This window comes from Cohnella sp. SGD-V74 (assembly GCF_003001675.1).
In the GTDB taxonomy this organism is placed as follows: Bacteria; Bacillota; Bacilli; order Paenibacillales; family Paenibacillaceae; genus Cohnella.
This window is the reverse complement of the sequence record NZ_PVYW01000009.1, coordinates 1-230,686: the sequence shown is the minus strand read 5'-3', so window position 1 is coordinate 230,686 and position 230,686 is coordinate 1. Positions and strand designations below refer to the sequence as shown.

201 protein-coding genes, 2 tRNA genes, 1 other RNA gene and 1 other annotated feature (1 of these 205 cut by a window edge) are annotated in these 230,686 nt (G+C 57.9%); of the genes, 44 read left to right on the top strand and 160 right to left on the bottom strand.

Features of this window, described 5'->3' with window-relative positions; translation table 11 throughout:
• The 4 genes from B0G52_RS15735 to B0G52_RS15720 all read right to left on the bottom strand — a co-directional run.
• Positions 1 to 342 carry the start of a FecCD family ABC transporter permease gene (locus tag B0G52_RS15735; RefSeq protein WP_369827072.1) on the bottom strand. 648 nt of this gene lie to the left of the window's left edge, so the window shows 342 of its 990 coding nt (coding positions 1-342); its start codon is at positions 340 to 342; its stop codon lies beyond the left edge, outside the window.
• 52 nt (positions 343 to 394) lie between these two features.
• Positions 395 to 1,414, bottom strand: a complete 1,020-nt coding sequence (locus B0G52_RS15730) for an ABC transporter substrate-binding protein (protein WP_094045927.1) — start codon at positions 1,412 to 1,414, stop codon at positions 395 to 397.
• A 238-nt stretch (positions 1,415 to 1,652) separates the two neighbouring features.
• Entirely contained in the window at positions 1,653 to 3,575 is a 1,923-nt protein-coding gene (locus tag B0G52_RS15725) for a methyl-accepting chemotaxis protein (protein WP_158223725.1), read from the bottom strand.
• Positions 3,576 to 3,745: 170 nt separating this feature from the next.
• Positions 3,746 to 4,093 (bottom strand): winged helix-turn-helix transcriptional regulator, encoded by a 348-nt coding sequence (locus B0G52_RS15720; protein WP_094045923.1) that lies wholly within the window; start codon positions 4,091 to 4,093, stop codon positions 3,746 to 3,748.
• A 246-nt stretch (positions 4,094 to 4,339) separates the two neighbouring features.
• Here B0G52_RS15720 and B0G52_RS15715 point away from each other — a divergent pair, with 246 nt between their 5' ends.
• On the top strand, positions 4,340 to 4,879 hold the full coding sequence (locus B0G52_RS15715; RefSeq protein ID WP_094045921.1) for an NAD(P)H-dependent oxidoreductase: 540 nt from the start codon (positions 4,340 to 4,342) through the stop codon (positions 4,877 to 4,879).
• Between the two features lie 105 nt (positions 4,880 to 4,984).
• Here B0G52_RS15715 and B0G52_RS15710 read toward each other — a convergent pair whose 3' ends face one another.
• The 3 genes from B0G52_RS15710 to B0G52_RS15700 all read right to left on the bottom strand — a co-directional run bounded on the left by B0G52_RS15710 (position 4,985) and on the right by B0G52_RS15700 (position 8,358).
• Positions 4,985 to 6,289, bottom strand: a complete 1,305-nt coding sequence (locus B0G52_RS15710; RefSeq protein ID WP_094045919.1) for an NtaA/DmoA family FMN-dependent monooxygenase — start codon at positions 6,287 to 6,289, stop codon at positions 4,985 to 4,987.
• A gap of 187 nt (positions 6,290 to 6,476) precedes the next feature.
• Complete coding sequence (locus tag B0G52_RS15705) at positions 6,477 to 7,580, bottom strand: Gfo/Idh/MocA family protein (RefSeq protein WP_094045917.1); 1,104 nt, start codon at positions 7,578 to 7,580, stop codon at positions 6,477 to 6,479.
• Positions 7,573 to 8,358 (bottom strand): sugar phosphate isomerase/epimerase family protein, encoded by a 786-nt coding sequence (locus B0G52_RS15700; protein WP_094045915.1) that lies wholly within the window; start codon positions 8,356 to 8,358, stop codon positions 7,573 to 7,575. The genes B0G52_RS15705 and B0G52_RS15700 overlap by 8 nt, the downstream gene beginning before the upstream one ends.
• A gap of 160 nt (positions 8,359 to 8,518) precedes the next feature.
• Between B0G52_RS15700 and B0G52_RS15695 the strand changes: the two genes are divergently transcribed.
• Positions 8,519 to 9,418, top strand: coding sequence for a helix-turn-helix transcriptional regulator (locus B0G52_RS15695; RefSeq protein WP_094045913.1), 900 nt, complete (start codon positions 8,519 to 8,521; stop codon positions 9,416 to 9,418).
• 126 nt (positions 9,419 to 9,544) lie between these two features.
• A complete protein-coding gene (locus B0G52_RS15690) occupies positions 9,545 to 12,607 on the top strand; it encodes an ATP-binding response regulator (RefSeq protein ID WP_233162696.1) in 3,063 nt (1,020 codons plus the stop codon).
• A gap of 20 nt (positions 12,608 to 12,627) precedes the next feature.
• Here the strand turns inward: B0G52_RS15690 and B0G52_RS15685 are convergent, their stop codons facing one another.
• Together B0G52_RS15685 and B0G52_RS15680 are read right to left on the bottom strand one after the other, a co-directional pair.
• On the bottom strand, positions 12,628 to 13,992 hold the full coding sequence (locus tag B0G52_RS15685; protein ID WP_094045909.1) for a sensor histidine kinase: 1,365 nt from the start codon (positions 13,990 to 13,992) through the stop codon (positions 12,628 to 12,630).
• Positions 13,982 to 14,656: a response regulator transcription factor gene (locus B0G52_RS15680; RefSeq protein ID WP_094045907.1), complete on the bottom strand. Its 675-nt coding sequence runs from the start codon at positions 14,654 to 14,656 to the stop codon at positions 13,982 to 13,984. The genes B0G52_RS15685 and B0G52_RS15680 overlap by 11 nt, the downstream gene beginning before the upstream one ends.
• Before the next feature lie 141 nt (positions 14,657 to 14,797).
• On the opposite strand from B0G52_RS15680, the gene B0G52_RS15675 reads away from it, so the two are divergent.
• Both B0G52_RS15675 and B0G52_RS35605 read left to right on the top strand, forming a co-directional pair.
• Entirely contained in the window at positions 14,798 to 15,571 is a 774-nt protein-coding gene (locus tag B0G52_RS15675) for a hypothetical protein (protein ID WP_094045905.1), read from the top strand.
• Between the two features lie 85 nt (positions 15,572 to 15,656).
• Entirely contained in the window at positions 15,657 to 15,821 is a 165-nt protein-coding gene (locus B0G52_RS35605) for a hypothetical protein (protein WP_158223724.1), read from the top strand.
• A gap of 94 nt (positions 15,822 to 15,915) precedes the next feature.
• On the opposite strand, the gene B0G52_RS15670 is transcribed toward B0G52_RS35605, so the two are convergent.
• The 6 genes from B0G52_RS15670 to B0G52_RS15645 all read right to left on the bottom strand — a co-directional run bounded on the left by B0G52_RS15670 (position 15,916) and on the right by B0G52_RS15645 (position 19,272).
• Positions 15,916 to 17,145, bottom strand: a complete 1,230-nt coding sequence (locus tag B0G52_RS15670; protein WP_094045903.1) for a multidrug effflux MFS transporter — start codon at positions 17,143 to 17,145, stop codon at positions 15,916 to 15,918.
• A 102-nt stretch (positions 17,146 to 17,247) separates the two neighbouring features.
• A tRNA-Leu gene (locus B0G52_RS15665) sits at positions 17,248 to 17,335 on the bottom strand.
• A 159-nt stretch (positions 17,336 to 17,494) separates the two neighbouring features.
• The gene (locus tag B0G52_RS15660) at positions 17,495 to 17,893 is read right to left on the bottom strand and encodes a carboxymuconolactone decarboxylase family protein (RefSeq protein ID WP_233162694.1); all 399 of its coding nucleotides are present in this window, start codon (positions 17,891 to 17,893) and stop codon (positions 17,495 to 17,497) included.
• 84 nt (positions 17,894 to 17,977) lie between these two features.
• Positions 17,978 to 18,193, bottom strand: a complete 216-nt coding sequence (locus B0G52_RS15655) for a hypothetical protein (protein ID WP_094045899.1) — start codon at positions 18,191 to 18,193, stop codon at positions 17,978 to 17,980.
• Between the two features lie 87 nt (positions 18,194 to 18,280).
• A complete protein-coding gene (locus tag B0G52_RS15650) occupies positions 18,281 to 18,616 on the bottom strand; it encodes a hypothetical protein (RefSeq protein WP_094045897.1) in 336 nt (111 codons plus the stop codon).
• Positions 18,617 to 18,699: 83 nt separating this feature from the next.
• Positions 18,700 to 19,272, bottom strand: coding sequence for a xanthine phosphoribosyltransferase (locus B0G52_RS15645; RefSeq protein WP_094046026.1), 573 nt, complete (start codon positions 19,270 to 19,272; stop codon positions 18,700 to 18,702).
• A gap of 253 nt (positions 19,273 to 19,525) precedes the next feature.
• Between B0G52_RS15645 and B0G52_RS15640 the strand changes: the two genes are divergently transcribed.
• A complete protein-coding gene (locus B0G52_RS15640; protein ID WP_094045895.1) occupies positions 19,526 to 20,254 on the top strand; it encodes a hypothetical protein in 729 nt (242 codons plus the stop codon).
• A gap of 31 nt (positions 20,255 to 20,285) precedes the next feature.
• On the opposite strand, the gene B0G52_RS15635 is transcribed toward B0G52_RS15640, so the two are convergent.
• The 6 genes from B0G52_RS15635 to B0G52_RS15610 all read right to left on the bottom strand — a co-directional run bounded on the left by B0G52_RS15635 (position 20,286) and on the right by B0G52_RS15610 (position 28,173).
• Positions 20,286 to 21,863 carry a response regulator transcription factor gene (locus tag B0G52_RS15635; protein ID WP_094045893.1) on the bottom strand — a complete coding sequence of 526 codons (1,578 nt, stop codon included), beginning with the start codon at positions 21,861 to 21,863 and terminating at the stop codon, positions 20,286 to 20,288.
• Positions 21,864 to 23,633, bottom strand: a complete 1,770-nt coding sequence (locus B0G52_RS15630; protein WP_094045891.1) for a cache domain-containing sensor histidine kinase — start codon at positions 23,631 to 23,633, stop codon at positions 21,864 to 21,866.
• A gap of 30 nt (positions 23,634 to 23,663) precedes the next feature.
• Entirely contained in the window at positions 23,664 to 24,491 is an 828-nt protein-coding gene (locus tag B0G52_RS15625) for a carbohydrate ABC transporter permease (protein ID WP_198960655.1), read from the bottom strand.
• Between the two features lie 14 nt (positions 24,492 to 24,505).
• Positions 24,506 to 25,378, bottom strand: coding sequence for a carbohydrate ABC transporter permease (locus B0G52_RS15620; protein WP_094045889.1), 873 nt, complete (start codon positions 25,376 to 25,378; stop codon positions 24,506 to 24,508).
• Positions 25,379 to 25,456: 78 nt separating this feature from the next.
• Positions 25,457 to 26,836 carry an ABC transporter substrate-binding protein gene (locus B0G52_RS15615; protein WP_094045887.1) on the bottom strand — a complete coding sequence of 460 codons (1,380 nt, stop codon included), beginning with the start codon at positions 26,834 to 26,836 and terminating at the stop codon, positions 25,457 to 25,459.
• Between the two features lie 23 nt (positions 26,837 to 26,859).
• Entirely contained in the window at positions 26,860 to 28,173 is a 1,314-nt protein-coding gene (locus B0G52_RS15610) for a glycoside hydrolase family 30 protein (protein ID WP_094045885.1), read from the bottom strand.
• 416 nt (positions 28,174 to 28,589) lie between these two features.
• On the opposite strand from B0G52_RS15610, the gene B0G52_RS15605 reads away from it, so the two are divergent.
• Positions 28,590 to 29,666 carry a YkvI family membrane protein gene (locus B0G52_RS15605; protein ID WP_094045883.1) on the top strand — a complete coding sequence of 359 codons (1,077 nt, stop codon included), beginning with the start codon at positions 28,590 to 28,592 and terminating at the stop codon, positions 29,664 to 29,666.
• On the opposite strand, the gene B0G52_RS15600 is transcribed toward B0G52_RS15605, so the two are convergent.
• From B0G52_RS15600 to B0G52_RS15590, 3 genes are all read right to left on the bottom strand, one after another.
• Positions 29,650 to 32,871, bottom strand: coding sequence for an AAA family ATPase (locus B0G52_RS15600; protein ID WP_094045882.1), 3,222 nt, complete (start codon positions 32,869 to 32,871; stop codon positions 29,650 to 29,652). The two genes, B0G52_RS15605 and B0G52_RS15600, sit on opposite strands and share 17 nt — an antisense overlap.
• Positions 32,872 to 33,041: 170 nt before the next feature.
• A complete protein-coding gene (locus B0G52_RS15595; RefSeq protein WP_094045879.1) occupies positions 33,042 to 34,325 on the bottom strand; it encodes a metallophosphoesterase family protein in 1,284 nt (427 codons plus the stop codon).
• Between the two features lie 5 nt (positions 34,326 to 34,330).
• Entirely contained in the window at positions 34,331 to 35,524 is a 1,194-nt protein-coding gene (locus B0G52_RS15590) for a glycosyltransferase family 4 protein (protein WP_094045877.1), read from the bottom strand.
• Positions 35,525 to 35,634: 110 nt separating this feature from the next.
• Here B0G52_RS15590 and B0G52_RS15585 point away from each other — a divergent pair, with 110 nt between their 5' ends.
• From B0G52_RS15585 to B0G52_RS15575, 3 genes are all read left to right on the top strand, one after another.
• Positions 35,635 to 36,822, top strand: a complete 1,188-nt coding sequence (locus tag B0G52_RS15585; RefSeq protein WP_158223723.1) for a GGDEF domain-containing protein — start codon at positions 35,635 to 35,637, stop codon at positions 36,820 to 36,822.
• Positions 36,823 to 36,883: 61 nt separating this feature from the next.
• Positions 36,884 to 37,834, top strand: coding sequence for a D-2-hydroxyacid dehydrogenase (locus B0G52_RS15580; RefSeq protein WP_094045873.1), 951 nt, complete (start codon positions 36,884 to 36,886; stop codon positions 37,832 to 37,834).
• A gap of 184 nt (positions 37,835 to 38,018) precedes the next feature.
• Positions 38,019 to 38,111, top strand: coding sequence for a sporulation protein YjcZ (locus tag B0G52_RS15575; RefSeq protein WP_106359402.1), 93 nt, complete (start codon positions 38,019 to 38,021; stop codon positions 38,109 to 38,111).
• Positions 38,112 to 38,190: 79 nt separating this feature from the next.
• On the opposite strand, the gene B0G52_RS15570 is transcribed toward B0G52_RS15575, so the two are convergent.
• Both B0G52_RS15570 and B0G52_RS15565 read right to left on the bottom strand, forming a co-directional pair.
• A complete protein-coding gene (locus B0G52_RS15570) occupies positions 38,191 to 38,988 on the bottom strand; it encodes a Cof-type HAD-IIB family hydrolase (protein ID WP_094045871.1) in 798 nt (265 codons plus the stop codon).
• Entirely contained in the window at positions 38,985 to 39,824 is an 840-nt protein-coding gene (locus tag B0G52_RS15565) for a pseudouridine synthase (RefSeq protein ID WP_094045869.1), read from the bottom strand. The genes B0G52_RS15570 and B0G52_RS15565 overlap by 4 nt, the downstream gene beginning before the upstream one ends.
• Before the next feature lie 149 nt (positions 39,825 to 39,973).
• On the opposite strand from B0G52_RS15565, the gene B0G52_RS15560 reads away from it, so the two are divergent.
• Positions 39,974 to 40,477: a thioredoxin family protein gene (locus B0G52_RS15560; protein WP_094045867.1), complete on the top strand. Its 504-nt coding sequence runs from the start codon at positions 39,974 to 39,976 to the stop codon at positions 40,475 to 40,477.
• Positions 40,477 to 40,932: a PCYCGC motif-containing (lipo)protein gene (locus B0G52_RS15555; RefSeq protein WP_094045865.1), complete on the top strand. Its 456-nt coding sequence runs from the start codon at positions 40,477 to 40,479 to the stop codon at positions 40,930 to 40,932. Before B0G52_RS15560 ends, B0G52_RS15555 begins: the two co-directional genes overlap by 1 nt.
• Before the next feature lie 490 nt (positions 40,933 to 41,422).
• Here B0G52_RS15555 and B0G52_RS15550 read toward each other — a convergent pair whose 3' ends face one another.
• From B0G52_RS15550 to B0G52_RS15535, 4 genes are all read right to left on the bottom strand, one after another.
• On the bottom strand, positions 41,423 to 42,994 hold the full coding sequence (locus tag B0G52_RS15550) for a catalase (RefSeq protein WP_233162713.1): 1,572 nt from the start codon (positions 42,992 to 42,994) through the stop codon (positions 41,423 to 41,425).
• Between the two features lie 160 nt (positions 42,995 to 43,154).
• Positions 43,155 to 43,589: a DUF309 domain-containing protein gene (locus tag B0G52_RS15545; RefSeq protein WP_094045861.1), complete on the bottom strand. Its 435-nt coding sequence runs from the start codon at positions 43,587 to 43,589 to the stop codon at positions 43,155 to 43,157.
• A gap of 110 nt (positions 43,590 to 43,699) precedes the next feature.
• The gene (gene yjbM / locus B0G52_RS15540; protein ID WP_094045859.1) at positions 43,700 to 44,503 is read right to left on the bottom strand and encodes a GTP diphosphokinase; all 804 of its coding nucleotides are present in this window, start codon (positions 44,501 to 44,503) and stop codon (positions 43,700 to 43,702) included.
• 11 nt (positions 44,504 to 44,514) lie between these two features.
• Complete coding sequence (locus B0G52_RS15535) at positions 44,515 to 45,609, bottom strand: quinone-dependent dihydroorotate dehydrogenase (RefSeq protein ID WP_094045857.1); 1,095 nt, start codon at positions 45,607 to 45,609, stop codon at positions 44,515 to 44,517.
• A 433-nt stretch (positions 45,610 to 46,042) separates the two neighbouring features.
• Between B0G52_RS15535 and B0G52_RS35935 the strand changes: the two genes are divergently transcribed.
• Positions 46,043 to 46,186 carry a hypothetical protein gene (locus B0G52_RS35935; protein ID WP_198960654.1) on the top strand — a complete coding sequence of 48 codons (144 nt, stop codon included), beginning with the start codon at positions 46,043 to 46,045 and terminating at the stop codon, positions 46,184 to 46,186.
• A gap of 19 nt (positions 46,187 to 46,205) precedes the next feature.
• Here the strand turns inward: B0G52_RS35935 and B0G52_RS15530 are convergent, their stop codons facing one another.
• The 16 genes from B0G52_RS15530 to B0G52_RS15455 all read right to left on the bottom strand — a co-directional run bounded on the left by B0G52_RS15530 (position 46,206) and on the right by B0G52_RS15455 (position 71,596).
• Positions 46,206 to 47,678 carry a L,D-transpeptidase gene (locus B0G52_RS15530; protein WP_094045855.1) on the bottom strand — a complete coding sequence of 491 codons (1,473 nt, stop codon included), beginning with the start codon at positions 47,676 to 47,678 and terminating at the stop codon, positions 46,206 to 46,208.
• Between the two features lie 358 nt (positions 47,679 to 48,036).
• Positions 48,037 to 49,752 (bottom strand): assimilatory sulfite reductase (NADPH) hemoprotein subunit, encoded by a 1,716-nt coding sequence (gene cysI, locus B0G52_RS15525; RefSeq protein ID WP_094045853.1) that lies wholly within the window; start codon positions 49,750 to 49,752, stop codon positions 48,037 to 48,039.
• A gap of 34 nt (positions 49,753 to 49,786) precedes the next feature.
• The gene (locus B0G52_RS15520; RefSeq protein WP_094045851.1) at positions 49,787 to 51,631 is read right to left on the bottom strand and encodes an assimilatory sulfite reductase (NADPH) flavoprotein subunit; all 1,845 of its coding nucleotides are present in this window, start codon (positions 51,629 to 51,631) and stop codon (positions 49,787 to 49,789) included.
• 234 nt (positions 51,632 to 51,865) lie between these two features.
• Positions 51,866 to 53,332 (bottom strand): sulfatase, encoded by a 1,467-nt coding sequence (locus tag B0G52_RS15515; RefSeq protein ID WP_094045849.1) that lies wholly within the window; start codon positions 53,330 to 53,332, stop codon positions 51,866 to 51,868.
• A 17-nt stretch (positions 53,333 to 53,349) separates the two neighbouring features.
• Complete coding sequence (locus tag B0G52_RS15510) at positions 53,350 to 54,603, bottom strand: hypothetical protein (protein ID WP_094045847.1); 1,254 nt, start codon at positions 54,601 to 54,603, stop codon at positions 53,350 to 53,352.
• Positions 54,604 to 54,706: 103 nt separating this feature from the next.
• Entirely contained in the window at positions 54,707 to 56,257 is a 1,551-nt protein-coding gene (locus tag B0G52_RS15505; RefSeq protein ID WP_094045845.1) for an extracellular solute-binding protein, read from the bottom strand.
• A gap of 77 nt (positions 56,258 to 56,334) precedes the next feature.
• Positions 56,335 to 57,213, bottom strand: coding sequence for a carbohydrate ABC transporter permease (locus tag B0G52_RS15500; RefSeq protein ID WP_094045843.1), 879 nt, complete (start codon positions 57,211 to 57,213; stop codon positions 56,335 to 56,337).
• Positions 57,214 to 57,229: 16 nt separating this feature from the next.
• The gene (locus B0G52_RS15495; protein ID WP_233162692.1) at positions 57,230 to 58,165 is read right to left on the bottom strand and encodes an ABC transporter permease; all 936 of its coding nucleotides are present in this window, start codon (positions 58,163 to 58,165) and stop codon (positions 57,230 to 57,232) included.
• Positions 58,166 to 58,355: 190 nt separating this feature from the next.
• Positions 58,356 to 59,444: a response regulator transcription factor gene (locus B0G52_RS15490; protein ID WP_094045841.1), complete on the bottom strand. Its 1,089-nt coding sequence runs from the start codon at positions 59,442 to 59,444 to the stop codon at positions 58,356 to 58,358.
• Entirely contained in the window at positions 59,422 to 61,233 is a 1,812-nt protein-coding gene (locus B0G52_RS15485) for a cache domain-containing sensor histidine kinase (protein ID WP_094045839.1), read from the bottom strand. The genes B0G52_RS15490 and B0G52_RS15485 overlap by 23 nt, the downstream gene beginning before the upstream one ends.
• A 57-nt stretch (positions 61,234 to 61,290) precedes the next feature.
• On the bottom strand, positions 61,291 to 62,817 hold the full coding sequence (locus B0G52_RS15480; RefSeq protein ID WP_094045837.1) for an extracellular solute-binding protein: 1,527 nt from the start codon (positions 62,815 to 62,817) through the stop codon (positions 61,291 to 61,293).
• A gap of 383 nt (positions 62,818 to 63,200) precedes the next feature.
• Positions 63,201 to 64,784, bottom strand: a complete 1,584-nt coding sequence (locus tag B0G52_RS15475; RefSeq protein WP_143762571.1) for a stalk domain-containing protein — start codon at positions 64,782 to 64,784, stop codon at positions 63,201 to 63,203.
• 42 nt (positions 64,785 to 64,826) lie between these two features.
• A complete protein-coding gene (locus tag B0G52_RS15470) occupies positions 64,827 to 67,898 on the bottom strand; it encodes a FecR family protein (protein WP_094045833.1) in 3,072 nt (1,023 codons plus the stop codon).
• A 79-nt stretch (positions 67,899 to 67,977) separates the two neighbouring features.
• Positions 67,978 to 69,810, bottom strand: a complete 1,833-nt coding sequence (locus tag B0G52_RS15465; RefSeq protein ID WP_094045831.1) for a CHASE2 domain-containing protein — start codon at positions 69,808 to 69,810, stop codon at positions 67,978 to 67,980.
• A 183-nt stretch (positions 69,811 to 69,993) separates the two neighbouring features.
• Positions 69,994 to 70,230 carry a ferredoxin gene (locus B0G52_RS15460; protein WP_094045829.1) on the bottom strand — a complete coding sequence of 79 codons (237 nt, stop codon included), beginning with the start codon at positions 70,228 to 70,230 and terminating at the stop codon, positions 69,994 to 69,996.
• Positions 70,231 to 70,366: 136 nt separating this feature from the next.
• A complete protein-coding gene (locus tag B0G52_RS15455) occupies positions 70,367 to 71,596 on the bottom strand; it encodes a DNA polymerase IV (RefSeq protein WP_233162711.1) in 1,230 nt (409 codons plus the stop codon).
• Between the two features lie 183 nt (positions 71,597 to 71,779).
• Here B0G52_RS15455 and cimA point away from each other — a divergent pair, with 183 nt between their 5' ends.
• The 3 genes from cimA (at position 71,780) to B0G52_RS15440 (ending at position 77,042) form a co-directional block, all read left to right on the top strand.
• Positions 71,780 to 73,393, top strand: coding sequence for a citramalate synthase (gene cimA / locus B0G52_RS15450; protein WP_094045825.1), 1,614 nt, complete (start codon positions 71,780 to 71,782; stop codon positions 73,391 to 73,393).
• 418 nt (positions 73,394 to 73,811) lie between these two features.
• Positions 73,812 to 75,866 (top strand): collagen-like protein, encoded by a 2,055-nt coding sequence (locus B0G52_RS15445; protein WP_233162709.1) that lies wholly within the window; start codon positions 73,812 to 73,814, stop codon positions 75,864 to 75,866.
• Between the two features lie 42 nt (positions 75,867 to 75,908).
• Complete coding sequence (locus tag B0G52_RS15440; protein WP_094045820.1) at positions 75,909 to 77,042, top strand: glycosyltransferase family 2 protein; 1,134 nt, start codon at positions 75,909 to 75,911, stop codon at positions 77,040 to 77,042.
• A 10-nt stretch (positions 77,043 to 77,052) separates the two neighbouring features.
• On the opposite strand, the gene B0G52_RS15435 is transcribed toward B0G52_RS15440, so the two are convergent.
• Together B0G52_RS15435 and B0G52_RS15430 are read right to left on the bottom strand one after the other, a co-directional pair.
• Complete coding sequence (locus tag B0G52_RS15435) at positions 77,053 to 78,597, bottom strand: glycosyltransferase (protein WP_094045818.1); 1,545 nt, start codon at positions 78,595 to 78,597, stop codon at positions 77,053 to 77,055.
• 100 nt (positions 78,598 to 78,697) lie between these two features.
• The gene (locus tag B0G52_RS15430; protein WP_158223722.1) at positions 78,698 to 79,273 is read right to left on the bottom strand and encodes a TlpA family protein disulfide reductase; all 576 of its coding nucleotides are present in this window, start codon (positions 79,271 to 79,273) and stop codon (positions 78,698 to 78,700) included.
• Between the two features lie 195 nt (positions 79,274 to 79,468).
• Here B0G52_RS15430 and B0G52_RS15425 point away from each other — a divergent pair, with 195 nt between their 5' ends.
• The gene (locus B0G52_RS15425) at positions 79,469 to 80,773 is read left to right on the top strand and encodes an MFS transporter (protein WP_094045814.1); all 1,305 of its coding nucleotides are present in this window, start codon (positions 79,469 to 79,471) and stop codon (positions 80,771 to 80,773) included.
• A gap of 58 nt (positions 80,774 to 80,831) precedes the next feature.
• Complete coding sequence (locus tag B0G52_RS15420; protein ID WP_094045812.1) at positions 80,832 to 81,308, top strand: M67 family metallopeptidase; 477 nt, start codon at positions 80,832 to 80,834, stop codon at positions 81,306 to 81,308.
• Here B0G52_RS15420 and B0G52_RS15415 read toward each other — a convergent pair.
• The 3 genes from B0G52_RS15415 to B0G52_RS15405 are packed head-to-tail and all read right to left on the bottom strand — an operon-like array spanning position 81,241 to position 84,485.
• A complete protein-coding gene (locus B0G52_RS15415) occupies positions 81,241 to 81,948 on the bottom strand; it encodes an exonuclease domain-containing protein (protein WP_233162707.1) in 708 nt (235 codons plus the stop codon). The two genes, B0G52_RS15420 and B0G52_RS15415, sit on opposite strands and share 68 nt — an antisense overlap.
• Before the next feature lie 41 nt (positions 81,949 to 81,989).
• Complete coding sequence (locus B0G52_RS15410) at positions 81,990 to 83,069, bottom strand: DUF294 nucleotidyltransferase-like domain-containing protein (protein ID WP_094045808.1); 1,080 nt, start codon at positions 83,067 to 83,069, stop codon at positions 81,990 to 81,992.
• A 48-nt stretch (positions 83,070 to 83,117) separates the two neighbouring features.
• Positions 83,118 to 84,485, bottom strand: coding sequence for an ammonium transporter (locus tag B0G52_RS15405; protein ID WP_094045806.1), 1,368 nt, complete (start codon positions 84,483 to 84,485; stop codon positions 83,118 to 83,120).
• A 1,069-nt stretch (positions 84,486 to 85,554) separates the two neighbouring features.
• Here B0G52_RS15405 and B0G52_RS15400 point away from each other — a divergent pair.
• Both B0G52_RS15400 and B0G52_RS15395 read left to right on the top strand, forming a co-directional pair.
• On the top strand, positions 85,555 to 86,010 hold the full coding sequence (locus tag B0G52_RS15400; protein ID WP_094045804.1) for a MerR family transcriptional regulator: 456 nt from the start codon (positions 85,555 to 85,557) through the stop codon (positions 86,008 to 86,010).
• 29 nt (positions 86,011 to 86,039) lie between these two features.
• On the top strand, positions 86,040 to 86,723 hold the full coding sequence (locus tag B0G52_RS15395; protein WP_094045802.1) for a zinc metallopeptidase: 684 nt from the start codon (positions 86,040 to 86,042) through the stop codon (positions 86,721 to 86,723).
• Between the two features lie 72 nt (positions 86,724 to 86,795).
• On the opposite strand, the gene gltC is transcribed toward B0G52_RS15395, so the two are convergent.
• Positions 86,796 to 87,698, bottom strand: coding sequence for a glutamate biosynthesis transcriptional regulator GltC (gene gltC, locus B0G52_RS15390; protein ID WP_094045800.1), 903 nt, complete (start codon positions 87,696 to 87,698; stop codon positions 86,796 to 86,798).
• Positions 87,699 to 87,808: 110 nt separating this feature from the next.
• On the opposite strand from gltC, the gene tpx reads away from it, so the two are divergent.
• Positions 87,809 to 88,321, top strand: coding sequence for a thiol peroxidase (gene tpx / locus B0G52_RS15385; protein WP_094045798.1), 513 nt, complete (start codon positions 87,809 to 87,811; stop codon positions 88,319 to 88,321).
• Positions 88,322 to 88,399: 78 nt separating this feature from the next.
• Here the strand turns inward: tpx and B0G52_RS15380 are convergent, their stop codons facing one another.
• From B0G52_RS15380 to cshA, 4 genes are all read right to left on the bottom strand, one after another.
• A complete protein-coding gene (locus tag B0G52_RS15380) occupies positions 88,400 to 88,825 on the bottom strand; it encodes a DUF1499 domain-containing protein (protein ID WP_094045796.1) in 426 nt (141 codons plus the stop codon).
• Between the two features lie 36 nt (positions 88,826 to 88,861).
• Positions 88,862 to 89,044, bottom strand: a non-coding RNA gene (gene ssrS, locus B0G52_RS15375) — 6S RNA.
• A gap of 37 nt (positions 89,045 to 89,081) precedes the next feature.
• Positions 89,082 to 89,888 (bottom strand): YesL family protein, encoded by an 807-nt coding sequence (locus tag B0G52_RS15370; RefSeq protein ID WP_094045794.1) that lies wholly within the window; start codon positions 89,886 to 89,888, stop codon positions 89,082 to 89,084.
• Between the two features lie 43 nt (positions 89,889 to 89,931).
• Positions 89,932 to 91,575: a degradosome RNA helicase CshA gene (cshA, locus tag B0G52_RS15365; protein WP_094045792.1), complete on the bottom strand. Its 1,644-nt coding sequence runs from the start codon at positions 91,573 to 91,575 to the stop codon at positions 89,932 to 89,934.
• A gap of 198 nt (positions 91,576 to 91,773) precedes the next feature.
• Here cshA and B0G52_RS15360 point away from each other — a divergent pair, with 198 nt between their 5' ends.
• Both B0G52_RS15360 and B0G52_RS15355 read left to right on the top strand, forming a co-directional pair.
• Positions 91,774 to 92,601 (top strand): YitT family protein, encoded by an 828-nt coding sequence (locus B0G52_RS15360; protein WP_094045790.1) that lies wholly within the window; start codon positions 91,774 to 91,776, stop codon positions 92,599 to 92,601.
• 343 nt (positions 92,602 to 92,944) lie between these two features.
• Positions 92,945 to 94,117: a putative glycoside hydrolase gene (locus B0G52_RS15355; RefSeq protein WP_094045788.1), complete on the top strand. Its 1,173-nt coding sequence runs from the start codon at positions 92,945 to 92,947 to the stop codon at positions 94,115 to 94,117.
• Between the two features lie 146 nt (positions 94,118 to 94,263).
• On the opposite strand, the gene B0G52_RS15350 is transcribed toward B0G52_RS15355, so the two are convergent.
• The 11 genes from B0G52_RS15350 to B0G52_RS15300 form a co-directional block, all read right to left on the bottom strand.
• The gene (locus tag B0G52_RS15350; protein WP_094045786.1) at positions 94,264 to 95,223 is read right to left on the bottom strand and encodes an ABC transporter permease; all 960 of its coding nucleotides are present in this window, start codon (positions 95,221 to 95,223) and stop codon (positions 94,264 to 94,266) included.
• Positions 95,224 to 96,300: an ABC transporter permease gene (locus B0G52_RS15345; RefSeq protein ID WP_094045784.1), complete on the bottom strand. Its 1,077-nt coding sequence runs from the start codon at positions 96,298 to 96,300 to the stop codon at positions 95,224 to 95,226.
• Positions 96,284 to 97,840, bottom strand: coding sequence for an ABC transporter ATP-binding protein (locus B0G52_RS15340; RefSeq protein WP_094045782.1), 1,557 nt, complete (start codon positions 97,838 to 97,840; stop codon positions 96,284 to 96,286). Before B0G52_RS15340 ends, B0G52_RS15345 begins: the two co-directional genes overlap by 17 nt.
• A gap of 25 nt (positions 97,841 to 97,865) precedes the next feature.
• The gene (locus tag B0G52_RS15335; RefSeq protein WP_094045780.1) at positions 97,866 to 98,963 is read right to left on the bottom strand and encodes a BMP family lipoprotein; all 1,098 of its coding nucleotides are present in this window, start codon (positions 98,961 to 98,963) and stop codon (positions 97,866 to 97,868) included.
• A gap of 70 nt (positions 98,964 to 99,033) precedes the next feature.
• Positions 99,034 to 99,855: a purine-nucleoside phosphorylase gene (locus B0G52_RS15330; protein WP_094045778.1), complete on the bottom strand. Its 822-nt coding sequence runs from the start codon at positions 99,853 to 99,855 to the stop codon at positions 99,034 to 99,036.
• A gap of 57 nt (positions 99,856 to 99,912) precedes the next feature.
• Positions 99,913 to 101,223 carry a pyrimidine-nucleoside phosphorylase gene (locus B0G52_RS15325; protein ID WP_094045776.1) on the bottom strand — a complete coding sequence of 437 codons (1,311 nt, stop codon included), beginning with the start codon at positions 101,221 to 101,223 and terminating at the stop codon, positions 99,913 to 99,915.
• Positions 101,224 to 101,237: 14 nt separating this feature from the next.
• Complete coding sequence (gene deoC / locus B0G52_RS15320) at positions 101,238 to 101,909, bottom strand: deoxyribose-phosphate aldolase (protein WP_094045774.1); 672 nt, start codon at positions 101,907 to 101,909, stop codon at positions 101,238 to 101,240.
• Positions 101,910 to 101,922: 13 nt separating this feature from the next.
• Positions 101,923 to 102,870, bottom strand: coding sequence for a DNA-binding transcriptional repressor DeoR (locus tag B0G52_RS15315; RefSeq protein ID WP_094046020.1), 948 nt, complete (start codon positions 102,868 to 102,870; stop codon positions 101,923 to 101,925).
• A 181-nt stretch (positions 102,871 to 103,051) separates the two neighbouring features.
• The gene (gene pfkA, locus B0G52_RS15310; RefSeq protein WP_094045772.1) at positions 103,052 to 104,020 is read right to left on the bottom strand and encodes a 6-phosphofructokinase; all 969 of its coding nucleotides are present in this window, start codon (positions 104,018 to 104,020) and stop codon (positions 103,052 to 103,054) included.
• 29 nt (positions 104,021 to 104,049) lie between these two features.
• Positions 104,050 to 105,129, bottom strand: a complete 1,080-nt coding sequence (locus B0G52_RS15305) for a tetraprenyl-beta-curcumene synthase family protein (protein WP_094045770.1) — start codon at positions 105,127 to 105,129, stop codon at positions 104,050 to 104,052.
• 23 nt (positions 105,130 to 105,152) lie between these two features.
• On the bottom strand, positions 105,153 to 105,503 hold the full coding sequence (locus B0G52_RS15300) for a hypothetical protein (RefSeq protein WP_233162705.1): 351 nt from the start codon (positions 105,501 to 105,503) through the stop codon (positions 105,153 to 105,155).
• A 274-nt stretch (positions 105,504 to 105,777) separates the two neighbouring features.
• Here B0G52_RS15300 and B0G52_RS15295 point away from each other — a divergent pair, with 274 nt between their 5' ends.
• Both B0G52_RS15295 and B0G52_RS15290 read left to right on the top strand, forming a co-directional pair.
• On the top strand, positions 105,778 to 107,085 hold the full coding sequence (locus B0G52_RS15295) for a multi antimicrobial extrusion protein MatE (protein WP_094045768.1): 1,308 nt from the start codon (positions 105,778 to 105,780) through the stop codon (positions 107,083 to 107,085).
• Between the two features lie 187 nt (positions 107,086 to 107,272).
• On the top strand, positions 107,273 to 108,427 hold the full coding sequence (locus B0G52_RS15290) for an MFS transporter (protein ID WP_094045766.1): 1,155 nt from the start codon (positions 107,273 to 107,275) through the stop codon (positions 108,425 to 108,427).
• Between the two features lie 724 nt (positions 108,428 to 109,151).
• Here the strand turns inward: B0G52_RS15290 and B0G52_RS15285 are convergent.
• From B0G52_RS15285 to B0G52_RS15270, 5 genes are all read right to left on the bottom strand, one after another.
• Entirely contained in the window at positions 109,152 to 110,450 is a 1,299-nt protein-coding gene (locus B0G52_RS15285; protein WP_369827068.1) for a hemolysin family protein, read from the bottom strand.
• 335 nt (positions 110,451 to 110,785) lie between these two features.
• Positions 110,786 to 112,099, bottom strand: coding sequence for a replication-associated recombination protein A (locus B0G52_RS15280; RefSeq protein ID WP_094045762.1), 1,314 nt, complete (start codon positions 112,097 to 112,099; stop codon positions 110,786 to 110,788).
• A 65-nt stretch (positions 112,100 to 112,164) separates the two neighbouring features.
• Entirely contained in the window at positions 112,165 to 113,232 is a 1,068-nt protein-coding gene (locus B0G52_RS15275) for a CotH kinase family protein (RefSeq protein ID WP_094045760.1), read from the bottom strand.
• 137 nt (positions 113,233 to 113,369) lie between these two features.
• Positions 113,370 to 113,501: a hypothetical protein gene (locus B0G52_RS36440; RefSeq protein WP_255407497.1), complete on the bottom strand. Its 132-nt coding sequence runs from the start codon at positions 113,499 to 113,501 to the stop codon at positions 113,370 to 113,372.
• A 36-nt stretch (positions 113,502 to 113,537) separates the two neighbouring features.
• Positions 113,538 to 114,332 carry an SDR family oxidoreductase gene (locus B0G52_RS15270; protein WP_094045758.1) on the bottom strand — a complete coding sequence of 265 codons (795 nt, stop codon included), beginning with the start codon at positions 114,330 to 114,332 and terminating at the stop codon, positions 113,538 to 113,540.
• Positions 114,333 to 114,508: 176 nt separating this feature from the next.
• Between B0G52_RS15270 and B0G52_RS15265 the strand changes: the two genes are divergently transcribed.
• The gene (locus B0G52_RS15265) at positions 114,509 to 115,447 is read left to right on the top strand and encodes a LysR family transcriptional regulator (protein ID WP_094045756.1); all 939 of its coding nucleotides are present in this window, start codon (positions 114,509 to 114,511) and stop codon (positions 115,445 to 115,447) included.
• Here B0G52_RS15265 and B0G52_RS35600 read toward each other — a convergent pair.
• Positions 115,413 to 115,841, bottom strand: a complete 429-nt coding sequence (locus B0G52_RS35600) for a hypothetical protein (RefSeq protein WP_158223721.1) — start codon at positions 115,839 to 115,841, stop codon at positions 115,413 to 115,415. The two genes, B0G52_RS15265 and B0G52_RS35600, sit on opposite strands and share 35 nt — an antisense overlap.
• Positions 115,842 to 116,534: 693 nt before the next feature.
• Between B0G52_RS35600 and B0G52_RS35270 the strand changes: the two genes are divergently transcribed.
• Together B0G52_RS35270 and B0G52_RS15250 are read left to right on the top strand one after the other, a co-directional pair.
• Positions 116,535 to 117,116, top strand: a complete 582-nt coding sequence (locus B0G52_RS35270) for a hypothetical protein (protein ID WP_143762570.1) — start codon at positions 116,535 to 116,537, stop codon at positions 117,114 to 117,116.
• A gap of 46 nt (positions 117,117 to 117,162) precedes the next feature.
• The gene (locus tag B0G52_RS15250) at positions 117,163 to 117,819 is read left to right on the top strand and encodes a DUF2642 domain-containing protein (protein ID WP_094045752.1); all 657 of its coding nucleotides are present in this window, start codon (positions 117,163 to 117,165) and stop codon (positions 117,817 to 117,819) included.
• A 236-nt stretch (positions 117,820 to 118,055) separates the two neighbouring features.
• Here B0G52_RS15250 and B0G52_RS15245 read toward each other — a convergent pair whose 3' ends face one another.
• From B0G52_RS15245 to B0G52_RS35925, 13 genes are all read right to left on the bottom strand, one after another.
• Positions 118,056 to 118,820, bottom strand: coding sequence for a tRNA threonylcarbamoyladenosine dehydratase (locus B0G52_RS15245; RefSeq protein WP_094045751.1), 765 nt, complete (start codon positions 118,818 to 118,820; stop codon positions 118,056 to 118,058).
• Positions 118,821 to 118,841: 21 nt separating this feature from the next.
• Complete coding sequence (gene aspS / locus B0G52_RS15240; RefSeq protein WP_094045749.1) at positions 118,842 to 120,680, bottom strand: aspartate--tRNA ligase; 1,839 nt, start codon at positions 120,678 to 120,680, stop codon at positions 118,842 to 118,844.
• A gap of 18 nt (positions 120,681 to 120,698) precedes the next feature.
• Positions 120,699 to 121,964 carry a histidine--tRNA ligase gene (hisS, locus tag B0G52_RS15235; RefSeq protein ID WP_094045747.1) on the bottom strand — a complete coding sequence of 422 codons (1,266 nt, stop codon included), beginning with the start codon at positions 121,962 to 121,964 and terminating at the stop codon, positions 120,699 to 120,701.
• A 645-nt stretch (positions 121,965 to 122,609) separates the two neighbouring features.
• Entirely contained in the window at positions 122,610 to 122,858 is a 249-nt protein-coding gene (locus B0G52_RS15230; protein ID WP_094045745.1) for a hypothetical protein, read from the bottom strand.
• A gap of 59 nt (positions 122,859 to 122,917) precedes the next feature.
• Positions 122,918 to 123,097, bottom strand: coding sequence for a hypothetical protein (locus B0G52_RS15225; RefSeq protein WP_094045743.1), 180 nt, complete (start codon positions 123,095 to 123,097; stop codon positions 122,918 to 122,920).
• A gap of 73 nt (positions 123,098 to 123,170) precedes the next feature.
• Positions 123,171 to 123,611: a D-aminoacyl-tRNA deacylase gene (gene dtd / locus B0G52_RS15220; protein WP_094045741.1), complete on the bottom strand. Its 441-nt coding sequence runs from the start codon at positions 123,609 to 123,611 to the stop codon at positions 123,171 to 123,173.
• Between the two features lie 26 nt (positions 123,612 to 123,637).
• Positions 123,638 to 125,833 carry a RelA/SpoT family protein gene (locus tag B0G52_RS15215; RefSeq protein ID WP_094045738.1) on the bottom strand — a complete coding sequence of 732 codons (2,196 nt, stop codon included), beginning with the start codon at positions 125,831 to 125,833 and terminating at the stop codon, positions 123,638 to 123,640.
• 230 nt (positions 125,834 to 126,063) lie between these two features.
• The gene (locus B0G52_RS15210; RefSeq protein WP_094045736.1) at positions 126,064 to 126,576 is read right to left on the bottom strand and encodes an adenine phosphoribosyltransferase; all 513 of its coding nucleotides are present in this window, start codon (positions 126,574 to 126,576) and stop codon (positions 126,064 to 126,066) included.
• Between the two features lie 96 nt (positions 126,577 to 126,672).
• Positions 126,673 to 129,117: a single-stranded-DNA-specific exonuclease RecJ gene (recJ, locus tag B0G52_RS15205; RefSeq protein WP_094045734.1), complete on the bottom strand. Its 2,445-nt coding sequence runs from the start codon at positions 129,115 to 129,117 to the stop codon at positions 126,673 to 126,675.
• An 82-nt stretch (positions 129,118 to 129,199) separates the two neighbouring features.
• Positions 129,200 to 130,138, bottom strand: a complete 939-nt coding sequence (locus B0G52_RS15200) for a cation diffusion facilitator family transporter (RefSeq protein WP_094045732.1) — start codon at positions 130,136 to 130,138, stop codon at positions 129,200 to 129,202.
• 22 nt (positions 130,139 to 130,160) lie between these two features.
• Positions 130,161 to 131,069, bottom strand: a complete 909-nt coding sequence (secF, locus tag B0G52_RS36195) for a protein translocase subunit SecF (protein ID WP_094045730.1) — start codon at positions 131,067 to 131,069, stop codon at positions 130,161 to 130,163.
• Positions 131,059 to 132,333 carry a protein translocase subunit SecD gene (secD, locus tag B0G52_RS36190; protein ID WP_094045728.1) on the bottom strand — a complete coding sequence of 425 codons (1,275 nt, stop codon included), beginning with the start codon at positions 132,331 to 132,333 and terminating at the stop codon, positions 131,059 to 131,061. Before secD ends, secF begins: the two co-directional genes overlap by 11 nt.
• A gap of 119 nt (positions 132,334 to 132,452) precedes the next feature.
• A complete protein-coding gene (locus tag B0G52_RS35925; RefSeq protein ID WP_369827067.1) occupies positions 132,453 to 132,758 on the bottom strand; it encodes a post-transcriptional regulator in 306 nt (101 codons plus the stop codon).
• Between the two features lie 164 nt (positions 132,759 to 132,922).
• Between B0G52_RS35925 and spoVB the strand changes: the two genes are divergently transcribed.
• On the top strand, positions 132,923 to 134,491 hold the full coding sequence (spoVB, locus tag B0G52_RS15180) for a stage V sporulation protein B (protein ID WP_198960659.1): 1,569 nt from the start codon (positions 132,923 to 132,925) through the stop codon (positions 134,489 to 134,491).
• Between the two features lie 74 nt (positions 134,492 to 134,565).
• Here the strand turns inward: spoVB and B0G52_RS15175 are convergent, their stop codons facing one another.
• Positions 134,566 to 135,333, bottom strand: coding sequence for a YetF domain-containing protein (locus B0G52_RS15175; protein WP_094045724.1), 768 nt, complete (start codon positions 135,331 to 135,333; stop codon positions 134,566 to 134,568).
• 234 nt (positions 135,334 to 135,567) lie between these two features.
• Here B0G52_RS15175 and B0G52_RS15170 point away from each other — a divergent pair, with 234 nt between their 5' ends.
• Complete coding sequence (locus B0G52_RS15170; protein WP_094045722.1) at positions 135,568 to 135,972, top strand: TIGR04086 family membrane protein; 405 nt, start codon at positions 135,568 to 135,570, stop codon at positions 135,970 to 135,972.
• Between the two features lie 68 nt (positions 135,973 to 136,040).
• The gene (locus B0G52_RS15165; RefSeq protein WP_094045720.1) at positions 136,041 to 136,898 is read left to right on the top strand and encodes a phosphatase PAP2 family protein; all 858 of its coding nucleotides are present in this window, start codon (positions 136,041 to 136,043) and stop codon (positions 136,896 to 136,898) included.
• A 77-nt stretch (positions 136,899 to 136,975) separates the two neighbouring features.
• On the opposite strand, the gene yajC is transcribed toward B0G52_RS15165, so the two are convergent.
• The 38 genes from yajC to hemL form a co-directional block, all read right to left on the bottom strand.
• Complete coding sequence (gene yajC, locus B0G52_RS15160) at positions 136,976 to 137,290, bottom strand: preprotein translocase subunit YajC (RefSeq protein ID WP_094045718.1); 315 nt, start codon at positions 137,288 to 137,290, stop codon at positions 136,976 to 136,978.
• A gap of 18 nt (positions 137,291 to 137,308) precedes the next feature.
• Positions 137,309 to 138,442 carry a tRNA guanosine(34) transglycosylase Tgt gene (tgt, locus tag B0G52_RS15155; RefSeq protein WP_094045716.1) on the bottom strand — a complete coding sequence of 378 codons (1,134 nt, stop codon included), beginning with the start codon at positions 138,440 to 138,442 and terminating at the stop codon, positions 137,309 to 137,311.
• Between the two features lie 69 nt (positions 138,443 to 138,511).
• Entirely contained in the window at positions 138,512 to 139,552 is a 1,041-nt protein-coding gene (queA, locus tag B0G52_RS15150; RefSeq protein WP_094045714.1) for a tRNA preQ1(34) S-adenosylmethionine ribosyltransferase-isomerase QueA, read from the bottom strand.
• On the bottom strand, positions 139,549 to 141,675 hold the full coding sequence (locus tag B0G52_RS15145) for a SpoIID/LytB domain-containing protein (protein ID WP_094045712.1): 2,127 nt from the start codon (positions 141,673 to 141,675) through the stop codon (positions 139,549 to 139,551). Before B0G52_RS15145 ends, queA begins: the two co-directional genes overlap by 4 nt.
• A gap of 47 nt (positions 141,676 to 141,722) precedes the next feature.
• A complete protein-coding gene (ruvB, locus tag B0G52_RS15140; RefSeq protein ID WP_094045710.1) occupies positions 141,723 to 142,730 on the bottom strand; it encodes a Holliday junction branch migration DNA helicase RuvB in 1,008 nt (335 codons plus the stop codon).
• Positions 142,731 to 142,758: 28 nt separating this feature from the next.
• Positions 142,759 to 143,382: a Holliday junction branch migration protein RuvA gene (gene ruvA / locus B0G52_RS15135; RefSeq protein WP_094045708.1), complete on the bottom strand. Its 624-nt coding sequence runs from the start codon at positions 143,380 to 143,382 to the stop codon at positions 142,759 to 142,761.
• Positions 143,379 to 143,882 carry a crossover junction endodeoxyribonuclease RuvC gene (gene ruvC / locus B0G52_RS15130; RefSeq protein WP_094045706.1) on the bottom strand — a complete coding sequence of 168 codons (504 nt, stop codon included), beginning with the start codon at positions 143,880 to 143,882 and terminating at the stop codon, positions 143,379 to 143,381. The genes ruvA and ruvC overlap by 4 nt, the downstream gene beginning before the upstream one ends.
• A gap of 178 nt (positions 143,883 to 144,060) precedes the next feature.
• Positions 144,061 to 144,762 carry a BofC C-terminal domain-containing protein gene (locus B0G52_RS15125; protein ID WP_094045704.1) on the bottom strand — a complete coding sequence of 234 codons (702 nt, stop codon included), beginning with the start codon at positions 144,760 to 144,762 and terminating at the stop codon, positions 144,061 to 144,063.
• Between the two features lie 64 nt (positions 144,763 to 144,826).
• A complete protein-coding gene (locus B0G52_RS35920) occupies positions 144,827 to 146,635 on the bottom strand; it encodes a LysM peptidoglycan-binding domain-containing protein (protein WP_198960653.1) in 1,809 nt (602 codons plus the stop codon).
• A 139-nt stretch (positions 146,636 to 146,774) separates the two neighbouring features.
• Positions 146,775 to 147,680, bottom strand: coding sequence for a prephenate dehydratase (pheA, locus tag B0G52_RS15115; RefSeq protein WP_094045702.1), 906 nt, complete (start codon positions 147,678 to 147,680; stop codon positions 146,775 to 146,777).
• Positions 147,677 to 148,690 carry a homoserine kinase gene (thrB, locus tag B0G52_RS15110; protein WP_094045700.1) on the bottom strand — a complete coding sequence of 338 codons (1,014 nt, stop codon included), beginning with the start codon at positions 148,688 to 148,690 and terminating at the stop codon, positions 147,677 to 147,679. The genes pheA and thrB overlap by 4 nt, the downstream gene beginning before the upstream one ends.
• Positions 148,691 to 148,768: 78 nt before the next feature.
• Positions 148,769 to 150,055 carry a homoserine dehydrogenase gene (locus tag B0G52_RS15105; RefSeq protein ID WP_094045698.1) on the bottom strand — a complete coding sequence of 429 codons (1,287 nt, stop codon included), beginning with the start codon at positions 150,053 to 150,055 and terminating at the stop codon, positions 148,769 to 148,771.
• A gap of 49 nt (positions 150,056 to 150,104) precedes the next feature.
• Complete coding sequence (locus B0G52_RS15100) at positions 150,105 to 150,542, bottom strand: ACT domain-containing protein (RefSeq protein WP_094045696.1); 438 nt, start codon at positions 150,540 to 150,542, stop codon at positions 150,105 to 150,107.
• 233 nt (positions 150,543 to 150,775) lie between these two features.
• Positions 150,776 to 152,113 carry a GTPase ObgE gene (gene obgE, locus B0G52_RS15095; protein ID WP_094045694.1) on the bottom strand — a complete coding sequence of 446 codons (1,338 nt, stop codon included), beginning with the start codon at positions 152,111 to 152,113 and terminating at the stop codon, positions 150,776 to 150,778.
• 15 nt (positions 152,114 to 152,128) lie between these two features.
• On the bottom strand, positions 152,129 to 152,887 hold the full coding sequence (locus B0G52_RS15090; protein WP_094045692.1) for a Spo0B domain-containing protein: 759 nt from the start codon (positions 152,885 to 152,887) through the stop codon (positions 152,129 to 152,131).
• A gap of 174 nt (positions 152,888 to 153,061) precedes the next feature.
• Positions 153,062 to 153,373, bottom strand: coding sequence for a 50S ribosomal protein L27 (gene rpmA, locus B0G52_RS15085; protein WP_094045690.1), 312 nt, complete (start codon positions 153,371 to 153,373; stop codon positions 153,062 to 153,064).
• A gap of 4 nt (positions 153,374 to 153,377) precedes the next feature.
• Positions 153,378 to 153,722: a ribosomal-processing cysteine protease Prp gene (locus tag B0G52_RS15080; RefSeq protein WP_094045688.1), complete on the bottom strand. Its 345-nt coding sequence runs from the start codon at positions 153,720 to 153,722 to the stop codon at positions 153,378 to 153,380.
• A gap of 14 nt (positions 153,723 to 153,736) precedes the next feature.
• On the bottom strand, positions 153,737 to 154,048 hold the full coding sequence (rplU, locus tag B0G52_RS15075; protein WP_094045686.1) for a 50S ribosomal protein L21: 312 nt from the start codon (positions 154,046 to 154,048) through the stop codon (positions 153,737 to 153,739).
• A gap of 12 nt (positions 154,049 to 154,060) precedes the next feature.
• Positions 154,061 to 154,163: a sequence feature (ribosomal protein L21 leader region), on the bottom strand.
• A 270-nt stretch (positions 154,164 to 154,433) separates the two neighbouring features.
• The gene (locus tag B0G52_RS15070) at positions 154,434 to 154,913 is read right to left on the bottom strand and encodes a transposase (RefSeq protein WP_198960652.1); all 480 of its coding nucleotides are present in this window, start codon (positions 154,911 to 154,913) and stop codon (positions 154,434 to 154,436) included.
• Positions 154,914 to 155,363: 450 nt separating this feature from the next.
• The gene (locus B0G52_RS15065) at positions 155,364 to 156,038 is read right to left on the bottom strand and encodes a hypothetical protein (RefSeq protein ID WP_094045684.1); all 675 of its coding nucleotides are present in this window, start codon (positions 156,036 to 156,038) and stop codon (positions 155,364 to 155,366) included.
• A gap of 575 nt (positions 156,039 to 156,613) precedes the next feature.
• Positions 156,614 to 157,849 carry an Rne/Rng family ribonuclease gene (locus B0G52_RS15060; RefSeq protein ID WP_094045682.1) on the bottom strand — a complete coding sequence of 412 codons (1,236 nt, stop codon included), beginning with the start codon at positions 157,847 to 157,849 and terminating at the stop codon, positions 156,614 to 156,616.
• Between the two features lie 56 nt (positions 157,850 to 157,905).
• Positions 157,906 to 158,781, bottom strand: coding sequence for a M50 family metallopeptidase (locus B0G52_RS15055; protein WP_094045680.1), 876 nt, complete (start codon positions 158,779 to 158,781; stop codon positions 157,906 to 157,908).
• Positions 158,774 to 159,778: a M23 family metallopeptidase gene (locus tag B0G52_RS15050; protein ID WP_158223720.1), complete on the bottom strand. Its 1,005-nt coding sequence runs from the start codon at positions 159,776 to 159,778 to the stop codon at positions 158,774 to 158,776. The genes B0G52_RS15055 and B0G52_RS15050 overlap by 8 nt, the downstream gene beginning before the upstream one ends.
• Positions 159,779 to 159,986: 208 nt before the next feature.
• The gene (locus B0G52_RS15045; RefSeq protein WP_094045676.1) at positions 159,987 to 161,132 is read right to left on the bottom strand and encodes an FtsW/RodA/SpoVE family cell cycle protein; all 1,146 of its coding nucleotides are present in this window, start codon (positions 161,130 to 161,132) and stop codon (positions 159,987 to 159,989) included.
• 6 nt (positions 161,133 to 161,138) lie between these two features.
• On the bottom strand, positions 161,139 to 161,933 hold the full coding sequence (gene minD / locus B0G52_RS15040) for a septum site-determining protein MinD (protein WP_094045674.1): 795 nt from the start codon (positions 161,931 to 161,933) through the stop codon (positions 161,139 to 161,141).
• Between the two features lie 5 nt (positions 161,934 to 161,938).
• Positions 161,939 to 162,604: a septum site-determining protein MinC gene (locus B0G52_RS15035; protein WP_369827071.1), complete on the bottom strand. Its 666-nt coding sequence runs from the start codon at positions 162,602 to 162,604 to the stop codon at positions 161,939 to 161,941.
• Positions 162,605 to 162,677: 73 nt separating this feature from the next.
• Complete coding sequence (gene mreD, locus B0G52_RS15030) at positions 162,678 to 163,202, bottom strand: rod shape-determining protein MreD (protein ID WP_094045670.1); 525 nt, start codon at positions 163,200 to 163,202, stop codon at positions 162,678 to 162,680.
• A gap of 2 nt (positions 163,203 to 163,204) precedes the next feature.
• Positions 163,205 to 164,074 carry a rod shape-determining protein MreC gene (gene mreC, locus B0G52_RS15025; protein WP_094045668.1) on the bottom strand — a complete coding sequence of 290 codons (870 nt, stop codon included), beginning with the start codon at positions 164,072 to 164,074 and terminating at the stop codon, positions 163,205 to 163,207.
• 21 nt (positions 164,075 to 164,095) lie between these two features.
• Complete coding sequence (locus tag B0G52_RS15020) at positions 164,096 to 165,127, bottom strand: rod shape-determining protein (RefSeq protein WP_094045666.1); 1,032 nt, start codon at positions 165,125 to 165,127, stop codon at positions 164,096 to 164,098.
• An 83-nt stretch (positions 165,128 to 165,210) separates the two neighbouring features.
• Positions 165,211 to 165,900 carry a RadC family protein gene (radC, locus tag B0G52_RS15015; RefSeq protein ID WP_094045664.1) on the bottom strand — a complete coding sequence of 230 codons (690 nt, stop codon included), beginning with the start codon at positions 165,898 to 165,900 and terminating at the stop codon, positions 165,211 to 165,213.
• 51 nt (positions 165,901 to 165,951) lie between these two features.
• Entirely contained in the window at positions 165,952 to 166,563 is a 612-nt protein-coding gene (locus tag B0G52_RS15010; protein ID WP_094045662.1) for a Maf family protein, read from the bottom strand.
• 28 nt (positions 166,564 to 166,591) lie between these two features.
• Positions 166,592 to 166,834: a DUF4321 domain-containing protein gene (locus B0G52_RS15005; RefSeq protein WP_094045660.1), complete on the bottom strand. Its 243-nt coding sequence runs from the start codon at positions 166,832 to 166,834 to the stop codon at positions 166,592 to 166,594.
• Positions 166,835 to 167,034: 200 nt separating this feature from the next.
• Positions 167,035 to 168,345 carry an SPOR domain-containing protein gene (locus B0G52_RS15000; protein ID WP_094045658.1) on the bottom strand — a complete coding sequence of 437 codons (1,311 nt, stop codon included), beginning with the start codon at positions 168,343 to 168,345 and terminating at the stop codon, positions 167,035 to 167,037.
• 105 nt (positions 168,346 to 168,450) lie between these two features.
• Positions 168,451 to 169,842, bottom strand: a complete 1,392-nt coding sequence (gene murC, locus B0G52_RS14995; protein ID WP_094045656.1) for a UDP-N-acetylmuramate--L-alanine ligase — start codon at positions 169,840 to 169,842, stop codon at positions 168,451 to 168,453.
• 4 nt (positions 169,843 to 169,846) lie between these two features.
• The gene (locus B0G52_RS14990) at positions 169,847 to 171,232 is read right to left on the bottom strand and encodes a bifunctional folylpolyglutamate synthase/dihydrofolate synthase (protein ID WP_094045654.1); all 1,386 of its coding nucleotides are present in this window, start codon (positions 171,230 to 171,232) and stop codon (positions 169,847 to 169,849) included.
• An 18-nt stretch (positions 171,233 to 171,250) separates the two neighbouring features.
• On the bottom strand, positions 171,251 to 173,917 hold the full coding sequence (locus tag B0G52_RS14985) for a valine--tRNA ligase (protein WP_094045652.1): 2,667 nt from the start codon (positions 173,915 to 173,917) through the stop codon (positions 171,251 to 171,253).
• Between the two features lie 1,784 nt (positions 173,918 to 175,701).
• Positions 175,702 to 176,991, bottom strand: coding sequence for a LysM peptidoglycan-binding domain-containing protein (locus tag B0G52_RS14980; protein ID WP_094045650.1), 1,290 nt, complete (start codon positions 176,989 to 176,991; stop codon positions 175,702 to 175,704).
• Positions 176,992 to 177,150: 159 nt separating this feature from the next.
• A complete protein-coding gene (gene hemL / locus B0G52_RS14975; RefSeq protein ID WP_094045648.1) occupies positions 177,151 to 178,452 on the bottom strand; it encodes a glutamate-1-semialdehyde 2,1-aminomutase in 1,302 nt (433 codons plus the stop codon).
• Positions 178,453 to 178,560: 108 nt separating this feature from the next.
• On the opposite strand from hemL, the gene B0G52_RS14970 reads away from it, so the two are divergent.
• Positions 178,561 to 179,223: a Crp/Fnr family transcriptional regulator gene (locus B0G52_RS14970; RefSeq protein WP_094045646.1), complete on the top strand. Its 663-nt coding sequence runs from the start codon at positions 178,561 to 178,563 to the stop codon at positions 179,221 to 179,223.
• A gap of 12 nt (positions 179,224 to 179,235) precedes the next feature.
• Here the strand turns inward: B0G52_RS14970 and hemB are convergent, their stop codons facing one another.
• The 18 genes from hemB to B0G52_RS14880 form a co-directional block, all read right to left on the bottom strand.
• On the bottom strand, positions 179,236 to 180,225 hold the full coding sequence (gene hemB / locus B0G52_RS14965; RefSeq protein ID WP_094045644.1) for a porphobilinogen synthase: 990 nt from the start codon (positions 180,223 to 180,225) through the stop codon (positions 179,236 to 179,238).
• 6 nt (positions 180,226 to 180,231) lie between these two features.
• Positions 180,232 to 181,776 carry a uroporphyrinogen-III C-methyltransferase gene (cobA, locus tag B0G52_RS14960; RefSeq protein WP_094045642.1) on the bottom strand — a complete coding sequence of 515 codons (1,545 nt, stop codon included), beginning with the start codon at positions 181,774 to 181,776 and terminating at the stop codon, positions 180,232 to 180,234.
• A gap of 6 nt (positions 181,777 to 181,782) precedes the next feature.
• Positions 181,783 to 182,721, bottom strand: a complete 939-nt coding sequence (gene hemC / locus B0G52_RS14955; RefSeq protein WP_094045640.1) for a hydroxymethylbilane synthase — start codon at positions 182,719 to 182,721, stop codon at positions 181,783 to 181,785.
• A complete protein-coding gene (locus B0G52_RS14950; protein ID WP_094045638.1) occupies positions 182,721 to 183,383 on the bottom strand; it encodes a precorrin-2 dehydrogenase/sirohydrochlorin ferrochelatase family protein in 663 nt (220 codons plus the stop codon). Before B0G52_RS14950 ends, hemC begins: the two co-directional genes overlap by 1 nt.
• A 40-nt stretch (positions 183,384 to 183,423) precedes the next feature.
• Positions 183,424 to 184,245, bottom strand: coding sequence for a cytochrome c biogenesis protein CcsA (gene ccsA, locus B0G52_RS14945; RefSeq protein ID WP_094045636.1), 822 nt, complete (start codon positions 184,243 to 184,245; stop codon positions 183,424 to 183,426).
• A gap of 30 nt (positions 184,246 to 184,275) precedes the next feature.
• Positions 184,276 to 185,655: a glutamyl-tRNA reductase gene (gene hemA, locus B0G52_RS14940; RefSeq protein WP_094046014.1), complete on the bottom strand. Its 1,380-nt coding sequence runs from the start codon at positions 185,653 to 185,655 to the stop codon at positions 184,276 to 184,278.
• Between the two features lie 269 nt (positions 185,656 to 185,924).
• Complete coding sequence (speD, locus tag B0G52_RS14935; RefSeq protein ID WP_094045634.1) at positions 185,925 to 186,326, bottom strand: adenosylmethionine decarboxylase; 402 nt, start codon at positions 186,324 to 186,326, stop codon at positions 185,925 to 185,927.
• Positions 186,327 to 186,751: 425 nt separating this feature from the next.
• Positions 186,752 to 187,342: a non-ribosomal peptide synthetase module gene (locus B0G52_RS14930; protein ID WP_094045632.1), complete on the bottom strand. Its 591-nt coding sequence runs from the start codon at positions 187,340 to 187,342 to the stop codon at positions 186,752 to 186,754.
• Positions 187,343 to 187,494: 152 nt separating this feature from the next.
• Positions 187,495 to 188,139, bottom strand: a complete 645-nt coding sequence (gene yihA, locus B0G52_RS14925) for a ribosome biogenesis GTP-binding protein YihA/YsxC (protein ID WP_094045630.1) — start codon at positions 188,137 to 188,139, stop codon at positions 187,495 to 187,497.
• A 32-nt stretch (positions 188,140 to 188,171) separates the two neighbouring features.
• Positions 188,172 to 190,619, bottom strand: coding sequence for an endopeptidase La (gene lon / locus B0G52_RS14920; protein WP_094045628.1), 2,448 nt, complete (start codon positions 190,617 to 190,619; stop codon positions 188,172 to 188,174).
• A 390-nt stretch (positions 190,620 to 191,009) separates the two neighbouring features.
• Complete coding sequence (lonB, locus tag B0G52_RS14915; RefSeq protein ID WP_094045626.1) at positions 191,010 to 192,782, bottom strand: ATP-dependent protease LonB; 1,773 nt, start codon at positions 192,780 to 192,782, stop codon at positions 191,010 to 191,012.
• 118 nt (positions 192,783 to 192,900) lie between these two features.
• Complete coding sequence (locus B0G52_RS14910) at positions 192,901 to 196,173, bottom strand: DEAD/DEAH box helicase (RefSeq protein WP_369827066.1); 3,273 nt, start codon at positions 196,171 to 196,173, stop codon at positions 192,901 to 192,903.
• Positions 196,174 to 196,212: 39 nt separating this feature from the next.
• Positions 196,213 to 196,710, bottom strand: a complete 498-nt coding sequence (locus tag B0G52_RS14905; protein ID WP_198960656.1) for a PCYCGC motif-containing (lipo)protein — start codon at positions 196,708 to 196,710, stop codon at positions 196,213 to 196,215.
• Position 196,711: 1 nt separating this feature from the next.
• Positions 196,712 to 197,812, bottom strand: coding sequence for a flavodoxin-dependent (E)-4-hydroxy-3-methylbut-2-enyl-diphosphate synthase (gene ispG / locus B0G52_RS14900; RefSeq protein ID WP_094045622.1), 1,101 nt, complete (start codon positions 197,810 to 197,812; stop codon positions 196,712 to 196,714).
• A gap of 119 nt (positions 197,813 to 197,931) precedes the next feature.
• A complete protein-coding gene (gene clpX / locus B0G52_RS14895) occupies positions 197,932 to 199,188 on the bottom strand; it encodes an ATP-dependent protease ATP-binding subunit ClpX (protein ID WP_094045620.1) in 1,257 nt (418 codons plus the stop codon).
• Positions 199,189 to 199,269: 81 nt separating this feature from the next.
• Positions 199,270 to 199,872 carry an ATP-dependent Clp endopeptidase proteolytic subunit ClpP gene (clpP, locus tag B0G52_RS14890; protein WP_094045618.1) on the bottom strand — a complete coding sequence of 201 codons (603 nt, stop codon included), beginning with the start codon at positions 199,870 to 199,872 and terminating at the stop codon, positions 199,270 to 199,272.
• A gap of 183 nt (positions 199,873 to 200,055) precedes the next feature.
• Entirely contained in the window at positions 200,056 to 201,345 is a 1,290-nt protein-coding gene (gene tig, locus B0G52_RS14885) for a trigger factor (RefSeq protein WP_094045616.1), read from the bottom strand.
• A 98-nt stretch (positions 201,346 to 201,443) separates the two neighbouring features.
• Entirely contained in the window at positions 201,444 to 202,373 is a 930-nt protein-coding gene (locus B0G52_RS14880; RefSeq protein ID WP_233162689.1) for a hypothetical protein, read from the bottom strand.
• A 278-nt stretch (positions 202,374 to 202,651) separates the two neighbouring features.
• Between B0G52_RS14880 and B0G52_RS14875 the strand changes: the two genes are divergently transcribed.
• Positions 202,652 to 202,783, top strand: a complete 132-nt coding sequence (locus tag B0G52_RS14875; protein WP_094045614.1) for a sporulation protein YjcZ — start codon at positions 202,652 to 202,654, stop codon at positions 202,781 to 202,783.
• 269 nt (positions 202,784 to 203,052) lie between these two features.
• Complete coding sequence (locus B0G52_RS14870) at positions 203,053 to 203,256, top strand: hypothetical protein (RefSeq protein ID WP_094045613.1); 204 nt, start codon at positions 203,053 to 203,055, stop codon at positions 203,254 to 203,256.
• A gap of 115 nt (positions 203,257 to 203,371) precedes the next feature.
• Here the strand turns inward: B0G52_RS14870 and B0G52_RS14865 are convergent.
• Positions 203,372 to 203,448, bottom strand: a tRNA-Arg gene (locus B0G52_RS14865).
• Positions 203,449 to 203,641: 193 nt separating this feature from the next.
• Between B0G52_RS14865 and B0G52_RS14860 the strand changes: the two genes are divergently transcribed.
• Both B0G52_RS14860 and B0G52_RS14855 read left to right on the top strand, forming a co-directional pair.
• Entirely contained in the window at positions 203,642 to 204,205 is a 564-nt protein-coding gene (locus B0G52_RS14860) for a GNAT family N-acetyltransferase (RefSeq protein ID WP_094045611.1), read from the top strand.
• A gap of 93 nt (positions 204,206 to 204,298) precedes the next feature.
• Complete coding sequence (locus tag B0G52_RS14855) at positions 204,299 to 204,727, top strand: EamA family transporter (protein ID WP_094045609.1); 429 nt, start codon at positions 204,299 to 204,301, stop codon at positions 204,725 to 204,727.
• A gap of 3 nt (positions 204,728 to 204,730) precedes the next feature.
• On the opposite strand, the gene B0G52_RS14850 is transcribed toward B0G52_RS14855, so the two are convergent.
• The 3 genes from B0G52_RS14850 to B0G52_RS14845 form a co-directional block, all read right to left on the bottom strand.
• Positions 204,731 to 205,516 (bottom strand): DeoR/GlpR family DNA-binding transcription regulator, encoded by a 786-nt coding sequence (locus B0G52_RS14850; protein ID WP_094045607.1) that lies wholly within the window; start codon positions 205,514 to 205,516, stop codon positions 204,731 to 204,733.
• A gap of 135 nt (positions 205,517 to 205,651) precedes the next feature.
• Positions 205,652 to 205,792 carry a hypothetical protein gene (locus tag B0G52_RS35595; RefSeq protein WP_158223719.1) on the bottom strand — a complete coding sequence of 47 codons (141 nt, stop codon included), beginning with the start codon at positions 205,790 to 205,792 and terminating at the stop codon, positions 205,652 to 205,654.
• A gap of 22 nt (positions 205,793 to 205,814) precedes the next feature.
• Positions 205,815 to 206,141: a hypothetical protein gene (locus B0G52_RS14845; protein WP_094045605.1), complete on the bottom strand. Its 327-nt coding sequence runs from the start codon at positions 206,139 to 206,141 to the stop codon at positions 205,815 to 205,817.
• Positions 206,142 to 206,320: 179 nt separating this feature from the next.
• On the opposite strand from B0G52_RS14845, the gene asnB reads away from it, so the two are divergent.
• A complete protein-coding gene (asnB, locus tag B0G52_RS14840) occupies positions 206,321 to 208,177 on the top strand; it encodes an asparagine synthase (glutamine-hydrolyzing) (protein ID WP_094045603.1) in 1,857 nt (618 codons plus the stop codon).
• A gap of 173 nt (positions 208,178 to 208,350) precedes the next feature.
• Here the strand turns inward: asnB and B0G52_RS14835 are convergent, their stop codons facing one another.
• The 3 genes from B0G52_RS14835 to B0G52_RS14825 form a co-directional block, all read right to left on the bottom strand.
• Complete coding sequence (locus B0G52_RS14835; protein ID WP_369827065.1) at positions 208,351 to 208,998, bottom strand: XTP/dITP diphosphatase; 648 nt, start codon at positions 208,996 to 208,998, stop codon at positions 208,351 to 208,353.
• Positions 208,995 to 209,741: a ribonuclease PH gene (gene rph / locus B0G52_RS14830; protein ID WP_094045601.1), complete on the bottom strand. Its 747-nt coding sequence runs from the start codon at positions 209,739 to 209,741 to the stop codon at positions 208,995 to 208,997. The genes B0G52_RS14835 and rph overlap by 4 nt, the downstream gene beginning before the upstream one ends.
• Before the next feature lie 176 nt (positions 209,742 to 209,917).
• The gene (locus B0G52_RS14825) at positions 209,918 to 211,006 is read right to left on the bottom strand and encodes a GerMN domain-containing protein (RefSeq protein ID WP_094045599.1); all 1,089 of its coding nucleotides are present in this window, start codon (positions 211,004 to 211,006) and stop codon (positions 209,918 to 209,920) included.
• A 158-nt stretch (positions 211,007 to 211,164) separates the two neighbouring features.
• Here B0G52_RS14825 and B0G52_RS14820 point away from each other — a divergent pair, with 158 nt between their 5' ends.
• Positions 211,165 to 211,704 (top strand): phosphatidylglycerophosphatase A family protein, encoded by a 540-nt coding sequence (locus B0G52_RS14820; protein WP_094045597.1) that lies wholly within the window; start codon positions 211,165 to 211,167, stop codon positions 211,702 to 211,704.
• A gap of 74 nt (positions 211,705 to 211,778) precedes the next feature.
• Here B0G52_RS14820 and B0G52_RS14815 read toward each other — a convergent pair whose 3' ends face one another.
• Both B0G52_RS14815 and B0G52_RS14810 read right to left on the bottom strand, forming a co-directional pair.
• Positions 211,779 to 212,789, bottom strand: a complete 1,011-nt coding sequence (locus B0G52_RS14815) for an MBL fold metallo-hydrolase (protein ID WP_094045595.1) — start codon at positions 212,787 to 212,789, stop codon at positions 211,779 to 211,781.
• Complete coding sequence (locus B0G52_RS14810; RefSeq protein ID WP_094045594.1) at positions 212,786 to 213,544, bottom strand: class I SAM-dependent methyltransferase; 759 nt, start codon at positions 213,542 to 213,544, stop codon at positions 212,786 to 212,788. The genes B0G52_RS14815 and B0G52_RS14810 overlap by 4 nt, the downstream gene beginning before the upstream one ends.
• 207 nt (positions 213,545 to 213,751) lie before the next feature.
• Here B0G52_RS14810 and B0G52_RS14805 point away from each other — a divergent pair, with 207 nt between their 5' ends.
• From B0G52_RS14805 to B0G52_RS14785, 5 genes are all read left to right on the top strand, one after another.
• Positions 213,752 to 215,119, top strand: a complete 1,368-nt coding sequence (locus B0G52_RS14805) for a YheC/YheD family endospore coat-associated protein (protein ID WP_094045592.1) — start codon at positions 213,752 to 213,754, stop codon at positions 215,117 to 215,119.
• The gene (locus B0G52_RS14800; protein WP_094045590.1) at positions 215,094 to 216,266 is read left to right on the top strand and encodes a YheC/YheD family endospore coat-associated protein; all 1,173 of its coding nucleotides are present in this window, start codon (positions 215,094 to 215,096) and stop codon (positions 216,264 to 216,266) included. The genes B0G52_RS14805 and B0G52_RS14800 overlap by 26 nt, the downstream gene beginning before the upstream one ends.
• The gene (locus B0G52_RS14795) at positions 216,247 to 217,623 is read left to right on the top strand and encodes a YheC/YheD family protein (RefSeq protein WP_094045588.1); all 1,377 of its coding nucleotides are present in this window, start codon (positions 216,247 to 216,249) and stop codon (positions 217,621 to 217,623) included. The genes B0G52_RS14800 and B0G52_RS14795 overlap by 20 nt, the downstream gene beginning before the upstream one ends.
• A complete protein-coding gene (locus B0G52_RS14790; RefSeq protein WP_369827064.1) occupies positions 217,620 to 218,792 on the top strand; it encodes a YheC/YheD family endospore coat-associated protein in 1,173 nt (390 codons plus the stop codon). The genes B0G52_RS14795 and B0G52_RS14790 overlap by 4 nt, the downstream gene beginning before the upstream one ends.
• Positions 218,793 to 218,872: 80 nt before the next feature.
• Positions 218,873 to 220,087 (top strand): YheC/YheD family endospore coat-associated protein, encoded by a 1,215-nt coding sequence (locus B0G52_RS14785; RefSeq protein ID WP_198960651.1) that lies wholly within the window; start codon positions 218,873 to 218,875, stop codon positions 220,085 to 220,087.
• Between the two features lie 83 nt (positions 220,088 to 220,170).
• Here B0G52_RS14785 and B0G52_RS14780 read toward each other — a convergent pair whose 3' ends face one another.
• From B0G52_RS14780 to B0G52_RS14755, 7 genes are all read right to left on the bottom strand, one after another.
• On the bottom strand, positions 220,171 to 221,154 hold the full coding sequence (locus B0G52_RS14780) for a substrate-binding domain-containing protein (RefSeq protein ID WP_094045586.1): 984 nt from the start codon (positions 221,152 to 221,154) through the stop codon (positions 220,171 to 220,173).
• A 16-nt stretch (positions 221,155 to 221,170) separates the two neighbouring features.
• Positions 221,171 to 222,085: a sensor histidine kinase gene (locus B0G52_RS36635; protein WP_369827063.1), complete on the bottom strand. Its 915-nt coding sequence runs from the start codon at positions 222,083 to 222,085 to the stop codon at positions 221,171 to 221,173.
• Positions 222,086 to 222,090: 5 nt separating this feature from the next.
• A complete protein-coding gene (locus tag B0G52_RS36630; protein ID WP_369827062.1) occupies positions 222,091 to 222,930 on the bottom strand; it encodes a cache domain-containing protein in 840 nt (279 codons plus the stop codon).
• Positions 222,931 to 224,547 (bottom strand): helix-turn-helix domain-containing protein, encoded by a 1,617-nt coding sequence (locus tag B0G52_RS14770; protein WP_094045584.1) that lies wholly within the window; start codon positions 224,545 to 224,547, stop codon positions 222,931 to 222,933.
• A gap of 135 nt (positions 224,548 to 224,682) precedes the next feature.
• Positions 224,683 to 225,666, bottom strand: a complete 984-nt coding sequence (locus B0G52_RS14765; protein WP_094045582.1) for an ABC transporter substrate-binding protein — start codon at positions 225,664 to 225,666, stop codon at positions 224,683 to 224,685.
• A 124-nt stretch (positions 225,667 to 225,790) separates the two neighbouring features.
• On the bottom strand, positions 225,791 to 226,786 hold the full coding sequence (locus tag B0G52_RS14760) for an ABC transporter permease (protein WP_094045580.1): 996 nt from the start codon (positions 226,784 to 226,786) through the stop codon (positions 225,791 to 225,793).
• A gap of 17 nt (positions 226,787 to 226,803) precedes the next feature.
• Positions 226,804 to 228,306 carry a sugar ABC transporter ATP-binding protein gene (locus B0G52_RS14755; protein WP_094045578.1) on the bottom strand — a complete coding sequence of 501 codons (1,503 nt, stop codon included), beginning with the start codon at positions 228,304 to 228,306 and terminating at the stop codon, positions 226,804 to 226,806.
• Positions 228,307 to 228,499: 193 nt separating this feature from the next.
• On the opposite strand from B0G52_RS14755, the gene B0G52_RS14750 reads away from it, so the two are divergent.
• Complete coding sequence (locus B0G52_RS14750; RefSeq protein WP_094045576.1) at positions 228,500 to 229,594, top strand: glycosyltransferase family 4 protein; 1,095 nt, start codon at positions 228,500 to 228,502, stop codon at positions 229,592 to 229,594.
• A 228-nt stretch (positions 229,595 to 229,822) separates the two neighbouring features.
• Here B0G52_RS14750 and B0G52_RS14745 read toward each other — a convergent pair.
• The coding region (locus tag B0G52_RS14745; protein WP_094045574.1) for an IS91 family transposase at positions 229,823 to 230,686 on the bottom strand (864 nt) is incomplete at its 5' end.

The following is a 230,686-nucleotide window of genomic DNA, read 5'->3' as shown; positions in this document are numbered from 1 at the left end:
CTCCGCATAGGTACGGCCGGGCAGGAAAACCATGCACAACGCGATCGCAAACGTTGCCCCCGAGCTGATGCCCATCAATCCGGAGTCGGCCAGCGGGTTGCGGGTCGTCCCCTGCATGATGGCGCCGCATACCGCCAGGCTGCTGCCGACGATCATATCCGCCACCGTGCGAGGAAACCGGAACGTATGAATAATTTGGTGCTCGGTAATGCCGGGATCGAAGCGGAACACCGCTCCCCATGCCAGCCGCAGGCTCATCTCGGCGGCCCCGAACGTAATCGAGGCGGCCGAGACGAGCACGAGCAGGACGAGGCCGATCAGCATGAAGAGATTAAAGTTCATGATGCCGTTCCGATCTTGAGCGCTTGCTTTTGCCATGATCAGCCTCTTCGGTTTACTTGGACAGCGCCAGCAGCTTGTCCATAATATGATCCAGTTGAGCGGTCATGCTCGCTACGTCGGAATAGTAGAACAGGCCGATATACTCTCCCGGAATGTCGACGATATGTCCGTCGCGCACGGCCGGAATGCTCTTCCAGATTTCCGTCTGCGCGAATTCGGAGTCCTTGCCCTCCGTCAGGAACCAGAGCACATAATCTCCGAAGTATTGCGCGGCGACTTCATAGGACAGCGAATCGCGGCCCTTGCCCGAGCTGTCGACGAGCTGCTGCAGCTTCTCCGGCTTGTTGAGTCCCAGATATTCGTACAGCAGCGTGCCTCCGCGCGAGCCCGTCTCGTACATGACGCCGTAGGAATCGCCGCCCCAGTCCTGAAGAACGCTGAACGTCTTATCTCGGAAAATATCCGACGTCAGCTTCTTCTTCGCTTCCGCCAGCTTGCTCTCGAACGTCTGGATCGCGGCTCTCGCTTCCGCCGTCCGGCCGGTCGCCTCACCGAGGAAAGCGAGCCGCTCCGTCGTCTTGACGTCGCCTTCGGGCACGACGATGACCGGGGCGATCTTGGACAGCTTATCGAAGTCTTGCGGATCGTAAGTAATGATCAGATCCGGATCGTACTTCAGCAGCTCCTCCGGCTCCCACTTCTCGATCGCCGGCACTCCCTCGAACTTGTCGAAGAACGGCATCGTCTTCTGCGCCCATCCGCTGTAGGCTGCCGGCTTAAGCCCGAGCGTGAACACGTCGCCTACATACCAGTTCACGATAATGCGCTGCGGATTCGCCGGCACTTCGACTTCCCCGAGCGCCGTCGACACTTTGCGCGTACCTCCAGATGCGGCCGCTTCCGCGCTTCCGCTCGGAGATGGCTCGGCTGCGGGGCTTGCTTGAGAGGCTTGAGGCGTATTGGAATTTGCCGGCGAGGCGCCGTTCGCGGAATTTCCCGAATTGCCGCAACCCGCCAACAAAACGAAGCTAGCCAGAATCATGCACAACATACTGCTAAACTTTCTGTTCATCGTAGACTCTCCCTTTTATGAAAATGATTCTCATTATCAATTACATGAACTATTCTAGTAAGTTTCCTTCGCTCTGTCAAACCGTAAATGCAAATCATCAAGAGAGCGTCAACATCGTGACGATGAACTTGGCGGGGAGACGGGGCGTTGATCGACCGCTATTGCGAAATAGCGGCCAAAGCAGACAGAGAAGCCACCCCCAAGCCGTCGCAACGGACTTGGGGATGGCCCCCGTCGATTAAATGCGGAATTTGCTTACCATGTCCTGCAGTTCCAGCGCCATGGAGGCGAGCTGCTGCTCGCTGGCGCTCGAAATGCTCTCGGCTCCGTAAGCCGTATCCATGGACGCCTTCTTGATCATCTCCGACGCGCGTACCAATTGCTCCGTGCTTGCGGACATCTGCTGCGAAGCCGCGGATACTTCCTGGATCTGTCCGGATACGTCCTGAACGGACGACCGGATTCTCTGGAACGACTCATCCGCGTCGTTCACGATGCTCATCCCCGCGGCGACCTCCCGCGTTCCCAGTTCGATGGAGTCCACCGCCTGCCGGGTTTCTCCTATGATCGAAGCGATCAATTGAGAGATTTTGTCCGCGGAATGCGCGGATTGCTCGGCGAGCTTGCGAACCTCCTGAGCCACTACGGCAAAGCCGCGCCCGTGCTCTCCCGCCCTGGACGCCTCGATCGCCGCATTGAGGGCGAGCAGGTTCGTCTGCGAAGCAATGCCCGTTATCTCTCCTACGATCTGCCCGATTTCCCGCGAACGGTTGCCCAAGCCTTGAACAACTTCCGACACTTGAACGATCGTGCGATGAATGACGTTCATCTGCCGGACCGCGCTGCCCAGAGACTCGCTGCCTTCGGCCGCCAATTCCGACGATTGCTGCGCGGAGGCCGCGACGTGATACGAATTGTTCGAGATTTGCCGCACGCCCTGCGAAAATTGCTCGATCGATTGCTCGCCTTCCGCGACATGCCGAACCTGCGTCTCCGCGCTTTCCGCGACGTCCTGCACCGAATGGGCGATATGCTCCGCCGCCTGGCTCGTCTGGTGCGAGCTGGCCGACAGCTGTTCCGAGGATGCGGCGAGCTGATCGACCGTCTGACGAACTCCCAAGATGACGGCGGACAGCGAATCGGCCATCTGATTAAATCTTGCTCCCAGCTTGCCCATCTCATCGTTGGATCGCAATTCGATCCGTTCCGTCAGATCGCCTTCGCTTATTTTATCCGCGGCCCGCATAATCGCCCGAATCGGCCCCAGCAAAGAGAGAATGATCAGAACGATAACGGCCGCTCCGGCCAGCAGGGAAATGGTCACCACCACGAACGTAGTCTGGAAGATCGGCTGAACCTCCCGCTTGATTTCGGATTGAAACATCGTGCCGGCAATTTTCCACCCCGTCAACTCGTGCGTGACGAACTTCGTCAGCGCCTCCTGTCCCCGGTCGCCATGCTCATATTGTCCCGACGCGCTTGCGTACAGAGGATCGTATAGTTCTCCTCCCGCTTGATCGCCGCTGCTTAGCGACGGGTGAGCGATCATTTTGCCCGACTGGTCCAATATATAGGCGAAGCCCTCCTTGCCTACTCTGTAGCTGTCCGTCAGCTCTCTCAGCTTGTTCAGACTCAGATCGAAGCCCACCACTCCGGATCCGTCCTCCAGCGCCTTGGCGATGGACACCACAATGCTGTGAGAGCCCGCGTCCTCGTAGGGGTCCGTAATGATCGGTTGACCTCCTGCGCTCATCGCCTCCTGATACCAATCCCGCTTTCTTGGATCGTAGCCCTCCGGGATCTGCGTGTCGGGAGCGGTTATGAATTCGCCGGACTCCGAACCGATGTAAGCCTGGAAAATCTCGGAGTGAAGCGCCTGATACTGCTCCAGCCGCTTTTTCGACTGCTGCAGCTCGTCGGGGTTCGCTTTCAGTTCTCTTGCAAAATAGCCGATTTGCTCGGTTTTCGGTTGGATCAACGACTCGATCGCATTGCTCAAGAAGCCGATAGTATTGTCCGCGCCGTGCAAAATTTCTTCCTTCACTTTGCCCTCCGCGCTCCGGTACGACAGCAGGCCGATCGTCAAGCTCGGCACCAGCAGCAAAATCGCAAAAGAGCCGATCAACTTGGTTTTGAACGTCGGGTTCAACCATTTCCTCATCATTTTTATCTTCCTTTGCGATAGGGTGTCGATTTCTTCCCCAGTATAGAAGAGCCGATTTAGGAAAGTTCGCGGCCAGCTATTAGAAAAGTATTGAAGAAACAAAAAACATCCTCCCGCCTCCATGCGAGAAGATGCTGTAGTTCCTAACACTTTCCTTGCAATTTGCTTTAAGTCGTCCGCATCGCCTCCTCCTTCTCCATATAGTCCATATGCTTGAACCCCCATCCGCACATTCCGCTCAGCACCGGACTTAACGATTTTCCGTGATCGGTTAAGTCGTATTCGACTTTTGGCGGAATTTCCTCGTACGCCCGACGAACGATAATCCCGTCCCTTTCGAGCTCGCGAAGCTGATTGGTCAGCATTCCTTGCGTGATGTTTGGCAGAAGGCGTTTCAATTCGCCGAATCTCTTCGTTCCCTCGTGCAGCAAAATAAACAAAATGAGCGGCTTCCACTTTCCCCCAACCACATGAAGAGTAGCCACGATTCCTTCCATTTTATTTGGATCACCCATGTTTACCGCTCCCGTAGCCGTTTGATTTGGATAGGCCAACCGTTGCGCCTACATCATTATAGTACCAGGATTTAAAAATTAAGATACTAGTACGATTTATCGTACCGGCGTCCGACCCAAGCGGCGCTCAAAGTACGGTTTAGGGGACTTAGTATGAAAAAACAGCGTACTTTTCAAATCGGACATCGTCCACAATAATGAGATTGTAAGTCGCGGCTTACGTAAAAGCGAGAAAGGAAGATGTTCATGAAAATTATGGTTATTGTCGCGCATCCCCAGCTGAATAACTCCCGCGCCAATCGCGCGTTCATGCTCGAACTAGGTAATCGCCCGGACATCCATGTCCGGGATCTGTATCAGGAATACCCGAATTGGGAGATCGACGTGGAAAAGGAACAACGGCTTCTCCTTCAATATGACCGGATCGTGCTTCAGTTCCCCTTGTTTTGGTACAGTTGCCCTCCTCTATTAAAAAAATGGTTCGACGACGTGTTTACGCACGGCTGGGCTTTCGGACCCGGAGGCGACAATTTGGAAGGCAAGGAGTTCATGATCACAACGACGGTCGGCGGCACGGAAAACCAATATCGCTCAGGCGGATTTAACAAGTTTACGATCAGCGAATTGTTAAGACCGCTGCAACGAACCATTGCCAGATGCAACGGCTCCTACCTGCCCGCATTCGTTGCCTACAATGCGAACGCAGGCTCGGACGCCTATCTTGACCGGGAGGCTGAAAAGTACGCGGAGCATATTCTAGCCCCGATGCTCGAGTTGGTCCAATGATCGCTCCTCCCCATGATCGGCTTCCGCCACTCCCCGACCACAGCCGATCATGGGGAGAGGTGACCCGTTGTCGGGTGTCGCCAAATCTTCTGGCTTACGCCGGAATCAAATGCCCAGATGCTCCCTCAGCGTCGAACCCGTATATTCGCTTCTGAACAGGCCCCGCTCCGCCAGCTGCGGCATCAGCCGTTCGAAGAACAGCTCCATCGACCTTTCCGATCCGCCCGGAAGCGCGATAAACCCGTCGATCGCCCCCGCTTCGAAGCGCTGCAAAATATCGTTCAGCACGTCCTCGACCGTACCGACCGATACCCAATGCGCCGATCCGACCACCTCGGGTCGTGCCAGCACCTCCGACACCGTCGGCTCGCTGCGGGCGATATACCCGCGCAGCAGCTCGGCATGCGTTCGGCTGCGGACCGGCTGATCCGGATCGGGAAGATCGGCGGCGGTCACGCGATCGCTCGGTGCACGCCCGCTTAGATCAAGACCCAGCACGGATCGGAGCGAAGCAAGCCTGCGTTCCGTGCTGAAATGCGCATTCGCGGTCTCGAATAACGTCTGGGCTTCCTCGCGGGTATCGGCCAAGAAAAAGTACAACCCGGGCAGAACCTTGACCGCGTCCGGATGACGTCCCTGTTGCTCCGCCCTCTTCCTTAAATCGCCTCGCAGCTCCACGCCCGACTCGAGATCCGGCATCGCCGCGAAAATCGCATCCGCTAACGAAGAAGCGAAATCCCGACCAATGTCCGATGCGCCCGCCTGGAACAGAGGCGGGGTTCCCGATGAATGGGCAGGCAGCGTGAGCGGGCCCTTGACGCTGAAATACTCGCCCGAATGCTCGATCGGACGCACCCGCTCCGGATCGGAAAACTGACCCGACTCGCGGTCGACCACTATCGCTTCGCGCGGGAAGCTGGCCCACAGCTTCCGCACGACGTCGGTGAACTCCCTTGCTCTCGCGTACCTCGCTTGCGGAGACGGCATTGGCGCATCGCCGAAATTGTCCGCGCCTTCGATCGAAGTGACAATGTTCCAGCCGGCGCGCCCGTTGCTGAGCCAGTGCAGAGACTGAAGCTGCCTGGCCGCGACATACGGCGGGTTAAACGTCGTGGACACCGTCGTCACCAATCCAATCCGCTCCGTCTCGCGGGCGATCGCCGCGAACAGGAGCGTAGGGTCGGGACTGCCGTAGTTGGCGGAATCGCCCAGCATTTGCGGACTCACGTAGAGATAATCGGCCCTGAACAAAAAATCGAGCTTGGCCTTCTCCGCCAGCTTGGCCAACTCGATGTAATACTCGATCGAATCCATCCGTTCCACGCCGCTATCCGGCTTGCGCCAGCCGTACCCTTTCATCCAAGTGGCCGATAAAGAAAATCCGATGCACAATTGCTTGTTCGCCTTCACTCGCAGCTACCTTCCCTCTACATCCGATTAATAACGATAATCATTATCATTTACTAGTTTACCAAGCTCGGCCCGATATGCAAGCCGCACCACGCCGAAAAGCCGAATCTCCTCAGCGGAGTCGGCTTTCCCAGAATGATAGCGAATATGAATGGTCCGGAACGAAATGGAGAACCGGCGATCTTATTTACCGATCCAGCTCGGCATCCGCAAGCCCCGTCGGGAACGGAGCCGGTTTCCGGCAAGTGCTCTGCATCGCATAATGAGCGTGATTCGCGGAAGAGTCAAGAATGCCGAACATCGCATCGAGCACGTGATAGGCCAAGTCGCCGCTCGCACGGTGTTCGCGTCCCGTCGCAATCGCCTGCGCCATGTCCGCGGCCCCGATGCCCCGCGCGTTCTCGGACTTGCCGTGCGTGAGCGGAATCTCCGACCATTCCTGTTCGCCCGCCCGCTTCAGCTTCACCGGCCCGTCGAACGTATTCGGGTCCGGCACCAGCAGCGTCCCCTTGCTTCCGTACAGCTCGATCCGCGGCAGCACGGAACCGCCATTGATATCGAAGCTTGTCAGCAGCGTCGCCATCGGACCGGAGGCAAAATCGAGCAAGCCCCCGATGTGCGTCGGCGTCTCGACTTTGATCTTCTTCCCGTACAGCTTCTCGCTTGTGGCGACCCGTTCCGGGAACGAGATTTTCGCCGAGCCGGTCACCCTCGCGATCGGGCCGAGCAGCGCGATCAGCGCGGTCAAATAATATGGCCCCATATCGAACAGCGGTCCGCCGCCGGGCTGGTAGAAGAAGTCGGGATTCGGGTGCCAGGCTTCCGGCCCGCTGCCCATCATGAATGCGGTTGCGCCGATCGGCGTTCCGATCTCGCCGTCTTCGATCAGCTTAATGCACGTCTGGATGCCGCCGCCCAGGAAAGTATCCGGCGCGCCGCCGACTCGCAAGCCTTTGCTGCGCGCAGCTTCAAGAACGCGAAGTCCTTCCTCCCGCGTAGCGGCCAGCGGTTTCTCCGTGTAGACGTGCTTTCCCGCTTCCAGCGCCTGCAGCGCGACGGGCGCATGCGCTTGAGGGATCGTCAGGTTGATCACCATCTGAATGTCCGGGTCCGCGAGCAGTTCGTCCACCGAACCGCCGCGAACGCCGTATTGTTGTCCGACGGCTTTGGCCCGTTCCACGTCCAGGTCCGCGCATGCCACGACTTCCATCGACTCGAAGCGTTTCCCGTTGTTGAAGTAAATCCCGCTTATGTTGCCCGTACCGATGATGCCGACCTTTAATTTAGCCATGTCGAGCCCCCTCGCCTTCCTCAATCTTGTCTATAAGCCGAACCAAATTCGAATAGCTCGTCTTGACGCATTCCAGCGGATCGGTCTTGCAGCTATCCTGCTCCACGACGTACCATTCGACGCCCGAAGCTTCCCCCCAGCGAAGAATCGCTTCGAAATCGATCGTCCCCGTGCCGATCTCGGCGAAAGCCTGCTCCTCGTCGTCCGTCATATCCTTCAAGTGCAGAATCGGTACGCGGCCGGCATACGGAGCGAGGAACCCGACCGGATCGCGGCCGCCCTTCTTCAGCCAATAGACGTCTGGTTCCGCCAGAAGGATATTGTCCGCCTCCGGCGCGATCAGATACGACAGCGCGTCCTTCCCGTCCACCGTCGTGTCGAATTCGAAGGCGTGGTTATGATAGCTGATCCGCAATCCCTCGCTGCGCAGACGATCCGCGAGTTCGTTGAACCGAAGCTTGAGCGTCCGGTATCCCGCTTCGTCCCGGGAGTCCCCGCCTATTCCCGCGCACACGATGTCGGGCGTTCCGAAATATTTCGCTTCCGCAATCGCCCGCTCCGGCTCGTTCAGCAGCTGATCCCCGCCGTAATGCAGGCCGGACACGCGAAGCCCCGTCTCCTCCAGCACCGATCTGAGCAAAGCTTGATCGTATCCGTGGAACCCGGCGAACTGGACGGCGCTGTAACCGATTCGCGACAGCTCGCGAAGCACCCCCGGAAAGTCGGCCGCGCATTGCTCACGGAGCGTGTACAACTGAACGGATATTTTATTCCTCACGCCTCTTTCCTCCCCCATAGTATTCTCGCCATCAGATTAACCTCATTAAGCCGCCCGTTGAATAGCCGATTTGATGACTATTGACTTATTTGGCAAAATGTTATTTCGTAATAGGTGAGAAAATGCCGCTCGAATCCACTTGGCGCAGGAGGTAGACGAATTGGCGCAGCATTCGGTCAGATTGCACTCTGCCGGCTATTCCGTTCACCGCAAGCCTTTCCGCAGTCTGGAGAAAGGAGTTCCCTCCTATCTGCTCGTCAGGCTGCAGGTCAAGGGAAGCTGCCAGGCGACCATTAACGGCAAGCTGCTGGAAGTCGAAGCAGGCGATTTAATCGTCTCGAAGCCGGGAGAGAGCTATCAATTGTTCATAGACGCCGATCCCGAGCGAGAGAGCGCGGATTATTATTTTTTCTGCGATGGAGAATGGGTCTCGCATTGGCTTGAACGGTGCGGCTTTCCCGACAAAGCTCTGATCGAAATGAGCGACGATACTCTGTTTCTGTGGAAAAGATTGATCGAGGAGAAGCGGAACCTACATGAGGACAATTCGGAACTAGTAGAACACCTGCTTAAAGCGCTATGTCTGACGCTTGAGCGGGCGGTGCGCCAGCAGACGGCGAACGCCAACCGGTCCGAGAAGTTTCTGCCCTACCGCATCAAGCGGTATATCGAGCAGCATGCGACGGATCAACTGGCCCTTGGGGAAATCGCCGAACGCTTCGGCGTCAGCGTCTCCACGGCCGTCCATCTGTTCAAGCGGACGTTTGCCCAATCCATGATCCGCTACGCGGTGGACGTACGCCTGTCCATCGCGGCCGAACGCATTCTTCACACTGACTTGCCGCTAGAAGAAATATCCGACGCTTGCGGATTTCACAGCTATCCTTATTTTTGCCGCGCCTTCCGTTCCCGCTACCAGCTTCCCCCCCAGCCAATATCGGACGCGCTTTCGCGCACTGTGACGCCAACCGGGGCAAGGCCGCGAGAGCACTTGAGGGTGGGTGGACTCGGCGACAGTACCGGAAGTACAAGGATTCGGCGAGCGGTTGTCGAATTATGACATATGGACACTAGCGTATCTTTCTTCAGCAAATACAGAAATTTGTTGTTATGCATATTGTTGTTTGGTCTGCTGCTCGGTCTGCGATGGGCATGGTCCGAGGTGCTGTTCCCGGTGGACCGGAGCATGCAGAGTGAGAGCGGAGTGCTCGATCTGCGCGGACTGGATTGGGAGAAAAATGGACCGTTGATGCTGAACGGGGAATGGGAATGGTATCCGGGGCAATTGTTGTCCCACGAGGAGCTTCAATCGGAGGCTTTGCCGCGGCAAACCGCTTCTGTTCCCGGCAGCTGGAGGACACCGTCCGGCCTGGAACAGGAGGAAGCAGACAGCGCCTACGGATACGGCACATACCGGCTGCGGCTTCTTATCGATCCGATGAAGCGGCCTGCTGCCTTCTCCATCAGCAGCGTCAAAAGCTCCTCCGAAGCCGAAATAAACGGCGAGACGGTTGGGGGCTCCGGGACGGTAACGGCCGAGCGGGAAACCTACAAACCCAATAACGTATCCTATACGGCGGCCTACTTTAAATCGAATATCACCGAGATTGAATTGCTGCTGCGCGTGGCCAATTACGATTCGCCGACGTCGGGCGGGCTTGTGCGTCCCGTGCTGTTTGGGCTGCAGTCGGACATAGAGTCGAACAGAACCTATTCGATCGATTTCCAACTGATGACGTTGCTGATCATGCTGCTGCACGGCCTGTACGCAAGCATCGTCTATGCGTATAAGCCGCAAAACCGCTCGCTTCTGATCAGCGCTCTTATCTATGTGTCGGTTGGCATTGTTGTAGCCTGCGGCCACGACAAGGTGTTAACGATGTGGATACCGCTCAATTACTCCTGGAGCATTAAAATACGGGTACTGGCAGTGATGCTGCAAAATTATTCGGTTCTGCTCATGTATCGAAAGTTCGCCGGCATTCAGAGAGGCGGCATCGGACTCCAGGCTTACACAGCCATCCTGCTGATCCTCGGCCTGGGCACCTTGTTCCTGCCGATATCGACGGTAAACCGGATGCTGGATTCCAGCGTTTATTTATTTGTCTTTCTGATCCCGCTTGTTTGGTTTGCAGGGGTGGTGGGAAAACTCGTATTCGGCAAAACGGACGATAAGGATATCCATTTTATTCTGATTTCCGCCGTGTGCATTATGTGCAATTTGATAGGGGCCAACCAGCTCGGATATGTGCAAGCGTCGAGCGTTTATTATCCGCTTGACCTCATTATCGCCGTTACCTCGTTCTCCGTGTACTGGTTCAAAAAATACATCCGGAACTCGGATGAAGTGGAGCGGTTGTACGAGCAGTTGAAGGTGGCCGACCGGATGAAGGATCAATTTCTGGCGAACACTTCGCATGAACTGAGAACGCCCCTGCACGGCATCATGAACTTGTCGAACAGCGTGTACGCGCGGGAGTTGAACAAGCTGGAGGATGACAGCCGGCAAGCTTTGGAACTGGTCGGAACGGTAAGCCGGCGCATGTCCAGACTCCTCGACGACTTGCTGGATCTGGCACAACTTCGCGAGCACCGCATTGTGCTCAATCCCGGTCCGCTCAATCTTCACGCCGTCGTGCCGGGCGTTGCCGGCATGCTCAACTACATGGCCGAGAGCAAACCCGTTCGGCTTCGCCTTGCGTTGGATAGCTCGTTGCCTCCCGTATGGGCGGACGAGAAAAGGTTTGTGCAGATTCTCTATAACCTGCTGCACAATGCGTTCAAATTTACCGAAGAAGGAGAAATCTCGGTTGCGGCGGAGCTGCGAAGCGGGCAGGTCGAGATCCGGATAGCGGACACAGGGGTCGGCATGGACCAAGAGACGTTGTCCAGCCTGTTCGTCCCTTACGCGCAAGGGACGAACAACAGAAGCGACGGCAGGGGCCTCGGCCTTGGCTTGAGCATTTGCAAGCAGTTGGTGGAATTGCACGGAAGCGACCTCAGCGTTCAATCGGAGCCGGGGCGCGGCTCAACGTTTCTGTTCCGACTGCCTGCAGCGGACGCAATGGCGGAGACGGCGGCAGCCAGGGCAACGCACGAAGCGAATGCGCCGGAAGAAGCGGCAGCGGTCATGCCGATTGCCGAGGCCGAATACCGCTTCTTGGGCGATGCCGCCGGTGAAGCAAGCGCACGGTTCGCGTTGCCGGATTGGCTCCATTCGCCGGGCAGCCCGATCCGCGTCCTGATTGTCGACGACGATCCGGTTAATCTGAACGTGCTCGCAGGCATTCTGTCAACAGAGCCGTATAGCGTCACCAAGGCGTTGTCGGGCCATGAGGCACTGAAGCGACTGGAGGAAGGCGATTGGGACTTGCTGGTTGCGGATGTGATGATGCCGGGCATGTCGGGATACGAGCTGACGGAGAAGGTCCGGGAGCGCCGTTCCGTCTCCGAGCTGCCGGTGCTGCTGTTGACGGCGCGCGGCCAACTGGCGGACAGGTATACCGGCTTTCTGGTTGGGGCCAACGACTATGTGACCAAGCCTGCGGATGCGACGGAGCTGAAATACCGCATCCGTTCGCTCATTGCATTGAAACGGTCGCTGTCGGAGCGGCTTCGAATGGAAGCGGCCTATCTGCAAGCGCAGATCAAGCCTCATTTCCTGTTTAATACGATCAATTCCCTGATTGTCCTCGGCGAGATGGATACGGAGAAAATGCGCAAATTCGGCGAAGCCTTCACCTCCTTTCTGCGAATCAGCTTCGATTATTCGAATACGGGCGCAACGGTGGATCTGAAGCATGAGCTGGAGCTTGTGCGCGCTTACTTGTACATCGAGCAGGAGCGGTTCGGGGATAAGCTGTCGGTCGTTCAGGAGATCGAACCGGACATTCGCTTGTCTCTCCCGCCGCTATCGATTCAGCCGCTGGTAGAGAATGCCGTCCGGCACGGACTTTTGAAGAAGGCAAGAGGCGGTATGCTGCGGCTGAAAGTGGAGCGTACGGCTAGCGGCGTACTCGTCGAAGTCCAGGACGACGGTATCGGGATGCCGTTCGACCTGGTTGAACGGCTGCTGAACCGATCCGATCCGTCGCGCCCCGGAATCGGTATTGCCAATACGAACCGCCGTCTGATCCAGCTGTACGGCCGGGGTCTGTCCATCAAGAGCGTGCCGGGAGAAGGAACCGTCGTTTCCTTTATCATTCCGCATCAGCCGGGAGCGCTGCAGCGTCCGAACGAATCGTCATGACGCCTGCGCTCCCGCCTGACCTACAGCGGCAAGCGCACCGTAAACGTAGTGCCCTTGCCGACGACGCTGTCCGCATGGATCGTGCCACGGCCGGCTTTCACAATATTGTGAGCGATCGAGAGTCCCAGGCCGTGTCCGCCGGATTGCCGCGTCCTCGACTGATCCTGGCGGTAGAAGCGATCGAAGATGCGGGGAAGCGCTTCGGGCGCGATGCCGATTCCGCTGTCCTTGACCTCGACGGTCATCATCCGTTCCCCTTTTACCGTCCTATCGGCCAGCCTGACTTGTACGACTCCGTTTTCCGATGAATATTTCACAGCGTTATCGACAAGCAGAATAAGCAGCTGCGCGAATTTCTCTTCGTCCCACTCCACAATGAAGTCGGCCGGAGCGTCCAGCTCGATGGCGATGCGCTTGTTGTCTCCCAACGGACGGAGGCGATCGACGACGTTCTCTGCCGCCAAGCCGGCATGAAATGGCGAGCGGTTCAGCTCAAGCTCTCCGGAATCGGAGCGAGCAAGCTGCAGTAAATCGCCCGTCAGATTCGTAATCGATCGGACTTCCTGTTTCATGCCCGATAGGAGGTTATGGGCGAGAGGGATGTCTGCGGCGCTCTCTTCCAGCTCCAGTTGGAGCGCTTCAATCGAGGTTAGAAGCACGCTAAGCGGCGTTCTTAGCTCGTGCGAAGCGTCCGCTGCAAATTCCTTCTGTCTCGCGTAGGAGCGAGCGATCGGGACCATCGCTTTGCGAGACATCCAATAACTGAACCATACAGCCAATAAAAAGAACAGAAGCGCCATTCCGACCAGCAGAATGAGCAGCCAGCGGAACAAATTGTATTGGAACGTCACTTCTTTCCCGATATATAACACGCTGCTCCGATCCCCGTTAAACGCCAATTCGCGGGCCGTAACCAAAAATTGCGCATCGCGGGCCGACGCGCCGCTGAAAGTCTGCAGCGATATTCGGGTATAATCGTCCCGCACGAATTGTCCTTGCGAGATCGCCTGCATCGCTTGCTCGCGCAGTTGGGACTGAATTTCGCCGCCCAGCTGGACATGCCCGCCATCGCCGATCAAATAATAGAACGACTGATCGTTGCTGATCGAGAAAGCATCCTCTACCTCGCGAGGGGGCGGACGGGTCGAATCGCCCCCTTGCTCGCTCCACTGCTTCAGCGCTTGAAATTCGCTGTCGGCGATTGCGCCCAGAGCGGATCGCTGCTCGCTCCAAATTACCCCGTACAGCAGCGCATACACGGCGATAATGAACAGGCTCAGAAATAAAATGAGCATGCCGCTGTATTGAAGCGTCAGCTTGTTGCGCGTCATGGCGAACAGGTCGACGTTCGCTGCCGGCCTTCGGATTCCCCATTTAAGCTTCAACTCGATACCCAACGCCTCTCACGCTCATAATGAGTTCCTTCGAAGAAGATGACCCGAGCTTCTTGCGAATCAATTTGACGGTCGCATCGATCGTCTTCAAATTCACATCGGCGTCGATCCCCCATACTTTGTCCAATATCACTTCCCGCGCCAACGTAAGCCCTTTATTCTGTACGAGCAGGTCCAATATTTGAAACTCGCGGGGAGACAGTTTCATTTCTTCACCGCCGCTCTTGACGATCTGGTTGTTTCTGTGCAGCTCCAGATCGCCGATGCGGATAACGTCCTCTTGAAGCGGGACGAACGTTCTGCGCGTCAATGCCCGCAGCCGGGCGAGCAGTTCCTCAATCTCGAACGGCTTCACCAAATAATCGTCGGCCCCCGCATCGAGACCTTCAACGCGATCCTGCAACGTGTCTTTTGCAGTCAGCATCAGAATCGCCCCGGCATACCCGTTCTGGCGCAGCTTCGCGCAGATATCGCGGCCATTCCCATCCGGCATCATCCAATCGAGGACGACCACATCGTAGCTGGAAGCGGTCGCATAATCGTAAGCGTCGCGGCCCGTCGTCACCCAGTCCACCGTGCAGCCGGCTTTCTTCTTGATCATGTGCGCGGTCAACTCGCCTAACCGGACATCGTCTTCTGCCAGCAATATTTTCAAGGCGGTTCCCCCCTTTCCGAATCATTCTACTAAAAAAAAGTATATTCGATAGGACTCGCGCTTTCACTATATTTTCACCAAATCCAGGTAACATCGGGATCAAGCAAGAACAAACCTACGATGGAAAGGAAGAGAATGAACATGAAGAAGACGGTAAAGTGGATGGCGGCTATATTGGCGGCAGCGGTAATCATCGGCGGGGGGACTGCGCTTGATCGTTCCAATCACACGATGGCGGCTCCTTCCGGACAGAACGATTGCGGTTCGGGAGGCACGGGCAAAACGCCGCCTCCGCCAAGCGGGGACGACAGGAAGAGCAATCAAGATCAGCCTCGCCCGCCTAAAGGATCCGGAGCGGGAGCAGGCGCCCCCGCCAACGCCCCTTCGTCCAGCAACTTGACCACGGTCACTACAACCGAGGACGGCACCGTTTCCGTCACTGTCTCAGGGGGTTACGAGACCGACCCGCAAGATCATGGCCGGCCCGTCGTTCTCATCGCTGCCGCTCTCGGGGTTCCGACCGAAGTATTCCGCGAAGCGTTCAGCGGCGTAACGCCAGCCGAACTGAGCAGCGGCGGTCCGACCGCTCAGGAGGCGCAAAGCAACAAAGCGGCGCTGTTGAAGGTGCTGGCTCCTTACGGCATTACCAACGACAGATTGGACGAAGTATCCGACTACTATCGGTATAACGGACAGCACTCGCAAACCTGGAAGATCGTCCCGGCAACCGCAGCCGCGATCGTGGAAAATGGCATCGTAACGGGAATCTCCATCACGAACCCCGGCTCCGGCTATTCTTCGGCGCCTACGATAACGATTAAAAGCCCGAACGGCACGACGACAGCACAGGCGACGGTTTCCTACTCCAAAGACTTTGCGAAAAACGGCAGCCTCTCCTCCATTACGCTTCAATAGCCTTTTGGAATTGGACGGAGGACTATGGGAAAACAGTAGAAATAGCGGGCCGAGAGGCGATAGAGCGATGCGGAGGTCATATACAATGGAAAAAAAGTTTTTAGGGAAAGCGCTAATCGGAAAACAAGTGGCCCAAGACATTATGGATAAAAAAGGAATGCTTCTGATGAAATCGGGGACGGTGTTGACGGAGTCGAAAGTGGCATTGCTGCAAAAATATCATATCGTTCAAGTGTTCGTAAAAGAGTGATTCGAGCAGGCGGGGGCGTCTAGCCCCCATCTCTCACTTGGTGCAGATCTTCGTGACCTGCTCAGAAATCACTTCGCTTGCTTTCAGTAATCCTCTAAGAGGATTGGGTTGCCGCGGAATGATGCGCCGATTTTGCTTTCGGTTTGAACGTAAGCCCGAAGAAAGCCCACAGTGCCAGCAAGCTTGTCGTCAACAGAATAATTCCCATCGGTACCGCGGAGTTCTCCCCGGCAACCCCGACGAGCGGAGACGTGAACGCTCCCAGCACGAAAGGCAGCAGGCCAAGAAGCGCCGCCGCGCTTCCCGCTCTCTTGCTCTGCGACTCCATCGCCAGAACGAAAGATGCCGTCGACGTCATGCCGATCGACGCGACAAAGAAGAACAGCGGGATAACCAAAGCGATTAACGGACCGTGGAACAAAATGACCATCAAGGCCGAGAAGCTCGCCGTACAGGACAGCAGCAAGCCGAGGATCACGAATTTGCGCTCCGAGAACACTCCGCTGAAGCGTCCGACGACCTGGGAACCGATGATCAAGCTGATTCCGTTGGAGGCGAATAACAGCGCGAACAGCTGCGGCGAGGCTCCGTAGATATTCTGATAGACGAAAGGAGTTCCCGACACGTAAGCGAATACGCCCCCGATCATGATGCCCTGCGCAAGCGCGTAACCGAGAAACAACCGGTCTTTAAGCAGGGCCTGAATGCCGGAGAGCAGCTCGCCGAAGTTCGCGGATACCCGATTCTCGACGGGCAGCGTCTCTTTCAAGTTCTTCGTTGCCATGAGCACGAGCAGCAAACCGACCGCGCTCAGTACGAGAAACACGCCGGTCCACTTCGTAAAAGAAATCACGCCGCTGCCGGCCATCGGCGCAATCATCGGAAACAGATTATTGACAAGCATGAGCAGCGAGAAAAATTTCGTCAGTTCCGGTCCGCTGTACACATCCCGGACAACCGCCCTGGAGATGACGATTCCCGCGGAAGCGGCGAACCCTTGAATAAAGCGTGCGGCTATAAACCAATAGATATTCGGGGAAACCGCGCAGACGAATGAAGCTGCAAGATAGATCGTCAGCGAAACGATAATCGGCTTGCGTCTTCCATGAACGTCGCTTAAAGGCCCCATAATGATCTGGCCTAATCCTAAGCCGATGAGACAAGCGGTCAAACTTAGCTGAACGAGGGAAGCTTGCGTGCCGTAGTCGGCGGCAATCTGCGGGAAGGACGGCAAATACATATCGATCGTAAGCGGACCGAGCGCCGAAAAGGCGCCCAGCAGCAATACCAATCTTAAGCGATCATAACTTTTTATTGCGGACATCTTATCGTTTTCTCCTAACCTGTCTCGGAATCTCGTGATGATTTATGCAAAAAGCTCTTGAACTGTCGCAAGGACAAGTTCAAGAGCTTGTTCATTGTAAGGTGGTGCGGTCGAGAGGACTCGAACCTCCACGGGGGGTTAGCCCACACGGACCTGAACCGTGCGCGTCTGCCAATTCCGCCACGACCGCATAATGTTGTGAGCTTCGCGCATGATCGTCTGCACCGGTGAGGCTTGAAGTAACAGTCGCTTGTCGAAATCACGTATATTAAAATAGCATAGATTTCCGACCGAAGTCAAGCCGACTTAACAAAGTTCTAATTTTCAGTTAATATTGCCCAACCTCCGTTCAGAACGAAGGAGATACGCTGGCTTCCGGAAGCTCGGGCAACTCGTCGTCCTGGCCGAACTCCGTATCCTCGAACGCATTGAATTGAAGATGCCTCAGCGGGTCGGAATCCGCATGCGAGATTTCATCCGGCAGCGGGGACGCTCCGACTTCCGCGTCCCGCAGCGCGTTCTGCACCCACGACGCACCGTTCGCCAGCACTTGCCCGCTCGCGGCCGCGGCGGCGACCTGAACCGTCTCCATAAGCTGCTCGTCGCTCGCGCCCAGCGCCTTCGCTTCCTGCGCATAAAAGTATGTATGGGCTTCGTTATTGGCGAAGAGCGCGGCGCCCAGGCCGATCAATTGCTTCGTTCTGGCGTCCAGCGCTCCGTCCTCGAACCGTTGAGCCGTTGTCTTCATGCTGACCCCTCCGTTATCGGAATTCGTTCCGCAGCAACGAACGCGCGCGCTGCTGCTTCTCAGCATTCCTCCGGACGGCAGACTTCATTCAAGGGACCACTTGCGCTCCTCGCTTGCGAGCTGGATCGGGTAATTCCGCTTCGCTTTGACGACTCTCCGGTTCGGCCTCCGGATCAGCACGTATTCGTCGTCCCAAGCGACGACGATGCCTATGACATCGTTCTGCTCCAGCGCGTCGCGGACAAGGCGGATCTTCGTCCCTTCCACGCGCAGCTTGTCCAACTGTTCATCGTTCAACATCGCATTTATCCTCCTTTGTCCTCTCACGCAGAAAAACCCGCAGGACGAGGCGTCGAGCGGGTTTCCCGGTATGATCGCCGGCTTGCGTTACCCGACGTGTTCTTTCGAATCGTTCGTTTCGTACCAATAGTCGAGCACTTTGCTGGACATGACTCTTCCCTGCACATATTCCGCTTGGTGGGGCGCGAAGCTTTCCGTCCACGGAAGCTCCAGTTCCTCGCACAGCTTCACGATCGTGAGCAATTCCGACCACGCGACATACCGTTTGTACCAGAAAAATTGCGGATGTTCGATCATGTAAGGGTACAGGTCGTCGAACTCTGTATGCTTGCAATCGAGCGCGCGCTCGAAATGAGTTTTAGCCTCTTCCAACTTATTCAGGAAGAAGTCGACCGGCAAATTGACTTGATTCGAGTTGACCATTGCAGTTCGCCTCCCCATCTGCAGAATAATCCTATTATACGTTATTGCAGCCAAGATCGGAAGGACGGATGCCGCCCGATTTGCTAATCTTCGAACGTAATCGTATTGTCCTCGAGGGATTGGATTCTCACAAGCGTCTCCACACGGAATCCGAGCTCCCGCAGCGCCTTGCCGCCCGCTTGGAACGATTTCTCCAGCACGATGCCGATTCCGTTCAGCTTCGCTCCGGATTGTTCGATGATTTTGATCAGTCCGCGCGCCGCGTCGCCGTTGGCGATAATATCGTCGATAAAAAGAACCGAGTCTTCCTTGCTCAGCAGGTGACGGGATACGATCAGATCCGTGACGATGCCTTTCGTGAACGAAGGAACTCGCTCGCAGTAGGCGTCGGGCTCTCCGAGCAGCGTCTTCTTCCTGCGCGCGAACACGAGCGGCACGCCTAGCTGAAGCGCGGTCGCGAACGCGACGGGAATGCCGGAGGACTCCACCGTTATCACTTTCGTAATCGGTTCGCCGGCAAACCTGGAGGCGAATTCCTTGCCCATCTCCATCGTCAATTGCGGATCGACGCTATGGTTAAGCAGAGAATCCAACTTCAACACCCCTGCATTTATGACGCTTGCTTCCTTCAAAATTCTTTCCTTGAGAATATCCATCGTCTTCCCCGCCACCCGTTGTCTTTTCCGTTTAACGTAACATATCCTCTTCCCCCGCGCAACACCGGATTGCGGTTTTTTCCGGGAGGACGGACAGAAATCCTCCCCGCGAAAAACCGCGACTAAAGTCCCGACAATCTTTGACTCTATGCGACAATAGCAGGAAAATGAAAAATAATTTGAAATACACGAAACTTTTCCAGCTTATGTCATGTCTTATATAGATGAAGGGAAGTCCAGGGAGGGATGAAGCATGACGATCGATATGCCTGTATTCATGCGAATTTGGAGCGTATTGCTTCTATCCGCAAGCTTGGTCTCATGCAGCTCGTCCTCTACGGATACTTCGCCGACCTCTTCGGCTTCTCCTTCCGCATCGGCTCCGACGGACGTTAAAGTTCCGCTTCGGGAGTCGCAGCCGTCCGAGCCCGCAACAGGGCAATCGCCGGCAACCAAGGAAGAGCTTTCTTCCGGCGAAGCGCCTTCGACAGGGCCAAGCGAACCGCCGGAACCCTCCGAGCCCTCCGTCGAAGCTTCGACGGTCCAGCCCTCTCTCCCGCCGGAAGGCGGGACGTCGGAGAATCCCGGCAAGCACCGTTTTCTAGCGAAGTCTCCTTCGCTCGCCCATCTTAAGCTGGGATACACGGATAAGGAAGTCGTCAAGCGCTACGGCCTGCCCGAGGAAACCTATCCTCTGCCCGGTGACGAGGAAACGATCGAAATATGGGAATACGACGGCCTCTCCGTCGGACTGAACGAACAGGATAAAGTCGTCTATATCGAGATCAGTTCCAAGAAAGTAGACACGGGCATCGAGAATCTCGATTACGGCATGAATGGCTCGCAAGCCGCGGAACTGCTCGGCCTTCCCGGGGACGGACAGATGAACGTCCTGTCGCTGGAAGTAACGGGAGGCTGGCTGAAGATCGATCTGGATCCCGATACGCAAAAGGTTCTTTCCCTCAAGCTGCTCGATCTCTAAAACTATTAAACTCTAACCGGGATGTCCCCGGTTAGAGTTTTTTTGACGAACGGATATGGGACAGCTGCCTGCCGATCAGTTTTTTGTATAGCTTGCTGAAATATTTGGAGCTGGGATAGCCCACCTTCTCAGCGATTTCGTACATTTTCAGATCGGTCGTACGGGCGAGATGCTCCGCTCTTCGGATACGCGACTTTGTGACGTACTGGTGGAACGTCTCGCCGGTATGTTCCTTAAACAGCCTGCTGAAATGTGCGCGACTTACGTTAACGAACGCAGCCGTCGATTCGAGGCCGAGCTTCTGATCGTGCAGGTTTCGTTCGACGTATTGCAGCGCCTTCTCGACCTCCTGCGGATGCGAGCCGTGTATGAGCGCTTCCGCCGTTTCCCACAGCCGCAACACGTATCGTTTCAGTTCCGGCGCCGTGCCCAGCGCTTGCAGCCGGGAATACATTTCCGGTTCGACGCGGTAAAGCTCGCGCAAGATGCCCGGATAAGACGCCGCCCGCTGCAGCAGCATGCCGAGCAGCATCCCGCTAAGCTCCAGCGTCTGCCGGTGCGTGGTGTTTTTGCGTTCCAGCTCGCGATAAATTTGTTCGACTTTGTCCGCGCCAGGGAATGAATCGCTGAACCAGCTGCTGTCGAGCCATTCCTCGGAACGGTACGTCCATCTCGGTTCCGCGGCTCCTTCGACAACGATCAGCCGATCCGCAGGAATGCGCTGCTCGCGTTCGTCCAACACTTTGAGCAGCGCGCCGGCAGCTTGCGACAGCTTTCGCAAGGCGATCGGCTCGGTCTGCAGCGCCATCTCGACGTCAAGCTGGAAGTAGGTTCGCAGCACGCGCGACAGCGTCGTGAACCGCTCGTCCCGCTTCCCTGCGCTGCTCTCCGAAGCGCCGGACAACAGGACGACGGCGAGATCCGGCGCTTTGCAGACGGACTCATACCCGGATTCGGCGCGAAACAATTCATCGATGACGTTCGTCGCAGCGTATGCGAACAGCGTCTCGTCCGCCTTGAAAGAGCCTTGCAGCACTTGATCGCCGTTGCGAAAGCGGACAACCGCAACGATGCTCGCCGCCGGGTCGCATTGGAGCGGCACTTCCTTCCACTGCGCGTCGCCGACCTCATTGCCGGCGAGTAAGTCGAGCAGCATGCGTTCCTTCAGCTTCCTCGCGCTGTTGAGGTACAGCCGCTCGATGCGATGCGCCGTCTGCGCTTGGCGCTTGGACTCCTCCCGCCGCACAGCCGCTTTCTTGACCGCCTGAACGATGTCGGCCGGCATCATCGCCGGCTTGTGCAAATAGCTGCAAGTTTGCAGCTCCAGCGCTTCGCTCACATACTCGAAGTCGGTGTAGCTGCTCAGGATGATCACTTCCGCAGAATAGTCATGGTCGCGCATCGTTCTGACGAGATCGAGACCGTCCATTTCCGGCATTTTGATATCGGTCATCACCACGTCGAACTTGATTTTGCCCATCAGCTCCCAGGCTTGCTTGCCGTTGGCGGCCGTATGCGGGGCGTTAAACCCGGCTTCCCGCCAATCGATGCTGTTGACGATGCCGACGGTGACGAGCATTTCGTCTTCGACGATCAAAATATCGTACATCTAGACCACCTTGCCTTCGGTCAAAATCGGAATCGCGACGACGATGCGCGTACGCAGCCGCAGCGGCTTCTCCACGGTAAGCCCGTACTGTTCGCCGAAATGCATCCGTATCCGGTCGTTGACGTTCGACATGCCGACACCCGACATCTGATCCGTCGGCTTCGGCGCGAAGCCGACGCCGTTGTCTTCGACCTCGAACCGGATTTGCCGGTTCGCTTCGTCCAGCACGCCGCGCACAATGATGAGACCGTTGTACGAGTTGTTCGCCAACCCGTGAATCATCGCATTTTCGACGATTGGCTGAATGATGAACTTAAGTGTGTAATAGCGGTCCATCCGCTCGTCCCATTCGTATTCCACTTCGATCTTTTCCCCAAACCGCATCCGCTGTACCTGCACATAATCCCGAATGAACTCCATCTCGTCTTTAATCGGGATAAAAATCTCGTTCGTCCGATACGTAAAACGAAGCACCTTCACAAGCGCGACAACCGCGTCGGCGATTTTGTTCGCCCCTTCGCTAATCGCCATCCACTTGATCGAATTGAGCGTGTTGTATATAAAATGCGGCTGGATTTGCGCCTGCAGCGCCTTCAGCTCGGCCGCCGTCTTCTCCTCCTCCTTCTTCACCGAATCCTTGAGCAACTGATCGATTTTTTCCACCATCGTATTAAACGTGACGGCGACCATGCCGATGTCCGGGCTGTTCGATACCGGCACTTTGACGTTCAGTTGCCCCTCGCCGGCTTTTCTCATCGAGCGGATGAGCGTATGGAATTGACGAAGGATGCCATGCGACAGCAAAATGGCGAACAACACGGCGACGATAAGCGCGAGACCGGCGACGATAAGCAGGATGTTGCGCAGATGGCGGAAGTCCAGACTGTACCGCGACAGCGGAGAGGCGACCGCCATCACCCACCCGCGCCCCTCGAGCGGCCTCACGCTCAGCATGAGCGTCTGACCGTCCGACTTCATCGTCGTCGTGGCGATTCCGGTATTGCCCGCCACTCGCTTACGGATGTCTGCGGCTGCCGTATTCGACAATTCTGCCGATGTGCGCTCTTGAATGATGCGGCCTTGTTTGTCCATGAGAAAGACGCTCTCGGCCTGATCCGTCGGCATAAGCTGCAATAGCGAGCCGAACTTCGCCGCGTCGACGTCAATCTGGATCAGCGCGAGGTCTCTGCGGGTGCCATAGGCGCCGACGGGGCGAACGAACGACAGCACCTCGCGCTCCTGCAGCAGCGTGTAGGTCGGCGTGTGAGAAAGCAGCAGCTCGCCCTCCGCTTTGCCTGTCGGCGTTCGAAGCGCTTCCTCGACCCAGGACATCGCTTTCAGTTCATCCCGATTCAAGTAAGGATCGGTCGAATAGAGCGTGCCGTCGGAGCCGACCATGTAAATCTCCGTAATATAGGGATACGATCGCTTGAAATTGGCGAGCAGTTCCTCCGTCTTCTTGAGCGTGTCGAGCTTTTCCGCCCCCGTCTTGTCCGCGTAATCCATGAACGCCCGCGACGTGACGGAATAGGCGATCAGTTGCGTTTCGGTCGTCTTGACCTGCTCGGAGACAAACTCGACTTTATCGCTTAGCTGCTTGAGCAGCTCTTCGTTATAGGATCTGATTTTCTGCTCCAGCGATACATTCGTACGTTCGTAATAATACCAATTGATGACAAGGGCGGGCAGCAGCGCAATGACGAACAACGCGCCGATCAGCTTCGTCTGGATGGATGGCGACCGCCGTATCCGTTGTTTGAACTTGCCCATCGCGCTTGTCCCTCCCCGAAGTCGAATCGATCAGCCTTTGACCGCGCCGGCCGTCATACCTTTGACAATCTGTTCTTGAAACAGCATATACACAAGCCAGAGCGGCAGCATCGAGACGACAAGTCCGGCGCAGACGAGCGCGTAATCGGTCGAATACTGCCCGGTAAGCGCCATTACGCCTTGCGTCAGCGTCTTCGAAGGCTCGCTGCCGATCAGCACGTAAGCGAATAAATACTCGTTCCAGCAATTCAAAAAGCCGAGCGTTCCGACGGTTGCCAGCCCCGGCTTCGCGAGCGGAAGCACGATAGAGACGAACGTGCGCACCCGGCCGTACCCATCGATAGCCGCCGCTTCCTCCAACTCGCGCGGAATGCCCTTTAGAAACCCGTGGAGGACGAACACACACAGCGACAGGTTGCTCACGATGTAAATCAGAATCAAGCCGAAATGCGAGTTCAGAAGATGAAGCTGCTTCAGCAGCACGAAGGACGGAATCAGAATGGCGTGCACCGGAATCATGATCCCGAGCGTGAAGTACGCATACAGCCAGCCGCTTTTCTCCCTTCGTGCAAGCACGTACGCGGCCATCGCCCCGATGAGGAGCATAATCGCCACCGCGCATGCGGAGATGAACAGACTGTTCCAGAAATAACGCGACAAATGCGCCGTTTGCCAAATATCGGCGTAGTTGCCCCAATGCCATTTCACCGGGAAGCCGAACGGATTGGCATAAATTTGATGCTTGTCTTTGAGCGAGCTGACGAGCACCCAATAAAACGGGAACAGCGTCGACAAAGCGAAAACCGCGAGAACGAGGCCCCTCGACAACCGGGTGACCCGCTGCATGGCGTAAGTCATCCTCCATTCCCCTTTCAATTATACAGTCTGGCGCAAATTCTTTTAAACAGCACCGTAAACAACGCCGCATACGCCAAAATCGTAATCGTCATCGCGCTTCCGTAGCCGATTTGATTGCTGATGAACGCGGTTTTGAACATTTGCAGGGCGATAAACGAAGACGCGTTGCCCGGCCCTCCCGAAGTAATGACCCAGGCGTGGTCGAACGACTTGAGCGAGCCCGTCACCGCGAGAATGACGCACACCTGGAATACGTCCCAGATTTGCGGCATAACGACGTTGAAGAATGTACGAAAAGGACCGGCGCCGTCCATTCTCGCGCTCTCGAGCAACTCCTCTGGTACCTGCTGGATCGCTGCCAGAAAAATGACGACGTACAAGCCGATATACTGCCAGATTTGCGGCGCCATAACCGCCTTCAGCACCGTATGCGGATCGGACAGCCACTGTCTCTTCCAAGAGGACAAGCCGAGCGAATCCAGCAAATGGTTCAGAGGCCCGGTATCCGAATTGTAAAACAGTGAAAACATCAGGCCGATGGCAACCGGCGAAATAATAACCGGAATAAAGTATACCGACCGGTAAAACCGGAACCCGCGTACGACCTTCGCCAGCAAATAGGCGATCGCAAGTCCCGCGCCTACCTGAAAGACGAGAGAATACGCAATCAATTGCCCCGTGTTGCGAACGACCTGCCAGTAATCGCCGTCCGCGATCAACTCTTGATAATTGCCCAGCCCTTCGAACGTCTTGGCCGTTACCCCATTCCACTCCGTCAAGCTGTACCCCGCCGACATCGCGACAGGATAGATCATGAACAGCGTGTAGACGATCACCGCGGGCAAGACGAATGCGCCGTAAAAAACCGCATCGTGTTTTCGCCGCATAGTCCCTTCCTCCTTCCCTTGCGCCGCGTAAACAAGAAGAGGGGGACGCGCCCCCTCCTCCTTGTTCCGCAGTATCCGTCACTTCGCTTTGTCGAGCGCTTTCTGCGTCTTGGACACGTAATCTTCAGGCGATACGAAGCCTGCGAACAGTTCGTCCAGAGAGCTCAAGATGACGGAATAGGCGTTGCTGTCGGGAACATAGCTCTCGTGATGCGGCCATACGTTTTGAGTTTTCGTGAATTCCATCGCTTTGGCGTAGAGCGGGGACAGCGTCGACGGATCAAGCTCCATCTGCTTCGCCGGAAACAAACCGCCCTTCGCCACTTCGCCCAGTACCTCGTCGGAGTTGATGAAGTCGGCGAAATCTACGAGCGCCTGCTGCTTCGCCGGGTCCTCGAACGACTTGCGGTTGATGAGCAGCCCCATCGCGACGGCGCCGATTGTGTAAGACGAAGGATCGACGACGGAGCCGTCGAGCGCCGGGAAGTTGATCAGGTCGCTCTTGTCGACAATTTCCGGCTTCACGTTGCCGATCATCCACGGAAATTCGTAAACCATCGCCGCTTTTTCCTCGTTATAGAGCGACAGCTGCGGCCCCCAATCGCCGTTGGCGACCGTATCGCTCGGGAAGATGCCATCCTCCTTCATCTGCGTGACCGCTTGCGCCGCTTGGCGAACCGCGTCCGTATCGTATTGGTACGTTTGGGGAATTTGCTGCGCGTCATCGAAGCCGTTTTGGAATTGATACGTCAAATAGCTGAAAAACAAGTGCGAAGGCTGACCGTTTTTACTGCCCATGCTGAACGGCACAATGCCATTGTCGTTGAACACCTTGGCGACGTTAATCAAATCGGCGTACGTTTTTGGGTATTCGAGGTTGTACTTTTGGAACAGCTCGCGATTCGCCATGAAGAAGCCTTTGAACGCTTCGAGCGGAAGACCGTATTTTTTGCCGCCGATATCGAAGAACGACCAAGCGATATCGGTGTACTGCTCTTTTTTCACCGTGCCGCTCTTGCTTAAATATTCGTCCATGTCGAGAATTTCGTTGGCGTCGACGAGCGGCTTCAAGTTGACCGGTCCGAGCCAGTAGGTGAAAATGTCGGGCAAATTGCCGGCTGTCGTATCCACTTTGATTTTCGTGCGGTGCTCCTCGCCCGGCGTCGCTTCGAATTTGAAGGCGATTTCCGGGTGCTTCGCCTCGTACTCCTTCAGCTTGCCTTCGAAATACGACGCTTTCGGGTCAGCGCCCGTCCAGTTGTAAGCGAAACGGATCGTGATTTTATCGCCGCCATTGTTTGGCGAAGAGGAAGCGGAAGGGGAGGCATCGGTCGACGGAGAGGCGTTGCTGCCCTTGTCGTTATTGCTGTTCGAGCATCCTGCAGCCAAACCGGCGACCAGAGTAGCCGCAAGCACGATGGATGCGGACTTTTTCATTTTCGCAGATAACCATGTCATAGAGAGTTTCGCTCCTTTTAAGTTCAAATCACAAGCGTATGGAAGGATTTCGCGGTCATTGGCATTTCGTAGACGGCGCCTTCGCAAGCGATCGCAATCGTTCTCGGCTCATCATGCGGGTTATGCACGATGAATGCTTTGCGTCCTTCGGCGTTCTCGAACGCGATGGCGTTGCCGCTCCAGCCTCCTCGGAGGCTGAGCCTGTCTGAGCCTTTGCCGACGAATCGGCACACGTGCTTAAATGAATAAAATTCCGGGTTCCACGCCACCTCGCCGTTATCCAGGTCCACGTTGACAAGGCTGTTCTGGTAGCCGCCCCATGTGCATTCCCCGCCTTTGGGGAGCACCATGTTCCAATACACGTAGCTTTCGACGCCGTTATTTAGATAATGCCACAATAGGCCGAAAATGTAGTGCGCATATTCCCACGTGTTTTTGCCGTCTCCGCATTCGTTTTCCGTCTGCATAAGCCGCATTTCCGGGAACGCGACATGCGTCCGCTGAATCGCTTGCTTGCCCGCCCATTGATAGCCAACACCGCTCACGTACGCCTTCGCTTCCGGATCGTTCAGGACGATGCCGGCGTAGCTGTCGTACGAATCGGTGTTAAGCGTGCCGAGCCACAGCTCGATTTCCGGCTGTTTTTCCTTGAACAACGGGCCGAGATGACGTTTCAGAAAATCCCGCATTTCTTCTCCGGTCCAGACGCACGAAGGAAAGCGATGATGCGTAACAGGCTCGTTCTGAAAATGAAGCTGCGCGATCCGCACGCCTTCTTGCGCATAAGCTTCCGCGAATTTCAGCAAGTAGAGCGCATAGGCTTGCAAATTCTGCTCCGTCGGGACCAGCTTGCCGTAGTTGTACGTCTGCGGATGCTTCATCCACGTCGGCGGGCTCCACGGCGAGGCGAACCATTGCATGTCCGGCTGAATCTCCTGCGCCGCCTTGACGTAAGGCAGCAAATGTTGCCGGTCGCGATCTAGCGAAAACTTCTCCATCGCGTAATCGCCTTCGTTATCATTGCAACTGTACCAGTTCACGGAATAATCGGTCGCTCCGATCGGAATCCGGTTCAGCTCCAGACGCAACCCGTCTCCGGTTTTGTCGAACAGCGCCTTCAGCACTTCCTGTCGCGCTTCTTCGCTCGTCGACTTGAGCGCCAACCACCCTAATTCGTTGACGCATCCGCCGAACCCTTCCATCCTCTGATGCCTGGCGCCCGTCCACTCCAGGTCGATCGTCGGATGCTCTGCCGCAAGTCTCGGCTTGCTTTGCCGCCAAACCGCCCGTTCATCCGACGAAATGAGCAGCGGCTCTCTTAGCGCTCGCTCTGTCATCCCTCGTTGCCCCCTTTACTTTTTTGACGTTCTGACAATTTCGATTATAGGAAAAGGGAGATTCCCGGCGTAATGCCACGATCTTGCGAATGTATCGCCTTTTCGTACCCGATTGTCGCTTGGCTGGCTTATCGCCGTGTTTCGTACATAAATCACCTCTCGTCAAGGGGCCAAATCGTGCGGAAAAGGGGGCAAATCGTGTACAAAGCTAAAAACCGTTCACGAGCCTTCGGCGAAGGCTCGTGAACGGTTTTTCTGCGAAGTATCTTAACCAATGGTCGGAAGTCTGGCGCAATCATGACTTATAATCGTCCTACTCAGACCCCCCGGCTCCGTTTGCCCTTCCAAGGCATGCCCGTCCAATTGGCGACATAGAGTAGAGTAACATGGACGAGTTAGGTCGGGAGGTTCCGCGAATGAAACATTGGGCCAGAAGCATCCAAGTCGCGCTCGTATTTATCGGAACCGTCGTAGGTGCGGGTTTCGCTTCCGGCAGGGAAGTGCTGCAATTTTTCACCCGATTCGGGCATTGGGGACCGTATCTGATCATCGTCTCCACGATGTTTTTCGTGTGGATCGGGGCCAAGGTTATGCTCCTGTCCGCCAAATTGAACGCCAGATCCTACGAAGATTTGAACAAGCATCTGTTCGGCGACAGAGCCGGGCGCTGGGTCAGCCACATGATGCTGATCGTGCTGCTCGGCGTCAACGCGGTCATGCTGGCCGGCGCGGGCTCCGTCTTCTCGGAGCATCTCAACCTGAGCTACCAGACGGGACTGATCGTGACGATGTTCGCCTGCTTTTTGCTGCTTCGCAAAGGGATGAACGCCATTCTGGCGATCAATACGTTCGTCGTCCCGCTCATGATCGGCTTTTCGGCCTTTCTCGTGTTCGAGACGCTGAGGGAGCCGCTGCCGGATCAATGGTTCAGAGCGCCGAACGAGCAGTCCGCGTGGGCTGCTTGGTTATCGCCCTTCCTGTACGCCGCGTTTAACCTGTCGATGTCCCAGGCCGTTCTCGTTCCGCTCGGCTCCACGATCGGGGATTCCCGAATTTTGCGCAAGGGAGCGTGGATGGGCGGAATCGGCATCGGGGGGCTGCTGCTCGCCGCCCACTTCGCCTTGTCGTCGCGCATGCCCGGCATTGCCGACTTCGATATTCCGATGGGCGGGATCGCGAGGGAGCTCGGGGCATGGCTGCATTGGGTGTACGTGTTCTTGATTTTCATGGAAATCTTCACAACGCTCGTCGCGGATGTTTACGGGCTTACGCTTCAATTGCACGAGAGGACGAAAGCTTCGCCCTGGATGCTGACGGCGATTCTGCTGCTGCTCTGCTTCCTCGCCGGACAGTTCGGCTTCGGCACGCTGCTCTCGGCGCTGTATCCGATGTTCGGCCTGCTCAGCCTGGGTTGGCTGTTCCTGATCAGCCGGGATCGGGCGCTGCCTTCCAGCCCCGGGCGGTCTCAGCGTCCGCCTAAGCTCCCAGCGTAATCAAGTTCGCTCCTTCAACTCCGGAGACGATCGTCCTGGCGACGTGGCGATGGCAGGTAAACAGCAGCGCCTGCCTCGTCTGCCCAAGCTCTTCGAGCACCGGCAGCGTTCGCTCCAGCCTCGTCTCGTCGAAGTGAACGAACAGGTCGTCCAGCAGCAGCGGCAGCGGATGCTCCGGCGACGCGGCGTCGCACAGCGCGAACCTCATCGCCAAATACAGCTGCTCCTGCGTGCCGCGGCTTAAATAGATGCTGTCCAGCAGGGAGCGTTCCTTCGTCTCGGCCAGCAGCGCCTTGGAATCGCCCGGAGCCACGATGCGGATATAAGCTCCCCCGGTCATCCGCTGAAAATACCGGGAAGCCCGCAGCAGCACCTCCGGCTGCTTCTCCTCCTCGTAGACCGCTTTCGTGCGGACGATCAGCTTGTCCGCGAGCGCCAGCACCGCATACCGCTCGGTCAGCTCTTCAAGCTGGTCGACGAGCTCTCCGAGCCGCTGGGTCTTATCCTCCAGCTCGGCATCCCCGCGAAGCCGTTCGAGCTCCTGCGCCAGCCGGCCGCGCCGGTCGAGCAGCTCCGAACGGCTCGTCTCCGTCTCGGCAAGCCTGAGCCGCAGATCTTGGGCAAGGGCGGCGAGAGAAGCTTCGTCGCGCGAGCCCAGCAGCTCGTACAGTTCGGCTTGCGCGGCCGCATCCCGCCCGGATTCCAGCCGAAGCTGCATCTCGCGGGCTTCCCTGCGAAGCGCGCGGCAGCGCTCGTCGATACGTATCCGGCCGTCCAGCTCGCTCTCCGAACCGACGCGGAACTCGATTAGCGTCTTCCTGATTCTCTCCACCACACGCTCAAGCTCGGCCTCGAATTGCCCAACCTTTGCCTCCACCGCCTCCAGTTGCGCTTCCAGCCGCTCGGCCGCTTCTTTGACGGACAATTCCTCTGACGCCGCGCGGTACAGCCATTGCACCGCAAGCTGGGCATCCGCTCCGATTCCGGCCGGCAGAGGCCGCTTCCCGGCAAGGCTCATCGCCGCGCGGTCGAAATCGCCGATCGCGAGATCCAGCGCGCGAGCGCGCTCCTTAAGCCGATCCCTCTGCCGCAGAGCGGCTTGTCCCCGCTCCGCAGCCGCGAACAGCTCGGAGGCCCCTGCCTGCGTCAGATGAAGCGGCAGCTTGCGCTCGGCCAGCCACCGCTTCCACCGCTCGCGAAGCTCGTCCAGCAGCTTCAACTGCTCGTCTGCCTCTTCGCCGGCCAGTTTCCTCTCCTTCAGCAGCTGCTGCATCCTTCCCTGCCATTCCTGCCTGCGCGCGTCTTCGCGTTCGCTGCGCTCCCACAGCTCCAACTGCTCGTGCACCGCCTCGCGCAGATTGCGCCAATAAGCGTCCGCTTCCGCCGCCGTCCATTCCGCGCCGGCCCGAGACGATTCTTCGTCCAGAAGCGCCGCAGCCGCGGCTTCGGTATCGCCCAGCAGCCGCCTCAGCTGCTCGTTCATCTTTGCGCGGCTGGCATGATAAGCTCCGGAATGCGCCTCCGGATTGCCTTGCGAGCGGGAAGCTTCGTTCCCGCGCCTGCTCCAGACGTATGCGGCCAGACCGGCGGAGAGAGCCAGCAAGCCTGCGGAGACGAGCGCGGATAACGGGGAGAGTCCCCCTTCCCGTCCCGGCAAGAACGGCCACAGGAACGCCGCCAGCGCCGCGGCCGCCGCAACCCAGATGAACCATCCCGGGGCGCTCCGCTCACGTCCTCTTCCGGAACGCGACAGGGCGGCACGCTCGGACGGCCTGGGTCCGTTCGAAGCGGCTGCCCGTTCGAATTCCCGGCGCGCATCCTCCGCCTGATGCCAGGCTTGCAGCAGCTCGGATTTCGTTCCCGGCGCGAAACCGACGGACAGGAGCGAGTCGGGCATCGCACTCTGCACGCCATCGCCATCCTCCTCCAGCCCAGCCTCTTCATCCAGCAGCGCTTCCCGCTGACGATCCAGCCTGCGCAGCTCGGCTTGCAGCGTCATCGCCGCCCTCTCCGCCTCTTCCCACGATTGCCGCAGCATACGCACCTGCTCTCGTTCCGCCGTCAAGCCTCCGAACGCGGCCAACTCGGCCTCGCCCCACTCCGGCGAGATCAGCGCGAGCGAGCTGCGCACCGCGTCGTCCAGAGCGATCAGCTCGGCCTCCAGCCGAGTCTGCTCCTCCCGCTTGGCCGCGATTCCCTCGCGCATCGCCTCCAGTCTCTCCAGCTCGGGGAGCGCCGCGAGCAGCTCCTCATCCCAATGCAGCCGCTCCCGCTGACGCCGCAGCTCCTCAAGCACTTCCCGCTCCGAAGCCAGCTTGTCCCTGGCGGAACCGCGAAGGCTTCTCAGCTCGGCCCATATCCCTGCCGCGTCTTCGGGCAACAGGGCCGCGGAAGGGTCCGGCAGTTCCGCACGCAGGTCGGCGATCTCCGCAAGCAGCGCTTCCCGCTTCAGCCACCATTCCCGCAGCTCCAGCGCCCCCTGCAGCTTCGCTGTCTCCAATCTAAGCGAGGGCAACTCCTTGTCCAGTTGCTCCAACCGCTCTTCGACCCGCTCAAGTTCCCGAGTCGCTTCCGCGTAATCGCGAATCCCGTCCCGGCTTCGGCGAATGTCCGCCTCCAGCTCCTTGATGCCCGCAAGCAGACGATTCATCTCTTGGGTCGATCCTTTCGGCCGGTAGAGGCGATCGAGCTCGGCGCCGATCTTGCGGCGCGCTTCCGTAATCGACGCGCCTCCGGCCAGTCCGGCATGATACAAATAATTGCTCAGCTCTTCTCCCTGCAGCGTCCTCAGCTCGTGCAGCTCGTTCAGCGACACAGCGAACAGCTGTCGAAACAGCCGCTCGGACAAGCCGCCCAGCAGCAGCTTCTCCCACTCGGCCTGCCCGACAGTCCGTTCGGTTCCCGAATTGTCCCTCAGCCGGATCTCTCCGCCCCGTTCCGCATGGCGTTCGATCCGCCACTCCCGTCCTTCCCTGTCCGCCAGTACGAGCCGCCCCCCGTGTCGTCCGCCGAATACGGGCTCTCCCCGCTCCACCGGGTCCTTACGCGTAGGGAAGCCGTACAGCATGCTTCGCACGAACCGGAGCAGCGTGCTCTTGCCGGCCTCGTTAGGCCCGTAAAGCACGGTGACCCGCCCTTCTCCGAGCGAAAGAGCGACACCGTTCAGCGCGCCGTATCCGTCCACTTCGATTTCCCGTATGTACATGTCCGCTCCTCCTAGGGTGTGTATGCATACTCCGAAGATAGCAGATGTTGCCGAATTTTCGTTCCATGCAAGGAACTTTTGTGAAGGCGTACCGAAGGTACGTCAAGCAAAAGTGACGCAGCAGGGGGTGATAGATGCCCCTGAGCGGGTTTGCATACACGCCCTAGCGCCTACCCCGCATCGTCGTCCCGCAGCAGCGAAGCGCTCAGCTCCATCGCCCGGCGAATCCACCGCTCGCGTTCCTCGCGCGTTCGTCCGTCCAGCCACTCCCGAACGCGGGGCAGCTTGCGCAGCGATTCCGTCGCTTCGTCCAGCATCGCCTTCGCCTCCTCCAAGTCGGCCGAGGCCAGCATGCCGCGGCGGATCAGCTCGCCCAGAAACCCGCCTTCCTCGGCGACGCGCTCCAGCAACAGCTCGCCGGAAGTGCGCACGAGCAGCGATTCCGGCCAGATCCAATCGTCCGTCTCTTCCGGGGACGCGAGACAATCCCGCACGCCCTCCAGCCACTCTTCGGCCGCTCCGGCCCGAAGCAGCAGCTCGTGCATCGGGCCGCGTCCCTCCAAGCGCAGCCGCGCGACCGTCGGTCGTCCGGAGGAGTCCCGACGCGCATCTTCCAGCGCGGACAGCATTGCCTCTTGAAGCTGCTGCTCCCGCTCCAGTCCGTCGATCGGAACGGCGATCTCCCGCCAGACGACGTCCGCCAGATCTTGAAACCGCATGTCCACTGCCCCCGAGCCGGAGACGGACACGACGTAGGCGCCTTTGCCGCCGGTTTCCCGGACGCTTCTCCCCTGCAGATTGCCGGGGTAGACGACATGCGGATATTCGCTCAGCACGCGCCGGTCGTGCACGTGTCCGAGCGCCCAATAGTCGAAGCCGGAAGAAACGAGCTCGTCCAGCCGGCAAGGGGCGTAGTCGTCGTGCGCCGGGTCGCCGTCCACGTTCGCATGCAGAACGGCAATATGAAAAGGCGCTCCCTCCCGTTTCCTGAAGCGAAGCGCCAAATTATCTCCGACGGCCCGCGTCGGGTAGGAAATGCCGTAAATATGGGCGGCCGTTTCGCCGCCGCGGGCATATGCCGCACAGCAATCGACCCGGGAAGATCCGAAGACGTGGACGCCCTCCGGCCAATCCAGCTGCGCCTGCCTTCCGCTCTCGTGGTCGTGGTTGCCGTGCACGATATACGTGCGTACGCCTCGCTTCGCCAAGTCTCCCAACGCGCGCTGAAGCCGCAGCTGGGCGCGCAGCGAGCGGTCCGCCGCGTCGAACAGATCGCCCGCGATCACAACGAAGTCGGCGCGCTCCCGCACGGCCAGCTCGGCCAACCGGCCGAGCGAGGCGAAAGTCGACTCGCGCAGCCTCTCCCGCACGGCGGCCGGCGCCTTCGACAGCCCCTTGAACGGGCTGTCGAGGTGCAGGTCCGCGGCATGTATGAAGGTAAAAGGCACGCCCATTCCGTTCACGCCTCCTCGTCGCCGTCTCCCGCGTCCGCTGCGGTCTCGGCCTCGCTGTCCGCCTCGGCTCCCGCCGGGCCGAAGGAAATGTAAATGCGCTTGAGCTCGCTGATTACCCGGTTGAGCGAGTAGGTTTTCTTCGCTTTGTTCCAACCGGCCCGCGCCATCTCGTAACGGAAATGAGGGTCGTTGATCACCGTCTCCAGCGCGCCCGCCAAGGCTACTGGATCTTCTGCCGGCACGAGCAGCCCGTTCGTTCCGTCCTCGATCTGCTCGGCGATGCCCCCGACGTTCGTGCCGACGAGCGCGAGCAGGCAGAGCGCCGCTTCCGCGAACACCGAGCCGAACGCTTCCGCGCGCGAAGGCAGGACGAACACATCGAAGAACGGCATCAGCTCTTCCGGGTGAAGCATGTATCCGTAAAAAATCGTATCGTCGTAGATGCCGAGCTGCTGGGACAGCTCCTCCAGCTCCTTGCGGATCGGGCCGTCCCCGATGATGTGCAGCACGAACCGGGAATCGCGCTTGCGCAGCTCGGCGCAAGCCTGGAGCAGAATGTCCAGCCCTTTCGCCGGAACGAGCCGGCATACGGTGACCAGTTGGGTCACTTCATTGTCGTGCGGCACCGGCTTGAATCTTCTCTCGTCGTATCCGTTAGGAATGACGATCGTGCTGTCAGGTTCTTGAAGGTACGTGCCGATATATTGAGCAAAGGACTTCGACACCGTCATCAGGCGATCCGCCTGGCGCTCCAGCTCTCCGTAGATCGAAGTCAGGAAACGATGCTCAGGGCCGCCCTCGGCGATTCTTCCGTTCAGAATAAGCTCGCGCTCGTAGCTGGAGTGAACCGTCATCAGCAACGGCGTGTCGGGATAGATCCGCTTCATGGCGAGCGCGGCGATCGGATGGTGGGCGTGGATCAAGTCGAAGCGCTGCCCGGACAGGCGGAGCTTCACCCACCAGATATAGTCCTTGTAGGTCTGAATGTATTTGTCCACGATGGCGTTGCCCGCGTAAGGCCGCCAATCGAACGTCGCGAATTCGATCTCTTCATGGCCCTTGTTGCGAATGCGCTTGGGGAGCGAGAACATCTCCATCTCCCAACCGATCTTGCGGAATCTCTCCCCGATGTAGGGAACCATGGACGAGACGCCTCCCGGCTGCTCCGGGGGGAAAAACAGCGCCTGCAAGATGTTCAACGGCGTTACCTCCTCGTTCCGACGTTCTTGATGCTAGCTTCTCACAAAATATGATATATTAGAAACATATGTTCTGCAAGTTTCATAGACCGCCTTTAAAGGAGACCCACATGTTCCTGATCACGCTGACTTCCGACAATTTCGCGCTGCTGTTCTCGTCGGCAATGGCCGTCGTCATCGTCTCGCTCATGCTGTTCATGTCCTATCGGCTGTACGCGAGCAACCGGCGGCACGCCTATCGGTCGCTGCTGACTTCACTTACATTTATTTTAATCCAACAACTGCTGCAGATGGCGATCTCCATGGAGATGACGCCTAACTCCCCCGTTCTGGTCTTCATCGGGAAGCTTCTACAAGTATATGCGTTTATCGTCATCAATTTCGCGGTTTTCGAATTGTACCACCGCAGGCGTCCGAGAACCCGGCTTTGGTTTGTCGGCTTGCTCGCGACAGGCCTGCTCGTGGCCGCCGGGGACATCCTGCCGGGGGCGCTCTCGTCGGATGGGCCCTGGATCGGCGGCTTCGGCTCCACGCCGGCGCTCGACGGCTATTTGCTGCTGCTCGGCCCTCTCTTCGTGTTGATGTTCGCTCCCCATATCGGTCAGCCCCGCAAGTATATGACCAGCCTGTGGATCGCCTTCACGATGCAGCTGTCGAGCATCTCTTCCGTCTACTGGGCGCCTGAGGCGGCGATCTTCAAGACGATCGCGGGCTTGCTGCCGGTCTTCTATTATATTCTGCTCTTCGCCATCATTTTCGAGCGGGTCGTCGAAATTTTGCAATCCGTCTACCGATCCTCCATCACGGACGGCTTGACCAACCTGTACAATCGGAGGTACTTTATGGGCAGGATGGATCCGCTGTTGAAGAGCGGCAGGCCGGTTGGGGCGATCTTCTGCGATATCGACAATTTCAAAAAGCTGAACGACACGCAGGGGCACCATAAGGCGGACGGCGTTCTGAAGCAAGTGGCGGCGATGCTGATGGAAGAAACGGACGGAATCGGTCTGGCCGGAAGGTACGGGGGAGAAGAGCTCGTCGCCTTCGTCGTCGGACCGGCATCCGCCGTGGCGCAAGCAGCCGAGAGCATCCGCTCCCGTACCGAGAAGGAGACGATCGTCACGATCAGCGTCGGCTACAGCATGGCTTCTCCCGGCGATACGGCCGAGTCTTTGATGAAGCAGGCCGACGAAGCGATGTACTACAGCAAGACGAACGGCAAAAACCGGGTCACCGACTTCGCCGCAATGGGACGTTCCGCGAACCCGGCCGCCGTCCCGCAGCGCCGCAAAGGTTGATTGCCGCACACGATACGTCCGACATTCGTTCCAACAATTCAACTTGAGGAGAGACACTACTATGCCGACTTTACTATTGCTCTTCCCGCTCAAACCCGAACAGATCGAGCAAGTCCGCCAGCGAATTCCGGAATGGAACATCATATCCGCGAGCGACGCCGCGATTACCGAAGAACAATACCGCGACGCGGAGATCGTGCTCGGCTGGAACGCCGCGATGGACGCCGTCTTCGATTCCGCCGCCAATTTGAAGTGGGTGCAGACGAGCTCCGCCGGCGTGGACAGACTGCCTCTGGATCGGCTTCGCGAGCGCGGCATAGCGTTGTCCAGCGCCAGCGGCATTCATCCGATATCGATGGCCGAGACGCTGTTCGCGATGCTGCTCGCCTTCAGCCGTAACCTGCACCATGCAATCCGGCAGCAGAGCCGCGGAGAATGGCGCGTATCGGAGCGCTATTACCAGCTTGCCGGACGGACGATCGGCATCGTCGGAGTCGGCGCGATCGGAACGGAGATGGCCCGGCTGGCCAAAGCTTTCGGCATGACGACGCTCGGCGTGCGCAAGAGCGCCCGTCCTGTCGCCGAGGTTGACGAGATGTACGGCATGGATCGGCTGGACGACGTTCTGTCCCGCAGCGACATGGTCGTTAACGTGCTGCCCTACACCGACGAGACGCATCATCTTTTCAACACGGAGCGGTTCGCGGCCATGAAGCCCGATGCCCTGTTCTTCAACTTCGGACGCGGCGCATCCGTCGATACGGCCGCTCTCGTCGCGGCATTGGAGCAAGGCACGATCGGGGGAGCCGGCCTTGACGTATTCGAGGAGGAACCGCTGCCGTCCGGCCACCCGCTCTGGAAGATGGACAACGTCATCGCGACTCCGCATATCGGAGGCTGGACGGACCATTACAAAACGCGGGTAACGGAAATTTTCCTCGACAATCTGGATGCGTACTTGACTAAGGGGAAGCCGGTGCGAAACGCGGTCGACTTCGATCGCAATTATTGACGCGCGGCTTGCCGCTTCATCCGCCTATCTCCGCATTTACCCAAAATCGTTTGCCCCGGGGTAAATGTCCAATCCGCGCTCATCCTTCTTCATAATATAGGTGTAGACCGAGGCAGAGGGACAGCGCAAGAAATGCACCCGCTTCGGCAACCCCCACTATTATCTACATGAAGGAGGAGTTTGCATGTCTGGTGCAGTCGGCGGATACTATGCATCGGCAGCCTTCGTGCTGGTCTTGTTCATTCTGCTGGTCATTATCTTGCGCGCTGGTTACTGAGTTCCGGGAAGCGACTCCTGCACATTTCGCCAGCTAAGCGCGTAGAGCAAGCCGGGTTTGCCGGCTTGCTTTTTTCCCGTTACGCCTGCTTGATTACCAGACGCTCCAGGACGACCGCGACGCCGTCCTCGTTGTTGGAGACGGTCACTTCGTCCGCGGCGGCTTTCACCTCGTCGGGAGAATTGTCCATCGCCACGCCCCACCCGGCAAACGCCAGCATTTCCATATCGTTATAATAATTGCCCATCGCCAGCACGCTCGCGCGCGGAATTCCCCTTTGCTCGGCCAGCCAGCGCAGGGCCTGCCCTTTGCTGGCATTCGGATGCTGCACGTCGATAAAATAGTCCCCGCTCCGAATCGTCTGCAGCTCGTGCGTCCAGCTATTCCATTCCAGTTCGACCTCGTCCAGCACTTCTTTGGGCGCATAGACCGACATTTTCACCAACCGCTCCGGCAGACTTTCCGCGAAGCTTCTTCGAATCGGCTTGGCCAGCAGGTTGTCGTACATCGCCGCCGCGTCGTCGTTCAAGTCTTCCACGAACAGGTCGAACGCCGTATTCAGATCGAAGTGGATGCCCCATCCCTTGAAAAAGTCCATGTAGCGGCGCGCCCGTTCGTGCGTAATCGCCGTATCGTGAATCACTTCCCGCGTCTCGCTGTCGACGACGGAGGCGCCGTTATGGGTAATCATCGTGCCTTGCAGGCCAAGCTCCCTCAGCACGCCCAGCGCGCTCGTCGAGCCGCGGCCCGTGCAGATGACAATCTCCGCCCCTTGCTCCGCCGCCTCCCGAACCGCCTGTCTGACTCTCGGCGTAAGCTCATGATCGTCGTTCAGCAGCGTGCCGTCCACATCCAATGCAATCAAGCGATAGTTCATTCCTGTCCATCCTTCCGGTAATTTCTCAAGTTGTCGACTTCGTCTTCCGTCAATTCGCGCCATTCGCCCGGAGCCAATGCGGGATCGAGCTTCAGCGGTCCCATCGACACGCGCCGAAGGTAGAGCACCTTTTTGCCCACCGCTTCGAACATCCGCTTCACCTGATGGAATTTGCCTTCGTGAATCGTCAGCTCGATCCAGCTCAGCGACGGCGCCTCGGGACCCGAGGGCGCGAAGTCGAGCACGGCAGACATCTCCGCAGCGTCATCCGGCTCGTCCGCCTGCATCGTTCCTCCGGCTGCGGCGTCGACGGAAGCGAGCGCCCGCAATTGCGCCGGCATCGTCACGTAACCGTCGTCCAGCTCCACGCCTTTCGCGAACGCCTCCGCGTCCGGCTCTCCGACGGCCCCGGCCACGAGAGCTCTGTACGTTTTCGGAACGTGCTTCTTCGGCGAGAGCAGCTCGTGCGACAGCTTCCCGTCGTTCGTAATGAGCAGCAGCCCTTCTGTATCCTTATCCAGTCTCCCTACCGGAAAAGGCGACAGCACCGTAATGTCCTCGTCGAGCAGGTCGATCACGGTCCGGTCGCGGTAATCCTCGGTAGCGGAGACGACTCCAGCCGGCTTGTGCAGCAGCACATAGACCGTGTCGCGATAGCGAATCGTTTCTCCGTTGAGCGTCACCGTATCGTCGTTCGGGCGGATTTGCTTACCGTGATCCTTGACGGTCTCTCCGTTCACGGTAACCGCTCCCTGCTTGATCCATTGCTTGATCACGCTGCGCGTTCCGTATCCCAAATTTCCGAGCATTTTATCGAGTCTGATCGTCGCTTTCATTTTTATACCTGCTTTCTTTTTGACAGTTTCATGTCATTGGCGCGCACCCCGTTTTGTTCGGCGGTCTTATTAGGTATAATGTAAGAGAGTTCGCAGAACTTGTCCATGACTTCCATACATAATACCAATCCGAATTGGGGGAATCGTTAATGAACGCCAAGAAATTATCGATCTTCTTCGGCATTCTGGCCGCGTTGATCGTCCTGCTCGTTGTATTGAACAACATGCAGCCCGACACCGTATACGGCAAGCCGGAAAACAAGCTCTTTCCCGATACGCGGGCTCAGTTGAACGATCCGAACTACAGCAATCTGATTCTTCCGGACGAACTGGAGACGAAGCTGAAGAACAAGGAAAGCTTCTTCGTCTACTTCTACGCTTCGAACTGCCCTCACTGCCAGGCGACTACGCCGAAGCTGAAGCCGCTGGCCGACGAGCTCGGCGTCAACATGCACCAATTCAACCTTCGGGAGTTCGAGAACTATTTCGGCAAAATGAATATCGAAGCGACTCCTACGTTAGTATACTTCAAAGACGGCGTAGAAAGCGACCGGATGAAGGGCGGCCTGAAGGAATCGGAGACGACTGCGGGCTATTCGCTGGACGATTTCAAGGCGTTCTTCGAGAAGCATAAAGTGGAAGGTAACGACTGATGAACGCCAAGTGGCTGCTCGCCCTGCCGACCGCGCTGCTCGCCGGTGGGATACTGCTCGTCGCTTGCGGAGGAGGTTCCGGCAACAGCGAACCCCACCGCCACGGGAACGAAACTTGGGAGGTCGAAGCGTCGCTGTCCAAGATGCCGTCCTTCCTCAGCAACTATTCGGGAAGAACGAACCACCTCTACTCGATCGTCGGCAAGTACGAAGACATTATGAAATCGGTCAAATGCTATTGCGGATGCATGAACTACGAGAACGATCCGCACGACTCCCTCTTCCGCTGCTACGTGGCGGACCAGAGCGAGGACAGCGTCACCTGGACCGATCACAGCGGCACTTGCGGCATCTGTACCGAAGAGCTGCTCAAGATCGAAGAGTGGAGCAAGCAAGGCAAGACGCCGGAGCAGATTCAACAGCTGATCGAAGACAACTTTAATCCGAACGCATAGCGAAAAAAACCGTCAGGGACGCTTGAGTGACAAGCGTCCCTGACGGTTTTTTTCTGAGTGCTGGAGGGCCGGAATGAGCCTTGGTGCGGCCCGCATTCCGCCGAGGCACTTTTGTCGCCTTGGCGCGTGACGCGGGGTGGGGCGGAGGCCACTTCTTGGCCTTCGATCTCACGCATCGGACCAGGCCACGTGCCTCCAAGGCACTTTTGTGGCCTTAGTGCGTGGCGGCCGATGAGCCCAAGGCCACTTCTTGGCCTTCGATCTCACACATCGGACCAGGCCGTGTGCCTCCAAGGCACTTTTGTGGCCTTAGTGCGTGGCGGCCGATGAGCCCAAGGCCACTTCTTGGCCTTCGAGTTCTCGCACCGGACCAGGCCGTGTGCCTCCAAGGCACTATTGTGGCCTTGGTGCGCGGAGCTGGATGAGCCCGAGGCCATTTCTTGGCCCTGGCACCGGGCATCAGGCCAAGACCAGTCAGCCGCTACCCAGCTCAATAAGGAGAAGCGCTATGCCCGTCCTGCTCGGCTTCAAGCACGGCCTGGGCCGCTTTGGCCGCGCCCATCGGGCCGCCTGTGCCGTCGCCGGGGCCGCGTGCGTCGAGCCCTTCCTTTACGCGCCGCCCGTATTCGGGGTCGCACTTAGTGAAGTGCTCCACCATCTTGCTCCGCACGACCTCCGGCGCGGGGGCGAGCGCACCAATCAGATTGGCGATCAACTCTTCGCGCTCCCAATCCTCGAACATGCGGAATCGGTCTCCCGCCTGCTCGTAATTGTTCGGCCGGTCGATCGGCTCGCGCACGAGGTTCCCTTCAATGCGAGGCGTGTATTCGGGATCTCCCTTGCCCGCTTCCACGATGCCGCCCAGCGAAGTCGGCTCGTAGTTGACGTGCGGATTCGATCCCGGAGGAGAGTCGACGAACAGCGCCATCTGGCCGTCCCGCTGGTTTGTCGCCACCCGCTTTTTCGGCGCGTTGATCGGAAGCTGCAGGTAGTTGGAGCCGACCCGGTAACGCTGCGTATCCGAATAAGAGAACGTTCTGCCCTGCAGCAACTTGTCGTCCGAGAAGTCAAGGCCGTCCACGAGCACGCCCGTCCCGAACGCCGCCTGCTCGACTTCGGCGAAATAGTTTTGCGGATTGCGATCCAGCACCATGCGTCCGACCGGCAGGAACGGAAACTGCTCCGGCGGCCACAGCTTCGTCGGATCGAGCGGATCGAAGCTCAGCTCCGGATGATAGTCATCGCTCATGATCTGCACGCACAGCTCCCATTCCGGGTAATCGCCCCGTTCGATCGCCTCGTACAAATCCTGCGTCGCATGGTTGAAATTTTTCCCCTGAACGCTCTCCGCCTCGGCCTGAGTCAAGTTTTTGATGCCCTGCTTCGGCTCCCAATGGTACTTGACGAGCACCGCCTGCCCCTCGGAGTTGACCCACTTGTACGTGTTCACGCCGGAGCCCTGCATTTGCCGGTAGTTCGCCGGGATGCCCCAAGGGGAAAACAGAAACGTGACCATATGGAGCGCTTCCGGCGAGTTGCTGACAAAGTCGAAGATGCGCACCGTATCCTGCCGGTTCGTCACCGGGTCGGGCTTAAACGCGTGCACGAGATCCGGAAACTTCATCGCGTCCCGGATGAAGAACACCTTCAGGTTGTTTCCCACGAGATCCCAGTTGCCGTCCTCCGTATAGAACTTGACCGCGAAGCCGCGCGGATCGCGCAGCGTCTCCGGCGAGTGCCCGCCATGGATGACCGACGAGAACCGCACGAATAAGGGCGTTCTCTTCCCGGCCTCCTGGAACAGCTTCGCCCGCGTATACTTGGCGATCGGCTCCTCGCCGACTTTGCCGTACGCTTCGAAATAGCCGTGCGCTCCCGCTCCGCGGGCATGAACGACGCGCTCCGGCGTCCTCTCCCGGTCGAAATGCGTGATTTTCTCGAGGAAATGATAGTTTTCCAGCGTGGTCGGTCCGCGATTGCCTACGGTCCGCAAATTCTGATTGTCGGCGATCGGGTGACCCTGCCGGTCGGTCAGCGACTGCCCGGTCTCCCGGTCGGTCATTCTTTGATCCGCCGCGCCTCCCGCTCCGGTTACCGATGTTCCATCGTACTCGCTCATTGAGATACCCCTCTCGGTGATTCATTACAAAATCCCTCAAGGTAAAATTTCCCGAACGAGCGAATATTATCCCCGTCACTCAGTCTTTATCCGATTTGTCCTCTTACTCCGCCTCCAAGCGACGCTCCTCGTTCCACCGCTCTGCCGAAATCCGAAGCCCGTCGTCGACGATGCGAAGCTCGAACGCCCGGAAAGGGGCGTCCAGCGGCCGCCGGGCCAGCGCCTCCAGGCTCTCTTCCAGGCTGCGCCGCAGCGCCGCCAGATCCAGACCGAGCGCGACGTCGCCGTCATGCGCGCCCAGCTTCTCCAGCGCGGCCGTCATCAGCTTCACGGCCCCCGAACGGTTGCCGTTATCCCAATGGTGCAGGCCGACAGCCGCCTGAAGCAGTCCTTGCAGCAAAGAGCTGCGGCCGTTTTCCAGCCACAGCTCTTCCATTACTTCATGACATTCGAAATAATCGCGGTCCCGGTTGAAATAGACGACATAGGCCAGATAGCGCGAATCGCCCATGACCTCGTTCCACCTTTCACTCCTCATGCCGACCCGCTCCCTAAGCGTTCCCGCCTTTTTCCGCCGTTCCTCCCGCCTGGTCCAGTCCTCTGCGAGTGTCCGCCTTTTTCCGCCGTTTCCCCCGCCTCGCCTCAGCTTTACGAGTGTCCGCCTTTTCCCGCGCGCTTAAGCGCCGCCTGCACCTCGGCAGACAGCTCCTTGAGGCCCCACAGATCGTCCTGCTCCCACAGCTCGTTGAAGCGGCGCTGAAACTGCGCGGCCTCCCTGACCCTGCGGAAGAAGTACAGCTCCTGAATCTCGTTAAGCACCCGCCTCACGACAAGCGAGCTTTCCTCGAAGTCCTGCTGCGCGTCCACGATCTCCTGGCGGATGCTCGACATCTCGTTGTCGAGGGAAAACGCCGCTTCAGCCGCTTTGCGAAGCCTCTCCCGAACGTGCGCGGGCAGTTGGTTGCGGTACTTGTAATTCAGCGAATGCTCGATCGTCGCCCAGAAATTCATCGCCAGCGTCCGGATCTGAATTTCCGCCAGCACCGGCTTGGAGCCGAGCGACGTCTGCACCGGGTACTCGACGATCAGATGGTAGCTGCGATAGCCGCTGTCCTTGTAGTTCGTGATGTAATCTTTCTCGTAGACCATCGTCAAATCTTTGCGCTGGCGGATCATCTCCGCGACGCGATAAATATCGTCCACGAACTGGCACATGATGCGGATGCCCGCGATATCCTCAATTCCGACTTCGATCCGGTCCAGAGGAACGGCCAGTCTGCGCGACTTCTCCAAAATGCTGGAAACCCGCTTCACCCTGCCGGTGACGAACTCGATCGGAGCGTATTCGTCCCTGGCCTTGAGTTCGGAGCGCAGCGACTTCAGCTTGACCTTCAGTTCTTCCACCGCTTGCTCATAGGGAAGCAGGAACTTCCCCCAATCCATTCCGTCCATCGACATTCCTCCTAACGAACGCCCGCTCCTACCGCCTGAGTGATCCGATTGAATCCGTCCTGCTTCAGCCTTCTCAGCAGGCCGGCGTGAATTTCCTTCAGCACTCCCGGTCCTTTGTAGATCATGGCCGTATAGACCTCCACCAGGCTGGCTCCGGCGAGAATTTTCTCGTAAGCGTCATCCGCCGTGAAAATACCGCCAGACCCGATTATCGGCAGCCTGCCCTTGGTCAGCTTGTACAAGCTCCGCACGACCTCGGTCGAACGCTGCGTCAGCGGGCGTCCGCTGAGTCCCCCGGTCTCTCCGGCGTTCCGATGGGTCAATCCGTCCCGTCCGATCGTCGTGTTCGTCGCGATAATGCCCGACATGCCGCTCAGTTGGATTGCTTCGGCCATGTACTCAAGCTGTTCCTCCGTGTTGTCCGGCGCGATCTTCACGAGAATCGGCTTCGGCAGCTCCCCGTGACGCTCCGCCTGCTTGCCCATCTCGTCCTTCACCGCGTCCAGCAGACTCCTCAGCTCGTCTCCATGCTGCAGCGCGCGCAAGTCCGGCGTATTCGGCGAACTGATATTGACCACGAAGAAATCCCCGTACGGAAAAAGCTTGCTCACGCACGCCCGGTAGTCGTCAGCGGCGTTCTCGTTCGGCGTTGCCTTGTTTTTGCCGATGTTGACCGCCAGCGGAATGCGCCGGCGCCCCAGCTTGGAGAGCCGCTCGGCCATGACGTCCGCTCCCTCGTTGTTGAAGCCCATCCGGTTGATCAGCGCCTCGTCCGGCGGCAGACGGAACAAGCGCGGCAGCTCGTTGCCCGCCTGCCCCTTCGGCGTTACCGTACCCACTTCCATGAACGACAGGCCGATCCGGGATAAGCCGGTCACCGCTTTCGCGTTTTTGTCCAGTCCGGCGGCCAGGCCTACGGGATGTTGGAAGTGCAAGCCGAACAAATCAACGGCAAGCTCGGGAGAAGCTTTGGTTCCCCAGATCGCGGACAGCAATCCGGGCATGCCCGGGACTTTGCCGGCGGTTCCCATCCCGTCGATGATCAAGTGGTGGGCGGCTTCCGGGTCCATTTTGAATAACAGCGGTTTAGCCATACGATACAGCAATGAGTTCGACATCCTTTCGCACAAAAGAAAACCTTTCGGCTACCAGTTTAGCCTTTTCCAGAGGAAAAGAAAAGGGCAACCTGCCTTTCGGCCTATCAGTCCGCCCCGGGGAGTTAACCGAATTTTCACAATTATAAGCAAACGCGCTCTTCACGGCATTTGGATGTGAAAAAACGCAAGTATCGGAGGAGATGAACAAATCGTTTCCTTTAAAAACAGACCTTCTGCGGATGCCAACATCCGGCAGCGGACCAAACGGATACCGGTATCCGGCGAGAGCATCCGGATGGCGGGGACGATGGGCGCGATCAAAAACTAACCTTGGCGAGGGCCGTTTGTTTCGGCGTTATTGCGAGGCTTGTCTGGCATTTTACAGGGAAAACGATTACAATAGAAGGAGTTCGCGAATCATAGGATAGAAAGGTTGATATTCATGAGCACACACAAAAAGAAACCGCCGGTCACGTCACGTCCAAAAGAGAAGGAGCAGGTCAACAAAAAGGCGCTCATTTGGATCGGGGCTGCCGTCGGTCTCGTCATTGTGGTCATGGCGGTGCTGCTCGCGCTGGACATTTAAGCCGCGACCGCCGTTATCATTAACCTAACCAATCATACACTTTGTGGGGGTTTGTCTCGTTCTGCGTGGTCGGCAGCCGGAAGCGTTCCGGCGGCGCCCGCAGTTCGTCGGGCAAACCTCCTTCTGCTATCGTAACCGGCGTTCCCATCGGAACGAGGTCGTACAATTCCTCGATATCCTCCGTCTTCATCCTCACGCAGCCGAGCGACTCGTCCTTGCCCATGCTGTCCGGCTCATCCGTTCCGTGAATGCCGTACCGGGTATGGGAGAGCGTCATTCCCCTGCTGCCGAATGCGCCGGTGCTGCTGCCGTTCGGGTCCTTGACCTTCTCCGAAATGAAGAACTTGCCTTCCGGCGTCTTGTCTCCGCCCAGGCCGACCTCGTAGTTGCGCAAAATAACGTCTCCGCTGACGACGGCCAGCCGATGATTGCTCTTGTCGACGATAATCTCCATCGGATGCTCCGCCATCGGAGCGAGCGTCCCGGCAGGCGCGCCGTGACCCGAGCCGGGGCCTGTCTGATCCGGCCAGCCCGCGCTCTGCGGAATTTTGCCGTCCTTCTTGTCCGCGAGCACGGCCTTCAGTTCGTCGAACCAAGGCGACATGCTCTCCGACCAGCCGGCCATCGTGTTCTTCGGATAATCTCCGGCCATCGCTTCGGGCGAATCGGGCCACTTGCCGGTTTGCTCCCTATATCGAATGACGGCGGAGCGCAGCGCCAGCTTCTCCTCCTGGAGCGGCTTCCAGCCTTCGACGAGCTTGGCCGCGGCTTTGCCGTCCTCCGGCTTGCAGTCGCACCATTTCGGATCGAACCACTGGATGCCGGCCAACCCCGACTCTCGGTCCGACGTGACCGTCGCGATCGGCTTGCCGCCCTTGACCCAATCGTTCCACTTCCCGAGCTTCGGCACGGCGACCACCAGACGGGGCTGGCGGGAAGGCTTGCTCGTCAGCGTCTCTCCAAGCACGCTTCGCCCCTGATCGTCCGGGCCCGGCGCCCCCGCAATCTGATCCGGCGGGATAACGCCCGCAGGCAGCGGAGCCGGCTTGCTCCCGACCGCCGGTTTAGGAGCTGTGCTCGCTCCCGCCGACGCGGCCGGAGACTCCGGGACGTTCGTCTCGATCGCCGCCGTATCGTCCGCCTCCGGAAGCAGCTCCCGTACGGCTATTATCGCTCCTCCCACGAGCAAGAGCGGAATAAGCAGCGCGGCGGTCCATTTTTTCCACCCGGATTTTTTCTTCGTTTTATTTTCAGGAAGCTGGGGAGCCGGCTTCGATTCGAACGCCTCGTAGATCTCTCCGGCCTGCGCGAAGCAATAAGTCGCCTTCGCCGTATCTCCCTTGCCCTCGTATTCCTTGCCCAGCAAATACCAAGCCATGCGGCTGTCCTCGTGTTTAAGGAGGTATTCCTTGAGCGGCAAAGCGTCTCCGACATTGGGAACGTTGTCATAGAAGTGCTGGATCTGTTCGTCAATGCGAGATTCTTTGCTCATGGCGTCACCTCCGCGACTGTTCGTTTATCCCTCCATTATTATCGGATTTTCTCGGCCGGTTCTAAAGAACAAATAAAACGGAGCTTTTCCGCAAGTAGCCAGGAAGCCGTAACACTCATCGAAAAGTAGAAAAGGGGCTGTCCCATAAGTAGAGACGTACAAAATTATCGTTGAAAAAAAGTGGGTATCTATCTCCTGGAGACTGCCTCATACGGTCCTGAAATGACCCTGCCACGGGTTTACCAGTTCAAAATTTCAGGATCGTATAGCATCGGAAGGAGATAGATACCCATAAACATCTATTCATCGATAATTGTTCGGTACGTCTCTTCTTACTTATGGGACAACCCCGTTCGAATTAAGAGTGGAAATCCTGGCCGGACAGCACTTCCTTGACATGCCCCGCCCGGATGACGAAATCTCCGAAATGTTCGCCCTCATTGCGCTCTTTGGCGTACTGCTCAATGATCGGCGACAGGGAGTCCAGTATTTCCTTCTCCCCGATATTTTCCTTGTACAGCTTGTTCAGACGCTGACCGGCGAAGCCTCCGCCCAAGTACATGTTGTACTTGCCGGGAGCTTTCCCGATGAACGCGATCTCCGCGAGCGCGGGACGGGCGCAGCCGTTCGGGCAGCCGGTCATGCGGATGACGATATCGTCGTCGCGCAATCCGTTGCTCTCCAGCATAGGCTCGATTTTCTCCATCAGGTCCGGCAAGTAGCGCTCGGACTCGGCCATCGCCAGCCCGCACGTCGGCAAGGCCACGCAGGCCATCGAATTTCTTCGCAGCGCGGAATAATGCTTGCCGTCCGTAAGTCCATACGTCTGGATCAGCGCCTCGATCTTTTTCTTCTTCTGCGTGCTGACGTTGCCGATGATCAGGCTCTGGTTCGGCGTAAGCCGGAAATCTCCGGTATGCACCTGGGCGATCTCCCGCAGCCCCGTCATCAGCGGATAGCCTTCTTCGTCTTTGATTCGTCCGTTCTGGATGAACAGCGTAAAGTGCCACTTGCCGTTAATGCCCTTCACCCAGCCGTTGCGGTCGCCGTTGTGGTCGAAATGGTACTCGCGCGCTTCTTCGAGCTTCCAGCCAAGCCGCTTGGTCAGCTCGTCCTTGAACCAGTCGAGGCCGCGGTCGTCGATCGTGTACTTGAATCTCGCGTGCTTGCGCACGGCGCGATCTCCGTAATCGCGTTGGATCGTCACCGTCTTCTCCGCGACGTCGACGACTTGTTCCGGCTTGCAGAAGCCGATGACGCGCGCCACTTGCGGATACGTCTTCGTATCTCCGTGCGTCATGCCCATGCCGCCGCCGACCGTTACGTTGAAGCCTTGCAGCTTGCCGTTCTCGATGATGGCGATAAAGCCCAGGTCCTGGGAAAACACGTCAACGTCGTTCGTCGGAGGAACGGCCAGCCCGATCTTGAACTTCCGCGGCAAGTATACCGGGCCGTAGATCGGCTCCTGGTCCGCATTCGTGTCGACGACCTTCTCCCCGTCCAGCCAGATTTCGTGGTAGGCGTTCGTCTGAGGCTCCAGATGGCGGCTAATGCGCGAAGACCATTCGTACACTTCGGAGTGAACTTCCGATTGATACGGATTCGGCGTCGCCATTACGTTCCGGTTCACGTCGCCGCAAGCCGCCAGCGTCGTCAGCAGCGAAGCGTTGATTTCCTGGATCGTCTTCTTCATATTCCATTTGATAATGCCGTGCAGCTGCACCGATTGACGGGTCGTCAACCGGATCGAGCCGTTCGCGTATTGCTGCGCGATCCGGTCCATCATGAGCCATTGCTCCGGCGTCACGACGCCTCCGGGAGCGCGAATCCGGAGCATGAACTGGTAAGCCGGTTCCAGCTTCTGCTTCGCCCTCTCGTTGCGCAAATCGCGGTCGTCCTGCATGTAGCTGCCGTGGAACTTCATCAGCCGGTTCTCGTCCTCCGGGATGGAACCCGTAATCCGATCCGCCAACGCCTCCTCCAACACGCCGCGCAAATAGTTACTGCGAATTTTAATATCTTCAACATCGCTGTGCGGAGCGCTGTTCGGGTTCATCAAGTTATTTTCCGACATTCTGTATTCTCCTCTCGCGATCGTCGGGACCGAATTAATAGACGTCCCTCTGATAACGTTTCTGCTGCTGCAACTGAGCCATGTACTCGCCCGCCGCTTCCGGCGTCATGCCGCCTTCTTGTACGAGTATGTCCAACAACGCCCGGTGAACGTCGTGCGCCATCTTTTTCTCGTCCCCGCACACATAGACGTACGCGCCGTCCTGCAGCCACTGGTAGAGTTCCTTGGCGTTCTCCCGCATTCTGTGCTGCACGTACACCTTCTGGTCCGTATCTCGGGAAAAAGCGACGTCCATGCGCGTCAGCACGCCGTCTTTCAGCCAGCGCTGCCATTCGACCTGGTACAGGAAGTCGGTGGCGAAATGCTGGTCTCCATAGAAGAGCCACGATTTACCCGTCGCTCCGGTCTCTTCTCGCTCTCCCAGGAACGCCCGGAACGGAGCGACGCCGGTGCCCGGTCCGATCATGATGATCGGCGCCTCGGGATTGTGCGGAAGCTTAAAGTTGTCGTTCTGCTGAACGAAAACGGGAATCGGATCGCCAGCCGCGACTCTCTCGGCCAGATGCACCGAGCAGACGCCTTTGCGGGCGCGGCCGCGGGCTTCGTAACGCACCGAGCGAACCGTCACGTGAACTTCTCCCGGATAAGCGCTGGGGCTGCTTGCAATGGAATACAAGCGGGCCGGCAGCTTGCGGAGGACCGTCGTGAACTCGCTGGCCGGTACGCCTTTGAGCGGGTAATCCGTCGCCAAGTCGAGCAAATCCCGGTCGGCGATATAGGCGCGAAGCTCCTGCTCCTTGCCTGCTTGCAGCAGCTCGCCCACTCCGCTGCTCGGCGCCAGCTTGGCGATCTGCTCCAACAGAGGCTTCGTCAGCACCGTAATCTCGTAATGCTTCCGCAGCGCTTCGCCCAGCGGGAGCTTGTCTCCGTTTTTGCCTACCGCGACTTGCTCTCCGGCAGACCAGCCCATCGCTTCGATCAGCTCGGCGACCAGTTCCGGATCGTTCTCCGGATAGATGCCCAGGCTGTCGCCCGGTTCATACTGCAGATTGGAGCCTTCCAGGGAAATCTCCAAATGTCTCGTCTCCCGATCGGAGCCGCGTCCGTTCAAGTTCAAATTCTCGAGAACTTCCGCTTGGAACGGGTTCGATCTCGTATATTCGGATTCGACCGCGATACCGGAAGCTGTCGCAGATGGAGCTGCGGCGCCAACCGGAGCCGCAGCAGGCGCGCTAAGCGCGGATACGACCTGCCCAATCCACTGCTCGGCCGCCTCGTCGTAGTCCACGTCGCAATCGACGCGATCTACAAGACGCTTGCCGCCGAGCTCTTCCAGCCGCTTGTCGAAATCTTTGCCCGTCTGGCAGAAAAACTCGTAAGACGTGTCGCCCAGCGCCAGCACGGAGAACCCGAGCGACTCCAGCTTCGGCGCCCTCTTGCTGTGCAGGAACTCGTGGAAGGCGAGCGCGCTGTCGGGCGGTTCCCCTTCGCCGTGCGTGCTGACCACGATCAGCAGCTGGCTGACGTTCTTCAGCGTATTCGGTTTGAAATCGTTCATCGAAGCCAGCGTAACCTGCAAGCCTTGCTCTTCCAGCTTCTTCGTCAGCTTTTTCGCCAGCTTGCTGCTGTTGCCCGTCTGCGATCCGAAGAGCACGGTCGCTTCTTTCGGTGCGGCCGGAGCGACAGGCGCGCTAACGGCCTCCGCAGGCAGAGCCGCCGGGACGCCAGCCGTCGGAGCGGCCAAGGCGGCTCCGGAGGAATAGGCCGATAAATAACCGCTTAACCAGATTCGCTGCGATTCCGTTAAGCGGGGCAATAACCGATTGAGCAGGTCGGCTTGCTCCTGATCGAAAGGACTGTTCGTTACTTGAAGAACCAACGTTATCCACCTCACGCGCGTATGCTAGTCGTTATTCCTAGTATTCATGTTAACTTAATTTATTTTACTTATTGAACCTACCACAGCCAGCGGGACGGGTCAATTAGAATGATCTTATAGCATTAATCAGATAAGCTAATAAGGGGAGTGAAGGCAAAGAGGGGAAAGTCGAAGATGGTTCGGGAATAGATCGATCGCCGCGACAAGATAAGGCCGCCTTCCCATGCTCTTCAGTTACGGCTCCAGCCCGAGCCGCTCGTATTGCTCGGCGGGAGCGTCGCTCTCCCGCATCAAGCTGCGCATCAGTCCGGACATACGCTCAATCGCATCAGTGTCCTGCAGCGGCGCGAGCTGTTGAGAGTCACTCTGCAAGTCGAACAGCAAATCGCCGAACGAATGCGCCGCAGTCATACTGCTCGCATCTGTCCGCATCAGCGCAACCCCCTTCGTAAAGCTGAACGGCGGAGCAAGCGCCATCGTCCGCAGCTCCTCTACGCCGAACATACTCCGCATATGGCAAGGCATCAGCGTGTAATTGTAAAGCGGCGAGTTGTCCGGCCTCACAGGCGCTTTCATATAGACATACCTGCCGTCCGTGCAGTTGACATGCGCGCCGAACAAACCGAACAGCACCGCTTCGCGCTCCGACTCCTCGCCTGCAACAATCGGCCCGAGCGGCCTGCCTTGCATGCCCTCCGGAATCGGTAAGCCGAAATAATCGAGCAGCGTCGGCGCCAGATCGATCGTCTGGACCAGACTTTGCCGCCGCTCTCCCCGCTTCCCGCTTCTCGGGTCCCACACAAACAACGGCATCCGCGCAACCTCATTGTAAAATGGCTGCACCGTCTTCGCCCACCAGTCGTGCTCGCCAAGCAAGTAGCCGTGGTCCGTATTGACAATCAGAAGCGTGTCTTCCCATAGCCCCAGCCTGTCCATCTCATCAAGCACCTTGCCCAAATAATAATCGCACATGCTTACCAGCGCAGCATATTCATATCGTACATGCTCGACCTGCTCCGCTGTCTCCTTCACTCGTCCATAACTTGGCCAATCAAAGTGCGGACCGTCGTACGCATGCGGGTACAATTCCCTGAACCGCTCGGGAGCATAAAACGGCTCATGCGGATCGAAAGTTTCCAACTGCAAGAACCAGTTGTCCGCATTCCTGTTAACCGCAATAAATTCCAACCCTTCGCGGAACGTCAGCGCCTGCGGAAAATGATCCTCGCTCGTTATATATTTGCGGTTGATCCAGTCCTGACGCATAAGCCTGTTGCCAGACTGTCCGCCGATATGCGGCGGAGGCGACGGATCGGCCGCCTCTCCCTTCCATGCATCGCCTTCCTGCCCGCGTTGAAATGAAAAGGTATTGTATCTGGAATGATAGGTACCCCCGCCATCCTCAAAATAATGTTGATGGTCCGTAGTCAAATGCGTATAAATTCCAGATTGCTTCAATAATTCCGGCATAGAGTCGTCATAGGGCTCCAGCGGCCCCCAACTGCGGTGCAGGAAATTGTATCTGCCTGTATGAAGCTCCCTTCTGGCCGGCATGCACGGCATGCTCCCGATCCAGCATTGATCGAATACAACTGCTCTCTCGGCCAATCTTTCAAAGTTCGGCGCGTGAACGGACCTGCCCCCGTATGGAGGCAGCATATGACGGTTCAAGGAATCGAACATGACCATAATCGCTCTCACAAAACCTCTCTCCTTTATTACCTGCCGTTCAACGCCGCGTTCACAGGCGTTATCGCCGCTACAAACTGCTCCCATGGCTCGTCGTGCATATCGAGACAGCCGTAGTTGCCGATCAGTCCGTCCGGATTGGCATAATCGTACAGGGCGAACCAATGTACTCCCACCATATAAGGAAGACTTGCCGCCCGATTGACAAATGCGCTGTACGCCTCCGCGCGGCGCGCCTGGTCGCGGACCAATACGTTTCTTGCTCCGTTAGTGCTTTTCAAATACCCCGCTTCGCGGCCTGCGCAAAAGCTGAATTCCGTTATCATAATCGGCATGTTCATCATTTGGCTGACAGCCTGCAGCCATTTCTCCGGCAGCTCAAAACTGTAGAAATTAAGCGACAGGAGGTCCGCGTATTCCTTCATCACTTCCAACACAACCGGCGGCGTGCTCGTTCCGACCATGCGGCAGCCCAAATTGAGGCGATGCGGGTCATACAGACGCAGGGCCGCATTTGTGGTCGAGAAGTACACCTCGGCAATCCGGCGCAAAAATCCGGTTTTATCCTCCTCCAGCACGTTCGGCTTTGCCCGGTACACCGCAATATAAAGAAGATCGTCCAATTCCAGATATTCGCTGCCCCATGCCTCGTTCAAGCGCTCGATCGAGCCGTACTTGTCGGCAATAAACTGAACCCATGCCTGTTTACCGGCAGCATGCGGCGCCAGCTCGAAGTAATCGTCTACCAGACCTGTGGACTGGTAGCCAAGGTCGGGATCGTTGTCGCCCCATTTGCCCGATGAGCCCCACCAATGCAATTCATTGTCGGTATAGTAGCCGATCAATCCTCGATCCTGCAGCAGATCCTCTCCCTTTTCATAAAAACACTCAGCCAGCGCCTTGTACACGGACGCCTTGAAGCTTTTATCAAACACGTCAGGAAAACCGATGCCCCAATCGAAATTCGCCTTTTTGGCAAATCGGGACATACGAATTTCAACCGTTTTCGGCGTGCCGTCGCCCCAGTAATATTTTTCGTGCCAGGCGCCCAACGTATTGAAGCCCCAGCCCTTCACTTGCCGCAGCTTGTCGTCGGCCCAGCGCTTCAACCAGTTGGCATCGGCGCCGTACTTATCCACAAAATCGACGCGCAGCCAAGCCGATTGATCAATAATTTGATTGTATACACCGTTCATCCCGAGGGAAAAAACGGGTTTGCCGTTGGAGTCAATCAACTGCCAGCGTCCATCCACGCATTTCGTAGTGAAATATCCTGTTGTCATCAATACCACTTCCCGTTTGTCAAAATGTCACCGGACGCCCGGCAAATCATTGGAAGAAGAGGGAAGAGCATGCTGTTCATACTCCTCCCTCTAACCTTGCATCTTATTTGCGGTTCTCGTTGTACCAAGCGGTTCTTTCCTTGATCAAGTCGTCGCCGCCTTGCGCTCTCCAATCCGCCATAAACTTCTCGTAATCGCTGAGAGGCGCGTGTCCGATAAGCACCTTCGCAGCCGCTTCGCGGAACATCGTCGTCATATTGCGCTCATCTGCAATGGGCGGCATACCGACCGCTTCATTGACGAAGCCTTCCGTATTGGCGATTGTATAAGCTTCATCAAGATATGCGAACATCTCATCGTCGCCGAGCTTGATTCGCGTCATTTCCGGATTGTAGCCGTGAACGCGCACAACCGTATCCAGCCAGCGGATGCCTTCCGCCTTCTTCGCGTCGAATGTAATTCGACCGTCCGAGGTAGCGGTAAAGAAAGTGTCCCCCTCGATGCCCAGTTCTGCGAATATTTGGCCTTCTTCGCTCATGAGCCAATCGAAGTAGCGAATGATGGCTTCCGGATTCTCAGCGTCCTTAGTTACGATAAACGTTTTGTTAATCGGGCTCCAGCGCGTGCCCAGCGGACCGTCGTAGCCTGTGCCCCTCGGGGTTGGAATAACGATGACCTCCGGATTCTGATCAGCGATGGAAGCTCTCAGATCGGTATTCCATTGCGTAACAAGAGCTGGCGCGTGTCCCCATACGCCGACAAAACCCGCTCTTATTTTGGATTCCCATCTTACACGGTCATTTGTCAGAAACTCGGAATCGATGAGCTTCTCGTTCCAGAGCGCATTAATATACTCAAGCGGTTTCAAAATATTCGGATGGATGTTGCCAAGAATGACTTCATCGTTGTGATAGTATTCGGTCCAGGCTGTGCCTACTCCCCACATGCCGAAAATGTTGTCGCCCCACGAAATGTTTTCGCGCATGCTGAACGGAATTTCATCCGGCTCGCCGTTGCCGTTGGGGTCTCCGTCGCGGAAAGCGCGAAGAACTTCAAGCAGTTCATCGGAGGTCGTTGGAACTTGCAGATTCAGCTTATTCAGCCAATCCTTGCGAATGAACATCACTTGACCGGATTGCGTCAAAGCCGGCTGCGGAATGGCAAGAATTTCGCCCTTTACCGTAACGGCATCCCATGCCGCCTGAGGAATGTTCGCTTTCAAATTCGGACCGTATTGATCAATCAAATCGTTAAGAGCCAATATTTTGCCGCCCTCGATCAAATCCAGTTCAGGTCCGGACCAAGACTGGTACACATCCGGGAATTCGCCGGAAGCGAACTGGAGCTTCAACTGATCCAGATAAGTCCCGTGAGCCAAAAACTCGATGTCCAGATCCGTATTTGTCTTTTCCTCCAAATATTTGATCCGAGGATCGTCCGCTCCCGGAGCTTGAACGCTGTGATCGGACACCACCATTTTGATCTTCACCGGTGCTGCCGGCGCATCCGTCGCTTGTCCTGACACGTTGTCCTTCGTCTGCTCCGGCGCATTGGTTGGAGTTTGCGTATTGCTGCCATTGCTTGAGCAGGCTGACGCTACAAGTGCAAATACGAGAATTGCACATACAATTGCAATAAGCTTTGTTTGTCTCATCCTTCAGCTGACCTCCTGTATGATGATTTAATTATGTCAACGGCTTTGCCGTTAAACATCGCTGCCAGCAAATCGGACTACTCCTTGACTGAGCCGATCAAGGCTCCTTTGATGAAATGTTTCTGAATGAACGGATAGATGATGACAATCGGAACCGTCGCCACCATGATCGTCGCCATCTGCAGCCCCTGCGGATTCAGCTGCGTCGTCGATTCCGCGGCAATGGCCAGCATATCGTTCATATCCGACTTGGCTACGAGATTGTACAAATACAGTTGCAAGGGCTTAAGATGGGTTTTGGTAATATACAGAAGCGCCGTTGCATAGCTGTTCCAATGAAACACCGCGTAGAATAGTCCCAGCGTCATCATAATCGGCTTGGACAGGGGCACGGCAATTTGCATCACCATTCTCATCTCGCCCATACCGTCAACCCGCGCCGCCTCGAACAGTTCCTCCGGCAAAGACCGGAAGAAGGTAAGACAGATCAGCAGGTTGAACTGCGACAGCGCCACAGGAATAATCATCGCCCATACCGTATTAATCAGGCCGATATCCTTGACGACGAGATAAACCGGAATCATCGGCGGATAGAATATCATTGTAAATACGATATAGATCAAAATCGCGTTTTTACCGCGAAGATAGCTTTTGGACAATGGATAGGCGGTAAATATCGTCATCAGCATGTTGATCAGCGTGCCGACAACGACAACGAAAATCGAAATGCTGAACGACCTCCAGAACGTTTTGTTCTTCATAACGGCCTCATAATTGCTCCAATTAAAATCAACCGGCCAAATACTGACCTTCGCATGAATAAGCGCATTGGTCGAACTGAGCGAGCTGGCAATGACATGCAGGATCGGGATGATTACCGTGACGCAAGCGAGAGCCAGAATAATGACGTTGGCGGCATCGAATATTTTTTCGCCGAGTGATCTGCGAATCTGCATTGCTTCCAGCCCCTTTCTAGAAAATTCCTTGTCCTGTCAACGATTTACTTGCCCGATTTGCCATAAGCAGCAGGAGGAAGCCTACAACGGCCTTAAACAATCCTATCGCTGTTGTCATACTGTATTTGCCTTGAATAATGCCCTCGCGGTACGAATAAGTGTCAAGCACATCGCCGGTGGCATAGGTAATCGGATTAAGGAAGATATATATTTGCTCAAAACCAAGATCCAGCGTATGTCCGATCTTGAGCAGCAAGAGCAGCATGACCGCTGGCAGAATGCCCGGCATTGTAATATGCAAAAACTGCTTCCAGCGTCCGGCCCCGTCGATCTTCGCCGCCTCGTACAGCGATGGACTGATTCCTGCCAATGCGGCAAGGAATATGATCGCGTTCCACCCCATCTCCTTCCAGATGCCGGAAGTAATAATGATCGAGCGGAAGTACCCGGGCTCCTGCAAAAAGTGGATCTTCTCAAATCCGAAGGCGGCAATCCATTGGTTAATCAGGCCGACCTGCGGCGACATCAGCATATAACCGAGACCGCCGATGATGACCCAGGACAGGAAATGCGGCAAATAGAGAATCGTTTGCACGCTTCTCTTAAAAGCTGCATTCCGCAATTCGTTCAGCAGCAGAGCCAAAATAATCGGAGCTGGAAACGCGAAGATCGTCTGATAGAAGCTGATGGCCAGCGTATTCCAGAGAAGTCTTGTAAACTGCGGGTAATTAAAAAACTGATAGAAGTATTTGAAGCCGACCCAGTCGCTCGCCCAAATTCCCTTGTATATGTTGTAATCTTTAAAAGCGATAACGCTTCCAAATAACGGAATGTATTTGAAAATGAACAAATAGACGATGCCCGGAATCAGCATCGCATACAGAATTCGATGCTTGAGCACTGACTTGAGCAAAGGAAATCCTGGTGAGTGTTTCTTATCGATTTGTTCCATATCTGCTCTCCTTCGCTGGCAAAATTGTTGTTGATTCAAGTATAAAATCACTCAATACCAAGCAACAATAAGGCCATATTTCGACTTCTATTGCTATATCACTATTCTCCAATGATCCGGAAACGAGAAAAGCTCCAGCCTGGGGAGGCTGGAGCTTGCGCAATGAATTATTCGCCACTGGATCAAACCCTCAAGCCTCCATCCGTTTTTTGTATTCCGCCGGAGTTAACCCATAATATTCCTTAAATGTTTGAGTAAAATATACGCTGTTCTCGTATCCGACTTCCTTGGCGATCTCATACATTTTCATCGGGGATTGCATCAGCAGCTTTCTCGCCTCGTCCATCCGCACCGAAGTAATGTAATTCCATACCGTCATGCCGGTTTCCTGCTTAAATACATTGGCAAAGTAACTGCGGCTCATTGTCGCTTGCTCGGCGATTTCCTGCAGGCTCAGCTTCGTAGCGTAATTGGCCCGGATATACTGCTTGGCGTCCTCAAGCGCCTTGCGGGTCGGTTGATCCTGCGTTGCCTTGCATGCGCGGTAGACGGCCGCCGCCCCCTCCTCCAGCCTGCGAACCGCGCACAGCCTGAAGTAGAAGCGGAGCTTTCCCTTTGCAATCAACGCGTCGCCGAGCCCTATATCCTCTCCTTCCTCCAGTTGCACTTCGATTCGATCGCGGCTAAGCTCCTCCGCGACGATCTCCAGCCAGCCAAAGCTGAGACTCATCAACAAATCAAGACACTCTTCCGTCCACATCTCCAGCGTTTCCAGCGTCTCTACAACCAGCAAGGGCAAATTGGACAGCTCTCCGAGCTTCATCCGCGTCACCCAATGCTCCAATAGCTTGCGGTGATGAGGCAGATGCTGCAGAAGAAGCTTCCGAGCGCGATCCTCCCGTTCGCGCCGCAGCCTGTCAGCCGCCTTCAGCATCGCTTCCGCGAGCGTTTCCTGCTCAATCGGCTTCAATATATAGTCGATCGCGCCATGCTGCAGCGCTTGACGGACATAATTAAAATCGTCGTAGCTGGAGACGATGACGCAGTGCATCCAGGGGAACCTCCGCTTGACGAGTTCAATCAGATCAAGGCCGTTCATAAGCGGCATACTGACGTCCGTCACGCAAATATCCGCATAATAAGTCTCCAGCCATTCAAGCGCCTCTTTCCCGTTCTCTGCAGTTCCGGATACGATAAACTGAGGACCGAGCTCCGTTATTTTCTTGCACAGACTCGAACGGATCAGATGCTCGTCATCAACGACGAGAACTCGTTGCATGTGGATTCACCCGCCTTTTTTGTCGTCTCAGGAATCGAAGCTCGGTTACGGCTCCATTCGGTTCATTGTACACGTGCAGTCCGGAATCCTTGTGCTGATCGAACATCCGGATGCGATACTGCACATTGAGCAATCCTACGCGAGACAGTTCCCTGTACGCCTCCCCCGCATCCTGAATCGCCAGCCTCTCTCGCAGTTGCTGCAACGCTTCCTGCGAATAACCCGGTCCATTGTCGCTGACCTTGATGACAACATGCTCTTGCTCCATCTCGGCGCTAATGACAATGCGAATGGCCTGCCCCGTCTTCTCGATGCCGTGCTTCAGGCTGTTCTCCACAATCGGCTGCAGAATCGCCTTCAGACAAAGAAGTTCCCTGCACTCCTCCGCGACCCGGAACTCATGCGCGATGCGATCGCTGAAACGCAGCCGGCAAATCTCCAGATAATGATTGGTGTGATCAAACTCTTTTTGAAGCTGTACAAGCGAATTTTCGTAATTGGACGTATACCGCAGCATCTTGGACAAATTAATGGCCGCTCTCTCAATTTCCCGATGATTGACCAAGTTAGCCATCGAGTTGATCGATTCCAGCGTGTTGTACAAAAAATGTGAATTAATTTGCGATTGCAGCGCAGTCATCGTTGCCTGCTGCTGTTTCGATTTCGAAACGGCCAGAGCATGAATCGTCTCGTCCAGCCTGTCGAGCATCTGATTATAGGCAACGCCAAGATCGGCTACCTCGTCGTTGCCGCCGACAGGCGCCCTCATTCCAATATTGCCGAGCTTGGTCCGCTTGATTATCCGGCGCAAGTTAGTCAATCGATTCGTCACCGATGAAGTCAGCCAGACAACGAGCAGCGAAGACATAATCAGCGCAATGAGCGCTGTTGCGATTGTAACGTTTCGAACCCTGATAATGCTTTTGTTCATATCGTCGAACGGAATGATGGCTATCGTCTTCCAGGCGGTGCTGTCTATATTGCCGAAAATGACCATCTCTCTCGTTTCCTCCAGAAAAAACCAGCCCTTTTCCTTGTTCGCAATCCTCGCTCCCACTTCCTCGGGCAACCGGCTGCCGACTCTTGAATCGTCAGGATGCACGATGATTTCGTTAGACTCATTAATAACCATGCTGTTTCCATTCTCGCCCAGATTTATTTCGCGCAATATGTTTTGAACAGGCTCAAGCGCAATATCCATCTTAATCAAGCCGTTATTGATTCTGCCAAGCTGCTTGGCCATGCTCATGACCATGATGGGATGCGCTTTGTTGTCCCTTGATTTGTAATGCTCGCTTAGTCCGACCTCCACATAGAGCTTGTCCGTTGCGCGCACCGTCTCCAGCCAATGCTCCTCGGACAAGGAATAATCCTTATTCAAAAAATAATAGCCGTTCTCCACATGAATTTCGTTGCCCTTATCGGACAAGAGCGAAATCGACAAAATTTCGTTATGCCGTGACATCAAGGGCAAAATATAATTGTCTGTGATTTTATAATACGTAAACGCTTTGCCCGATGTATCATCGGACGACTTGCTCATCCAGTCCCGGACTTCCGCGCTGGAGCCCAGCAGCAGAAAGCCTTGCTCGTAGGATTGATAGTAGCGGCTCAGGTTAAAGCTCGCCTGCTTCAATATTTGCTCGCTGAAATGCTCGATATCGCGCTGCAGCGTTCGTGAAGTGTCCCGATAGCTGAATATGCCGATAACGGAGACGGTCAGCAAAATAACGACTATCATCAAGCTGACAAACTTCCACTTGATTGACGAAGAGATCGCCCGGAACATTGCACTCCCCCCGCATGAAATAATTGGAGCTGCGCAGTTAACCGTCGGACAGCCCTGCTACGGCGATTGTTCCTGCCCGCCTGATACCAGGCGATTTTCCTTGTACCACGCCGTCCTTTCGTCTATAAACGACTGCCCGCCATTCCGTTTCCATTCCTCCACAAAACGTTCGTAATCTTCTGTTGTGCGCTCTCCGATCATAACAAGAGCCGCATGCTCGATGAATTCGGAATGAAGGCCATAATCGTTATCAATATTAGGCATTCCGACCGTCTCGTTCACAAAGCCTTGCGAATTGGCAACAGCGAAAGCAATGCTCAGCTTTTCCCTTATCCTGTCATCGGTCATTGTTCCGCTCCCCAACTGCTCATCCATGCCATGGGCGGCAAAGTTCCTCTGGATAAATTCGATATCGGCATTTCTGGAAACGTCGTATTGCAGCCGACCGTCCTCACGACGGTATGTGACGCCCTCCACTCCGTTCTCCGCAAAAAATCTCCCTTCCTCGCTGAACAGCCAGTCGAAGTATTGAATGGTCTTTGCCGGATCCGCCTCCGTTTTCATCAATATAAACGTCTTCGCGGTTGGACTCCATCTTGTGCCGATCGGACCGGCATATCCGACTCCTCGCGGCGTTTTGATCGCAATGACCTCAGGCTCCTGCTCAGGGACTGACTGTTCAAGCGCCTGCTGCCAGGTGCCGGCAGCACGCGGCGCATGCGCCCAAATTCCGACTCTGCCGGACTTGATCTTCTGATCCCAGACCGACATCGTATTCATAAGAAACTCATTGTCAAGCAAGCCTTCCATGTACATGCGGTTCATATAACGCAATCCGTCGAGATAACGGGGATGAACGCTTCCGAGCAACAGTTCTCCATTCTCATAGGTTTCCGTAAACTTGGAGCCGACGCCCCACATGCCAAAAATATTTTCGCCCCATTCCAGCTTCTCGCGCATCGTAAACGGTATTTCATCCTTCAACCCGTTGCCGTTCGGATCCCTGTCCCGGAAAGCCCGCATTACATCGAGCAATTCATCCGAGCTCGTCGGAGCGGAAAGTCCAAGCTTGTCAAGCCAATCCTTGCGAATATAGAGCACGGAGCCCTGCAGCGTCTCAGACGGCTGAGGTATGGCGAATATTTGCCCCTTCACCGTAACGGAATCCCAAGCCGCTTCCGTGATGTTCTTTTTCAGATTAGGCCCGTACCGCTCAATCAACCCATTCAGAACATGAACCTTGTCTCCGTTGATCAGCTCCTGGCTCGGCGCGGACCATGACTGGTACACATCCGGAAAGTCTCCGCCGGCGAACTTTAATTGAATTTGATTCAAATATTGCGAGTGAGGAATGAACGTCATTTGAAGCTCGACATTCGCCTGGCGATTCATATAGTCAATATACTGGTCGACATTATCAGGAACAGCAAGCGCGTGATCGGATAAAAAAATGCGCAGCTTGGCCGGCGCATTGGGCTCGTCTCGACCGTCTGGGGGTCGAATATCGCCAGTAGCGCCGTCCTGTGCGCATGAAGCAAGCATCACCGCGAAAGCGGTTACAAAAAGCCTGTAAAATGCGGTCACTGCTGTTCCCCCTTATGGAATCAGGCGTCCTTGAGTGCACTTTCTAATAGCGTATGACGATAATATTGCCGTAACAATACATCAATATTACGAATTGCATCGGTATATTGCGATTTTCCCGTTCTGCTCACAGCAGTTCCGACTCAATCGTTCAATATAAATCCATTATGGAAATTGTAAGAAAGAGATGTCAAGGCATTGAAAGCGCCGTCGGCGAAGGGACCAAGGTTACCGTTCACATTCCGATAGCCGACAACTCGGCTTCCGAACTTTAGCGTCCTGCTGCCTGTCGATCCAAAGCCAAGTACGGAATCGGGATGCCCGATAGAAAAAAATCAGGCCGAGCGCTCTACTGGAGCAGCTCGGCCTGTTATCGTTTGCTGTTAGAATTGCTTGCTCCGGATAACGACGGTTTTCGCCGCGGCGTCCCATTGAATGTCGAGTCCGCTCTCGTCGGCGAAGAATCGAACGGGAATAAACATTCTGCCGTTAATCGAAACCGTCTTCGCGTTCAGCTTCAACGCCGCGCTTGTACCCGAAACGGTTTTCTTGACGGTATCCTTGCCTTCCGCGATCGCGTAGACGGTTCCGTCCTTGGTGAGAAGCGCCTCTCCCGTCTTCTTGTCGTAGCCGACTTGGTAGCCGAGCGCCTTGCCCACGTCGCGAACCGGCAGCAGCACGGCGCCGGACTTCAGCTGCGCCGGCACTTCGGTCGGCACCAGCTTTCCGTCGAGCAGCACCGCTATCCCTTGATTCGCGGGCAGCTTCGCCGGAGCGGCGTATTTCTGAAGGATGCGCACTTTGTTCCCGTGCTCGTCCACGATCGCGAGCCTGCCGTCGGCAAGCGCGACGACGTCCGTCGGACGATTGAACTGCGCGAACGCGGTCACGCCGTTGGTAGAGCCGGGCTCGGTCGGAACGCCTGCGATCGTCGTGACTCGGCCGTCTTGCAGCAGCCGGACGGCGTGGTTCAAGCTGTCCGCGATGACGATCGCTCCGTCTTCGGTTACAGCGAGTCCTTCAGGCGAATTGAAGCGTGACTCAGCCGCCGCTCCATCGGCGTAATCGCCTTGAACGAAGTAAGCGTTCGATCCGTCGTAGCTTCCTCCGCCGGCAACGGTGGACACCTGGCCCGAAGCCAAATCGACGTATCTGATCCGCTGGTTGCCGCGATCGCTCACGTACAGATTGTCTTTCGCATCGACCGCAAGCCCGCTCGGTTCATTGAACTTGGCGGACGCGATCGGTCCGTCCAGGAAATCCCCGGCGTCTTCGACCGCTCCTTGCACGTATTCGATCACTCGGGTCGAAGGCGCGTTCAGCGTCGTTACCGTGCCGTTCGGCGCGATTTTGCGAATCAAGTGGTTCAGCGTATCCGCCACATAGACGTTGCCTTTGCTGTCTACGGCGACGTCGGACGGGGCATGAAACTGTGCGTTCGTTCCCTTGCCGTCAGCGGAACCGATTAAGCCGCTGCCAGCCAGCGTCGTTACCGTTCCGTCAGGCGCGATCTTGCGGATCGCGTGATTGCCGCTGTCCGCTACGTAGACGTTGCCTTTCGCATCGACGGCAAGCCCTGAAGGAGAATCGAAGGCTGCGCGCTCGGCCGAGTCGTCGTTTAAGCCGCCGATCGGATTGCCCGCCTCGTCTTCGCCGAGCCAGTAGCCCGCATAGAGAGCCGACTTGTCCGCATCCAGCGTTCTCAGCCGATGGTTGGAGGAATCCGCTACAAGCAATTTCCCGTTCGCAAGCGCAACCGCCGACTTCGGATGGTAGAACGTCGCTTCATTGAGCGCTCCATCGCCATGTCCGACTCCCGCTTGTCCCACCCACGTTCTCACTTCGTACAGCTTGGCGGACTTGGTCCAGCCTGGGGCCGCGGCTCCGGCGAACGAAGCAAAAGCCATTCCCGCAGTCAGCAGGACTGCCGTAGCCATCGTGTACCGTCTGGTTGTATTTTTAGTCACGGTAGTTCTCCTTTAATTGAAAGTTGGGTCGTCGGGCATTGCTCAAATAGTAGGCGGTGTAATCATAATTTCATAGTTTATACGCTTGCCTTCGGAATCTTCCAGAACAATCGAAAAGCTCACGGAGCCTTGACCGTTGTATTGGTATTTGATTTTATAACTTTCCGCACTCTCGGTGGTTTGAACAACGCTAATCACATTGGGTTGAGTGCTCGTCCAGTCTTCGATCAGCCTCGTACCCGGAGCAGTTTGGAAATCAATGTTGACGATTTGAGCATCCAAACTCTCCTGGTGGAATTGCCCAGTATACCTCAAGAATTCACCCAGGGTCATTTCAATCGGATTGAAGTTTTCGTCATTCACAGTAATGGCTTGGAGAGCCAAACTGCCAGGAATCTCTCCGACGTAGAAATACAGATCAAAGACTGCGGACGTGTTGGGCTCGAACACTCTCAGCGGATCCACATACAGCTTTAGCAGATTTACCCCCGGCTGCAAGCCATTTACCTCGGATCCCTGTCCTTCACCCAGAACCTGACCGTTCCACTCGATCCGGAAGTCGGCATATTCAAACTCAAAATCCAAATCGAAGTTCCCCAAAAATTCATAAAAGGATAACCAGCCGCTCGTCACATCCACCGGCAGCGAGGCAATGTAAGACGTATCGCCGGTGTAAATCAGAGAATGGGTTTTATATTGTTCGTTCGAATAGTAATTAAAATCAATTCCCCCTGAGTTGAGCTGATCGTTCACAAGAAGAACTTCGCCGACTTTCAGAGTCAACTGAACCCAAGTACTCATCTCGAACTCATCGGTGATTCTAATGTCGTATCTGTAATAATCATCACCATAAACTTCTAGATTAACGGTGTTCGTTCCCGGATTCAGTTCTGTCTCCTGCACTTCGACCGCGTACGGATCCAGGGTGCCCCCATAGCCGTCGCCGATTTGAATGGTCAGTTGGACGACATCGTTGGCCTGAACGGACGGCAACACTGCATAAAATTCACCATCCGGCGTTAACTGGATCTGATAGGATTGATTGTTTACGAGCAGGGACCATGCCTCTACGCCTTCGGGCAAAGCTTCCACTTCAATATGGAACGTATACCAATGCGTGAAATAGCCGAGTTGGTCGGTTACAAGAAACTTCACTGTGTTCGTACCGACATGAAGTTGAACCTTTGGGAACTCGACATCGAACTCGACCGGTGATCCGTTCACGACGGCCTCTTCGACGAGATAATTGCCGTAACTCACACTAATTTCTCTCGCCGTCAAAGGCACCGTCGCTTCAAAAACACCCGAAGCGTTCCTCTCATACCCGACTTGCTGCATCTCTCCGTATCTTAGTTCCAACGGATCATTTTCCTCTTCCCAATTCGGGCCGGACTCTCCGTTCAAAACCTTCAAGTAATAGGTAGAATACGAACCCCCGGAAGGTTGACCTCCTTCAGCATGGACAACGGTCAACATAAATGCGTTCATCCCATGGTCCCTTAACGGAATCGATTGGGTTTGACCACTTGCCGTCCACTTGATCGTCTCGAACGGCGATTGCGACTGACCTAGATCGTCTATCCGTACTTCCGATACGTTCGAATCAAATTGGATCTGAAGCGATACGGAAGCAGCCGCTTGAACCGTATGAGTAATAAACGTCGAAGAATCCGTCATCTTCCATGTCAGTTCCTGATTACTGTCTGTCGTCGTTTTCCATCCCGTGAGTTCCTCCGGCTTAGCCGCCGGCACTGGAGTCGGAGTAGGCGTTGGCGTTGGTGTCGGAGTCTGATTTCCGCCGCCTCCCCCGCTGCTTCCACCGCCACCTCCGCCAGTTGTCGGGGACGGGGCAACGCTCGGCATTGTCGTCCGATCTTTCAACTCTTGCTCACGCTTCTTGCTTTCTTCCTCGAAGCGTTTTTTCTCCGCTTCGGCCAGCTTATTCACGTACTCTTCCTTCGCTTTGTTCTTCTTCTCTTCGAGGGCCTTCCGATTGGCTTCTTCCTGCTTCTTCTTTTCTTCGGCCACCCTTTTCATGATTTCGTCGAGCTGGCGCAGCAAATCGGCTTCCTTCTGCTTCTTGGCCGCTTCCAGACGGGCTTCCTCTTTCTGCTTAAGAAGCTCCTGCTTGCGCTTTTCGAGCTCCGTCAAGGCTGGCGGAGGCGTGTTGGCGAGATCAATTTTGTTTTTAAGCGTCGGATTCGCTTCGTCGATCAGTTTTTGCAGCTCGGCTTGAGCAATTATTTGGGATTTCAAAACTTCTTGCAGTATGTTGGCGACAAGATTGTTCAAATTTTGGGTAATACGGTTCAAGTCATCGACCGTGTTCAATTCGAGAGAAGAGTCCGTCTGACCGTCCTCAAGCTCTTTCTTTTTCTTGTTGATGAACTCCTCATTTTCTTGGTCGATCGCGTTTTTGGATTGGAGAATCGCCGCGATAATCGCCGGAGAAGCGTTGTTCAAGAAAGAAGACAGATCTGCCGGAATGACTTCATCCGGGAATTCGTCCGTTTGATTCCGATCGTCGATCGTGATTTGCTGACCTGGAAAAACGAGAACGTCGGGAGGCGTCGCATTCGTCCGCTTGTTCGTAGGAACGATCTGACCAACGCCCGAAGCGATAATGAATTTGGAGTCTCCCGTCACCGGGTTAACGGAGGCCAGCAGATTTGTTCCCCGCACGCCCATGATAGCGGTCGGAGTTTCCAGCGTGAACTCGTCGTTCGCGCTCTTGATCGACTTGACCGTCGACCAGACCGAGCCGTTCTGCACGCTGACTTTCGTCACGGTGTTTTTGCCTTCCTTAAGCTTGGAGAAAGTCAGAGTCGTATTGGCGGACACCGCCATCTGGTCGTCTTCCGACGAGCCGTTGGCGAACTGGAGCACCGCGGACCCTCCCGCTCCAACCGTCAGAATGTCCCCTTCGTTCAGGCTCATTTTGGCGAACGCCGTAAATTCTTTCGAGCCCCCGGACTTCTTTACTTTTACCGTGCCCTTAAGCTCCTTGACGACGGCGACCCGGGACGATGCCGCGGAGGCCTCTTGGGCCAACACGCCGAGCAAAGGCAATGCCACCAACAGCACGCCAAGCGCATAAGCGACTAATTTCTTCATTTGAATTGCTCCTCTCCCGTTTGTTCAGTTTTTGTTAAGTTGCAAATTCTATAATGGTGTACAAGGCCGTTAGCGGCCTTTACATCTCGTCCTTCAGTCCAAGCAGTTCATAGACCCGAATCGGATGAGACTTGCCCTTAAACATCCGGTCTTCGCCTTCATCGAACAGGAACCAGCGTTTCGTCTGCTCGTAGACTTGCTCGGAGACGTGGACCTGTCCCTTCTTCGTCTGCGATTCGATTCGCGCCGCGATGTTGACGTTGTCGCCGATCGCCGTGTAGTCGACCCTCAGATAAGAGCCGATATTGCCTACGACGACGTTACCGGTATGAATGCCGATTCCGACGTTGACTTCGCACTCGTATTTCTCCATGATCTGCTCGCGAATTTGCTTCATGCCTTGCTGAATTTCGTATGCCGTCTGAACGGCCATGCGTTCATGCTCCGCCACGTCGAGGGGCGCGTTGAACAAGATCATCGCGGCATCGCCGATAAACTTATCGATTGTCCCCGAATTGCGCAGCGTCGTCTCCGTAATCATGTTGAACATCGTATTCAGCGTATCGACGAGTTCGGCAGGCGCCAGCTTCTCGGACAGCGGCGTGAATCCGCGAATATCGAGGAACAGAATCGTAATATGCTTCAAATCTCCGCCCAGCTTGATCTCGATGTCCTGGGCCACGATCTGTTTGACGAGATCCGGAGAAATATAGCGGCCGAACTGCCGGGTGACGAAGCTTTTTTGCGTGCTGTCCATATAAGACTTAAGGGACACGTTCGCCAAGTAAGCGAGCAGCATGGCAAGCAGGCCCAGGACGACGTTCGCGTGCAGCGCGGCTGTCTGATAGAGCGCGTACTGCCCGTACAATACGGCTGCGAATACGGTCAAGAACAATAGAATAGAATATATATTTTTCAATCTCCATGGCAGATAAATAAATAGAAGAAACAGAATAAGCGCGAACGTCAGCTCCGCCCAGTTCGGTACGTAAGAGACCTCCGAGCCCTTCAGCAGTTGGTTGACGATATTCCCGTGCGCGTACATGAGCTTGAAGTTTTTCTCGATCGGAGATGCGCCCGTATCCTGTCCTCCGTCGCCGGTTAGTCCGACCGCCGTGAACCCTACGATGACGATGGAATCCTTGAACAGATCGGGAGGCAGCTCGCCGTTCAGCACGTCTATGAAAGACACCGTGAGAAAATCGTCGGTCGACAGATGATAATCGATCGTCATCGTGTTCTTCGCGACCGGTTCTCCAAATTTCTTCGGATCGGTAAGATCCGAATACCCGCTCAGGTCCGCCCCTGCCATCTCCGCCGCTTTCCAGGCCAGGGAAGGAACGATCTCCCCGTCGGGCCCTTGGATATTGAGCCAGGTTTGGCGAATGACGCCATCCTTGGTCACTACGCGGTTAATATGGGCCAATTGGACAAGCTCGGCAAACAGCTCATAAGGCTTAACGATTCCTTGCGCCTGAATATATTCGTCGCGTCTGACGACGGAAGTGCTGAAATTGTCGCCCATAATTCCCGTTACGGGTAAAATGACGTTCGAATAGGACGCCAGCGCCTCCGCGAACGCCATGTCGCCGTCCGGATTGTCGCTTGCCTCGCCGAATATAATATCGAACGCGATCGCCTTCGGCTCGTTCCCTTCCTGGTTCAAATTCGCCAGGAACGGAGCGTATACCGCCCGATCCCAAGGAAATCTGCCCAGCTCCGCGAGCGACGCATCGTCGATCGCGACCATCACGATGCTCGGATCCGGCTGATGGTCCGCCGCAGCCTTCATATCGTAATCGAACAGCAAAATATCGATTTTCTGCAAAGCTCCCGATTGATGGATGAGAAATAATCCGAGCAGAAGAACGACATTGAGCGCGATCGCTATTCTTTTAATTTTCCCTTTCAAACTCCACCCCGCCCGCCTATGTAAAAGATACCATTTTGCCTCTATTATACCTTAGGTACAAGGCTTTATGTTGCTTTTTGTCTAAAAAGTGACTTTCATGACGTCAGTCATAGATTGCATGACAAAGAGAGCTCTCGCCTGGGTCTGTGGTCCCAAGCAAGAGCTCTCTGAGCGCTTCAACTATTACATATTAAACGGTGAGTCCGCGATTTTGATCGAATCCGTCGGGCAGCCGTCGGATGCGTCTTGCAGATCGTCGTATAGATCTTCCGGAATTGCGGTGATTCCGTGGTTGCCATCGTTGGCGTAGATCACCTCGGCAAGGCCTTCATCGTCGTAATCGTAAATGTCCGGCGCCGTCGCTCCGCATGCGCCGCAAGCGATGCATGTGTCTTTGTCTACGTAGGTAAACTTAGCCATGTGATAACCTCCTATTTTCAATCGGTGTTGCGTACGAAAGTAGTCCCACTACTGTTCAATATAATACAAAACCTGGCCAAGATCAAACGAAAATACAGATTGTCTCGCCTGAACATCCGCTTTATCCCGGCCTTGCTCATTCGTCGGAACTTTCCCGCAAAAAATCTTTTTGCAGAGAGGTCCCCCTCAGCTTCTTATTGCGAATAAGCGTCGACGGATCGTCTCCCAGCATTCCGGCGGTAAGCACCGCTCCCTCGCCGAATTTGTCCCTGAGCGCGTCCATGGCGGTCAGCAACCTCTGCTTCTTGGGCTCCTCCTCGTAAGTGAACAGGTCGAGCTGAAGCGGCGTATCCTTCTTCGGAGACAAGCTTTGCAGCGTAACCCCGAGCAGCCTTACCGGCTTGCCTTCCTTCCAATGCGCGTCCATCAGCTTGCAGGCCAGCTCATATACGTCGCCCGCCGTCTCCGTCGGCACGGGCAGCGTGAGCGAGCGCGTAATCGTACGCATATCCGGGTCCCGGATCGTAATCTGCACGGTCTGGCATACCATCCGCTGGCGCCGGAGTCTTCGTGTCGTCTGATCCGCCAGATTAAGCAGCACTCGGCGGTACTGGTCGCGCTCGGTCAAATCCGCCGGAAGCGTCGTCGTATGGCCGATCGACTTGGGCGCTTCGTGCAGCGGCTGAACCGGCGACTCGTCGACGCCGTTGGCGGCGTTCTTCATCCACGTGCCGTACACGCCGAATCGGTCGACCAGCATCTTCTCGTCGGCGCCCGCCAGCTCCCCGATCGTGCGAATGTTAAGCTTCAGCAGTTTATCCGCCGTGCGCGATCCGATGCCGTACAGAGTCTGGCAAGGTCTGCCCCACAGCAGCGACGGCATATCGCGTCTTCGCAAGATCGTAATTGCGTTGGGCTTGCGCATATCGGAAGCCATCTTGGCCAACAGCTTGTTCGGGGCGATTCCGATAGAGCAAGGGAGGGAAAGCTCTTCCCGTACTCTCCGGGCGATCGTCTCGGCAATTTCCATCGGCGATCCGAATTGCGAGCTGCCGGTAATGTCCAGGAAGCATTCGTCGATCGATACGGCTTCCACCAGCGGCGTAAAGCTGCCCGCGATGCGCATGAAGCCGCGGCTGTATTTCCGGTAAAGATCGAAGTCCGGAGAGATGATCATCAGGTCCGGGCAAGCGCTCAGCGCCTGCCGAACGGTCATTCCCGTCCGGACGCCCCGCGCCCGGGCTTCGTAGGAACTGGTGACGACGATCCCTTTGCGCAGCTCGACGCTGCCGGCGACCGCGGTCGGTTTTCCTCTGTAAAGACTCGGCTCTTCGGCGGCATGAACAGAGCAGTAAAACGCGTTCATGTCGATATGCAGAATGATCCGCCCTTTGCCCGCGTTTGCGCTCACATCCATCCCTCCTGATTGCTTCCTATTATACAAAGGATCCGAACATGGCCGCAACGAACCGCGCTCTCTACATTTAATGCCAACCATGGTATAATAGTTTCACCTGTTTTTACTTTTAAGGAGGCTTTCCGGTAACGCATGTCTACTCCACTTTGTATTTTCGATACGACTTTGCGCGACGGCACGCAAGGCGAAGGGATCAGCCTAACCGCCGAGGACAAGGTTAAAATCGCCCTGAAGCTCGACGCATTGGGCGTCCATTATATCGAAGGCGGCAACCCCGGCAGCAACAGCAAGGACATCGAGTTTTTTCGTCGCGTCCGCGAGATGAAGCTGCAAGCAAAGTTAACGGCATTCGGCAGCACCCGCAGGAAGCTCAGCTCTTGCGAGCAGGACGTCAACTTGAAGCATCTGACGGAATCCGGCGCGCAGGCGGCGACGCTGGTCGGCAAGACGTGGGATTTCCACGTTCACACCGCCCTGCAGACGACGCTGGAAGAAAATCTGGCGATGATCTACGAATCGCTCGCTTACGTGAAGCGCAGCGGGATGGAAGCGCTGTTCGACGCCGAGCACTTCTTCGACGGCTACAAGGCGAATCCGGACTACGCCTTGTCCGCCCTGGCCAAGGCCAAAGAAGCCGGAGCGGCCTGGATCGTCCTCTGCGATACGAACGGAGGCACGCTGCCGAACGAGATCCGCGAGATCGTCTCGCGCGTCGTATCGGTCATCGACGCTCCAATCGGCATCCATACGCATAACGATTGCGAGCTGGCCGTGGCGAACACGCTGGCGGCGATTACGGCCGGTGCTCGTCAAATCCAAGGAACGATCAACGGATACGGCGAACGCTGCGGCAACGCCAACCTCTGCTCGATCATCCCGACTTTGCAGCTTAAGATGGGCTATGAATGCGTAAGCGACGAGCAGCTCAAGTCGCTTACGGGAGTAGCGCGGTACGTGAGCGAGATCGCCAATGTCATCATGCCGGTTAATCAACCGTACGTCGGCAACGCGGCATTCGCGCACAAGGGCGGAATCCACGTCTCCGCGATCATGAAGGACTCGAAAACGTACGAGCACATCCAGCCACACCTCGTCGGCAACAAACAGCGGGTGCTCGTGTCCGAGCTTGCGGGTCAGAGCAACATTTTGTCCAAGGCTCAGGAACTGGGACTCGACGTCAATCCGGAAGGCATGAAGTCCCGCGACGTCATCGACCGGATTAAGGAGCTGGAGCATCAAGGCTACCAATTCGAAGGAGCGGACGCTTCCCTCGAACTGCTGCTCAGAGACGCTTACGGCGATGCCGTGCAAATTTTCTCCGTCGATTCTTTCAAGATTACGGTTGGGAGAAACGAAGGCCAAATGACGACCGAAGCCGTCGTAAAAGTCAATGTAGCCGGAGAGCAAGTGTATACGGTAGCGGAGGGCAACGGTCCGGTCAATGCGCTCGACAATGCGCTTCGCAAAGCGCTGGTGCAGTTTTATCCGGGTATCCGCGACATTCACCTGTCCGATTACAAGGTGCGCGTACTGGACGAGAAGGACGCCACGGCGGCGAAGGTTCGCGTGCTTATCGAGTCCACGAACTTCAAAGATACATGGAGCACGGTAGGCGTGTCCTCCAACGTGATCGAGGCCAGCTGGGAAGCGCTTGTCGACAGTATCCGCTACGCCCTGATCGGCATGGACAAGGATTCCGTCGCCGGCTCCGAGCTGGTACAGACGAACGGACTGGTCAATCATTGACGAGAGAGGCTTCGGCCTCTCTTTTTGCTTTTGCCGGGACAAGTCGCTATTTCTCACAATTTGACTCTTCGGGGCATGGATAGGCGCGGGTAATCATAAGTTTAACAAGAGAGTTTTCGGATGTACCTCCATAGTGAGGTATTTTTTTTGTAGAATTACAAGCTGCTCATGCTCGCGGGAAAGGAGGATGACAGTGAGAAAAAAGAAAATCACCCGCATCTGCCGCAGTTGCAGGAAGATCACGAGACTGTGCTGCTGCCCGCGCTCTAATGGACACAAGAAGCAGCATCGGCGCAAGCGGCCTCCGGCTCCCAGACCGCCTCGTCCTCCCCAGCCTGTCGGCCCGGTCGGACCGACAGGGGCCACAGGTGCGACTGGGGCTGCCGGGGCGACTGGAGTGGAAGGGCCACGGGGGCTAATGGGTTTCCGAGGAATACAAGGTGTTCCAGGAGCCACCGGCGCTACGGGACCTCCCGGTGTTAGGGTGACTGGTGCTACCGGTGCAACTGGCATGACTGGTGCTGGCGGCGACGCAGGAGCTACGGGGGCCACTGGGGCTACTGGGGCCACTGGGGCTACTGGGGCTACTGGTGACATTGGAGCGACTGGCCCTACCGGTCCCACCGGGGCGACCGGCGGGACTGGGGCGACTGGGGCTACAGGCCTTACTGGCGCTACAGGCGCTACCGGTACAACTGGTGACACTGGGGCGACTGGAGTTACTGGCCCGACCGGAGCTACCGGGGAGACCGGCCCTACTGGGGCCACTGGTGATACGGGGGCTACTGGAGCAACTGGCATGACTGGTGCGACTGGCATGACTGGTGAGACTGGTGACACAGGAGCGACTGGGGCCACTGGAATTACTGGTCCCACCGGAGCTACTGGGGACACTGGCGCTACTGGTGACACGGGGGCGACTGGAGCTACCGGAGACACCGGCCCTACTGGGGCCACTGGTGATACGGGGGCTACTGGGGCTACTGGAGCAACTGGCATGACTGGTGCGACTGGTGACACAGGAGCGACCGGGGCCACTGGAATTACTGGCCCCACCGGAGCTACTGGCGACACAGGGGCTACTGGTGACACTGGGGCGACTGGAGTTACTGGCCCGACCGGAGCTACCGGAGACACCGGCCCTACTGGGGCCACTGGTGACACGGGGGCTACTGGGGCTACTGGAGCAACTGGCATGACTGGTGCGACTGGTGACACAGGAGCGACCGGGGCCACTGGAGCGACTGGCGACACTGGAGCGACTGGGGCTACTGGTGACACGGGCGCTACGGGAGCTACTGGCGCTACCGGTGATACAGGAGCAACTGGCCCGACTGGTTCGACCGGAGCCACTGGCAACACGGGCGCTACGGGAACTACTGGCGCTACTGGCGCTACCGGTGCTACTGGTGACACTGGAGCGACTGGCCCGACCGGAGCCGCTGGCAACACGGGCGCTACGGGAGCTACTGGCGCCACTGGTGATACAGGAGCCACTGGCGCTACTGGTCCCACTGGAGCGACTGGGGCTACTGGCCCCACCGGAGCGACTGGCGACACTGGAGCGACTGGGGCTACTGGCCCCACCGGAGCGACCGGGGCCACTGGAGCGACTGGGGCTACTGGTGACACTGGGGCGACTGGCGTGACTGGTGACACGGGCGCTACGGGAGCTACTGGCTCTACCGGTGATACAGGAGCAACTGGCCCGACTGGTTCGACCGGAAACACGGGCGCTACGGGAACTACTGGCGCTACCGGTGCTACTGGTGACACTGGAGCGACTGGCCCGACCGGAGCCACTGGCAACACGGGCGCTACGGGAGCTACTGGCACTACCGGTGATACAGGAGCCACTGGCCCTACTGGTCCCACTGGAGCCACTGGAGCCACCGGCCCTACTGGAGTTACAGGCGTTACTGGAGCTACAGGCGCGACTGGGGCCACCGGAGCCACCGGTGCGACCGGAGCTACCGGGAACACCGGGCCAAGCGTGCTTGCAGACGGCTTCTCGGCTTCCCGTACGGGCTCTACGATCGCCACCGGCACGCAGCTCCTCAACTGGATCGTTACGAGCCCTTATTACGGCAATCCGGCGTTTAATCCGGCAGCAGGCGTCTTCACCGTCCCGACAACCGGAAGATATGCCATTAAAGCAACCTTAAGCTACTCGACCACCGCAGCCATAAATCTATCTATCGGAGCAGGAGTCAATCCGGCTTTCGCCATTCGCAGAACGAACGACGGAACGAATTTGATCGTTGGCTTTTTCCCGATCCTGAACGTCAACGTGACCCTGCTGAATCTTCGGGCCGTGCTCGGAACTTCCAGCGTTACTTTGGCTGGAGACGTCACGCTGAACTCCGGCGACACGATCGGCATTTTCTATGTTAGCGACGGGTTGACCGTCAATCTGAATCTCGGAAGCACCCAGCAGGCCGCCACCGTGTGGTCCATGCACAGATTGACCTGACGCCGCCGAGCATCCGGTGCCCTTATGAAACGGAGGAATGATATGGTTTCGATCAGTCTCTGCATGATCGTAAAAAACGAAGAAGATGTGTTGGAGCGCTGCCTCAGCGCCGTTGCCCCCGTCGTCGACGAATTTGTCATCGTCGATACCGGCTCCACCGACCGGACGAGAGAGATCGCTCTACGGTATGCGGATCGGCTGCTTCATTGGGAGTGGATCGACGATTTCTCGGCGGCTCGCAACTTCTCTTTCGACGCTGCGACGCAAGATTACATTCTATGGCTGGACGCCGACGACGTGATCACTCCCGACAACCTCCAGAAGCTGCTCTCCCTCAAACAAAAAATCGACCCATTCGTCGATGCTGTCTCCATGATCTACGAGCTGGATAAAGACGAATACGGCAACGTCTCCCACAGCTTGCGGCGCAACCGGCTTATTAAGAGAGCCAACGGATTTCGCTGGGAAGGGGCGGTGCATGAAGTGCTCATCGTCGGCGGTCAGATTTGGGCGAGCGACGTCTCCATCGCTCACCGTCCGCTGAAACATTCCGATCCCGGCAGAAATCTGCGAATTTACCGCGAACGCGAAGCCAGAGGACTTCCTCTGACTGCCAGGGATCGCCTATACTACGCTCACGAACTGCTGGACAACGGCGAACACCGGCAAGCCAGCATCCACTACGAGCGCTTCCTTGCCGACGGTCAAGGATGGGTGGAAGACGAGATCACCGTCTGCGGCAAGCTTGCCGATTGCTATCACGCGCTTGGCGAGGAAGACAAGGAATGGAATGCCATTTGCCTGTCGTTCAAATACGGCGAACCGCGCCCGGAATTTTGCTGCAGAATCGGCTTCCGACTGCTTCAGCAGGGCAAGTACGAAACCGCCGCCTACTGGTACAAAAAAGCGATCGAGCTCCCGCCGGCGCCCAACTGGGGCTTAACGAACCACGCCTGCCAGACGTGGCTCCCCCATTTGCAGCTGTGCGTCTGCTACGATCGCTTGGGCAGGCATGATCTTGCCTACATCCATAACGAAATCGCCCGGACCTACCGTCCGAACGATCCGGCCATTCTCTCTAACCGTAAGTATCTGGAGCCGCTTCTGCTCGAGAGGCTGGGCTCCGGCAACAGTTCCGGCAACACCGTCACTAACAGCAGCATAGAGGCAAGCTAGCCCGTTAGCTTTACTCCATCCATTCGACCAGTCGCGGATTCGGATCCAGAATCGACTCGTACTGCGCCTTGCTTCCGTAGCGGCCTTCCGGGTCCAGCTCCCGATATCGCTCGTACTTGCGCCTTCGGGCATCTTCCCGGGACCAGCCCATATGCTTCAGCCGGTAAGAGCTGATCGCATTGGGCATCGTGAAGATGTTCGAAGGCATTCTTCCGCAATGCAGCGGAGCATCCGGCCATACGAAAGGAAAATACGGACGGTATCGAACCAGCAATGGCCGATGAAGCCGATGACTATGCCAATGCGCGTCTTCACGGTAATGCCCCTCACCCCAGAAGTCGTAGATGCGAAAGCTGAACACGTCGATCTCGTTCTGCTCGAGCATCGCCGGAAGTCCTGCGGCGAACGACGGTTCGAACCATTCGTCCGCATCCAGCATAAGCACCCATCGCGGATTGAGACGCATAGCCTCCAGCCACTGCTGCTTGCGCAGCTCGTTCTCCCGATGAAACCGCGAATGCTCGTTGCGCACAATCCGCAAAGGGATGCCCTCCAGCATCTCCCTGCAAATTTCAGCAGTGCTGTCCGTGCTCCCGTCGTCGATGATGCACGCCGCATCGATATACCCTCTACAGTTCCCCAGCATCTCCCGCAAATGCCCCTCCGCCTCGTTGCGGACAACCATCGACAGCAGCAGCCGGGGGCGTCCGCCTTGATCCAAGCTGTTGATATTCGCCCAGTGCACCCGCTGCTCCGGCAACCTGTCCAGATCTTCCTTACGATATAAGTGCAATGCCGGCAGCGTCGTATCGACGAACAGCCCGAAGCCGAGGCATTCCGCTCGAATGCAGAAGTGACGGTCCTCCCACCAGAAGGATAGATTACGAATTTTGCCGAACCGGACGCCCGCCCGCAACGCCTCCCCGCGGATAAGCATACAGGCGCCAAGCCCTCCGACCCGATACCGGCCCGGAACCGTCAGCATGGCCAGAAATTCGTCTATCCTGCGCTTCATTTCCGCATCGGTCAGCCTCTCTCCCGGCTCTCGTTCCGCCATCTCGTACTCGTCCATCAGCCACACTTGCGGCAGCGGCCGGCTCCCGGGCTGCCACTGAGTCCAGAAAATTTCGCTGACGATCTGCCGGTCCGCATCGAGAAGTCGCAGCAGCGTATCGGGATGCACGACAACGTCCGAGTCCAGCAGGAACAAAGCGTCCGCCCCCTCAGCGATCGCCTCGCGAATAAACCCATCCTTATGCGCGGCTACCCGCCATACGAGCCGCTCGTTCCACGCGTGAGCGTTCTCGTCGCATACAAAAGGGACTCCCGCTTCCCGATCGGCTTGTTCGATCTTCGCGGAAATCCCTTTGCGCGCTTGCAGCGCCTGAAACGCTCTCAACCTGTCCGACGATTCCCTGTCGTCGTTATCGTCCACGAACCGAAAGCTCAATTCGTGTCCGCCCGCTTCCAGTTCGCACAGACTGTTGAGGAAGGCGGCCAGAATGTCCGGGTCACGCCTAACCGGACTTGCTATCGTAATCTTCAGCTTTTCCATCGTTCCCCTCCGACCGGCGCAGGCTCGGGAAGCGGCGATCGACCGCCGCCTCCCCTCCTTAACCTTTATGCACGGAAAGTCGAACGAATGCCTTCGCGGCCTAGGACACGAGCACATCCTGAAGCAGCTTATCCCATTCCTTGCGGTCGATAATGCCTTCGATCCGGTGGCGTATGACGCCGTCCTTGTCGATAATAAAGCTGACCGGATACCCCGTTATTTTGTACAGATCTCCGGCCACTCCCTCCGCGTCGGTCAGCACGGGGAACACGAAGCCCTGCTCCTTCACGAAGTCTTTGGCCGCTCTTACCCGATCGTAATTGGTCGCGTTAATCGCGTACAGATCCAATTGCGCCTGATGGTCTTCATATATTTCCTTCAGATCCGGCGCTTCCACTTCGCAAGGACCGCACCAAGCCGCCCAGAAGTTGATGATCAGCGCCTTATCCCGCTTGCCCCCTACGCTGTAGGAGCCGCTTCCGTCCAGCTCGTTCAAGCTGAACTCCGGCGCGAAATGATTCGCCTTCGGCGCGGGCTTGGCGGGAATGTCGCCGAGCACCCGCCCCGACGCTTCCGCGGGCTGGCCCGAGGAGGCGCTCTTGCCGCTTCCGTCCCATATCCATACGCCGGCTACGGCGATAACCGCTATGAGCAAAATAACCAGATTTCTCTTCAAGGATCTCACTCTTTCAAGTTAAGATGTTACCTCTATCTTACCCCATTTCCCAATCCCATTCCATGCGGTACCCGTGTCGGATTCATGAACTTAAGCAGTCGGAAGTCCGCGCGCGGCGCATACCGTCCCAGCCCCCAGGGAAACTTAACAGGCATCTGCGGCCATCGCGACAAGCCGACTTAAGGAGGAGCAGAAGTGTCCGCGACCACGAAATCCCGACGCAAGCTGTCCGTCACGTTCACGAGCGACCTCGACGCCGAAGACGATCGCCCAGCGAGTTCATCGACATCGGCCAAGCCCGACCGACCCAAGAGCAAGGCGCTGGAGTACGTCGCCCTGTCCACCGTCCCCCTTGTGCTCGTGCTCGGCAATTCCATGCTCGTCCCGATTCTGCCAACGCTTCGCCAAGAGCTCGGCATTTCCCAGTTCCAGACCAGCTTGGTCATCAGTTTGTTTTCCTTCGCGGCGGCGCTCATTATTCCGATCGCCGGCTATTTGTCCGATCGTTTCAGCCGCAAAGCCGTCATCGTTCCTTCTCTTATCGTTTACGGCAGCGCGGGCGTGCTGGCGGGCTTCGGAGCGATCTGGGATTCTTACGGCGTGCTCATCGCCGCCAGAGCGCTTCAAGGCATCGGCGCCGCCGGCACCGCGCCCATCGCCATGGCGCTCGTAGGCGACTTGTACAAAGACGGCGAGGAAAGCCGGGCGCTCGGACTAATCGAAGCGTCCAACGGAACAGGGAAAGTGGTCAGCCCCATTCTCGGTTCCCTGCTTGCGCTCATCGTCTGGTATGCCGCCTTTTTCGCGTTTCCCGTCTTCTGCCTCCTCTCCCTGCTCGGCGTTCTTTTTCTGATCAAGGAACCGAAGCGGCAGGACGAACCGAAACCGATCTCCCAGTACCTCCGTTCCGTCCGACAGATTTTCGCCGACCGCGGCCGCTGGCTGATCTCTTCCTTTTTCGCGGGATCGCTTGCGCTGTTTATTTTGTTCGGAGTGCTTTTTTTCTTATCGGACATTCTGGAGAAGCCTCCCTATTCGATCGAAGGCGTTCGCAAAGGACTCGTTCTCGCTATCCCCCTGTTCGGAATGGTGACGACCGCCTACGCGACGGGCGCCGTCATTCGCAAGAACGGCGTGCTCATCCGTCTGCTGATGAATATAGGACTCGCCATGATGACGGCCTCCTTGGCGCTGGCTATCTGGTTCAATACGAATCTGTATGTGTTCATCGGGCTGCTCACCGTCAGCAGCATCGGCACCGGACTGCTTCTTCCTTGCCTGAATACGATGATTACGGGGGCGGTGGACAAGGCGGAGCGAGGCATGATCACATCGCTTTACAGCAGCTTGCGGTTTTTCGGAGTCGCCGTCGGTCCCCCGTTGTTCGGCTGGTTGATGGCCAAGTCGCACATGATCGTGTTCGTCACGGTATCGGCGCTGTCGCTGGCCGCGCTGGCGCTCGTCTTCTTCCTGGTCAAACCCGGCAAGCAGGTGCAATGAACGGGGATTGCCACTTCCGCCATGTTCGCTCATACTCGATGGTGGAGGGGGAAGACGAATGAAAGCCACAATAAACGTCGGGTTGGAAAATGAACTCGTGCATACGGTACGCAGCCGCCTGCCCTTCGAATCGTGCGGAGTGATCATGGGGACGGTAACGGGAGAGGTTATCGAAGCAAGCGGGTTTCGTCTCATTCGCAACGCTGCGGGCCGTCCGGCAACGCAGTTTTCTTTTCACCCCGAGGATTGGATCGAAATCTTCTTCGAAGCGCAAAAAAACCAACGCGAAATCGTCGGTTTGTTTCACAGCCATCCGTCCGGAACGATCGTCCCCAGCGAGAGCGATCTCGCAGGGTTCGTTCCTTGGAAGACGTATTGGATTGTCGGGCTGACCGAGGCCGGTCATGAGATCGGAGTGTACGCGCAGGAACCGGAAGCCCGCTGGAGTCGACTTCCCCTCGAGATCGTCAGTGACGGCTCAAGTAGGCGTACAGCTCCCCCAGCGTCATCACTTGCCGATCCAAAATCTGTTTGAGAAACTTGAAATAAAGCTTGGCGGTCATCATCGAATCGTGCAGCGCGTGGTGCCGCTCCGTCACCTCGACGCCATACCGGTCCAGCACTTCGTCCAGCCCGTAATGGATCGCCTTCGGCTCCAGCCATTTGGCGATCATCATCGTATCGAGAATCCGGTGCGTCAAGTTGACTTTCGACGTCCGCCACAGCGCGCTGTTGAGAAACTGCTTGTCGTGGCCGCTGCCGTGAGCGATGAGCACCCTTTTTCCAATAAAGTCCATAAAGTCGTGCAGCACCTGCATCAAATCCGGAGCGTTCTCCGCCATCTCGTTCGTGATTCCGGTCAGCTCCGTAATGTGACGCGGAATTTTACGCTTCGGATTGACCAACTGATAGAACGGTTCGGTTTCCTCGAAGCTTCCCCCGCGAATAATGACGCCGCCTATAGACAAGATTTCATCGCCGTTGTATGGATAGAATCCGGTCGTCTCCAAGTCGAACACGACCGCATCCATTTCGGACAGCTGCATTTCGAGCGCGCTTTCCTTGCGTTGCTCCCTGGACATCGAGCGGATGAATGCCATCTGCTGGGCGTTGGCCGAACCGAACATCGACGCGATCGCCGGAGTCAGTCCGCCCATCTTGTACAGGTTCCACATTCGTCCCCTCGAATTCGTATCCTTGGGATCTTTCACCGCTTTCACCTCCCGCCAAACCGGTACTGCAGCTCCTTCTGCACCTTGCGCTGAATTTTGTTGCCCGTCTTCAGCGCCTTCTTCAGAGGAGCGATCATCTCCTTGGTCAACTTGTTCGCCGGAAGCTTCCCCGTGCCGACGAGATATCCGTCTTCCACGGCCACCGACGTGAACAATCTCAGCTTCAGGAACAGGCTGAAAGCCTCCTTGGCCTCCACCGACTCTTCCTCGTCCAACAGATTTTCTTCCCGAAGCGCGTCGATTCGCCGCAAAGTGCTCGTCTCGCGAATGCCGGCGCGCATGGCCAGCAGCCGGAAGGCGTTCACCATCGGAATGTAGGCTCCGTATTTAATGTCCAGGCTTCCCGCGTTTTCCCCGTATCTCTCCGTCAGCAACTGGCCGAATACGCCGACCAGAACTTTGTGCCGCAGCGTATTCTCGAGCATTCTGCGTTCAATTACCGGATGACCGAGCAGATCGCCGAAGTAGCGGCTGCGCAGCCGATCCGCCAAGCTCGCGTCTCCCCATATCGCCCGCCCGTCGGCCGCGATGAGCAAGTAACGGACGTTCTCCCAGCTCGGCTCGGCGAACCAACTTGCGATTCTTGCCGCCCATTCCGTCAGAGACATGCACCATGCCGGATTGGAAGCGATCACGTTGCCCTCGCAAGGGGGATAGCCGATCGCGATCAGATGCTCGACCGCCGTTTCGGCCAATTTCAGAAAATAAATCCGGTTGCGTTCCTCTTCCGCCTCGTTTGTCGCATCCGCGTACACAAGGCCGCTGTCCTGATCGCTATGCATCGTCTGCTCGAACCGACCGCCGCTGCCATAAAGCATATACGCATAAGGCACGGGAGGAGCGCCAAGCCCCGACCGTGCCAAATCGTTTTCCGCCAGCATAAGCACTCGGGCAATCAACGCATCGTGAAGTTCGTTCAGCGTTACGATCGCCTCGTCGGAGGGAGAGGAAGCCAGCTCATCCTCGAGCAGACGCTGTTCCCTCTCCCTTGCCGACTTCAGTTGGTCGAGATTGTCGGCGCAGGCGATGTCTAGCCACCGCTTTTCCCCGATGGGATTGTGCATGCGGTCTATACCCCTCCTGTGATTGCGCCGGCGGACAATCTGTCAAAATTATACGGACGTAGTATTACCGGCTTTTTTCAGTTGCTCCGGATAACCGTAGTTGCCGTGTTCGCTCAAGTCCAGACCGATAATTTCTTGCTCTTCCGTGACGCGGAAGCCGATCACTTGCTTCACAACCCACAGGACGACGAAGCATGCCACGAATGCGAATCCGCCGGCTACGACTACAGACTCGAACTGAACCCACAGCTGCTTCCAGCCGCCGCCTGCGAACAGGCCCGCTTGGCCTACGCCGACTTTGGCAGACAATTCTTCCGTAGCAAACAATCCATTCGCCAAAGTTCCCCAAATCCCTGCCGCGCCGTGTACGGACAAGGCGTAGATCGGATCGTCGATTTTCATTTTCTCGAAGAATTTGGCGCTGAAGAAGACGAGTACGCCGGCAACGAGACCGATGACGACTGCAGCCCATGGATCAACGAATGCGCAGGACGCAGTGATCGCGACCAGACCAGCCAATGCGCCGTTCAGTGTAGCCGTGATGTCGGCTTTGCCGTTCACGAGCCAGGAGATCAGCAGCGCCGCTACAGCGCCCGCAGCTGCGCCGAGCTGCGTGTTAAACGCTACGAAGCCGAAGAAGCCGTCGCCGATCGCTACCGTACTGCCCGCGTTGAATCCGAACCAGCCTACCCACAGGATGAGTACGGACAGAGCCGTAAACACTTGGTTGTGACCGAGAATTTCGTTCGCGGAACCGTCTTTGTTGAATCTGCCGATACGAGGTTTCAGCAAGATTGTAGCTGCGAGAGCACCGATCGCACCCGTCAAGTGAACGACGGTCGAGCCCGCGAAGTCTTGCGCTCCGTCTTCCGCCAGCCAGCCGCCGCCCCAGATCCAGTGAGCGACTACCGGGTAGATGACCGAAACGAAGAACAAAGTGAAGATCAGATAAGAGGACAATTTCGCTCTCTCCGCGAATCCGCCCCATGCGATCGACAGCGATACCGCCGCGAACGCCAGCTGGAAGACGAAGAAGACCGATTCTGGCAAGCTGCCGTCCGTTACCCCGTTAGCCGGGCTAAAGAAGAAGTTGCCGATTCCGATGAACTTGTTCAGCGCCTCCGAAGCGTCTCCGCCGAACGCGATACCGTAACCTACGGCCCAGTACACCAAGGACGCGAGACCTACTGTGAAAATCGTCTTGCCTGCAACGTGGCCGGCGTTCTTCATGCGAGTCGAGCCCGCTTCCAGAAGAATAAATCCGCCTTGCATGAGCAGAACCAGAATGGCCGCCAGCATGACCCACAATGCATCGAGTCCCATGTTCAATTGCGATGGCGACGGATCTTCCGCAAACGCGACTGTCGGAAACAGCATCAGAAGCGCACCTAACGACACCAAACTTTTCTTCAACACAACGACCACTCCCTACGTGTGATGTTTCTTAACATATTAAGAAAGGCATAGTGTCATTATAGGTTGATCTTCCCGATTTGACAATACGATTTTCATAAAAAAGTTGATTATAAACGCCAAAAATCTAACATTCATGTCCTTTTGGACTTTCAATGTTAGGTTTTTGGGTTTATTTTTACATAATAAGGGATTTCACATTGGTGAGTAAGTAGTTTAGACTCACTTCTTTCTAACTATATGTAATACAATACCAATTTGCGTTAGTTAATATGCCGCAGAGGTGGGTCGGTTGTTTTATCTGCCGGCCTCCCACCGCGATTGCGACCTTTAAGCTCGCCTGGCGAATTTAATGTGTGCGATCCTGCGGTGGGCGAGTGAGTTAGTACCGTCTGACGAGCTAATGCGTGCGATTCAGCGGTGGGCGAGTGAGTTAATACCATCTGGCGAGCTAATGCGGGCGGTCTGGCAGAAGGCTGGCGCTTATAGTACCGCACGGCGAGCTAATGCGTGCGATCCAGCGGCGGGCTAGCGGGTTAGCACCGTCTGGCGAGCTACTGTGTGCGATCAGGCAGTAGGCAAGCGCAGTGGTACCGTCTGACGAGCTAATGCTTGCGATCCAGCGGGGGCCGAGCGAGTTAGTGCCGTCTGGCGAGTTAATGCGTGCGATCCTGCGGCGGGCCAGCGGGTTAGTACCGTCTGGCGAGCTACTGTGTGCGATCAGGCAGCAGGCAAGCGCAATAGCAGCGCCTCCCACCTGCCCGCCACGACCGCCGCCTTCAGACTCCCCACGGCTCAGGCAATATAAGATGAAGTTATATTCACAAGACTGCCATAACATTGCGAATAAGGAGTGAACAGGTCAAGCATCACGTTTGACTGTATGGTTAGGGATTCTGTATGATGAAGATTGAACGAAGCTCAGGGGATGAGGAACGGAGCGCAGGAAAGCCTACGTGAGTACCGGAAGACCCGGCTGAATCCAAGATTCGACGCCGAACCCGCATCATTGAATAGACTTCGTGATCAAAAGCGGACTTGTTGAACTACCTTACAAAGGAAGGGGATAACGATGCGTAAAGATCAGCCACCCGCACAACGCCTTTACCGGATCGGAGAGCTTTCCTCTTTGGCCGGAATCAGCCCGCGGACGATCGATTATTACACCGGCTTGGGCTTGCTGCTGCCCGCCAAACGATCTTCCGGGAATTACCGCTTATACGACGACGAAACTTTAAGCCGGCTGCGCCGTATTGAACAATTAAAGGCGCAGAAGTTCTCCCTGGAAGAGATTCGGGAACAATTCGCCCCGCACAACCGCGTTGCGGCGGACGAAGCCGTGAATCGCAAGCTTGCGGACCTTCAGGTCCATCTCGCTCAGCTCGAGCGGGAAGTCAAAGAGCTGGAGCCCGTGCTTGAGCAATTAAAGCCGAGACAGGCCAAGAAGCTGTACCGGGCGCTTACGCCGCAAACCGCAGCCTGCGTCGAGGCTCTTCTTCTTCTTTTGGGGAAAAGTAACTTCATGTGAACAAGTTACCCTAATGGAGGTCGAACATCATGTTCTTTCACCCGATGGATTTTCTGATCATTATCGCTTTTCTGTTGTCTCTGTGGGCCCAATTCAGGGTCAAAGGAACTTTTACCCGTTGGGCCCAGGTCAAAGCCGCAAGCGGATTGACCGGCTACGAAGCCGCCAGGCGCATGCTGGACCGCAACGGCTTGCACGACGTTCCCATCGAACCGGTGCCGGGAACGCTGTCCGACCACTACGACCCGATCGCTCGCGTCGTGCGGCTATCCGAGCCCGTATACTACGAACGCTCGATCGCTGCGATTTCCGTCGCCTGCCACGAAGTTGGACACGCGATCCAGCATCAGCAGTCCTATCCGATGCTCGTGATCCGCCACCGGATGTTCCCGGTCGTTCGCTTTGCATCCGGCATCGCGCCGTTCCTGCTCATCGCCGGCTTCCTGTTCAGCTCGCTGAACCTCATCGGCTTCGGGATCATCTTCTTCTCGGCAGCGGTCGCTTTCCAGCTCGTCACCTTGCCGGTCGAGTTCAACGCAAGCTCAAGAGCCCGAGATCTGATGGTCGCGGAAGGGTTCATCCACCGGGACGAAGAGCGCGGAGTCGCCAAAGTACTCAACGCTGCCGCACTGACGTATGTCGCCGCCGCATTGATCTCGTTGCTGGAGCTTGTCAAATATATCATGATCTTCACAAGCAGCAACCGGGAGTAAGAAAACCCATTCTCACATACGACAAAGGGCAGCCAACGGATCTTTCGCGGATCCGGGCTGCCCTTTTCTAGATCAAAGGGACCTGTATTCGTTGTTGAAGAAATCGATCAAGAACGAGTGGAAGATCTGCACGACGAGAGGAAGCTTCTCCGAAGATCTATGGATCAGGCCGATCGTCCGCGTCACCTGAGGCTCGCTGATTTTCACCACGGCTGGCATCATCGAGCTCGTCTCATACATCGCCATCTCCGGCAGCAAGCTTACGCCCATGCCAGCCGCAACCAGCCCTCTTATCGTTCCGGACTCCTCGCCCTCGAAGCCGATCTTGGGCGTGAAGCCGGCCTCCTTGCACGCATCCCAGACGATTGGACGCAGCGAGTAGCCGTTGCCGAACAGCACGAACGTCTCATCCTTCAGCTCGCTCAAATTAATAGACTCTTTGTTCGCCAGAGGATGGCTGGTCGGAAGAATGGCAAACAAGCTTTCCGTCAGCACGACTTCCCCCGTCACCTGCTCGTTGTTTTCCGGATACGGAGAAATAAAGGCAAGATCGACCTCGGCATCCACCACGTCCCGAATCAAAGAAGGATACATGCCTTGCCGAAAACGAAACTTGACGTTCGGATGAATTTTGCGGAAGGCGGCCACGACTTGCGGCACGAGGTGAATGCCCAAGCTGTGCGGAAAACCGAGTCGAATTTCCCCCACTTCGGGATCGAGAAATTCATGGATTTCCATGACGGCACGGTCGAGATCGCCAAGAATCGCCTCCGCTCTGCGAAGGAACAGCTGGCCGACCGGAGTCAGTTGCACGTTGCGTCCGCGCTGCATAAACAACCGTATGCCCAGCTCCTCCTCCAGACGGTGAATCTGCCTGCTCACCGCCGACTGCGCCACGTGAAGCTCCTCGGCCGCTTTCGTCACATGCTGCAGGCGAGCGACCTGCACGAAATATTCCAATTGCCTCAGTTCCACGCGACCACCCCTTCTCCGCAACATCAATGCTTCCAATGATTGGACAATGGCATTCCATAACGATTATAATGATTACGGCAAACCTTATCAATGAAGGAGGATTTCGTCCAATGTCCCAAGAACGTTCCGTTTCTTTCAAAGGCAATCCGATTACGCTTGTCGGTCCTGAACTGAAAGTCGGAGATTCCGCTCCCGACTTCTCGTTGAACAAAAACCTGCTCGAGGCTTCGTCTCTGCAAGATTTTGCAGGTAAAGTCAAGCTCATCAGCGTCGTGCCTTCCATCGACACTGGCGTATGCGACGCGCAGACGCGCCGCTTCAACGAAGAAGCCTCCAAGTTGGGCGAGAACGTCGCCATCCTGACCGTGAGCGCGGATCTGCCGTTCGCTCAAGCGCGCTGGTGTGCGGCGGCCGGGGTAGATCGCGTCTTCCTCTTGTCCGATTATAAGGACAACAGCTTCGGCAAAGCTTACGGCGTATTCATCAAAGAATTCCACCTGGATATGCGCGCCATCTTCGTCCTCGATGCGAACGACCGCATTACTTACGTCGAAGTGTTGAACGAAATGACCGAGCACCCGAACTACGAAGCGGCGATCGAAGCCGTCAAGAAACTTCTCTAATCCGCAAACCCGTACATGACAAAAGCGAGGACAGGCCAGACGCCTTCCTCGCTTTATTATGTCGTCTGAAGCGCCCGTCTAAGCTTTGTAAGTCGCCAGCTTGCGATCCAGTACGCTGTATATTTCCTGTATGTTGCGATAGTTCGCTCCGAGATCGCCGAGAGAACCGCGGGAAGCTGAATAGATGTCGACCGCCGTGTTGCCCGGGCTTGTACCGACGAGTTGGATCGTAATATCCATCGTGCGTCCGGACATCGACTTCTTCTCCATGACGATTTCCCCGACCGTCTGGACTTCGTGAAGAACTTTGTAGCCCTTCATCTTCTTCAGAATGGAGCTAATCTCATCCCAAGCGCGATCTTTCGAAAGGCGATAATAATGAGATTTCAGCTTAGGGTCTTTCGCCTTGTCGCTCGTATGTTCATGACTGCGAATCAATCCGATCAGAATCCGCTTCAAACGCTCTCTCTCCCTCCGAGTACCCTTGGCGCTACATTCTATCATACCACGCCTTACCCGGGGATTAAAGACCTATAGACAGAAAAACCCGCCCTTGCCGTCCGACGTGCATGTTTCTGAACCTGCTTTGGCAGGTGGGTGCCCGCAGCCCGGGTTTTGACTTCCCTTTTCGAGGGCCTGTCAGCCGCCTGGCGATGTAGAGCTCCCTGGAAACAAACATTGGTTCAAAACAATAAAGCGTCGTAACGCACAGGGCAGGAATATCCCCATTATAAGCAGGCAAAGCGCAAAAGTAAAATGTTTAGTCCTGGGATTTCTTCTCTAGGTTTACGCTCTTCTCTTCCCGGCTTCCATCTTCGCTTGCATCGTCGGTCTCCTCGTCCGAGTCGGCCTCGGCCTGCTCCTTCATCAGCATCATCTTCTGAATGACGATGTTGAAATTGAAGAAAGTGTACACCGCGATAATGCTTCCGAAGAAGAAAGGCAGCAAAAAGGTGAATCTCAAGCTGATGGCGATGACGACGACTGCCCCGATCGCCATGGCCAGCGAGCGGAATGGACGCCCGATCGTCAATATAAGCGCATTCTTGAACAGTTGAACCGTTTTCATATGAAAATGGGACAACAACGAGAAAAAGTGCAACATGGAAATAAGCAGCAACAACATTAATGCGATAAATAGATAGGCAAGAATCTGAAATCCGCTGATCTGCTTCAAGTAGACTTGGAAGTCGATAATCAGGATCGCGAACAACAGCGCGTAAAAGATGCCGCCGATCATGGCCTGAACGTAATTCTGCTTATAATTGCGGAAGAACGTCTTGAAGAGCGGAACGTCGACGTCCCCCAGCACCCATTTCCGGGCGACCGAGAACATCGCCGAGGTCGCCGGAAATAAGGTGAAAGGAGCCACGATCGCCATCAAAATGACAGCCGAGACGAGGGAGCCGCTCGCAGCGTCTCCCTCCCCTTGCGGACTGATGAACGGCGTAATGAACAGAAACCAAAAAGGAAAAGAAGTGAGAAGCCATAACACGTTAGTAACCGACAGCCTCATAATCCACTCGGATATTTTGTAGAAGCCGCCCATCATGCCCCGCATTTCCATGGGGATTCCTCCCTGATGACTGTTGGTCAGTATGCTGCTGCGATTAGATCTTCACGAAATCTTCGCTCTGCGAACGGCTGCCGCGATAATCGTCTCTGCGCTCGGTACGGCCCCCGCGATTGTCGCGATAGCCGCTGTCGTCGCGATTGCTGTTGTAGCGGCTGCCGCTGCCGCCGCCGTAAGGCTTGCGTCCGCCGCCGTTATATCCGCCCGGACCGCGATCGCCGCCGCGGCCTTGACCGCCGCCTTGGCGCCAAGCTCCGCCTTGCCCGCCTCCGCTGCCGGAGCCGTAACGGCGTCCGCCGCCTCCGCCTCCGCTGCCATAGCCGCCGCTGCGTCCGCCCTCGAACTTGCGCTTCTTCGAGCGAACCGGATCTTCCGGAGTCAATTCGATATTGACGTCCTTCTTGTCCCCGTTAAGCAGCTTCATGGCAGCCGCCAGCAATTCGACGGAGTCGTACTGCTCGAGCAGCTGCATCGCTACCCATTTGTAAGGATTGACTTCCTCTCCGGAACGAACGGTTTCCATGATGCGCTCGGCCAGAACCTTCTGCTTGCCTTCCATCGCTTCGGACAGCGTCGGAAGCATCTTCTTGGAAATGCGGTGACGCGTTACCCGTTCGATGAAGTGCAGGTGGTCGGTCTCGCGGTGCGTGACGAACGACCAGGAAGTTCCTTCCTTGCCGGCGCGTCCCGTACGGCCGATCCGGTGCACGTAGCTTTCCGGGTCTTGCGGGAGGTCGAAGTTGATAACGTGGGTTACGCCGGATACGTCCAGCCCGCGAGCCGCCACGTCCGTCGCCACCAGAATGTCGATGCTGCCGTCGCGGAACTTGCGCATGACGGCGTCACGCTGGTTCTGGGACAGGTCCCCGTGCAGTCCGTCGCAAGCGTATCCGCGCTTCATCAGAGCTTCGGAAAGCTCGGCTACGCGGCGTTTCGTACGACCGAAGATGATGGCCAGTTCAGGCGGCTCCATGTCGAGCAAACGGCACAGGCCGTCGAATTTCATGCGCTCCTGGATTTCCACGTAGTACTGCTGGATCGAAGGCGCGCTAAGCAGCTTCGATTCGACTTTCACATGTTCGGGTTCGCGCAGGAACTGCTGCGCCAGTTTCTGAATGTTCGCCGGCATCGTCGCCGAGAAGAGCAGCGTCTGACGCTCTTCGGGAACGAGCTTCAGGATCGACTGGATGTCGTCCATAAAGCCCATGTCCAGCATTTCGTCCGCTTCGTCCAGCACGACCGTCTGAACGTCGTCGAGGCGAATCGTCTTGCGGTTGATGTGGTCGAGCAAGCGACCCGGGGTTCCGATAATGATCTGCGGCTTCCGTCTTAGAGACCGGATCTGACGTGAGATGTCTTGACCGCCGTATATAGCCAAGGAACGCAGTCCCTTGAAACGTCCAAGCTTCTCGATTTCTTCCGATACCTGAATCGCGAGCTCGCGAGTCGGCGCCATAATCAAAGCTACGATGCGGTCTTCAGATGCGGCTATCTTGCTGATCAGCGGGATGCCGAATGCAGCGGTCTTGCCTGTGCCCGTCTGGGCTTGCCCGATCATGTCTTTGCCTGCGATGGCAACGGGAATAGCTTTCGCTTGGATTGGGGTCGCCTCTTCAAATCCCATCTCCGATATGGCTTGAAGTACATCCGGCTCCAAACCAAACTCTGCAAATGTGCTCAAACTTTTTCAATCTCCTTCTGTGTTGGGCCTTCAACTTACGGCTTCCAAAAAAATGATCAGTTCATTATAGCACAAACCCGCCTGTAAACTCCAGTCTCAGGAAAAGAGTACCATTCAATTGAATGAGCCTCTCTTCCCGGGGGAACCTAAAGCGTACGCCGCCGTCCCTGTTCCCATGCGCGCGAGAGGAGTGCTTTCATGAAAAGGTTTGCCGTAATCGGCCCCGTATTTTTGATGATTTTAAGCGCCGCCGCCGTCGGCTTCGGCTTTCAGATGCTGCTGATTCCGGAGAAGCTGCTCAGCAGCGGAGTGTCCGGCGTCGCGATGGTCGTCGGCTACTTGACCGGCTGGAACATCGGCTGGCTGTATTTTGCCCTGAACGTGCCGATTTTGTTCTGGGGTTATCGCGTGCTCGGAAAACGTTTCATCGCGCTCAGCATCGTCATGGTCGCCGCCACCTCGTTTTTCCTGCAAGTTATTCCCATGATCAAACTGACGGACGACCGGCTTCTCGCTTCCGTGTTCGGCGGCGTGCTCGTCGGCTTGGGCACGACCGTATCGCTTCGCTACGGCGGCTCATCCGGAGGGTTTGACATCGTCGCTTCCATTATTTCGCGTTACCGCAATCTCCCCATCGGTATTCTGATCGTCGCGCTCAACACGTTCGTCGTAGCCGCTCTCGGCTTTCTGAAGGACGATTGGAACGCCGCCCTCTATTCTATGCTGTCGATCTACTTAACGGGAAAAGTAATTGACGCCGTACATACGCCCCATCATAAAGTGACCGCCTTCATCGTCACCAATCGCACGCAAGAGCTCGCGTCCAGATTGCTCAAGATGCCGCGGGGAGTCACGATCATCAAAACGCGGGGCGCGTTCACGAGCGAAGAACGGGATATGCTGATGACGGTCACGACCCGCTTCGAGCTGGCCGAGCTGCGCAAAATGATCAAGGACGTCGACGCCAGAGCGTTCGTTAATGTCGTCCAGACCGTAGACGTCATCGGGGATTTCCGCAGAAGATAATTATAGAGGTAGTTCAAAAAGTCCGGTTTTGATCACGAAACATTTCAGGAAGCGGAATCGACGTCGAATCTTGAATTCAGCCGGTTCTTCCGGTGCTCACGTAGCTTCCACTACGCTTTACTACGTTCCTCATCAACGGTCTTCATCCAACCTTCCAGGATGCATGGGCGAGCAGTTCGCCGTAAGGCGAACGACCAGCCTCGGTGCTGAAAACCGGACTTTTTGAACACGCATTCATAGGCGAAAATTCTGGGTTTTTCAGCAAAATACTACAAAATACCTGTGTCTACTCCCCCCTAACTCGTTTATAATCTTGTTACAGAGCTTATGGGGAGAGAATAGAATGAGCATTTTTTTGACGTTTTTCCTGCTGATTAACAGCGCGTTCGGCGGAGGAGCTTCCGCTTCGAGCGGCGCGCCGTCCAACGGACTTTGGCACGCGGTCAAGACCGCCTTGCATCAGCCTTCCGCGCCCGGAGACTTCGACGATGAAGATTCTCCCGCCGTTACCGAGGGAGATCCGCAGCCCGACGCCCCGGTCATCAAGGGCGTTTATGTAACGGCTTACAGCGCCGGAGGCGAACGAATGGCGACCTTGCTGGATCTGTTGGACCGCACGGAGCTCAATTCGATGGTCATCGACATCAAGGACGATCTCGGCAACATCACCTACAAGACGACCAATCCGAAGCTGCAGTTGGGCAATCCCCAACCGTATATCAAAGACGTCGACAAGCTGATGGGAACGCTGAAGGAGCATGACATCTATCCGATCGCGCGAGTCGTTGTGTTCAAGGACAGCGTGCTCGCCAAGGCGCATCCCGAATACTCCTTCGTTCAGAAGGACGGCTCGGTATGGCAGAACGGCAACAAGGACAAATTCGTCAATCCTTACCGCCAGGAAGTGTGGGAATACAACGTCGAAGTCGCCAAGGAAGCCGCCAAGCTGGGCTTCAAGGAAATCCAGTTCGACTACGTCCGCTTCCCAGAGGGCTTCGAGAAGCGCGCCGACAGCCTGAAGTTCACGAAGGACGAGCAGAGCCGGGTCGACATTGTAACGGGATTCGTCGAATACGCCAAGAAAGAGCTGGAGCCGCTCGGCGTGCGGGTGTCCGTCGACATTTTCGGCTACGCCGCATCCGTTCCCGCGGCGGAAGGCATCGGACAGGACTTCGTGAAAATTTCCAGCGCGGTTCACGTCATCAGCCCGATGATTTACCCGAGCCATTACAGCACCGGCTGGTTCAAGCAGAAAGATCCCGACAGAGCGCCGTACGAGACGATCAAAGGCGCGATGGACGACACGCACAAGAAGCTGGAGGCGCTCGGAGACGAGAAGCCGATCATCCGGCCCTGGATTCAGGACTTCACCGCCAAATGGCTCGGCAAGGGCCACTACGCCCAATACGGCGTCGCGGAAGTAGAAGCTCAGATCAAAGCGCTGAAGGACAGCGGAGTAGACGAATACTTGCTCTGGAACGCCAGCAACCGCTACACCGAAGGCGTCAAATATTAAGCTTACCGCACTTATCGGGCAATGCAGGCCAATCGGCTTGCATTGCTTTTTTTCATAATTGTCTGGCCGCAATGAAAAAAACAGTGGCCGTCCCGGGTCATCTGTCAAGATGACTTAAGGAACGGCCTCTGATCGTACGGGCTAAGCTATCGCTTGCCTTGATAATACGGTTCGCCCAAAGCTCCAGGAGCCCTTGAGCGGCCTACCGCGCCGACGAGCACCAGAATGGTGAGCACGTACGGCAGCATGTAGATGAACTCCGACGGGACATGAGACGAGAAGTCGAACAGCTGCAGCACGTTGTTGATCGACTGCGCGAATCCGAAGAACAGCGCCGCCCCCATCGCCCCGAGCGGGTTCCACTTGCCGAAGATGACCGCGGCCAGCGCGATGAACCCTTGTCCGGAAATCGTATTGTGCGAGAACGACCCCGTCGTCGTCATCGCGATCGTCGCGCCTCCGATGCCGGCGAGCACGCCGCTCAACAGCACGGCTGCGTAACGCATGCGCAGCACCTTGATGCCTACTGTGTCCGCAGCGCTCGGATGCTCGCCGACGGATCGCAGCCGCAGACCGAAGGCCGTCTTGTACAGCATGTAATAAATCGCGCCTACGAGAATAAGCGCCAGGTACGTCGTCGGGTACGCGTTGAAAATACCGTCGCCGATAATCGGAATGTCCGACAGCAGCGGAATTTTGACCTTATGGAACACTTCGTTGACAAGAGACGTTTCGCCGGCGCCCTCGAACAGCAGCTTCACGAGATACAAGGTCGATCCGCCCGCAATGAAGTTGATGACGATTCCGCTGACGACCTGATCGGCCCTGAACGTAATCGTCGCCACCGCGTGAATCAGCGCGAACAGCACGCCGAAGATCGCCCCGGCGATGACGCCGATCCAGGGAGACGCCCCTCCGTAACCGGCCTCCTGCGCCTTGTAGGCCGCTACGGCGGCCGCAAACGCTCCTGCGGTCATAAGTCCCTCCAGCCCGATGTTCACGACGCCGGAACGCTCCGAGAGGATGCCGCCAAGCGCAGCCAGGATCAATGCGGTCGAGAATACGAACGCGGTGTTCAGCATATGCCCAATCGTTGCCGCATCCATCTAGATCGCCTCCTCTTTGCGTTTCTTGCCGGATACTCGCTTCAGCAGCCAGCGAATGATGCCCGGGGCCGCAACGAAGAAAATGACCGAGCCGATCACGATGCGGATAATTTCCGGAGGAACGTCCGCACCGAAGCTCACGCCGGCGGCGCCGTACGACAGAACTCCGAACAGAATCGCGCCAAGCAATACGCCGAGCGGATTGTTGCCTCCCAGCAGAGCGACGGCGATGCCGTCGAAGCCGTGGCCGGTATGGCCGGCGGAGATGACCTGGTTGTGGAATACGCCGAGCACCTGGAATACGCCGGCCAGTCCCGCGAGCGCTCCCGAAATGAACATCGCCTTGACGACGCCTTTGTTTACGCTGATGCCCGCATAGTTGGCCGCGTCCGGGTTCGAGCCGACCACTCTGAGCTCGAAGCCTTGCTTCGTGCGCCATAGGAAATAGTAGAAGAAAATAACTCCCAGAAGCGCAACGACCATTCCCCAGTGCATCCGCGCGTCGTCCATGAACCGCGACAGCCAGCCGATCGCGACGGATGCCGAATCGTCGACCATGTACGATCTGCCCTTGCCCGGTTCGAGCAGGAAGCGCCTGACGATATAGTTCGCCAGATGCAGCGCGATCCAGTTGAGCATGATCGTCGTGATGACTTCGTTCACGCCTCTGGCCGCCTTCAAGTAACCGGCAATCATTCCCCAGACGCCGCCCACGAGCGCCCCTACGACAACCGCGAGCGGAGCGTGAATGTACCAGGGAAGGTTCATGGTGACGCCGATGACGGTCGCCCCGGTCATGCCCATGATGTACTGCCCTTCGGCGCCGATATTGAACAGTCCGGTACGGAAAGCAAACGCGACCGCTAGACCGGTGAACAGGATCGGAGTAATCGCCGTCAGCGTCTCGCCGAAGTCGTACCGGTTGCCGAATACGGTATCCAGCAAGGAGCGGTAAGCAAGAATCGGATCGTAGCCTCCGATCAGCATGATGATCGCCCCGACGATCAAGCCGAGCAGGATGGCGACAAGAGGAACAATCGCGGAATCTTTTGTAAATGCTTTAATCAGCTTGTTCACTGCCCGCCCCTCCTTGCTTCTGCTTGTAATCGGTCATCATCAGGCCGAGCTCCTGGTCGTTCGTCTCGGAAGGCTTGACTTCCCCGACGATGCGTCCTTCATAAATGACCGCGATCCGGTCCGACAGCTGCATGATCTCGTCCAACTCGTACGAGACGAGCAGTACCGCCTTGCCCATGTTGCGCTGCTCCACGAGCCGCTTGTGAATGAATTCGATCGCGCCGACGTCCAATCCGCGGGTCGGTTGGGCGGCGATCAGCACTTCGGGGTTTTTGTCGACTTCCCGGGCGATGATCGCCTTCTGCTGATTGCCTCCGGACAACGCGCGCGCGTCCGTCATAATGGACGGAGTCCGCACGTCGAAGTCTTTGACGAGCCGCTCCGCATGCTTGCCGATCGCTTCGTAATCGAGAAATCCCCGCTTGTTGAACTGCGGCTGGTAGTACGTTTCGAGCACCATGTTGTCCCGTACGGGAAAATCGAGCACGAGTCCATGCTTATGCCGGTCTTCCGGAATAAGCGAGATGCCTGCCTCGGAAATCTTCCTCGTCTTCTCCCCGGCAATTTCTGCGCCCGCCATTTTGATCGACCCGCCGGCGACCGGACGAAGGCCCGTAAGCGCCTCGATCAGCTCGCTCTGGCCGTTGCCTTCGACGCCCGCGATGCCCAGAATTTCTCCTCGCTTCAGCACGAACGACGTTTCGTTAAGCGCGTTCAAACCTTGGCGCCCTTTGACGACGAGGCCTTCGACTTCCAATATCGGCTCGCCGAGCACGGCATCCTTCTTGTCGAGCTTAAGCGACACTTCCCGGCCGACCATCTTCTCGGCCAGCTGGTTCGGATTGGTGCCGGCAACCGGCAAGCTGTCAATGACTTTGCCGCGGCGAACGATCGTCACGCTGTCGGCAATCGCCATAATTTCCTTCAGTTTGTGGGTAATAAGCACGATCGACTTGCCTTGACCGACCAGATTGCGCATAATGACGAGCAGCTCGCCGATCTCCTGCGGAGTCAGCACCGCCGTAGGCTCGTCGAAAATCAAAATGTCCGCTCCGCGGTACAACGTCTTCAAAATTTCAACCCGCTGCTGCATGCCGACCGAGATTTCGTCGATCTTCGCATAAGGGTCCACATTTAATCCGTATTGCTTGGACAGCCGGTCTACTTTCTCGTAGGCCTGCTTCTTGTCCACGGCCAGCCCCATCCACTTCCGGGGCTCGCTTCCGAGAATGATGTTTTCCGTGACGGTAAAAGGGTGCACCAGCTTGAAATGCTGATGCACCATGCCGATGCCGAGTTTGATCGCTTTGTTGGGCCCGTCTATGACGACCTGTTGCCCATTGACGAAGATTTCCCCTTCTTCCGGCTGATACAGGCCGAACAGAACGTTCATAAGCGTCGATTTGCCGGCGCCGTTCTCGCCGAGGAGGGCGTGAATCTCGCCCTTCCTCAGCTTGAAGTTGACGCTGTCGTTGGCGACGATGCCGGGGAAACGTTTCGTAATGTTGCGCATTTCTACGACTGTTTTCGCCTGTTCCATAGTCGCACCCTTTATCGGTTAGTAATTACTGGGCAGTCGGCACCGTAATTTCGCCGCTAATGATTTTTTGCTTGTACTCTTCGACTTTGTCGAGAACCTCTTGAGGAACGTTTTTCGTCGAAGTTTCGGGCAAGCCCACCGCGTTGTCCTTCAGGCCGAGCGTCGTAATTTGACCGGCCGGGAAATTGCCCTCGATCATTTCCTTCGACACGCGGTATACCGCTTCGTCTACGCGCTTAAGCATGGACGTCAGCGTCACGTCGTCGCCGAATTCGAGCGATTGGTCTTTGTCTACGCCGATAACCCATACTTTCTTGTCCGCAGCCGCGGATTTGTTGCGCTCTTTCGCCTCGTTGAAGACTCCGTTGCCCGTGCCGCCAGCCGCGTGGAAGACGATGTCGGCGCCGGCGTTGTAGATCGAAGCCGCAGCCGCTTTGCCCAGATCCGCTTTGTCGAACGCGCCCGTATAGTTGATCTCCACTTTCGCGTCCGGGTTCACTGCGGCTACGCCGGCTACGAAACCGAGCTCGAACCGTTTGATGACCGGAATGTCGATGCCGCCGACGAAGCCGATTTTGTTCGTTTTCGTCATCAAACCCGCGACTACGCCGACCAGGAACGAGCCTTCGTTCTCTGCGAACGTGATCGACGCGACGTTAGGCGCTTCGACGACACTGTCGATGATGGCCAGGTGAGCGTCCGGGTTTTTATCCGCCGCGTCCTTCACCGCGTCGCCGAGCAAAAATCCGATGCCCCAAGTGAGGTTGTAGCCGTCGCGCACGAATTTATTCAGGTTCGTCAAATAGTTCGTCGCTTCTTTGCTCTCCTGATATTTGACTTCCGCGCCCGTCTCGTCTTTCAGTTTGTTCAGGCCTTCCCACGCGCTCTGGTTGAACGACTTGTCGTTAACGCCGCCTACGTCGGTAACCATCCCGAATTTGAAGCCTTTGCCGTCTACCGCATCGCTCGGAGACGCGCTCTCGCTTGCGATCGGAGATGCGCTTGGAGAAGCGCTCGGGCTTGCCGCTCCGCCGCCGTTGTTGTTGTTTTTAGCTCCGCATGCCGTCAAGGTCAAGGAAGCGACCAGCATGATTCCGGTAAGAAGCTTAGTCGTTTTTGTCATGTCTTAGCTCTCCTTCAGAGTAAGGTGGAGTAGTGTTGTTGCTGCGGTAACGCGATTGCGGAATTCCGTTCTACAACCGTTGAACGACCGCTTTGACGAGCGAAATGAACTTCGGCTTCGTCCGATTCGCGACCTCAATAACTTGTTCATGGCTGAGCGGCTCCAGATGTTCGCCGATTGCCATGTCCGTCACGCAGGAGATTCCGATGACTTTCATCGCCATATGGCTCGCTACGATCGCCTCCGGCACGGTGGACATCCCCACCGCGTCGCCGCCCATCAAGCGCAGCATCGTCAGCTCGGCAGGCGTCATGTAGGACGGGCCGGTAATTCCGGCGTACACGCCTTCCTTGACGCTGATCCCCAGCGACTGCGCCGTCTCGCGGACGAGCTCGAGCAAATCTGGTGTATACGCCCGGCTCATATCCGGAAAACGAGGCCCCAGCGAAGGCTCGTTCTCTCCAATCAGCGGATTGGCTCCGGTCATGTTCAGATGATCCCGGATCAGCATCAGATCTCCCGGCTCGAATGCCGGGTTCATGCCTCCGCACGCGTTGGTAACGATAAGATGATCGACCCCGAGCGCCTTCATGACGCGAACCGGGAAAGTCACTTCCTGCATCGTGTACCCTTCGTAATAATGAAACCGCCCCTGCATGGCAATAACCGTGCGATCATGGAGTCGGCCAATTACGAGCTGCCCCGCATGGCCCTCCACCGTCGATACCGGAAAATGCGGAATCGACTCGTAAGGAATCCGGACAGCGTCCTGAATGTCGTCGGCCAGCTCGCCCAAGCCGGAACCGAGAATCAGGCCGATGCTCGGCCGCCCCGGTATCAAAGACTGAATATGCGCTGTCGCCTCGTTCATTCGTTTTAGCAACTGGCCCATTGTTGTTTCACCCCCTTTAAAAGTATAACCCAATATTGCCAAATCGCTTGGCCGTCGTCACGCATCCGCGTGAACTTCACCGACGACGAGCGAGGGTGGCTCCACCGATTCGGGCCGAATCGAGATCGACTCGTAGATGCGCGCGATCGCTTCCTCTACGCCGATTTCGTTGGCATGGACGGTTGCAAGAGACTCGCCCGCTTGCACCGCATCCCCGATTTTCTTGCGCAGGACGATGCCGACCGCCAGATCGATGTTCGATTCTTTGGTCGCGCGGCCCGCTCCGAGCAGCATCGCCGCCAGCCCCATTCGTTCGGCCGCGATCGAAGCAACGTAGCCGGATTCCTTCGCCGGCACCTCGATCAACCGCTTGGCGGCCGGCAGACGCTCCGGCTCGTCGACGACGGTAGCGTCGCCGCCCTGCGCCGCCAGGAACGCCTTGAACTTCTCGAGCGCCTTGCCGCTTGCGATGGCTTGCTCGAGCAGCGCCCTGGCCTCTTCCTTGCTTGAAGCCGCTCCGGACAAGACGGCCATGTGGCTGCCTAGCGTCAGACACAGCTCCGTCAGATCTTCCGGTCCTTGTCCCCTGAGCGTATCGATCGCTTCCCTGACCTCCAGGGCGTTGCCGATCGCATTGCCCAGCGGCTGGCTCATGTCGGACAGCACGGCGACCGTCTTCCTTCCGACGCGGCTGCCGATGTCCACCATGCAGGCCGCAAGCTCCTCCGCCTCGGACATTTCCTTCATGAACGCGCCGTCGCCGGTCTTGACGTCGAGCACGATGGCGTCCGCTCCCGAAGCGATCTTCTTGCTCATGATCGAGCTGGCGATGAGCGGAATCGAGTTAACGGTGCCGGTGACGTCCCTGAGCCCGTACAGCTTCTTGTCCGCGGGCGTCAGATTGTCGCTCTGGCCGATGACGGCGACGCCGTTGCGATTGACCAGCTCGATAAACTCGTCGCCCCCGATCTCCACGTGGAAGCCCGGAATCGACTCCAGCTTGTCGATCGTTCCGCCCGTATGGCCGAGTCCTCGTCCCGACATCTTCGCGACGGGAACGCCGATGGCGGCGACGAGCGGCGCCAGCACCAGCGTCGTCGTATCTCCTACGCCTCCCGTGCTATGCTTGTCCACTTTGACGCCCGAAATGGCGGACAGGTCGATCGTCTCTCCCGAATCGACCATGGCCATCGTCAGAATCGCTCTCTCTTCCGGCGTCATGCCGCGGAAGAAGATCGCCATCGCCATCGCCGACATCTGATAATCCGGAATCGAACCGTCCGTATACCCTTGGATCAAGTAACGGATTTCTGATTCCGTCAGTTCGCCGCCGTCTCTTTTTTTCGTAATCAGGTCAACGGTTCTCACCCAGCGTCCCCCTCTCAGTACCCTTGGGCGGTTCCGCCCGTGACGATTGCGATCGAGGAGCTGGCTCCGAGCCTTGTCGCTCCGGCCTCGATCAGCTTGCCGGCCACCTCGAGATTCCGCACGCCGCCCGAAGCCTTGATGCCCATCTCGGGGCCGACGACGCTGCGGATCAGAGCGATATCCTCCACCGTCGCGCCGCCTGTGCCGAAGCCCGTCGAAGTCTTCACGAAGTCGGCTCCCGCTTCCTTGCTCAGCTGCGAGGCAACCCGCTTCTCCTCGTCGGTCAAATAGCAGGTTTCGATAATGACCTTGACGGCGGCTTTGCCCTTGCATGCCTGCACGACCTGCTCGATGTCCCATTTCACGGCATCGTTAAGGCCGGATTTCAACGCGCCGACGTTCAGCACCATGTCGATCTCGGTCGCGCCGGCGCGAATCGCGTCTTCCGCTTCCGCAGCCTTGATCTCCGTTCGGCTGGCCCCGAGCGGGAATCCGATTACCGTCGTCACGCCGACCGGGCTTCCGGCCAGCTCCCGCGCGGCCGTCGGAACCCAGTACGGATTCACGCATACCGTCGCGAATCCGTACTGCTTCGCCTCCGTGCAAATGCGAACGATGTCCCGCTCCGTGCTTGTCGCCAATAACAGCGTATGGTCGATTGTTGCTGCAATTTGTTCAGGGGTCATAGGGTCGATTCTCCTAAATGTCCGTTTTTTTAAGCAATGCTTTGGCTGTAATCTGATCCGTCACCAACGTGTTGCCGTATTTGCCGCGCAGCGCCCCGCAGATGGCGTTCACCTTGGACGCTCCGCCGGCGACGAGAATGGAGTGCTCCTTCTTGCGCAGATCCGCCAGTTCGATGCCTACCGTGCGCTCGTTCAGACTCGGCAGGCAGATCTCTCCGTCCGCGTCGTAATAGCGCGAGCAGATGTCGCCGACGGCTCTCGTCTTTATCGTCTCCAATTCGTCGCTGCGCATATAATTCGAATTGATCAGCACCGAATCCGCCGTGGGGGCGCCCGCCGTGAATACCGCGATGTTGGCGTTCTGCCCCATATCCATTACCCTGCGAATGTGCCGGTCAGTCAGCATCGCCTGCTTGACGAGAATATGGTCGACGATCGCCGGCAAATACATGAAGTAAGGGGTTACGTTAAACGCCCTGCCGAACAGATGGACGATCTCCGACGGCGAGATAAGAATATCCGCATCGCTGACTCCCCCGTTCAATTGAACGACGAAGGAGTTGTTCAATGACTTCGCCTTCAGATGAAGCGCCACCTGATACATCGTGGAGCCCCACGACGCCCCGATCGTATCCCCGTCCTTGACCAGCTCCATGACATAGGCGGCGGCCGCCTGGCCGATGTACCTCTTCACGACGCTGTCGTCATAGGTCGGAGTGAAAGCGACGACGGCGTTCTTGAGCTGGAAGCGCTCTTTCAGCATGCATCGCAAAACTTCGACATCTTCCGTAGGGTCCTTGATCTCGATCGTGACGACGCCTTCCGCCTTCGCCTGTTGGAGAAGCCGCGATACGGTCGGCCTGGACACCCCCAGAGCCTCGGCGATCTGATTTTGGCTGTAGTCCAGTTGATAGTATAGTTTGGCGGCTTCCACGACTTTCCTGATCTTGTCGTTATCCAACAAAGTTCACACCATTCGCAGAGCTGAATTTTGAAATTTTGTTCATTTTAAATGAAATTTTGTTCTCTCAACCGCTATTATAATGGATATAAGCATTCCGCGCTAGGGCGAAATACATACAAAAAAAGGCCGCTTCCCTTCTATCGGGAAGCAGCCCGGGCTTACAGCCCCATCTTGCGATTTATTGCGCCAAACGCAGCGCCAAATTGTACAGATCCAAGTTAAACGTCTTCTTCGTCGACACAACTTTGTCGATATCCGTCGCCACGAATTCTCCCTTGACGATGCCGATTCCTTTGGCGGAATCCCCTTCGATCAGGCGCTGTACGGCGAAATCGGCCAGACGGCTCGCCAGAATGCGGTCGTTGTGCGTCGGAGCGCCCCCGCGCTGGATATGTCCGAGCACGGTTACGCGAGGCTCGATGCCGCTGTACTCGGTAATGTTCTTGGCCACTTCCTCGCCGGAGCCTACGCCTTCCGCCACGACGACGATGCCGTGCCGCTTGCCCTTCTGGAAGTTGTCCTTCATGCGCAGCGAAATATCCTTAATGTCGAACGGAACTTCGGGAACGAGAATCGCTTCCGCCCCGCTCGCGAGACCTGCGTACAGCGCGATGTCGCCGCAGTGGCGTCCCATCACTTCCACGACGGACGATCTCTCGTGCGAAGTCATCGTGTCGCGCAGCTTGTTGATCGCGTCCACGACGATGCTGACCGCCGTGTCGAAGCCGATCGTGAAATCGGTGAACGGAATGTCGTTGTCGATCGTGCCCGGAAGACCCATCGTCTTGATCCCCAGCTTGCTCAGCTTGTTCGCTCCCTGGTACGAGCCGTCGCCTCCGATGACGACCAGGCCGTCGATGCCCTGCTCGCGAAGCACTTCAGCCCCGCGCTGCTGGCCTTCCGGCGTTATGAACTCCTTGCAGCGGGCGGTCTGGAGAATGGTGCCTCCACGTTGAATGATGTCGCCCACGCTGCGCAGATCCATCGGTCTCAGATCCTGATTGATCAGGCCCTGGTAGCCTCTTTGCACTCCGTAAACTTCAATGCCGCGGAACAACGCGCTCCTAACGACGGCTCTAACCGCCGCGTTCATCCCTTGCGAATCTCCGCCGCTCGTCAATACCGCGATCTTTTTTACTGCGCTCATTTCCAAATTCCTCCCCGTAGTTCTAGCCTCTACATGGCTTTTCTTATCCAATGGCTGTTCAGCCAGAAAAACACCCTCGTCCACGGACTGCCCTTCATGAGCAGCCTGGCGGTCATCCGCACGTCCTGCTGATCCCGAACTTTCGGATCGGACAAGTACAGCGCGACGAGCCCCTCCACGATCATCCGGTGAAAATGTCCGAACGGCAGCCCTTCGGCAGCCGATCTGGCGGCTTGAACCATGCGTTCCATCCGCTCGTTGAGCATCGGCTGGTCGTTGTAGTAGCTGCAGAAGTTCAAATCCCCGCCTTCCCGGTCCTCCGCCTGGTCGATCAAATAATCGAGCAGAATATGCAGTCCGCAGATGGAAGGAAAGTACCGATTGCGGATTTCCTTCGCCTGTCGGTCCTCCAACAGCGGATCGCTGGCCGCGAGAAACAGCATGAACATACCGAGCGTCGATCCCGTCGCCGCCGCGAATTCGTTCCAATGCAGGTCCGGGTAATTCGCCGAATGCTTGTCCCACCAGGCGAGCAGTTCTCCCTCCCGCTTGGTCGGATGAATATGCTTATATACTTGAAGATCTCCGTACAGCTGCACCAGCTCGATCACGAACGGCTGCACCTTGGAGTACGCGGGCAGCTGCGCTATCCGCTTCCTGCACTCCTGCACGAGCGCCTCCAAGTACCCCCCGTCGTCCTGTTCTTCCCGCAGCGCATAGTAATTGCGAGTCGGGGCTTCCGGAGTTACCGCGTCGAGCATGCTCTGATGCAGCAAGCGAAAGTCGTTCGGATCGAGCGAGGTGCTGCGGTCGCACAGATTGTCGAGATAGTCGCTGATCGTCTGCAGCGCCACGATCAGCGGAATAAGCACATGCCGCCGTTCCAAATTCGCGGCGGCATAGACGCCCCCGCCTTCGCAATGAAACTGCTTGCCGGCGATGCTGTCCAGCGCCTGCTTGCGCAGCTCCGGGTCGGGAATGCCCCCGGCCATGTTCCGCCAGCGCCCGAGCTCGGCCCGGACTTCCGGCAAAATGTACTTGTATACCCTCTTCATTAAAGAAAACGGCCCGCGAGGGGATCGGCCCGCCAATAACGTTTCTTTCGTCATTTCGTAGGGTCCTCCGCAACGCTCTAACCGATATGCAGCTTCGCTTGCGGCTCCAGCTCTTGCTGGATGCGAAACCAAATATTCAGGTCGTTGATCCTGCTGGCCAAGTCGGCGATATCCCCGTTGATCAGGCAGGATTGGGCGAAATCGTCTTCCTCGAACAACAGCTGCTGCTTCTCCCGAATGGCATCCTCCAGATGTCTGATTCGATCCGGAATCTTCCCCCGAATCGTCTCCCACCTAGACAATATTGCGGCTTGGCATTCGAGCGCCAGTTCGTCCCAGTCTTTCTCCGGAGCCGGAAGCGCAATGCCGTGCCTATCGCTGTAAGCGAACTGCCGTTCGAGCCACCGTTCGTCCACCCGCATTTTCATCACCCGGTCTTTGCTCGACAAAGCCTCTAAATTTGCTTTATTCTTTAATTTATCATTTTGCAGGGGCGAAATCCAGTTTTAATTCTCCGAAAATGATCCCCGAATATTCTTCATAATCTGCTATAATACTACCTATCTCTAGCAAAACCCCTTCGGCGACCCCAGGACGGCGAAGGCGTTATGTCGGAGACGATTCAGATAAGAAGAGCGGATCTCATACTTCCTGAATCGCTGACAACCGGAAGCTTTGCTTTCCGAAGGAGAGCCTACTGCCATGCCGCACTCTAACGAGCCGGTCTCACTGAGACGGCTTTTACTGTTTTTCATTCCGATGGGGATCTCCGTACTGCTGATCAACCTGTCGCATATCATCATCAACGGGACGCTGGCCAGGTCGGACAATCCCGAGATTATACTGGCCGGGTACGCGCTGGCGATGAGTCTGCTCGTCGTTACGGAGAAACCGGCCGTGCTCTTCCGGCAGACGTGCTCGGCGCTCGTTCGCGACCGCACCTCGTTCCGGGCCGTTCGCAAAGTCAGCTTCTACGTATTCGGCGCTTCGCTCGCGTTCGGAGCGCTTATCGCCTACACGCCTGCGGGGCACTGGGTATTCGGAGGCGCGTACGGCGCCGACCCGGTCGTCGAAGGGGAAGCGATCCGCGCGTTCTACGCGCTGATGTTCCTGTCGGTATTTTCCGGCATCCGCTGTCTTTATCAAGGCGTCATTATTTATAAAATGAGAACTCGTTGGCTGACCATCGCGATGGTCTTCCGACTCTTGGGCATGTTCCTGCTGTCCCAGTACTTCCTGCGGGTCGGCGTCGACAGCGCCCTGCATGGGACCGTCATCTTCGTGTTCGGCATGATGATCGAAGCCGGCCTGAGCTGGTGGGAATCGAGCAAGCTGATTAAGCAGTTGCCCGAGAAGGACGAGGAATGCGAGATTACCGAGCCGAAGCAGGTAGCCAAGTTCTACAACCCGCTCCTGTATTCGTCGCTGATCGTCGTCTGGGTGCTGCCGATCCTTAACGCCCTGCTCGGCACGACCGACCGCGGCACGCTCGCCGTCGCTTCGTTCGCCGTAGCCGGCAGCCTGATGAACCTCGTGCTCGGCTTCTTTACTTATTTTCACCAGATCGCCCTGCTGTTCGTCAAATCCAATCCGGCCATCGTGCGCAAGTTCACGCTGATGCTCGGCTTCATTCCTCCGCTGCTGCTGTCGCTCATGGCGTTCACGCCGATCGGGGAATGGATGTTCTCGCACGTGCTCGGAGTGAAGGACGAGCTGTTGACGGCCTGTATCCATGCGTTGCGCGGCTTTCTGCCGTTCGTGCTCGTCTTCCCTTGGCTCGATACGCTCAACGGCATCGTCATGGCCCACGGGGAGACGAAGCTGATGTTCGGCTCACAGGTCGCCAACGCGATTCTGACGGCTCTGACGATCGTGCTGCTCGTCCTTCTGCTGCCCGCTTGGAACGGCGTTCTGGGCTCCTTGGCGCAGTCGACGGGGGTCATCGCCGAAGTGCTATTCCTGGCGTGGCTCTTCCGCCGCAGCCATCGGACGGCCAAGCTGACCGCCTAGGGCGTGCATGCAACCTCCGAGGATAGCAGATGTTGCCGAATTTTCGTTCCATGTAAGGAACTTTTGTGAAGGCGTACCGGAGGTACGTCAAGCAAAAGTGACGAAGCAGGGGGGCGAAAAGGCGGGGATAGCTGCCTCTGAGCGGGTTGGCATGCACGCCCAAGCATCCAGAATAGGAGATTACGCAATGAACAACGGCTCAGTCATGCGCGGCCAGCTCTTCGTGCTGCGCTCGCTCCAATTCGCCAACTACGCCGCCATGGTGCTGCTGGTCACCTACTTCCCGCTCTACTTTGAAAGTTTGGGCTTCTCGAAGCTGCAGATCGGCGCGATCTATTCGGTCGGACCGTTCCTGTCCATCGTATCCAACCTTGTCGTCGGCATTCTGAGCGACCGCATGAAAAACCTGCCCCGGATACTCAACGTGCTGTATCTCGTGCAGATTCTTGCCCTCGCCTTGCTGCTTCCCCAGAAGGAATTCGGCATTATGGCCGGCATCATGGCACTGTTCTACCTGTTCCAGACGCCGAACAATTCGATGCTGGACAGCGTCTCGCTGCTGGCCGCCGAACGGATGAAGATCAGCTTCCCTTCGATCCGGATGTTCGGCTCGCTCGGTTACGCCGTATGCGCCGTCGTGTTCGGATACGTGCTGAAGACGTTCGGCTCCGATCTGACGATCTGGCTCATTCTCGGCGTCGTGCTCGTCTCGCTCGTCTTCTCCTTCTTCATCGGCGATTATCAGGCGACGCTGCGCAAGTTCGAATTCCGGGGACTGTGGGAGCTGCTGCGCCGCAGGGAGACGCTTGTGTTCTTCGGCCTGATCATGGTCATCTCGGTCGCGCACCGTACGAACGAAGGCTTCCTGTCCATCGCCATGCGGGAGATCGGGGCCGACGACTCAGTCATCGGGTACGCCTCGCTCGCGTCAGCCGTCAGCGAAATTCCGATGTTTTTCCTGCTCGCCAAGTTCGGGCATCGCTTCCGCGAATATCCGCTGCTGGCCATCGCCAGCGCATTCTACGTCATTCGGCTCGGCCTGCTCAGCCTGGCCGACGAGCCCTGGATGATGGTCGCACTGCAGATGACGCACGCCATCACCTTCGCCATCTTCTACATTACGGCGCTGCGCGGTCTGCAAGCGCTCATCCCCGACGAGTACCGCTCGTCGGGCCAAGCCGTGTTCGCCGTCGTCTGGTCCGGCCTCGCCGGCGTCATCGCGGGAACGCTTGGCGGCTGGCTGTACGACTCGTTCGGCCTGTCCCGCGTTTTCCAGACCGGCGCCGTCTTCGCCTTGATCGGCATGATTGGCTTCCTTATCGCCCATGTTCGTCGGCGGTAGTTGCCTGTACACAATCGGAAACACAAGCGATAGGGATGGTTGTTTTGTTCGCATGCTGCAACCCGGCCCAGCACGGTTCCAGCGACTCAGCCTCCCGTTCGCTCGCTCCAACCCGACTCAGCACCGTTACAGCGACTCAACCAGCTCATTCGCGGCTCCAACCCGACTCAGCACGGTTACAGCGCCGCAACCAGCTCATTCGTGGCTCCAACCCGACTCAGCACCGTTACAGCGACTCAACCTCTCGTTCGCTCGCTCCAACCAGACCCGGCACGGTTACAGCGACTCAACCAGCTCATTCGCGGCTCCAACCCGACTCAGCACCGTTACAGCGACTCAACCAGTTCATTCGCGGCTCCAACCTCCGCTCGCTCTAGCCCGATGCAGTCGGGCTAAGGAAAACTACCGGAAACGGTGATTGCGAACGCCGGATATGGCGGTGAAGAAAAAACTCAGAAATGTCGAAAGATACGCGTTATCGGTACGAACGAGGGTTATGCCAGCGTGTGTATTTGAAGAAATGCAAAAAAACTAGGATTTGTTTAGGGGGTTACAGGAGTTACAGGAGTTACAGGAGTTACAGGAGTTACAGGAGTTACAGGAGTTACAGGAGTTACAGGAGTTACAGGAGTTACGATTCAAACCAGAACGGCAGTGCTATAGGGATGCTCCCCTCTAGCACTGCCGTTCTGGCTTTCGCCGATTCATTCATCTGCAGTTTATATCAGCCCGTCTCGGCTTGAGGCTCCCACTTCGAATCTTCTTCCTTGTTCACGGTGATTCGGGATATCCGCAAGTGATCGGTCTCTTCTATCGTAAACCGGAATCCTTCTTCGGCGACGACGAATTGGTTTTTCTTCGGCGGGTTTTCGATCTGGGAGTATATCCAGCCTCCGATCGTGTCATAGTCGTCGGTAGGCAGATCGAGCCCGAAGAAGCTGTTCACCTCTTCGATGAGCATCATGCCGTTGATGGAGTACGTATTGTCGTCGCGCTGCTCCACATCCGGGCGTTCCTCGTCGAATTCGTCCTGAATTTCGCCGACGATCTCTTCCATAATATCTTCTAGCGTAACCAAACCGGAAGTTCCGCCGTATTCGTCGATCAGAATCGCGATTTGCGTCTTCTTCTTCTGCATCAGCTTAAGCAGCGCGCTGATCGGCATGCTCTCGGGCACCGTCGTCATCGGGCGCAACAGATCGCGAATGTCGATAACGGCATTGTCCGGCACCTTCAGCAAGTCCTTGATATGCACGAAGCCGATAATGTTGTCCTTGTCTTTCTCGCACACGGGATATCTCGTATGCATCTCGCGCAACGCGATCGCCCGATTCTCCTGGAAACTCAGATTGCCGTACAGGCAGCTCATCTCGGTCCGGGGAATCATGATCTCTCGGGCGTTCGTCTCCGAGAATTCGAAAATGTTATCCATTAGCGTAAGTTCGGTATTGTCGATCAATCCGCTCTTATGGCTTTCCTGTACCAGAATCCGGATCTCTTCCTCCGTATGCGCGGTGGAAGTGTCTTCCTTGACATCGATGCCGAACGGCTTCAGCAGCAAACCTGCCGTTCCGTTGAGCAACCAGATGAACGGGCTCATCACTTTGCGGAAAAAGATCATCGGGGCCGCCGTAAGCAGGGTGACCGCCTCGGCCTTGCGGATCGCTACCGATTTCGGCATCAATTCCCCAAGCACGATATGGAGCACCGTTATGAACGAAAAGCCGATGATGAAAGACAGCGGATGAACCAGATTCTCGTTGAGATGCACGGCTGCGAACATGGGCTCGAGCATACGGGCGATCGCGGGTTCGCCGATCCATCCCAGTCCAAGCGACGTCAGCGTAATGCCGAGCTGGCATGCCGACAAGTACGCGTCCAGATGTCCGACCAGGTGGGAAGCCACCTTCGCTCTCTTATGCCCTTCTTGCGCCAAGCTGTCGATCTTCGAGCCGCGCGCCTTCACCATCGCGAATTCGGCAGCCACGAAGAAACCGTTCAGAAAAACCAACACGAAGATCAAAAATAAATCCACGCCTAACGGAAAGGGGTCAGGGTCCAAATGTTTCCTATCCTCGCCGATAGCTGGGAGGACAGGTACACCTCCTTATCGAATAAAAAGTATAAAAACTGAAAACTCTATTCCTTAAGCTTAGACGGTTTCGGGCACCCCGTCAAACGACGATCGACCTCGTAATCCGCCGTAGTACCCATCTGTATTCGCTAGAGCCTGCCACCTATGCCGATTTTTCGGCCGTAAAGGCCGGATATCCCCGATTCCAACGAAAAAAGACCGTTTTTCCCGATCAAAGCCATTTTTTCCCTCGAAATACCCGGGTTGTCCGCTCCAAACTCCCTCTATCCGCGTTTCCCTCTTCGCCTTAACTGATTTTGCCGGATTTTATCTTCCATCCCTTGCTCGGTCGCCTCGTAGAAGACGCTCGAAGACAGCTTGTCCGGAAAATAGTTCTGTTCGACGTAGTGGCCGGGATAATCGTGCGGATACTTGTACCCGACATGGCCGAGCTTCTGCGCTCCGCTATAGTGCGCGTCCCGCAAGTGCAGTGGAACTTCCGCGGATTTGACGGCGTCGAAGGCCGACATGATCTTCCCGATCGTCACCGCGATCGCGTTCGACTTCGGACTCTCCACCGCGAACAGAATTGCCTGCGCCACGATATACTTGGCTTCCGGCCAGCCGATGCGGTGATAGGCCTCCATCGCGCTGACGGCCTGCACCATCGCCTGCGGATTGGCCAGCCCGATGTCCTCGCTGCAGGCGACGGTCAGCCGGCGCAGGAACACCATCGGGTCCATGCCCAGCTTCTCCACCGCGTACAGAAACCAGAACAGCGCCGCGTCGCTCGAGCCGCGTATGCTCTTGTGGAACGCCGACAGCACGTCGTACTGGGTCGATTCGTCGGCCTGAACCGTCGGTTGGCGGATCGATTCCACCGCGACTTCCAGCGTCACGCGGACGGTGCCGTCCAGCTCGGAAGGCGTCGTCACCGCAGCCAGTTCCAACGCGGTCAGCGCCCGGCGAATATCGCCGTTGGCCATCGATGCGATATGCTCCAGCGCCTCCTCGTCCGCCTGCAGCTTCATGAAACCGAGTCCCTTGACCGGATCGGTCAGCGCCCGGCGCATCGCGGCGAGCGAGTGCTCCTTCGTGAGCGGCTCGAGCCGGAACAGCGTCGAACGGGACAGCAAAGCTCCGTTCACGGAGTGGAACGGATTTTCCGTCGTGGCGCCGATGAAGACGATAATTCCCCGTTCGACGGCCGGAAGAAGCGCGTCCTGCCGGGCGCTGTTAAACCGGTGTACCTCGTCCAGGAACAGAATCGTCTTGCGGCCGTACATGTTTTTGCTGCTCTCCGCCCGCTCGATCACTTCGCGCACATCCTTGACGGACGCGTCGACCGCGTTCAGCCGCACGAAATCGCCCTGCGTCTGTTTGGAAATAATGTGCGCGAGTGTCGTCTTGCCGCAGCCCGGAGGACCGAACAGCAGAATGGACGACACGACGTCCCCCTCGATCGCCCTCCGCAGCAATTTCCCCGGACCTACCACATGCTCTTGCCCGATGTATTCGTCAAGCGTCTCCGGACGCATCCGGTCGGCGAGCAGCCGCCCGCGCGGCTCCGATTCCGCTTGGAAGCTGAACAAATCCATTCGTATTACCGCCTCTCTTCCTTATTATCATACCAGAAACTTGCGTTTCCAGGAAGAGAAAGCGATCATACGTTCCCTTTCAGATCGTACATCCGCTCCTTCACGATCTCTCTTCTCTCGCGGATATAGTTGCGGATGATGAATGGCTCCCCGATGAACTCCTGGTACAGCCATTTGCGGCTGCCGTCTTTCTTCATATACGGCGCGATTTTCTCCATCATTTTCTCCGCGACCGGCATCAGCCGTTTTTCCGTGAACGGCCCGTTCAGAGCCTGCTGCAAAATCGTTCGGTACTGCCTGCGAATGGAAGGAAACCCGAGCAGTTTGTTCGTCAGTACGTTGTACCCTTCCACCTTCACCAGATCACTCTCGACGATGCGTCCATAGCAATTGCGTCCCCAAGTTCCTTCATAGTCCCACGGAATCATGCGCAGCTTGCCCGTTTTGCTGCTCCGATAGATCGCGTAGTTTTGCTCGAAGCCGTCGTAATTGCCGGTCAGCACCGCCCCGGCGAGCCATCGCAAGTAATTGTCCACGTCCAGGCGGGAGCGAATGAATGCTTCGGCTTGCGATCCGTTGAGCGTATTCAGCCCCTTGATGAACGACGACAGCTTCGCTTTCTCTCCGCTTAAGCCGAATCGATGTTCGTAACCGGCGAGCAGCGACCTCTTCGGCCGGTCCGACTCCGACGAGATCAGCCCGAAATCCGCCCGGTTGTTGATCGCGTAGAACAGGGACGAAGCTCCGAGCTTCCTTTTGGAAAAAAACAGCTTCTCCACGCCCTCGATTTCCAGATAGACGCCTTTGGACTCTCCGTTAACCGTGAGAAGGACGTGCTTGGTGCGGGGGGCCGGGACACCGATCATCGGGAAAAAGGCGAAGGAAAGCGCGTTGCGAATCATCGAAGGGTCGTCGTATTCGGCATTATAATGGAAGGCTTGATTTTTGCGGACGACTTCGTACGATTTTTTCGGATAGCTCCGCGTATGTCCTCCCCGATACCGCACGGACACCGAAGTCGTTACGCCGTTGGTGCTCATTCTGCCCGGAACGTACCGATCGTTCCATAGGTTTTTTTCCATATCGCGGCTTGCTTCGTCGCTCAGCCTTATCGCCCTGACCGGTAGAGGCATGCACTCTCCGCCCTTCTTCATGTTGCGTCGTCTGAATCAGCGTATGTCGCCCCGGCATTGGCGGAAACGGCATCCGTCTATACGACGAAGAAGCGCCCGAACCGGGCGCTTCCTGCGTTCTTGCAGCTATGACTCCGTCAGTTCAACGCGACTTCGGCGCTGTGAATGGACAGGCTGGATATTTTATCGTTCACGATTCGGAAATAATAGTCCAGCAGCAGCGGGTCGGGCAACCCGGTTTTGTCATACGTCCCATCCAATTTCAACATTCCCCATTGTTGCCCCACCTCGCTTATTTTGATAATTTACACGGTCGGAATCGTTCCGCCATCGATGACGTATTCGCTCCCCGTAACGGATGCGGCGCGGTCGGAAATCAGAAACGCGGCCAGCTCGGCGACTTCTTCGGGAAATCCGGGGCGGCCAAGCGGAATGCCGCCGAGCGAATCCATAAGCTGCCGGAGCGCGCTTTCCCTGCTTCCCGTTGCCGCCGCCATTCGATCGATCAACGCATCCGCCGCCTCTGTCTGAATAAAACCGGGAGACAATGAATTAATTCGAATCCCTCTGGGGGAAAATTCGTTGGACAATCCTTTGCTGTAATTGGCAAGCGCGGCTTTGGCCGCAGCGTAGGCCAACGTCGTTTCGTAAAGAGGCAACTTTCTCTGGATTGAGGTGAAATGCAGAATGACGCCGGATTTCCGTTCCAGCATTAGCGGGATCAAGGCGCGATCGAGCCGTACCGCGGCGAGAAGGTTCCAATTCAACGCCTGCAGCCAATCTTCATCGGTAAGGACCAGCGCTCCTCCCGGCGGCGTAGTCGATCCACCCACGCAGTGGACAAGGATGTCGATGCCTCCAAGCCGATCCTTCACCGCCGCGATGACTCGTTCTACTCCTTCGGGCGAAGCAATATCCGCTTGCACGAATTCAACCGAATTCGGCAGATCGGCAGGTTGAGAACGAGCTGTCGTAAGGACGGTCGCGCCGCCGCTTGCAAGCCTGTTCACGACGGCTTGTCCCATTCCTTTCGTTCCGCCGGTTACGAGCGCTTTCTTGCCTAGAAATTCCGTTGCCGAGAACTCGAATGTTTTGCTCATATTTGCATTTGTTCCTCTCCGTATTAGGAATGACCGGATCCGGATATTCGGCGCTTATTCCTTAAACGATGTTCAAGGGGGAACCCGATCTCATTTTACACTTGCCCCATTCATTACGTCCAATTTATTATAATAATAAAATTCATGAATAATATTAATGAGGAGAACGATCCGTTATGGAGCTTACACAGTTAGAATACTTTATGACCGTTGCGCGGTTAGAACATATGACGATGGCTTCGAAAGCGCTCGGCATCACCCAACCGGCGCTCAGTCATGCGATTGCCAAACTCGAGAACGAGATCGGCGCTCCCTTGTTCGAACGGAACGGGCGGAACGTGAAGCTGAACCGGAACGGCTCCATATTCTCGAAATGGATCGCTCAGGCGCTGCAGAACATCGAAAACGGCGTCAAGGAAATCGAAGAATGGTCTAATCCCGAAACGGGGGTCATCGCTTTATCCTATCTCAATATTTTAGGCGTCGATTTAATTCCCCGGTTAGTCCAAGACTATCAATCGACCTATCCCAAAGTCCGTTTCGAATTGACACAAGGCAATCTTGGCGACATCGACGAGCATCTGGAACAAGGACACTCGGATCTGATGATCACCTCGAGGGAATCGACGCTGGGCGATCATCCGTGGAGGACGATTCGCAAAGTCCCCTTGTTTATCGTCGTATCGTCCAGGCATCGTTTGGCCGATCGTTCGGCTCTAAGTCTGGAGGAGCTGTCCGGGGAAGCGTTCATCGGTTTGAAAAACAACTGCGGATTAAAAGCGACGATCCTATCGCGGTTTCGGCATACCGGGTTCGTGCTTGATTCGGCATATGAGGCGGAGGATTTGATTACCGTAGCCGGATTCGTGAAGTCGAATCTCGGCGTATCCGTCCTGCCCCAAACGATGGGGCTCATGCTGGATGAATTGGTCTGGATTCCGATAACGAATGAAGGCTGGCATTGGGAAATCGGCTTGCGCTGGAGGGAGGGCCGCCATATCTCTCCGGCAGCCAAGCGATTTATTGCATACATTGAACGGCGGTTCCGCGGAGCTGCACAGCAAAAAATCCCGACCGCCGTCAGCGATCAGGATTTATCACCGTCCGAATTATAGAGGAATAGGCGCATGGTGGAACCGAGTTAACTGCGCTTCTTGCTGTGCCCTTTGCGGCCCTTGTGACCTTTATGGCCTTTGCGCCCTTTGTGTCCCTTGTGGCCTTTACGGCAATCGCATTGGCAGCCGCCGCGACCGGTACGACCGTCACCTGTGCGCCCTGTACGTCCATCTCCTGTACGACCCGTACGCCCGTCTCCCGTGCGCCCTGTACGTCCATCTCCTGTACGACCCGTACGCCCGTCTCCCGTGCGGCCTGTACGTCCGCCGCCGGTGCGGCCCGTGCGCCCGTCGCCGGTGCGACCGGTACGACCGTCTCCGGTACGACCTCCCGTACGACCGCCAGTACGTCCATCTCCGGTACGACCTCCCGTACGATCGCCAGTACGTCCATCGCCGGTACGACCTCCCGTACGACCGCCGGTACGTCCATCGCCCGGATGACCGCCCGTGCGACCGCCGTCAGGTCCCCAGGTCCCCCACGTTTGGTGGCCTTGGTCCGGCGTATCGATCGGATCGTTCGTCGGTTCCTGCTCCTCGGGAGCTTGCTCGATGGGAGCTTGCCGCCTCTTCCTTTTTCCCCCGTACGTCCACCAGCATTTGCATTTGCGTATGCGTTTCGGACGGCGTTTGTTGTTCCCATGCAACAGCATGCTCAATGAAACTGCACCTCCTGAATAAAGATCATACAGTCTATGAGCCATCGCCGATCTCCGATAGAGACAGGCGCAGAATTGCGGCGAAAACGGGCGAATCCCGCTCCTGCAATCGCGGATTTTTGGCGGCCACTCGGACAACCAACCGTATCCCCCAACCTCGCGAACACATACATGTAGAGTACAAACCCGCTTCCCCTTCGGACGGTCGGGAAGGACGATCGCCGAATCGCGGAACGAGACGAGCCAAGCAAAAACGCCTTCGGCGTCCTCTGGACGATGAATGCGTTTTGTCGGAGACGATTCAGATAAGGATAGCGGATTTTATACTTGCTGAATCGTGAACAAGCTGCCGTCCGAAGGAATGAGCCTTTGCGCCGATACCCATCCATTCGCGGGATTTTTCTCAATAGGGAAGGAGTTCATCGTCTATGCTATTCGGGTTTCAACAACCTTTTTTTCAACAAAATCTTTTTCAAGAGCCGGTTCAGCAAAACAACAACGCCGCTCACCCCCCGAGCCACTATGTCGGCCGCGAAGTCGTCATTCATCTGAACGGGGGAGGACGTCTTGAAGGCACTCTCGTCGCCGCGCCGAATGACTACCTGGTGCTCGCGTCCCGCAACCACGGTCTCTGTTACGTGAACGGAGCGTTCGTCCGCAATATCTCCGAAGTTCGCCGCAGCGGTTCGAGCCGCGGGAAAAGCTCCCACCGGAGCCATATTAACGCGGCTAACTTTAATAGCCTGCTGCCCCGGCTGACCCGCCGGCACGTTCGAATCAGCCGCAACGGCGACGCGATCGACGGCTTTCTCGTTGAGGTGACGCGAGACAACGTCCTGCTCATCGTCGACGGCGAGCTGGTCCGTCTTCCAAGAAATCAGATCGCCTATGTGTGCTTGTCCGACAAAAGCCATAAGCATAAGCACCACCATCATCACCACCACCACAGCCATCACAAAAGCCATAAGTCCGGCAAATCGCACGGGAAAAAATCCCGCGGCAGAAGCTGAAGCCGGTGATAACCCAGTTTGGCCGCAAGGAGGTGCTCCCGCCCCCATGATCGATTACGCGAATGAGTTCGTTGCCCTGACGGTTTCAGATCTGCGCCATGCCGTCCGCGGCAAGCTCGTCGATCAAAGCGCGGATCTCGTCGTGCTGTACGACGGCACGCGATTCATGTACGTACCGCTCGTCCATATCGAGCAGCTGACCCGCTGTCCGCCGCCAGTTCGCATGCCGGAGGACATTCCCGAGCCGCCGCTGGACCCGGCGATAGACTTGTCCTACCGCAAAGTGCTGCTGAACGCCAAAGGCGTGTTCTCCGAGCTGTACGTCGCGGGAAGCCAGACGATTCACGGTTACGTTACGAGCGTGATGAACGACTTTTTCGTCTTTAACTCGCCGATGTACCGGTCTCTCTACGTATCGATGAGGCATCTGAAAATTCTCGCCCCCTTCGATCCCCTGAAGATGCCGTACGCTTTGGAGCAAATCAAGTTCCCGGTCTATCCGATGGCCGCGCCGCTCGCCCGCACATTCGACCAGCAGCTCAAAAAATTCGAAAAGGAATTCATCATTTTGGACCTGGGGGAACAGCCGCGGAAAACCGGTCTGCTGAAAACCGTCGACAACAACCTGCTGGAGCTCGTCGCCGCGGACGGAACGAGCACCTACGTTCATCTGGATCATGTCAAAACAATGCATCGTCCGTAAAAAGGCGGCTTGCTCAGAAGAGTTGCACGACACGACATGACGCCAGCCGCGCCGCACGCGAAAGGACCTCAAAATCCACTACAGTGGAAACTGAGGTCCTTTATCATGAAGAAATTTGCTTCCAAGCGGGCTTAATCCGTCGCAATTGCGGGACGGACCCTGACCGGCTCGTCATTTGCCGGAAGGACGCTTATGCTCCCCCGTCGGACGGCAGTCAGAGCTTCTCGATCAGCGCCTCACCCTTCGGATCGGCTCGCCGCGCCCTTCTCGACCAGCTCGCGGAACACGACGCTGACCATAATCAATCCCGCCACCGGAGGCACGAAAGCGTTGCTCGCCGGCGGCTGCTTCGCTTTGCGGATTTCCGGCGCCGTGTCCGGAACGATCCGCTGCGTGACGTCCTCCCTAGGCCGGATCGGGTCCTCCGTCGAGAACACGACCTGGACGCCTTTCTTGATCCCCGCTTCGCGCAGCTTCCTGCGGACGACGCGGGCGATCGGATCGACCGTCGTCTTGGAAATGTCGGCAACCTTGAACCGGCTCGGGTCCGTCTTGTTCGCCGCGCCCATGCTGGAGATGATCGGAATGTCGCGTTCCAGGCACTGCTTCATCAGATGAACCTTGTAGACGATCGTGTCCGATGCGTCGACGACATAGTCCAGCGGATACTTGAACAGCTCCTCGTACGTCTCCTCGGTATAGAACATGCGGAGCGCGATGACGTCGCATTCCGGATTGATCAGCTTGATCCGATCCCTCATCAGCTCCGCCTTCGGCTGGCCGACCGTCGTCGTCAGCGCATGGACCTGGCGGTTGATGTTCGTAATATCGACGACGTCCTTATCGATCAGAATAATCCGCCCGATACCCGAACGGGCCAGCGCCTCGGCGGCGATGCCGCCGACTCCGCCGATGCCGAGCACGGCCACGGTGCTGCCCTTCAGCGTCTCGAGGCCTTCCGGTCCGATCGCCAGCTCCGTTCTGGAAAATTGGTGCAACATCGATAGGTTCGCTCCTTTTGATTAGCCTTGGCTTTGCGCGACCGCTTCGTCCTCCGGCTTCGCTTCCGGAGCGGCATTCTTCGCCTGCGCCGCGACCGCTTTCGCCGACAGTCTTACGTGCAGGTCTTCCAGCTGGCGTTCCGCGACCGGCGACGGAGCGTCGCACAGCAGGTCGGTGGCGCTGGCCGTCTTCGGGAACGCGATCGTCTCGCGCAGGTTCGTGCGGCCCGTGAGCAGCATGACGAGACGGTCCAGACCGAAGGCGATGCCGCCGTGCGGAGGCGTGCCGTATTCGAACGCGTCCAGGAAGAAGCCGAACTTCTCCTTCGCTTCTTCGAGCGAGAAGCCGAGCGCCTTGAACATCTGCTCCTGCACGTCGCGGCGGTAAATCCGCATCGAGCCGCCTCCGACTTCGTAGCCGTTAAGCACGATATCGTAAGCTTGCGCGCGGATCGCGCCCGGATCGCTGTCGAACAGCGCCAGGTCCTCGTCGTTCGGACGCGTGAACGGATGGTGCTCCGCGACGAAACGCTTCGCTTCCTCGTCCCAGCCGAGCAGCGGGAAGTCGACGACCCACAGGAATTTGTACGCGCTGTTGTCGATCAAGCCGAGTTCGCGCCCGACCTTCAGACGCAGGTTGCCCATGACGTCGGCCGCCGTCTTCAGCTTGTCGGCGGAGAACGTGATCAAGTCGCCTTCCTCAACGTTCAGACGCTCGGTCAGCGCGGCGATCTCTTCCGGCTTGAAGAACTTCACGATCGGACCGTTCCACTTGCCTTCCTTGACCGTAATCCACGCGATGCCCTTGCCGCCGTAACGCGCCGCGAACGGCTGCAGATCGTCGAGCTCCTTGCGGCTCCAGCTTGCGCAGCCTTTGGCGTTAAGCGCCTTGACGACGCCTCCCGATGCGGCGACGGACGCGAATACCTTCACGTCGCTGCCCTTCACGATGTCCGTGACGTCTTCGATCTCAAGGCCGAAGCGCAGGTCCGGCTTGTCGGAGCCGTACTTGTGGATAGCGTCGTGGTACGTCAGGCGCTGGAACGGAGTCGGAATGTCGACGCCGATCGTCTCGCGGAACAGGCGCGCCATCAATTGCTCCATCATGCCGAGAAGCTGCTCTTGCGACAGGAACGACGTCTCGATGTCGACCTGCGTGAATTCCGGCTGGCGGTCGGCGCGCAGATCTTCGTCGCGGAAGCAGCGGGCGACTTGATAATAACGCTCCAAGCCGCCGATCATCAGCAGCTGCTTGAACAGCTGCGGGGACTGCGGCAGCGCGAAAAACTCGCCCGGATGCACCCGGCTTGGCACCAGATAGTCGCGCGCGCCTTCCGGCGTGCTCTTGGTCAGAATCGGCGTCTCCACGTCGATAAAGCCGTTCTCGTCGAGGAAGTCGCGGAACACCTTCGTCGCTTTCGAACGGAGCAGCAGCGTCTTCTGCATCTCCGGACGGCGCAAGTCGAGGTAACGGTACTTCAAGCGCAGCGATTCGTCCACTTCCACGCCGTCTTCGATCGGGAACGGAGGCGTTTTGGCCGCGTTGATGACTTCCACTTGCGTGACTTGAACTTCGATTTCACCCGTAACCAGGTTGGGGTTGTACGTTTCCGGGTCGCGTTCGACGATTTTGCCCGATACGGCCAGCACATATTCGTTGCGCGCGCGGCTGCCGAGTTCGAGCGCGTCCTTGGAGATTTCCGGGTTGAAGACGATTTGCACGATCCCCGTGCGGTCGCGCAAGTCGATGAAGAGCAGGCCGCCGAAGTCGCGCCAGCCTTGCACCCATCCGTTCAGCACGACGGTCTGGCCGACGTGTTCCTTCGTTAACTTGCCGCAGTCGTTCGTTTTGAGCATCATTTGTGATCTTTCCCCTTTTTATGGTGTAGGTGCAGTCAGTTTCTTGATCGCGTCCGCCAGTTCGCTCAGCTTCACGGCCGTTTGCTCGCCGCCTGCTATCGGCCGCAGGGAGATCTCTCCCCGGTCCAGCTCGTCGTCGCCCAACACGGCCGCATAGCGGGCTCCGCTGCGCTCCGCCGCCTTGAACTGCGCCTTCGTCTTGCGTCCGAGGTAATCCCGCTCCGCGGCGATTCCCGCATCCCGCAGCCGCTGCGTCAGGCCGGGAGCCGCTTGCTCAGCCCGCTCGCCCAGCGCGACGATGTAGACGTCCGCCTGGTTGCCCAAGTCCGGCTTGATGCCTTGGCTTTCCAGCAGCAGCAGCGTCCGCTCCAGTCCGAGCCCGAGTCCGACGCCCGGCTTGTCGTCCCCGCCGATCTCCGCCACGAGCCCGTTGTACCGGCCGCCGCCGCCGATCGTATCGATCGCGCCGATTCCTTGCGCCTTGTACTCGAACGCCGTGTGCGTGTAATAGTCCAGCCCTCTGACAAGCCGCGGGTTCAGCCGGTACGGAATGCTCATCTCATCCAGGCATTCGCGCACGCGCGCGAAGTGCTTCTCGCAGGCCTCGTCCAGGCTGTCCAGAATCGACGGAGCGTCCGTGAACTTATCCTGGTCGACTTTGCAATCCAGCACTCGGAGCGGATTGCGGTCGATGCGCGCCTGGCAGTCCTTGCACAGGCTCTCGCGCATCGGCAGCAGGAAGGCGAGCAGCTTCTCCCGGAACGCAGCACGGACCGCGGGCGTGCCGACGGAGTTCAAATCCACCGATACTCCGGTCAGTCCCAGCTCCCGGTAAAAGTGATAACCCAAGGCGATCACTTCCGCGTCGAGCGCCGGGTCGTCGGAGCCGATCGCCTCGACGCCGAACTGATGGAACTGGCGGTATCTGCCCGCCTGCGCGCGCTCGTATCGGAACATCGGCCCGATATAGTACAGCTTCGCAATGTCCGGATCGCCGTACAGCTTGTTTTCCACGTAAGAACGGACGACGCCGGCCGTCCCTTCCGGACGAAGCGTCATGCTGCGCTCGCCGCGATCCTCGAACGTGTACATCTCTTTCTCGACGATATCCGTCGTCTCGCCGACACCGCGTTTGAACAGCTCGGTGCCTTCGAAGATCGGCGTTCTAATCTCTCTGAACCGGTAACGCCGGCAAATGTCGCGAGCCGTGCTCTCTACGTATTGCCATAGCTCGGAATTGCCGGGCATAATGTCCTGCGTGCCCGGAGGCTTCTGGAAACCCATGTCCTTCTCACTCCTAAATCGCGCATAATCGGAAGCTGTCCTGCGGATCAAAAAAGCCCCCGTCCCATGGCGATCTCGCTTAAAGATCGTCAGGGACGAGAGCTTGTCGTTACGCTCCCGCGGTGCCACCCGTCGTTCAAGCCCCGTCTTCCGACGACGGCTTGCTGCTTATGTCCGGTTAACGCCCGGCTGCGCCGCGATGCTACTAGGCCGATTCTGACGAGGGCGTCAGGCAGGCGGTTCCCATCGGGTTCTCGGGGAGGTCGTTCGTCCGATCATTGCCGGAAAGCTTGCAGCCGAAGGCTTTCCTCTCTGTGGGCTTGGGGCCGGATTACTTATTCCCGTCATCGAATCTGAGGCTTTGGAAATACAATTGTAATTTATTGTAGTCTGTTGCGGTACGCCTGTCAAGGAAGATCCTTATCAGGATGCTCCAGCCGGGACGGCCGCATTCCCGATACAAAGAAAATAACCTGTCGAAATCGACAGGTTCAATAGTTGTTTATATTGAAAAAGGGGGTCGTCTATAGATTAGTCGATAAACTTTAAGCTCGCGTGTATAACAGATTACAGTTTGATTACAAAAAAGTAAGCGTTCCCTTGTCGTCTTGGCCCTGCAGGAGCCGACAAGACTTCAAGGAACCGCTAAAAGGTCAGCATAATCTCGTATCCCAGCCGCTCGTAATGCGCGACCCGCCTCTGAAACTTCCTCAGCTCCGCGAAATCGTGCTCCATCGCATGCATGTCCACGATGAAGGCCCGATCGGCGGAATCGGGTCTGGACGACTCGAAGTGCGAGACGATTTCGTCCAGAATGCGGTCTCCGTCGTCATGCGCCAAAATGTGATAATATCCGTCTTCCCGCGTCCCGCAATATTCCCATCCCGAAGCCACGGCTTTCCCCCTCGGCTGTTACGCGGCGCATTCGGCGGCCCCGCTCCGGCCTTCCTCCGTTACCCTCTGCCGCCCGGAGGATGCCTCCGGCCGTTGGAGGCTCCGCCCGCAGGACCGGCCCCGAGCTCGCCTGCGAATTCTTCGCCTTGCGACGCCAGAGCCATTGCCTCCCTGCGCTCCGGCATAAGGCCCTCCTGCATCAGCCACAGCGCCGTCTTTTCCTTCCGCGATTGTCTCATGTCTTCTCCTGCCTTTACTCCAAAAGTAGGGATTTGACATGTATTATGGCCCAATCGAGGCTTTCCCAAACGGTCAGCGGCTTTCCAGGATCAGCGTCACCGGACCGTCGTTCACGAGCGACACGTCCATCATCGCCCCGAACTTGCCCGTCTCGACCCGCAGTCCCCGCGCACGCAGCAGCTCGTTAAACTTGTCGTACAGCGCTTCGGCCAGCTCCGGTCTGGCCGCGCCCATGAAGTTCGGCCTCCTGCCTTTGCGGCAGTCGCCGTACAACGTGAACTGCGACACGGACAGCACGTCGCCCCCGACGTCTTCGACGGACAGGTTCATTTTCCCCGCATCGTCCTCGAAAATTCTCAGCCCGGCCAGCTTGTCCGCCATCCAGGCCAAATCCTGCTCCGAATCCTCCTGCCCGACTCCGACGAGCAGCAGCAACCCTTTGCCTATCGCGCCTACGACTTCATTGCCAACGGTAACCTTGGCGTCGGATACCCGCTGCAAAACGACTTTCATCTTTCCGCTTCCTCCGTCTCCCGCCGCTATTGCATCATCCGCTGCACGGAAAAAATATCTTTGACCCGCTTGATCTTGTCGACGACCGATTGCAGATGCTCCTTGTTGCGAATCAGAATCGTCATGTGCATGATCGCCATTTTGTTTTTGTCCGACCGTCCGGACACCGCGGCGATGTTCGTCTTGCTCTCGGATACGGCCTGCAGCACCTCGTTGAGCAAACCGCGGCGGTCGTGGCCCAGAATCTCGATCTCCACGCTGTAATTGGCGTCGACCGAAGATTCCCATTCGACCTCGATGACCCGAGCCGCTTCCTCGCCGTCCTCTCCGGTCGGAATGTTCGCGCAGTCGGTGCGGTGGACGGACACGCCCCGGCCTCTCGTAATATAGCCGATAATATCGTCTCCGGGCACCGGATTGCAGCAGCGAGCGAAGCGGACGAGCAAATTGTCCACGCCTTTGACGCTGACGCCGTGAGACGTCCGCTTCTTCTCCGCGGACGATGAGGCGGGCGCCTTCATCTCCTTGACTTCGGCCGTCAGCTGGATCTGCTGCGCTTCCTCCGCTTCCTTGCGCAGCTTCTCGGTCAGCTTCGTGCAGATCTGCGCCGCCGTAATGCCGCCGAAGCCGATCGCCGACAGCATATCCTCCACGTCGTTAAACGTAAATTTCTTCGCCGCGTCCAGCAGCTTCTCGTCCGCCGTCCATTCGTGCGGCTCCAATCCGAGCCTCTTCAGCTCCCGTTCGAGCAGCTCGCGCCCTTTTTCGACGCTTTCCTCGCGTTTCTCTTTTTTGAACCATTGGCGGATCTTGCTTCTCGTATGTGAGGATTGCGCAATTTTGAGCCAGTCCTGGCTCGGTCCGTAAGAGTGCTTGGACGTCAAAATCTCCACGATGTCGCCGGTCTTCAGCTTATGATCGAGCGGGACGATCCGACCGTTGACCTTGGCGCCGATCGTCCGGTTTCCTACCTCGGTATGCACCCGATAGGCAAAGTCCAGCGGAACCGAACCGGCGGGCAGCTCGAACACTTCGCCCTTGGGCGTGAACACGAACACCAGGTCGGTGAAAAAGTCCATTTTGAGCGATTCCATGAACTCCGCCGCATCCCGAGTCTCCTGTTGAAGCTCGATGATCTCGCGGAACCAGTTCATTTTCTCCCCGAAGCTGCCCGGAACGACGCCTGCGGCATTGCCGTCCTTGTACGCCCAGTGCGCCGCGATCCCGAATTCGCTCGTGCGGTGCATCTCCCATGTGCGGATCTGCACCTCCGTCGGCTCGCCCGTCGATCCTACGATCGTCGTGTGCAGCGACTGGTACATATTCGCCTTCGGCATCGCGATATAATCCTTGAACCGGCCGGGCATCGGCTTCCACAGCGTATGAATGATTCCAAGCGTGGCATAGCAATCCTTCACATTGTCGACCAAGATCCGGATTGCCAGCAAATCGTAGATTTCGTTAAACTGCTTGTTGCGCGTCATCATCTTCTTGTAGACGCTGTAGATGTGCTTCGGACGCCCCGAGATATCGCCTTGGATGCCCATCTCCTCGAGCTTCTCGCGAATTTTGTCGATGAGCTCGGTAATATAATTCTCCCGCTCCGTCCGCTTCATCTTCATCAGATGGGCGATGCGGTAATATTGCTGCGGATTGAGGAAACGAAGCGCGATATCCTCCATCTCCCACTTGATGGCGCTGATCCCGAGGCGGTGAGCGATCGGACAGAAAATGTCGAGCGTCTCCTGCGCGATGCGCCGCTGGCTCTCCTCGGACTGAAACTTCAACGTGCGCATATTGTGCAGACGGTCGGCCAGCTTGATCAGAATGACGCGGATATCGTTGGCCATCGCGACGAACATTTTACGATAGTTCTCGTTCTGCTGCTCTTCCTTGGACCGGAACTGGATTCGCTCCAGCTTGGTCAAGCCGTCGACAAGTCCCGCCAGCGTCTCCCCGAAACGTTCGCGAAGATCGTCGAGCGTTACCTTGGTGTCTTCCACGACATCGTGAAGCAGAGCCGCCATCACCGTCACGACGTCCATCTGCATGCCCATGCATATTTCGGCCACGGCGACCGGATGCAAAATATAAGGTTCGCCGGATTTGCGAACTTGGCCGCGATGCGCTTCTTCGGCAAATTCGTAAGCTTCCCGGATTTTCTGCAAGTCTTGCTCTTTCATATAAGTAGATGCTTTCTCGAGAAGCAGCTCCATGCCCATGCCGAATTCCTTTCCGCCGACGCCTTACGCCGGTATTTTCCCCAGAAGTATTGCTACCATTATGCCTCTTCGCGACGGGAAACGTCAACCTTGGCCGAGAGGCTTTAGTCCTAGGTTTGCTGCGACGATACAACAACTTATGACATCGGCTTGCGGAATGCGATAGCAAAAAAGACGCTCCGTTCCGGCAAAGCAGCCGTGGAGCGTCTTCATGTCCCTCGTAAAGGGGATCAGTAAGTGACGAGCGAAGCGACGTCGATGCCGCCCAGCTTGTCGCGTCCGTTCAGATAGCTCAGCTCGATGAGGAACGCGGCGCCTACGATGTCGCCGCCAAGCTGGTTGATCAGGCCGATCGTCGTGGAGATCGTGCCGCCTGTGGCGAGCAGGTCGTCGGCGATCAGAATTTTCTGGCCGGGCTGAATCGCGTCCTTGTGGATGGCCAGCCGATCCTTGCCGTATTCCAGGTCGTAAGCCGCTTCCACCGTCTCGCCGGGCAGCTTGCCGCTTTTGCGGATCGGCACGAAGCCCACGCCAAGAGCAAGCGCGAGCGGAGCTCCGATGACGAAGCCGCGCGCCTCCGGTCCCGCGATCAAGTCGATTTGTTTGTCCTTCACGAGCTCCTTGAGCGCGTCGATGGCGGCGCGGTATGCTTGCCCGTCCTTGAGCAGCGTCGTAATATCCTTAAACCGGATGCCCGGCTGCGGGAAATCGGGGATGACGCGGATATAGTCTTTGAAATCCACCAATATCAAACTCCTTTATATAGGTCGTGCTTCTTGGCGAAAACGTATTCGTTCGAGTTCACGAGTAGCATTATACACTTTTTGAACGGCCTTTGGCTAGCGAACGGCGCGATGGCAGGCCTCCATCCAGCTTCGCAGCTCTTCCGCCGTCATCTCCGCCACTCTGCGGAGGGCGGCCTGCTCCTTCGCTTTGCGGTAACGGGACGATTCGCTCAGCTCCTTGCGCGGCGGATCGGCGACGACCTTGCGCGACACGCCATTGGCTGCGATGAAGCCCAACTCGACGAACACTTCGAGCATCATCCGCACGGCGGCCAGCGGCCATCCGGTCGCTTCCGCCGTCTCCCGCACGAATCCGTCCGGACTGTCCAGCCAGCTTCCCCGCTTGCGGCACATCGCATACACTTCCGCGAAATGCCGACGTTCCGGAAACTCGCCTTCCTTGCCCGCCTGCGGCCTGCTGCCCGCTCCCGGCTCGCCGTCCGCAAGCACCGTCACCCGCTCCAGTCCCCGCTCGGGCAGCAGCCAGCTTCGGAGCGCGACGACCTCCCGTTCCTGCTTCGGCAGCCCGACAAGCACGAGATGGCGAATATCGGCCGGCAGCCAGCCGCTGTCCTCCGAAGCTGCCGCGGCGATTTCGGAGGAAGCGTCCATCCCGGCCGGCGTTCCGTATAAACCGATCGTTACTCCCGCCATCGCATAACGGCCGACGGCTTCATGATAGGCCGCTTTCGAGGCGCATGCGACAGCGAGCCCCTCGGCTTCCGCTCCGATCAGACGCTCCAGCGCCTCCCACGGGCTTCGTTCCGCGCGACGGTCGTACACGAACAGATGATGGGAGCGATAATCCTGGAACATCATCTGCGTCTTCCGATTGCCGTTCCATTCGTTGACGCTCAGTTCGCCGAGCAGATCGATGCGCATTCCCGGCGCCATTCTGTCCCGTTGCGGTCCCATGCCGAATGCGACGACCTCAAGCGACCGACCCGCCTGCTCGACCGTTAATCTTAGATGCTTGTCTTCCTTCCCCATCGTCCGGCATTCTTTGATGATAACGTCCTGCAGGACAACGCGAGGCGTCGGATTCCCGTTGCCGAACGGCTCCAGCGCCGCCAGCTGATCGACCGCCCGCAAGTTGACGTCTTCCAGCGACACGCACAGGTCGACGAGTCGCTTGGGCTGCCAATCCTCGTCCGTCAGCCGCTCCCCGGCGATCCGGTCCAGCCGCTCTCCCAACTCCGCAACGTTGTCCACGCGCAATGTCATTCCCGCGGCTGCCTGATGCCCGCCGTAATGCTCGAGCAGCTCCGCGCAGTCCGTTAGCGCGGCATACAGATCGAACCCGTCGATGGAACGCGCCGATCCTTTGCACAGCCCCGTCTCCGCATCAATGGCGAGGATAACGGCCGGCCGGTAATAACGCTCCACCAGCTTGGAGGCGACGAGGCCCGCAATACCGGCGTTCCAGCCTTCCTTCGCCAGCACGATCGCCCGTCTCGGCCTCTCCCCGTCGGCTTCGCGCAGCTTGAGCCACATTTCGTCCGCTTCGGCCGTCGTTCGCTCCACCAGCTCCTGACGCTCGGTGTTCAGCCGATCCAGCTCGTCCGCATATGCCTCCGCCTCCGATTCGCTTGCCGCGGCCAGCAGCTTAACCGCGCTGTCGGCATGCTCCAGCCGGCCTCCGGCGTTCAGCCGCGGAGCGAGCTGGAAGCCGACCCGGCCGCTGGAGATTTCGCCGATGTCGATGCCCGCCGCTTTGGCCAACGCCCGAATGCCCGCCGGCGGCGCTTGCCGCAGCTGCGCCAGTCCGAGACGGGCGATAATCCGATTCTCGCCCGTCAGCGGCATCAGATCCGCGATCGTTCCGATCGCCGCCAAGTCGGCGTATTCGAGCACCGGACGTCCGAGCATCGCATGCGCCAGCTTGAACACAACGCCTGCGCCGCACAGCCCCTTAAACGGATAAGGACAATCCTTCTGCTTCGGGTTGACGAGCGCAATCGCGGCGTCTGGAAGCTGCTCGGGCGGTTCGTGGTGATCGGTGACGACGACGTCGATGCCAAGGCTTGCCGCATAGGCGATCTGTTCGACCGCGCTGATGCCGTTGTCTACCGTAACGAGCAAGCGAACGCCCGCGGCGGCGGCCAGGTCGATCGCGGCATTGTTCAGCCCGTAGCCTTCGCGGCTTCGATGGGGAATGTATGTATCGAAGGTTGCGCCAAGCTCCGTAAGGAGCCGGATCATCAGCGCGGTCGAGGTCACGCCGTCGGCGTCGTAGTCCCCGTACACGCGAATGCGCTCTCCTTCCCGCGCCGCGCGTCCGATTCGTTCTACCGCCTCCGCCATCCCCTTCATCCGATAGGGATCCAGCAAAGCTTCGGCGGACGGCTCGAGGAACGCGCGCGCTTCTTCGATCTCGTTCCAATCGCGCCGCGCGAGCGCGCCCGCGACGAGCCGACCGACGCCCAGCTCGGACATCAGCTTGTTCTCCCGCTCCGCAGCCGGCTGCGGCATATCCCATCTGTACTTCGATCTGATCATAGTTCCTGTCTTCCTTCCCCAAATCTCTCACTTGAAGCAAACGATCCGCCGCCCATTCCGGCGGCGGATCGCGAAATACGTATTATTGCAGCATAGAGGACATCTCTTCCTCTTGGTGATTCGACTTGTACGGATACCCCGGATCGTACGGCTGCACCTTGACGTTGACGTCCATGACGTGCAGGAACCGCTTGGTCAGCATGCGTCTTACCCGATTCGCGACATCCTGCCCTTCGAAAACGCTGATGCGCGGATTCACTCGAATGGAGACGTCCAGCACGACGTAATGCCCGCGCTCCCGCGCCTTCACCTCGTCTACGGCAACGACGCCTTCGATTCTCTGCACCGCCTCGAGCAGCGTCTGCGCATCGGACTCGTCGATCGAGCAGCGGTTGGAAGCCCGTACGACGTCCGCGGTCAGGCGGTAGCCCATTCGGACGACGAATACCGAGACGACCAGTCCTGCGGCCGGATCGAGCACGTACAGAAACGGCATGTCGGTCCAAGATCCGACGACCGCTCCCGAAGTGCCGACAAGCGCGGTCAGCGAAGCGAAAATATCGGAACGGTTGTCGCCGGCCCGATCGCCGCGTATGCCGCAGCGGGTGTCGCATCTGCGTTTGTAGCGGATGAGCGCCTCCCGTGCGCCGATGCCCGCGGCGATGACGATAACCGCGCCGACTCCCGGGGCTTCTTCGGTCCCATTGGCGACCGTGCGGATCGAAGAGACGCCCATCTCGATTCCGGCGACGAGCAGAATCGCCGACAAGACGATCGCCGCAACCGACTCCGGATGGCGGGACGAACTTGCCGGGTTCGGATCGAGCCTGGCCTTGCGCAATCCCAAATAGGTCGTGAACGTGCCGGCGCAATCCGCCGCAGAATGACACGCATCTGCCAACAGCGCTTTGCTCCCCGTCAGCCAGCCGACAGAGCCTTTCACGATAAAGATGCCGAGCAGCCCCCATACGGATGCCAGGGAGCCGCGTTCCGCGGTAAGGGAACGTTGAACCGTAGCCACTTGAGCCCCCCCTTTCCGTTACTTACGGCGTGCTTTGCGGCTTTACGGCCACCTTTTTCAGCGGTTCCTTCTTCTTGAAGTACAGCCATACCTGGCTGGCGATGAAGATCGAGGAGTAAGCCCCGCTCGCCAAACCGATGATAATCGCAAGCGAGAACAGTTTGATCGATTCCCCGGCGAAAATGAACAAGCAGATGGCCGCGATCAGTACCGTAATGACGGTATTGATCGAACGCGCCAACGTTTGCCAGATGCTGTCGTTGACCAGCTTATCCAAATCCGCATGGCTTTTGATTTTCGCGAACCGCAGATTTTCCCGGATTCGGTCGAAAATAACGACCGTGTCGTTGATCGAGTACCCGATAATCGTCAGCACGGCGAGAATAAACGGCAGATTGACTTCGAACCGGAAGATCGAAAACACGCAGATTACGAATAAGGCATCGTAGACCGTCGATACGATCGCGCCGATCGAGAAGCGCCATTCGAAACGAATAACGATGTAGAGCATAATGCCGAGGCTCGCGACCGCCATCCCGATCAATGCGTTTCTCTCTTGCTCCTTGGCGATATCGACGTCGACGATATTGATTTCGAACGAGGCGTCGGGATCCAGCTTGGACAAGAACTCCTCTTTGAACTTTTTCTCCTGTTCTTCGTTCAACGCCGTCTTGAAGCGGATTGATTCCCGGTTTTCACCGGACGCCAGCGTATAGTCGCCCAGGCTTTGTTCGTTCAAGAAAGTTTTAACCTGCGTTTCTTCCAATTTCTTGGTCGTCGTCACGTCCACGGACGTTCCCGAGCTGAAGTCGATCCCGTAGTTCAAGCCGAACACGCTGAGCGCGATCAATCCGATCAGCAGAACCGCGGCGGAAGCCGTCAGGAAGATGCGGCTGGATTTGACGAAATCGAATTTCCGACTAGAGCGCATTGATTTCACTCTCCTTCACGTTGTAATACTTCGGTTTGGTGAAGTAAGAGCTCTTCACGAGCAAGTTAAGCAAGTAACGAGGAAGGAATACGTTCGTAATGATATTGACCGCGATACTCCACAGGAAGACGATCGCGAAGCTCTTGACGATGCCGTGTCCCATGAACAGGAGCACGAACCCGGCGATCGCGGACGTCAGATGAGCGTCGATAATCGTGCGGAAGCTGTGCTTCGCGCCGGCGCGCAGAGAAGACGCGATCGATTTGCCGCTGCGCAGCTCCTCCATGATCCGTTCGGCCGTAATGATGTTCGCGTCGACGGCGATCCCGACTCCGAGCACGAACGCGGCAATGCCGGGCAGCGTGAGCGTCGCGTTCATCAGATAGAGAACGCCGAGCAGCATCCATACGAACACGATGAGACAGATGCTTCCGACGAAGCCCGGAAGCCGATACACGGCGACCATGAACACCAGGATCAGCACCGATGCGAGCAGACCCGCGAACAGCGTGTCCTCCAGCGCTTTCTGTCCCAGCGTCGCGCCGACGCTCTGCGTATATTTCTCAGTCAGCTTAAGCGGCAGAGCGCCCAAGTTGATAATGTCGGCCAAATCCTGCGCCTCTTGCCGGGAATCCTGGCCGGTAATGACGGCCGTTCCGTCGGTCAGCGCCTGCTGCACGACCGGAGCCGATTCCATCTGGTCGTCCAGGAAAATCGCCAGCTGCTTGCCTACGAGCTTGCTCGACGCGTCGGCCAGCTTCTGCTTGTCCTTCACTTCGATTCGAACCATGTAGCTGTTGAGTTCGCCCATCTCGACTTTGGCGGCGCCCTCTTTGAAGTCGGAGCCATACAGCTCCACATTGCAATAGGAACCGTCTTCGCAGCCTACCGAGCTGCGGAATTGAAGCTCCGCCGGGCGTTTCATCAGGTCGCGGATTTTCTGAATCGCATCGTCCCGTTCTTTGGCGGTTTCGCCCGTCGAAACGGCGATTTTCAAGCGAATGCGATTGTTGCCCTCCGTCGTGACCTCCGGCTCGGCTACGCCGTTCCGGTTCGCCCGCTCTTCCAGGCTCATCGCCGTCCGAGTCAGCGATTCTTTGGTGACGGTGCCGCCCTCCGTGAGCGGATGGGCCTCGTACAAAATTTCGACCCCGCCTTTCAGATCGAGCCCAAGCTTCGTACCGTTCAGCAGCCCCGGGGTGAAAACGCCCATCACGGCGAAGCTGACGAGAACGACGAGCACGAAAGCTACAATACGTTTCATCTCTGTTGCGGTCCCCTTTCAATTCTCAATGTTCCTATTATACCTACGCGATCAAAAGGAAGTCAAAAAGAAAGGGACTACCCCCATCCATCGAAAGATGTCGGGAATAGTCCGCTCCTCTACTTGCGATACTCGCCTCTATACATATTCAGCGTAATGTAGTTCATAAACTGCGTAACCTTCAAGGATAAAATATCGTTCACGATTTCGTGCAGCGGCGGGATTCCTTTCTTATGGTACTTGTCGCTGACGCATTCCCACACGTCCGCCCCCGTCACCTGCTCGTAGCCGATCAGATGAAACTCTTCCGCTTTGCTGCGGCATAGCTGCGCAATCGTATCGTTCAGCTCGTCCTCGTTCAACCCGGATTCGTTCTCGGTCGTATCCGGACCGACGGGCGGCATACTATTGTCCTGCTCCTCCAACAGCGATTCCCTCCTGCCCGATGTAAGTGCAACGTCGTTCTCCTTATCATCCTTTATATTCTTTCTCCGTTCAACCCCCGATTTCCTTCCAAAGGCATGAAGATGGACAACCATCGCATACATATGGACTAACCCCATCCTAGGGAAGAGGGATCTCTTTGAGCTTGCGCAAACAATCTTTCATCCAAGGCGCCATGATTTTGCTGGCGGCCGGACTGCTGAATCGAGTGCTCGGCTTCGTGCCCCGCATCGCACTGCCGAGAATGATCGGCGCGGAAGGCGTCGGACTGATCCAGCTCGTCTTCCCCTTCACGATCGTGCTTCTGACGCTGATCTCCGGAGGCATCCCGCTCGCGGTCGCCAAGCTCGTCGCGGAGGCGGACTCGAAGAACGACTCCGCCGGAGTGCGCCGAATTCTCAAAATCGCGGTCTCGATCTCGCTCGGAATCAGTCTGGTCGCGGCGGCGCTGTGCTTGGCGCTGTCGGAGTTCATCGCTACGCGAATCATGACCGATTCCCGGGTGCACACCGCCTTCCTCGCGATGATTCCCATTCTTCCGCTCGTCGCCGTCTCTTCCGTCTGGCGCGGCTATTTTCAAGGCAAACAGAACATGATCCCCACCGCGATGTCCCAGACGGCGGAGACGGTATGCCGCATCGTGTTTACGCTGCTGCTCGCCTGGCTGCTGCTGCCCTACGGCTTGGAGGCCGCCTCCGCGGGAGGCGTGCTGGGCATGGGGGCCGGAGAATGCGCGGGCCTGCTCGTGCTGTGGCGGCAATTCGTCCGCGACCGCGCCAAAGAACCCTCGCCTTCGGCGTCGGGCTCCGGCAAAGCTCCGGCAAGAAGCTATTCCCGCGAACTGCTGAATACGGCCGTTCCTGTAACCGGGAGCAAAATGATCGGCTCCCTCTCCTACTTGCTGGAGTCGATTCTGACCGTAAGAAGCTTGACGATCGCCGGCATCGCTGCCGCGGGAGCAACGGCCCAATACGGAGCGCTGCAAGGGATGGTCATCCCGCTGCTGCTGCTGCCGGGAGCGCTGACGTACTCCTTGGCCGTATCGCTCGTGCCGTCCTTGTCCGAAGCGGCTTCCCGGGGCGATTGGTCCACGATCCGCGTGCGGCTTCATCAATCGATGAAGCTGGCCGTCATTACGGGAGCGCCCTTCGTCGTCCTGCTCTCGCTGATGGCCGCTCCGGTGTGCAAGCTGCTCTACGGGGACGATTCGATGGCCCACATGCTCAGATGGATGGCGCCGCTGGCGATTTTCCTGTATATGCAAGCTCCCCTTCAAGCCGCCCTGCAGGCGCTTAACCGCCCGGGAACCGCCCTGTTCAACACCTTTGCCGGAGCGGCCGTAAAGCTCGTTCTCATCGTCCGGCTCGCCACCGACCCGCAGCTCGGCATTATCGGCGTCGTCATCGCCATCGGCGTCAACATGATGCTCGTCACGCTGCTTCACTGGATCAGCGTCGCTCGTCTTACGGGATTTCGGATGCGCCCGCTCGAGTTTCTCAAAGTTACTGCCGCGATGATCGTCATGAGCGCGGCGACTTTGCGAATCTGGGAGTTCGACTGGTTCGGTCCGAGCGCCGCCGATCTTATACTCGCGGGGGCGGCAGGCATCGTCGTCTATGCGCTGCTGCTCGTGCCTCTCCGGCTGGTCGATCGGGCGGACGTCTCCAGAGTGCCGATCATCGGGCGCTATCTGACTCCGCGCAATCCGCAATAAGCAGCCAGGTCGAATCGGCCGTCTCGTCGCGGCATCTGCGCTATTTGCGTTACTGCTTGCCCGTCGGCTGCCGTTTACTTTTTGTCCACGTACAGCTTTCCCTTATGGTCGATGCTGCAGAAGAACACCTGCTTAAAGTTGTCCACGTCGTACTGCTGCAGCTCGCTCTTTAACCAGAACCGGGTTTTGCCCAGCTTTTCCAAATTGTCGTCCTGCACCTGACCGTCCATAATGAGCGGCAGCGGCAGCAGCTCATAGCGTATTTTCGGCCCCGCGTCAGCTTTGCCGTAACCGGTCTGCCCGGAATCCCCCGAGGAAGAGTCGCCGCTCGAGTTGCCGGAGCCCCCTCCTCCGCCGCTACCGCCGCTGTTGTTGCTGTTGCCGCTTCCGCTGCGCTCCTTAACAATGACCGACAGCTTGCCCGTCGATTCCAGCACGGCCAGCTGGACTTCGTCGAGATCGGACACCTGATTTTCCCGCAGCTGAAGCATCAGATCGTCCAGATTGTATCTTTGGCGCAGCATCTCCTTGCGGTTCAGATGCCCGTCTTGAACAAGAACGCTCGGCTTGCCGTCGATCAGCAGGCGCATCGTCCGGTTTTTCAGCGATAGGAAGGCGATTCCGATCTGGATCAGCACCAGCATAACGATCGGGGCGATGGCTGTCATCATCCCCTTCTCCGTCGACTCGATGACGATGACGGCGATTTCCGCGATCATGATCGAGATGACCAGATCAAATACCGACAGCTTGCCGATTTCGCGCTTGCCCATCATCCTCATGATCAGGAAGATGAAGAAATACATGAAGATCGTCCGAAGCAATATCGCCGTCAGTTCCATGTTTCCCTCCGTATTTCGCCCCGGCGCGGCAGCCTGTCGCTGCCTGGCTCTGCCGGGTAAGGTAGCTCGGACCTATAGTGTCACCGCCGGTCAATTCCCTCATTCCGTTCTTCCCTGCGGAAAATATGGTAATCCCTGCCCGATCCCGCTCCGAAAATCGCGGCGGGCCTGTACTACGAACCGTTTGCCCGCCATAAGCTGATACAAAACCTATTTCGTTAGGAGTGATCGGCATTGAGTTCGTTATCCCGCATATTCGGGCTGCGCAATGCTTCTCCCGTTGCCTCGGGCCTGTACTGGTCCGGCATTTGGCTTGCCGTCGGCGCCCTCATCCTGTCCATCCTGCTTACCGGCTCTTCCTTGAACGAATCGAACATGCTGCCTTGGGTGTTCGGCGTGCACGGCTTCGCGAACTTCGCGGGCGGCTTCGTGTCGGCCAAAAAATCGGGTCGCCGGGGATGGTACTTCGGCATGGCCAACGGCTTGCTCTACTCCATACTGCTGGTCGCCATCAGCTTCCTGGCCACCAACGCCGGCTGGTCGTCGGCCGTTCCCATCCTGCTGCTCGTCGCCTGCCTCTCCGGGGCCGTCGGGGGAATACTCGGAGTCAACGCCGGCTCCGGCGCGAAATCCCGTTGACGGGTGAAAGCGCCTGCCATGTGATATAATGGGCTGGTGCTATCAACATCGTGTTCGGAGGACGCGTCATGACTTTATTTCACAGTATGTCAACCGTGGCATACTCCACCGCGCTCGCGGTCGCCGCGCTGATCTGGTACGGCACGGGCCGGCAGCCTCTCGCGGTCGGTCTGGCGTTCGTCAAAGCCTTGATCGGCTCGCGCAAATATTTGCTGTTTTTCGTCGCCGTATTGGCGATCCTGCTGGTGAACAAATACGAGCTGCATCTCGAAGAGTGGATCAACGTCTCTTACGACCTGACTCCGATGCTGACCGGATGGGAAGGAGCCTGGCAGGCCAATCTGCAAAGCCTCTTGAAATCCGACGTCCTGATCGGCTTTACCGCAATATTCTATCTGGTGCTGTTTCAAGCTTCGATGATCGCCTCGGTCGGCATCTATACGTACCTGCGGAACATGAGACTCTATTACGCCCTCTGCGTTGCGATTGTGCTCAATTACTTGCTGGCCGTGCCTTTCTATCTGTTCGTTCCCGTGAACGAAGCCTGGTACGCCAATCCGCAAATCCAGTTTCTGATGCTGAACGTTTTCCCCACTTTCGAGCAGCACTATCGTTCGTTGTCGGGCCTGAACAACTGCTTTCCGAGCCTTCACACCTCGCTCTCCGTCACGCTCGCCCTGGTCGCGAGCAAGTCCGGCATACGCCGGTGGGCAGTATTCGCCTGGATCAACGCGATCGTCATCGTGTTCGCGATTTTCTATCTCGGCATTCACTGGTTTACGGACATGATTGCCGGACTGGCGCTCGCCGGATTCAGCGTGTACGTCGGATTGAAGATCGGAGCCTGGGCCGAAAGCCGTTCTTACTCGGGCGCCATCGTCCAGCACCGCGACAAGCTCGAGCCGCCTTACCCCGTTGAGTCTTGACCGCGCAGACGCGCAAAAAAAAGCCTTCCCGTCCCGGAACGTTATCCGGATGGGAAGGCTTTCGTGCTTGCAAGGGATCAGGACTTTTCCAACGATGGAGTCTCGCTCTTCGCCGATACGTTGTTCACCGAAGAACGGTCGAACGTCAGCTTGGTGACGTCGTTTACCTTCAACACGACCGTATCGTCGGTAATCTCCGCGATCGTCCCGTGCAATCCGCCTACCGTCGTTACTTTATCGCCCTTCTTCAGAGAGTTCAGCATCGCACCGCGCTGCTTCTGCTTCTTCTGTTGCGGACGGATCAACAGGAAATAAAAAATGGCGAACATGAGAATAAAGGGCGCCAGCGTCATCCAGATGTTGCCGCCGCCTGCCGTTTCTGCCAACCACATTTCGTTTTCCCCCCTCTCTTAAAAGCCGCTTTCGTTGTGAGCCATGCCGTATTTCTCGAAAAATTCGTCGCGGAACGTCCCCAGCCTGTCTTCCCGGATCGCCTCGCGCACCTGAACCATCAACTGAACCAAAAAGTGAAGATTATGTATGGTCGTCAGGCGGAGTCCGAACATCTCGTCCGCTTTAATCAAGTGGCGGATATAGGCGCGGGAATAGTTGCGGCAAGCATAGCAGGAGCATTCCGGATCGAGCGGACTAAAATCGTTCGTGTACTTGGCGTTGCGGACGACCATTCGGCCTTGGCTCGTCATCAGCGTTCCGTTGCGGGCGATTCGCGTCGGCAGGACGCAGTCGAACATATCCACCCCGCGAATGCTTCCTTCGAGAAGCGCATCCGGAGAACCGACTCCCATCAAATACCGCGGCTTGTGGCTCGGCAGATGAGGAACGGTCTCTTCCAACATTTCGTACATGAGCGGCTTAGGCTCGCCCACGCTTAGTCCACCAATAGCATACCCCGGAAAATCAAGGGAAGTCAAATCCGCGGCGCTCATTTTACGCAAATCTTTGTGCATGCCGCCCTGAACGATGCCGAACAGCGCCTGATCATGGGATCGTTCGTGCGCCTTCAAGCATCTTTCGGCCCAGCGGCTCGTGCGTTCCGTCGATTGCTTGACGTATTCGTATTCGGCCGGATAAGGCGGGCACTCGTCGAATGCCATCATAATGTCGGCGCCCAGCGCGTTCTGCACATGCGTCGCGCTCTCCGGCGTCAGGCTCAGCTTGTCGCCGTTAATGTGGGAGCGGAATTCCACGCCTTCTTCCGTAATCTTGCGCATCTCGCTTAGAGAGAACACCTGAAAACCGCCGCTGTCCGTCAAAATCGGGCGATCCCAATTCATGAACCGGTGCAGCCCGCCCGCTTCCCTGACCAACTCGTGGCCGGGACGAAGGAACAGATGGTACGTGTTGCTGAGAATGATTTGCGCTCCGAGCGACTTCAGCTCTTCGGGGCTCATTCCTTTGACCGACGCCTGCGTGCCTACCGGCATGAACGTCGGCGTATCGATGACGCCGTGCGGCGTATGCAGCCTGCCGAGCCTGGCTCCGGTCTGGGCGCAAGTTTTGATCAATTCGTATTTGACTGCCATGATGGAGAAATTCCTTTCAAAAGCAAGATAGTAGGACTGTATGGCGCGCTGCGCAATTGGCCGTTTGACCTAGGTAATGAACATCGCGTCCCCGAAGCTGAAGAAGCGATATTCCTGCTCGATCGCTTCCTTATAAGCGCCAATAATGTTCTCCCTGCCGGCCAGAGCGCTGACCAACATGACCAGCGTGGAACGCGGCAAGTGGAAGTTCGTCAGCAGCGCGTCGACCATCGTAAATTCGTAACCGGGGAAAATGAAAATGCTCGTCCACCCGCTGCACGCCTCGATCGGGACGTTCTTGAAGCGCTGTCCGATCGTCTCCAGCGTTCTGGCCGACGTCGTGCCGACGGCGACAATTCTGCCTCCGCTTGCCTTCGCCTCGTTAAGCAATCTGGCGCTCTCTTCGCTAACCGAATACCATTCGGCGTGCATCTCGTGCTCCTCGACCGTCTCCGCCGACACCGGTCGGAACGTGCCGAGCCCGACGTGCAGCGTGATCGGGCACAGCCGCACCCCTTTCGCCTGCAGGCGCTCCAGAAAAGCCTCCGTAAAATGCAGCCCCGCCGTAGGCGCGGCAGCCGAACCTTCGTTGCGCGAATAGACGGTCTGGTACCGCTCGCGGTCGCTCAACGTTTCTTTAATGTAAGGCGGAAGCGGCATATGGCCGAGCCGATCCAACAGCTCGTTGAAGATGCCCTCGTACTCGAAGCGAACGATTCTCGCCCCCAGCTCGCCTTCTTCTTCCACCGTCGCGGAGAGCAGCGGCTTATCGGAAGGACCGAACACGATAGTCGCTCCGCGATGCAGCTTTTTGCCCGGACGGACAAGAGTTTCCCAACGGTCGCCCTCGATCCGCTTAAGCAGCAGCAGCTCCGCCTTCGCGCCGGTATCCGCCTTGACGCCGAACAGACGCGCCGGGAGCACCCTCGTATCGTTGAGCACGAGCGTATCCCCCGGCTGCAAATATTCGGCCAAATCGGTGAACACGCGATGCTCGGTACGGCCCGTCCGCTTGTCCAGCACGAGCAGCCGCGACGAAGTTCTTTCCAATAACGGAGTCTGAGCGATCAGAGACTCCGGCAGTTCAAAATCGTAATCGCTAACGTTCATCGCTTGGCATCCTTTTCGATTGTCGCGTTCTCGTAGTAGTATTTCAGGATATATTGGTAGTCATACCCTTGTTCGGCCAGCCCGCGCGCGCCCCATTGGGACATGCCCACGCCGTGGCCGTAGCCGTTGCCCGTAATGACGAAGCCGGGCGAGGTCGTGCCGGCTCGCAAACCGCCGTCTCCGTCCATCACGTAGACGTTCGGGCCGGTCAAGGCTCGCGCCTTGCCGTCCGCTCCGACGACTTGCAGCGATCCGCCCTGTGCGGGATAATTCCTTGTCTTGCCGTCGCCGCCGACGATCGCGAACCGCCCGGTTTCCTCGATCGAGAGCAGCGTGCTCTTGACGCCGCCCAGCGCGCTGCGCCAATTGTCGCCGACCCCGACGTCCACGGCGACTCCGTTCGCCTTCACTTCCGTCACTCGCCCGGAGGGACCGCGCTTGGACACCTCCAGCGTGCGCAGCGGACCCGCGATCTGGGTTTTCGCCCGCTTGTTGAGCGCTTCGAGCAATTGATCCCCCGTCATCGGCGCTTCGATCCAGCTGAAATCGTTGTATTCCGGAACCCGCTTCAGCTCTACGACAAGCTCGCCTGCATTCAGGCGCGCCACCGGCTCGACGGTGCTGACGATCTGCGGCTTGGAGCGAACCGCGGCTCCGTCGCCGACGACCCGCAATATTTTCGCTCCGCTCTCATGCTTCTGGCCGCTGTCGGCGACCAGATCGGACCGGACGTATCCGTTCACTCCGTTGGACAGTGCGACATGGTGCCAATCGAGCTTGCCCTGCTGCGGCCCTTCGTCCGGACTCGTTACGGCCGAGGAATAATACGCCTGGTCCCCGCCCCAAATTTCGCTTGCGTTGTCTGCGGTAATTCCGCCCGAGTTGGCGGAGAACACGGCGTTGATCAGCTTGCCGCCGTACGTCAGCACCTCCCCCGCGGTCGCGTCCACACCGGCCGTCGAGTTCGGGTTTTCCGAGCCGATGCCGTAGTAAGCCTGGCTTACCGTCGTGTCCACGACGTTCGCGATCTGGAAGCCCGTGCCGGCGAACAGCGCGTACGTGCGAGCCGCGACCGCCTGCGCTTTCTGCGCTTCCAGCGGCCAGCTCTGGCCGACTTCGACTCCGACTACCGAATACAAGTACTGTTCGAAGTCGACTTCGTTCACGACCGCCAGAGACTGGTTCAAAATGCTGATTTCCATACTGCCCCGATACGTTCTTTTGCTGCGTTCGGCCAGCAAGATGCCGTCCGCGCTCGCGGGCTCAACCCGGATGACCGACGAAGCCCCCGCAGGCAGCGCGTACAGCATCGCCGACGCGTCCGCCTGCGCTACGTTCTGGCGGAGCACCGCATACGGCTCACCGGCTTCGGGAATGCGCGCGTTGGCCGCTCCGGCCGCGGCGGCGGACTGCTGCAGCGCGCCAAGCTTGGCGGCGTCCTGCTCCTGCCCGATCCGCACGACGTACTGCACGGCGCCGCCAAGCGGCTTAAGGGCGACGAACGCTTCCAGGCCGGCGCCTCCGAGCCGGTCGGCAGCGGCTTGCGCCTCCGCTTGGCTCGCGTAGGCTCCCGTTTCGACAGCCCACGGACCGAGCACCCGCGCCTTCGTCAGCGCCGGCCCCGACGCCGCTCCGGCGCTCGTCCATTTAGCCAGCGCGGCGCTCGCGCCTGCCGCGCTGGAGTAGGCTCCCTCCGTCACCTGGTAGACGGTTTTACCGGACTTGGCGAGCTGGATAATCGCTCCCGCGTTGGAGGACGCCTGGATTTTCTTCAACGAGGCGAGGGCGGCGTTGTAATCCGCCGTTTCGAGCACGAGCGCGCGATAGGCGTCCATCGCGAAAGTCGCCGACTGGCCCGCCGGAACCGTTCCGAACGCCGCGTTCGACTGTCCGTCGCGCCAGATCAGGCTCATGCCTCCGGCGGACGACAACGTCGCGTTCGGCGTAATGGCCTGATACTTGCCCGAGCCGAGATTCAGGAACAGCGCGACCCGGATCGTATCCGGAACGGCGACCGCCGCCCGCGCGGCGAGCGGCGAAGAGCTCAGCGCCAGCACGGCCGAGAGCAGAACGAACAGAAGCAAGCGGGAAGGCTTTGTCTTCCTTGTAGCGCTTGTGATCATATCGGGTACCTCCGTTCATCGTTGTGGTGGATGGAGATGGCTTGGCGTCAGCGATCGGCGGGCAGAGGCAGACCGAGATGGCCATAGGCCGCGGGCGTGGCGATTCTTCCTCGCGGCGTCCGCTGCAGGAATCCGATCTGCATTAAATAAGGTTCATACACGTCTTCGATCGTCTGGCCTTCCTCCCCGATGGACGCCGCCAGCGTGTCAAGGCCGACGGGACGACCGCCGAAGCTGACGATCATCGCGCGGAGCATCTTATGGTCGATGCTGTCGAGCCCCATCGGGTCGACCTGGATGCGCTCCAGCGCATCGTGCGCGACCTCTTCGGTAATGATGCCGTCTCCCCTGACCTGGGCATGATCGCGGACCCGCTTCAGCAGCCGGTTCGCAATTCTCGGCGTTCCTCTCGAACGTCTGGCGATCTCCCTGGAAGCTTCGCCGATAATGCCGACTCCGAAAATTTCCGCCGTTCTCGTCACAATAAAAGACAGCTCGTCCTCTCCGTAGTACTCCAGACGGCTCACCACTCCGAACCGGTCCCTGAGCGGCGCGGACAGCAGTCCGGCTCTTGTCGTCGCGCCGATCAGCGTAAACTTCGGCAGATCGAGCCTGACGGAGCGCGCGCTCGGTCCTTTGCCGATAATGAAATCGAGCGCGAAATCCTCCATCGCCGGATACAGCACTTCCTCCACCGTTCTGTGCAGCCGGTGGATTTCGTCGATGAACAGCACGTCGTTCTCCTGCAGATTCGTCAGAATCGCCGCGAGATCGCCCGGACGTTCGATCGCCGGTCCGCTCGTCGTGCGAATATGAACGCCGAGCTCGTTGGCGATAATGTTGGACAGCGTCGTCTTGCCGAGCCCCGGGGGGCCGTACAGCAGCACGTGGTCGAGCGGCTCCCGCCGCATCTTGGCCGCCTCTATGTAAATCTTCAGATTGTCCTTCACCTGCGATTGGCCGATATACTCCGCCAAGTAGCGAGGGCGCAAGCTGTATTCCACCGCCTGGTCTTCCATCATCAGATGCGCGGTGACGATACGCTCCTCTTCCATTGTTCCGGCCTCCTCTCCCGCTTGCCGATCATCCTTGGAACAATTGCTGCAGCGCAAGCTTGATCAGCGTATCCGGCGACTCGCCGCCGGTAACCCGATCCTTCATGGACAGCCATGCCTTGTCCAGCTCCGCTTCCTTGTAGCCGAGCCCCGCGAGCGCTTCTCGCGCGGCCGCCCACGAAGCGCCGCCTTCCTCCGGTTGGGCCTCGGGCTGCTGCAAGTCGATCATCGCCGCGACGGCCCAGCGGCTGTCTATCGTTCCGAGCTTGTCTTTCAAGTCGAGAATCATTCGCTGCGCCGTCTTCTTGCCGATGCCCGGGAGCTTCGTCAGGAAGGCGAGATTCTCCTGCTGGATCGCCGCGACGACGTTCTCCGGCCGGCCTCCAGCCAGGACGCCCAGCGCCACCTTCGGACCGATGCCGGACACCTCCAGCAGCCGCTTGAACAACGCCTGCTCGTCCCTCGTCGTAAAGCCGAACAGCTGCATCGCGTCCTCGCGAACGTGATGATACGTAAACAGCTGCACCGGCTCGTCGTTTCTCGCCAATCCGTACGGGTTGGGCGTGTACACTTGATAGCCTACGTCGCGAACGTCCAGCACAACGTACTCGGATTCCACATGGGCAACCTTGCCCCGCAAATAATCGATCACCGGCGCGTCACTCCATTCATTCTCTCATTCAGGACGATAGAGTGGGCGTGGCAGATCGCAACGGCGAGCGCGTCGGCTACATCGTCCGGCTTGGGGATGGCGGTTAATTTGAGCAGCATTTTGACCATTTCCTGAACTTGCCTCTTCTCGGCGCCGCCGTAACCGACGACCGCCTGCTTTACCTGCATCGGCGTATACTCCGCGATCGGCAGCCCCCGCTGGGCGGCAGCCAGCATGAATACGCCGCGCGCTTGTCCGACGCTGAACGCGTTCGTTACGTTTTTGTTGAAGAACAGCTTCTCCACCGCCACCGTATCCGGTTTATACTGATCCAGCAATCCGCATACCGCTTCGTAGATTTGCTTCAGCCTCGTCTCTTGAGGCGTCCCGGCCGCCGTCTCGATGCAGCCGTATTGCACGGGGGTCAGCTTGTGTCCCGACTTATCGATAAACCCGAATCCCATAATGGCTATCCCAGGGTCGATTCCCAATACTCTCATTTGAAACGATCCCTCGATTCTAGCAACTCTATGTAAAAATAATACTCCTCATTATAGCAAAAGTTCCTCTCTATGAGAACAGAAGGAGAACATACGAAAAATAGATGCATACAGAAAAAAAAGAACCCCGGGTCCTGCACGAAAGTGAAGGAGCGAGGTTCTGTCTGCGGTTGTGCGGCTACGATCGAGGCTTTGCCTGCGAACGCAAGCTGCTGGCATATTCGTTAAAAGTGGATAGAACGCTGTTGTACTCATCCTTGTCCGATACTCGTATGCCTTCGGCCAATTCCCGAACGCGGTCATCGCCCAAACGGGACTCGAGCATGTCCACATCGAGCTGAAAAAAGGTCCGAATCACTTTTTCCTTCCATGGAGGTCCGTCGAACAAAGATAAGTTGCCCTCCTCGTCCATGCCGATATACGCCGTCTTGCGGCATTGCGGAGAGAGGTCGTCGATTTCTTCCTTCACGGTCAATTTGCCGGCCGCCGAATCGAGGCTTGCATTCCACTCCCGATGAGACTTGATCAGTTCCGCCGCTTCGGAGGCGGCGTGCCTGCCCAGCTGTCTGATCTCTTCCCCGCACAAATACGAGCGGTGCAGCACCAGCTCGACTTCTCCTCGGCGTTCCTGCAACGCCAGCAGCGTCCTGTCCCGGGAAGAAAGATCCGGAGCGGACATGCCGTCGTCCGACCGGAGCGGCGCCGCTTCCGCAGGCTGGACGACTCCCAGACTCATATCGGTAACGACCCGATTCGCGAGCCATGTCCCTGCCAGCGAAGCCAATACGAAGGCAAGCGCGATCATCCCGAGGGACCAGACGTGGCGGCGTTTTCTCTTCAGCGATTTTTTCAGTTCCTTGAAAATACGGAAGCGAGACACCGGAATCCCCTTCTCTTCGTTTTTCTCTAGTGTTGCCTGGGGATTCCGGCGCTATTCGCTCATATTACCATTTTATCCATGGCATGCTTTCTTTGCGTTTCGGTTTGCCGGTTCGCGACGCGGCCGTCTTCGGCTTCGGCTTCGCTTGACGCTTCTTCGCGGGAGAAGCCGATTTGACCGTCGCTTCCTCATCCTCTTCGTCAGCGACCGACCTCTGATCGCTAATGTCGTCTCTCAAAGGAGGCATGGGCGGGATCGGAGGAAATCCCGGCATCGGAGGGATGGGCGGGAAGCCCCCTACGCATGTCGGATTGAAATATCCGGGCGCGACGCCGGCTCCGGCCACCACTCCGGGCAAGCCCTCGGCCACCGGAGTAAATCCTACCGGAAGGTCTCCCATCTGCGGCCCGTAGCCGTATCCGGGCTGCATGCCGGGAAAACCGGCCGACAACGGACTCACTGCGCCCGGCCCTTGACCGTAACCCCCGGCAAACGGACTGACCGCTCCGGGGCCTTGACCGTAACCGCCTGCGAACGGACTTACCGCTCCGGGACCTGCTCCGTAGCCTCCAGCAAGCGGACTCGTTGCGCCTGCTACATTCCCATAGGCGCCGGGGAACGGGCTAACGGCGCTCGGCGCTTGAGCTTGCGCCCCGGCGACGAACGGAGTCGGACCGTACGGAATTCTTCCGTCGGAATACCCTGCAGCGTTAGCGTAAGCTTCGGCCGAGTAGAGGTTGCCCGGAAGCGAAGATTGTGCCCCGCAAGGCTTGCAATTCGACTTCGGCGCCCCCTGCAGAGAACCGTGAATCTGAGCGGCATCGGGCGGGCTGTAGGAAATGTCCTGCTGTCCGTACAAGCCGCCGAGATCGGCCGGAATGCCGCCGGTAAGCGGCGAGATGCCGGAATGCCCTCCGTAGCCCGACCCAGCCCCCGCCTGCGCCCCGTAACCGCCGTGCCATCCCGCTCCGCCAACGCCGGGTTGAGCGGCTCCATAACTCGACTCTGCCCCTGCCTGCGCGCCGTAGCCGTCATGCCATCCGCCCTCGCCCGGTTGGACGTAGCCATAGCCTTGATCCGAATAGCCTTGCTGCGCCCCCCCAACGCCGTAACCCTGATCACCGTAGCCTTGCTGCGCCCCTGCAACGCCGTAGCCCTGATTGCCGTAGCCCTGCTGCGCGCCTACGCCCGGATAAGCCGCTCCGTAGCCGGAATGCGGCGTCGGATAATGACCGGCATGTTCGCCGCCGATGTTCACCGGATAATGGATGTATTCGATTTGCTCGTGGACCTCGATGCCGTAGATCGGCTTAGTTTCGGCGATCGGAGCGACCTCCGCCGGCGCCGGAGCAGGCTCGGGCTGAACGGGAGCAGGCTGCGGCGCAGGGGTTTCCACCGGTGTGATCACTACCGGAGCGGGAGCCGTCTCCTGCGCTTTGACGCTTGTATCCGCCTTGCCGGTCCCGGTTCCAGCCCCCGTTCCCGCTCCGGATACGACGCCTGTGTTGGCCTTCCCATGCATCGTGACGGTCGTGCCCTCGCCCGGGGTCGAGGCTTGCGGAATATTGACCACTTCGCCGGTGAGCAGGGCGTTCGGATTTTTAAGCTGCGGATTCGCCTTGATCAAGTCGGTCAGTTGAATGCCCCACGCCTTGGACAGCTTCCACAGCGTATCTCCTTGCTGGACAATATGCTGGTGAATGACGCCGAGCGCCGATTTCGGGCGGGTCGGAATCTTGACCTTCATGCCGACGTCGATCGCGTCGGGATTGGTAATAGCCGGATTGGCTTTCACAATGTCTTCCAGCGACACGCCGTATTTCTGGGCGATCGAATACAGCGAATCCCCTTGTTTGACGATATGGATTTTCACGCCGTTCCCTCCTGATAGTGATGAAATCGTTCACGACCGGGCGAATGCCCTCGCGCAATCCTTACATCCTATGCAGGTTCTGGGCATTTGACATCTATTACGGCAAAAATCCGGCAGCCTGTCGGCATGCCGGATCTTTTTATCGGGATGGGGAACCGTTCCCGGTTTTCGCGGGCTCGTAGGGCACGCTCGGATAGGAGCCGAGCAATCGCACCTGGCAGCCGAGCGCTTCGATTTCGGCCAGCGCTCCGGGGAGCAGCACCGAATCCAGAGCGTAAGCGATATCGATGTAAAAATAGTACGTGCCGAGCTTCTTCTTCGTCGGCCTGGACTCGATCTTGGACAGGTTGATCCGTCTCCAGGCGAACGCGGACAGCACTTGGTGCAGCAAGCCCGGGTAATCCTCGGGCAGTGTAATGAGCACGCTCGTCTTCTGCGCCGTCGTCTCCTTGTTCTCGTAAGGCGTATGGCCGACGAGCAGGAAGCGGGTGAAGTTGTTGTCGTGATCAGTCACGCCTTGCTCCAGCACGTCCAATCCCATGTCCGCCGCAGCCAGCTTCGTGCCGAGCGCCGCCCAGCCTTTGCCCGGATTGTTCTGGACCGTCCGGACGGCTTCCGACGTGCTGCTCAGCGTCTCCAGCTCCGCATGGGGCAGGTTGGCGCGAATGAACTGCAGACATTGTGCCATCGCGACCGGGTGGCTCATCACTTTGACGATTTTGTTCGGGTCCCATCGGCCGTCGTCCCCGTTTAATTCCGAGGCGAATCCGATCAGGTTCTGGATCGACGGGTACACCCATTCCGCGCGGATGGGCAAGTCCACTTCATGAACGAGCCAGTCCGTATGCAGGTTCACGGAACCGTCGATCGTATTCTCGATCGGAATAACGCTCCAATCGGTACGGCCGCTCGCCGTCGACTGGAAGACGTCCGCAATCATTTTGCAATAGACGAATTCCACGTCCTCGCCGCGGAACAAGTATCGGACGGCTTCGTCCGACACGGTGCCTTGCGGCAGCAACGCTACCGACTTCTTCCGGCTCATACGCCCACCTCCGCTTGAACGCTCAGCAAGTATGCCTGCGGCTCTTGTCCGAACTCGGGATCGCTCTTCGCCACATGCCGCACCTGCGGACCGTGCAAGCAAACCTTCAGCCAGCGCGTCTCGACTCGAATGCCTTCGGCGGACATAACCCGCTCGACGAAAGCCGCGAGTTTTCCGTCGGACATTTGCGCCGTATCGGCGAGCAGCAGCAGCGTCGGTCCGGCGCCGGACAGCGCCGCTCCCAATGCGCCGTGGTCGGGCGCTTCGCGCAAAATCGTCTCCATGCCCGGAATAAGCGCCGCCCGGTAAGGCTGATGCAGGCGGTCCCTCATGGCGCGGGAGAGCAGGTCCAGTCTGCCGGAAGCCAGAGCGGCGGTCAGCAGAGAGCTGTGCGTGACGTTAAACACCGCGTCCTTCATCGAGACTTGCTCGGGGAGCGCGCTTCTCGCTTTCTTCGTCTCCAACTCGAACTCGGGAATGGCCGCCATCACTTCCAAGCCTTCCGGCGGTTCGATGCGCACGTAATCGGCCCGCTCGCCGTCCCAGGACGCCGCGATAATGCCCCCGAACAAGGAAGCTCCGACGTTGTCCGGATGCTTCTCCAGCTCCGAAGCCATCTGGAACAATTCGTCCTCCGACAACGCGTAGCCGGTCAGCGCGTTGGCCGCCACGAGCGCACCCACGATCGCGGCTGCACTGCTTCCGAGCCCCCGGGTCAACGGGATATCGCTGCGGATGCCGATCTCCAGCTCCGGCAAGTCGACGCCCGCCTTGCGGAACACGGCCTGCGCCACTTCGTAGATCAAATTCGTCTTGTCCTCGGGAACGCCCTCGAGATTGCCTCCGACGAGCAAGATCCGGGTTTGCTCCGCCGGAGCCATGCTGACCCATGCGAATAAGGATAAAGCCATTCCGAGCGAATCAAAGCCCGGTCCCAGATTCGCCGTGCTCGCGGGCACTTTGACGACGACGCGGCCGGACTCCGACCCTGTTGCAGATGCTGCTTGCATACTAAAGCTCCTTTTACGAGGTTGTTCCGAAAGCCCGGCGAAAACCGGCTCTCCGAACGCGCATTTGTAATCTGATAATCAGCCTTCCACGCGATAGACGCTTTTGACTCTTTTCACGGCGGGCAAGTTCTCGAACGACTGCAGCACCGCTCCCATCGACTTCTTGCTGGCTTGGTGCGTAATGATGATGATTTCCGTAGACGATTGATGAGGCGTCGACGGCTGCATGACCGATTCGATGCTGACGTCGCAATCCGAGAACACTTGCGCGATCTGGGCGAGTACCCCGGCGCGGTCTTGGACGTGCAGCAGCAAGAAAAACTTCGATGCGATCTGCTCGTCGCTCTTCAGCTTCAAGACGTTGTAAGAGAGCTGGGCCTGACGGCCGTTGACGCCGAGCTTCATGTTCTTGATCACGGCGACCAGATCCGCGACGATCGACGTCGCCGTCGGCAGCTCTCCCGCGCCGGCGCCGTAGAACATCGTCTCCCCGACCGCTTCGCCATGCACGTAGACCGCGTTAAAGACGCCGTTCACGGAAGCGATCGGATGGCTCGTCTTGATCATCGTCGGCTCCACGCTTACGCTGATCAAGTCGTCCTGGCGCTCCGCGATGCCGAGCAGCTTCACTTCATAGCCGAGACGTTTGGCGTAACGGATATCCTCCTGCGTCACCCGGCTCATTCCCGTAACGCTGACGTTCTCCAGAGCAACGTTGGAGCGGAAGCCCAGCGACGACAAAATCGTCATTTTACGAGCCGCATCCAATCCCTCGACATCGGAAGTCGGGTCGGCTTCCGCATATCCGAGCTCCTGAGCCTCCTTGAGCACTTCGGCGTACGCCGCGCCCTCTTGGCTCATCTTCGTCAAAATATAGTTGGTCGTCCCGTTGACGATGCCCATAATTTTCGTAATCCGGTCCGAGGAGAAACCTTCGATCAAAGTGCGGATAATCGGGATTCCTCCCGCTACGCTCGCTTCGTACAGCACGTCGCAGCCTTTCTCCCGAGCTTTCTCCAAAATCTCCTGCCCGTGCAGCGCCATCAAGTCCTTGTTGGCCGTGACGATATGCTTGCCGCGCTCCAATGCCTCCAAGATGTACTCCTTAGTCTGGGCGATGCCGCCCATCACCTCGACGACAACGTCGATCTCGGGGTTGCGCACGATTTCCCATGGATCTTCCGTCAGCTTCGCGGCATCGACGGATATGCTCCGCGCTTTGTTGCGGTCTTTAACGAGAATTTGCGAAATCCGGATCGGCGAACCGACCTGGTTGGACAAATCCTCCTGATGGCCTTCGACGATTCTGACGACGCCCGTTCCGACCGTCCCCAACCCAAGCAATCCTACGTTTATCGGCTTCATCCTTATTCCTCCGCTTCCGACTATCTCACCTTCGTAATCGTATCGATGTTCAACTGCGTCCGATGACGCTGGCCCGCTTGACTCCGTTTAATGAACGAAGCCGTTCCAGCAATTCCGTCAGTGATTCGCCCATCCCCGCCGTATCGATGGAGACGACGACGTTGGCCATGCCCTGGAGCGGAATCGACTGGGAGATCGTCAGCACGTTGCCTTCGCTCGAGGCCAGCGTGCCCAGCACCTTGGACAGCACGCCGGAACGATGCTCCAAATCCATCGACAACGTCGCGATCGATTCGCGGGACGCTTGCTCGAGCAAATACACTCCGTCTTTGTATTTGTAATAGGCGCTGCGGCTCAGACCGACGCGTTCCGCGGCCTCGTGAACCGTGGCCGCCTCCCCCCGCCTTAGCAGCTCCTTCGCTTGCTCCGTCTTCAGAATGCCCTCCGGCAGCAAATCCTCGCGGACGACAAAATAACGTTCCGCCATATTGCGTCCTCCCAGGAAAGACGATTGTATATATATAGAGGACATTATAGCGAAACGATCGGTTTGCGGCAATAGGCAATTACGGACTCCGCTCGGCTTCGCCCGCCTGTCGCGGCACGGGATGTCTTCCCGTCCGAGTATACCATAACGCCTCGCGAGGGTTCGGCCGTTTCGAAAAAAAGACCGCTCCGGGTCGATAATCGAGCCCAAGCAGCCTTATTTCATCCCATAGGTTATTCCTCGTCGAACAAGTAATCGTCCTGCCCGCCTTCGAAAAATTCGAATTCGAACTTCCCGATCCGGATCGTGTCTCCGTTCTTGGCTCCCCGCTTGCGGAGCGCGTCGTCGATGCCGAGTCCGCGCAAGATGCGTCCGAACCGCATAACCGCCTCGTAAGAGTTGAACTGAGTGCGGCGCATCAGCCTCTCGATCCCTTCGCTCTCGATGACGTACACTTCGTTGTCGCGAGAAATCTCGAACGCCATATCGTCGTTGGCTTCGTAGCGGAATACGACGCCCTCCTCCGCTTTGGCCGCTTGCTCGCTTGCTTCCTGCTCGTCGATGTCCGGCAGCGAATCGAGCAGCTCCGCGACGCGGTACAGCATCTCTCTAATACCTTGCTTCGTCAGCGAGGAGATCGGCATAATCTCGATGTCCGGCCTGATCTCGGCGACTTTGTCGCGGAACGCGGCCAAGTTGTCCTCCGACTCCGGCATGTCCATCTTGTTGGCCGCGACGATCTGCGGGCGATCCGCCAGCTTCGCGTTATACAGACGCAGCTCGTCGTTGATTTTGACCCAGTCGTCGAAAGGATCGCGCCCTTCCATCCCCGACATGTCGACGACATGCAAAATGATCCGCGTGCGCTCGACGTGGCGCAAAAACTCGTGCCCGAGGCCGACGCCGGTATGCGCGCCCTCGATCAAGCCAGGCAGATCGGCCATGACGAAGCTGCGCTCCTCGTCCAGATCCACGACGCCCAGATTGGGCGTAATCGTCGTAAAGTGATACGCGCCGATTTTAGGCTGCGCCGCCGAGACGACCGACAGCAGCGTCGATTTGCCGACGCTTGGGAAGCCGACCAAACCGACGTCCGCCATCACCTTCAGCTCGAGCGTAACCCAGCGCTCCTGCCCTTCCTCGCCGTTCTCGGCAATGGCGGGAGCCGTGTTCACCGAGCTCTTGAACCGAATGTTGCCTCTGCCCCCGCGGCCGCCCTTGGCGACGACGACTTCCTGACCGTGCCGGGTCAGATCGGCAATCAGTTCGCCCGTATCGTCGTCCGTCACGATCGTTCCGGGAGGAACGCGGACGATCATATGCTCGGCGTTGGCTCCGTGCTGCGACTTGTTGCGGCCTTTCTCGCCCCGAGTCGCTTTGAAGTGCTTCTGGTAACGGAAATCCATCAGCGTGCGCAGACCTTCGTCCACGCGGAATACGACGTTGCCTCCGTTGCCTCCGTCTCCGCCCGCCGGTCCGCCTTCCGGCACGTACAATTCTCTGCGGAAGGCGACGAGACCGTCCCCGCCGTTCCCGCCCTTAACAAAAACTTTCGCTTTATCCACAAACATGCTGTTTTCACTCCATTATGCCGGCAGAGGAAAATGGATTTCCATCGTCCGCGCTTGCGGAGCATTTTCCACCGGCTCTAGTCCCTGCGCCAATCGTCCTGCGCCTTGCAGGCATTTCTCCAACTCTTCGGTGATGCTGTCCGCGGCCGCCAGTTCGCCGTTGTACTGCATGACGATTGCCAGCGCCCCGTCTTTCTGCTCGAGAGCAAGCCGCAGGACGTTCTCCCCGGCGTGCGGCGCGGATGCGCGGAAACGAATGACGTTAATCAACCCGATAATCGCCCGGCTCAACCTCTCGGCTTCGAGCGGCAGCTTGTCGAGGAACAAGCCGTCCTCGACCTCGACTTCGAGACGCATCGTATCGCAGATCGTGCGGAACGACAGCAGGTAAGATGACAGCTCCGGATGACCAAGCTGCGAGATCCGGCTGTCCTGCTCCATCCTCGTTCTTATTCTGTCCACGACGTCGACCGCTTTATCGAGCTTGTTAAGCCTTAAGTACCCGTATAAGATTTGCAGCTCGTTCATCCAATCGTGCCGATGATGGCTGAGCGTGCGAATCGTAGATAATTGCGCGTGCGCCAGCAGCTTCTCGCAATGCTCGCGGTGAGCTCTTCTCTGCCAGGCGGCCATTCCGGCGAACACCGCCAGGGTCCACAGAACGAATACGATTAACGGCCACCATGAACGAGGCCAGATCAGGACAGCCGCGAGAGGCAAAGCCAACGACGCGAGAGCCGCCGGCCCCCTTAGTGACATTTTCCCAAATCTCATTTTTTATCCCCGTTTCGTGTTTCCTCGTCTGCCAACGTCCGGAAGCCCCTTACCCGTCCAGTATACCATGGCGGGACGCCCATCACCACGCCGTTCCGAACGCTCGCGCGGCTCGCCGAATCGTCATGCAAAAACCCCGACCAACTTGCATTGGCCGGGGTTCTGGATGCCCTATTAGACTTCGAGCGCGGCAGCTACCGGAGCTTGCGCTACAGGATAGACGCTCACTTTTTTGCGATCGCGTCCCAGACGTTCGAACTTCACGACGCCCGGCGTCAAAGCGAACAAAGTGTCGTCTTTGCCGATGCCGACGTTCGTGCCCGGATGGATCTTCGTGCCGCGTTGGCGGTACAGGATGCTGCCGGCCGTTACGACTTGACCGTCCGCTCTCTTCGCGCCGAGGCGCTTGGAGTGGCTGTCCCGTCCGTTCTTCGTCGATCCGACCCCTTTTTTCGAGGCGAATAACTGAAGATCTAACTTCAACATGGTGTCAACCTCCTTTTTTCACAAAGGTTTCTTTTATGGTCACGTACTTGCCGTAAGATTCCACGATGGATTCGAGCGCGGCGACCATTCCTTCCAGCAGCAACTGGACCTGGTCGTTCCGCCGGGGATCCGAGCTATGCGGAGCTTCCGCCTTGAGCAGACCCGATCTCGATTCAGCGTTCGGGACGAGTCCCGTCAGCTTCTCGATCGCGTTGACCGCTCCGATGGTTACAGCCGATACGCCGGCGCAGACGATATCCTTGCCGGGATCGTTATAATAAGCATGCCCCGTTACGGTAAACCGTACGATGGCCCTCTCGTCGTTGCGCACGATCGTAATCGCGATCATCTCGGCAGCCTCTCTTATGCCTTGATGCTCTCGATCGTCACTTTCGTGTACGGTTGACGATGGCCTTGCTTGCGCTTGTAGTTCTTCTTAGGCTTGTACTTGAAGACGATGATCTTCTCGCCTTTGACTTGTTGCTCGACTTTGCCCGTTACGGAAGCTCCGGCAACTGTCGGGGAACCCGTAGTCAGTCCTCCGTCTTTGGAAACCGCCAAAACTTGGTCGAACGTTACGCTGTCGCCTGCGTTAGCGGAGAGCTTCTCAACGAAGATCACGTCGCCTGCTTGGACTTTGTACTGTTTGCCGCCTGTTTGAATAATCGCGTACATCTGGTGCACCTCCTTATGTCTAAGACTCGCCTCATAGGGTGTCGGATGCCGCAGCTTCGGTGAGCCAGAGCAGCGCCGATCTTGTCGACCCGGTGGAGTGCGGTTGTAGCCTGCATATCCTCAGATTGCACGCACTATCGGATTTTAGCACATTGGTATAGGGAATACAAGAAGTTTGTTTAATGAGCTTTTTGCGGTGTACATTTTTTGAATCGTATTTTCAAGATATACGTGCTAAAGTCGGCAATCAAGGAAATTTAAAACAAAATTATCGGGGGTATAAGCATGTGAACGAGAGACATGGCGAAAAAAGAATGCACGTATCCCGTTCTCCACAGCATAAAGCGCGGTGGAATGTTCGTTCACTTCACATCTGGATCACGAATTACGAGGCTGCGCTGGATACCAGGCTGCGCATCTTCTCCGCCTGATTCTCTTTGATGCGTCCAAGCGCCATTGCCAACATGACACAATCCGGCAGCACCTTACAAATTTGTTCTACCAGTGTCTCGAACATTCCGTCGATTAACGTTTCATATGCCATCAAGTTCTTTAGAAATCGCGTGTACACCCACGGCGGCGGCACTTGGTTGTCCAACCCGCAAAGCTCCCGAAGTTGCCCATTACGCGCCAGTTCACGGCGCAGTTTCTCCACGTTATCATGCTGAAACACGATGCCAGCCAGTACCGAATTCCACATGGCGCGCACCGGGTAATCGTCACGTCCCTTACCGCGTTGCTGCTCCAGCGTACGCATGAGTTCTTCGTCAGGCATCGCCTCCAGCACCAATTGCAACCGTTTCAAATCACCCAGCGTTTGAATTTCCGTCCATTCAAACAGTTTTATTTGTGGTATAATCGCCATATAGACGACCACTCCTTTTGGCGAAAATTGTTGATCTCGACAATCACAATTTTACCAGAAAAATGGTCGTCTTTTTGCTGGTTCTGCCCGTTGGGGTGGATTTTTTTACAAATAGTTATTTATCGCTCTTAACCCTTTGTTTTCTCGCCTTTTTGGGGAAAGATGATTTTCGCCTATCTCTCAGCCCTTATCCCTCAAGGCTTCCCGAACATCGCAATTAGCTCTTAATTAAATCGTTGCTTGACTTCTCCCCCTCTTCCTCGTGATTTTCCATCTCCGCCAGCGCCGCTTGGCTTCTCAGCTCCCCTCTCCTAGTTTAGTTTCCTCCACGGCCACTGAGCTTCTCCGCTATCCCTCCGCTTTCATTATCTCGACCATCGATCGGCTTGCTTCCGTCACTTTCCGCTTTCCATCTCTCCGCGCTGACACGTGCCGCACATCAAATCAACTTCAAACCAACTTCATCAAAAGCTGCAGCGACTTCTCCGTAATGTGAAACTCATAGCAGCGCTTGGGACCTCCTCCAACAGAGCAAACGAGCTCCTTCTTTTGCATTTCCCAGATGATCTTTCTGCACGTTTCTCTCCCCAGCAACAGCCATTCGCTCACATCTCCCAAGCGAAACGTTTGCCCCCTCAACCATGCGCATCTTAGCACCTCTCGTTCGTACACGGGAAGTTTCATCAAACCGGTGCCTTCCTTCGTGCCCAGTTTCCCCAGCAACTCATATAAGCTGCGTTGACTTTCTTCCGGCCTTTTCTCCAGTTCATCCCGACTGTACGGGAAATAGATGAACAGGTTCACGGCAACCGAGCGTGCCCGCGCCCTCTCGAACGAGAAGCGATCGCGCGTAACTTTCTCCGCATGCGTAATAAAGTGATCTTCTTCGACAATTAGACGCAACGACGGCAAACCGACATCTCCAAAAATCTTTACTCCCGAAGGCCCCGTCATCTCGTACTCCAGCACCATGCCGTCGCTCTTCCCGAATACCGGAAGCAGCAGATTTTTCATAAGCAGCTTCGTCCCCGTCAAATTCCGGTTCAACATCTCGCTTCGTTGTCCTGTTGCGGCCGCTTTTTGCACCTCAAGTAACTTTTCGAATTCTTCTTCAAATCTCTCCACGCCAAATCACTCTCCTCAGAAAATTGAACGCAAGAAATAAAAAAACGCCGCTTACTCCACTGCGGGAGAAAACGGCGTGTGCTTCACGCTTAAATAGAAATATAAATTTCCATAATATAACACAAACCATTCGAAAATAGCAAACCTAATTGCATAAAATTCGAATCGTAAAATCTTCGCATCTGGTGCTCAGAGAGCTGGGGGCCACGTTAGTCGATTTCTTAGAACATCGCCTCGCCAACCCGGCCTTTTCCGGCCACGTTAGTCGATTTCTTAGAACATCTCCTCGCCAAACCCGCCTTTTCCGGACACGTTAGTCGATTTTCTAGAACATCGCCTCGCCAACCCGGCCTTTTCCGGCCACGTTAGTCGATTTCTTAGAATATCGCCTCGCCAGCCGAGCCTTCTCCGGCCACGTTAGTCGATTTTCTAGAACATCGCCTCGCCAAACCCGCCTTCTCCGGCCACGTTAGTCGATTTCTTAGAATATCGCCTCGCCAGCCGAGCCTTCTCCGGCCACGTTAGTCGATTTTCTAGAACATCGCCTCGCGAAAGGCGGCGCCGATCATGCCCGCTTACCGAATATATATTTTCCCGCTGCCCTTGCAAGCCGCGCAAGTCTCGTAGAAATATTTCATCGCGTTCTCCCGCGCTTTCTTCCGCGTAAGCTCCATCAGCCCGAGCCGCGTCCAGCCGACGACCTGGCATTTCGTGCGGTCGCGTTTGATGCGCGTCTCCAGCCGCTGCGCGATCTGGTGGCGATGCTCCTCGATCTCCATATCGATAAAATCGATAATGATGATGCCCCCGACGTCGCGCAGCCTGAGCAGCCGAGCCACCTCATCGGCGGCTTCCCCGTTCGTCTGGAACACCGTCTCCTCCAGATCGACCGAGCCGGTATACTTGCCGGTGTTCACGTCGATGACGGTGAGCGCTTCGGTCTGCTCCCAGACGAGATAGCCGCCGCTCGGCAGCCAGATTCTCGATTGGAAAGCTTTGTCGAGCTGCTCCTTGATGCCGAACTTCTCGAACAGCGGCTTAGATTCCCGATACAGCTGAACCCGCCCTTCAAGAGCGGGCGCCGTCTGGCGCAAATAAGACTTCGCTTCCTCCGCTCTGGCCTCGTCGTCCACGAACAATTGCTCCGTGTCCGGGGTAATCACGTCCCTGACCATCCGACCCACGAGCCCGGTATCCCTGTGCAGCTCAAGCGGCGCTCTCGCATGCTTGCTGCGCTCGAGGATGCTCCGCCATACCCGGCGCAAGCCGTGCAAGTCTTCCTCCAGCGCCTCCCGGCTCTCGCCTTCCGCGTTCGTCCGGAGAATGACGCCTTCCGTCCCTTCGCGGACCGCTTCGGCCAAGCCCTTCAGCCGGCTTCGCTCCTGCTCCTGCTCGATTTTCTTCGATATGCCTATATAATCCGCATCCGGCATGTACACGAGCCATCGTCCGGGAATCGAATAGTGCGTCGTCACGCGAGCGCCTTTGCCTCCGAGCGGCTCCTTCATGACCTGAACGAGCAGCTCGTCCCCCGGCTTCAGCAGGTCGCCGATCGGCGGCTTCTCCTTCGGCTGCTTGTCCAGGTGCGGATGCAGGACGTCATCTACGTATAGAAAAGCGTTCTTGGACAAGCCGATATCGACGAATGCGGCCTGCATGCCGGGCAGAACGTTGACGACCCGCCCCTTGTACAGGTTGCCGATCAGCGAAGCGCCTTCCGTCCGCTCTACGGCGAATTCCGTCAGAACCCCGTCTTCCAGCAACGCCGATTGTGTTACCTGATTCGAACAATGGATAAACAGCTGCTTCATGCCAACCTCCTTGTCGGGAACCTATTTTCCCAACCCGCGAACTCACTCCTTTTATTCTACATGAAAAACCTCAAATCCGCATGCCCCGATGTCAGACGACCGAGAAATCCGTCGATGATCGCCTTTTCCGGAACGACGCCGACGATCTTCCCCTGCTTCATCACATAGACCAGATGGTACTGTTCCTTCATATATAGCTTCAAAATCCGGGTAAGCGGGCGATTCTCGGAAATGACGATCGGCATCGACAGCTTCCCCTTGTCGAAATGCTCCTCGGCCCTCTCGCTGCGATGTACGAGGAAACGCAGGAAGACGAACGGAACGTTGCGAAAATAAGTCCAATTGGACGCGCATAGAAAAAGACCGACGGCCAGCAGGTTCAGATGCAGCAATCCGCCCTGGGCGAGAGGATAGACCGCTGCCGCGACCATCAATCCGCTGAACGCCATACTGATTTTGGCGCTCCACATCAGCGTTCGATGGTAAGGGATTCGCAGGCTGAGCCACGATTGCAGCATCCGTCCGCCGTCGAGCGGCAATACAGGCAGCAAATTAAAAAGGGCGATCAGCGCGTTCGCACGCACGAAATCGTCCGACCAGGCTTCGTCGATCCAGCCCGCGTAGCCGAGCAGCAGTCCGATCGCCGCCAGCACGGCGTTCTGGGCCGGACCGGCCAAGGCTACCCACAGCTCCTCGCGAACGGGAACCGAACCCGCGTCTTCGACCTCCACCACTCCGCCGAACGGCAGCAGCTTGACCTCCCTCACCTTCCAGCCGAACCGCAAAGCGGCCAGCAGATGCCCGAGCTCGTGCCACAGCACGATGAAAAACAAGACGAGAAGCTCGGCAAAATGGCCGGTCGCGACCGAGGCGATCATAATCAGCACGAAAAGCGGGTGCAGCCGGAAAGCGATCCCCTTCCATTTAATCAAAGCCGACCACTTCCGACGGATCGACTACGATGCCGTCGTGCTGCACCGCGAAATAGAGCACCGCTTCGGATTGCCCGTTCGCGGCGGGTCCGAGCCGGCCTATCGTTTGTCCCGTTTCGACCCAATCGTTCGGCTGCACGCTGGCCGATTCCAGCCCCCCGTACACCGTCAACACGCGATTCTGATGCTGCACGAGCACCGTCACGCCGCCGTTATCGTCCCGGGTGACCTGCTGCACTTTGCCTGTATAGACGGAGAACACTTCGCTGTCGCCTTTCGCGGCCACGCGCACCCCTTTGCCGTTCTCCGAGAACGGCTGAACGACCGTCCCCCGGATCGGGGCCGACGTGACCGACGGGTCGAGCAGCGCCGCTACCTCTCGCGTCTCGGGCTCCCCGCGGCCGAGCGTCAGGAAAGAAGGAGAGCCTCCGAACGTATCTCCGTACCAAGCTTCGATCGCGCGGAAATCCATATCCCGCGTCACCGAGCCGACCATCCATTCTCTGGCTGACGAGCTTCCGGGCAGCTCCAGCTTCATCCAGCCCCAGAAGCCGGCGAAGACGACCGAGGCGATGAGCAGCCTGACGCCGATGCCGCGAAGCAAGCGCCCCGGACCTGTTCCCTCCCGGGAACCCCCTCCGCCGGGCGCCGAGGTCGGAGGAATGCCCTTAAGCCCTTCCCATCCGGGAGCTCGTCCCGTTTTCAGCCGTTTCTCCCGCTCTCTCCACCACAGTTCGGGGTCCGGATCGGACGGCGAAGCTTCCGGGCGCGCGAGCTCCTTCTTCGGCTCGGAACGCGGCAATTCGAACGCGGGGGGAGAATACGCCTCCTCCCGAACGTTTGCCGGCGCCGGCGAGATGCCTTGCCCCGTCGACTCCGTCTCCTTGCCCTTAGGTTCCGCCGACTGCTCGGCTATCCGGGTTTGCGCCGACTGCCGCTCCACGAGCCGGGCAATTATCTCCCGTCTCCGCTCGCGCACATTGTCCCGTATTTGCATCGCCAGCCCCTCCCTTGTCCTCTTTTCTCTTATTACCTTATGGCGGACAAGGAGGGAATAGACCTTGCGGGGCGAGGGAGAACGGCGATGGGCGTCCCGCTGGAACCGACTTGGGGTTAGCCGAAAAAAACGGCGAAGAGCCGTCCCCTCAGCCATCCATAGGAGGACTGGGGAACGGCCCTGTCGGCCGATCGAGCGAACTCGTTCGTCACTGATCCATCTGATATTTCTCTTGATGCGCTTTAATGCTGAAAATAAGCCCGATCGACAGCATGTTGAGCAGCAGCGAAGTGCCGCCGTAGCTGATGAAAGGCAGCGTGATGCCGGTAATCGGCATGACGCCGAGCATCATTCCGATGTTCTGGAAAATCTGAAACACCATCATCGTCGCGATGCCGATAATGATGAACGAGCCTCGTCGGTCGTAAGATTGATAAGCGATCAGAATCATCCTGTAGATGAACAGGAAGTACAGCAGGAGCAGCAGCGCCGCGCCCTGAAAACCGAATTCCTCGCCGATGACGACGAAGATCGAATCCGAATACGTATACGGAATAAACTTCCGGTTTTTGGAATCGCCCTGCAGGTAGCCGTCGCCGGCCAGCCCTCCGGAGCCGATCGCGATCATCGCGTATTCCGACTGGCGCCTGGCGTCCGCCGACGCTTCTTCCGGATGGATGTACGTATTGATTCTCTCGTACCAGTGCCCGAGCTTGCGGTCGTTCAAGTAGCTCTCGATCTCGGCGTTGTAAGAATTGAACAGCGTCACGAACAGCAGCAGTCCGCCGACGACGGCGGCGAGGCCCATCATGACATACGAATATCTGACGTTGCCGATCCAGAGCATGCCCAGCACAATGAAGATATAGATCATCGCGTTGCCCAGATCCGGCTGAAGCATGACGAGAACAAACGGAACGAAAGCGACAATCGCTACCGCCATGACGTCGGTGCGCATTCGCAGCGGATCGCCCTGCCGCCTTCCCATAATCGCCGCGATCGCGATAATGAGGAACAGCTTCATGATCTCCGCCGGCTGGAATGACACCTCTCCGAATTCAAACCAGCTGCGCGCGCCGTTCTTCGGTTCGACCAGCACGAAGATCAGCATGAGCATAATGATGCCGATCGCGTACCAGACGTACCAGATTTTGAGGATAAGACGATAATCGATCAATGTGGACAGAATGACGACGCCGAACCCGATCCCGTAGAAAATCAACGTTTTAATGTCGTGATTGACGTAAGCGGGGTTGTTGTAAGTCGCGCTTCGCACGGCGATCGTGCTGATTCCCATGAACATCAAGAGAATCGCCAGCATCATCCAGTCCATTTTTTTCAATCGGTTAAGCAAGCCCGATCATCCCATTCCAAGAAACTTCTTTACTTTGCTGAACATGCCCGACTTCTCGTCAAGATGAGCTAACGGAACCGTCTCCCCCAAAATGCGCCGCGCGATGTTCCGATAGGCGATCGCCGCCCGGGAATTGACGTTCATCACCGTAGGCTCTCCGGAATGCGCGGCCTTGATGACCGATTCGTCGTCCGGCACGATGCCGATCAGATCGATGGCGAGCACTTGGCAAATGTCATCCACCTCAAGCATATCCCCGCTGCGAACGAGACCCGGACGTATGCGGTTGATGACCAGCTTGGGCGAGGGGAAGTTGCTCTTCTCCAGCAGCCCGATGACGCGATCCGCGTCGCGGACGGCGGCGTTCTCCGGCGTCGTCACGACGATCGCCTGGGAAGCGCCTGCGATGGCGTTGCGGAAGCCCTGCTCGATTCCGGCCGGGCAATCGATAATGATATAGTCGAAATCCGGCTTCAAGCTCTCGATGATCTGCCGAACCTGCTCCGGAGAAATGTCGTTCTTGTCCTTCGTCTGCGCCGCCGGAAGCATATACAGCTCGTCGAAGCGCTTATCCTTGATCAAGGCCTGATTCACCCGGCAGCGCCCTTCGGCCACGTCGATCAAGTCGTAGACGATGCGGTTTTCGAGTCCCATGACCACGTCCAGATTGCGCAAGCCGATATCGGTATCCACCATGCACACTTTCTGTCCCAGCATCGCCAACGCGGTGCCGAGATTAGCCGACGTCGTCGTTTTGCCGACTCCGCCTTTGCCCGATGTGACAACGATCGCTTCTCCCATGATCCTTACACTCCTTTGAACAGCATGACTTCTTTACGCTGGCGTCCAAGGCTGGTCAGCTTGTCTATGGCCATCTTTCCTTCGCGCAAAAACGCGTATTCCATCCAGGGCTCGGCGGACGTCCATTCGTCGGGGGGCCGGCTGATCACGTCGGCGATGCGCAGCTGGGTCGGTCTCATGAGCGAGGCGGCGATGATCGCCTCCTCGTTGCCCTGCGTCCCCGCATGCACGCTTCCCCGGAGCGCTCCGAGCACGTAGACGTCGCCGCTGCAACGGATCGTGCCGCCGGGATTGACGTCGCCGATCAGCAGCATATGCCCGTCATACTCGACCGTCTGTCCCGATCTGACCATGCCGATCATCGTATGCAGCTGAGGAACCTCCTTGGCGTCGGGATCGACTTCCGGCGGATCGCTCTCGATCGACTGGATGAGCAGGTTGCCCTGCTTGCGGAAGATCGCCTTGATCCGCTCCTTGTCCTCTTCGTTCAACTGCCTTGCGCCAAGCTTTATGAAAATATGCACGATCGGCCCGTTAAATTGCTGAACGTGCTTGTCCAATTTCGCGCTTAACTCGTCCAGCAGCTCGACGAAATCGCACTGGTCGTCCAGCAGAAAGACGAGCCCTTCTTTGACGCCCTTAATGGTAATGATAGTTTTGCCCGTCACGATGCCCGCTCCTCCCTACGCTAATTGAAATTCGGCTTCGCGAAGCCGAATTCCTGCCTGCCGGGTTAACATCGTCCTATTCCGGATTGTCTTCTCCCGGGGAAAGCGAAGCTTTAACCAAGTAACGACGTACGGGAACGTACAGCAGAAGCGCGATCAAAAGCTGAAGGAGCGCGGTCGGCGCCACCTGCCAGTAGAAGACGTGGGCAAACTGCAAATCCGTCAGGCGAAATAGATTGTAGATCGAGTAGACGATGGAATCGAGCAGCAGCCCGAACACCAGGACCGCCCAAGAGAATAGGCTGATCGTATAGCTCTTGTACTCCGAGAGCAGACCCGCGAGATACCCGATCAAGCCCATGCCGAAGCCGTAAGGCCCGATGAGGTGGCCGTAGGCCAGCATGTCTTGAAGCAGTCCGAAGCCGAGCCCGAACAGGAACGCGGGATGGCGTCCCGCGTAGCCCGCTACGAAGATCGTCAGGATGAACGTCAGATGAGGCAGCAGCCTGTCGCTCCAGCCCGGCGGAATCAGCCAGGGCACGATCGCGTTCTCCGCGATCACGAGCACAAGCCCGAGCAGAATCGCCCAGTTAATGCGCATGCTCACGGCTCATCCACCTCTGGCACAACGATGACGAACACTTCCCGGAGATGGTCGAACTTGGCCGCCGGCTCGATCGTCGCCGTATACGTCAACCCGAAGTCGCCGACCTGGCTGCTCTTGACCGTGCCGATGATGATCCCTTTCGGGAACAAGCTGCCGAGTCCGGACGTAATGACCGTATCCCCGTCCACCGGCTTGTCTTTTTCCTCGATCTTGGACATGAGCAGCGTCTTCGTTTCCTCGTCGTATTCGATAATTCCGAAAGAGTCCGGTTTGCTGAGAAACGTGGCCGATACGGGCGAGCCCTTGGACGAGCTGGGATCCAGATTCGAGATCAGGGTGACGGTGGACGTGAAGTTTTTGACTTTGCTGACCAGCCCGACGAGTCCGTCGACCGTCCTTACGGCCATCTCGGGCTTGATTCCGTCCTTGCTGCCGAGATTGATCGTGATCGTTCTCTCGTAAGGATTGGACGTGCTTCCGACCACCTGGGCGATCAGATAGCGATAGTTGTCCATGTTCTTCTGTCTTTCGGTAAAATTGAGCTCTTCCTGCAGGCGCTTGTTCTCCGCTTCGAGCAGATTAAAGCGAATCTGATCCTGCGTATACTGGGCCACCGTCTGGCGGAGCTGCTCGTTCTCCTTATAGACGTCGGAAAGCCGGCCGAGATCGCGGAAAAAATCCGCGACCGCTCCGACCGGCCGGTAGAACACTCCTTGCACAGTCCCGAATGCGTCGTTGACGAATTTCTCCGGCCAAGTCAGCCGGTTTCTGCCGAACGTAAACCCCATGAGGGCGATAAACAAGATCAGCCCGATCATGAGAATAAACAAACGCTTATTGCGCATTAAGCGAAAGATCGCGCTCACCTGCTTTCCCGTCCTGTGAAATTATCGGCTGGATCGGGATGCTCCGCCTTTGGACTTGAACAGATGGATATTCTCGAGCGCGCGGCCGGTTCCGATCGCCACGCAGTCGAGCGGATGCTCCGCGACCAGCACGGGCATTCCCGTCTCGCGGGCGAGCATCTTGTCCAAATTGCGAAGCAGCGCTCCACCGCCGGTCAGTACGATGCCTCGGTCCATAATGTCCGCGGACAGCTCCGGAGGACATTTCTCGAGCGTCGCCTTGACCGCTTCAATGATCGAATTGACCGTATCGGACAACGCTTCCGTGATCTCGTCCGAAGTGATCGCGAGCGTCTTCGGCAGACCTGACACGAGGTCGCGGCCGCGAATTTCGATCGATTCCACTTTGTCGAGAGGCAGAGCAGAGCCGATCTCCATCTTGAGCTGCTCGGAAGTACGCTCGCCGATCATCAGATTGTAGAGACGCTTAATGTAAGCGATGATCGCATCGTCCATCTCGTCGCCCGCGATGCGGATCGACTTGCTCGTGACGATGCCTCCGAGGGAGATGACGGCGACTTCCGTCGTGCCGCCGCCGATGTCGACGACCATGCTTCCGGTCGGCTCCCACACCGGCAAGTCCGCGCCGATCGCCGCCGCGAACGGCTCCTCGATAATGTAAGCCTCCCGTGCTCCCGCCTGCTTCGTGGCGTCTTCCACGGCGCGCTTCTCGACGGCCGTAATGCCGGAAGGAACGCATACCATCACGTTCGGATGGCGCGGGAACATCGCCCGCGGCTTCTGCGCTTTGCGGATGAAATACTTGATCATAGTCGCCGTCGTCTCGAAATCCGCGATGACTCCGTCCTTCATCGGGCGAATGGCCACGATGTTGCCGGGCGTGCGCCCGATCATTTTTTTCGCGTCGGAACCTACCGCTTCAATTCTCTTTGTATCGGTACGCAGAGCAACCACGGACGGCTCTCTGACGACTATTCCTTTGCCTTTCATGTACACCAGCGTATTTGCGGTTCCGAGATCGATGCCCAGATCCCGCGTGAATCCTCCAACCATTCTGCTACCTCCTGCTATGACCGCGACTGCTAGGTTGACGCTCAGGCTGCGCTTCAGTCGTCGGGACAATCTTACTTATTATATTATATGCAGCCCATCTCCTTCAAACTAATAAAGCGACTGTCACCGATTACCAAATGGTCGAGAAGCTCGATGCCCAGCAATTGGCCCGCTTCTCCGAGTCGTCTCGTCAGTTGAAGGTCCTCGGCGCTCGGCGTCGGATCGCCGCTGGGATGGTTGTGCGCGCAAAGGATCGATGCGCTGCTGCGCCTGATGGCCGCCTTGAACACTTCCCTCGGATGAACGATGGACGCGTTCAGGCTGCCGATCGATAACGTCTGTCGGCCGATGACATGATTTTTGGTGTTGAGGAACAAGCATACGAAGTGTTCCTCCCGATAATGCCGCATCTCCTCCATGAGCAGATCGGCGGCATCCTGCGGACAGGTGATCTTGACCGTCTCAGGCAGCCTGGAACGGGCGATTCTTCGCCCGAGCTCGATGGAAGCCTGAAGCTGGAGCGCTTTGGCCGGACCGATTCCGCGAATGTGGATCAGATCCTCCCAGCCGCTCTCGGCCAGTTTTCTGAGTCCTCCGGATTCGTTCAGAATACGCTGGGCCAGATGAACCGCCGATTCGTTCGGTGTTCCCGTTCGCAGCAGAATGGCGAGCAGCTCGGCGTGGCTTAGCGCCTGCGCGCCGTGCTGCTGCATGCGCTCCCTCGGACGTTCTCCGGAAGGAAGCTCTCTCAGACGAAAAGATCTTTGCTCCATGCGTTAACCAGCTTTCGTAAGCCGCGTCGGCCGCGGAATTGGCTTCGTCGCTCAAGGAATCGTAATCTCGAATTGCTCCAGCAGCACCGCCAGAAGAGAGACGGGCAAGCCGACGACGTTGAAATAGTCTCCTTCGATCGACTCGACTAGCACGGAGCCGATCTCTTGAATGCCGTACGCTCCGGCTTTGTCCATGGGCTCCCCGGTCGCAACGTAGCGGGCAATCTGATCTTCCGACAGAGACCTCATCCGGACTTTCGTCACCCGGTGGGAAGTCGCCTCCTTGCCGTCGGACGCGCGGACGCAGGATACGCCCGTATAGACTTCGTGAACGTTGCCGGCGAGCTGCCGAAGCATGCGCGCGGCATCCTGTCCGTCTCTAGGTTTTCCCATGATCTGCCCGTTCAACACGACGATCGTATCGCTTCCCACGATAATAGACGATTCATCCGGCGATTCGGTTAAATCTTGCTTGACCGCAAGCGCCTTGCGCTTGCTCAGCTCCTCGACGATCTCGCGCGGAGACCAGGTCTCCGGCGTATTCTCGTCCGCGCCGCTGGGAATGATCCGCACCGGCAAGCCGAGCAGAGAAATCAATTCCTGCCTGCGGGGCGAAGAAGAAGCCAGCACGAGCACGGTTTGGGTCGGCGTAGCGGTCGACATCGGTTGCTTCTTCCTTTCGAATTGCATTTTACATTTTGCGATACAGCCAGATTGCTACGGCCGCGCCGATAACGCTGAGAAGGCTTAGCCGAACTTCGAGATTCAGGCTGTATTTGATCACGGCCAAATCCGCGGCCGGCGACCAACTGACTTCCAGCGCGCGGGTCAAAAAGGAGAGTCCCGGAACCTCCTTCAGCCAATTGGCGAGCAATGCGCCGGCCAACAGTCCCAGAAAGAGAAACAGCAGCAGAATCCATCCGTTTTTCTTCATTTTTCCCCGTCTCCCACCATTTTTTGACACCCGTCCTTTCATTATACGTCCCTCGGACAAGTCGCACAACGTATAAAACGAAAGACAGCCTGAGCGATGCAGGCTGTCCCGTTCTAAAGTCCCGATGACGCAATACGGAGCCCGGAAGGTTGTCCCGCACCAGAGGAATTTTCTGTCTCTCTTCGGGAAAAATTTCATGCTCATCCGTTCGAATCAAGCGCGGCCCGCAAGCGATGATCGGCCAGCAGCGCCTTCATTGCCGCCGTCTGCATGTTCCACAGCTGCTTGCGGGAAGGTTCCTTTGCGTACTCGGCCATGGCCGTTTCTCCCGCTTTCAAGGCTTGTGCGATCGCTGCCGCCTCGCCGGCGGCTTCGCTTCCCCAAGCTCCCTCGTAGGCCGCAGCCTTCCGCCAGCGCTGCTGCGCCGCTTGCCAATCCGCCAGCCGCTTGTCGCTAAGCGCCGAGGGCTGCCGCTCCTGCAAGCCCGCACCCGACACCCGGACGAGCTCGCGAATCATCGCCGCGCCCGCGTCGATGAACTCCGCTCCCTCCGCCGTCAGCGCCCCCGAACCGACCTTGAGCGCGGTGCCCCCTACCGGCTTGATGTATACCTCCAAACCGGTCATCTGCGCGGCCAGCAGCTCGGCCTCTTCCTTCGTCAGGGTGGCCGCCGCGTACACGCGGTATCCGTCGCTCGCATCCGTCCCCCACGAGTATCCTTTGCTTTGAAGCTGCCCTGCGGCAACTTCCATGCTCTCCTCGTTATTGAACACGCCGTATTGGAGCACGTAATACCGATCCGCCGCCACCTCGGTTATCGCCAGCGCGGAAGCTCCGCCGCTCTTGGGCGCCGTTGCCTCGGACGCGCCGCCTGCCGCCGACTCGCGCCCGCCCGCCGGCTCGGCGGAACCGGGCGCCGCGGAGGCTTGCGCCGGGACCGCGGCCGTTCCGCCCGCCGACTGGTTCGGAAACAGCGGCTCGCCCGTGAACAGTCCGAGCACCATATAACCGAACAGCACGCCCGTCGCAATCGCTCCCGCCACGGACAATACGACTCTGGTCCATGACGGCCCCCGCTCCCGGACGATCTCCGTCGTCGTAATCGCATCGTACCAGCCGTTGCCGGACCCGAACGTTTTCCCGTCCCCGTGTCCGTCTGCCGGGCCGTCTCCCGCTTCCGCCCGCTTGTCTTCCAGCCACTCCGATACGGTGATGTCCTGAAGGTCGTCGCGGTCCCTCCTCGGCTTCGGACGGGAAGAGAAGGCCTTGTCCGACAAGAGCGGCTCCTTGTTCGAATCGGACTTCCGAATAATTTCCTCCAGCGCGCGAATGTCGTCCTGGTAAGGGCTGTCCCACGCTTCGAACACTGCCGGCGCGGCAGGGAGCTCCTCCTTCGACGTCGGCGTAATGTCTATCGGCTCGGCCTGACGGGCCGCGGGCATCTCTATCGGCTTCTGCTTCGGCTTGACCGGAGGCTCGAAACGAATGGTCATTCTCGCGTTGGATGGCATCTGCGTCTCTCCTTGTCCCTTAATCTATGAAATAGAATATGAGAGACAAGAGAGAAATATGAACGAAAAACCGCCCGGGAGCCATCGTTCCCGGACGGTTATCGTTTATTCGGATTCGCGTTCCTTGAGCAGCTTCGACAGCTCGACGGCCGTCTTCCAGATGTCGCCGGCCCCCATCGTCAGCACGAGATCGCCCGGAGCGACCTTCCCGGCCAGAATGTCCCGCACCTCTTCCTTGGTCGGCACGTACGAGACGTTCGGATTGCTGTTCTCGGCAATCAATTCGACCAGCTTGCGCGAGTTGACGCCTTCGATTCTTTGTTCGCCCGCCGGAGAATAAATGTCCGTAATGAACACCTCGTCGGCGCCTTCGAACGCCCTGCTGAACGCGTCGAGCAGGAAATACGTTCTCGTGTACCGCTGGGGCTGGAACACGGCGATAATCCGCTTGCCGGTCGCTTTCGCAGCCTGAATCGTCGCCTGGATCTCCGTCGGATGATGGGCGTAGTCGTCGATGACCAGCATGTCCTTCACTTCGCCAAGCACTTGAAACCGGCGCTTGGCGCCGCGGAATTCCTTGATCGCTTCCGCGATCGCCTGGAACGGGGCTCCCGCCTCCAGACATACGATAACGGTGGCCAGAGCGTTATATACGTTATGGCGTCCCGGAACGGACAGCGACACGCGGCCGAGCTCTTGGCCGCGATGGCTCACGTTGAACGAGACGCAGCGGTCGCCGAGCTCGATATCCGTCGCCTTGTAATCCGCGTCTCCGTCTTCCGTGCCGTACGTAACGATCCGTCTGTCCGTGACTTGGGGCAGCAGCTCACGAATATTTTCGTCGTCCGCGCAGACGACCGCGCAGCCGTCCGGCTTAATATTGCGCAGGAACGAAACGTAGGCCGCCTTCAATTTATTGAAATCGCCGTCGTAGTTCTCCAGATGGTCGGCTTCAATGTTCGTCACGACGCCCATCGCCGACTCGTATTGGAGGAAGGAGCCGTCGCTCTCGTCCGCTTCCGCCACGACGAACCGTCCCTTGCCCGCTTTCGCGTTCGTGCCGACGTTCACAATCTCCCCGCCGATAATGTAAGTCGGATCGAGATCGCAGTTCTCCATCACGAGAGCGATCATCGAAGAGGTCGTCGTCTTGCCGTGCGCGCCTGCCACCGCAATGCCCGTACGGGCGTTGAGAAGACGGGCCAGCATCTGGGCCCGGTGCAGAACGGGAATGTTGAGCTGCTCCGCTTCCTGGCGCTCGACGTTGTCCTTGGATAACGCCGTCGAATAGACGACGAGATCGGCTCCCCGGACGTTCTCCGGTTCATGGCCGATGTAGATTCTCGCTCCCTTGGCGGCCAGCTTGTCGGTCAATTCCTGGCTCACCACATCGGAGCCCGACACTTGATAGCCCATCTCCAGCATGACCCGGGCGATGGCGCTCATTCCGTAGCCTCCGATGCCGATAAAATGCACATGCTCTGCGGTTCGCAACAACGCTTCACCAGCCTTTTTCAGATTTCGTTCCTTGGAGCAGCCACGAACGGACGTCCGCGATCAGGTACAGCGTACCGGTTACCACGTTCAGCGTATTTCCGTCCCCGGCAGACGATGAAGCTTCCAACAGCAATTCCAACGCGCGCCGCCAATCCGGCTCGACGATCACGTTCGGCGAACGACCGAGTTCGGCCCCTACCCGCCGCGCTACGTCGGCGAGTTCGGCGGCGTTCATTTTTTTATGAAAATCAGGTTCCGTAATCACGAGCGTATCCACCAATGGTAGTATATGCCGCAACGAATGTTCATGATTCTTATTCGGCATCATCGCTATCATCGCGTTTAAACGATCATAAGCGTACACGTTCCGCAGAGCGCGATTCAGCGCCTCCATCCCTTCCGGATTGTGGGCTCCGTCGATCAGAATCCGCGGCTCGCGGGAGACCATCTCCAGCCTTCCGGGCCATTTCGTCTCCCTCAGACCGGCCTCCAGATGCTCGTCGTCGACGATCAGCGCGTAATACTGCCGCAGCACTTCAAGCGCCATGACCGCCGTCGCCGCGTTCGCGATCTGATGCTCTCCGCTCAGCGTAATCGTCAGCGAAGGAACGGCCCGGAACGGGCTGCGGAAAGAGAAGCTTTGCTCGCTCTCCGCTACCTCCAGCGCCTCGTAGACGAATTGTTCTCCCGCACGGTACAGGGTCGCCTGGCGCGCGCGCGCCGTCTCTTCGACGACCTGCACGACTTCCGGCTGGGATACCGCTGTGACGACGGGTACGCCCGACTTGATGATGCCCGCTTTCTCCCGGGCGATGTCCGTCAGCGTCGGGCCGAGCACGTCCATGTGATCGTGGCCGACGTTCGTGATGACGCTGATGACCGGCGTGACGATATTCGTCACGTCCAGACGCCCTCCCAGCCCGGTCTCCCAGACGACGTAATCGGGAAAAGTAACCGTGCCGTAATACAGCAGCGCCAGCGCGGTCGTCACCTCAAACATCGTGGGCGCGCCGAGCTCGCTTGCCGCCAGCTCGTCCGCCGCGGGCTTCAGCCGGTTCGCCAGCTTAACGAGCTGCTCGTCCTCGATGTCCCCTCCGTTATATTGCAGGCGGTTGGAATAAGACGTCAGGTACGGGGACGTAAACGTCCCCACGTCGTATCCGCTCTTCAGCAGCACGCTCGTCAAGTAGGCGCATACCGAGCCTTTGCCGTTCGTGCCCGCCACGTGAATGAATTTCAGGCGTCGTTCCGGATGGTTGAACCGTTCCATCAGCGCGCCGATTCGGTCCAAGCCGGGGCGAATGCCGAAAGCGGTCAACCCGGTTATCCACGCCATCGCTTCTTCCGCGGTGCGAAAGGCGGTCTCTTCGGCCCGTATGTCATTGTTCATGTTGCCTTGCGCCTCCCGTCATCCTTGCAGCTCCGCGATTCTCGCCAGCACTTTGTCCCGCTTGTCGCGGTAATCCTGCCCTTTGGCCCGCTCTTGCTCGACGACTTGCGCCGGCGCTTTGGCGATATAACCTTCGTTGGACAGCTTCTTCTCGACGCGCTGCACTTCCGCGTTCAAGTTGTCCAGCTCCTTGTTCAGGCGGGCGATCTCCTGCGCGATGTCGATCAGCCCGGCCAGCGGCAAATACAGCTCCGCGCCCGTCACGATCGCCGTCATCGCCTTGTCCGGAGGCGTCAGCCCGCGATCGAGCGTATAGGCGGACGTATTGCAGAAACGCTGGATGTAGATCTCGTTCCGGGAGAAAATCGCTTCCTCCGCTTCCCCCGTCGGCTTCAGCAGCAGCTCGACTTTCTTGCCCGGCGATACGTTCACTTCGGCGCGAATGTTGCGCACGGCGCGAATCGCCTCCATCAGCAGCTCCATTTCCTTGACCGAGCCCGGCGCTTCGAATTCGGCGCGGTATTCCGGCCATGCCGCCAGCATGATCGTCTCGCCCTGCTCGTGCGGCAGATGCTGCCAAATTTCCTCGGACAAGTACGGCATGAACGGGTGCAGCAGACGCAGCGTGCGATCCAGCACGTAAGCCAGCACCGACTGCGTGCTGCGCTTGGCCGCCGCGTCTTCGCCATACAGCGTAAGCTTGGAAAATTCGATATACCAGTCGCACAGATCGTCCCAGATGAAATTGTACAGCAGACGTCCGGTTTCCCCGAACTCGTAGCTTTCCATCAGGCGCGTAATGTCCCGAGCGGTCTCGTTGAACCGGTGCAGAATCCAGCGATCCGCCGTCGACAGCTCGCCGCTCAGATCGATCTGATCATGCGTGAAGCCTTCCAGGTTCATGAGCGCAAATCGCGAAGCGTTCCAGATCTTGTTCGCGAAGTTGCGCGCCTGCTCGACCTTCTCGAAGCGGAAGCGCAGATCCTGTCCCGGCGTGCTGCCGGTGGAGATCATGAAGCGCATCGCGTCCGCGCCGTATTTCTCGATAACCTCGAGCGGATCGACGCCGTTGCCGAGCGACTTGGACATTTTGCGGCCTTCCGCGTCGCGGACGAGTCCGTGAATGAGCACGTCCTTGAACGGAATGCGATCCGTAAACTCCAGCGCGGTGAAAATCATCCGGGCAACCCAGAAGTAGATGATGTCGTAGCCGGTCACGAGCACGTCGGTCGGGTAGTAGCGCTTAAAATCGTCGCTGTCCTCCGGCCAGCCGAGCGTGGAGAACGGCCAGAGCGCCGAGCTGAACCACGTGTCGAGCACGTCGTTATCTTGCTTCCATGGCGAGCCCGGCTCTTCCGCGCCCTGCGGAGCTTCGAGTCCGACGTAGATCTCGCCGGTCGTCTCGTGGTACCAAGCCGGAATGCGGTGTCCCCACCAGAGCTGGCGGGAAATACACCAGTCGCGCACGTTCTCGATCCAGTGCAGATAAATTTTCTCGAACCTGTCCGGCACGAAGTTAACGCCCTCTCCCGACTTCTGGGAGGCGATCGCTTTCTCGGCCAGCGGCTTCATGCTGACGAACCATTGCGTCGACAAATACGGCTCGACGACGGCGCCGGAGCGCTCGCTGTGGCCGACCTGGTGCACGTGGTCCTCGATATTGATGCAGACGCCCTGCTCCTGCAAGTCCTTGACGATCGCCTTGCGGCATTCGGCACGGTCCATGCCTTCATACGGGCCTGCGAACTCGTTCATCTTGCCGCCTTCGTCCATGACCGTAATTTGCGGCAAGTCGTGCCTTGAGCCGACCTCGAAGTCGTTCGGATCGTGCGCCGGCGTAATCTTGACCGCGCCGCTGCCGAACTCCTTGTCGACGTATTCGTCTCCGATAATCGGAATTTCGCGGTTCACGATCGGCAGCAGAATCGTGCGGCCGATCAGGTGCTTATAGCGCTCGTCTTCCGGATGAACGGCGACGGCGGTATCCCCAAGCATCGTCTCCGGACGCGTCGTGGCGACCGTGATCGATCCGCTTCCGTCGGAGAGCGGATAACGGAGGTGATACAGATGCCCGTTCACTTCCTTGTATTCGACCTCGATGTCGGACAGCGCGGTGCGGGCCGCCGGATCCCAGTTGATAATCCGCTTGCCGCGGTAGATCAAACCTTTGTCGTACAGACGCACGAACACTTCGCGCACGGCCTTCGACAAACCTTCGTCCAGCGTGAACCGCTCGCGGGAGTAATCGAGGCTAAGTCCCATTTTCGACCATTGGTCGCGGATCGTTCCCGCGTAGAGCTCTTTCCACTCCCACACCTTCTCGAGGAACGCTTCGCGTCCGAGGTCGTAGCGGCTCTTGCCTTCTTCGCGGAGCTTCTGCTCCACCTTCGTCTGCGTGGCGATGCCGGCATGGTCGGTGCCCGGCAGCCACAAGGCGTCGAAGCCCTGCATCCGCTTAAAGCGGATCAAAATATCCTGCAGCGTAAAATCGAGCGCATGCCCGATGTGCAGCATGCCGGTGACGTTCGGCGGCGGGATGACTATCGTGTATTTGGGCGCGTCGGGGCGACGTCCGGCTTGAAAATACCCGCTCTTCAGCCAATGATCGTACCATTTGCGCTCTGCGCTCGTCGGGTCGTAGGTCGTCGGCAATTCGACGTTCGGGCTTTTCGTGGATTCGGACATGTGTGGCACTACCTCCATAGAAACATCGATTAGCGGTTTGCTTGCGGCCGGCCTCGGCTTAACATCTCAACAGCCTCGACGAGCCGCCAAAAAATACAAAAACCTCCCGTCGCAAAGGACGAAAGGTCAACTTCCGTGGTACCACCTTCGTTCCGCACGGACCGGACAAGCGGACCATAACGGCACTCGACGCAAAGTAACGGTTGCGACCGTCCCGTTCTACTCGCCTCCGGCTAACGCGCCGAATTTCGAACCGGGAAACTCCAGGGCGACTCGCAGCAGCTCGTTTCCCGCGGAACCTCTCAGCGCTGAATTGACAGCGGCCCCGCTCTCTGACGGACGATCTGACTACTCTTCCCTATCCTCGTTATTGTAACTTATTTTACCTCCCCCCCGTTAGAGAGTCAATACAGGCGCTTCGGAGGGGCAGGGATAACGCTGCTGCGATTATTCGCCAGAGTTCAGCAAGTCTAATCCGTCAGTTTGGCAGTCTCGCTTTTCGCTCCACTTTCCACTCCTTTTGTCGATATCCCCTTCCTTCAGTTCTCCTCGGCCATACGCCTCTCTTTCATCTTTTTTTGCCGCTATCCCCTCCGGTCAGTTCACGCCTTACCTGTCCTGCCGCTTTTTCGCCCCTTTTGCCGCTATCCCTTCCGGTCAGTTCACGCCATACCTGTCCTGCCACTTTTTCTCCCCTTTCGCCGCTATCCCTTCCGGTCAGTTCACGCCTTACCTGTCCTGCCGCTTTTTCGCCCCTTTTGCCGCTATCCCTTCCGGTCAGTTCACGCCTTACCTGTCCTGCCGCTTTTTCACCCCTTTTGCCGGTATCCCTTTGGGTCAGTTAGAAATCACGTCCAGTTGATCGCGGATTGCATCTTTCACAACCACCTATTCTGAATTCACGAAGTCTAGCGGCCGTTACCAGTCTGGCAAGCTGACTCGAGTCTCACGGCAACCTTCCCTCAGACCTGGATGATCCGCTCCTTTTCGAACGCAACGCAGCCAATCACTCACACTCCATGATCCTGTTCTTTTTCAAAATCGGGTCTAAAACTGAGTCGCTGGCCCCCCTAAGAAGCTGCTGAACGCTGATTCACAGCCGTGAGAATGATCAACTGACTAATCGGGATCGCTTATCACTAAACGCTAAATAACCAGACTCCTGAGCTGTCGGGATAAAGACAAATGGAGGATATGCCACGGCCGATCCGCAGGAAGTGTGCGACCAACCTGATTAAACGGGATATCGGCAAAAGGAGGGAAAAGGCACTACGTACTGATTCAGAATGTTGCGCAGAAACTGATTAAACGGGATATCGGCAAAAGGAGGGAAAAGGAACTACGTACAGATTCAAAATGGGGCGCAGAAAAACTGAGTGGACGGGATACCGGCATAAGGAGGGAAAAGGAGCTACGTACAGATTCAAAATGGGGCGCAGAAAAACTGATTAGACGGGATATCGGCATAAGGAGGGAAAATGAACTACGTACAGATTCAAAATGGGGCGCAGAAAAACTGACTGGACGGGATATCGGCATAAGGAGGGAAAAGGCACTACGTACAGATCCAGAATGTTGCGAAGAAAACCTGATTGGACAGGATACCGGCTCTTGGGCCCCCCGCAAAGTAATCGGAATAAGCTGCGAAAAGCTTAACGTCACTTTGCGGGGGATCAAGCACTCGGAAGAAGATAGATGCACCCGGCACCCATACATCCAACCATCGATAATCGTTCGATACGGCTCTGTTTACTTATGGAACAGCTTCCGATCGCATGCTCATCTTACGGAATGTACAGCACCTGACCTTCCGATAAGTAAGGCTCCTGCAGGCGATTGTAGAGCTGGAGCTCGCGCGTCTGAAGGTTGTAGCGGCTGGCGATCGCTTCGAGCGTCTCCTCGCGCTGGACGATGCACATTCTGACCTTGCGGAACGATTGCGCCTCCGAGCCGCTGTTGAGGAACAGCCGCGTCCACTCGATTTCGTCGCCCGTGCTGGCGTTCTGCGCGGCCGCGTTCGCCGCCTGCGCCTCCAGCTCCGCCTGTTCCGCCTCCTGGGTGCGAAGCAGCGCTTCCCGCTTCGCGCCCTTCTCTCCGAGTTGGGAGAGCAGGCCGACCCCCGACGACTGGGACGACGACGCTACCGAATCCAAAGGCTTGCCCCCCAAGGCAACCCGGACATCCGGCTTCTCTTCGGCCGCCGGAAGCTGGGGCTCGGCCTCCTGGAACGCCTCGGCTTCCCCCTTAACCTCCACCGGAGCCTCGGCGTCGGCATAGGCGTCCGCCTGCTGCTCCGTCGCCGGTCTCTCCTTCGACAGATCGCCCCACAGAACGGGCTCGGCGGCTTCCTGCGCTTCCTCGGCTATTTTCTCCTGCGCGGCTTGGGCCTGATCGCTTCTCGATTCCTCCAGGTGTTGGAACATCGACAGCCAGCTGCTTTCTTTGGCTTCCTTGGCCTCCTTGGACGCCTCGTAAGCAAGCGCCGCGTCCGTCTCCTGCTGCAAGCCCCACTCGTCGACGCGTTCCTGTTCGACCAGTTCTCCGCCCAGAAGCGGGACTTCTTCCGCGGCTTCGGCCTCTCTGGCGATCCCGGAGTCGAACGAAGCTTCCTCCGCCGCCGTTCCTGGCAGCGAATCGTCCTGAGCGTCCTCCGACCGCGCCTGATGCACGACCGTGAAGCTGTCGTTCCGCCAGATCGGGCTCTGGACGGATTGAATTTGCAGTCCCCGCAGCGCGAGCACGCCCGTTACGTTGAGGGATCGGGTCGTCAGCAGATCCACGTCGAAGTTGTCGATCTCCACCGCCAGTTCCTCCACGCTTTGAATCCGGTTAAGCGGCAAGGCGATCTCCACGGGAATCCAGTGCTCAAGCTGGGACAAGCCCGCGCTGCCCTGAGACCGGTAAACTCCCGACAACAGCAAATGCCCCCTTAACAGCACTTGGTCGTCTTGAGGCAAAGCTTGCATATGAGGTACCAATTCGATTTCTTCCAGCTCTTCGATTGCGGCTACATCGTCAGGCAGATGCACGCGCTCGTAAATATCGAATCGCAACCCGTTCAACTGGTCCGTCACGACGAAGTCCTCCTTTCGGCATTAGCGTCCGGCCGATACGACCGGTACCTATGCAATTCATTAATTATCTATATGCCGGGGATGGGCGGGCATGACTGAAAATGCAAACAACCTCTGCCGTCCCGGGCAGAGGTTGCAGCCGCATCTATCGAGTTGCGATCAAAGGTTGGACAGAGCAGCCCGATGCGCTTCGATCGTCAGATCGATGTCGCTTTCGGAATGCGCCGTGGAGACGAACCAGCCTTCGAAAGGAGAAGGAGCGATATTGACTCCGTTGTCCAGAAGCCTGCGGAACACGGTGCGGAACCGCTCCGTATTCGACGTCTTCGCGATGTCGTAATTGATGACGTGCTTGTCCGTAAAAAACGGGCACACCATGGACCCGACGCGGTTGATCGTCATCGGAACTCCGAACTGTTCGGCATTGCGCTCAAGACCGACCTGCAGACGGCCGGACAGCCGCTCCAGAAGCTGGTACGCTTCCTCTGTCATTAACTTCAGCGTCGTGTAGCCGGCTGCCATCGCCAGCGGATTGCCGGACAGCGTCCCCGCCTGGTAGATCGGGCCGACCGGAGCCATGCGCTCCATGATCTCCCGTTTGCCTCCGTACGCGCCGACCGGAAGGCCGCCGCCGATAACTTTGCCCAGGCAGGTCAAATCCGGAGTCACTCCGTACAGCCCTTGCGCGCAGTTGAGATGCACCCGGAAGCCGGTCATCACCTCGTCGAAAATAAGCAGGCTGCCGTAGCGTTCGGTCACTTCCCGCAGGCCCGTCAGGAAGCCCGGCAGGGGAGGAACGACGCCCATATTGCCCGCGATCGGCTCCACGATGACCGCCGCGATGTCTTCGCCGTACCGTTCGAAGGCGAGCTTTACGGACTCAATATCGTTGTACGGAACGGTCAATGTATGGGAAGCCACGCTCTCCGGCACGCCCGGGCTGTCGGGAAGTCCCAGAGTCGCCACGCCGGACCCCGCCTTGATCAGAAGGCTGTCCGCATGTCCGTGATACGAGCCTTCGAACTTCAAGATCTTGCTTCTCTTCGTATAGCCGCGCGCCAGCCGCAGCGCGCTCATCGTCGCCTCCGTACCGGAGTTGACCATGCGCACGACTTCGACGGACGGCACCCGCTCGCAGACGAGCTCGGCCATCAGCGTCTCCAGCTCGGTCGGCGCACCGAAGCTCGTTCCTTTCTCCGCCGTGCGCTTGATCGCTTCGACGACTTCCGGATGCGCGTGGCCCGCGATCAGCGGCCCCCAGCTCAGCACGTAATCGATATACGTCTGCCCGTCGATGTCGGTAATCCGGCTTCCTGCGCCCTTATCGATGACAAGCGGGGTCAGCCCCACCGATTTGAAGGCGCGCACCGGACTGTTCACCCCGCCCGGAATGACGCGCTTCGCGCGTTCGAACTCCGCCTTGGAGCGGGAATCGACGCGAATTCGCTCTTTTTCGCTCATATTCGTCACGTCCTACTATCAGAATTGGAAAAGGCTGTGTTAAACTGGATACGCGCTGTTAAACCATCCCGCCGACCGAACGCTACATAGAGCAGGAGAGATGATTCCATGATCGAATGGCTGAAAAAAGTATCGCTCTTCGACAATTTGAACGACGAGCAGCTCGAGCACGTCCTGCGTATCTCACATAGAAAAACGTTCCCTGCAGGAACGATTCTGTTCCATGAAAAAGACATGGGCCTCACCTTCTACGTCGTCCTCAGCGGCTCCATCAAGCTGTTCACGAGGAGCAGCAGCGGCGAGGAGAAGGTGCTGTCGCTCGTCAGCGGCGGCGAAAGCTTCGGAGAGCTGTCCCTGCTCGACGGCAGGCCGCGCTCGGCTTCCGCCCAGACGCTCGAGAAGACGACCGTACTGGAGCTCGCTTCGGAGCAGTTCATGAGTCTGCTGCAGGCTCACTTCGATATTACCCGGGGCATTCTGGCCGAGCTCTGCCGCAGATTGCGGGCGACCAACGAGCACGTCAACGACCTGACGTTCCTCGACGGCCGGACGAGAGTGCTGAAGAACCTGATCGCCCTGGCCAACCGCAACGGCAAGAGGGAGGGCAACCTCATCTTCATCCCGATGTCCCTCAACTACGACGAACTGGCCCAGATGGCCGGCGTGAGCAAGCCCGCCCTGGCCGACGTCGTCCGCGAGCTGGAGACGCGCGGCGTTCTGCAATTCGGCTTAGGCGAATACAAGCTTAACCTCGACAAGCTCCGCGGCTAAATCCAAGCCGCCTTAATTTCCCCTCAGCCAGCGCGCGGCATCCTTGGCGTGATACGTAATGATGAGATCCGCGCCCGCGCGCTTCATGCCAGTCAACGTCTCCAGCACGATCGCTTTCTCGTCGATCCAGCCCTGCTTGGCCGCGGCCTTGACCATCGAATATTCCGCACTTACGTTGTAAGCCACGATCGGGAGCGCGAATCTGTCCCTGAGCATGCGGATGATATCCAGATAGGCAAGCGCCGGCTTGACCATCAGGAAATCGGCTCCCTCGTCGACGTCGCTTTGCGCTTCGCGCAGCGCCTCGCGGGAGTTCGCCGGGTCCATCTGATACGTCTTGCGGTCCCCGAACTGCGGCGCGGAATGTGCGGCTTCGCGGAACGGACCGTAGAAGGCGGACGAGTACTTCACCGAATACGACATGATCGGAACGTTCTCGTATCCCGCTTCGTCCAACGTCCGGCGAATCGCCCAGACGAAGCCGTCCATCATGTTGGACGGCGCGATAATGTCCGCGCCCGCGCGCGCCTGGGATACCGCCGTACGCGCCAGCAGCTCCAGCGATTCGTCGTTGTCGATCTCCGCGCCGCATTCCGTCTCGTGAACGACGCCGCAATGCCCGTGATCGGTATATTGACACAGGCAATTGTCCGCGGCGACGACGAGTTCCGGGTACAGTGCCTTCATTTTGCGAATCGCTCTCTGAGTAATGCCGTTATCGTCGTAAGCGGACGTCCCCTGCGCGTCCTTGTGAGCGGGCACGCCGAACACCATAACCGACTGGACTCCCGATTCGACGATGTCGGCCAGCTCCCGCTCCATCGTATCGAGCGACCAGTGATAGACACCCGGCATCGAGGAGATCTCCTCCTGCACGCCTTCTCCTTCCGTAATGAAGATCGGCATCATAAAATCGTTAGCCTCCAGGCTCGTCTCCCTGACGAGACTGCGCAGTCCGGCCGAATTTCTCAATCTGCGGTTACGAACAATCGGATAGGCCATAACAGCTCATTCTCCCTTCTTGCCGCGCTCTATGAGCGCCTGAACCAAACCTTCTATCGTATAGTCGTCCGGCATAATCGACACCTTCAGACCGTGCTCTTCGGCCGTCTTGGCCGTGACCGGACCTATGCAGGCGATCTCGCTCCTCGCGAGCGCCCTCTGCGGATCTTCTACGCCCAAGCGGCGAAGCGCCTCGAGCAGATTAACTACCGTCGAAGAGCTCGTGAACGTGACGGTGTGGATCTCGCCGTTCTCCAGCATCTCCGGCAGCCAGATATCCCGGGGAACGGACAGCTCCGTGTCGTAGACGTCGATCTCGACCGTCCGAACGCCCTTCGCCCTGAGCTCCTCCGGCAAAATCTTCCGCGCCAGGTCTCCCCGCGGCAAGAGCGCGATCTGCCCTTCCGCGACCTGATCGGCCAATCTGTCCAGCAGCCCCTCGGCGCGAAAGCTCTCGGGGAGCAAGTCGGCCCGGATGCCCCGCAGCGCCAGCGCATCAGCCGTCTTCGGGCCTACCGCCGCGAACTTGGCCCGGTGAAACCGGCGCACGTCGACGCCGAAGCGGTCTAGCCAGCGGAAGAAATAATCGACGCCATTCACGCTCGTCAGCATCACCCAATCGTATTCCTCCGCGCGGGCGAGCGCGTCCCCGATCGCTTCCTCGGCTTCCTTGCCCTCCGGCAGCTTCGTCTCGATGACGGGAAATTCGTACGCTTCCCCGCCCAGTTCGTCGATTCTCGCCACCAGCTCGCTCGCCTGGGAACGCGCCCGCGTGACGAGAACGCGCCGTCCGAACAAAGGCTTGCTCTCCACCCAGGCCAGCGTCTCGCGCTGCTTGACCACCTCGCCGACGACGATAACGGCGGGAGGCTGCAAGTTGGCCGCCTTCACCTTCTCCTCGATGTCTCCGAGTGTCCCGACGACCGTGCGCTGCTCCGCCCTTGTTCCCCATCGCACGAGCGCTACCGGCGTCTCCGGCGGCCTGCCGTGCCGGATCAATTGTTCGCTGATGTATCCGATCTTGGCGACGCCCATCAGGAAGACGAGCGTTCCCGTCGCGTTCGTCACTTTGTCCCAGTAGATCGAATGGTCGAGCTTGTCCGGGCTCTCATGGCCCGTAATGACGGAAAAGGAAGAGGCGAGATCGCGATGGGTAACGGGAATGCCCGCGTACGCCGGAACCGCGATGGCCGAAGTAATGCCCGGTATGATCTCATAGATAATGCCGTTTCGCCTGAGCAGCTCGGCCTCTTCGCCGACGCGCCCGAATACGGTCGGATCCCCGCCCTTCAGCCGGACGACCGTCTTCCCCTGCAGCGCCAAGTCGACCAACAGCCGATTGATCTCCTCCTGCTTCATCGTATGGCGGTCCGGCAGCTTGCCGACGTAAATTCTCTCCGCATCGGACCTCGCATGATTGATCAGATGAGGACCCGCCAACCGGTCGAAAACGACGACATCGGCGCGCTTCAGCGCCTCCAGACCTCGGACGGTGATCAACTTCGGATCTCCGGGGCCGGCCCCTACCAAGTACACTTTTCCTTTTTCCATCCGCGTCTATTCCCTCGCTTCCGCCAATAAACTGCCCGCACCCCGGCTCAGCAGCGCTTCCGCCGCATGCGAACCGACCTGAAGCGGATCGGGACCCGAAGCGGATTCCCGAAGCAGCCGTCTTCCGTCCGGCGAAGCGACCAGCCCTTCCAGCGTCAGATCGCCGTCCGCATTGTCCGTCTCCAGACGGGCGTAAGCGCCGATCGGCACCTGGCAGCCTCCGTTGAGCAGCCCGAGCAACCGCCGCTCGGCCTCGACAGCCCGTGCGGTCGCTTGATCGTTCAAGCGGCCCAGCAAATCCAACAGTTCGCCGTCGCCGCCTCGGCACTCGATCGCCAACGCTCCTTGGCCGACGGCGGGAAGACAGATTTCGGGGGACAGGTACTCGGTAATCCGATCTTTCCAGCCCATCCGGTGCAGCCCCGCGGCCGCGAGCAAAATCGCGTCGAAGCCCTCCTCCTCCAGCTTGCGAAGCCGGGTATCGATATTGCCGCGAATCGATTCGATCTTAAAGTCCGGCCGATACGCCTGCAGCTGAGCCGAACGGCGGAGGCTGCTCGTCCCGATCCGCGCTCCTTGAGGAAGCTCGGCAAGGGGCTTGCCCCCTCTGCTTACGATGCAGTCCCGCGGATCTTCGCGGCGGGGGATCGCGCCGATGACCAGACCTTCCGGCAGCTCGAACGGCATATCCTTCATGCTGTGGATCGCCATGTCGATCTGCCCGTTCAGCAGCGCTTCTTCGATTTCTTTTACGAACAGCCCTTTGCCGCCTACCTTGGACAGCGTAACGTCCAAAATCCGGTCGCCCCTCGTGACGATCGGTTTGACTTCGAACGTAAACGGCAGGTTATCCCTTTCGCACAGTTCCTTGAGCAATTGAATCGTTTGGTTCGTCTGCGTCAGCGCTAGAGCGCTCTGCCTGGATCCGACGATGATGTTCCGCATTAAGTATCTGTCCCTTCCGTTCGTTTCGCGAGTTGCCGCAGCCGTGCGATAAGCTTGTCCGCATCGTCCAGCCAGGAAGCCGCCCGCCACTCGGCGAGCGCTTCGTCCGTGACGGCCGCGCCGAGCAGAGCCCGGCGTTCCGACGGATCGGCGACATGCGCCTTGACGATGCGGCGAATCGTTCTCAAAACCTCGACGTTCTCATTGTAGTTCTGCCCGTACCTTTCGGCAAGCTCTCCGATAATGCGAACCGGCAGCGCAGGCCCGGCTCCCGTAGCGCTCGCCGTCAGGACGAGATCGCCTCTGCGCAGCACGGCCGGCACGATGAAGTCGCCGCTCTCCCCGTCGTCCGCCACGTTCGCGGGGATTCCCCGCTCGGCCGCCGCTTCGGCCAGCCGGCGATTCAGATCGGGGCGGTCCGTCGCGGCGAAGACGAGAATCGCCCCGTCCATGTCGCGCTCCTCCGCCTCCTTCTCCGTCCAGCGAAGCTTGCCGACGCTTGACCATGCGAGCAGCGCCGGCGTAACCTTCGGACTTACGATATGGACGTCCGCGTTCGCCTCCAGCAGTCCCCCCGCTTTGCGCTGCGCGACCGCTCCGCCTCCGAACACGACGCATTTGCGCCCGTCGAGCCTGAGCAGCACAGGATACCAGCCCGCCATCGGCGTCCCCTCCCATTCTTATGCTCTTCCCAGTTCCGGCTCAGACGATTTGATGGAACGAAGACGCCGAGCCGACGAAAAATCCGACGACAAGCAAGGCGTAACCGAGCAGGTTCCAGATGGCCAGCTTGGTCCCGTCGTCCCTGGACCTGATTTTCCGCAGCAGATAGAAGATATACACCAGTCCGGCCATAAAAGACAGCATCACCCGGCCGTCGAACAGCTTGCCCGGATCGTGGTCGATAATGAGCGCGGCCGTTCCCGTGGACAGCGACAGCAGCAGCAGCGGAACGCCGATCGCCCCAAGTCGGAACGCGTAGCTGTCTATCGACTCCAAGCTCGGCATTTTGCTCATGACGTGCGTCCACTTCTTGGTCTTCAGCTTTCGGTGCAGGAACAGGTACATCGCTCCGAGCAGCGCGGCGATCGTGAGCAGCGCGAACGAGAGCGTGATCAGGCTGACGTGCATGATCAGCAGCCTTCTCGCCACCTCCCACGGCTCCAGCGCCGCGGTATGCTGAGGCCGCTGGATCAGGTTAAGCGCCAGCACCGCGAAGCCGGCGACGTTCACGAGCAGCACCAGCAACTCCGCCCGCAGCAGACGATTGAGAATAAAGGAGACCGACACGAGCATCCACGATACGAAAAATAAATAATCTTTCGCCGTCAGCTGCGGAACGGAAAATCTCTCGATCAGGAAGCTGAGCAGAAACGCGCCTTGCAGAATCCACACAAAAACAAGCAGCCCTGTTCCTACCTTTTTCGCCTTCGGGTTGCCGGAAGCGGCATCGGAGACGAAAAAAAGCAGACTCAGGGCGTAAATATAGAGTACGGCATCGGTTAACCAATCCTGCGTGATCATGAGGGCAGCGCCTCCAGCCTCCGCTTGCGTTTATTGCAGCGCTCCCGCCAGCTGCGTCAGCAGCTTGTCGACGTCCAGTACGGGCGCGGAGCTCGTCTTGCGGGATTTCTCCTCGGCCTTCTCTTCCGCTTTCAGCCGGGCTACTTCCTCTTCGAGCGCGAACAGCTGCATGAACAGCTTCATCGCTTCGTCGCTGCGTTTCTCCGCGGCCAGCTCTTTAATGCGCAATATCGGATCGTGAATGACCTGATTGACAATGCTCTTCGTAAGCTTGCGAATGACTTTCAACTGCCGTTCGTCCAGCTCCGGGAGCTTGCGGACCAGGCTGTCCAAGGTGCTGTCGTGAATAGCGGCGGCTTTCTCCTGCAGCGCGCGAATCAGAGGGCTGACTCCAAGCGTCGCGTACCACTGGCGATACGCCTCGCTCTCCAGCTCGATCATCTCTTCGATGATCTCGGCCTCTTGACGCCTCTTCGCGAGATTCGTCTCCACGATGCCTTCCAGATCGTCGATATCGTACAGGAATACGTTCGGCAGATCTCCGCTGGCCGGTTCGATATCTCTGGGCACCGCGATGTCGATCAGGAACAGCGGCCTCTTCTTGCGCGAGGCCATGGCCGCTTCCACGTTCTTGCGAGTGAGGACGAACTGGTCGGCGCCCGTGCTGCTGATGACGATATCCATATCGGCAAGCCGTTCGATCGCACGTTCCAGCTCCATCGCCGTTCCTTGGAATTTGCCCGCCAGCTCGCGGGCTTTCTCCACCGTGCGGTTCACGACGAATACTTCCTTCGCGCCGTTGGCGTGCAGATGCTGAGCGGTCAGCTCGCTCATCTTGCCCGCCCCGACGATCATGACCTTCTTGTCGTCGAACCGGCCGAAAATGCGCTTGCCCAGCTCTACCGCCGCATAGCTGACGGATACCGCATTTTCCCCGATCGAAGTGCTGGAATGGGCCCGCTTGGCGAGCGTGACCGCCTGTTTGAACAGACGGTTAAACAGCGTCCCGGTAGCGCGCTGCTCCTGCGCCAGCAGGAAGGCGTCGCGAACCTGGCCCAGAATCTGGGTTTCGCCGATAATCATCGAATCGAGTCCGCTTGCGACGCGGAACAAATGCTCGACCGCGCGATCGTCCTCGTACATATACAGATGGCTGTTGAATTGCTGTCTCGGGATGCTGAACCATTGCTCCATGAACGAACGGATATAATGTCCGCACAGCTGCAATCGGTCTACGACCGCGTAGATTTCCGTCCGGTTGCAGGTCGCCACGATAACTCCTTCGAGAATGCTGGTCGTCTGCCGAAGGGCTTGCAGGGCAAGCGGCATCTCCCGATCGGACAACGCGAACCTCTCGCGGATTTCCACGGGAGCGGTACGATAGTTCAATCCGACGACGATCAGATGCATGGCATTCACCCGGCTTTCTTCCATGAAGTAAGGACTGGCCTGTAATATCAACGATTATTATAGCATAGTTGCGGGGATGCTCACCCGTCAAATATGAAAACTTTATGAAAACCTCTGAATTCAAGGTTCGATGTCGAAATTCGCTTCCCGAACCGCTTCGCGAACACAATCGGACTTTTGGAACAACCTTTCCTATTGTCGTCGAAACGGCCCCGTCGTATGCGACGGAAAAGAAAAAGCCATGAGCGGGCCGCCCATGGCTTGAAGGCTTATTTTACAAGTTCCGCCTGCTGGATGGCCGGCTCCTCGACCTGAAGTTCGCCGAGTCCCCGAATCAGCTTCTTGGCGTACGTCTTCGCCGGCTTCAGAACGCTGACGAGATAATCGATTGCGAGCTGCGGATCCACGGTTTCGCCGCATGTATAACAATCGATCGCGGCAAAGCCTTTCTCAGGATACGTGTGAATGGAAATGTGGCTCTCCGAGAGCATGACCAATACAGTTGCGCCTTGAGGCTCGAACTGCTTCGCTTGAACCGAGAGTACGGTCGCGCCGCAAGCTTCCGCCGCTTCCACCATGTGCGATTGGAGAAGTTCCGCGCTGTTCAGTAAATCGATGTTGCCTCCCCATGTGTCAACCGCAACGTGCCGTCCGAAAGTCGAATATTCCATCTTTCGGTTCCCCCTTCCTAGGAATAAAATTGTGAAACTGATTTCATCCGCTAGGACCTACGTCATTCACTTGGAGGGAATTTGCTCTCACCGCATTCCTTGAGTGAATCCTGGTTCCTAATGTATTGAGTTGTCAACGAATCTAAAAATAACATCTAATCTGGGTAAATGCAATAGTTTTTTTCGCAGGGGGGAAGGACAACTTTCACCATGGCCCGTAAGGGATTTCAAGCTTTTCGCAGGGGATCTCGCAAGTCATTTTTTTCCGTCTGTTTCCGCGGCTCCGTTAGGCTGCAACTCCAGTGTATGCGCCGCTCCGGTTAACGTGCATTCGCCTCTCTCGCGGGGGCAATCGCCGCTGGTCCGCATATGCAAAAAGAGAGCCGGGAGGCTCTCTTCGACGTACCGCGCGGTTCAATCGCCCGTCAAGCTTCGAGCGCGAACAGCATGCGGCTATGGGATGTCAGGCTGTTATCGATCTCACGGATCAGCTCGGCGTCTTGCGTCTGGTTGCGCAGATCCAGCAGGTCGTTGACCGAGCCGCGCAGACGCTTGATCTCCTCTTCGACGGACGCCAGATGGAACAGCGATTCCAGACGCCCGGCCGTGTCGCGATGCTCGAACACGGTGCGCAGGGTCGTTCCCTTGCATTCCGCGATGCGGGCGACTTTGCCTTGAATATAGTGATAAATCATCGTAAAACCTTCATAAATCCGATTAACGACCGCATCTCCCTTGAAGGTCGACACGAGCTTGCGCAGCGCATTGGTCAGCTTCGGATGAACGACCCGGCACGTCAGCTCGCAGCGGAACTGTCCGTCCGCGCGTTCGAACGTGAGGCGAATCGACTCTCCGACGCTCTCGTCCTCCAGCACGACTTCGTGATTGCCGTTGTCCAGGACGAACACTTGCAGACGAAGCTGTTGCTGCTCGCACATCGAAATCAATTGCCGCATTTCGGCTTCCGTCAACTGCAGGTTGGCATTGACATACTCCGTGGCTACGCGTTGAGCCATAAAATCTCCTCAATTCCCTTGTCTTGCGATTGGATTACGCGCTATCTATGTTTAATTATACGCGAAATCGCAAGCCGTTTCCTCCCGTCCGAACGCGATAATCACGGAAAAATCGGTTAAAAATCGATTCCTCGCGCGATCCAGACGATTTATTACCCGTTATTCTCCGTTTCCTGCGCTATGTTCGCGGGTTCAGAGGAGGAATTAGGCGCTATTCCTGCCGCTTGCGCGATCATGCTCCATAATTCATCCCTTCCTTGCCCCGTCTCGGACGAGAAAAGAACGAGCGGAACATGCCCGGGCATTCCGAGGCTTTGCCGGATGATCTTCAAATGCTTCGGCCATTGCGAGCGCGATACTTTATCCGCCTTGGTCGCCACCACGGTCATCGGAATGCCGTAATGGGACAGCCATTCGTACATGCGCACGTCGTCAGCCGAAGGCGGGTGCCTCACGTCGACGAGCTGCAGCACGAGCTTCAGCGGTTCCCTCTCGCGCAAATAGCGCTCGATCATTTTGCCCCAGGCTTCGCGCTCCGACTTGGACACGCGGGCATAGCCGTAACCGGGAAAATCAACGAAGAACAGCTCTTCGTTGATCCGGTAATAGTTCAGAGTCTGCGTCTTCCCCGGCTGCTGGCTCGTGCGGGCGAGATTGCGCCGCAGCAGCATCTTGTTGATCAGCGAGGACTTGCCCACGTTGGAGCGGCCGGCCAGAGCCACTTCCGGAAGATCGCCTTCCGGATATTGACTCGGACCTACCGCGCTGATCACGAATTCGGTCGTCTTGATTTTCATGGAAATAAAGTTCTCCTATCCTGTCCGTCCTGTCAGTGCGTGCTCAGAGGCGGCGTTTCCTCCGGCTTGTCGTCCACGGGCGGCTGCAGCCCCGCCGCCGGCTCCATCCCTTCGCCGCGCTCTTCTCCGGTCCCCGGTTCCCCGACGACCGCCCAAGGCTCCGTCAGAGCCTCCCGCAGCACTTCGTCGATGTGGGAGACGGGAACGAACGTCATGCTCTCCCGCACGCTGTCCGGGATATCGCGCAAATCCCGCTCGTTGTCCTTGGGCATCAGCACCTTCGTAATGCCCGCGCGGTGAGCGGCCAGCGACTTCTCCTTCAGGCCGCCGATCGGCAGCACGCGTCCGCGCAGCGTAATCTCTCCGGTCATCGCCACTTCGCGGGACACTTTGCGCCCGGTCAGCGCCGAGACGAGCGCGGTCGCCAGCGTAATGCCGGCGGAAGGGCCGTCCTTCGGAATGGCGCCCTCCGGAATATGAATGTGAATATCGTTCTTCTCGTGGAACTGGGGATCGATGCCGAACTCCTTGGCCCTGCTGCGGGTGTAGCTGAACGCCGCCTGCGCCGACTCCTTCATGACGTCGCCCAGCTGCCCGGTCAACGTCAGTTTGCCCGAGCCGGGCATGATCGTCACCTCGATGACGAGCGTATCGCCGCCGACTTCGGTCCATGCGAGCCCGGTAACGGCGCCGATCTGATCCTCCTGCTCCGCCATGCCGAACCTGAACTTCGGCGGGCCGAGCAGCTCCTTAAGCTTCTTCCCGTCGATGACGATCGGCGCGGACGACGGATCGTAGACGAGCGTCTTGGCCGCCTTGCGGCACAAGGAAGCGAGCTGCTGCTCCATGTTGCGCACGCCCGACTCGCGGGTATAGTGCCGAATCAGCGACAGCAGAGCTTCCTTCTCCACGACGAGCTGATCCTCTTCCAGACCGTGGTCCCGCTTCTGCTTGGGCAGCAGATGGCGCTCGGCGATCTGCTCCTTCTCCAGCTCGGTGTAGCCCGGAACTTGCAGCAGCTCCATCCGATCCAGCAGCGGGCGGGGAATGTTGTGCACGACGTTGGCCGTCGTCACGAACATGACGTTCGACAAATCGAACGGCACTTCGACGTAGTGGTCGCTGAACGTCGTGTTCTGCTCCGGATCGAGCACCTCGAGCAGCGCGGAAGCCGGATCGCCGCGAAAGTCCATCGCCATCTTGTCGATCTCGTCCAGCAGGAATACCGGATTGGCCGAGCCCGCATTGCGCATCCCTTGCAGAATGCGACCCGGCATCGCGCCGACATAGGTGCGGCGATGGCCGCGGATTTCCGCCTCGTCGCGAACGCCGCCCAGCGAGATGCGAACGAATTCGCGGCCGAGCGATTTGGCGATCGACTTGGCGAGCGACGTCTTGCCGACGCCCGGAGGACCTACGAGACAGAGAATCGGTCCCTTCAGCTTCTTGACCAGCTTCTGCACGGCCAAGTACTCCAGCACGCGCTCCTTCGGCTTGTCGAGGCCGTAATGCTCGTCGTTCAAAATCTGCTCGGCTTTGGCAATATCCAAGTCGTCTTCCGTCATCTTCGACCACGGCAGCGCGAGCAGCCATTCCACATAAGTGCGGATGACCGCCCCTTCCGCGGAGGACGCCGGCATTTTCTCCAGACGGTCGATCTCCTTCGCCGCCTTGGCCGCGGCTTTCTCGGGCAGGTCCGCCTCGGCGAGCTGGGCTCTCAGCTCCTCGATCTCGCCGGCCCGGCCTTCCTTGTCGCCCAGCTCCTTCTGAATCGCCTTCATCTGCTCGCGAAGGTAATACTCCTTCTGCGTCTTCTCCATCTGCTTCTTGACGCGCTGGCTGATTTTGCGTTCCAGCTCGAGCACTTCCCGCTCGTTGCCGAGAAAATCAAGCAGCTTCTCCAGACGGGGACGAATCTCGACGGTTTCGAGAATTTCCTGTTTGTCTTTTATCTTGAGCGACAAGTGACTCGTGATGACGTCGGCCAGGCGGCCCGGCTGATCGATGTCGGACACGGCGGCGAGCGTCTCGGGAGTCACTTTCTTGGACAGGTTGATATAGTGCTCGAACTGGCTGAGCACGGCGCGCATGAGCGCGTCCAGCTCCGAGTCGTTGGTCTGGGATTCGTGAAGCTCGTGGGCCAGCACCTCGTAGAACTCGTCGTTCGGCAAGTACTGTTCGATCTCCGCCCGGCTAACGCCTTCTACCAGCACGCGGATCGTTCCGTTGGGCAGCTTCAGCATCTGACGGACTTTGGCAATGGTTCCGACCCGGTAAATATCCTCTTGCGTGGGCTCCTCGATGTTGACTTCCGATTGGGAACACAGCAGGATCATATGATCGTCGATCATGCATTGCTCCAACGCCTTGACGGATTTCTCCCGTCCGACGTCCAGATGGAGCACCATGCTCGGATATACGAGTAGCCCTCTTAAGGGCAGCAGGGGTATGGAACGGCTCTTCTGTTTGCTCGAACCCATAATTGACGCACCTCGCTGTTCAGGAACGATTTCAAAACCTTTCGTCATTGTATCAAATGTAGTCGCTCGCCGCAAAAAACGGTCCCTAAACATAAGGAGACGCCCGTCAGTCAGTATAAGCCGACTGGGGGCGTCCCTATATCTTAATCAGTGCGAAGCGGCTGCTCCATAAGCGCTTTAAGTTGCTCGGAAAGATGATCCATACTAAAGGTTCAAGGGGGATGTACCTCCTTCCGATGCTATACGCTCCTGAAATCTGAATAAGTAAACCCGTTAATCGGTGATTTCAGGAACGTATGAGGCAGTCTCCAGGAGGTACATCCCCCTTACTTTGTTTATCGATCATCTTAAGCAACTGTGCTTAGAGGGTCAGCCGCTTCGACTGTACGCCTAACGTTCAATCGTACGCTTCGCGCCCTCGGCGGGCCGCTGGGCTTCGGACGGCAGCGGCAGCTTCCCGGCGTGCAGCACCGAACCCGCCGGAGCGGCAGCGAAAGACTCGGCGGCCACAGGCAGCTCGACGCTCTGCAGCTTCTCCGCCATCCAATCCGTCGCCTCGCCGAACACGTGCCGGAACACGTCCTCCATCCGATCGACGGGAATGACTTTGACGCCTTCGAGTCCCTCGAAGATCGCCTGCCAGTTCTCCTTCGGAATGAGCACCGTGTCGGCTCCGGACTGGAACGCGGCTTCGACTTTGGCGACGACGCCGCCGACCGGCTTGACCGCGCCGTGAATGCTGATCTCCCCCGTCATCGCGAGCTTGTTGTCGACCGGCTGCCGGGTCATCGCGGAGGCGATCGCCACCGCCATCGCGACGCCGGCGGAAGGACCGTCCACCGGAGTTCCACCGGGGAAGTTGACGTGCAGATCGTAATTTTCCGGTTGAAACCCGTGACTCCTGAGCACGGTCAGCACGTTGTCGAGCGAGCCCTTCGCCATGCTCTTGCGCCGGAGCGTCCGCTGGCCGCCGCCCAGCTCTTCTTCTTCCACGACGCCGGTAATGTTGAACTGCCCCTTGCCCCGCTGCGCGGGAATGGCGGACACTTCGATCTCCAGCAGCGCTCCCATGCTCGGTCCGTAGACGGCCAGGCCGTTGACTAGGCCGATTTGCGGCTTGGAAGGCACTTTGCGGTCGGGCCGCGGAGGAAGCTGGCTGCTGTTGACGACCCACTCGATGTCCGCCCCGGTCAATTGCTCGCGGTTCTCGGACAAAGCGAGGCCGGCGGCCAGTTGCACGATATTGACCGCTTCCCGGCCGTTCGTCGCGTATCTCTTGACGACTTCGAGCGCATCGGGCAGAGGCGCGAAGCCGATCTTCTGAATGGCGTTCTCGGCGATCTCCGCGATCTCGTCCGGCAGCAGCGGGCGGAAATACACCTCCATGCACCGGCTGCGCAGCGCCGGAGGAAGCTCGCTCGGCGATCTCGTCGTCGCGCCGACGAGCCGGAAGTCGGCAGGAAGGCCGTTCTGGAAAATGTCGTGGATGTACAGCGGAATGTTCGTATCCTCCGCATGATAATACGCGCTTTCCAAATACACTTTGCGGTCCTCCAGCACCTTGAGCAGCTTGTTCAGCTGAATCGGATGGAGCTCGCCGATCTCGTCGATGAACAGAATGCCCCCGTGGGCTTTCGTCACGGCCCCCGGCTTCGGCTGCGGGATACCCGCCACGCCCATCGCTCCGGCGCCCTGATAGATCGGATCGTGAACCGATCCGATGAGCGGATCGGCGATGCCGCGCTCGTCGAAGCGGGCCGTCGTCGCGTCGATCTCGGTGAACTTCGCGTCCAGTCGGAACGGCGACAGCTTGTTTTTCTTCGCCTCCTCCAGAATGACGCGAGCCGCCGCCGTCTTGCCGACCCCGGGAGGCCCGTAGACGAGCACGTGCTGCGGATTGCCGCTGCACAGCGCGGCTTTAAGCGCGCGCAGCCCTTCCTTCTGTCCGACGATGTCGGCGATCGACACCGGCCTCGTTCTCTCCGCCAGCGGCTTCGTCAAAGAGATGGAGCGAAGCTTCCTCAGCTTGTCCATCTCCTTCCGCGATTCGCGGTCTACCGCGCTGCGGTTGCTCTTCTGATTGCGCAGCAAGTTCCAAAAATAAATGCCGATTACAACGGCAAAGAAAACTTGAATCAGCATCAGAATCATGCTTAAGTTCATCTGCGATCATCCTCCCCGATCCTTGCTTCCGGACGTCCCGGCCGGCAGGCGGCCATACACAAAAAAACCGACGCCCAGGCTATACTTGGTAGTATTGCCCGAATGTCGGTCCCTATAGTCATGTGATCTCCAGCAGTTCGCGGATATCGTCTTCCGTCAGCGCGGACAGCGTCGTCTCGCCCGGCCGGACGATCTCTTCGATCAGATCCTTCTTGCGCTGCTGGAGCTGAAGCATTTTCTCCTCGATCGTGCCTTGCGCCACCAGCTTGAACACTTGGACGACCTTCTTCTGCCCGATGCGGTGCGCCCGATCCGCCGCCTGCTGCTCCACCGCCGGGTTCCACCACAGGTCGAACAGCACGACCGTATCCGCTCCGGTCAGATTCAATCCCGTTCCGCCCGCCTTCAGCGAGATCAGGAACAGCTCTCTCTCCCCGCCGTTAAACGCGTCGCACATCTCGACCCTTCTGGCGGAAGGCGTGGAACCGTCCAGATAAAAATAGGATACATCCCGGGCGTCCAGCTCCTGCCGGATAATGTCCAGCATCGAAGTGAATTGCGAGAAGACGAGCATGCGCTTGCCGCCGGAACGGCACTCCTCGATCAGCTCCAGCAGTTGCTCCAGCTTGCCCGAGCTTCCCTCGTAGCCTTCGAGGAACAGCGAAGGATGGCAGCAGAGCTGACGAAGCCGGGTCAGTCCGGCCAAAATCTTCATCCGGTTGCGCTGGAAGCCTCCGTCCTCGGACAAATCCCGGACGACGTCCGATTGCAGCCGCTCCAGATAAGCGAGGTAAAGCCGCTTCTGATCGGCGGACAGCTCCGACGGCTGCACGCTTTCGATTTTGTCCGGCAGCTCCTTCAGCACGTCGCTCTTGAGCCTGCGGAGAATGAAAGGACGCACGATCCTGGCGATTTTGTCCCGCGGAAGATCCGCGAACGACTTGCGGCTTCCGAACAAGCCGGGAAACACCGCTTCGAAAATCGACCACAGCTCGTCGAGCGAATTCTCGATCGGCGTCCCCGTCAGCGCGAATCGCTGCCCGGCTTGAAGCCGCCTCACCGCGTGGGAAGTCAAGGAGGCGTGGTTTTTGATCGCCTGCGCCTCGTCCAGGAACAAGGCGCGGAACGTCCGCTTCTCGTACCAGTCGATATCCCGCCGCAGCAGCGGATAAGACGTAATCCAGACGTCCGCTCCCTGCAGGCCGTCATCCATCAGCCCTTCGCGTTCCTGGGGGTCGCCGGCCGCGACGACCGTCCTGAGCCCCGGCGCGAACCGTCTGACCTCCCTCTCCCAGTTGTAGATGAGCGAGGCCGGACAGACGATCAACACCGGGGATGCGGCAGCAGAGCCTTCTTCCGGAGGAGCCGCCGTCTCGGAGACGATGTACGCGATGCTCTGGATCGTCTTGCCCAGCCCCATGTCGTCCGCGAGTATGCCGCCGAGGCGGTAATGGGACAGCGTCTTCAGCCAATGGAAGCCGAACTTCTGATAGTCTCGCAGCACCGGCTCCAGCCCGGACGGAATTTCGAAATCGAGGTTGTCGGGATGACGAAGATTGTCCCACAGCCGGCGCAGAGACTTTCCGACCTGGACGCCCCGGGAGGCGCCGCCGAACCGGTCCATCAGCTGGAAGCCGCGAACGGCCGGCATGCGCATCCGCGTTCCGTTCATCTCCGACTTGCGAAGGTCGAGATCCTCGAACAGCCGGGTAATGTCGCGAAAGCTTTCCTGCTCCAGAGACAGGAATCTCCCGTCGGGAAGCCGGTAATATTTTTTCTTCTCCAGCAGATTTTGCATCAGCCCGCGAATATCCGCTTCGTTCAGCCCTTCCATGTCGAAGGAGAATTCGAGCCAATTCGTTCCCGCATCGACGTCCAGCTTGGCCCAGGGCTCGTATTCGGCTTCCCGCATAACCGTCCGCACCGCTTCGGTCGCGTAGACGTCCACGTCGTCTCCAAGCTGGGGAAGAATGCCGTACAGAAAATCGTACATCTCGTCCTCGTGGTCCAAATAGACGTCCTTCCCGTTGAACTTGAAGGCCGCGCGTTCGATCAGCGCCATGATGCGGTTCTCCCGGTCGAGATCCCGCATGAGCAGAACGTCTTCCCTCGCGTTCTTGGTCTCCTTCTGCGGCAGCGGCGTAATGACGATGTCGTCGTACGCGTATTCCAGACGCGCCAGCAGCCGGTCGTCCTCCATGTCCAAATACAGGCGGGCGTTAAGCGGCGGGCTGACGATCCGGTCGGCAATGTGCGGCGAAATTTCCACCCGAATCATCGCCTTCAGCTCGCGCACGACGCGATCGATGAACGGTTCGATCTGCTCGGACGATATAAGCAGCCTTGTGCCCGATTCGTATTGGAACAGGTTCTTCAATTCCGCCAATCTCCTAAGCCGATCCGGATCGGCGCGGAAGAGCAGACCTCCGGAGACGGCAACGCCGTAGCTGTCCAGAAATACGGTGTCGTTCAAGCCTTCGAAGACGAGCTGGTAGCCGCCGCTTCCGGCTCTGTCCAGACGAGCCGCAATCGGAAGCTCCCCTTCGACCAGTTCCATCGCATGAACGCCCATCTTGTCCTCGAAGCTGACGCTGGCCCGCCCCAGATAGGGCAGCATTCTCTCCCAGACGGCGGGAGGAACGGCCAATATTCTTTCCTCGCGGTAAGAATACGAAGACAGCGAATGAAGCAAGTCCTTGTAAGTCTCTTCGGCATGCATCGCTTCCGTCAGCAAGCCGATCAGCGCTTCGTCATGCTCCTTGAACGCATGCTCGGAAGGGTCGTACGAGAAATGTTTGGCGAACGCCATCTGCGTGCCGCTCTCGAAGTTCTTCAGGAAATCTTTGATTTTCTGCACGACGTACATGCGGGACAGCCCGACTTTCATCGAGACGGCGAACATCGTGCGGCCGCCGAAGCTCTTCACCAGCTTGAAGGCGTATTCCGCCTCCAGCGTCCGCTTCTCCCACGCCTCGTCTTCCAGCGTCTGCAGAGAGGCTTCCGTGCGGCGGCTGAGAGCCCGATCGAACAAAAAGATAACCTGCTTCGTCAGATGGACGTCCTTCCCGGACATCTCTTCCTCCTCCGCAGGCAATCTCTCCTCTTCCGCCAGCTTCAACAATACGGCGACGATATGCTTGCAGTACGACAGGGGAGCGTACGCCTCGCATCCGCAGGACGCCCTTAGCTCCCCGTCCCTGCCGGCCTCCACTTCGACCTCGTATTTCTCGCGGTTAGCCCCTTTTACGGTCGCTTTGTAGCCGGCCTCGCTGCCCGACTCCATCCTGACGGCCAGTACCTGACCCGAACGAAAATAAGCTTCGCCGCGCAAATACGTCGCTTCGTCGCTCATTTCCCGGATCGATTGCTTATCGAAGACGAATTCGTTCACGCCCTTTGAACCGGCCGGCCGAAGCCGCGGACGCCCGCCTTACGCCGAAGGCATCGGCGTATCCGTAGGCTTGGCGTATCCGGTTTGATATTTGCTGTCGATATGCTTGCGAATGTCCAAGTTCGACTTGCCTTGCTGCTTCAGCTGAGCCGACTCGACGGCGATCTGGACGCAGACGCCGCACCTTGTGCCGTGATCGTCCCACTCGACGGTCCCGTCCTCGCGAACCTCGTGGATGAAGCAGTTCAGATTGCTCTTATGTCCTGCGCTGCCGCCGCAGCCGCAATAACAAGGAATCCATTGCAGCGTGTCGTCGAGCGCGCCGGCGATCTGGTAAGCCAGCCTGACCGCGTCCGGCTGCTCCTCCAGAAAGAAGGGCAACGTATCCGACGAAGCGGTAATCTCCCTGAGATCGCCGTTAGGCGCATGGGAAGCGTGGGACGAATGTCCCTCGCCGGAAGAAGCCTGTTCGGCTTTCCCGCAGGCGCTCATGACCAGCAGCCCGAGGCCCAGCGCCGCAACCGCCAGCTTCTTCATCTTAGCCATGTCTCCTCCCCGGTATAACTCCCGTCTCGGCATACGCCGCCGCGATCTGGTCGATTTCTTTCTTCAACTCGTTAACGAGCTCCGCCTCCGGCACTTTGCGGATCATCTCGCCGTAACGGAACAGCATGCCTTCGCCCCGCGCGCCGGCAATGCCGATGTCGGCTTCGCGAGCTTCGCCCGGTCCGTTGACGGCGCAGCCGAGAACGGATACCTTGATCGGAACCTTGAGCTTGGACAAATATTCCTCGACCTCGTTCGCCACAGCGAACAAGTCGATATCGAGCCGCCCGCAGGTCGGGCAAGAGATAAGCGTCGGCGCGTCGGTAATCAGACCGAACACCTTCAGCAGCTCCCTGGCTACCTTGATCTCTTCCACCGGGTCCGCGCTGAGCGAGATTCTCATCGTGTTGCCGATGCCGTGGTTCAGCAGGACGCCAAGCCCCGCGGAGCTCTTGATCGTGCCGGAGAACAGCGTACCGGCCTCGGTAATGCCCAGGTGGAGCGGATAACGGATCACTTCGGCCGCTTTCGTATACGCCTCGATCGCCATCGGAACGTCGGACGCCTTCAGAGAAACGATGATGTCATGGAAATCGAGCTCTTCGAGAATGCCGATGTGGAACAACGCGCTCTCGACCATCGCTTCGGCCGTCGGGTAGCCGTACTTCTCGAGCAGATGGTTTTCCAGCGATCCCGCGTTCACGCCGATCCGGATCGGGATGCCCCGTTCCTTGCACGCCTTGACGACCGCCTCGACTTTCTCGCGGCGGCCGATGTTGCCGGGATTGATCCGAACTTTGTCGATGCCGTTCTCGATCGCCAGCAGAGCCAATCTGTAGTCGAAATGAATGTCGGCGACAAGCGGAATGCTGATGCGCTTCTTGATCTCCTTGATCGCTTCGGCCGCTTCCTTGTTATTGACGGTGACGCGGACGATCTGGCAGCCCGCTTCCTCCAGCCGCTTGATCTCGGCGACGGTGGCTTCCACGTCCGCGGTTTTCGTCGTGCACATACTCTGCAAGATGACCTTGTTGTTGCCGCCGATCGTCAGGTTGCCGACTTGGACGGCGACGGTATCCGTACGTTTGTACATATATGTTTCTCCCCTGTATACGCCAAAGTCCACCCCGCATGAGCGCGGGGTGGAACCGGCAATCTAGGCGAATTCCGCGGCGGCCGAAAGGCCTTGCGGCGGCTTCCGTCCTGCTCCCGTTACGCGCTTTCTTCTTTTTTCTTGCCTTTTTTGGTCGTGAGCTCCGGCGCCATCTTCTCCTTGATCACCTTGGCGGTGACCAGGCAGTTGACGACGTCGTCTCGCGAAGGCACTTCGTACATCACGTCGAGCATGACGCTCTCGATGATCGCCCGAAGTCCGCGCGCGCCCGTATTCCGCTTGATCGCTTCGCGAGCGATCTCCTCCAACGCGCCGCTCTCGAATTCGAGCTTGACGTTGTCCATCTCCAGCAGCTTCTGGTACTGCTTGACGAGAGCGTTCTTCGGCTCGGACAGAATGCGAACCAATGCAGGCTCGTCAAGCGGCTCCAGCGTGGAGATGACCGGCAGACGGCCGACGAACTCGGGAATCAAGCCGAATTTCAGCAAATCTTCCGGTTGGGCCAGAGACAAATACTCGCCCGGCTTCATATCCTTCTGTCCTTCGAGGACGGAGCTGAATCCGATCACTTTTTTGCCGATACGGCGCTTGATGATTTGCTCCAGACCGTCGAACGCTCCGCCGCAGATGAACAGAATGTTCGTCGTGTCGATCTGGATGAACTCTTGGTGCGGGTGCTTGCGTCCGCCTTGCGGAGGAACGGAAGCGACCGTGCCTTCGAGAATTTTCAGCAGCGCCTGCTGCACGCCTTCGCCGGACACGTCGCGCGTAATCGAAGGGTTCTCGGATTTGCGGGCCACCTTGTCGATCTCGTCGATGTAGATGATGCCGCGCTCGGCCTTCTCCACGTCGTAATCCGCAGCCTGGATCAGCTTAAGCAAAATGTTCTCGACGTCTTCGCCGACATAACCCGCTTCCGTGAGCGAAGTCGCGTCCGCGATCGCGAACGGAACGTTCAGGATTTTGGCCATCGTCTGCGCGAGCAGCGTCTTGCCCGAACCCGTCGGACCTACGAGCATGATATTGCTCTTCTGCAGCTCGACGTCCTCGATCTTGGCTTGGGAGTTAATGCGCTTGTAGTGATTGTATACGGCAACCGACAGGGATTTCTTCGCTTGTTCCTGGCCGATGACGTATTGGTCCAAAATGTTGCGGATATCTTTCGGTTTCGGAATATCCTTCAGATCGAGCTCTTCCTCGTGACCGAGCTCCTCCTCCACGATCTCCGTGCAAAGCTCGATGCACTCGTCGCATATATATACGCCGGGACCGGCAACCAGCTTTCTGACTTGATCCTGCGATTTGCCGCAGAACGAGCATTTCAGCTGGCCTTTTTCGTCGCTGAACTTGAACATGTAAACCCTCCTTATTCAACCGCGCCTAGTGTCCGCTTTCGAGAAACCGGACTTTTAACTCGCGGGACGTTGTTGCCTATATTAGGCTTGCGGATTGTCGACGGCCGTCGGCTGCGTAATGACGCGATCGACGAGACCGTATGCCACGGCCTCTTCGGCACTCATGAAATTATCGCGATCGGTATCCCGCTCGATCTTCTCATAAGGCTGGCCCGTGCGATCGACGTAGATCTGATTCAGCTTCTGCTTCGTCTTGACGATCCAGTCCGCGTGAATTTTAATATCCGATGCCTGACCTCTTACCCCGCCCAGCGGCTGGTGAATCATAATCTCGCTGTTCGGAAGCGCGAAGCGCTTGCCGGGCGCGCCAGCGGTCAGGAGCAAGGACCCCATGCTGGCGGCCATTCCCACGCAGATCGTGGACACGTCGGGCTTGATGAACTGCATCGTATCGAAAATTCCCATGCCGGCCGTTACCGAGCCGCCCGGGGAGTTGATGTACAGATGAATATCTTTCTCCGGGTCTTCCGCTGCCAAGAACAGCAGCTGAGCGATAATGAGATTGGCGACATCGTCGTCAATCGCGCTTCCGAGAAATATAATGCGGTCCTTCAAGAGCCTCGAATAGATGTCGTACGACCGCTCTCCGCGATTCGTTTGTTCGACGACCATAGGTACTAGCATGTTACCAACCCCTTTTCTCATTAGACGTTCGAATCTCGGTAATAGTTTAACACGTTCAAATCGGAATGTCATGTTGACGAGTCGTTTTCGGGCGATCGTCGCTTCGGCGTTCGGCGTTTCGTATGTATTCGGGGTGAAAAATAAGGCACGCGGATTGCACGTGCCTTGTCTATGTTGCGGGAATTACTCGGATTTGCTGTTTTCTACGAGGAACTTCACGGCTTTGCGGACTTTCAGATCCGCGTTCAGGTTATCCAGGTAGCCGTTCCCAGCGAAAATGTTGCGAAGCTCTTCCGCAGGGCGGTTGTACAGCTTTGACAGGTTCTCGAGCTCCTCGTTCACGTCCTCGTCGGACACTTCCAGGTTTTCGGCTTTGGCGATCTCTTCGAGCACGAGGTTGCTGCGAACGCGCTTCTCGGCGTCTCCGCGCATTTGCGCCTTCAGAGCCGCTTCGTCCTGGCCGCTGAATTGATAGTACAGATCCAGCGTCATGCCTTGCTGGCGCAGACGGTTCTCGAAGTCCTTCAGCATGGCGCCGATCTCGGTCTCGATCATCACTTCCGGAACTTCCAGCTCGGCCGCTTCCGCCGCCTTGTCGACGATCGCCGTCTCGCGAGCCGCTTCCGCGTCCTTCGCCTTGCGCTCGCCCAGCTTCTTCGCCAGATCCGCTTTGAACTCGTCCAGCGTATCGAACTCGCTGACGTCTTTGGCGAATTCGTCGTCGAGAGTCGGCAGGCTCTTGCGCTTGATCTCGTGCAGCTTCACTTTGAACACGACCGCTTTGCCGGCCAGGTTCTCCGCTTGATAGTTTTCAGGGAACGTAACGTCGATGTCTTTCTCTTCCGCGATGTTCAGGCCGACGACTTGGTCTTCGAAGCCCGGAATGAACGAACCGGAGCCCAACTCCAAGGAATACTTCTCGCCTTTGCCGCCTTCGAACGGAACGCCGTCCAGGAAGCCTTCGAAGTCGATCGAAGTGAAGTCGCCCAGTTGAGCGGGGCCTTCGTCAACGACGACCAGCTCCGCATGGCGCTGCTGCAGGCGCTCGAGTTCCGCGCTCACTTCTTCTTCCGTCACTTCCGCGCTCTCCGCGGCAACGACCAGGCCTTTGTACTCGCCGAGCTTCACTTCCGGCTTGACCGGAACTTTCGCTTTGAACTTGAAAGATTGGCCTTTGGAGAATTGCTCTACGTCGACTTCCGGACGATCGATCGGCTCGATGCCGACTTCGTCGATCGCCTTCGTGTAAGCTTCCGGAAGCAGGATGTCGATGGCGTCCTGATACAGACTCTCGATTCCGAAACGGGCTTCGAAAATCGCGCGCGGCACTTTGCCTTTGCGGAAACCCGGAACGTTGACTTTCTGAACGACCTTGCGGAATGCCTTGTCCAATGCGAGAGCGACTTGCTCCGCGTCCACTTCAACTTCAAGAACGCCGAGGTTCTTCTCTATTTTTTCCCAGTTTGCTGTCATATTATGCTTTCCCCTCCGTAACATCTTGCCGCGGCATGGCGGCAATTCACATAAACCATTCCATTATAGAACAACATTGCGCTCGGTTCAAGGCGCAATCACGAATCCGTGATTTGCGGCTCCATCGCGTAGTTTCTCAACCACCGCAGCGCCTGCTCGTAGCGAAAGCGCAATTCGTCCGTAATGCCGTACTGCTCCCGGATTCCTTCGTCGCCGTGCTTCGCGTGCAGCTTCTCCATCAACAGCTGGTGCAGCGCCGCGGCCCAGATGTCCGACGAGCCGTCGTCGTCCTCGGCCATGCTCTTGAAAGTCGGAGTTCCGTAAGCGAGCTCGGCGCAATCCTTCCACGTCTCTTCCGCGAAATAGGACAGCGTCGGATCCGACACTTCCGCCGACTGTTTCACCCGCTCGAGCACCTGGTGCATGCCCTGGGGGAATTCCGCGAAGCTCAGCGGCGTGTCCGCCGCTTCCACGGTCAAGCTTTCTCCGTCCCTCCAGAACGCAACAGGTCCGCTTCCTCCCTGCTTCCGGATCGCCTGCAGGGCGCGGTATTGGAGAGGAGGAATGTATTCCTCTCTGGCCAGCCACTGCCTGAGGGAACCGTCGATGTCGGGATGAAACACATGCTGCAGCTGTCCCAGGATGAGCATCTGCTGCCCCGGATCGTCGCCGTTGTACAGGGCGGCCAACAGCTCCGGTATGTAGTTGGCGTCGGCTTGGCTTCGCTCCGACAATCTGCGTTGGAAAATCTCCTCTTCCCCTTCGTCCTCTTCGTTCCCGTCGGTCTGCAGGAAAGCGTCGCAGCCCGAATCCCCTTCGAACGAAGGGAACGCGGCTTCGAGCCACCCGAGCAGCGCCTGCCACTCCGTGTGGTGCCGCTCCGCCTCCCCCTTGCACTGGAGGAGGAAGGCCAGCAAAGCTTTGGCGTCGCCGTAACGTTCTGTCTCCAGCATTTTCGTCAATTGTATTTGATAATAATCCAGTGTCTTCGGAAACAGCACCAGATTATCCTTCGGTCGATCCGTCATGTGGGCAGTTCCCCTCCGCCTGTACCGGCATTTGAATCGCGTCGTCTGAAAATTATAGCATGAACGGGGGCCAAATAAAAAACCGCCGCCCCCTTCCCTCGCTTTCTTGCGCGAAAGCGGTCGATGGGAAGTCAAAATCGATCGACTATATGACAAGACGCCCGGTTTGGCGTGGGCTGGAGTGGATTGTTCGCAATCTGTGCGAATGCACTGGCCGTATATTCGCCTCCACATAAGCTATCACATGACTTCAATCTTCGCAGTTGGGTGGTGATTGCATGAGTTACCCGGTTGGAGGCGCAGGAACCGGCCCTTGCTACGGCGGCGGCGGGATGGGCGCAGCTGCATTCGCGCTGGTGCTGTTCATTCTGCTCGTAATTATCTTGCGTGCCGGTGCTGGCATCTGGTAAGAGCTACACCTCCCTATCTGCCGCAGGAAACATCTCGAATCCCAAGCTAGATGGCGAATGTTGCTTAACCAAGCAAACACGCCTTCCGCGTCCTTAGGACGGTGAAGGCGTGTTGTCGGAGACGATCTCTGAATCGTCGAGAAATCCCCGCCGCGGCGATCGTCCGCAGCGGGGATTTGCTCGTTGCGGAGGTTAGCTCGTTACCGAAACTATCCGCCCCGCTCTTCGTACATACTTACAACATATCCCCGATAAAGGAGCTGTTGCACGTGAGATTCAGCGTCGACGGCATTACGATCGTGTGCCCCTGCTGCCGGAACGATACTTTCGACAAAGATTACCGGCAACTGAACTCGAGAGGCGCGACTTTCTTTGGCTTGGATTGGGCGAATCGCAACGCGACGATTCTCGTCTGCCAGAGATGCACCCACATCTCTTGGTTCATGTCGGAACCTGCCTCGGAGAAGCGTTAGAACCTCGTGCCGCAACTGCGCCCGCGAGCGTTGCAAGCGGCAAAAAGCCCATAATCCCGAGCGTTCGGGTTATGGGCTTTTCATTTATCATTGCATGAAGGATGTGTCTGCCAAATGGCGTCCCAGGAGGGATTCGAACCCCCGACCGACGCCTTAGAAGGGCGTTGCTCTATCCAGCTGAGCTACTGAGACACGCAAAAAGTATATTAGCACACATCTTCGCGTTGCGCAACCTCTTTTTCCCTTTCGGATTGTGCCGTTTGAAAACGGACCTGCGACAGGCTAAGATCAATGAAGACCGCCCAAAACGCCGTTCCCCCTGCTCGACAGCGAAGACGGCCGATTCAAGCGGGACTACTTTAATTAAAGATCGCAGGTGATCATCATGACAATTCGACAAGCCGGGAGCGGCGACGCGCCGGCTCTTGCCCGCCTTATTCTGCTGGCCATACAGGACATCGCGTACCAGTTGACGGGTGAAGACGACGAGGGAGACGTCCTGCGCCGGCTGGAAGCGTTCATCGACTCCGAGGGCAACCGGTTCAGCCGCTCGTGCATTCTGGCGCTGGAAGAGGACGGACGTCCCGTCGGGATGATTTTGTGTTATCACGGCAGCGACGCGCGCCGATTGTACGAGCCTGTTCTAGAGCATCTGCGCCGCAAGGGCGGAGATCCCTCCGTGACGATCGACGACGAGGCGGACGAGGACGAATACTACATAGACGCCATCGCCGTCGATCCGTCGCATCAAGGCAAAGGGTACGCCAAATTGCTCATCGCGGCGGCCGAGGGCCGGGCCAAGGAGCTCGGCTGCGACAAAATCGCGCTGAACGTCGATCAGACGAACGAAGGCGCGCACGCGCTGTATGTCAAGCTGGGCTATCGCGCGGACAAGGAAATCCAGATACACGGCAAACCGTACTGGCACATGGTAAAAAAACCGGATTAAGTCGGTCGGAGCCTATCCGCTTAAGGTCGACGGCGCCTTCCATCGACTCGCGGGCAAGGCTCCTCAAATCGCATTGCGGAGGAGAAATCGGTCATGGGAATGTGGTTGATTTACGCGCTGTTATCCGCCGTGACGGCGGCACTTGTCGCCGTCTTCGGCAAAATCGGCCTCAAGGACGTCGACGCCAACTCGGCGACCGCCATTCGCGCGGTCATCATGGCGCTGTTCCTGCTCGGCGTGGTCGTCGTACAGGGGAAATTCGCCCAGCTCGGCGAAATCTTCGCCCAGAGGAAGGCGATGACGTTTATCGTGCTCAGCGGCGTGGCGGGCGCGCTGTCCTGGCTGTTTTATTTTCTCGCGCTCAAAGGGGGCAAAGTGTCCCAGGTCGGGCCGATCGACAAGCTGAGCGTCGTTCTTGCCGTCCTGCTCGCCTTTTTCTTCCTGGGAGAGCGGATTTCGTGGATCAATTCGGCAGGCGTCGCGCTGATCGCCATCGGCGCCATTCTCGTGGCTTGGAAGTAATCTTCACTCGGCCTCGATCCAGGCGACCTGCTTGGCCTTCAGCGCGGTCTTCCATTCCGAAGGCGCGGGGACGTCGCTGACGACGAGGTCGATATCCTGCAAGTCGGCGATCTTGAACAACTGGGCCTGTCCGAACTTCGTCTTGTCGGCGACGACGACCGTCTGCTTGGCGTGCTCGATGATTTTGCGGGCGAGCACTCCCCTCGGGGTATCGAAGCCGGTCAGTCCCCGTTCGACCGTCAAGCCGTCGACGGAAATGAACGCTTTGTCGACATAGAAAAGCTCGGCCATCTGCACCGCCACCGTTCCCGTCGAACGGGACTGAGACGCGTCGATCTCTCCGCCGATAAAGTAGATTTTGCCGCCGAACAACCCTCTGTTCGCATAGTCGATCAGCTTGCACATGCCGGCGACGCAGATCGTCAGCACCGTAATGTTTTTGCGCCCCACTATGCTGTCGATCATCGGCAGCGTCGTCGTGCCGTCGTCGATGAAGATAACGTCCCCGTCTTCGACAAGCGTCGCCGCCGCCAGTCCGATGCGGCGCTTCTCCTCGGAATTGATCGCTTCCCTTTTCAGATAGGCCGGCTCTTCCCGCGCCTCGTCCGGCTTCATCGCCCCGCCGTAGACGCGCTTCAGCTTGTTGTCCGCCTCGAGCTCCTCCAAATATTTGCGGATCGTCTCCGACGACACCTTCAGCTCGTTGACGAGATCGTAGGTTCTGACTTTGCCTTCCAAGTTCAATTGCTGCAAAATATAGGCTTTGCGCTCTTCCCCGATCAACGACATCGGTTAACCTCCATCCATGCATAAAGCCCGCGAATGCGCGGTTAGGTCAAGCGTACACTACCCGGCAAGCGCTGTAAATCGTCGGCGCGCAAATAAGCCGCCCTGCCCCTGGGAGGGACGGGCGGCCGCTGATCGTTAACCTTGCCTGATCCGGTTAGGTCTCGCCGGATTGTTCATGGCGGGATGGGCGATATTCGTTTTGAGCGTCTCTTCGACGAATTCCTCGCCTTTATGGGCGATTTGATTGCCTTTGTTTTTCTTGAATCGATCTGCCACCGCTTTCTCACCTCCCCCCGCGCTACAAAATGTTCATCGATTCGATATGGCGTTTCGTCTCGTCGGTGCCCAGATCGTGCAGCATGCGGTAAATATCTTTAAGCAGCGCGTCGTAGGTTTCGTTTTCGGGCGAATCGGAGATGGTCGGAGAACCGCTGTAATCGAAAATCTCGTCTTCGTCCGCGTCCTGGGCTTCCTGGAACAACTCCTCGAGTTTGTCGATCTCCGCTTCGGTAGCCTGAATCGAGAACTCGAAAGATGCCGCCCCGCGATCCGTCAAAATTTGCCCGGGTCCCACCGCGACGTAATAAGTCCTTCTGCCGCCATCCCGCGTATCGGCGTCGTTCATGCGCCATCGGACTCCTTTCCCCCGTTAACGGGTCGTAGTCTTCACGTATTTTCTCCTCATGGACATACATCTTATGCCTTTTTTCGCATATCCATCTTAGTGTGTGTTCAAGAAGACCGGTTTTCAGCGCCGAGCAGGCGGACCGGCTGAATTCAAGATTCGAAAGGAGGGGAAGACCGATGTGCGGAATTACCGGATGGGTGGACTGGACCGCGGATTTGACGAAGCAGGCCGATACGATCGAGAAAATGACGGAGACGCTCGAACAACGCGGACCGGATGCAAGCGGCACGTGGCTTTCCCGCTATTGCGCTTTTGGACATCGGCGATTGTGCGTAATGGACCCCGCGGGCGGAGCCCAGCCGATGGTTCGTCCGGCCAGAGGCTCGGACAGCCACGACTGCGTGCTTGTGTATAACGGAGAGCTGTACAACGCGCCGGAGCTTCGCAAGGAACTGGAATCGCTCGGCTACCGTTTCCGCACGACGTGCGACACGGAGGTGCTGCTGCAAGCGTACGTGGAATGGGGACCGGACAGCGTCGACAAGCTTAACGGCATTTTCGCGTTCGCGGTGTGGCATACGGCGGAGCAAAAATTGTTTATGGCCAGAGACCGGCTCGGAGTCAAGCCGCTGTTCTATCGCCGCGAGGAAGGGCGGCTGCTGTTCGGCTCGGAGCCGAAGGCGATTCTGGCCCATCCCGGCGTGGAGGCCGCGATCGACGCGGAAGGCTTGGCGGAGCTGTTCGTCATCGGCCCGGCGCGCACGCCCGGCCACGGCGTATGGAAGGACATTTACGAGCTGAAGCCCGGGCACTGCCTGCTGTACGATCGCAACGGCATGAAGCAGTATGCTTACTGGCAGCTGCACAGCGCGGAGCATGAGCAGAACGTCGAGCAGACGGCCGAAGCGGTGCGCGAGCTGCTCGCGGACACGGTCGAACGTCAGCTCGTCTCCGACGTGCCGATCTGCACGCTGCTGTCCGGCGGACTCGACTCCAGCGCGCTGACGGCGCTTGCGGTCGACTACTATAAGAGAACCGGGCAGGGCCAGGTTCATACGTTCTCGGTCGATTACGTCGACAACGACAAGCATTTTCAAGCGCACGATTTTCAGCCAAACGCGGACGCGCCCTGGATCAAGCGGATGAACGACTATTTGTCGACGGTTCACCATCCGAAGCAGTTCGATACGCCGGAGCTCGCGGGAGCGCTCGACGTCGCGGTGCTGGCCAAGGATTTGCCCGGCATGGCGGACATTGACGCTTCCTTGTATTTATTTTGCCGGGAGATTAAAAAAGAAGCGACGGTGGCGATATCGGGCGAGGCGGCCGACGAAATCTTCGGAGGTTATCCGTGGTTTCATCGGGAAGAGGCGCTTAAGGCGGAGACGTTCCCTTGGTCTCTGGCGACTGACCTGCGGGCCGGCCTGTTATCCCCGGAGCTCAGAACGAAGCTCAGGCCGCGGGAATATTTGGCCGACCGCTATGCGCAAGCCGTCGCCGAAGTACCGCACCTTCCGGGCGAGGATGAGGACCGCCGGCGGATGCGGCGCATGTCGTATTTGAACATTACCCGGTTCATGCCGACCTTGCTCGACCGCAAGGACAGAATGAGCATGGCCGTCGGCCTTGAAGTCCGGGTACCCTATTGCGATCACCGGCTCGTACAATACGTGTTCAACATCCCTTGGGAGATCAAGACGGCGGGCATGCGCGAAAAAGGCATCCTCCGCAAGTCGCTCGAGGGGGTGCTCCCGAACGACGTGCTCTACCGCAAGAAGAGCCCTTATCCGAAGACGCACAACCCGAACTACTTGGCTGCCGTGCGCGGCCGGCTGCTGGAGCGGCTGGACGATCCGTCCTCCCCGCTGCTTCCGCTGATTGACGCAAGCCGCATCCGCGAGCTCGCCGCGGCAAGCGACGCCAGCTCCCACATCCCGTGGTTCGGCCAACTCATGTCCGGCCCTCAGCTGTTCGCCTACTTGCTGCAGGTCGACTTCTGGCTGCGGCATTATAAAGTGAAGCTGGTGTTGTAGGAGGGGCGTGATAGGCGGGGTTGGCTTGCGGCGGGGTGGGCGCGTTACTCTAAAGAATCGTACAACGGCCCTCAAAATGGGCCTCAACGGTGCGCGTTACTCTAAAAAATCGTACATTGGGTCCGCGAGTAAAAAGGAGCTAATCCCCTTAATCGGAGATTAGCTCCTTTCGTTTACACCTTGCCTTCAAGCAGCGCCAGCAGCTTCTTCAGAGCCTGCCCGCGGTGGCTGATCGCGTTTTTCTCCTCCAGCGTCAGCTCGGCCATGCCGCGCCGCTGCGAAGGCACCCAGAACAGCGGATCGTAGCCGAATCCGCCGTCGCCGCGGGGGCGGTTCATGATTCGTCCCTCGACGTAACCTTCCGCTGCCGCCTTGCTCTCATCCGATGGATCGTACAGGACGAGCGAGCAGGCGAACCTGGCCGAGCTCAGCGTCGCGAACTCTTCCCCCGCTTCCGGCAGCGGAACGATCGGCGCCCCAATCCGTTCCAGCTCGCGAAGCAGCTTCGCATTGTTCGCGGCGTCGTTCCCCGGCTCGCCGGCGTAACGCGCGGAGTATACGCCGGGCGCTCCGTCCAACGCGTCCACGCACAGACCGGAGTCGTCGGCGAGCACCGGCATTCCGACCAAGGCGGCGACTTCCTTCGCCTTGATCGTCGCGTTCTCCTCAAATGTCGTTCCCGTCTCCTCGATATCCGGAATGCCTTCGACCTCGTTCAAATCTTTGACTTCGACCCCGATCCGGAGAAATGCCTCGCGAAACTCCTTCGTCTTCCCGCGGTTCCTCGTCGCGATCAGCAGCGTATCTCCTTGGCGAATCACCGCTTGCCACCGCCGATCCGAGCTCCGGCCTCTCCCAGCGTCTCCTTCTGCAGCTCGATCAACCGGCGAATGCCGGCTTCCGCCAATCCGAGCATCTGATCCAGTTCCTGTCTGGTGAACGGAGCTTCCTCGCCCGTGCCCTGAACTTCGACGAAAGCTCCCGCTCCCGTCATAACCACGTTCATGTCGACCTTCGCCTTCGAGTCCTCCTCGTAGTTCAGATCGACGACCGGCAGATCCTGAATGACCCCGACGCTGACGGAAGCCAAATAATCCCTCAACGGATATTTATCGAACGAAACCGTGCCCGACAGCTTATGTATCGCCAACGCCAGCGCGATATAGGCGCCTGTAATGGAAGTCGTTCTCGTCCCGCCGTCCGCCTGAAGCACGTCGCAGTCGAGCGTAATCGTCCGTTCTCCAAGCGCGTGCAGGTCGACTACGGAGCGCAGAGCCCGTCCGATCAAGCGCTGGATTTCCATCGTTCTTCCGGTCAGCTTGCCCTTGGCCGCCTCCCGCTGGTTACGGGTGTGCGTCGCCCTGGGAAGCATGGCGTATTCCGCCGTTACCCAGCCTTTGCCCTGCCCTTTCAGGAACGGGGGCACTCTCTCTTCCACGGATGCCGTGCATAATACTTTCGTGTTCCCGACTTCGATGAGCACGGAGCCCTCCGCGTATTTATTCGGGTGAAGCGCAACTGCGAACGGCCGCAGGTCGCGATCTTGTCTGCCATCGGATCTCATTGATTAACCTCCCAAGTACTCAATCTCACCCATTTTACCAGACGTTGCACGCAAAAGCATCCGCACGGTTGTCAGGCGGGTTGAAAAAGTAGTAAGCGGCAGTCCATGATGCCCAGGCAGCGCAAAAAGCCGCGTCTCGCTCGGATTCCGAGAAGACGCGGCCGATACATAATGGCTCAGCGGTTAAGCGGATTGACGTACATAGGACGGGTGACCGGTCGGTCGTAAGCCCGCTGCTCGGAGTCCAGGAACGAATCGTCGCCGTTCATGACGACGCTCACCTGCGGCAGGTCGGCCGCCTCGGTCAGCGTAAGCACGAGCGCCTCCATCATGCTCGACGGCACTTCGGACTTGGGCATTCCCGACGCATCCTTCAGGGACACGTTGACCGTATCGGCCATGCGGACGAGCTTCTCGACCGACATGTCCGGCGTCATGACCGCCTGAAGCGATTTCGTATCCTGCGGCCCCGCGATCAACTGCTCAAGCGCCGCCTTGGCGACGTCTTCCTGACGGTTGACGAGCCGCGTGACGGGGACGAAGTAACCTTCCCCTTCGGCGGTTTGGGAAGCGAAATACAGCGTTACGCCCATCGCGTACGTCGGCTGGACGTCCTTGACCTTCTCCAGGTTGATGCCGAGCCCGCGGGTCAAGACGGGATCGACCGGCAAGCCCGAGGAGGGCAGCGAGCGGATCGGCTTGCCGCCGACCGACAGCTTCACCTTGTCGATGCCGGGCAGCTCGGTTAACGTCCAGACGAGCGCTTCGATCACCTTCCGCTCCCGCGAGGCCGGAATTCCGGGAAGCGGCGCGGCGAAGTCGACGGATATCGTCTGTTCGGCGGCGTCTTCCGTTACGGAGTTGACCTTGGTCCCTTCCGGCAGCACGGCCGCGAAGCCGGGCGGCAGTTGATCCGCCAGCTGCCTGCTCACGGTCATCCAGGCGATCGCCTTCTCTGCGCCGGAGACCGGGGCGGACTGTTCCTGATCCTGCTCCTGATCGGCCCGCAGGGACATCGGAGCCAAATATTCGTTGCGGTCAAGCAAATAGACCGTAATCATCTCGCCGGCTTCCGCGATCGCCGACTGTTCGACGCCCTGAATCCACGCCTCCTCCAAATCTTTGGGCGGCGGATCGATGCTCGTCTTATCGGCAACGTCTCCCTTGCTTCCTCCCCAGATGCTACAGGCGGAGAGCAGAGGAACGAGCAGCAGGAGCAGCGCCCATTTTCTCAGCTTGGCCGTGCGGTTCGGTTTCGTTCTCATTGATTAATCCTCCCTCATAATTGGGTCAGACGAATAGGCCGCCGTTCCACCGGAACTCTATTTGTAGTACTATGTATACGAGCCCTCGGTACAAATATGTTAGTTTGTCCAAACGAGTTCAGACGGAGGCCGGCAGGCTTCGGAAAGAGGTGTTGTTGATGTCCCAACCGAACGTATACCGCCTTAACAGCAAAGAAGTCGCAAGAGCGACCGAAGAGTGGCTGACGAAACGAGGCGTAACCAAGGAGCAGATCGGACAGCTCGTCATGCTCCTTCAGAAAGATTATTTCCCGGATCTGACGCTCGCCGAATGCGTCGTGAACGTCGAGGCGGTCCTGTCCAAGCGCGAGGTGCAAAATGCGGTATTGACCGGCATCCAGCTCGATATGCTCGCGGAGGAAGGCAAGCTTCTGCAGCCCCTGCAGGATATGATCGCCTACGACGAAGGGCTCTACGGATGCGATGAAATATTGGCGCTCAGCATTGTCAACGTCTACGGCAGCATCGGCCTGACCAATTTCGGCTACGTCGACAAGCTCAAGCCCGGCGTCCTGAAAAAGCTGAACGACAAGAACAGCGGAGAAACCCACACTTTCCTGGACGATATCGTCGGCGCGATCGCCGCGTCCGCTTCGAGCCGCATCGCTCACCGCAAGCAGGAAGAGCGCGAGGAGTCCGCCCTTGGCGACGGACAATAAACGAACGGGGCCATCCCCTAAGTCTAATGAATGACTTAGAGGATGGCCCCTGCCTGTTCCCGGACCGAAGCGAATCAGCTTCGTTCCAGTCGCCAGTATTCGGTTGCTTCACCGGATGCGCCCGCTCTCGCGGCGCGGACGACCGTCCCTTCGGCCTCCATCCGGACGAGGTGGGCGATCGTTTCCGCGAGAGCGAAGCGCAAGTTGTGCGCGTTGTCCCTCAGCCTCGCCCCGAACAGCAGCTCGCAAACCTCGAACGCCGTCAGCTCCCGCTCTCCGATCAGCTCCGCCATCTTGTTCATGCGGCGCCCGTGATGGTCGAGCAGTTCGTCGATCCGCTCGCGGAAGCGGGCAAAGGGCGACCGATGCCCCGGGAATACTTCGCTTACCTCCAGCGCTCTCAGCCGCCGCAGGCTGTCCAGGAACGACAGCAGCGGATCGGGATCACCGCCCGGCATCCAGCCGATGTTCGGCGAGATGTCGGTCAGCACCTGATCCCCGCCGATCAGCCGTCCGCTCGTCCGGTCATGGAAGAGCAAGTGGCCCGGAGCATGGCCTTCTCCCCCGTGCACGTCCCATTCGACGCCGCCCATCGAGAACGTCTCGCCCGGAGAGAGCAGCCGCACCTCGCTCGGATGCGGCGACACTTTGGCCCGGAATCCGGTCAGATGCGCCCGCATGGCGTCCTCCAGCTCTCCCGCAAGCCCATGGCGCAGGAAAGCCGCGGTCAGCTGTTCCGAGAACGTCTCGCCGTCCCCCCACAGCCTGTTCGCGTTGCTATGCGCGACCGGAGACATCCAGACCGGAGCTCCGGCGCGCTCCTGAAACCATCCGGCCATTCCGTAATGATCCGGGTGGTGATGGGTGACGACAATGCGCGCGATATCGCCCCATGCCAGATTCCGGCTCCTCATGACCTCCTCCCAGAACACTTCCGTTTCCTCCAGCCGCAGTCCCGGATCGATCACCGTCCAGCCCGAGTCGCCCTCGGGCAGCAAATAGGCGTTGACCCATTTTAACGAATAAGGAAGCGGCACCTTGACTTGCAGCCAGCCTCCGTCTAATTCCACAATCCGCTCGTTCATCGTCCGCATCTCCCCAGCATAATCAAACGTTTGGAACTCGTCTCCCGGTAAGGGCCGCCTTCGTAATCCCCGTAAACCCGTTCCAGAACGAGGCCGGCCTCGTCCAGCATCCCCTCGAACTTACGCAACCCGATCAAGCGGACGCGCTCCTCGTATCTTCTTGCGTCGCCCGCATCCCCTTCCTGCACGGGCGGTATCACTTCGATCCTTTTGACGACGAAATCGCCTTCGATCTCCCGTCGCTCCCGGATCAGGCAGCCGCTCGGCCCGTCTATCCGTTCCGACTCCGGAACGAGATGACGCTTCACGTCGCCCGGATTCAGGAAGTCGATCAGAAACCTGCCTCCCGGCTTCAGCACTCTGCCGATCTCCCGAAGCGCCTTCCCGTTGTCCCGCTCGTCCGAGAAATAACCGAACGAGGTGAACCAGTTCACCGCCGCGTCGAACGACGCCTCCGGGAACGGCAAGCTTCGCATATCCCCCCGCACCCAATTGACGATCCCTTCCGCATCGGCTCGCTGGGCCTCGCGCAGCAGCGCCTCGGACAGGTCCAATCCGGTGACGTTATAGCCCAATTTTCCGAGCGCCATCGCATGCCTGCCCATGCCGCAGCCGACGTCCACGACCGCGGAGCCGGGACGAAGCTCCATCCACCGCGTCATCGCCCCGATTTCCCGCGCCGCGTCGGCCCGGCTTCGGTGCCGGTAGACGATTTTATAATCTTCTCCGAAGCTTTCCTTGAACCAGTCTCGCATGCAACGAAATCCCTTTCGACACTTCTATGCCCTCGGCGGACAGCCTTCGCGCTCAATTGTGCGCCCGTTATGCGCCAGTCCCAATCGAACCGGGGCAATCACCGATGGATAGATGTCCTCATATGATGGAGTATTCTCGCTAGCCCCCGGGAAGGAAGCCTAGAAGCCTTCTCCGCGACATTCGCAAAGGTGGAAGGAGTACGAAACATGTCCACCCCGAAAATCGACGTCCATGTCGTCAGTTCCGGCATTCTGTCCGACGACGTCCTGATGCTGGGGGAATCCCTGATGAAGCAGTGGAGAATACCCGCCCAGCAGCATCTTGCCCTGCAGTTCGGTTCTTTCCGCCATTCCGTCACCGTCGTTCCGGTTCCCCGGTACGAGGGGCTGCGCATCAGCCAGACGCTGGCCCGCCGGATGGGCATCTACTCGGGCACTCCGCTGCGGCTGCTGTATCAGGCCTCGACCCGGACGCTCGCCCTTGGCCCGCTGATCGGCGTGTTGGTCAGCCGGGATCATTCCAATCAGCCGGATAAACCGTTCGGGGATATCACGATGTTCTGCCGCGAGCTGACGGACGCTTGCCGAAGCCAAGGCGCATACGTGTATTTTTTCACTCCGAACGCCATCGGGTCAAGTCTCTCCTCCGTGGAAGGCTGGGTGTACACCAAAGGCTGGCACAGGATATCGCTCCCGGCGCCCGACGTCGTCAACAACCGTCTCACCTCCCGCAAGCTGGAGAACAGACCGATCGTCCAGCAGTTCATGGGAGAGATCAAACGCCGCTTCGGCGCGCACGTGTTCAACGAGAAGTTCCTCGACAAGTCGGAAGTGTTCGACGCGCTCAAGAAAGACATCGGTTTGCAGAAGTACTTGCCGGAATCCCATTCCCTGCATAACTATACGATGCTCAAAAGCATGTGTTCCAGATACAGCACCGTATTCCTTAAGCCGGTAAGGGGCAGTCTCGGCAAAGGCATCATTCGCGTATCCCGTCTCGGCCCGGACAGCTGGCAAGCGTCTTACGCCACCGCCATGGGCACGAAGCGGCAGACGTTCGGCAGTCTGGTGAAGCTGTTCTCCACGCTGGCCGGCAAGATGAAAACCGTCCGTTATCTCATTCAGCAAGGGCTGCATTTGATCGAAATCGGAGGGCGGCCGGTCGATTACAGGGCGCTCGCACAGAAGAACGCCAGCGGCAAATGGGCGATCACCTCGATTGTCGCCCGAACGGCGGGCAGCCATCACTTCGTCTCCAACCTGGCCAGAGGCGGCACGCTGTCGACCGTCCGGGAATCCGTCGCCAAGTCCAATCTTCCCGTCCAGTTTCGGGGAGACGCTTCCTTGCGCCTGTCGAGGGCCGCTCTGGACATCGCCAGAGGCATCGATATGTACATTCCCGCGCACTTCGCGGAGCTCGGCATCGATCTCGCGCTGGATACGTCCGGCCGGGTATGGCTGCTCGAGGTGAATTCCAAGCCTTCGAAAAACGACAACACACCGCTTAAGGAAGGAAAAATCCGTCCCTCGGTACGGATGCTGATCCAATATGCCCGGTACATTTCAGGTTTCTGAGGCGGTACTCGCGCACGCTTCGCCGGCAGAGCTCGGCGTGCTCGTCTGCGAGCGTCAAGGCCGCCCGCCGTTCGCCGAAAGCTGTTACGTCAAGCGTTTGTCCGTCATCGGCAAGAAGCTGGGCATTCGGCTGTTCGCCTTCGCTCCCTGGACGTGGAACCCGCGGGACGATTCCGTCAAGGGATGGATCTGGAATGAGAAGCTGCGGGACTGGAAGCCGGCTAGGCGCAAGCTGCCTTCCGTCGTCTACGACCGCGCTTGGCCGGACTCGGAGGAGGAGAAGCTGCGGTATCGGCGTGCCCTGAAGACGGTTCAAGCCGCCAAAAGGCTCGTATTCCTCAACGGAATGCTGCCGCATAAAGGAAAAGTCTGCGAGATGCTTGCACGTGACCGCGCTCTGTCGGCTTACTTGCCGCCTACGGCGATCTACGAGGGCATTCCCTCTCTGGGCTCCTGGCTGCGCAAGCATAACCGGTCCGCCTTCCTCAAGCCCGTCGCCGGAAGCCAAGGCAAGCGGGTGCTGGCCGTGACGCTCCGGCAGGACGGAACGGTCGCGCTGACCGGAAGGGACGACCGCAACCGGCCGATCGCGCGGAGCTGCGCCGACGAAGCGGACGCGCTGCGCAGGGTCGATCGCTGGATCGGCGGCAGGCTGTATCTGATGCAGCCGATGCTGGATTTGAGGAGCTCCTCCGGAGAGCCCTACGACGTGCGCGCCTTAATGCAGAAAAACCGCAGAGGCAGATGGTCCTTGACCGGCGTCGCCGCCCGAATCGGTTCCCCCTCGTCCGTGACGGCCAATCTGCACGGGGGCGGAACGGCCGCTTCGGCCGCCGCCGCGCTCGCCGCGCAGTTCGGAGAACGCCGGGGAAGCGAGCTGCTGGAGGAGATCGCCGGACTGTCTTCGTCGATCGCCTCGCGTCTGGAACAAACTTTTGGGAGATTCGCCGAAATCGGTTTGGACTTCGGAATAGAACGGAGCGGCAAGCTTTGGTTTCTGGAAGCCAACTCCAAGCCCGGTCGCGCCGCCATGGGCTCCGCCGGCGAAGAAGCAGCGGCGGCAGCGGCGGAGCAGCCTCTGTCCTATGCCAAATCCATCTTGCTTCGACCACCTGGGAGGGTAATTCATGAGTTTGACCATCTGTAACGTCCATTTCACACAGCAGCCGGAACGTATCGTATGGTTCTCCAGCCCGCTTGCGAAGCTGCTCAAGCTGGGCGGACGTAAATCGGTCAACGTCAAGCTCGGCAGAGACGTCGTGCCCGCCACGGTTCGAACCATCAAGCGCAAAGGCAACCACGTGTACATGTCCGCGGGGCTTCGCCGTTCCGTGCGGATTCCGAAGTCGGGAAGCGTCTATCTTGTCGGGGAAGAAGGGGAAGACATTCAGCTGGGCCCGCTGATCGGAGTGCTGACCGACAGCGGAGCCCGCTCCTCCGCGGCCCCGTTCGGAGAACGGACCGGCTTCGTCAGGCAGCTGCTGGGCCTCGGCCAGAAACGCGCTTACATGTTCGCGTTTACGCCGCGGGACATCAACTGGCAGCAAGAAACGATTCACGGCTGGTTTCTCGACGGAGGAGGAGGCTGGACGCGGCGCGTCGTGCCGCTTCCCGACGTCATCTACAACCGGCTGCCGAGCCGGCGGGCGGAGACGGGCGCAACGATTACGTCGCTTCGCGAACGTTTTATCCGCAAGAAGATTCCGTTCTTCAACTGGAGCTTCTTCAACAAAGCGGACGTCTACAAGCTGCTCGACAACGATCCGGAAGCGCTCCGCCACTTGCCCGAATCCGTCAACAATCCGTCGCCGGAGAAAATCAAGGAGCTGCTGGAGAAGCATCAATTCCTGTATTACAAGCCGAGCGCGGGAAGTCTGGGGGCCGGCATCTACCGGCTGACCTACCATCCGCGCAAAGGTTACTTCATCCGCTACCGCAGAAGCGGCGGCAACGTGCTGCTTCGCTTCAGCACCTTCGGCAGCTTGATGAAGATGCTGAAGACAAGGCACGGAAGCAGCTTGAACAATTACGTCGCCCAGCAAGGCATCCGCCTTGTCGAAATCGACAATTGTCCGATCGACTTCCGGTTTCACATGCATAAGGACGGCCGCAACGAATGGGTCGTCGCCGGCATCGGCGCCAAGAAAGCCGGGCGCGGCAGCGTCACGACGCACATCAAAAACGGAGGCTCGCTCATGACGCCCGAGCAGGCGCTCGGCCGAACGTTCGGAGCGCGTTCGGAAGAAGTGCTGAAGGAAGCCAAGACGGTCGCCGTCCGGCTGTCCGAAGCGATCGAACGCAACTATTCGCACCAGCTCGGCGAGCTCGGCCTCGATATCGGCATCGACCGCGAAGGCGATGTGTGGATGTTCGAAGCGAACGCCAAGCCGGGCAGATCGATTTTCAAGCATCCCGCCTTGAAGGATCAGGGCAAAGCCTCGCTGGAATACATTCTCGAGCACTGCCTCTATCTAAGTAAATTCCGCAGGAGGGATGAATCTTGACGATTCCTAAATCTCTCTCGACCAAATCAGGCGTAATGGAAGCGACGGCCGACAAGCCGGTCGTCGCGATCCTTACGATCGAAGACGATATTCAACTGTTTCGGGGCAATCGGGGCAACTTCGCGGATTTGATCCAGACCGGGCAGCAGATGGGCATTCTCACTTATGTCGTGACCGTAAAAAATCTGAAGCTTCAGGCGCACAAGGTGCTTGGCTTCACTTACCGCGAATCGGACGAAACGTGGGTGCAAGCGTGGTTTCCTCGCCCCCACATCGTATACAACCGGATTCCCCAGCGGGAAGACGAGCGATTGCCGAGGGTGAAGAAGAAGCTGTCCGCCCTGGCGAAGCAGCCCGACATTCGGCTGTTCAACCGGCGTTTCTTCAACAAGTGGTCGCTGTTCCAGTGGCTGAACGAGAGCAAGGCGACGAAGCCTTATATTCCGGAAACGAAAAAGCTGACCGACTCGCTCGTCCTGAGCGGTCTTCTTAAGAAGCATCGCCTTCTCTACCTCAAGCCGGTCCGCGGCAAAGCCGGCGTCGGCATTATGACCGTAACCGTGCAACCGGAGAAGAAGCTGCCCTATCGCCTGCAAATCCAGGAAGAGAAAGGCAGCCGGACTTTCCGCGCGGGGACGATGAGACGACTGTGGGACCGCGTCTCCCGGCAATCGGAACGGTTGGGAGAGCCGTACATCGTCCAGCAGGGCATTTCGCTGGCGAGCGTAAACAACCGGCCGTTCGACCTGCGGGCGCTCGTGCAGAAGAACGGCGTCGGCCAATGGGAATTGTCCGGCATCGGCGCGAGAGTCGCCGGCGATTCCAGCATTACGACCCACGTGCCGCGCGGAGGCTACATCGACGAGCCGGAGAAGCTGCTCGTATCGGTGTTCGGGCAGGAGAAAGCCGGCAAGGTGCTCGGCAAGGTCAAGGGTACGACGATTACGCTGGCCAAGCAAATCGAACGCTCCGCGCACAGCCGGCTATGCGAAATGTCGATGGACCTCGGCGTGGATACGACCGGCCACGTCTGGTTTTTCGAAGCGAACTCGAAGCCGATGAAATTCGACGAACCGCACATTCGCAACAAGTCGCTGGAGCGCATTTTCCAATACAGCCTCTACTTGCACCGGCTGAAGCACGAATCCAGGGGAGGCGTGGCCACGTGACGTCGAACAAAGTACCTGCTCTTGCTCCGGGCGGCAGCCCGCCGCTGGCCGCCGCTTCCGCCGGGCGGAGGTGAACGGCCGTGCGACAGCCCGTGCTTGGCATACTGACTCTCTATTTGAACGAATCGAAGGCGTTGGAAGAAAGGCCGGTTTACGAGAAAATGATCGCGGCGGGCAAGCGGATCGGCCTGTCCGTCTTCGTATTTACCCCGCAGGACGTTGACGACGCCAAAGGGCTTATCCGCGCCCAACTGTACAACACGGAGACGAAGAAATGGAGCCGGCGCTGGGTTCGCTTCCCGAACGTCATCTACGACCGCTGCCGGATTCAGAAGAGCTACCGCTTCGAGCAATTGCTTGCCTTCCGCAAGCGGTACTCCCATCTTCATTTTCTCAACCGGCCTCTTCGCAACAAATGGACCGTCTATCGCACGCTAAGCAAAGTGCCGGCCTTCCGCGCGCACTTGCCGACTACGAAGCTGTACCAGTCTCCGGAGGACGTCTCTCTCCTGCTGAAGAGATATCCGACCGTCTACCTGAAGCCGATCAACGGAACCGGAGGCAGAGGCATTCTGCGCATCGAACGCGCGCGGGACGGCACCTTGCTGCTGCAAGGGCGCAATCATTCCCGGTCGATCGTCCAGCCCAGGCACATTTCGCGCGGTCGCCTGGCGTCCGCTCTGGAAAGCTGGGATAAGAAGGGGGATCGCTACATCGTTCAGCAGGGGCTGAACATCAAGCTGCCCAGCGGCAGGGTGCACGACTATCGGATGCTCGTGCAGAAAAACGGTTCCGGCGTATGGGAAGTGACCGGCTGCGCGGGACGGATCGGCCCTCTTCGCAGCATCACCTCCAACCTGCACGGCGGAGGCGAGGCGGCGTCGATGAACGATCTGCTGCGGCAATGGATCGGCAGCGAGAACGATATCCGGCAAATCCGCCAGACGGCCGAAGCGTTCGGAGTCGACGTGGCGCGCCACCTGGAAGCGACTTACGGGGCGCTGTGCGAGCTGGCGCTCGATCTGGCTATCGACAGGAACGGAAGAATCTGGCTGATCGAGGTCAATCCGAAGCCTTCGCGGGAAGTATTCCAGCAAGCGGGGGAACGGGACGTGTATCGCAAGGCGATCGTGCGCCCGATCGAATACGCGCTGTGGGCTTACCGGGAGAAGCGCGGCTTGCGCGCCCCCAAAGCGCCGCCGGGCGTCTCCGCCGGCGCCGGAGCGATTGCGGAGCATCGCTCGTCCTCGGAAGCTGCGGAAGGCGCTGACGCCTCTTACGGTCTATCTACGTAAGGAGGCGTCTTCCGCGCTTTTGCGCGCGCCGCCCGGCGCCGCCGGGCGGGCTTATCGGCGGGGAGCGCCCCGGCCGCTGCTCGCTACTGGGCGTCGAATGGAAACAGCAGCTTCTGGTTTTCTTTCGTGTACATATTCTCTTTCGTGATCAGCTCCGACCCGGTATCGATCAGCGGCTCCACCTTCCTGCCGCGGGTGACGTCGACCGCCGCCCTGATCGCCAGATAGCCCATATTAAACGGCTTCTGGACGACGATCGCCTGAATGACGCCTTCCTCCAAATACGCAATCTCCTCGGTGGAGCTGTCGAAGCCGACCATCTTCAGCCGCCCGTCGAAGCCCAGTTCCTTGACCGCCCGCGCCGCTCCGACCGTCGTCATCTCGTTCAAGCAGACGAGCCCGCGCAAGTCGGGCTTGTCGAGAAGCAGCTCCTTCACGATTTCGTACGCTTTCTCGACCGAGGACTCCGAATAGTACGTCGTCTCGTCCACGGCGGACATGCCCGCCTCCTTCATTCGGTCCCGCACCCCGCTCTCCCGCTCCATCGCCGTCTTCGAGCCTTTCATGAAACTGACGACGGCGATCGGCTCGTCCCGGGTCGCCAGATTGGCCATCGCCTCTCCCGCCTGACGCCCGGCCTTGTAGTTGTCCGTCGCGATAAAGCTGCGGGAGATGCCCCCGTTCAGCCCGGAATCGACGGTGATGAGCGGAATGCCCGCGTCGCGGATCTTCGTCGCGATCGGCACCGTCAAGTTGTAGTCGGAAGCGGCCAGGACGATCGCCTTCGGACGTTCCGCGATCGCCTTCTCCAACAGCGCGATCTGCCCTTCGATGTCCGATTCGGCGATCGCGCCCACCGTCTGAACCTCTTCCCCGAATTCCTTGGCCGCCAAGTAGACGCCTTGGCCGAGCACCTGCCAGAAGTCGATGCGCCCGTCCACCGTCTTCGGAACGAACACGATCGGCTTGCTCTTGTCCGCCCAGGAATGGAAAAACGTCAAATAAACGGCGCCGACGGCCGCGGCGAGAAGAACGGCGGCGATGCCTCCGATCGCGATTTTGCGCATTGCTCCATCCCCTCTCTTATCGGATTTCCGGCAGCCGCAGCGTCACCGTCGTTCCTTCCTCGGGCTCGCTCTCGATGCGCAAGCCGTAGATCTCCCCGAAATACAGCCGTATCCGGTGATTGACGTTCTGCAAGCCGACCCCTTTGCCGCCCTCGGCGTGCCGCCATTTCTCCGCCAGCGACTGCAGCTGCTCCTCGTTCATGCCGACGCCGTCGTCGATGACCCGGAGCGCGATGCCGTCCTCTTCCCGGCGGCCCGTGACGGAAATATGACCGATGACGGCCTGCTGCTTCAGCCCGTGATAGATCGCGTTCTCGACAAGCGGCTGCAGCACGATTTTCAGCGTTTTGCACGACAGAATGTCCGGGTCCACGTCGATGTCGTACGTAAATTTGTTTTTGTAGCGGATTTTCTGGATCGTCAAATAGTTCTGGATGTGCTCCAGCTCGACCTCGATCGGCACGAGCTCGTCGCCCTTGCTGATGCTGGAGCGGAACAGCTTGGCCAACGCTCCCGTCATTTTCACGACGTCGGCCATCTTGCCCATCTCGGCCATCCAGATGATCGAATCGAGCGTATTGTACAGAAAATGGGGATGGATCTGCGCTTGCATCGCCTTCAGCTCGCTGATCCGCTTCATCTCCTGCTCCTCGACGATCTGGCCCATCAAATCTTTGATTTTGCCGATCATCAGGTTGAAGGAGCGGGACAGCTTGCCGATCTCGTCGGTTGACTCGACCTCGACGCGCAAGTCGAAATCGCCCTTCTCCACTTTCTTCATCAGACTTTCCAGCCGCTTGATCGGCTTCGTCAGCCGGAACGACAGGAACACCGAGATCGACAGCGCCACGATCAGGAACGCCACGCCTACCAGGATCGAAGTCGTGCGGATTTCTCCCTTGTTGCCGACGAGCTCGTCGGGATACGTCACGCCGATCACTTTCCAGCCGAATTCGTTCGTGCGAATCGTATAGATTTTGCGGTCCCCGTCTTCCTCGAGCTCGATCGAGCTGTCCTTCGTCCCGAGCAGCGTCTGATCGCCTCCGACTTCAGCCGGCTGTAGAGCAGCTGCTGCTGCGGATGGTAGATCAAGTCTCCGGCCGGATCGAGAATAAACACGTAGCCCCGATTGCCCAGCTCGATCTGCCGGCACAGATTGTTGATGACGTTCAGCTTGAGATCGACCATCAGCACGCCCCCGCCGGGGAGGCCGGGAAGGCCCAGCTGCCTGCTGATCGAGACGACCCATCTGTATTCGCCTTTGTAGAGATGCTCCACGTGCGAAGAGCTGATGACGACTTTGCCCTGCGCCTCCATCGCATTGCGGTACCAATCCTGGGACCGGAGATCTTCCGCGGGCTTGAATTCCGCATCCTGCCGGTCGGAGACGACGTTGCCGTTCTCTCCGACGAACAGAATCGTCGCGATGTCGTCTCGCGAACGGACGATCGAGCGGAAGTATTTACCGATCTTCTCGTTCCGCTCCACCCCTTCCGAAGACAGCGGCATGCGGACAAGCGCGGCGTCCTCCAGCTCTCCGCCGCTAAGCGCCAGAGCGGACATGCTGACCATATTGTCCAAGTACGTCTGAATGTTCGTATTCACCTGATCGACCAATTGTCCGGTATACGTCATGGCGTTGTCCGTGACGGCTTCCTCCGACAGCCGGAAAGAATTGAACGTCAGCAGCACCGTCACCGCCACGATCAGGCAGGAGAAAGCGATGGCGATGCTCGTATGGATGCTCTTGAACCGAAACGGACGCCAAGCTCTCATTCAGGATATCCCTTTCTGCGCGGCGCGGTATTCCTTGGGCGTTGTACCCGTATGCCGTTTGAAAATAACGCTGAAGTAATGCGGATCGCCGTAGCCGACCTTCTGGGCGATCTCGTACGTCTTGTGAGACGTGATGGCGAGCAGCTGCTTCGCTTGCGCGATGCGCAGCTTCGTCAAATAGTCGACGAACGTCGTCCCCGTATGCTGCTTGAACAGCGAGCTGAAATAGCTGGTGCTCATGTACAGATGGCCGCATACGTCGTTAAGCGAAAGCTCTTCGTTCATATAATGTTCGTTAATATACCGCTCCGCTTCGATCATCTGCGAATGCGTGACGTTGGAGCGCTTGGCGGACAGTTCCTCCAGAATGCTTCGGCACGTGCCGTCCAGCCAGACGCGCACTTCGTCCAGCGTCTTCATCTCGCGAATAAGCGAGAAAACGCCGTTGCCCGGTCCCGATTCCGGCTCAAGCCCCGTCTCGGCAACCCAGTTCATCAGCGCGGCGATCAGTTTGTTCAGGTGTCCGTAAGCTTCGTTCGCCGGCAAGCCGGACGATTTCAGCTCGGCGAAGCCGGCTTCGAGCGCCCGGGCCACGATGTCTCCGTTGCCGGTGCGCATGGCGCTGATCAGCTTCTTCTCCCATTCGTTGTCCGGGGCGGCCGCCTGTCCCGAGCCCCGGCCGAACTCCACGTCCTGTATGGAGAGCGTCCGGTTCGACCCAAGCATGAACCGGTAGTCGAGCGCCGAAAGCGCTTCCCGAAACGAGCCCGGAAGCTCCTGGATCGAGGTCCCTGGGCGCCCGATGCCGATCGACAGCGTGCGCTTCAAGTACTTCTCCACGCTGTGGCGCACATGGCCGGCCAGCTTCTCCGCCTCCAACGTCGAATGGGTTTCCGGCACGGAGAGGAACGCGGCTACCTTACGGTCGCGCGTCCGGAAGACGACGCCGTCCCCCTCCGACTCGACGATCTCCTGCATGATGTTATAGAAGCCGAACCGGTGCAGCTCCTGATCGGAATCGGACAGCAGGCCGCCGTCCTCTCCCGGTTCGTCCAGCTCGCCGACGATCGCCGCATAGGCCGGCCCGGTCAAGCTCGCCGCGTACGTTCCGATTCCCGCTTCGCGCTCCTCGCCCGTCATCGCCCCGGAGGCGAACTTCTCCAGAAACCGTTCCTTCAGCAGCGGCAAGCTCTGATGAAGCTGGCTGCGCAATCGGCTCAGATCCTGCTTGCGCGCATGCTCCTCGTCGAGCTCCCGCTTCATCCGCAGCAAATATTCGGTAAACTCCTGAGAGTTAAGCGGTTTCAACAAGTAATCGTTGACTTTAAGCTTGATCGCCCGCTGGGCGTAATCGAAATCCTCGAATCCTGTCACGATGGCGACCTTCACGTCCCGGTACCGCTCGTAAATATGCCCGGTCAGCTCCAATCCGTCCATGAACGGCATGCAAATATCGGTAATGACCGCATCAGGCTTGAGGCCGTCCATCGCCTCCCATGCGTCGCGGCCGTTCTCGAAATCCCCGACCAGCTCGAAGCCGCATTCCTTCCACGGCGTTTTCGCCTTGATGCCTTCCCTGACCTCGTCCTCGTCGTCGATCAACATAATTCTGTACATCCCGCTTCCCCCCAAGCAACGCTCTTGCGAGATCCTCTATCCGAGTATAATCGATCGTCCCATCCGTTGAAAACAGCGAAAGCGAGGCTGCCCGATATTGCCAGGCAACCCCCTTCCGCGGAGCAAAACGCTATTTTATTCGTACAGCAGCGGCTTGATCTCGTCCGAATCGATATTCGTCTTGTCGTACCAGAGGAAGCCGGTATCGATCGACTTCGGAATGTTCTCGCCGTTCTTCGCCTGCACGGCCGCCTTGACCGTCTCGTAGCCGATGCCGATCGGATTTTGCGTAATCGCTCCGGCCATCTTGCCGCTGCGGACCGCGTCCATCTGCAGCTTGCCGGAATCGTAGCCGATGATGACGATCTGGCCTTCCTTCTTCAGCTCGGTCACGGCATTGACGACGCCTACCGCGGAGCCTTCGTTGGCGCCGAAGATGCCTTTGATGTCCGGGTGGGCCTGAATGATCGCCTTCGTCAAGTCGGTGGACTTCAGATGGTCGCCTCCGCCGTATTGGATATCGACGATCTTGATGTCGGGATACTTCTCTTCGATGCGGTTTTTGAAGCCGTCGCGGCGATCGATGCCGGTGCGGCTCGTCTGGTCGTGCACGATCAGCGCGATCTCGCCTTTGCCGCCGATCAGCTCCGCCATTTTTTCCGCCGCGAGGCCTGCGGCGGCCGCGTTGTTCGTCGCCGCCGTCGTCACCGGAATGTCGCTGTCTACGCCGGAGTCGAAGCCGATGACCGGAATGTTGGCGGCTTTCGCCTTCTCCAGCAGCGGCGTCGCGGCTTTGCTGTCAAGCGCGGCGAAGCCGATCGCGGCCGGTTTCTTGTCGAGCGCCGCCTGCAGCATCTCGATCTGCTTGTCGACCTGGGTTTCCGTCTCGGGGCCTTCGAACGTGATCTCGACGTCGAATTCTTGAGCGGCCTTCTCGGCGCCCTGCTTCACCGCCTGCCAGAACTGGTGCTGGAAGCCTTTGGAGATAACCGGGATGTACAGCTTGCCTCCGGATGCTTGAGCTTCCTTCGCGTTTTCTTTGTCGCTGCCGCATGCGGCCAGAACGGTCATGGCCAGCATGCCGGTCAGAACGAGCAAACCGAGCTTTTTCGATTTCATTTGCGAGTCTCCCCTTCTCGATTGGAAATGAATGCGGTGACGCGTATGTCGCTCCTGAGCGGAGGATATACCGATGTTCGTTCTTTCCGCTGCGCGCCCCTGTTGCCAGCGCATGGCGCTTGGCTTAAGCTTTGCGCCGGCGAAGAATGTCCGCGTAGACGGCGCCGATGACGACGAGCCCGATGATGACGGTCTGCCATTCCTGCGGCACGGACAAGATCCGCAGCCCGTTCGTGAGCACGCTCATGATCAGCGCCCCGATGACCGTGCCGAGGATGGTGCCCTGCCCGCCGCTCAGCGACGTTCCGCCGATGACGACGGCGGCGATCGCCTCCAGCTCGTAGCCCGTGCCGAGCGCCGGCTGGGCGGAATTAAGGCGGGAAGCCATCAGGATGCCGGCGATGCCGGCGAAAGCGCCGGTAATCGTGTAAATAACGATTTTCCACAGGTTGACGTTAACGCCGGACAGCCGGGTCGCTTCCTCATTGCTGCCGAGCGCGAAGTTGTACCGCCCGACGATCGTCTTCGTCAGCAGCAGTCCGGCCACGATCGCGAGCCCGAAGAAGATGAGCACCGCGTTCGGAATTTCCACGCCGATCAACCATTTCGTGACCGATCCGAGCGAGATTTTCGAGAAATCCGCGGCGTGCGGCTCGTCGAAGTAAATCGGCTTCGTGCCGGAGATGACGAGCGACAGCCCTTTCGTGATCATCATCATCGCCAGCGTGGCGATGAAGGGCGGAATCTTCATCTTCGCGACCGCCAGGCCGCTGATCAGCCCGCACGCCGCGCCGGTCGCGATCCCCCCGGCGATGCCGAACGGAATCGGCAGGTTCCAGAACGTGATGATGACGCCGGTCATGACCGAACTGAACGTCATGACCGTCCCGACCGCCAAGTCGATGCCTCCGGTGACGATGACGAACGTCGACCCGAGGGCCAGCACGCCGATGACGGCGGTCGAGAGCAGAATGCCCATCAGATTGTCGAAGCGAAAAAAGTTATCGGAGGACAGCGTGAATACGAGTACGAGGACGATCAAGCTTGCGAAGGCAAGCAGCTGCTGCAGAACGCCCGATTTGATCTGAATTTGTTTCTTGTTCGTTAAGGCGACTTTCATGTCGCATCCCCCCTGTCTCAGCCCGTGCGGCTCGTGGCGAACTTCATGATTTTCTCTTGATCCGCTTCTTCCCTCGTAAGCTGCCCCGTGATCCGGCCTTCGCACATGACGATGACGCGGTGGCTCATTCGCAAAATTTCCGGCAATTCGGAAGAAATCATAATAATCGATTTGCCCTGTTCCGCCAGTTCCTCAAGCAGCTTGTAGATTTCCCCCTTCGCTCCGACGTCGATGCCTCGCGTCGGCTCGTCGAAGATGAGGATATCGCTGTCCTTCGTCAGCCACTTGCCGATGACGACCTTCTGCTGGTTGCCTCCGGACAGGAATTTCACCTTCTGGCTCACGTTAGGCGTCTTTACCTTAAGCGCGTCTACGACCTGTTCCGCCGAGCTCTCGATCGCATCCCGCTTCATCCAGCCGAGACGTCTGAACTTGCCGTAGGACGCGATGGCCACGTTGGACTGAACGTCCATGTCCACGAGCAGTCCGAAGCGTTTGCGATCTTCGGACAGGTAGCCGATGCCGTGCTTGACCGCGTCATACGGACTGCGGATGCTGACCCGCTTGCCGCGGATCAGAATTTCCCCCGAATCGATGCGATCCGCTCCGAAGATCGCCCTGGCCACCTCGGTTCTGCCGGCGCCCATCAGCCCGGCGAATCCGAGAATCTCGCCTTTCTTCAGATGGAAGCCGACGTCGCGCACCGCCTTGCCCCGGTTCAGTCCGCGAACCTCCAGCACCGTCTCCGCCGAATCGCCGATTGCCGTCCGTTCGACGGAATGGTAGATTTCCCGGCCGACCATCATCGAGATAATTCGGTCCACCGACACTTCCGCCGTATTTACCGTATCGATGTAGCAGCCGTCGCGCATGACCGTAATCCGGTCCGTAATCCGCTTCAGCTCGTCCATCCGGTGCGAGATGTAGACAACGCCGACGCCCGACGCTTTCAATTGCTCGATCATCCGGAACAATTCCTCGATCTCGGAGGTCGTCAGAGCGGCGGTCGGTTCGTCCATAATGAGCACCTCGGAACGAAAAGACAACGCTTTCGCAATCTCGACCATTTGCTGCTTCGCTACGGTCAGATCCGACACTTTGGCCCGGGGATCGAGATCCAGGTTCATCGTCCGGAACAGCTCCCGGACTTTCTCTTCCAACGCCTTCTCGTTCAGCAGCAGCCGGAATTTCCGGCGCGGCTCGCGTCCGATATAGATGTTCTGCGCCACCGTAAGGTGCGGCATCAAGTTCAATTCCTGGTGGATCATGCCGATGCCGATCTGTTGGGCCGCCTTCGTATTCGGGATGTCCACCTCTTGCCCCTTGTAGACGATCCGTCCCGCATCCTTCCGGTAAACGCCCGTCAATATTTTCATCATCGTCGACTTGCCTGCCCCGTTTTCTCCTACGAGAGCGTGTACCTCTCCCGCGCGAAGCTCCAATCGGCATTGATTCAAGGCGTGCACGCCCGGGAACGACTTCTCGATCCCTTCCATGATGACGAGCGGCTGGTTGACCATCCGTACACCCCCTCTTTTTTGCGTCTGTGCCCATTGTATAGGGGATCGGCCGGAGGCTGAATTTATTTTCTTACACAAAAAAGGTGAACATTTTACGATGACAGGCGGTATTTGTCCTACGCGAACGCTGCCGGTCGATCATAAATTGTGGGGATCCAGCAAATAAATTACGCGAGCAGGTGTTCATAAAAAGATGCGCATTCTGATCGTCGCCCCGGAACAAATTCCCGTCCCTCCGACGCTTGGCGGATCGGTCGAAATTACGATTTTGGCTCTGGCCAAGCAGCTTGCGAGGAACCATCGCGTCACGATCGTCAGCCGGACTTATTCCCGTTATCCCCGACATTCCGTCGTCGGCGGCGTCCATATTTACAGAGTGCCTTCCGGCAATCCGGCGGCCTACCTGTCCCATGTCAGGAAATTCATCCGGGGAAAAAGCTTCGATCTCGTGCAGATCGACAACCGCCCCCGCTTCGTCGGGCCGATCAAGCGCATGCTCCCCGGCGTTCCGGTCTCGCTCTTCCTGCATTCCTTGACATTCGTCTCCGCCCCGTACGCGACTCGTTCTGCCGCGGCCGCCGGACTCTCCCGGGCCAACGTCGTCATCGCCAACAGCTCTTCGCTGAAGCGCCAGCTTGCCTCCCGGTTTCCGCGCTCGTCGGGCAAAATTCGCAAAGTGTGGCTTGGCGTGGATACGCGCAGGTTCAAGCCTTCAAGATCGCGGGGCGCAGGGCGCGCGTTCACCGTGCTGTTCGCCGGCCGGGTTATTCCGCGCAAAGGCGTGCCCGTTCTTCTGAAGGCGATCAAGCTCGCGCGGAAGTCAGCGGGACGGCCGATTCGCGCGATCATCGCGGGCGGTTCCCCTCGGCCGCGCTATATGGGGCGCATGCGCTCGCTTGCCCGCAAGCTCCGCGTGAACGCCCGGTTTCTCGGAACCGTTCCGCATCGCCGCATCCACCGCGTGTTTCGCCAAGCGGACGTATTCGTCTGCCCTTCGCAGAAACATGAAGCGTTCGGGCTGGTGAACGTGGAAGCGATGGCTTCCGGCGTGCCGGTCATCGCTTCCGCGAACGGCGGCATCAAGGAGATCGTGCGGCACAACCGCAACGGAATTCTCGTTCGCCGTTACCGCAAGCCGAAGGCGTTCGCCGCCGCGATCGCCAAGCTGGCAGGCAATCGCGCCGTGCGAATGCGCATGGCAAGAACGGCCCGCAGGGACTGCGTGCGCAAGTTCGGCTGGCGGGCTTCCGCCGCCAAGCTGGGCCGGATCTACGCCTCGAAAACGTAGACGGCTCCCGCAGATAAGAAAAACCGTCAGGGAAGTTCGCCCTGACGGTCCTTTTGGGTTTGGAGAATATCCGTAACTTTATATTCGTGTCCACGAACCCCTTTGTAATATTCCGGATACATTTCTCCTCCGCAATGCTCACATGCAAATTTAGGCGGTACACTCGGATCTCCACCGTCCATTCGATCAAAATCCTGTACCACCCCTAGCGGAATTTGCTCCGTTTCTTCACATCTCAAACAGACATAATTGACTTGCTGCTTGTCTAACATTCGCCGGCTTGCACTCACGGATGACTTCTTTTTCTTCTTTTCTGGTTTTCGTTTCCTCGATACCGGTGAGATCTCGGATCATCCTCTCTAATGTGGCTTTCGTCGTCTTACAGGAGGCGTACTTCACCCTTAATTGCCCTTTCTCCAGACAGACTTCTCCCTTGTATTCATAGTAACATTCACATTTCGCGCAGACCATCGGGTCTTTTCCCGTCTGTGTCTGTATCCGTTCTTTCCATTTACGTCTAATCCGTTGCTTCACCTTCACTAGCGTCCGCTTCACCGTTTCTTGCCACACCTTTACTTTCTCCTTGCTCATCTTCTTCGCCCGCCTTGCGTATACCCCGTAATGGCGGATCATCTTGAATTGCTCTTCCGGAATATGTCGAATAAGCCGTGAAATGAACTCTTCCACGGTGACCTGCTCTTCCTTATCCGTATCCTCCGTTTTGTCGTGGTACCGAAATACAACATATTCCCCATCGTAAGATACGATTCGCTCTACAGCTATCGCCGGTCTGCGGATGTATCGTCCAATGTAGCCCAGTTGGGCTTTCACATTCCCTCTTTGTTTTGGCGCATGTACGTAGAAGCCCTTATCATTGCTCTGATATGCCCGCTGCAACAACGGTTGCACCTGCCGCTTTTCTTCCTCCGTTAGGGTTCGTCTTATCAGCTTAAGCACGACGGTCTGCCACACTTTCCGCAGCTTCTCAAACGGGACGTAATCGTAGGTCTTCCATTCCCCGTTTGCCTTCATGCCTCCCATTGTGACTAACATGTGCACATGAGGGTTAAAGTTGAGTTTCGACCCAAATGT

Excerpts from the sequence above, each read along its gene's own strand:
- B0G52_RS15730 (WP_094045927.1), bottom strand. The coding sequence starts at position 1,414 with ATGAACAGAAAGTTTAGCAGTATGTTGTGCATGATTCTGGCTAGCTTC.
- B0G52_RS15725 (WP_158223725.1), bottom strand. The coding sequence starts at position 3,575 with ATGAGGAAATGGTTGAACCCGACGTTCAAAACCAAGTTGATCGGCTCT.
- B0G52_RS15720 (WP_094045923.1), bottom strand. The coding sequence starts at position 4,093 with ATGGGTGATCCAAATAAAATGGAAGGAATCGTGGCTACTCTTCATGTG.
- B0G52_RS15715 (WP_094045921.1), top strand. The coding sequence starts at position 4,340 with ATGAAAATTATGGTTATTGTCGCGCATCCCCAGCTGAATAACTCCCGC.
- B0G52_RS15705 (WP_094045917.1), bottom strand. The coding sequence starts at position 7,580 with ATGGCTAAATTAAAGGTCGGCATCATCGGTACGGGCAACATAAGCGGG.
- B0G52_RS15690 (WP_233162696.1), top strand. The coding sequence starts at position 9,545 with ATGCAGAGTGAGAGCGGAGTGCTCGATCTGCGCGGACTGGATTGGGAG.
- B0G52_RS15675 (WP_094045905.1), top strand. The coding sequence starts at position 14,798 with ATGAAGAAGACGGTAAAGTGGATGGCGGCTATATTGGCGGCAGCGGTA.
- B0G52_RS35605 (WP_158223724.1), top strand. The coding sequence starts at position 15,657 with ATGGAAAAAAAGTTTTTAGGGAAAGCGCTAATCGGAAAACAAGTGGCC.
- B0G52_RS15670 (WP_094045903.1), bottom strand. The coding sequence starts at position 17,145 with ATGTCCGCAATAAAAAGTTATGATCGCTTAAGATTGGTATTGCTGCTG.
- B0G52_RS15660 (WP_233162694.1), bottom strand. The coding sequence starts at position 17,893 with ATGAAGACAACGGCTCAACGGTTCGAGGACGGAGCGCTGGACGCCAGA.
- B0G52_RS15655 (WP_094045899.1), bottom strand. The coding sequence starts at position 18,193 with ATGTTGAACGATGAACAGTTGGACAAGCTGCGCGTGGAAGGGACGAAG.
- B0G52_RS15650 (WP_094045897.1), bottom strand. The coding sequence starts at position 18,616 with ATGGTCAACTCGAATCAAGTCAATTTGCCGGTCGACTTCTTCCTGAAT.
- B0G52_RS15645 (WP_094046026.1), bottom strand. The coding sequence starts at position 19,272 with ATGGATATTCTCAAGGAAAGAATTTTGAAGGAAGCAAGCGTCATAAAT.
- B0G52_RS15640 (WP_094045895.1), top strand. The coding sequence starts at position 19,526 with ATGACGATCGATATGCCTGTATTCATGCGAATTTGGAGCGTATTGCTT.
- B0G52_RS15635 (WP_094045893.1), bottom strand. The coding sequence starts at position 21,863 with ATGTACGATATTTTGATCGTCGAAGACGAAATGCTCGTCACCGTCGGC.
- B0G52_RS15630 (WP_094045891.1), bottom strand. The coding sequence starts at position 23,633 with ATGGGCAAGTTCAAACAACGGATACGGCGGTCGCCATCCATCCAGACG.
- B0G52_RS15625 (WP_198960655.1), bottom strand. The coding sequence starts at position 24,491 with ATGACTTACGCCATGCAGCGGGTCACCCGGTTGTCGAGGGGCCTCGTT.
- B0G52_RS15620 (WP_094045889.1), bottom strand. The coding sequence starts at position 25,378 with ATGCGGCGAAAACACGATGCGGTTTTTTACGGCGCATTCGTCTTGCCC.
- B0G52_RS15615 (WP_094045887.1), bottom strand. The coding sequence starts at position 26,836 with ATGACATGGTTATCTGCGAAAATGAAAAAGTCCGCATCCATCGTGCTT.
- B0G52_RS15610 (WP_094045885.1), bottom strand. The coding sequence starts at position 28,173 with ATGACAGAGCGAGCGCTAAGAGAGCCGCTGCTCATTTCGTCGGATGAA.
- B0G52_RS15605 (WP_094045883.1), top strand. The coding sequence starts at position 28,590 with ATGAAACATTGGGCCAGAAGCATCCAAGTCGCGCTCGTATTTATCGGA.
- B0G52_RS15600 (WP_094045882.1), bottom strand. The coding sequence starts at position 32,871 with ATGTACATACGGGAAATCGAAGTGGACGGATACGGCGCGCTGAACGGT.
- B0G52_RS15595 (WP_094045879.1), bottom strand. The coding sequence starts at position 34,325 with ATGGGCGTGCCTTTTACCTTCATACATGCCGCGGACCTGCACCTCGAC.
- B0G52_RS15585 (WP_158223723.1), top strand. The coding sequence starts at position 35,635 with ATGTTCCTGATCACGCTGACTTCCGACAATTTCGCGCTGCTGTTCTCG.
- B0G52_RS15580 (WP_094045873.1), top strand. The coding sequence starts at position 36,884 with ATGCCGACTTTACTATTGCTCTTCCCGCTCAAACCCGAACAGATCGAG.
- B0G52_RS15575 (WP_106359402.1), top strand. The coding sequence starts at position 38,019 with ATGTCTGGTGCAGTCGGCGGATACTATGCATCGGCAGCCTTCGTGCTG.
- B0G52_RS15570 (WP_094045871.1), bottom strand. The coding sequence starts at position 38,988 with ATGAACTATCGCTTGATTGCATTGGATGTGGACGGCACGCTGCTGAAC.
- B0G52_RS15565 (WP_094045869.1), bottom strand. The coding sequence starts at position 39,824 with ATGAAAGCGACGATCAGACTCGATAAAATGCTCGGAAATTTGGGATAC.
- B0G52_RS15560 (WP_094045867.1), top strand. The coding sequence starts at position 39,974 with ATGAACGCCAAGAAATTATCGATCTTCTTCGGCATTCTGGCCGCGTTG.
- B0G52_RS15555 (WP_094045865.1), top strand. The coding sequence starts at position 40,477 with ATGAACGCCAAGTGGCTGCTCGCCCTGCCGACCGCGCTGCTCGCCGGT.
- B0G52_RS15550 (WP_233162713.1), bottom strand. The coding sequence starts at position 42,994 with ATGACCGACCGGGAGACCGGGCAGTCGCTGACCGACCGGCAGGGTCAC.
- B0G52_RS15545 (WP_094045861.1), bottom strand. The coding sequence starts at position 43,589 with ATGAGGAGTGAAAGGTGGAACGAGGTCATGGGCGATTCGCGCTATCTG.
- yjbM (WP_094045859.1), bottom strand. The coding sequence starts at position 44,503 with ATGGACGGAATGGATTGGGGGAAGTTCCTGCTTCCCTATGAGCAAGCG.
- B0G52_RS35935 (WP_198960654.1), top strand. The coding sequence starts at position 46,043 with ATGAGCACACACAAAAAGAAACCGCCGGTCACGTCACGTCCAAAAGAG.
- B0G52_RS15530 (WP_094045855.1), bottom strand. The coding sequence starts at position 47,678 with ATGAGCAAAGAATCTCGCATTGACGAACAGATCCAGCACTTCTATGAC.
- cysI (WP_094045853.1), bottom strand. The coding sequence starts at position 49,752 with ATGTCGGAAAATAACTTGATGAACCCGAACAGCGCTCCGCACAGCGAT.
- B0G52_RS15510 (WP_094045847.1), bottom strand. The coding sequence starts at position 54,603 with ATGACAACAGGATATTTCACTACGAAATGCGTGGATGGACGCTGGCAG.
- B0G52_RS15505 (WP_094045845.1), bottom strand. The coding sequence starts at position 56,257 with ATGAGACAAACAAAGCTTATTGCAATTGTATGTGCAATTCTCGTATTT.
- B0G52_RS15500 (WP_094045843.1), bottom strand. The coding sequence starts at position 57,213 with ATGCAGATTCGCAGATCACTCGGCGAAAAAATATTCGATGCCGCCAAC.
- B0G52_RS15495 (WP_233162692.1), bottom strand. The coding sequence starts at position 58,165 with ATGGAACAAATCGATAAGAAACACTCACCAGGATTTCCTTTGCTCAAG.
- B0G52_RS15490 (WP_094045841.1), bottom strand. The coding sequence starts at position 59,444 with ATGCAACGAGTTCTCGTCGTTGATGACGAGCATCTGATCCGTTCGAGT.
- B0G52_RS15485 (WP_094045839.1), bottom strand. The coding sequence starts at position 61,233 with ATGTTCCGGGCGATCTCTTCGTCAATCAAGTGGAAGTTTGTCAGCTTG.
- B0G52_RS15470 (WP_094045833.1), bottom strand. The coding sequence starts at position 67,898 with ATGAAGAAATTAGTCGCTTATGCGCTTGGCGTGCTGTTGGTGGCATTG.
- B0G52_RS15460 (WP_094045829.1), bottom strand. The coding sequence starts at position 70,230 with ATGGCTAAGTTTACCTACGTAGACAAAGACACATGCATCGCTTGCGGC.
- B0G52_RS15455 (WP_233162711.1), bottom strand. The coding sequence starts at position 71,596 with ATGAACGCGTTTTACTGCTCTGTTCATGCCGCCGAAGAGCCGAGTCTT.
- cimA (WP_094045825.1), top strand. The coding sequence starts at position 71,780 with ATGTCTACTCCACTTTGTATTTTCGATACGACTTTGCGCGACGGCACG.
- B0G52_RS15445 (WP_233162709.1), top strand. The coding sequence starts at position 73,812 with ATGGGTTTCCGAGGAATACAAGGTGTTCCAGGAGCCACCGGCGCTACG.
- B0G52_RS15440 (WP_094045820.1), top strand. The coding sequence starts at position 75,909 with ATGGTTTCGATCAGTCTCTGCATGATCGTAAAAAACGAAGAAGATGTG.
- B0G52_RS15435 (WP_094045818.1), bottom strand. The coding sequence starts at position 78,597 with ATGGAAAAGCTGAAGATTACGATAGCAAGTCCGGTTAGGCGTGACCCG.
- B0G52_RS15420 (WP_094045812.1), top strand. The coding sequence starts at position 80,832 with ATGAAAGCCACAATAAACGTCGGGTTGGAAAATGAACTCGTGCATACG.
- B0G52_RS15415 (WP_233162707.1), bottom strand. The coding sequence starts at position 81,948 with ATGTGGAACCTGTACAAGATGGGCGGACTGACTCCGGCGATCGCGTCG.
- B0G52_RS15410 (WP_094045808.1), bottom strand. The coding sequence starts at position 83,069 with ATGCACAATCCCATCGGGGAAAAGCGGTGGCTAGACATCGCCTGCGCC.
- B0G52_RS15400 (WP_094045804.1), top strand. The coding sequence starts at position 85,555 with ATGCGTAAAGATCAGCCACCCGCACAACGCCTTTACCGGATCGGAGAG.
- B0G52_RS15395 (WP_094045802.1), top strand. The coding sequence starts at position 86,040 with ATGTTCTTTCACCCGATGGATTTTCTGATCATTATCGCTTTTCTGTTG.
- tpx (WP_094045798.1), top strand. The coding sequence starts at position 87,809 with ATGTCCCAAGAACGTTCCGTTTCTTTCAAAGGCAATCCGATTACGCTT.
- B0G52_RS15380 (WP_094045796.1), bottom strand. The coding sequence starts at position 88,825 with ATGATAGAATGTAGCGCCAAGGGTACTCGGAGGGAGAGAGAGCGTTTG.
- B0G52_RS15370 (WP_094045794.1), bottom strand. The coding sequence starts at position 89,888 with ATGGAAATGCGGGGCATGATGGGCGGCTTCTACAAAATATCCGAGTGG.
- B0G52_RS15360 (WP_094045790.1), top strand. The coding sequence starts at position 91,774 with ATGAAAAGGTTTGCCGTAATCGGCCCCGTATTTTTGATGATTTTAAGC.
- B0G52_RS15355 (WP_094045788.1), top strand. The coding sequence starts at position 92,945 with ATGAGCATTTTTTTGACGTTTTTCCTGCTGATTAACAGCGCGTTCGGC.
- B0G52_RS15350 (WP_094045786.1), bottom strand. The coding sequence starts at position 95,223 with ATGGATGCGGCAACGATTGGGCATATGCTGAACACCGCGTTCGTATTC.
- B0G52_RS15340 (WP_094045782.1), bottom strand. The coding sequence starts at position 97,840 with ATGGAACAGGCGAAAACAGTCGTAGAAATGCGCAACATTACGAAACGT.
- B0G52_RS15335 (WP_094045780.1), bottom strand. The coding sequence starts at position 98,963 with ATGACAAAAACGACTAAGCTTCTTACCGGAATCATGCTGGTCGCTTCC.
- B0G52_RS15330 (WP_094045778.1), bottom strand. The coding sequence starts at position 99,855 with ATGGGCCAGTTGCTAAAACGAATGAACGAGGCGACAGCGCATATTCAG.
- deoC (WP_094045774.1), bottom strand. The coding sequence starts at position 101,909 with ATGACCCCTGAACAAATTGCAGCAACAATCGACCATACGCTGTTATTG.
- pfkA (WP_094045772.1), bottom strand. The coding sequence starts at position 104,020 with ATGAGCGCAGTAAAAAAGATCGCGGTATTGACGAGCGGCGGAGATTCG.
- B0G52_RS15305 (WP_094045770.1), bottom strand. The coding sequence starts at position 105,129 with ATGACGAAAGAAACGTTATTGGCGGGCCGATCCCCTCGCGGGCCGTTT.
- B0G52_RS15300 (WP_233162705.1), bottom strand. The coding sequence starts at position 105,503 with ATGAAAATGCGGGTGGACGAACGGTGGCTCGAACGGCAGTTCGCTTAC.
- B0G52_RS15295 (WP_094045768.1), top strand. The coding sequence starts at position 105,778 with ATGCCGCACTCTAACGAGCCGGTCTCACTGAGACGGCTTTTACTGTTT.
- B0G52_RS15290 (WP_094045766.1), top strand. The coding sequence starts at position 107,273 with ATGAACAACGGCTCAGTCATGCGCGGCCAGCTCTTCGTGCTGCGCTCG.
- B0G52_RS15280 (WP_094045762.1), bottom strand. The coding sequence starts at position 112,099 with ATGGATTTGTTCAGCTTCCAAGCGGAATCGGAGCCGCGCGGGCGGCTG.
- B0G52_RS15275 (WP_094045760.1), bottom strand. The coding sequence starts at position 113,232 with ATGCCTCTACCGGTCAGGGCGATAAGGCTGAGCGACGAAGCAAGCCGC.
- B0G52_RS36440 (WP_255407497.1), bottom strand. The coding sequence starts at position 113,501 with ATGTTGAAATTGGATGGGACGTATGACAAAACCGGGTTGCCCGACCCG.
- B0G52_RS15270 (WP_094045758.1), bottom strand. The coding sequence starts at position 114,332 with ATGAGCAAAACATTCGAGTTCTCGGCAACGGAATTTCTAGGCAAGAAA.
- B0G52_RS15265 (WP_094045756.1), top strand. The coding sequence starts at position 114,509 with ATGGAGCTTACACAGTTAGAATACTTTATGACCGTTGCGCGGTTAGAA.
- B0G52_RS35600 (WP_158223721.1), bottom strand. The coding sequence starts at position 115,841 with ATGGACGTACTGGCGATCGTACGGGAGGTCGTACCGGAGATGGACGTA.
- B0G52_RS35270 (WP_143762570.1), top strand. The coding sequence starts at position 116,535 with ATGCTATTCGGGTTTCAACAACCTTTTTTTCAACAAAATCTTTTTCAA.
- B0G52_RS15250 (WP_094045752.1), top strand. The coding sequence starts at position 117,163 with ATGATCGATTACGCGAATGAGTTCGTTGCCCTGACGGTTTCAGATCTG.
- B0G52_RS15245 (WP_094045751.1), bottom strand. The coding sequence starts at position 118,820 with ATGTTGCACCAATTTTCCAGAACGGAGCTGGCGATCGGACCGGAAGGC.
- aspS (WP_094045749.1), bottom strand. The coding sequence starts at position 120,680 with ATGATGCTCAAAACGAACGACTGCGGCAAGTTAACGAAGGAACACGTC.
- hisS (WP_094045747.1), bottom strand. The coding sequence starts at position 121,964 with ATGGGTTTCCAGAAGCCTCCGGGCACGCAGGACATTATGCCCGGCAAT.
- B0G52_RS15225 (WP_094045743.1), bottom strand. The coding sequence starts at position 123,097 with ATGAGACAATCGCGGAAGGAAAAGACGGCGCTGTGGCTGATGCAGGAG.
- dtd (WP_094045741.1), bottom strand. The coding sequence starts at position 123,611 with ATGAAAGTCGTTTTGCAGCGGGTATCCGACGCCAAGGTTACCGTTGGC.
- B0G52_RS15215 (WP_094045738.1), bottom strand. The coding sequence starts at position 125,833 with ATGGGCATGGAGCTGCTTCTCGAGAAAGCATCTACTTATATGAAAGAG.
- recJ (WP_094045734.1), bottom strand. The coding sequence starts at position 129,117 with ATGATCAGATCGAAGTACAGATGGGATATGCCGCAGCCGGCTGCGGAG.
- secF (WP_094045730.1), bottom strand. The coding sequence starts at position 131,069 with ATGCGCTCTAGTCGGAAATTCGATTTCGTCAAATCCAGCCGCATCTTC.
- secD (WP_094045728.1), bottom strand. The coding sequence starts at position 132,333 with ATGAAACGTATTGTAGCTTTCGTGCTCGTCGTTCTCGTCAGCTTCGCC.
- B0G52_RS15175 (WP_094045724.1), bottom strand. The coding sequence starts at position 135,333 with ATGGAACTGACGGCGATATTGCTTCGGACGATCTTCATGTATTTCTTC.
- B0G52_RS15165 (WP_094045720.1), top strand. The coding sequence starts at position 136,041 with ATGACTTTATTTCACAGTATGTCAACCGTGGCATACTCCACCGCGCTC.
- yajC (WP_094045718.1), bottom strand. The coding sequence starts at position 137,290 with ATGTGGTTGGCAGAAACGGCAGGCGGCGGCAACATCTGGATGACGCTG.
- tgt (WP_094045716.1), bottom strand. The coding sequence starts at position 138,442 with ATGGCAGTCAAATACGAATTGATCAAAACTTGCGCCCAGACCGGAGCC.
- queA (WP_094045714.1), bottom strand. The coding sequence starts at position 139,552 with ATGAACGTTAGCGATTACGATTTTGAACTGCCGGAGTCTCTGATCGCT.
- B0G52_RS15145 (WP_094045712.1), bottom strand. The coding sequence starts at position 141,675 with ATGATCACAAGCGCTACAAGGAAGACAAAGCCTTCCCGCTTGCTTCTG.
- ruvB (WP_094045710.1), bottom strand. The coding sequence starts at position 142,730 with ATGGAAGAGGAGCGTATCGTCACCGCGCATCTGATGATGGAAGACCAG.
- ruvC (WP_094045706.1), bottom strand. The coding sequence starts at position 143,882 with ATGAGAGTATTGGGAATCGACCCTGGGATAGCCATTATGGGATTCGGG.
- pheA (WP_094045702.1), bottom strand. The coding sequence starts at position 147,680 with ATGAGCCGGAAGAAGTCGGTAGCGTTGCTGCCGCAAGGCACCGTGTCG.
- thrB (WP_094045700.1), bottom strand. The coding sequence starts at position 148,690 with ATGCAAGCAGCATCTGCAACAGGGTCGGAGTCCGGCCGCGTCGTCGTC.
- B0G52_RS15105 (WP_094045698.1), bottom strand. The coding sequence starts at position 150,055 with ATGAAGCCGATAAACGTAGGATTGCTTGGGTTGGGGACGGTCGGAACG.
- B0G52_RS15100 (WP_094045696.1), bottom strand. The coding sequence starts at position 150,542 with ATGGCGGAACGTTATTTTGTCGTCCGCGAGGATTTGCTGCCGGAGGGC.
- obgE (WP_094045694.1), bottom strand. The coding sequence starts at position 152,113 with ATGTTTGTGGATAAAGCGAAAGTTTTTGTTAAGGGCGGGAACGGCGGG.
- B0G52_RS15090 (WP_094045692.1), bottom strand. The coding sequence starts at position 152,887 with ATGAGATTTGGGAAAATGTCACTAAGGGGGCCGGCGGCTCTCGCGTCG.
- rpmA (WP_094045690.1), bottom strand. The coding sequence starts at position 153,373 with ATGTTGAAGTTAGATCTTCAGTTATTCGCCTCGAAAAAAGGGGTCGGA.
- B0G52_RS15080 (WP_094045688.1), bottom strand. The coding sequence starts at position 153,722 with ATGATCGCGATTACGATCGTGCGCAACGACGAGAGGGCCATCGTACGG.
- rplU (WP_094045686.1), bottom strand. The coding sequence starts at position 154,048 with ATGTACGCGATTATTCAAACAGGCGGCAAACAGTACAAAGTCCAAGCA.
- B0G52_RS15070 (WP_198960652.1), bottom strand. The coding sequence starts at position 154,913 with ATGGCGATTATACCACAAATAAAACTGTTTGAATGGACGGAAATTCAA.
- B0G52_RS15060 (WP_094045682.1), bottom strand. The coding sequence starts at position 157,849 with ATGAAGCAGCTGTTTATCCATTGTTCGAATCAGGTAACACAATCGGCG.
- B0G52_RS15050 (WP_158223720.1), bottom strand. The coding sequence starts at position 159,778 with ATGCAAATACGGGACAATGTGCGCGAGCGGAGACGGGAGATAATTGCC.
- minD (WP_094045674.1), bottom strand. The coding sequence starts at position 161,933 with ATGGGAGAAGCGATCGTTGTCACATCGGGCAAAGGCGGAGTCGGCAAA.
- mreD (WP_094045670.1), bottom strand. The coding sequence starts at position 163,202 with ATGCGCATTAACTGGGCGATTCTGCTCGGGCTTGTGCTCGTGATCGCG.
- B0G52_RS15020 (WP_094045666.1), bottom strand. The coding sequence starts at position 165,127 with ATGGTTGGAGGATTCACGCGGGATCTGGGCATCGATCTCGGAACCGCA.
- radC (WP_094045664.1), bottom strand. The coding sequence starts at position 165,900 with ATGGAGCAAAGATCTTTTCGTCTGAGAGAGCTTCCTTCCGGAGAACGT.
- B0G52_RS15010 (WP_094045662.1), bottom strand. The coding sequence starts at position 166,563 with ATGTCGACCGCTACGCCGACCCAAACCGTGCTCGTGCTGGCTTCTTCT.
- B0G52_RS15005 (WP_094045660.1), bottom strand. The coding sequence starts at position 166,834 with ATGAAGAAAAACGGATGGATTCTGCTGCTGTTTCTCTTTCTGGGACTG.
- B0G52_RS15000 (WP_094045658.1), bottom strand. The coding sequence starts at position 168,345 with ATGCCATCCAACGCGAGAATGACCATTCGTTTCGAGCCTCCGGTCAAG.
- B0G52_RS14990 (WP_094045654.1), bottom strand. The coding sequence starts at position 171,232 with ATGAACAATGACATACGGGCCGAAGAGACCGCCTTTCGCACCGCGGAA.
- B0G52_RS14985 (WP_094045652.1), bottom strand. The coding sequence starts at position 173,917 with ATGTCCGAATCCACGAAAAGCCCGAACGTCGAATTGCCGACGACCTAC.
- hemL (WP_094045648.1), bottom strand. The coding sequence starts at position 178,452 with ATGAGCGAAAAAGAGCGAATTCGCGTCGATTCCCGCTCCAAGGCGGAG.
- B0G52_RS14970 (WP_094045646.1), top strand. The coding sequence starts at position 178,561 with ATGATCGAATGGCTGAAAAAAGTATCGCTCTTCGACAATTTGAACGAC.
- hemB (WP_094045644.1), bottom strand. The coding sequence starts at position 180,225 with ATGGCCTATCCGATTGTTCGTAACCGCAGATTGAGAAATTCGGCCGGA.
- cobA (WP_094045642.1), bottom strand. The coding sequence starts at position 181,776 with ATGGAAAAAGGAAAAGTGTACTTGGTAGGGGCCGGCCCCGGAGATCCG.
- hemC (WP_094045640.1), bottom strand. The coding sequence starts at position 182,721 with ATGCGGAACATCATCGTCGGATCCAGGCAGAGCGCTCTAGCGCTGACG.
- B0G52_RS14950 (WP_094045638.1), bottom strand. The coding sequence starts at position 183,383 with ATGGCGGGCTGGTATCCTGTGCTGCTCAGGCTCGACGGGCGCAAATGC.
- ccsA (WP_094045636.1), bottom strand. The coding sequence starts at position 184,245 with ATGATCACGCAGGATTGGTTAACCGATGCCGTACTCTATATTTACGCC.
- hemA (WP_094046014.1), bottom strand. The coding sequence starts at position 185,655 with ATGCATCTGATCGTCGTCGGATTGAACTATCGTACCGCTCCCGTGGAA.
- speD (WP_094045634.1), bottom strand. The coding sequence starts at position 186,326 with ATGGAATATTCGACTTTCGGACGGCACGTTGCGGTTGACACATGGGGA.
- B0G52_RS14930 (WP_094045632.1), bottom strand. The coding sequence starts at position 187,342 with ATGGCTCAACGCGTAGCCACGGAGTATGTCAATGCCAACCTGCAGTTG.
- yihA (WP_094045630.1), bottom strand. The coding sequence starts at position 188,139 with ATGAAAATCAAGACGACCGAATTCGTGATCAGCGCGGTAGGTCCGAGT.
- lon (WP_094045628.1), bottom strand. The coding sequence starts at position 190,619 with ATGGGTTCGAGCAAACAGAAGAGCCGTTCCATACCCCTGCTGCCCTTA.
- lonB (WP_094045626.1), bottom strand. The coding sequence starts at position 192,782 with ATGAACTTAAGCATGATTCTGATGCTGATTCAAGTTTTCTTTGCCGTT.
- B0G52_RS14905 (WP_198960656.1), bottom strand. The coding sequence starts at position 196,710 with ATGAAGAAGCTGGCGGTTGCGGCGCTGGGCCTCGGGCTGCTGGTCATG.
- ispG (WP_094045622.1), bottom strand. The coding sequence starts at position 197,812 with ATGTACAAACGTACGGATACCGTCGCCGTCCAAGTCGGCAACCTGACG.
- clpX (WP_094045620.1), bottom strand. The coding sequence starts at position 199,188 with ATGTTCAAGTTCAGCGACGAAAAAGGCCAGCTGAAATGCTCGTTCTGC.
- clpP (WP_094045618.1), bottom strand. The coding sequence starts at position 199,872 with ATGCTAGTACCTATGGTCGTCGAACAAACGAATCGCGGAGAGCGGTCG.
- tig (WP_094045616.1), bottom strand. The coding sequence starts at position 201,345 with ATGACAGCAAACTGGGAAAAAATAGAGAAGAACCTCGGCGTTCTTGAA.
- B0G52_RS14880 (WP_233162689.1), bottom strand. The coding sequence starts at position 202,373 with ATGACGGATCGACCGAAGGATAATCTGGTGCTGTTTCCGAAGACACTG.
- B0G52_RS14875 (WP_094045614.1), top strand. The coding sequence starts at position 202,652 with ATGAGTTACCCGGTTGGAGGCGCAGGAACCGGCCCTTGCTACGGCGGC.
- B0G52_RS14860 (WP_094045611.1), top strand. The coding sequence starts at position 203,642 with ATGACAATTCGACAAGCCGGGAGCGGCGACGCGCCGGCTCTTGCCCGC.
- B0G52_RS14855 (WP_094045609.1), top strand. The coding sequence starts at position 204,299 with ATGGGAATGTGGTTGATTTACGCGCTGTTATCCGCCGTGACGGCGGCA.
- B0G52_RS14850 (WP_094045607.1), bottom strand. The coding sequence starts at position 205,516 with ATGTCGTTGATCGGGGAAGAGCGCAAAGCCTATATTTTGCAGCAATTG.
- B0G52_RS14845 (WP_094045605.1), bottom strand. The coding sequence starts at position 206,141 with ATGAACGACGCCGATACGCGGGATGGCGGCAGAAGGACTTATTACGTC.
- asnB (WP_094045603.1), top strand. The coding sequence starts at position 206,321 with ATGTGCGGAATTACCGGATGGGTGGACTGGACCGCGGATTTGACGAAG.
- rph (WP_094045601.1), bottom strand. The coding sequence starts at position 209,741 with ATGAGATCCGATGGCAGACAAGATCGCGACCTGCGGCCGTTCGCAGTT.
- B0G52_RS14825 (WP_094045599.1), bottom strand. The coding sequence starts at position 211,006 with ATGAGAACGAAACCGAACCGCACGGCCAAGCTGAGAAAATGGGCGCTG.
- B0G52_RS14820 (WP_094045597.1), top strand. The coding sequence starts at position 211,165 with ATGTCCCAACCGAACGTATACCGCCTTAACAGCAAAGAAGTCGCAAGA.
- B0G52_RS14815 (WP_094045595.1), bottom strand. The coding sequence starts at position 212,789 with ATGAACGAGCGGATTGTGGAATTAGACGGAGGCTGGCTGCAAGTCAAG.
- B0G52_RS14810 (WP_094045594.1), bottom strand. The coding sequence starts at position 213,544 with ATGCGAGACTGGTTCAAGGAAAGCTTCGGAGAAGATTATAAAATCGTC.
- B0G52_RS14805 (WP_094045592.1), top strand. The coding sequence starts at position 213,752 with ATGTCCACCCCGAAAATCGACGTCCATGTCGTCAGTTCCGGCATTCTG.
- B0G52_RS14800 (WP_094045590.1), top strand. The coding sequence starts at position 215,094 with ATGCCCGGTACATTTCAGGTTTCTGAGGCGGTACTCGCGCACGCTTCG.
- B0G52_RS14795 (WP_094045588.1), top strand. The coding sequence starts at position 216,247 with ATGAGTTTGACCATCTGTAACGTCCATTTCACACAGCAGCCGGAACGT.
- B0G52_RS14780 (WP_094045586.1), bottom strand. The coding sequence starts at position 221,154 with ATGCGCAAAATCGCGATCGGAGGCATCGCCGCCGTTCTTCTCGCCGCG.
- B0G52_RS36630 (WP_369827062.1), bottom strand. The coding sequence starts at position 222,930 with ATGAGAGCTTGGCGTCCGTTTCGGTTCAAGAGCATCCATACGAGCATC.
- B0G52_RS14770 (WP_094045584.1), bottom strand. The coding sequence starts at position 224,547 with ATGTACAGAATTATGTTGATCGACGACGAGGACGAGGTCAGGGAAGGC.
- B0G52_RS14765 (WP_094045582.1), bottom strand. The coding sequence starts at position 225,666 with ATGAAATCGAAAAAGCTCGGTTTGCTCGTTCTGACCGGCATGCTGGCC.
- B0G52_RS14760 (WP_094045580.1), bottom strand. The coding sequence starts at position 226,786 with ATGAAAGTCGCCTTAACGAACAAGAAACAAATTCAGATCAAATCGGGC.
- B0G52_RS14755 (WP_094045578.1), bottom strand. The coding sequence starts at position 228,306 with ATGGTCAACCAGCCGCTCGTCATCATGGAAGGGATCGAGAAGTCGTTC.
- B0G52_RS14750 (WP_094045576.1), top strand. The coding sequence starts at position 228,500 with ATGCGCATTCTGATCGTCGCCCCGGAACAAATTCCCGTCCCTCCGACG.